At 52.8% G+C, this 230,686-nt stretch carries 207 protein-coding genes, 1 tRNA gene, 3 pseudogenes and 3 riboswitches (2 of these 214 cut by a window edge); of the genes and pseudogenes, 132 read left to right on the top strand and 79 right to left on the bottom strand.

Features of this window, described 5'->3' with window-relative positions; all coding sequences use genetic code 11:
* The 3 genes in view from MKX76_RS20300 to MKX76_RS20290 are tightly spaced (each overlapping or abutting the next) and all read right to left on the bottom strand, a layout consistent with a single transcriptional unit that may run on beyond the window.
* On the bottom strand, nucleotides 1-821 hold the 5' portion of the coding sequence (locus tag MKX76_RS20300) for a carbohydrate ABC transporter permease (RefSeq protein WP_210094230.1). 19 nt of this gene lie to the left of the window's left edge; the window shows 821 of its 840 coding nt (coding positions 1-821); it begins with the start codon at nucleotides 819-821; its stop codon lies beyond the left edge, outside the window.
* On the bottom strand, nucleotides 808-1,686 hold the full coding sequence (locus MKX76_RS20295) for a carbohydrate ABC transporter permease (protein WP_028404728.1): 879 nt from the start codon (nucleotides 1,684-1,686) through the stop codon (nucleotides 808-810). Before MKX76_RS20295 ends, MKX76_RS20300 begins: the two co-directional genes overlap by 14 nt.
* Nucleotides 1,686-2,999 (bottom strand): ABC transporter substrate-binding protein, encoded by a 1,314-nt coding sequence (locus tag MKX76_RS20290; protein ID WP_210094228.1) that lies wholly within the window; start codon nucleotides 2,997-2,999, stop codon nucleotides 1,686-1,688. The genes MKX76_RS20295 and MKX76_RS20290 overlap by 1 nt, the downstream gene beginning before the upstream one ends.
* Before the next feature lie 358 nt (nucleotides 3,000-3,357).
* On the opposite strand from MKX76_RS20290, the gene MKX76_RS20285 reads away from it, so the two are divergent.
* Nucleotides 3,358-4,389 carry a LacI family DNA-binding transcriptional regulator gene (locus tag MKX76_RS20285; protein WP_245255846.1) on the top strand — a complete coding sequence of 344 codons (1,032 nt, stop codon included), beginning with the start codon at nucleotides 3,358-3,360 and terminating at the stop codon, nucleotides 4,387-4,389.
* Between the two features lie 281 nt (nucleotides 4,390-4,670).
* Here the strand turns inward: MKX76_RS20285 and MKX76_RS20280 are convergent, their stop codons facing one another.
* Nucleotides 4,671-7,163: a UvrD-helicase domain-containing protein gene (locus MKX76_RS20280; RefSeq protein WP_210094227.1), complete on the bottom strand. Its 2,493-nt coding sequence runs from the start codon at nucleotides 7,161-7,163 to the stop codon at nucleotides 4,671-4,673.
* Nucleotides 7,164-7,354: 191 nt separating this feature from the next.
* Here MKX76_RS20280 and MKX76_RS20275 point away from each other — a divergent pair, with 191 nt between their 5' ends.
* Nucleotides 7,355-7,534 (top strand): hypothetical protein, encoded by a 180-nt coding sequence (locus tag MKX76_RS20275; protein WP_210094226.1) that lies wholly within the window; start codon nucleotides 7,355-7,357, stop codon nucleotides 7,532-7,534.
* Nucleotides 7,535-7,565: 31 nt separating this feature from the next.
* On the opposite strand, the gene MKX76_RS20270 is transcribed toward MKX76_RS20275, so the two are convergent.
* From MKX76_RS20270 to MKX76_RS20250, 5 genes are all read right to left on the bottom strand, one after another.
* Nucleotides 7,566-8,192, bottom strand: coding sequence for a hypothetical protein (locus tag MKX76_RS20270; RefSeq protein WP_210094225.1), 627 nt, complete (start codon nucleotides 8,190-8,192; stop codon nucleotides 7,566-7,568).
* Between the two features lie 268 nt (nucleotides 8,193-8,460).
* Entirely contained in the window at nucleotides 8,461-9,588 is a 1,128-nt protein-coding gene (locus MKX76_RS20265; RefSeq protein WP_144867117.1) for an ArnT family glycosyltransferase, read from the bottom strand.
* 155 nt (nucleotides 9,589-9,743) lie between these two features.
* A complete protein-coding gene (locus tag MKX76_RS20260; protein WP_007130540.1) occupies nucleotides 9,744-9,974 on the bottom strand; it encodes a hypothetical protein in 231 nt (76 codons plus the stop codon).
* A gap of 110 nt (nucleotides 9,975-10,084) precedes the next feature.
* Complete coding sequence (locus MKX76_RS20255; RefSeq protein ID WP_144867119.1) at nucleotides 10,085-11,941, bottom strand: bifunctional diguanylate cyclase/phosphohydrolase; 1,857 nt, start codon at nucleotides 11,939-11,941, stop codon at nucleotides 10,085-10,087.
* Nucleotides 11,942-12,203: 262 nt separating this feature from the next.
* On the bottom strand, nucleotides 12,204-12,821 hold the full coding sequence (locus MKX76_RS20250; protein ID WP_210094224.1) for a DUF5317 domain-containing protein: 618 nt from the start codon (nucleotides 12,819-12,821) through the stop codon (nucleotides 12,204-12,206).
* Between the two features lie 315 nt (nucleotides 12,822-13,136).
* On the opposite strand from MKX76_RS20250, the gene MKX76_RS20245 reads away from it, so the two are divergent.
* The gene (locus tag MKX76_RS20245) at nucleotides 13,137-13,340 is read left to right on the top strand and encodes a cation transporter (protein WP_007130536.1); all 204 of its coding nucleotides are present in this window, start codon (nucleotides 13,137-13,139) and stop codon (nucleotides 13,338-13,340) included.
* A 316-nt stretch (nucleotides 13,341-13,656) separates the two neighbouring features.
* The gene (gene nfsA / locus MKX76_RS20240) at nucleotides 13,657-14,397 is read left to right on the top strand and encodes an oxygen-insensitive NADPH nitroreductase (RefSeq protein WP_210094351.1); all 741 of its coding nucleotides are present in this window, start codon (nucleotides 13,657-13,659) and stop codon (nucleotides 14,395-14,397) included.
* 211 nt (nucleotides 14,398-14,608) lie between these two features.
* On the opposite strand, the gene MKX76_RS20235 is transcribed toward nfsA, so the two are convergent.
* Nucleotides 14,609-16,936 carry a helix-turn-helix domain-containing protein gene (locus MKX76_RS20235; protein WP_210094223.1) on the bottom strand — a complete coding sequence of 776 codons (2,328 nt, stop codon included), beginning with the start codon at nucleotides 16,934-16,936 and terminating at the stop codon, nucleotides 14,609-14,611.
* 338 nt (nucleotides 16,937-17,274) lie between these two features.
* Here MKX76_RS20235 and MKX76_RS20230 point away from each other — a divergent pair, with 338 nt between their 5' ends.
* From MKX76_RS20230 to MKX76_RS20215, 4 genes are all read left to right on the top strand, one after another.
* Nucleotides 17,275-18,267: an ABC transporter permease gene (locus MKX76_RS20230; protein ID WP_007130533.1), complete on the top strand. Its 993-nt coding sequence runs from the start codon at nucleotides 17,275-17,277 to the stop codon at nucleotides 18,265-18,267.
* A 30-nt stretch (nucleotides 18,268-18,297) separates the two neighbouring features.
* Complete coding sequence (locus MKX76_RS20225; RefSeq protein ID WP_007130532.1) at nucleotides 18,298-19,182, top strand: carbohydrate ABC transporter permease; 885 nt, start codon at nucleotides 18,298-18,300, stop codon at nucleotides 19,180-19,182.
* 88 nt (nucleotides 19,183-19,270) lie between these two features.
* Nucleotides 19,271-20,821: an extracellular solute-binding protein gene (locus MKX76_RS20220; protein WP_007130531.1), complete on the top strand. Its 1,551-nt coding sequence runs from the start codon at nucleotides 19,271-19,273 to the stop codon at nucleotides 20,819-20,821.
* Between the two features lie 269 nt (nucleotides 20,822-21,090).
* The gene (locus tag MKX76_RS20215) at nucleotides 21,091-21,267 is read left to right on the top strand and encodes an aspartyl-phosphate phosphatase Spo0E family protein (protein WP_028404736.1); all 177 of its coding nucleotides are present in this window, start codon (nucleotides 21,091-21,093) and stop codon (nucleotides 21,265-21,267) included.
* Between the two features lie 134 nt (nucleotides 21,268-21,401).
* Here MKX76_RS20215 and MKX76_RS20210 read toward each other — a convergent pair whose 3' ends face one another.
* From MKX76_RS20210 to MKX76_RS20185, 6 genes are all read right to left on the bottom strand, one after another.
* Nucleotides 21,402-22,244 carry a TatD family hydrolase gene (locus tag MKX76_RS20210; RefSeq protein WP_007130529.1) on the bottom strand — a complete coding sequence of 281 codons (843 nt, stop codon included), beginning with the start codon at nucleotides 22,242-22,244 and terminating at the stop codon, nucleotides 21,402-21,404.
* Nucleotides 22,245-22,591: 347 nt separating this feature from the next.
* On the bottom strand, nucleotides 22,592-23,422 hold the full coding sequence (locus MKX76_RS20205; protein WP_144867121.1) for an ABC transporter ATP-binding protein: 831 nt from the start codon (nucleotides 23,420-23,422) through the stop codon (nucleotides 22,592-22,594).
* A gap of 189 nt (nucleotides 23,423-23,611) precedes the next feature.
* The gene (locus tag MKX76_RS20200) at nucleotides 23,612-24,367 is read right to left on the bottom strand and encodes an ABC transporter permease (protein ID WP_007130527.1); all 756 of its coding nucleotides are present in this window, start codon (nucleotides 24,365-24,367) and stop codon (nucleotides 23,612-23,614) included.
* The gene (locus MKX76_RS20195) at nucleotides 24,364-24,657 is read right to left on the bottom strand and encodes a thiamine-binding protein (protein ID WP_007130526.1); all 294 of its coding nucleotides are present in this window, start codon (nucleotides 24,655-24,657) and stop codon (nucleotides 24,364-24,366) included. The genes MKX76_RS20200 and MKX76_RS20195 overlap by 4 nt, the downstream gene beginning before the upstream one ends.
* A gap of 103 nt (nucleotides 24,658-24,760) precedes the next feature.
* A complete protein-coding gene (locus MKX76_RS20190) occupies nucleotides 24,761-25,801 on the bottom strand; it encodes an ABC transporter substrate-binding protein (protein WP_028404739.1) in 1,041 nt (346 codons plus the stop codon).
* Nucleotides 25,802-25,921: 120 nt separating this feature from the next.
* Nucleotides 25,922-26,033, bottom strand: a riboswitch (TPP riboswitch).
* Between the two features lie 199 nt (nucleotides 26,034-26,232).
* A complete protein-coding gene (locus MKX76_RS20185) occupies nucleotides 26,233-26,616 on the bottom strand; it encodes a VOC family protein (RefSeq protein WP_007130524.1) in 384 nt (127 codons plus the stop codon).
* Nucleotides 26,617-26,918: 302 nt separating this feature from the next.
* Between MKX76_RS20185 and MKX76_RS20180 the strand changes: the two genes are divergently transcribed.
* Together MKX76_RS20180 and MKX76_RS20175 are read left to right on the top strand one after the other, a co-directional pair.
* A complete protein-coding gene (locus MKX76_RS20180; RefSeq protein ID WP_210094222.1) occupies nucleotides 26,919-28,457 on the top strand; it encodes a GGDEF domain-containing protein in 1,539 nt (512 codons plus the stop codon).
* A gap of 212 nt (nucleotides 28,458-28,669) precedes the next feature.
* Nucleotides 28,670-29,713 (top strand): EAL domain-containing protein, encoded by a 1,044-nt coding sequence (locus MKX76_RS20175; RefSeq protein WP_028404740.1) that lies wholly within the window; start codon nucleotides 28,670-28,672, stop codon nucleotides 29,711-29,713.
* A gap of 304 nt (nucleotides 29,714-30,017) precedes the next feature.
* Here MKX76_RS20175 and MKX76_RS20170 read toward each other — a convergent pair whose 3' ends face one another.
* From MKX76_RS20170 to MKX76_RS20160, 3 genes are all read right to left on the bottom strand, one after another.
* Nucleotides 30,018-32,324: a glycoside hydrolase family 65 protein gene (locus MKX76_RS20170; protein WP_213613165.1), complete on the bottom strand. Its 2,307-nt coding sequence runs from the start codon at nucleotides 32,322-32,324 to the stop codon at nucleotides 30,018-30,020.
* Nucleotides 32,325-32,412: 88 nt separating this feature from the next.
* Complete coding sequence (gene pgmB / locus MKX76_RS20165) at nucleotides 32,413-33,072, bottom strand: beta-phosphoglucomutase (protein ID WP_341034522.1); 660 nt, start codon at nucleotides 33,070-33,072, stop codon at nucleotides 32,413-32,415.
* A gap of 142 nt (nucleotides 33,073-33,214) precedes the next feature.
* Nucleotides 33,215-34,249: a LacI family DNA-binding transcriptional regulator gene (locus tag MKX76_RS20160; protein WP_007130519.1), complete on the bottom strand. Its 1,035-nt coding sequence runs from the start codon at nucleotides 34,247-34,249 to the stop codon at nucleotides 33,215-33,217.
* Between the two features lie 626 nt (nucleotides 34,250-34,875).
* Here MKX76_RS20160 and MKX76_RS20155 point away from each other — a divergent pair.
* A complete protein-coding gene (locus MKX76_RS20155) occupies nucleotides 34,876-36,618 on the top strand; it encodes an alpha-amylase family glycosyl hydrolase (protein ID WP_341034521.1) in 1,743 nt (580 codons plus the stop codon).
* A gap of 112 nt (nucleotides 36,619-36,730) precedes the next feature.
* Here MKX76_RS20155 and MKX76_RS20150 read toward each other — a convergent pair whose 3' ends face one another.
* Nucleotides 36,731-39,022 (bottom strand): excinuclease ABC subunit UvrA, encoded by a 2,292-nt coding sequence (locus MKX76_RS20150; protein WP_341035066.1) that lies wholly within the window; start codon nucleotides 39,020-39,022, stop codon nucleotides 36,731-36,733.
* Nucleotides 39,023-39,195: 173 nt separating this feature from the next.
* Between MKX76_RS20150 and MKX76_RS20145 the strand changes: the two genes are divergently transcribed.
* From MKX76_RS20145 to MKX76_RS20120, 6 genes are all read left to right on the top strand, one after another.
* On the top strand, nucleotides 39,196-40,140 hold the full coding sequence (locus tag MKX76_RS20145; RefSeq protein WP_028404745.1) for a helix-turn-helix transcriptional regulator: 945 nt from the start codon (nucleotides 39,196-39,198) through the stop codon (nucleotides 40,138-40,140).
* Nucleotides 40,141-40,287: 147 nt separating this feature from the next.
* Complete coding sequence (locus tag MKX76_RS20140) at nucleotides 40,288-40,962, top strand: response regulator transcription factor (protein WP_341034520.1); 675 nt, start codon at nucleotides 40,288-40,290, stop codon at nucleotides 40,960-40,962.
* Nucleotides 40,959-42,434, top strand: a complete 1,476-nt coding sequence (locus MKX76_RS20135; RefSeq protein ID WP_210094219.1) for a sensor histidine kinase — start codon at nucleotides 40,959-40,961, stop codon at nucleotides 42,432-42,434. The genes MKX76_RS20140 and MKX76_RS20135 overlap by 4 nt, the downstream gene beginning before the upstream one ends.
* A gap of 1,140 nt (nucleotides 42,435-43,574) precedes the next feature.
* On the top strand, nucleotides 43,575-44,495 hold the full coding sequence (locus MKX76_RS20130; protein ID WP_285852511.1) for an ABC transporter ATP-binding protein: 921 nt from the start codon (nucleotides 43,575-43,577) through the stop codon (nucleotides 44,493-44,495).
* On the top strand, nucleotides 44,492-45,208 hold the full coding sequence (locus MKX76_RS20125) for an ABC transporter permease (RefSeq protein ID WP_007130511.1): 717 nt from the start codon (nucleotides 44,492-44,494) through the stop codon (nucleotides 45,206-45,208). Before MKX76_RS20130 ends, MKX76_RS20125 begins: the two co-directional genes overlap by 4 nt.
* Before the next feature lies 1 nt (nucleotide 45,209).
* Nucleotides 45,210-45,944 (top strand): ABC transporter permease, encoded by a 735-nt coding sequence (locus MKX76_RS20120; RefSeq protein WP_007130510.1) that lies wholly within the window; start codon nucleotides 45,210-45,212, stop codon nucleotides 45,942-45,944.
* A gap of 152 nt (nucleotides 45,945-46,096) precedes the next feature.
* Here the strand turns inward: MKX76_RS20120 and MKX76_RS20115 are convergent, their stop codons facing one another.
* The 6 genes from MKX76_RS20115 to MKX76_RS20090 all read right to left on the bottom strand — a co-directional run bounded on the left by MKX76_RS20115 (nucleotide 46,097) and on the right by MKX76_RS20090 (nucleotide 53,098).
* Nucleotides 46,097-46,954 (bottom strand): Gfo/Idh/MocA family oxidoreductase, encoded by an 858-nt coding sequence (locus MKX76_RS20115; protein ID WP_210094218.1) that lies wholly within the window; start codon nucleotides 46,952-46,954, stop codon nucleotides 46,097-46,099.
* A gap of 33 nt (nucleotides 46,955-46,987) precedes the next feature.
* The gene (locus tag MKX76_RS20110) at nucleotides 46,988-48,070 is read right to left on the bottom strand and encodes a Gfo/Idh/MocA family protein (RefSeq protein WP_028404750.1); all 1,083 of its coding nucleotides are present in this window, start codon (nucleotides 48,068-48,070) and stop codon (nucleotides 46,988-46,990) included.
* A gap of 171 nt (nucleotides 48,071-48,241) precedes the next feature.
* Nucleotides 48,242-49,174 (bottom strand): AraC family transcriptional regulator, encoded by a 933-nt coding sequence (locus MKX76_RS20105; protein WP_341034519.1) that lies wholly within the window; start codon nucleotides 49,172-49,174, stop codon nucleotides 48,242-48,244.
* 603 nt (nucleotides 49,175-49,777) lie between these two features.
* Complete coding sequence (locus MKX76_RS20100; protein ID WP_341034517.1) at nucleotides 49,778-50,374, bottom strand: TetR/AcrR family transcriptional regulator; 597 nt, start codon at nucleotides 50,372-50,374, stop codon at nucleotides 49,778-49,780.
* Between the two features lie 7 nt (nucleotides 50,375-50,381).
* Nucleotides 50,382-51,137, bottom strand: coding sequence for an alpha/beta fold hydrolase (locus tag MKX76_RS20095; RefSeq protein WP_341034515.1), 756 nt, complete (start codon nucleotides 51,135-51,137; stop codon nucleotides 50,382-50,384).
* A gap of 212 nt (nucleotides 51,138-51,349) precedes the next feature.
* Entirely contained in the window at nucleotides 51,350-53,098 is a 1,749-nt protein-coding gene (locus tag MKX76_RS20090; protein WP_341034513.1) for an alpha-glycosidase, read from the bottom strand.
* A 431-nt stretch (nucleotides 53,099-53,529) separates the two neighbouring features.
* Between MKX76_RS20090 and MKX76_RS20085 the strand changes: the two genes are divergently transcribed.
* The gene (locus MKX76_RS20085; RefSeq protein WP_007130503.1) at nucleotides 53,530-53,790 is read left to right on the top strand and encodes a metal-sensitive transcriptional regulator; all 261 of its coding nucleotides are present in this window, start codon (nucleotides 53,530-53,532) and stop codon (nucleotides 53,788-53,790) included.
* A 150-nt stretch (nucleotides 53,791-53,940) separates the two neighbouring features.
* Entirely contained in the window at nucleotides 53,941-54,954 is a 1,014-nt protein-coding gene (locus MKX76_RS20080) for an NADP-dependent oxidoreductase (RefSeq protein ID WP_007130502.1), read from the top strand.
* A 117-nt stretch (nucleotides 54,955-55,071) separates the two neighbouring features.
* Here MKX76_RS20080 and MKX76_RS20075 read toward each other — a convergent pair whose 3' ends face one another.
* The 3 genes from MKX76_RS20075 to MKX76_RS20065 all read right to left on the bottom strand — a co-directional run bounded on the left by MKX76_RS20075 (nucleotide 55,072) and on the right by MKX76_RS20065 (nucleotide 57,098).
* Nucleotides 55,072-55,563, bottom strand: a complete 492-nt coding sequence (locus MKX76_RS20075) for a CcdC family protein (RefSeq protein WP_007130501.1) — start codon at nucleotides 55,561-55,563, stop codon at nucleotides 55,072-55,074.
* Between the two features lie 237 nt (nucleotides 55,564-55,800).
* Nucleotides 55,801-56,376 carry a TetR/AcrR family transcriptional regulator gene (locus MKX76_RS20070; protein ID WP_341034511.1) on the bottom strand — a complete coding sequence of 192 codons (576 nt, stop codon included), beginning with the start codon at nucleotides 56,374-56,376 and terminating at the stop codon, nucleotides 55,801-55,803.
* Nucleotides 56,373-57,098, bottom strand: coding sequence for an MBL fold metallo-hydrolase (locus MKX76_RS20065; RefSeq protein WP_341034510.1), 726 nt, complete (start codon nucleotides 57,096-57,098; stop codon nucleotides 56,373-56,375). The genes MKX76_RS20070 and MKX76_RS20065 overlap by 4 nt, the downstream gene beginning before the upstream one ends.
* A gap of 242 nt (nucleotides 57,099-57,340) precedes the next feature.
* Here MKX76_RS20065 and MKX76_RS20060 point away from each other — a divergent pair, with 242 nt between their 5' ends.
* From MKX76_RS20060 to MKX76_RS20050, 3 genes are all read left to right on the top strand, one after another.
* On the top strand, nucleotides 57,341-57,529 hold the full coding sequence (locus MKX76_RS20060; protein WP_007130498.1) for a hypothetical protein: 189 nt from the start codon (nucleotides 57,341-57,343) through the stop codon (nucleotides 57,527-57,529).
* A 277-nt stretch (nucleotides 57,530-57,806) separates the two neighbouring features.
* Nucleotides 57,807-58,337 carry a sigma-70 family RNA polymerase sigma factor gene (locus tag MKX76_RS20055; RefSeq protein ID WP_341034509.1) on the top strand — a complete coding sequence of 177 codons (531 nt, stop codon included), beginning with the start codon at nucleotides 57,807-57,809 and terminating at the stop codon, nucleotides 58,335-58,337.
* Nucleotides 58,330-59,727, top strand: coding sequence for a DUF4179 domain-containing protein (locus MKX76_RS20050; protein ID WP_251536031.1), 1,398 nt, complete (start codon nucleotides 58,330-58,332; stop codon nucleotides 59,725-59,727). Before MKX76_RS20055 ends, MKX76_RS20050 begins: the two co-directional genes overlap by 8 nt.
* Before the next feature lie 226 nt (nucleotides 59,728-59,953).
* Here MKX76_RS20050 and MKX76_RS20045 read toward each other — a convergent pair whose 3' ends face one another.
* From MKX76_RS20045 to MKX76_RS20035, 3 genes are all read right to left on the bottom strand, one after another.
* Nucleotides 59,954-60,364: a hypothetical protein gene (locus tag MKX76_RS20045; protein WP_251536029.1), complete on the bottom strand. Its 411-nt coding sequence runs from the start codon at nucleotides 60,362-60,364 to the stop codon at nucleotides 59,954-59,956.
* 186 nt (nucleotides 60,365-60,550) lie between these two features.
* Complete coding sequence (locus MKX76_RS20040) at nucleotides 60,551-60,928, bottom strand: hypothetical protein (protein ID WP_007130494.1); 378 nt, start codon at nucleotides 60,926-60,928, stop codon at nucleotides 60,551-60,553.
* Between the two features lie 175 nt (nucleotides 60,929-61,103).
* Nucleotides 61,104-62,264 (bottom strand): copper amine oxidase N-terminal domain-containing protein, encoded by a 1,161-nt coding sequence (locus tag MKX76_RS20035; RefSeq protein ID WP_244869046.1) that lies wholly within the window; start codon nucleotides 62,262-62,264, stop codon nucleotides 61,104-61,106.
* Nucleotides 62,265-62,506: 242 nt separating this feature from the next.
* Between MKX76_RS20035 and MKX76_RS20030 the strand changes: the two genes are divergently transcribed.
* Nucleotides 62,507-63,586 carry a lactonase family protein gene (locus MKX76_RS20030; RefSeq protein ID WP_213613145.1) on the top strand — a complete coding sequence of 360 codons (1,080 nt, stop codon included), beginning with the start codon at nucleotides 62,507-62,509 and terminating at the stop codon, nucleotides 63,584-63,586.
* A 162-nt stretch (nucleotides 63,587-63,748) separates the two neighbouring features.
* Here MKX76_RS20030 and sleB read toward each other — a convergent pair whose 3' ends face one another.
* A complete protein-coding gene (sleB, locus tag MKX76_RS20025) occupies nucleotides 63,749-64,408 on the bottom strand; it encodes a spore cortex-lytic enzyme (RefSeq protein ID WP_341034508.1) in 660 nt (219 codons plus the stop codon).
* 383 nt (nucleotides 64,409-64,791) lie between these two features.
* On the opposite strand from sleB, the gene MKX76_RS20020 reads away from it, so the two are divergent.
* From MKX76_RS20020 to MKX76_RS20005, 4 genes are all read left to right on the top strand, one after another.
* The gene (locus MKX76_RS20020; protein ID WP_213613143.1) at nucleotides 64,792-65,886 is read left to right on the top strand and encodes a sulfate ABC transporter substrate-binding protein; all 1,095 of its coding nucleotides are present in this window, start codon (nucleotides 64,792-64,794) and stop codon (nucleotides 65,884-65,886) included.
* Between the two features lie 29 nt (nucleotides 65,887-65,915).
* A complete protein-coding gene (gene cysT / locus MKX76_RS20015; RefSeq protein WP_007130489.1) occupies nucleotides 65,916-66,773 on the top strand; it encodes a sulfate ABC transporter permease subunit CysT in 858 nt (285 codons plus the stop codon).
* 21 nt (nucleotides 66,774-66,794) lie between these two features.
* On the top strand, nucleotides 66,795-67,658 hold the full coding sequence (gene cysW / locus MKX76_RS20010; RefSeq protein ID WP_007130488.1) for a sulfate ABC transporter permease subunit CysW: 864 nt from the start codon (nucleotides 66,795-66,797) through the stop codon (nucleotides 67,656-67,658).
* A gap of 171 nt (nucleotides 67,659-67,829) precedes the next feature.
* Entirely contained in the window at nucleotides 67,830-68,054 is a 225-nt protein-coding gene (locus MKX76_RS20005; RefSeq protein WP_007130487.1) for a YezD family protein, read from the top strand.
* Between the two features lie 211 nt (nucleotides 68,055-68,265).
* On the opposite strand, the gene MKX76_RS20000 is transcribed toward MKX76_RS20005, so the two are convergent.
* Entirely contained in the window at nucleotides 68,266-69,156 is an 891-nt protein-coding gene (locus MKX76_RS20000; RefSeq protein ID WP_028404760.1) for a hypothetical protein, read from the bottom strand.
* A 217-nt stretch (nucleotides 69,157-69,373) separates the two neighbouring features.
* Between MKX76_RS20000 and MKX76_RS19995 the strand changes: the two genes are divergently transcribed.
* Together MKX76_RS19995 and MKX76_RS19990 are read left to right on the top strand one after the other, a co-directional pair.
* Complete coding sequence (locus MKX76_RS19995; protein ID WP_213613141.1) at nucleotides 69,374-70,357, top strand: alpha/beta fold hydrolase; 984 nt, start codon at nucleotides 69,374-69,376, stop codon at nucleotides 70,355-70,357.
* Between the two features lie 11 nt (nucleotides 70,358-70,368).
* Nucleotides 70,369-71,121 (top strand): MerR family transcriptional regulator, encoded by a 753-nt coding sequence (locus MKX76_RS19990; RefSeq protein WP_028404762.1) that lies wholly within the window; start codon nucleotides 70,369-70,371, stop codon nucleotides 71,119-71,121.
* A 385-nt stretch (nucleotides 71,122-71,506) separates the two neighbouring features.
* On the opposite strand, the gene MKX76_RS19985 is transcribed toward MKX76_RS19990, so the two are convergent.
* Nucleotides 71,507-72,400 carry a hypothetical protein gene (locus MKX76_RS19985; protein ID WP_007130483.1) on the bottom strand — a complete coding sequence of 298 codons (894 nt, stop codon included), beginning with the start codon at nucleotides 72,398-72,400 and terminating at the stop codon, nucleotides 71,507-71,509.
* Between the two features lie 349 nt (nucleotides 72,401-72,749).
* On the opposite strand from MKX76_RS19985, the gene MKX76_RS19980 reads away from it, so the two are divergent.
* Complete coding sequence (locus MKX76_RS19980; RefSeq protein ID WP_007130482.1) at nucleotides 72,750-73,382, top strand: NAD(P)-dependent oxidoreductase; 633 nt, start codon at nucleotides 72,750-72,752, stop codon at nucleotides 73,380-73,382.
* Nucleotides 73,383-73,579: 197 nt separating this feature from the next.
* The gene (locus MKX76_RS19975) at nucleotides 73,580-75,325 is read left to right on the top strand and encodes an NAD(P)H-hydrate dehydratase (protein ID WP_341034506.1); all 1,746 of its coding nucleotides are present in this window, start codon (nucleotides 73,580-73,582) and stop codon (nucleotides 75,323-75,325) included.
* Nucleotides 75,326-75,352: 27 nt separating this feature from the next.
* Here MKX76_RS19975 and MKX76_RS19970 read toward each other — a convergent pair whose 3' ends face one another.
* Entirely contained in the window at nucleotides 75,353-75,811 is a 459-nt protein-coding gene (locus MKX76_RS19970) for a hypothetical protein (RefSeq protein WP_028404764.1), read from the bottom strand.
* Nucleotides 75,812-75,881: 70 nt separating this feature from the next.
* Entirely contained in the window at nucleotides 75,882-76,790 is a 909-nt protein-coding gene (locus MKX76_RS19965) for an SDR family oxidoreductase (protein WP_028404765.1), read from the bottom strand.
* Between the two features lie 191 nt (nucleotides 76,791-76,981).
* Here MKX76_RS19965 and MKX76_RS19960 point away from each other — a divergent pair.
* The 4 genes and pseudogenes from MKX76_RS19960 to MKX76_RS19945 all read left to right on the top strand — a co-directional run.
* A pseudogene (locus MKX76_RS19960) lies at nucleotides 76,982-77,791 on the top strand (VanW family protein); the annotation flags it as partial.
* A gap of 385 nt (nucleotides 77,792-78,176) precedes the next feature.
* On the top strand, nucleotides 78,177-78,722 hold the full coding sequence (gene ssuE / locus MKX76_RS19955; RefSeq protein ID WP_007130476.1) for an NADPH-dependent FMN reductase: 546 nt from the start codon (nucleotides 78,177-78,179) through the stop codon (nucleotides 78,720-78,722).
* A 96-nt stretch (nucleotides 78,723-78,818) separates the two neighbouring features.
* Nucleotides 78,819-79,409 (top strand): AAA family ATPase, encoded by a 591-nt coding sequence (locus tag MKX76_RS19950; protein WP_341034504.1) that lies wholly within the window; start codon nucleotides 78,819-78,821, stop codon nucleotides 79,407-79,409.
* 194 nt (nucleotides 79,410-79,603) lie between these two features.
* Complete coding sequence (locus MKX76_RS19945) at nucleotides 79,604-80,362, top strand: AAA family ATPase (protein WP_007130474.1); 759 nt, start codon at nucleotides 79,604-79,606, stop codon at nucleotides 80,360-80,362.
* Between the two features lie 93 nt (nucleotides 80,363-80,455).
* Here MKX76_RS19945 and MKX76_RS19940 read toward each other — a convergent pair whose 3' ends face one another.
* From MKX76_RS19940 to MKX76_RS19930, 3 genes are all read right to left on the bottom strand, one after another.
* Nucleotides 80,456-81,253 carry a DUF817 domain-containing protein gene (locus MKX76_RS19940; RefSeq protein WP_341035065.1) on the bottom strand — a complete coding sequence of 266 codons (798 nt, stop codon included), beginning with the start codon at nucleotides 81,251-81,253 and terminating at the stop codon, nucleotides 80,456-80,458.
* 90 nt (nucleotides 81,254-81,343) lie between these two features.
* Complete coding sequence (locus MKX76_RS19935; protein ID WP_007130472.1) at nucleotides 81,344-81,562, bottom strand: helix-turn-helix domain-containing protein; 219 nt, start codon at nucleotides 81,560-81,562, stop codon at nucleotides 81,344-81,346.
* Nucleotides 81,563-81,572: 10 nt separating this feature from the next.
* Nucleotides 81,573-82,055 (bottom strand): DUF2975 domain-containing protein, encoded by a 483-nt coding sequence (locus tag MKX76_RS19930; protein WP_007130471.1) that lies wholly within the window; start codon nucleotides 82,053-82,055, stop codon nucleotides 81,573-81,575.
* A gap of 280 nt (nucleotides 82,056-82,335) precedes the next feature.
* Here MKX76_RS19930 and MKX76_RS19925 point away from each other — a divergent pair, with 280 nt between their 5' ends.
* From MKX76_RS19925 to MKX76_RS19905, 5 genes are all read left to right on the top strand, one after another.
* Nucleotides 82,336-82,476, top strand: coding sequence for a hypothetical protein (locus MKX76_RS19925; protein ID WP_007130470.1), 141 nt, complete (start codon nucleotides 82,336-82,338; stop codon nucleotides 82,474-82,476).
* 243 nt (nucleotides 82,477-82,719) lie between these two features.
* Entirely contained in the window at nucleotides 82,720-83,193 is a 474-nt protein-coding gene (tnpA, locus tag MKX76_RS19920) for an IS200/IS605 family transposase (RefSeq protein ID WP_213613863.1), read from the top strand.
* Nucleotides 83,194-83,388: 195 nt separating this feature from the next.
* Nucleotides 83,389-84,330: a GNAT family N-acetyltransferase gene (locus tag MKX76_RS19915; RefSeq protein ID WP_341034502.1), complete on the top strand. Its 942-nt coding sequence runs from the start codon at nucleotides 83,389-83,391 to the stop codon at nucleotides 84,328-84,330.
* A gap of 180 nt (nucleotides 84,331-84,510) precedes the next feature.
* Nucleotides 84,511-84,942, top strand: a complete 432-nt coding sequence (locus tag MKX76_RS19910; RefSeq protein ID WP_007127449.1) for an HTH domain-containing protein — start codon at nucleotides 84,511-84,513, stop codon at nucleotides 84,940-84,942.
* On the top strand, nucleotides 84,939-85,844 hold the full coding sequence (locus MKX76_RS19905; protein WP_341035036.1) for an IS3 family transposase: 906 nt from the start codon (nucleotides 84,939-84,941) through the stop codon (nucleotides 85,842-85,844). Before MKX76_RS19910 ends, MKX76_RS19905 begins: the two co-directional genes overlap by 4 nt.
* A gap of 121 nt (nucleotides 85,845-85,965) precedes the next feature.
* Here the strand turns inward: MKX76_RS19905 and MKX76_RS19900 are convergent, their stop codons facing one another.
* Together MKX76_RS19900 and MKX76_RS19895 are read right to left on the bottom strand one after the other, a co-directional pair.
* A complete protein-coding gene (locus MKX76_RS19900; RefSeq protein WP_007130468.1) occupies nucleotides 85,966-86,997 on the bottom strand; it encodes a ribonucleotide-diphosphate reductase subunit beta in 1,032 nt (343 codons plus the stop codon).
* A gap of 1,601 nt (nucleotides 86,998-88,598) precedes the next feature.
* A complete protein-coding gene (locus tag MKX76_RS19895; protein ID WP_007130467.1) occupies nucleotides 88,599-90,932 on the bottom strand; it encodes a ribonucleoside-diphosphate reductase subunit alpha in 2,334 nt (777 codons plus the stop codon).
* Nucleotides 90,933-91,126: 194 nt separating this feature from the next.
* A riboswitch (cobalamin riboswitch) is annotated at nucleotides 91,127-91,360 on the bottom strand.
* A 355-nt stretch (nucleotides 91,361-91,715) separates the two neighbouring features.
* On the opposite strand from MKX76_RS19895, the gene MKX76_RS19890 reads away from it, so the two are divergent.
* Both MKX76_RS19890 and MKX76_RS19885 read left to right on the top strand, forming a co-directional pair.
* The gene (locus tag MKX76_RS19890) at nucleotides 91,716-92,021 is read left to right on the top strand and encodes an MTH1187 family thiamine-binding protein (protein WP_251536017.1); all 306 of its coding nucleotides are present in this window, start codon (nucleotides 91,716-91,718) and stop codon (nucleotides 92,019-92,021) included.
* A 113-nt stretch (nucleotides 92,022-92,134) separates the two neighbouring features.
* Nucleotides 92,135-92,206: transfer RNA gene (locus MKX76_RS19885), tRNA-Thr, on the top strand.
* Between the two features lie 275 nt (nucleotides 92,207-92,481).
* Here MKX76_RS19885 and MKX76_RS19880 read toward each other — a convergent pair.
* Nucleotides 92,482-93,012 carry a dihydrofolate reductase family protein gene (locus MKX76_RS19880; RefSeq protein ID WP_210094203.1) on the bottom strand — a complete coding sequence of 177 codons (531 nt, stop codon included), beginning with the start codon at nucleotides 93,010-93,012 and terminating at the stop codon, nucleotides 92,482-92,484.
* Nucleotides 93,013-94,055: 1,043 nt separating this feature from the next.
* Between MKX76_RS19880 and MKX76_RS19870 the strand changes: the two genes are divergently transcribed.
* A complete protein-coding gene (locus MKX76_RS19870) occupies nucleotides 94,056-94,685 on the top strand; it encodes a carboxypeptidase-like regulatory domain-containing protein (protein WP_251536014.1) in 630 nt (209 codons plus the stop codon).
* Nucleotides 94,672-94,920, top strand: coding sequence for a carboxypeptidase-like regulatory domain-containing protein (locus MKX76_RS19865; protein WP_251536012.1), 249 nt, complete (start codon nucleotides 94,672-94,674; stop codon nucleotides 94,918-94,920). Before MKX76_RS19870 ends, MKX76_RS19865 begins: the two co-directional genes overlap by 14 nt.
* Before the next feature lie 386 nt (nucleotides 94,921-95,306).
* Here MKX76_RS19865 and MKX76_RS19860 read toward each other — a convergent pair whose 3' ends face one another.
* Nucleotides 95,307-95,591 (bottom strand): hypothetical protein, encoded by a 285-nt coding sequence (locus MKX76_RS19860; RefSeq protein WP_251536010.1) that lies wholly within the window; start codon nucleotides 95,589-95,591, stop codon nucleotides 95,307-95,309.
* Nucleotides 95,592-95,675: 84 nt separating this feature from the next.
* On the opposite strand from MKX76_RS19860, the gene MKX76_RS19855 reads away from it, so the two are divergent.
* Together MKX76_RS19855 and MKX76_RS19850 are read left to right on the top strand one after the other, a co-directional pair.
* Entirely contained in the window at nucleotides 95,676-96,494 is an 819-nt protein-coding gene (locus tag MKX76_RS19855) for a DUF2935 domain-containing protein (protein ID WP_028407332.1), read from the top strand.
* A 20-nt stretch (nucleotides 96,495-96,514) separates the two neighbouring features.
* On the top strand, nucleotides 96,515-96,904 hold the full coding sequence (locus tag MKX76_RS19850) for a YmaF family protein (protein ID WP_007130461.1): 390 nt from the start codon (nucleotides 96,515-96,517) through the stop codon (nucleotides 96,902-96,904).
* A gap of 167 nt (nucleotides 96,905-97,071) precedes the next feature.
* Here MKX76_RS19850 and MKX76_RS19845 read toward each other — a convergent pair whose 3' ends face one another.
* From MKX76_RS19845 to MKX76_RS19835, 3 genes are all read right to left on the bottom strand, one after another.
* Nucleotides 97,072-97,830, bottom strand: a complete 759-nt coding sequence (locus MKX76_RS19845; RefSeq protein ID WP_341034500.1) for a MerR family transcriptional regulator — start codon at nucleotides 97,828-97,830, stop codon at nucleotides 97,072-97,074.
* Entirely contained in the window at nucleotides 97,805-98,731 is a 927-nt protein-coding gene (locus MKX76_RS19840; protein ID WP_341034499.1) for a DUF2268 domain-containing protein, read from the bottom strand. The genes MKX76_RS19845 and MKX76_RS19840 overlap by 26 nt, the downstream gene beginning before the upstream one ends.
* 190 nt (nucleotides 98,732-98,921) lie before the next feature.
* The gene (locus MKX76_RS19835) at nucleotides 98,922-100,037 is read right to left on the bottom strand and encodes an NAD(P)H-dependent flavin oxidoreductase (protein ID WP_341034498.1); all 1,116 of its coding nucleotides are present in this window, start codon (nucleotides 100,035-100,037) and stop codon (nucleotides 98,922-98,924) included.
* Nucleotides 100,038-100,279: 242 nt separating this feature from the next.
* Here MKX76_RS19835 and MKX76_RS19830 point away from each other — a divergent pair, with 242 nt between their 5' ends.
* Entirely contained in the window at nucleotides 100,280-101,152 is an 873-nt protein-coding gene (locus MKX76_RS19830; RefSeq protein WP_144872337.1) for a LysR family transcriptional regulator, read from the top strand.
* 312 nt (nucleotides 101,153-101,464) lie between these two features.
* Here MKX76_RS19830 and MKX76_RS19825 read toward each other — a convergent pair whose 3' ends face one another.
* The gene (locus tag MKX76_RS19825; RefSeq protein ID WP_144872333.1) at nucleotides 101,465-101,797 is read right to left on the bottom strand and encodes a hypothetical protein; all 333 of its coding nucleotides are present in this window, start codon (nucleotides 101,795-101,797) and stop codon (nucleotides 101,465-101,467) included.
* Between the two features lie 408 nt (nucleotides 101,798-102,205).
* On the opposite strand from MKX76_RS19825, the gene MKX76_RS19820 reads away from it, so the two are divergent.
* The 3 genes from MKX76_RS19820 to MKX76_RS19810 all read left to right on the top strand — a co-directional run bounded on the left by MKX76_RS19820 (nucleotide 102,206) and on the right by MKX76_RS19810 (nucleotide 106,525).
* Complete coding sequence (locus MKX76_RS19820) at nucleotides 102,206-103,951, top strand: ABC transporter ATP-binding protein (protein ID WP_007130455.1); 1,746 nt, start codon at nucleotides 102,206-102,208, stop codon at nucleotides 103,949-103,951.
* The gene (locus tag MKX76_RS19815) at nucleotides 103,948-105,762 is read left to right on the top strand and encodes an ABC transporter ATP-binding protein (RefSeq protein ID WP_210094197.1); all 1,815 of its coding nucleotides are present in this window, start codon (nucleotides 103,948-103,950) and stop codon (nucleotides 105,760-105,762) included. The genes MKX76_RS19820 and MKX76_RS19815 overlap by 4 nt, the downstream gene beginning before the upstream one ends.
* Nucleotides 105,763-106,249: 487 nt before the next feature.
* Entirely contained in the window at nucleotides 106,250-106,525 is a 276-nt protein-coding gene (locus tag MKX76_RS19810; protein WP_007130453.1) for a phage holin family protein, read from the top strand.
* A 329-nt stretch (nucleotides 106,526-106,854) separates the two neighbouring features.
* Here the strand turns inward: MKX76_RS19810 and MKX76_RS19805 are convergent, their stop codons facing one another.
* Both MKX76_RS19805 and MKX76_RS19800 read right to left on the bottom strand, forming a co-directional pair.
* Nucleotides 106,855-107,085, bottom strand: coding sequence for a hypothetical protein (locus tag MKX76_RS19805; protein WP_007130452.1), 231 nt, complete (start codon nucleotides 107,083-107,085; stop codon nucleotides 106,855-106,857).
* A gap of 18 nt (nucleotides 107,086-107,103) precedes the next feature.
* Nucleotides 107,104-107,658: a 5' nucleotidase, NT5C type gene (locus tag MKX76_RS19800; RefSeq protein ID WP_210094196.1), complete on the bottom strand. Its 555-nt coding sequence runs from the start codon at nucleotides 107,656-107,658 to the stop codon at nucleotides 107,104-107,106.
* Between the two features lie 183 nt (nucleotides 107,659-107,841).
* Between MKX76_RS19800 and MKX76_RS19795 the strand changes: the two genes are divergently transcribed.
* From MKX76_RS19795 to MKX76_RS19780, 4 genes are all read left to right on the top strand, one after another.
* Entirely contained in the window at nucleotides 107,842-110,091 is a 2,250-nt protein-coding gene (locus MKX76_RS19795; RefSeq protein ID WP_210094195.1) for an ATP-binding cassette domain-containing protein, read from the top strand.
* A 256-nt stretch (nucleotides 110,092-110,347) separates the two neighbouring features.
* Nucleotides 110,348-110,710, top strand: coding sequence for a hypothetical protein (locus tag MKX76_RS19790; RefSeq protein WP_028407336.1), 363 nt, complete (start codon nucleotides 110,348-110,350; stop codon nucleotides 110,708-110,710).
* Between the two features lie 15 nt (nucleotides 110,711-110,725).
* Nucleotides 110,726-112,423, top strand: a complete 1,698-nt coding sequence (locus MKX76_RS19785; RefSeq protein ID WP_007130448.1) for a glycoside hydrolase family 13 protein — start codon at nucleotides 110,726-110,728, stop codon at nucleotides 112,421-112,423.
* 19 nt (nucleotides 112,424-112,442) lie between these two features.
* Nucleotides 112,443-113,504 (top strand): NAD(P)-dependent alcohol dehydrogenase, encoded by a 1,062-nt coding sequence (locus MKX76_RS19780; RefSeq protein WP_007130447.1) that lies wholly within the window; start codon nucleotides 112,443-112,445, stop codon nucleotides 113,502-113,504.
* 199 nt (nucleotides 113,505-113,703) lie between these two features.
* Here the strand turns inward: MKX76_RS19780 and MKX76_RS19775 are convergent, their stop codons facing one another.
* Both MKX76_RS19775 and MKX76_RS19770 read right to left on the bottom strand, forming a co-directional pair.
* On the bottom strand, nucleotides 113,704-114,552 hold the full coding sequence (locus tag MKX76_RS19775) for a hypothetical protein (RefSeq protein ID WP_210094194.1): 849 nt from the start codon (nucleotides 114,550-114,552) through the stop codon (nucleotides 113,704-113,706).
* The gene (locus MKX76_RS19770) at nucleotides 114,542-115,063 is read right to left on the bottom strand and encodes a sigma-70 family RNA polymerase sigma factor (protein WP_007130445.1); all 522 of its coding nucleotides are present in this window, start codon (nucleotides 115,061-115,063) and stop codon (nucleotides 114,542-114,544) included. Before MKX76_RS19770 ends, MKX76_RS19775 begins: the two co-directional genes overlap by 11 nt.
* Before the next feature lie 529 nt (nucleotides 115,064-115,592).
* Here MKX76_RS19770 and MKX76_RS19765 point away from each other — a divergent pair.
* Nucleotides 115,593-116,831, top strand: a complete 1,239-nt coding sequence (locus MKX76_RS19765; RefSeq protein WP_341034497.1) for an MFS transporter — start codon at nucleotides 115,593-115,595, stop codon at nucleotides 116,829-116,831.
* A gap of 520 nt (nucleotides 116,832-117,351) precedes the next feature.
* Here the strand turns inward: MKX76_RS19765 and MKX76_RS19760 are convergent.
* Nucleotides 117,352-122,889, bottom strand: a complete 5,538-nt coding sequence (locus MKX76_RS19760) for a WIAG-tail domain (RefSeq protein ID WP_341034496.1) — start codon at nucleotides 122,887-122,889, stop codon at nucleotides 117,352-117,354.
* Between the two features lie 707 nt (nucleotides 122,890-123,596).
* On the opposite strand from MKX76_RS19760, the gene MKX76_RS19755 reads away from it, so the two are divergent.
* From MKX76_RS19755 to MKX76_RS19735, 5 genes are all read left to right on the top strand, one after another.
* Nucleotides 123,597-125,102, top strand: a complete 1,506-nt coding sequence (locus MKX76_RS19755; protein WP_251535994.1) for an HD-GYP domain-containing protein — start codon at nucleotides 123,597-123,599, stop codon at nucleotides 125,100-125,102.
* A 295-nt stretch (nucleotides 125,103-125,397) separates the two neighbouring features.
* On the top strand, nucleotides 125,398-125,601 hold the full coding sequence (locus MKX76_RS19750) for a CsbD family protein (RefSeq protein WP_007130439.1): 204 nt from the start codon (nucleotides 125,398-125,400) through the stop codon (nucleotides 125,599-125,601).
* Between the two features lie 28 nt (nucleotides 125,602-125,629).
* Entirely contained in the window at nucleotides 125,630-125,911 is a 282-nt protein-coding gene (locus tag MKX76_RS19745; protein WP_251535992.1) for a hypothetical protein, read from the top strand.
* Between the two features lie 254 nt (nucleotides 125,912-126,165).
* On the top strand, nucleotides 126,166-126,840 hold the full coding sequence (locus MKX76_RS19740; protein WP_341034495.1) for an NAD(P)H-binding protein: 675 nt from the start codon (nucleotides 126,166-126,168) through the stop codon (nucleotides 126,838-126,840).
* Nucleotides 126,841-126,909: 69 nt separating this feature from the next.
* Complete coding sequence (locus MKX76_RS19735) at nucleotides 126,910-127,290, top strand: RidA family protein (protein WP_251535989.1); 381 nt, start codon at nucleotides 126,910-126,912, stop codon at nucleotides 127,288-127,290.
* Between the two features lie 252 nt (nucleotides 127,291-127,542).
* Here MKX76_RS19735 and MKX76_RS19730 read toward each other — a convergent pair whose 3' ends face one another.
* Together MKX76_RS19730 and MKX76_RS19725 are read right to left on the bottom strand one after the other, a co-directional pair.
* A complete protein-coding gene (locus MKX76_RS19730; protein ID WP_251535987.1) occupies nucleotides 127,543-129,156 on the bottom strand; it encodes a response regulator transcription factor in 1,614 nt (537 codons plus the stop codon).
* A 9-nt stretch (nucleotides 129,157-129,165) separates the two neighbouring features.
* Entirely contained in the window at nucleotides 129,166-130,947 is a 1,782-nt protein-coding gene (locus MKX76_RS19725) for a cache domain-containing sensor histidine kinase (RefSeq protein ID WP_251535986.1), read from the bottom strand.
* A 153-nt stretch (nucleotides 130,948-131,100) separates the two neighbouring features.
* Between MKX76_RS19725 and MKX76_RS19720 the strand changes: the two genes are divergently transcribed.
* The 3 genes from MKX76_RS19720 to MKX76_RS19710 all read left to right on the top strand — a co-directional run bounded on the left by MKX76_RS19720 (nucleotide 131,101) and on the right by MKX76_RS19710 (nucleotide 134,249).
* Nucleotides 131,101-131,982, top strand: a complete 882-nt coding sequence (locus MKX76_RS19720; protein WP_251535985.1) for a carbohydrate ABC transporter permease — start codon at nucleotides 131,101-131,103, stop codon at nucleotides 131,980-131,982.
* Nucleotides 131,982-132,818: a carbohydrate ABC transporter permease gene (locus tag MKX76_RS19715; protein WP_007130432.1), complete on the top strand. Its 837-nt coding sequence runs from the start codon at nucleotides 131,982-131,984 to the stop codon at nucleotides 132,816-132,818. Before MKX76_RS19720 ends, MKX76_RS19715 begins: the two co-directional genes overlap by 1 nt.
* Before the next feature lie 138 nt (nucleotides 132,819-132,956).
* Nucleotides 132,957-134,249: an ABC transporter substrate-binding protein gene (locus MKX76_RS19710; RefSeq protein WP_007130431.1), complete on the top strand. Its 1,293-nt coding sequence runs from the start codon at nucleotides 132,957-132,959 to the stop codon at nucleotides 134,247-134,249.
* A gap of 174 nt (nucleotides 134,250-134,423) precedes the next feature.
* Here MKX76_RS19710 and MKX76_RS19705 read toward each other — a convergent pair whose 3' ends face one another.
* Nucleotides 134,424-134,636: a hypothetical protein gene (locus MKX76_RS19705; RefSeq protein WP_007130430.1), complete on the bottom strand. Its 213-nt coding sequence runs from the start codon at nucleotides 134,634-134,636 to the stop codon at nucleotides 134,424-134,426.
* 190 nt (nucleotides 134,637-134,826) lie between these two features.
* Between MKX76_RS19705 and MKX76_RS19700 the strand changes: the two genes are divergently transcribed.
* The 4 genes from MKX76_RS19700 to MKX76_RS19685 all read left to right on the top strand — a co-directional run bounded on the left by MKX76_RS19700 (nucleotide 134,827) and on the right by MKX76_RS19685 (nucleotide 140,318).
* Nucleotides 134,827-137,928 (top strand): DEAD/DEAH box helicase, encoded by a 3,102-nt coding sequence (locus MKX76_RS19700; protein ID WP_144878769.1) that lies wholly within the window; start codon nucleotides 134,827-134,829, stop codon nucleotides 137,926-137,928.
* Nucleotides 137,929-138,145: 217 nt separating this feature from the next.
* On the top strand, nucleotides 138,146-138,871 hold the full coding sequence (locus MKX76_RS19695; RefSeq protein ID WP_144878770.1) for a hypothetical protein: 726 nt from the start codon (nucleotides 138,146-138,148) through the stop codon (nucleotides 138,869-138,871).
* 180 nt (nucleotides 138,872-139,051) lie between these two features.
* A complete protein-coding gene (locus MKX76_RS19690) occupies nucleotides 139,052-139,945 on the top strand; it encodes a M15 family metallopeptidase (RefSeq protein WP_144878771.1) in 894 nt (297 codons plus the stop codon).
* 241 nt (nucleotides 139,946-140,186) lie between these two features.
* Nucleotides 140,187-140,318, top strand: a complete 132-nt coding sequence (locus MKX76_RS19685) for a hypothetical protein (RefSeq protein WP_260842921.1) — start codon at nucleotides 140,187-140,189, stop codon at nucleotides 140,316-140,318.
* A gap of 71 nt (nucleotides 140,319-140,389) precedes the next feature.
* Here MKX76_RS19685 and MKX76_RS19680 read toward each other — a convergent pair whose 3' ends face one another.
* Nucleotides 140,390-140,758 carry a hypothetical protein gene (locus tag MKX76_RS19680; RefSeq protein ID WP_007130426.1) on the bottom strand — a complete coding sequence of 123 codons (369 nt, stop codon included), beginning with the start codon at nucleotides 140,756-140,758 and terminating at the stop codon, nucleotides 140,390-140,392.
* 372 nt (nucleotides 140,759-141,130) lie between these two features.
* Between MKX76_RS19680 and MKX76_RS19675 the strand changes: the two genes are divergently transcribed.
* The 6 genes and pseudogenes from MKX76_RS19675 (at nucleotide 141,131) to MKX76_RS19650 (ending at nucleotide 147,366) form a co-directional block, all read left to right on the top strand.
* Nucleotides 141,131-141,934, top strand: a complete 804-nt coding sequence (locus tag MKX76_RS19675; RefSeq protein ID WP_007130425.1) for a zinc ribbon domain-containing protein — start codon at nucleotides 141,131-141,133, stop codon at nucleotides 141,932-141,934.
* 106 nt (nucleotides 141,935-142,040) lie between these two features.
* Nucleotides 142,041-142,823: pseudogene (locus MKX76_RS19670) on the top strand (TrmB family transcriptional regulator); the annotation flags it as partial.
* 476 nt (nucleotides 142,824-143,299) lie between these two features.
* On the top strand, nucleotides 143,300-143,605 hold the full coding sequence (locus MKX76_RS19665) for a hypothetical protein (protein ID WP_007130423.1): 306 nt from the start codon (nucleotides 143,300-143,302) through the stop codon (nucleotides 143,603-143,605).
* A 140-nt stretch (nucleotides 143,606-143,745) separates the two neighbouring features.
* Complete coding sequence (locus MKX76_RS19660; RefSeq protein ID WP_007130422.1) at nucleotides 143,746-144,846, top strand: metallophosphoesterase; 1,101 nt, start codon at nucleotides 143,746-143,748, stop codon at nucleotides 144,844-144,846.
* Between the two features lie 297 nt (nucleotides 144,847-145,143).
* Nucleotides 145,144-145,244: riboswitch (purine riboswitch) on the top strand.
* 150 nt (nucleotides 145,245-145,394) lie between these two features.
* Nucleotides 145,395-145,964 carry a xanthine phosphoribosyltransferase gene (locus MKX76_RS19655; RefSeq protein WP_007130421.1) on the top strand — a complete coding sequence of 190 codons (570 nt, stop codon included), beginning with the start codon at nucleotides 145,395-145,397 and terminating at the stop codon, nucleotides 145,962-145,964.
* Nucleotides 145,965-146,007: 43 nt separating this feature from the next.
* A complete protein-coding gene (locus MKX76_RS19650) occupies nucleotides 146,008-147,366 on the top strand; it encodes a nucleobase:cation symporter-2 family protein (protein WP_007130420.1) in 1,359 nt (452 codons plus the stop codon).
* Between the two features lie 140 nt (nucleotides 147,367-147,506).
* On the opposite strand, the gene MKX76_RS19645 is transcribed toward MKX76_RS19650, so the two are convergent.
* The 4 genes from MKX76_RS19645 to MKX76_RS19630 all read right to left on the bottom strand — a co-directional run bounded on the left by MKX76_RS19645 (nucleotide 147,507) and on the right by MKX76_RS19630 (nucleotide 151,478).
* Nucleotides 147,507-147,845 (bottom strand): DUF4870 domain-containing protein, encoded by a 339-nt coding sequence (locus tag MKX76_RS19645; protein WP_007130419.1) that lies wholly within the window; start codon nucleotides 147,843-147,845, stop codon nucleotides 147,507-147,509.
* Nucleotides 147,846-147,950: 105 nt separating this feature from the next.
* Entirely contained in the window at nucleotides 147,951-149,906 is a 1,956-nt protein-coding gene (locus MKX76_RS19640) for a hypothetical protein (RefSeq protein WP_007130418.1), read from the bottom strand.
* A gap of 166 nt (nucleotides 149,907-150,072) precedes the next feature.
* Complete coding sequence (locus tag MKX76_RS19635; protein WP_007130417.1) at nucleotides 150,073-150,348, bottom strand: hypothetical protein; 276 nt, start codon at nucleotides 150,346-150,348, stop codon at nucleotides 150,073-150,075.
* Between the two features lie 92 nt (nucleotides 150,349-150,440).
* On the bottom strand, nucleotides 150,441-151,478 hold the full coding sequence (locus MKX76_RS19630; RefSeq protein ID WP_007130416.1) for a serine hydrolase domain-containing protein: 1,038 nt from the start codon (nucleotides 151,476-151,478) through the stop codon (nucleotides 150,441-150,443).
* A gap of 338 nt (nucleotides 151,479-151,816) precedes the next feature.
* On the opposite strand from MKX76_RS19630, the gene MKX76_RS19625 reads away from it, so the two are divergent.
* The 14 genes from MKX76_RS19625 (at nucleotide 151,817) to MKX76_RS19560 (ending at nucleotide 165,539) form a co-directional block, all read left to right on the top strand.
* Nucleotides 151,817-152,005 (top strand): hypothetical protein, encoded by a 189-nt coding sequence (locus tag MKX76_RS19625; protein ID WP_007130415.1) that lies wholly within the window; start codon nucleotides 151,817-151,819, stop codon nucleotides 152,003-152,005.
* A gap of 298 nt (nucleotides 152,006-152,303) precedes the next feature.
* Nucleotides 152,304-153,053 carry a type I methionyl aminopeptidase gene (gene map, locus MKX76_RS19620; RefSeq protein WP_007130414.1) on the top strand — a complete coding sequence of 250 codons (750 nt, stop codon included), beginning with the start codon at nucleotides 152,304-152,306 and terminating at the stop codon, nucleotides 153,051-153,053.
* A 402-nt stretch (nucleotides 153,054-153,455) separates the two neighbouring features.
* The gene (coxB, locus tag MKX76_RS19615) at nucleotides 153,456-154,505 is read left to right on the top strand and encodes a cytochrome c oxidase subunit II (protein WP_144869931.1); all 1,050 of its coding nucleotides are present in this window, start codon (nucleotides 153,456-153,458) and stop codon (nucleotides 154,503-154,505) included.
* An 83-nt stretch (nucleotides 154,506-154,588) separates the two neighbouring features.
* The gene (ctaD, locus tag MKX76_RS19610; RefSeq protein WP_341035064.1) at nucleotides 154,589-156,436 is read left to right on the top strand and encodes a cytochrome c oxidase subunit I; all 1,848 of its coding nucleotides are present in this window, start codon (nucleotides 154,589-154,591) and stop codon (nucleotides 156,434-156,436) included.
* Nucleotides 156,433-157,056 (top strand): cytochrome (ubi)quinol oxidase subunit III, encoded by a 624-nt coding sequence (locus MKX76_RS19605; protein ID WP_028407358.1) that lies wholly within the window; start codon nucleotides 156,433-156,435, stop codon nucleotides 157,054-157,056. Before ctaD ends, MKX76_RS19605 begins: the two co-directional genes overlap by 4 nt.
* A gap of 3 nt (nucleotides 157,057-157,059) precedes the next feature.
* Nucleotides 157,060-157,383, top strand: coding sequence for a cytochrome C oxidase subunit IV family protein (locus MKX76_RS19600; protein ID WP_007130410.1), 324 nt, complete (start codon nucleotides 157,060-157,062; stop codon nucleotides 157,381-157,383).
* A 99-nt stretch (nucleotides 157,384-157,482) separates the two neighbouring features.
* Nucleotides 157,483-158,388 carry a cytochrome c oxidase assembly factor CtaG gene (gene ctaG / locus MKX76_RS19595; RefSeq protein ID WP_007130409.1) on the top strand — a complete coding sequence of 302 codons (906 nt, stop codon included), beginning with the start codon at nucleotides 157,483-157,485 and terminating at the stop codon, nucleotides 158,386-158,388.
* Between the two features lie 29 nt (nucleotides 158,389-158,417).
* The gene (locus tag MKX76_RS19590) at nucleotides 158,418-158,882 is read left to right on the top strand and encodes a DUF420 domain-containing protein (protein ID WP_007130408.1); all 465 of its coding nucleotides are present in this window, start codon (nucleotides 158,418-158,420) and stop codon (nucleotides 158,880-158,882) included.
* 1,087 nt (nucleotides 158,883-159,969) lie between these two features.
* On the top strand, nucleotides 159,970-160,686 hold the full coding sequence (locus MKX76_RS19585) for a hypothetical protein (RefSeq protein WP_007132528.1): 717 nt from the start codon (nucleotides 159,970-159,972) through the stop codon (nucleotides 160,684-160,686).
* Nucleotides 160,687-160,756: 70 nt separating this feature from the next.
* Nucleotides 160,757-161,158: a GntR family transcriptional regulator gene (locus tag MKX76_RS19580; RefSeq protein ID WP_007132527.1), complete on the top strand. Its 402-nt coding sequence runs from the start codon at nucleotides 160,757-160,759 to the stop codon at nucleotides 161,156-161,158.
* A gap of 3 nt (nucleotides 161,159-161,161) precedes the next feature.
* Nucleotides 161,162-162,064: an ABC transporter ATP-binding protein gene (locus tag MKX76_RS19575; RefSeq protein WP_251535981.1), complete on the top strand. Its 903-nt coding sequence runs from the start codon at nucleotides 161,162-161,164 to the stop codon at nucleotides 162,062-162,064.
* Between the two features lie 16 nt (nucleotides 162,065-162,080).
* Nucleotides 162,081-162,983 carry an ABC transporter ATP-binding protein gene (locus MKX76_RS19570; RefSeq protein WP_007132525.1) on the top strand — a complete coding sequence of 301 codons (903 nt, stop codon included), beginning with the start codon at nucleotides 162,081-162,083 and terminating at the stop codon, nucleotides 162,981-162,983.
* Complete coding sequence (locus MKX76_RS19565; RefSeq protein ID WP_007132524.1) at nucleotides 162,976-164,274, top strand: ABC transporter permease; 1,299 nt, start codon at nucleotides 162,976-162,978, stop codon at nucleotides 164,272-164,274. Before MKX76_RS19570 ends, MKX76_RS19565 begins: the two co-directional genes overlap by 8 nt.
* Nucleotides 164,275-164,321: 47 nt before the next feature.
* Nucleotides 164,322-165,539 carry a TraB/GumN family protein gene (locus tag MKX76_RS19560; RefSeq protein WP_007132523.1) on the top strand — a complete coding sequence of 406 codons (1,218 nt, stop codon included), beginning with the start codon at nucleotides 164,322-164,324 and terminating at the stop codon, nucleotides 165,537-165,539.
* A gap of 182 nt (nucleotides 165,540-165,721) precedes the next feature.
* Here the strand turns inward: MKX76_RS19560 and MKX76_RS19555 are convergent, their stop codons facing one another.
* Nucleotides 165,722-166,594, bottom strand: a complete 873-nt coding sequence (locus MKX76_RS19555) for an AraC family transcriptional regulator (RefSeq protein ID WP_341034493.1) — start codon at nucleotides 166,592-166,594, stop codon at nucleotides 165,722-165,724.
* Between the two features lie 154 nt (nucleotides 166,595-166,748).
* Here MKX76_RS19555 and MKX76_RS19550 point away from each other — a divergent pair, with 154 nt between their 5' ends.
* From MKX76_RS19550 to MKX76_RS19500, 11 genes are all read left to right on the top strand, one after another.
* The gene (locus MKX76_RS19550) at nucleotides 166,749-167,933 is read left to right on the top strand and encodes a Gfo/Idh/MocA family protein (RefSeq protein ID WP_341034492.1); all 1,185 of its coding nucleotides are present in this window, start codon (nucleotides 166,749-166,751) and stop codon (nucleotides 167,931-167,933) included.
* Between the two features lie 291 nt (nucleotides 167,934-168,224).
* Nucleotides 168,225-168,824: a TetR/AcrR family transcriptional regulator gene (locus MKX76_RS19545; protein WP_007132520.1), complete on the top strand. Its 600-nt coding sequence runs from the start codon at nucleotides 168,225-168,227 to the stop codon at nucleotides 168,822-168,824.
* Nucleotides 168,825-169,014: 190 nt separating this feature from the next.
* The gene (locus MKX76_RS19540; RefSeq protein WP_007132519.1) at nucleotides 169,015-169,488 is read left to right on the top strand and encodes a DUF3574 domain-containing protein; all 474 of its coding nucleotides are present in this window, start codon (nucleotides 169,015-169,017) and stop codon (nucleotides 169,486-169,488) included.
* Between the two features lie 39 nt (nucleotides 169,489-169,527).
* Nucleotides 169,528-170,205, top strand: coding sequence for a hypothetical protein (locus tag MKX76_RS19535; protein WP_341034491.1), 678 nt, complete (start codon nucleotides 169,528-169,530; stop codon nucleotides 170,203-170,205).
* Nucleotides 170,198-172,003 carry an NPCBM/NEW2 domain-containing protein gene (locus tag MKX76_RS19530; RefSeq protein WP_341034490.1) on the top strand — a complete coding sequence of 602 codons (1,806 nt, stop codon included), beginning with the start codon at nucleotides 170,198-170,200 and terminating at the stop codon, nucleotides 172,001-172,003. Before MKX76_RS19535 ends, MKX76_RS19530 begins: the two co-directional genes overlap by 8 nt.
* Nucleotides 172,004-172,254: 251 nt before the next feature.
* Nucleotides 172,255-172,920, top strand: coding sequence for a TetR/AcrR family transcriptional regulator (locus MKX76_RS19525; RefSeq protein ID WP_007132516.1), 666 nt, complete (start codon nucleotides 172,255-172,257; stop codon nucleotides 172,918-172,920).
* A gap of 115 nt (nucleotides 172,921-173,035) precedes the next feature.
* Nucleotides 173,036-173,704: a pentapeptide repeat-containing protein gene (locus MKX76_RS19520; protein ID WP_084047061.1), complete on the top strand. Its 669-nt coding sequence runs from the start codon at nucleotides 173,036-173,038 to the stop codon at nucleotides 173,702-173,704.
* 99 nt (nucleotides 173,705-173,803) lie between these two features.
* Nucleotides 173,804-175,033 carry a serine hydrolase domain-containing protein gene (locus MKX76_RS19515; RefSeq protein ID WP_341035063.1) on the top strand — a complete coding sequence of 410 codons (1,230 nt, stop codon included), beginning with the start codon at nucleotides 173,804-173,806 and terminating at the stop codon, nucleotides 175,031-175,033.
* 310 nt (nucleotides 175,034-175,343) lie between these two features.
* Entirely contained in the window at nucleotides 175,344-175,880 is a 537-nt protein-coding gene (locus tag MKX76_RS19510; RefSeq protein WP_223260682.1) for a sigma-70 family RNA polymerase sigma factor, read from the top strand.
* Nucleotides 175,867-177,075: a DUF4179 domain-containing protein gene (locus tag MKX76_RS19505; protein WP_341034489.1), complete on the top strand. Its 1,209-nt coding sequence runs from the start codon at nucleotides 175,867-175,869 to the stop codon at nucleotides 177,073-177,075. Before MKX76_RS19510 ends, MKX76_RS19505 begins: the two co-directional genes overlap by 14 nt.
* Nucleotides 177,076-177,117: 42 nt before the next feature.
* A complete protein-coding gene (locus MKX76_RS19500) occupies nucleotides 177,118-178,062 on the top strand; it encodes a DUF5643 domain-containing protein (RefSeq protein ID WP_341034488.1) in 945 nt (314 codons plus the stop codon).
* Nucleotides 178,063-178,458: 396 nt separating this feature from the next.
* On the opposite strand, the gene MKX76_RS19495 is transcribed toward MKX76_RS19500, so the two are convergent.
* The 6 genes and pseudogenes from MKX76_RS19495 to MKX76_RS19470 form a co-directional block, all read right to left on the bottom strand.
* On the bottom strand, nucleotides 178,459-179,451 hold the full coding sequence (locus tag MKX76_RS19495) for a hypothetical protein (protein WP_028407370.1): 993 nt from the start codon (nucleotides 179,449-179,451) through the stop codon (nucleotides 178,459-178,461).
* A 29-nt stretch (nucleotides 179,452-179,480) separates the two neighbouring features.
* Nucleotides 179,481-180,587 (bottom strand): DUF4179 domain-containing protein, encoded by a 1,107-nt coding sequence (locus MKX76_RS19490; RefSeq protein ID WP_028407371.1) that lies wholly within the window; start codon nucleotides 180,585-180,587, stop codon nucleotides 179,481-179,483.
* Complete coding sequence (locus tag MKX76_RS19485; protein ID WP_007132507.1) at nucleotides 180,577-181,155, bottom strand: sigma-70 family RNA polymerase sigma factor; 579 nt, start codon at nucleotides 181,153-181,155, stop codon at nucleotides 180,577-180,579. Before MKX76_RS19485 ends, MKX76_RS19490 begins: the two co-directional genes overlap by 11 nt.
* A 72-nt stretch (nucleotides 181,156-181,227) precedes the next feature.
* Nucleotides 181,228-182,475 carry an anti-sigma factor gene (locus MKX76_RS19480; RefSeq protein ID WP_028407372.1) on the bottom strand — a complete coding sequence of 416 codons (1,248 nt, stop codon included), beginning with the start codon at nucleotides 182,473-182,475 and terminating at the stop codon, nucleotides 181,228-181,230.
* Nucleotides 182,472-182,965: pseudogene (locus MKX76_RS19475) on the bottom strand (sigma-70 family RNA polymerase sigma factor). The gene MKX76_RS19480 and the pseudogene MKX76_RS19475 overlap by 4 nt, the downstream one beginning before the upstream one ends.
* Nucleotides 182,966-183,305: 340 nt before the next feature.
* A complete protein-coding gene (locus tag MKX76_RS19470; protein WP_007132504.1) occupies nucleotides 183,306-183,524 on the bottom strand; it encodes a hypothetical protein in 219 nt (72 codons plus the stop codon).
* A gap of 470 nt (nucleotides 183,525-183,994) precedes the next feature.
* Between MKX76_RS19470 and MKX76_RS19465 the strand changes: the two genes are divergently transcribed.
* The 4 genes from MKX76_RS19465 (at nucleotide 183,995) to MKX76_RS19450 (ending at nucleotide 190,866) form a co-directional block, all read left to right on the top strand.
* A complete protein-coding gene (locus tag MKX76_RS19465; RefSeq protein WP_051425257.1) occupies nucleotides 183,995-186,787 on the top strand; it encodes an OmpL47-type beta-barrel domain-containing protein in 2,793 nt (930 codons plus the stop codon).
* A gap of 166 nt (nucleotides 186,788-186,953) precedes the next feature.
* A complete protein-coding gene (locus MKX76_RS19460; protein WP_341034486.1) occupies nucleotides 186,954-189,215 on the top strand; it encodes a dockerin type I domain-containing protein in 2,262 nt (753 codons plus the stop codon).
* A 206-nt stretch (nucleotides 189,216-189,421) separates the two neighbouring features.
* Nucleotides 189,422-190,396: a hypothetical protein gene (locus MKX76_RS19455; protein ID WP_144878028.1), complete on the top strand. Its 975-nt coding sequence runs from the start codon at nucleotides 189,422-189,424 to the stop codon at nucleotides 190,394-190,396.
* Between the two features lie 14 nt (nucleotides 190,397-190,410).
* Nucleotides 190,411-190,866 (top strand): DUF6630 family protein, encoded by a 456-nt coding sequence (locus MKX76_RS19450; RefSeq protein ID WP_007132500.1) that lies wholly within the window; start codon nucleotides 190,411-190,413, stop codon nucleotides 190,864-190,866.
* Between the two features lie 131 nt (nucleotides 190,867-190,997).
* On the opposite strand, the gene nfi is transcribed toward MKX76_RS19450, so the two are convergent.
* The gene (nfi, locus tag MKX76_RS19445; RefSeq protein WP_007132499.1) at nucleotides 190,998-191,675 is read right to left on the bottom strand and encodes a deoxyribonuclease V; all 678 of its coding nucleotides are present in this window, start codon (nucleotides 191,673-191,675) and stop codon (nucleotides 190,998-191,000) included.
* A 292-nt stretch (nucleotides 191,676-191,967) separates the two neighbouring features.
* Here nfi and MKX76_RS19440 point away from each other — a divergent pair, with 292 nt between their 5' ends.
* Together MKX76_RS19440 and MKX76_RS19435 are read left to right on the top strand one after the other, a co-directional pair.
* Nucleotides 191,968-192,531 (top strand): SMI1/KNR4 family protein, encoded by a 564-nt coding sequence (locus MKX76_RS19440; RefSeq protein WP_007132498.1) that lies wholly within the window; start codon nucleotides 191,968-191,970, stop codon nucleotides 192,529-192,531.
* 37 nt (nucleotides 192,532-192,568) lie between these two features.
* Nucleotides 192,569-193,543, top strand: coding sequence for a phosphotransferase enzyme family protein (locus MKX76_RS19435; RefSeq protein WP_007132497.1), 975 nt, complete (start codon nucleotides 192,569-192,571; stop codon nucleotides 193,541-193,543).
* A gap of 20 nt (nucleotides 193,544-193,563) precedes the next feature.
* On the opposite strand, the gene MKX76_RS19430 is transcribed toward MKX76_RS19435, so the two are convergent.
* Genes MKX76_RS19430 through MKX76_RS19420 form a run of 3 tightly spaced genes read right to left on the bottom strand, consistent with a single transcriptional unit; the run spans nucleotide 193,564 to nucleotide 195,890 of the window.
* Nucleotides 193,564-194,430, bottom strand: a complete 867-nt coding sequence (locus MKX76_RS19430; protein WP_007132496.1) for a DUF4097 family beta strand repeat-containing protein — start codon at nucleotides 194,428-194,430, stop codon at nucleotides 193,564-193,566.
* A 31-nt stretch (nucleotides 194,431-194,461) separates the two neighbouring features.
* On the bottom strand, nucleotides 194,462-195,166 hold the full coding sequence (locus tag MKX76_RS19425) for an ABC transporter permease (protein ID WP_007132495.1): 705 nt from the start codon (nucleotides 195,164-195,166) through the stop codon (nucleotides 194,462-194,464).
* On the bottom strand, nucleotides 195,159-195,890 hold the full coding sequence (locus tag MKX76_RS19420; protein WP_028407379.1) for an ABC transporter ATP-binding protein: 732 nt from the start codon (nucleotides 195,888-195,890) through the stop codon (nucleotides 195,159-195,161). The genes MKX76_RS19425 and MKX76_RS19420 overlap by 8 nt, the downstream gene beginning before the upstream one ends.
* Before the next feature lie 187 nt (nucleotides 195,891-196,077).
* On the opposite strand from MKX76_RS19420, the gene MKX76_RS19415 reads away from it, so the two are divergent.
* The 15 genes from MKX76_RS19415 to MKX76_RS19345 all read left to right on the top strand — a co-directional run bounded on the left by MKX76_RS19415 (nucleotide 196,078) and on the right by MKX76_RS19345 (nucleotide 210,210).
* Complete coding sequence (locus MKX76_RS19415; RefSeq protein WP_341034484.1) at nucleotides 196,078-196,797, top strand: response regulator transcription factor; 720 nt, start codon at nucleotides 196,078-196,080, stop codon at nucleotides 196,795-196,797.
* Nucleotides 196,788-197,909, top strand: a complete 1,122-nt coding sequence (locus MKX76_RS19410; RefSeq protein ID WP_341034483.1) for a sensor histidine kinase — start codon at nucleotides 196,788-196,790, stop codon at nucleotides 197,907-197,909. The genes MKX76_RS19415 and MKX76_RS19410 overlap by 10 nt, the downstream gene beginning before the upstream one ends.
* A 345-nt stretch (nucleotides 197,910-198,254) precedes the next feature.
* Nucleotides 198,255-198,752, top strand: coding sequence for a pyridoxamine 5'-phosphate oxidase family protein (locus MKX76_RS19405; protein WP_341034482.1), 498 nt, complete (start codon nucleotides 198,255-198,257; stop codon nucleotides 198,750-198,752).
* Nucleotides 198,753-198,914: 162 nt separating this feature from the next.
* Nucleotides 198,915-199,841 carry a bifunctional helix-turn-helix transcriptional regulator/GNAT family N-acetyltransferase gene (locus tag MKX76_RS19400; RefSeq protein ID WP_341034481.1) on the top strand — a complete coding sequence of 309 codons (927 nt, stop codon included), beginning with the start codon at nucleotides 198,915-198,917 and terminating at the stop codon, nucleotides 199,839-199,841.
* A gap of 87 nt (nucleotides 199,842-199,928) precedes the next feature.
* The gene (locus MKX76_RS19395; protein WP_341034480.1) at nucleotides 199,929-201,128 is read left to right on the top strand and encodes an acyl-CoA dehydrogenase family protein; all 1,200 of its coding nucleotides are present in this window, start codon (nucleotides 199,929-199,931) and stop codon (nucleotides 201,126-201,128) included.
* A gap of 369 nt (nucleotides 201,129-201,497) precedes the next feature.
* Nucleotides 201,498-202,166 (top strand): hypothetical protein, encoded by a 669-nt coding sequence (locus MKX76_RS19390; protein ID WP_210094188.1) that lies wholly within the window; start codon nucleotides 201,498-201,500, stop codon nucleotides 202,164-202,166.
* 211 nt (nucleotides 202,167-202,377) lie between these two features.
* Nucleotides 202,378-203,163, top strand: a complete 786-nt coding sequence (locus MKX76_RS19385; protein ID WP_341034479.1) for a hypothetical protein — start codon at nucleotides 202,378-202,380, stop codon at nucleotides 203,161-203,163.
* 185 nt (nucleotides 203,164-203,348) lie between these two features.
* Entirely contained in the window at nucleotides 203,349-204,113 is a 765-nt protein-coding gene (locus tag MKX76_RS19380; RefSeq protein WP_341034478.1) for a MerR family transcriptional regulator, read from the top strand.
* 268 nt (nucleotides 204,114-204,381) lie between these two features.
* Nucleotides 204,382-205,794, top strand: a complete 1,413-nt coding sequence (locus MKX76_RS19375) for an amino acid carrier protein (protein ID WP_028407385.1) — start codon at nucleotides 204,382-204,384, stop codon at nucleotides 205,792-205,794.
* Between the two features lie 153 nt (nucleotides 205,795-205,947).
* Complete coding sequence (locus tag MKX76_RS19370; protein ID WP_341034477.1) at nucleotides 205,948-207,015, top strand: anti-sigma factor C-terminal domain-containing protein; 1,068 nt, start codon at nucleotides 205,948-205,950, stop codon at nucleotides 207,013-207,015.
* Nucleotides 207,016-207,237: 222 nt separating this feature from the next.
* Nucleotides 207,238-207,600: a PadR family transcriptional regulator gene (locus MKX76_RS19365; RefSeq protein WP_028407387.1), complete on the top strand. Its 363-nt coding sequence runs from the start codon at nucleotides 207,238-207,240 to the stop codon at nucleotides 207,598-207,600.
* On the top strand, nucleotides 207,587-208,270 hold the full coding sequence (locus MKX76_RS19360; RefSeq protein WP_341034476.1) for a permease prefix domain 1-containing protein: 684 nt from the start codon (nucleotides 207,587-207,589) through the stop codon (nucleotides 208,268-208,270). The genes MKX76_RS19365 and MKX76_RS19360 overlap by 14 nt, the downstream gene beginning before the upstream one ends.
* Complete coding sequence (locus MKX76_RS19355; RefSeq protein ID WP_341034475.1) at nucleotides 208,267-208,461, top strand: hypothetical protein; 195 nt, start codon at nucleotides 208,267-208,269, stop codon at nucleotides 208,459-208,461. Before MKX76_RS19360 ends, MKX76_RS19355 begins: the two co-directional genes overlap by 4 nt.
* Complete coding sequence (locus tag MKX76_RS19350) at nucleotides 208,458-208,862, top strand: hypothetical protein (protein WP_341034474.1); 405 nt, start codon at nucleotides 208,458-208,460, stop codon at nucleotides 208,860-208,862. The genes MKX76_RS19355 and MKX76_RS19350 overlap by 4 nt, the downstream gene beginning before the upstream one ends.
* Before the next feature lie 43 nt (nucleotides 208,863-208,905).
* Nucleotides 208,906-210,210 (top strand): LLM class flavin-dependent oxidoreductase, encoded by a 1,305-nt coding sequence (locus tag MKX76_RS19345; protein ID WP_341034472.1) that lies wholly within the window; start codon nucleotides 208,906-208,908, stop codon nucleotides 210,208-210,210.
* A gap of 94 nt (nucleotides 210,211-210,304) precedes the next feature.
* On the opposite strand, the gene MKX76_RS19340 is transcribed toward MKX76_RS19345, so the two are convergent.
* The 3 genes from MKX76_RS19340 to MKX76_RS19330 form a co-directional block, all read right to left on the bottom strand.
* The gene (locus tag MKX76_RS19340) at nucleotides 210,305-210,823 is read right to left on the bottom strand and encodes a DinB family protein (protein WP_028407391.1); all 519 of its coding nucleotides are present in this window, start codon (nucleotides 210,821-210,823) and stop codon (nucleotides 210,305-210,307) included.
* A gap of 130 nt (nucleotides 210,824-210,953) precedes the next feature.
* The gene (locus tag MKX76_RS19335) at nucleotides 210,954-211,559 is read right to left on the bottom strand and encodes a class I SAM-dependent methyltransferase (RefSeq protein ID WP_028407392.1); all 606 of its coding nucleotides are present in this window, start codon (nucleotides 211,557-211,559) and stop codon (nucleotides 210,954-210,956) included.
* Nucleotides 211,552-212,967 carry an NAD-dependent malic enzyme gene (locus MKX76_RS19330; RefSeq protein ID WP_007132475.1) on the bottom strand — a complete coding sequence of 472 codons (1,416 nt, stop codon included), beginning with the start codon at nucleotides 212,965-212,967 and terminating at the stop codon, nucleotides 211,552-211,554. The genes MKX76_RS19335 and MKX76_RS19330 overlap by 8 nt, the downstream gene beginning before the upstream one ends.
* A gap of 208 nt (nucleotides 212,968-213,175) precedes the next feature.
* Here MKX76_RS19330 and MKX76_RS19325 point away from each other — a divergent pair, with 208 nt between their 5' ends.
* A complete protein-coding gene (locus tag MKX76_RS19325) occupies nucleotides 213,176-213,475 on the top strand; it encodes a hypothetical protein (RefSeq protein WP_341034470.1) in 300 nt (99 codons plus the stop codon).
* 446 nt (nucleotides 213,476-213,921) lie between these two features.
* A complete protein-coding gene (locus tag MKX76_RS19320) occupies nucleotides 213,922-214,959 on the top strand; it encodes a lytic polysaccharide monooxygenase (RefSeq protein WP_007132473.1) in 1,038 nt (345 codons plus the stop codon).
* A gap of 284 nt (nucleotides 214,960-215,243) precedes the next feature.
* Here the strand turns inward: MKX76_RS19320 and MKX76_RS19315 are convergent, their stop codons facing one another.
* Nucleotides 215,244-216,005 (bottom strand): DeoR/GlpR family DNA-binding transcription regulator, encoded by a 762-nt coding sequence (locus tag MKX76_RS19315; protein WP_007132472.1) that lies wholly within the window; start codon nucleotides 216,003-216,005, stop codon nucleotides 215,244-215,246.
* A 356-nt stretch (nucleotides 216,006-216,361) separates the two neighbouring features.
* Between MKX76_RS19315 and MKX76_RS19310 the strand changes: the two genes are divergently transcribed.
* The 6 genes from MKX76_RS19310 to MKX76_RS19285 all read left to right on the top strand — a co-directional run bounded on the left by MKX76_RS19310 (nucleotide 216,362) and on the right by MKX76_RS19285 (nucleotide 222,628).
* Nucleotides 216,362-217,417 carry an ABC transporter ATP-binding protein gene (locus MKX76_RS19310; RefSeq protein ID WP_028407394.1) on the top strand — a complete coding sequence of 352 codons (1,056 nt, stop codon included), beginning with the start codon at nucleotides 216,362-216,364 and terminating at the stop codon, nucleotides 217,415-217,417.
* Nucleotides 217,410-218,288, top strand: coding sequence for a carbohydrate ABC transporter permease (locus tag MKX76_RS19305; RefSeq protein ID WP_007132470.1), 879 nt, complete (start codon nucleotides 217,410-217,412; stop codon nucleotides 218,286-218,288). The genes MKX76_RS19310 and MKX76_RS19305 overlap by 8 nt, the downstream gene beginning before the upstream one ends.
* 127 nt (nucleotides 218,289-218,415) lie before the next feature.
* Nucleotides 218,416-219,156, top strand: coding sequence for a carbohydrate ABC transporter permease (locus tag MKX76_RS19300; RefSeq protein WP_232239462.1), 741 nt, complete (start codon nucleotides 218,416-218,418; stop codon nucleotides 219,154-219,156).
* Between the two features lie 96 nt (nucleotides 219,157-219,252).
* A complete protein-coding gene (locus MKX76_RS19295) occupies nucleotides 219,253-220,596 on the top strand; it encodes an ABC transporter substrate-binding protein (RefSeq protein WP_007132468.1) in 1,344 nt (447 codons plus the stop codon).
* Between the two features lie 35 nt (nucleotides 220,597-220,631).
* Nucleotides 220,632-221,396 carry a glycerophosphodiester phosphodiesterase family protein gene (locus MKX76_RS19290; RefSeq protein ID WP_028407395.1) on the top strand — a complete coding sequence of 255 codons (765 nt, stop codon included), beginning with the start codon at nucleotides 220,632-220,634 and terminating at the stop codon, nucleotides 221,394-221,396.
* Nucleotides 221,396-222,628 (top strand): sn-glycerol-1-phosphate dehydrogenase, encoded by a 1,233-nt coding sequence (locus MKX76_RS19285; protein ID WP_028407396.1) that lies wholly within the window; start codon nucleotides 221,396-221,398, stop codon nucleotides 222,626-222,628. Before MKX76_RS19290 ends, MKX76_RS19285 begins: the two co-directional genes overlap by 1 nt.
* Before the next feature lie 181 nt (nucleotides 222,629-222,809).
* On the opposite strand, the gene MKX76_RS19280 is transcribed toward MKX76_RS19285, so the two are convergent.
* From MKX76_RS19280 to MKX76_RS19270, 3 genes are all read right to left on the bottom strand, one after another.
* On the bottom strand, nucleotides 222,810-223,220 hold the full coding sequence (locus MKX76_RS19280; RefSeq protein WP_028407397.1) for a VOC family protein: 411 nt from the start codon (nucleotides 223,218-223,220) through the stop codon (nucleotides 222,810-222,812).
* Nucleotides 223,221-223,294: 74 nt separating this feature from the next.
* A complete protein-coding gene (locus tag MKX76_RS19275; protein WP_232239457.1) occupies nucleotides 223,295-223,807 on the bottom strand; it encodes a sigma factor-like helix-turn-helix DNA-binding protein in 513 nt (170 codons plus the stop codon).
* On the bottom strand, nucleotides 223,732-224,046 hold the full coding sequence (locus tag MKX76_RS19270; protein ID WP_232239458.1) for a sigma factor: 315 nt from the start codon (nucleotides 224,044-224,046) through the stop codon (nucleotides 223,732-223,734). Before MKX76_RS19270 ends, MKX76_RS19275 begins: the two co-directional genes overlap by 76 nt.
* 388 nt (nucleotides 224,047-224,434) lie before the next feature.
* Between MKX76_RS19270 and MKX76_RS19265 the strand changes: the two genes are divergently transcribed.
* The 5 genes from MKX76_RS19265 to MKX76_RS19245 all read left to right on the top strand — a co-directional run.
* Nucleotides 224,435-226,399, top strand: coding sequence for a methyl-accepting chemotaxis protein (locus tag MKX76_RS19265; RefSeq protein WP_341034466.1), 1,965 nt, complete (start codon nucleotides 224,435-224,437; stop codon nucleotides 226,397-226,399).
* A 241-nt stretch (nucleotides 226,400-226,640) separates the two neighbouring features.
* Nucleotides 226,641-227,501 (top strand): transporter substrate-binding domain-containing protein, encoded by an 861-nt coding sequence (locus MKX76_RS19260; protein ID WP_341034465.1) that lies wholly within the window; start codon nucleotides 226,641-226,643, stop codon nucleotides 227,499-227,501.
* Nucleotides 227,502-227,713: 212 nt separating this feature from the next.
* The gene (locus MKX76_RS19255; protein ID WP_341034464.1) at nucleotides 227,714-228,940 is read left to right on the top strand and encodes an ABC transporter substrate-binding protein; all 1,227 of its coding nucleotides are present in this window, start codon (nucleotides 227,714-227,716) and stop codon (nucleotides 228,938-228,940) included.
* A 62-nt stretch (nucleotides 228,941-229,002) separates the two neighbouring features.
* The gene (locus tag MKX76_RS19250) at nucleotides 229,003-229,869 is read left to right on the top strand and encodes a carbohydrate ABC transporter permease (protein ID WP_040740190.1); all 867 of its coding nucleotides are present in this window, start codon (nucleotides 229,003-229,005) and stop codon (nucleotides 229,867-229,869) included.
* A protein-coding gene (locus tag MKX76_RS19245) for a carbohydrate ABC transporter permease (protein ID WP_341034463.1) crosses the window boundary here: on the top strand, nucleotides 229,869-230,686 show its 5' portion. The gene runs 1 nt beyond the window's last position; 818 of the gene's 819 nt are visible here — the first part of the coding sequence; the start codon lies at nucleotides 229,869-229,871; only part of the stop codon is in view: it crosses the right edge, with 2 bases visible at nucleotides 230,685-230,686. Before MKX76_RS19250 ends, MKX76_RS19245 begins: the two co-directional genes overlap by 1 nt.

The raw sequence follows: 230,686 nt of genomic DNA, 5'->3' as shown, positions 1-230,686 counted from the left end.
ATGCCTTCCTTGAACTTCTTGCCGAAAATGATGAACAGGATGATGATCGGCGCGGTCAGCAGCACGGATGCCGCATACAGCGGTCCGGGATAGCTGCCGTACGGCCCGAACATCTGGGACAGGAGCACGTTCAGCGTCAGCATGTTGTCGCTGCGCGCAACAATCATATCCCAGAGCAGCTCCGTCCACCGTTCCATCAGCAGGAACAGGAAGATGACCGCGGTAATGGACTTGGACATCGGTACCATGATTTTATACAAAATTTTAAAGTCTGAAGCGCCGTCCAGCTTGGCCGCCTCGATGAACGCATCCGGGATCGCCTTGAAGAAATTCGTGTACATGAAGATGGCCCACAGGCTGACCGCCTTCGGTATGATCATCGCCCAATACGTGTCGTACAGCCCCAGCTTCTGAATAATCAGGAAGTTGGGGATCAGCAGGATGATGGCCGGGAAGAACATATGAAAGAGCACGAAGTTGTTGACGGTGTCCCGGCCTCGGAACTTCATCTTGGACAGGGCATAAGCCACCATGATCCCGAAGAGCATCATCAAGAAGGTGGAGGCGACTGATACGATTACGCTGTTCAGGAATGCGTTCGTCCACGGTCTGGCAATGCCGACCTCGCCCCCGGTCAGCAGCCATTCATAGGATTGAAGCGAGTATTGGCTCGGAAGCAGCTGGCGGTCCACCTGTGACCAATCGGCGAACGAATTGAGCACCATGTACAGATACGGATAGACCATGACCAGGAGCAGCAGGGTTGCCAAGACATAACGGACCGCAAGACGCCGCTTGTTATTTTTATTAGACCCAACCATTGCGTTTCCCCCACATTTCCAGCACTTTGCGAATTGCGAAGATGGAGATGAAGGTTACCAGGGATGCCAGAATGGCGATCGCCGAAGCATATCCCGCTTGCAGATTCGTAAAGGCTTGATTAAAAATTTCCATCTGCCAGGTGTTCGTCGCGAAGTTCGGACCGCCGCCCGTTAGCTGGTACACCTCGGTGAAGATGCCGAAGGTAACGCCGAACGAGAGAATAAGCGTCGTATACAGCGCAGGATACAGGAGCGGCAGCGTGATTTTCCAGAACCGCTGTCTGTCCGAGACCCCGTCAATCGCCGCAGCTTCATAGATTTCCTGATCGATGCTTTCCAGCCCCGACGTCAGGATCAGCGCATAGTAGCCCGTAAATTTCCAAGCCAAAATCAAACCGACGATAAACAGCGCCGAGAGAGGAGAGCCGAGCCAGTCGATCTGGATGCCGAACGTCCCTCTCAGAAATTCGTTGACCGGACTGTTATAGGACAGGAAGCCCTGCACGATCAGTGATGCGACGACCCCCGAGGACAGATACGGCAGGAAGAACCCGATCAGGTATACGCTTTTGAACCGGGGCAAGCCTTGGATGACGACGGCGACGGCCAGCGACATGGCCGTGACCAAAGGAACGAAGATGATCATGAATTTGTAGGTGACCCAGAAGGCAGCCTGAACCCCCGGCGTTGCCATGGCTTTCAGGAAGTTGTCGAGGCCTACATAATCGTATTCGGGAGCGATGAGATCCCAATCCGTGAAGGACAGATAGAGGGACCAAACGAGCGGCCCCAGGAAGAACACCAGTCCGAAAATAAGGTAGGGGCTGGAGAATATCCAGCCCAATTTATCATTTCGCTTATCGATCATGATTGAAGCTCACCTTCAATCGCTTTCTTCATGTTGTCCCAGCCGGTTTGCGGATCGGTTTCACCCCGGATGATTTTATTGAACGCCTCTTGACCGATGAGCGTCTGAATCTCGTTGAACTTCGGATTGTCCATCGCCGGCACGCCCTTGGACACCGCTTCGGCGTAAGGAGCAAGCTCCGGCTTCTCCGCGAGAATCTGCTTGAAGCCTTCCAGCTCCGTCAAATCATCGCGTGCAGGCGGCAGATTGGTCTGCTCGAACCATTTGACGTCATGCTCTTCCTTGGAATACACCCATTTCAGGAACTCGGCTGCCGCTTGCCGGGATGCTTCCGGTGCTCCCCGAAAGATGACGAGGCCCTTGGCGTCCGCATAAGTCTTCGCATCCGCAGGGTCCATGCCGTCCGGAACAGGAGGCAGCGTCAATTCATAATTCTCGCCGTACTTAAGCTCCGGATACTTCGTCTTCCACATATCGAAGGTCCAAGGGCCGATATCGGTGAATACGCCGGCTCCGGTCTCGAACGGGTCGGTCGCGTTCTGGGACAAAATGCCGCCCGCTTGGCGCAGCTCATCGACGAAGCTCAGCACTTCGACGCCGGCTTTGTCATCCGCAACCAGGCTGGTTCCTTCGACGAACTTGTTGCCGTCCGAGGCTGCATTATACAGCAGGAAGAAGTCAAACCAGCGCTTCCATGCGGTCGGATCCGCCAGGTCGGCGCCCTTCGTCCACATGAATTTATCCGGATGCTTCTCCTTCAGCTTGCTCGTGGCATCCAAAATCTCGCCATACGTACGGGGAGGCTCGTTGTAGCCGATTTCGCGGAGCAGGTCGGTGCGCCATCCGATCAGCATCGGATTGGAATAGATCGGCAGCACGTACTGATGACCGTCGGCGAATACCCAGGGCTTGATCGTCCCCTTCATGTTGCGGGAGCTGACGATCTCTTGGAATTGGGGCAGCTCGTCAAGAGGAATGAGCGCTTTGCTGTTCGACAGCTGGGCCGCGAAGCCGCGGTTGATGTTTTCGGCTACCGTCGGCGCATTGCCGCCTGCGATGGCTGCCTGGATGCTTGCTTCCGAGCTTGGCGATTCCTTGATCGGGCTGACGTTGATCTTCACGTCCGGCTTAACGCTCTCGTATTCCTTGGCCATCTCCTGCCAGAAGGCCTGCTGCGGCGGGTTCGGGGCAGCCCAGAATTCTACGGTGGTCGTCCCGTCAGCGGCTTTCCCGCCGCCTCCGCAAGCGGTGAGCACAGCGCCGCCTACCAATGTCATGGCAAGAAGCATGGCGATTCTCTTTTTCCTCATGTTGACCTGTCCTCCTAATTTACGTATGACTTCCAATGGGAGAATGACAATAAATTGATTTGTAACGTTACTTAATTCGATTAATAACATGACTGAAAGCGCTATATCCACATTATTATGGATTTAAACTCGGTTTGTCAACGATATAGTTGTGAAAATTATCAGATTTCGTGCGTTTATTGACGGAAGGTGTAGAACGGTTTTGCTTTACAATGATTTATTGTAACGTTACAATATTAATTGTAATGTTATTGGGCGAATCTTTCAAATCTCTATCGGTTTTCGGTATAGTAGGATGAGAATCCAATATTTCGATGCGATGCTACTATTCTTCATATAAGAGAAAGGAACGTTATCCTTGACGAAGCCAAAAATTACGATGCAGGATATCGCAGACCGGTTGAATATCTCGAAAAATTCAGTTTCCCAGGCCTTGTCCGGCAAGGCGGGGGTAAGCGAGGAAACGCGCAGGCTGATCTTCCGGACGGCGGATGAACTGGGTTACGTGTATACGGGGAGCCGGAAGCGGAGCGCAGGTCAGGCGGAACAGACGGGAGGAACCGGCAGCATTGCGCTTGTTGCGACGGACTTTGCCTTTTCCATGAGAGGTTTCTTCGGGGAAATCTACTTGACGATCGAGAAGGAAGTGCAGAAGAGGGGCAAAAGCTTGCAGATTCAATCGATATCCAAGCAAATGATGGACGAAGAGGCGCTGCCGGCCTTCATTGAACAACGGGAAGTCGACGGCATTCTCATCCTCTCCCACTTGAGCACCGACTATATGAATAAGCTGGTAGACACCGGCATTCCTACGGTGCTGATCGATCATCATCATCCCGACGTGCACGCGGACGCCATTTTGACGAACAACCGCTTTAGCGCTTACCGGGCCGTGAAGTACCTGTCTGAGCTGGGGCATTCCCGAATGGGCTTTATCGGAAACACCTCCTTTTCGCCGAGTTATTACGAGCGGCTCGAGGGCTTCCATCTTGCCCACCATGAGCTTGGGCTGATCGTGAATCCGGAGTGGATCGTTTCGGACGCGCTGGAGGACCCGGAGTTCTTGGAGAAGCGGATCGGGGCGATGGGGGAACAGCCGACCGCTTGGTTTTGCGTCAATGACGGTCTCGGCTTCATCGTGAATTCGACCGTTCAGAATATGGGTTATCAGGTTCCGACGGATATATCCATCGTCAGCTTCGATAACGGGCAGCTGTCCAGGCTCGCAACGCCGAAAACGACTACGATGGCCGTCGATCTGGCGCTATTCGGTCAGACCGCGATCCGGCAGCTGTTCTGGCGGATGGAGCAGCCGGAGGCCCCGTATATGGAGCTGCTGCTGCCTACGACGCTGATTGAGCGCGATTCCACGTCATCTCCCCGTGCGTAAGCAGGATCAAGCGATAATGTACGGCGCTTGCGAATGACCTAAAGCTCACCGGGGCGGAAATGCACGACACTTACGGAACGACCTAAAGCGTCACCGGGACGAAAAATGCCGGATAATCAGACCAAAGAGCCTCCTCTCTCGGATCCCAGCATGCGAGAGAGGAGGCTCTTTTGAATCTTTCGTTATTATATAAGGAAACATCGAATGGTGTCGAAATTTTCGGATGTTGTAGGCATGGCCCTTACGGCCTCCATGGTTCGATTCACCGGGAAGCCTTGCAATTACGACCTTCGCACACGCTTCGGGACAGGCACCTCTTTACGGCCCTGCTTCATCGGCGCTTGGCATAGCGGGCATGCCTTGCCCTCAGAACCCCGGGAGCCGCGGACAGGAGCTTGCCCGGCAGGCTGGATCCGCTGCCAGCCCTTGCAGCCCGCTCCCGTGCACAGCCATACGTTGACGGTTTCCATTTCAACGGGCGGCTGGGGCTCCCGTCGCTCCGGGTTAACCGTACCGGGAACTGTTACCGGAATCGGCTTCCGCTTATGCTCCCGTGATGCTCTGTCGGAGCCGCCGCCTGCCGTCCGCGTTGACACGGGCCGTCCCGAAGATGCCGGCCTGCGGGCTGTCTCAAAGCCATTTCCGCGGGTTCTCCGGGCTTCGGCCGCTTCCGAAGCGTTCCCGCGTGCTTGTTCGCGCTGCTCTTCCGTAAGGAAGACGTCCCGGAAGAAGCGCGACACGTCGGTTTTACGCCCGCGATAGTAAGCCGGTGAGCTTATGATGAGCTCATCCCGGGCTCTGGTGATCGCCACGTAAGCCAGCCGGCGCTCCTCCTCCAGCGCATCCAGTGCCTTATCTTCCTTGTCCGACAACGGATGGTGATCGTCCAAATGCTCGGCGAGGAGCGAAGAGGAATGGGGTAAAATGCCCTCGCTTGCCCCGATCAGGCAGACCGAGGGGAATTCCAGCCCCTTCGATTTATGAATCGTCATCAGCCGGATCGCATCCGCTTCCTCGTCCCGCTTCATTGCCGCCATCTCCCGATGGATATCAATGAGACGGTCCACGAAGCCGACGAACTCGGCAACCTCTTTGAACCGCTTGGCTGAGGCCTCCAGCTCATCAAGCCCTTCCTGAATCAGCTCCTTATGCAGCGTCAGCTCCTGCCGCTCATCCGCCTCCAGGAACTTGTCATAGAAGCGCCGCCGGATCTCTTGAATGGCCGATACCGGCTCCATGGCCTGCAGCCCTTTAATCAGCTTGGAGCGTTCCCGGATTTGCTCGACCTGAAAGTCTTTCAGGCCGGGATAGCTCAGCAGATGGGCAAGAGGTCCCTTCTTGGGACGGGGCGCATCCTTCTCCCGGATAAAGGCCATGCCTTTGTCCCGGTTCACATACAAGGTATGGAGCATTCCCTCCATAGCGTTAAAATTGCGGCGGTCCAGCGACAGGCGCAGATGGTCCATCACCGGCTTGACGACCCATTGCTCGTAGAACAGCTCGCCATTTTCATAATGAATGAACGGAATTTCCCGCATCACCAGCTGTTCAAATATGGCTCTGCTATTGCTGGCGGTCCGGTATAAAATCGCATAATCCCGATAGGACCTGCCGCGCTCCCGGATCTCTTCCGTAATATGGTTCAGCAGCAGCTCGGCTTCTTGGTCAGGGTCGCCGGGACGCAAGTACAGCGGCACGCTGCCGCTCTTGCGGGTGGATCGCAGCTGCTTGGGACGGCGCCGCTGGTTGACCCGGATGATTTCATTGCCGAGCCCGACGATCGAGGAGAGGGAGCGGTAATTGATATCCAGGGTGATGATTTTCGCATCGGGGTAGGTCTGATCGAATTCAAGAATAAACTCGTTTCGGGCGCCATTGAAGCCGTAGATCGTCTGATCGTCATCGCCGACCACCATGAGGTTGCGGTGCGGGGCGACGATTAGCTTCAGAAGCTCATACGGCAGCAGCCCGGTGTCTTGAAATTCATCGACCATGACATACCGGTAACGCCTTTGCAGCGAGGCCAGCAATGCCGGCTCGGTTGTAAGCAGACGATGCGACAGCACCAGGATATCGTCAAAATCCATCTGGTCGTGCGCTTCCTTCCACGCCTCGTAGCGGGCGAAGATTTCGCGCTGCTCCACTTCCGCCGGCGTGCTGCCGGGCAGCTCATTCATCCCGGTCATGTTCATCCGGTAAGCGGACCATAGCGAGAGCAGCGTTTCAGCCTCATAGCGGTCCTGCAGTCCCATTTCCCGGAGTATGCGCTTGATGATGAATTGCTGATGCCTTGCGTTTCCCAGAATTTCCTGGCGATACCCTCGCGTGCGGAGCAGATACAGGAAGAAGGAGTGGAATGTTCTTGCCGTCACTTTGGCCGCTTCTCCGGCTCTCAGCCCGGGAAGCGCCATGATGCGTTCCTTCATCTCGGCCGCGGCCTTGGATGAGAACGTAACGAGCAGGATGGAGGCCGGGGCGGCCCTGCGGCAGGCGATCAGGTAGCCGGTGCGGCTGACCAGCACGGACGTCTTGCCGGAGCCTGCTCCGGCAAGGGTAAGCAGCGGGCCCTGCGTATGCCGTACGGCCTGGATCTGGGCGCGGTTCAAGAATAGACCCTGCGATTCCAATCCGCGAAAAAAAGCCGCGTCCGGCGCATCGTGGGCCACCAGATCCCGGCTGTTTTCCAAGGTGGCCAGCTTTGCCAAGGGAACATCCAAGCGGTTCGTGCCGAACGGGCGTTTATAAAAAGGTATGCTAACGGTTGAGGTTGTCATAAGCTTCACCAATCATTTCGTCATCCGATATTTGGGGTCCGATTCAGCAATCGGAGTTAAAAAACATGCCTATCCAGTTTACCGGATTCGCGGAAATCTGGCAAAGCTCCAAACCAACCGTAGGAACAAGGTGTTTTATTTATTAAAGGCAGCTTTGGGTGAACCATACTTTAACGTTAGGGGGTGATGTTGTGCTGGCTATTATCGTCATCCTTCAGCTTGTCATGATTGCTATACTACTGAATATGAATGGCAAGCTTAAGCCTCGCGATTATATCGCGGAAGCACTGGAGCGGGATCGCAAAGCGAGAGAAGAGCGGGAGAGGAAGCAGCGGATGGAGCAGTTGGCTTCGGAAAACGAGCTGCAGTAAGGGTAGGGCGTTCTCCGTCAAATGATAGATGTTACCACTGCATGTCCGGATCCAGCACTTTCACCGTACCATCCTTCAAGGCGGCTTCCAGCAGCTCGTTTCGAAGCGCCTGGCCGGTGGCGATCACGTCCCGTCCGTCCTCCTTCTGCTTGGCGACCAGCGCGCTCACCAATTTCTCTTTGGATAATTGCTCTTGATAAAACGGTGCGGCGTATTCCTCCCAGTATGTTTCCTCGTTAACCTTCAGCTCATCGATAAACTTAGCATGCTGCTCCTGCACATCGGACGGCTGCTCCTGTAGTGTCTTCCGCATCCGCTCAGCCTCCCGAACCCCTTCCTCACGGGTTGCAGTCAGCCCTTGTGCATCAGCCAAATACAGCATCAACTGGTCGATGGCAAGCTCTTTCACAAGCGTGGGGTCATCAGCCGGGGTAGCCGAAGTAAACTGCATATGTTCTTTATATCGGATGAGATCAGCCTCCGTAATGAAAACGGGCCCGATCTGAACCAGCGGTTGTCCGGAAGCATTCTCCACAGCTCCACGCCCTCGCAGCTCCGCAGGATTCGAGCGATCGCCAAAGTAAAGAATCAGGCTGACGATAAGCACGCAGGCAGCAGCAATGCCGAGGAGCATCATGGATTTTCGTTGTAATTTCATAGAAGACCATCCTCCTTTATAAGTAGTCGTCAGATCGTCAGATTGTCTTTACCTTTATAGACGTTTAAAGCCGACAAAAGGTTATCGAGAAAATTACTCTTTTAGAAGAAAATGTAAGGGAAATTGTACCCGCACATAAAAAAGCCTGAAGGCACTTGTCGATTATCATCCGTGCTTTCAGGCTGAGTATGAAATATTTATAGGTCCTTGCCTGCCGGATGCGGGGCGGGGACGATCCGGCGGATCATCTGTCTTACGGCCGTATGTTCTACGACCGCAGTAGGCGGGTCTTATGCGCGTATATAATGGCTTTGTCCGCCAGAAACCCGACATACAGCAGCAGGAACACCGCATATGGGAAGCCGGTGCCGTCGAGGCTTGGGACGAGCCATTCCGCCGTAATGAAATACAGGAGCGTAAGCAGCACGGGAAGCTGCCGCTTCAGCCGGTATTTCCATACCGACCAGATTACGCCGCTTACCCCGGCGTAGAGAAGCACCAGCCGGACGGCGTCGAGGGCGGACTGCACGACTCTGCGTGCCTCTTCGTTGCCGAGTGCGGCGGCATATTTGGAGGTCCGGCCTTCGAATATGCTCCGGTACAGATGCACCAGCGGGTTGCCCTCGATGTATCTGGAGTCCAGCCATAAGGATGCTAGATTCCACGGGCCCGGCAGGTAGGTCGCCAGCCGGTTGAAGAGGGGGATGTTAAGCCACCACGGCGAGAGGATCAGCAAATAACCAGCCATAACGAGCAGGGTTCCGCCGGCGATGATGCTTGCCGGGCTGCGGTACTTGATCCAGAACGGAATGAATAGGAGCGGATACAGCAGCGCCTGAAGATTGTAGCACGCCATAATCGCTGTGAGCGCCCCTGCAGCGGCGTACCAGCCGGCCTGCTTCAGCTCGAGCGCGCCGATGACGGCACAGACGAGAAGCAGCATCAGCATCTGCATCGTCGTATCCGGCAGGATCAGCCGTACGGCCCCGTAAGCCGGCCAGAATAGGGCATAGATGAAGCAGCACAGAAAAGCGATCCGCGGATTAAACATATACCGTGACAGCACGAACACCAGATAGACAGAGAACGCATGGAAGATGCACTGGAGAAGCTGATAAATGATTAGCGCCGCATCCATGCTTCCGAGCAGCCCGATCAGTCCGGCCATCATAAGCGGTACGCCGGGCATGACGCCCGAAGCCTCCTCGGGGGCAGGCCCCGGATCGCTGATCAAGGCCGCACTGTCGATATATTTCTGTTCGATGGCGGCGGTAATGCCTTGAGAGGCTTCATGGCCGCCGGCTATCACCAGCAGGCATGAAAGGGCCAGAACGGCTCCGATCAGTGACAGCAGCATCCTCCGCGTCAGGCGGTTCAATGTCCAGATGGAAAACAACAGGTCCAACTCCACTCTTTTATAATCTCTAGGGCGTTTGCCAATAATCTATCCTCCTCTATATTAAAGAAAAAAGACGGAAATAAAAAGGCTCCGCCAGAACGGAGCCCGCATGTTAAGGGAGAGAGGGGGAAGACGATGGTTCGTTTACCGGCCTAAAAGCCGCTGTGATACTTGCCTGGACTGGAGGATTGGTCCTTGGATGTGCCGTCCCGCCGTTTCTCCTCCCGGCGCTCCAATGCAGCATCCTCCATCGGAATCGGATCGACATGACGCTCGCTTTCGAACTTGTCGAACAAGCTCTCTTCTTCCGTCGGATATTGCTCAGGATGGTCCATATGGCCCGGACCGTGATCAAGGGGAAGCTCCTTTTTGCGATCAGCCATGAAACTCACCTCATTCTTTGTTGGGATACTACCTTTTACCATTTTTCAAGGCATATCAAACATCAAATCAGGGAGAATCAAGCTAAAGAGTCGCCTTGTCCGTCGTTATGTTAATTGGTTTCCAGACCTGCAGCGGGCTGCTGCTGCCCTGCGATCTTGTCCACAATGTAGAGGATGAAAACTTCAACAAGATCGGGGTCGAATTGCGTTCCGGCGCAGCGGCGGAGTTCGTCAATACCCTCCTCGAACGTTTTGGTTTTTTGATAGGGCCGTTCCGTTGTCATCGCATCGAAGGAATCGATAATGGTAAGCATCCGGCACAGCTTCGGAATTTGGCTTCCCTTGAATCCGTGCGGGTAACCGCCGCCGTCATACCGTTCGTGATGCAGCTCTATATACGGAACGAGCTCCTTGAATTTCTCGTTCGTTTCGGCGATGCGCTTGCCCCAGCTGACATGCCTTTTCACGGTTTCCCATTCACTTGCCGTAAGCTTGTCCCGTTTATTGAGGATTCCCCATGGAATTTCGAGCTTACCGATATCGTGGATGAGCGCTCCAAGCACGAAATTGCGGCGCTCGACACTGTCGAGGCCAAGCACCTCGCTCATATCCATCGCGTAGCGGAATACCCGTTTCGAGTGCTTGAACGTATCCACATCCTTGTAAAGAAACAGCTTCAACTGCTGCTCGATATCCCGCGCATCCTCCGCAAAGTCGATCTCGAATTCCTTCTTCTCGCCGCTTCCGTACACATGGACATTGTTCTTGCCCTGTTTTTTGGCGTAATACAGTGCCTGATCGGCCTGCTCGACCAGCTGCGATTTATCGTGGATATCCATCCGGTATGGAGCGATCCCGGAGGAAAAGGAGAGGCAACCGGACGGGAAGATTTCCACGCCGTCGAAATACGAATCATTCAATTTTTTGCGGAGCCTGTTGATGAATACCTCGGCTTTGCTTTCGTCATACCCTGGCATAAGCAGCGTAAACTCCTCGCCGCCGAACCGGGACGCCACAACTCCGGCCGCCTGGGCCTCAACCTTCAGATAATTTCCGAGAAAGCCGAGCAGCATGTCGCCCTTCAAATGTCCGAACTGATCATTGTATTTCTTGAAATCATCAATATCGATCATCGCCAAAGACAAAGGAGATTGACTGGCCTTCGCTTTTTTGATCTCGTCTTCGAGCAGGCTCTCGAAATAGCTGTGGTTATACAATCCTGTCCGCTGGTCCTTGATGGCCTTCTCCTGAACCTCGTTGTACATCAGGAACAGCTGCTTGAAGGAATACGAGAGCATGACGCTGAGCCCGATGAACAGCGTGAGCCCGAAGACGCCGTTATGTACGATCAGAACGGATAGAACCAGGGAAAGGATCAGTGTGCTCAAGTAGACCAGCAGCGTATCCTTGATAAAGGATTTGAGAATATCATATAGAGAGCCTCTGTACAGTAAATAATAATAGAATCCGAGCAGAAGCACATTAATGATGAAATAGATGAGAAGGGCTGCCAGATAAGCGCCGAAATGATTGTTGAGAATAGGCCCTGTCTGCCCTCCGGCGGCTTTGAACACCAAAGAGGAGCCGACGATCATAAGGGTGTATATGCAGAAGTTAACAAAATGCTTCCAGAACGGCACCTTCCTGTCATAGAGAGCGATTGCGATTGTATTAAACAGGATGACAGAGAGAGCGAACGGAGCGCCATAAATAAATATGCACGCCAAATAAACGGAGGAATCCATTGATTGCAAGTTGCCTTCAGGAGGGAGCTGGAAGGTGAAATAATTCAATATCAGCGCGGCGCCTAACATGGCATAAACCCATACCCACTGCGAAGGAGCGTAATTTAAAAATTCTCCTTGATGTACGATCATAAAGGTTATACAGCCCATCAGTGAAATAAACACAAAGTACAGCTGTCCTGATAGCTCTCTGGAGATCTGAGCGCGCTTGAATAGGGACATAATGGTTTCTCCTCAATAAAGCATGTTGTTTTCTACACATTTTAAGATATATTGCAGGGCAAAACAACGAAAAAGATGTAAAAAAACAGGCTGAAAATTCCAGCCTGTTTTTTGTGAGATGCTTATTATCCCAATCTGTAACCGGAAGTCAGGGCGACAACAACGGAAGCAACGATGATCGCATTCAGCACGATGCGGGAATACTTGATTTTATCAGTTTTCTTCATAGTTCTCCCTCCTTTCCAGGTAGTTTGATGTATGATTAATTTTGCGGTTCCACATGTTCAGGCTTGCCTTGCTTGCGCATGATGTTCTTAACGGCGGTATTCTTACCGGAAGTCATGAGATGAACGATGTAGAAGAATATTCCGATATTCATGATAATATCGCCGATGCTGATAACCTGTGTTCTCGGATATGGCGGAGATAATGGAATGATGTCGCCGAGGAATGCAAGACGCGTTGATGCATCCATCAAGTAATGCTTGGTTGTCGCCGTCGCATCCATGAGCATGTCCACATAGACAGGATCCAGGACAGATGCGGCGCTCATTGACACCGGCATTCTGCCGCCGTTGACGGCCATGACGAGGAAGTTAAGGAACACCCCTGCCAGTATGCTGCCGAAGCCCTTCTGATCCCGGTTCATCCATAGGAAAATCATGCCTGCAACGTAGATGAGCATAAATATATATCCGCTCGCGTCTGCCAACCAACCGATATTCTCTTGAAAGCGGAATATGAGCAGCTGCACAATCAGGAGGATCGGGAATATAAGGCCGCCCTTCAGGCGAATCTTGCTGAATTGCTGCAGTCCGTGACGGAAACCGCCCCGAATCAGTCCGACAAGTATCCCTAATATAATACCGTCAAATACCATGATCGAATTCCTACTTTCATCATTCATTACTTCCGTAATAAGAGAGTTCGACACTCGATTGGTAATTCCTGCAACAATATTCAAATTTTATGGAAAAAATTTTGAGGATGCTGGGGAGATGTTGTCCGAAATTGTATGAATTGCAATTAAAGCGTTGATATTGTTTTCATTATAGCAAAATTAAAGGATAAATCTTCCTACTTTTTTCGTGTTTTTATTGCAGAAACATGCGTAATCATGGACTTTACATACCTACCGGGGGTATAGTACAGTGAAGATGTGTAAGATGAAACGATCGATAGGAGGAGGAGCATCATGAAACAAGTGACATTAACCGTAGAAGGCATGTCCTGCAATCATTGCGTAAATTCGGTTGAAGGCGCGCTGAAGAATGCCGGAGCTTCGGGAACCGTAGATCTTGCATCAGGCACCGTAAGCATTGAATATGATGATTCCAAGGTAAGCCTTGACGCGCTGAAGGAAGCCATCGAAGATCAGGGATACGACGTCGTATCTTAAGGGAAGGCAATGGATTAATCCGTAGGCTGTCAGCTTCGGGCTGAATAGAAACCGGCTGCTATCTCGCCATAGCACGCCGGTTTTTTTGCGGTGCTTCCCTTCGTATGCTGGCGGGGCGCGGAAGCTTGCGGCTCCAAGTCCAAAGTTACATAATAGATTGAAAGTACCACGCAAGGGGATAATGACTTTTGGTACAACTATGCATGGCAAGTCGGTCCGAGCGATCAGCTTTCGTGCGGTGCGCCATCATGGTTGGAGCATTTGCCGGGAGGATAGTATAACCCATATTACAAATACCTAGGAGTGAGAATAGATGATGAACGATACGTTGTCCTTGTTAATGAATCATCGATCGATTCGGAAGTTCACGGACGAGCCTGTGACGGAGGAGCAGCTGAAGACGATTGTGGCGGCCGGGCAGATGGCATCCACGTCCAGCAATGTCCAGGCTTACAGCATTATCGCGATTACCGATTCGGAGAAGAAGAGAAGATTGGCGGAATTAGCGGGAAATCAGGCGTATATTGTGGAATGTCCCGTATTTCTCGTATGGTGCGCGGATCTGTACCGGCTGAAAAAAATAACTGAGCCCCATGTCGGCGACCAGCCGACGTATGAGGATTCGACCGAAAACTTCATCGTTGCGACGGTAGACGCTGCGCTCTCTGCGCAGAATGCCGCCATCGCCGCGGAATCGCTCGGACTCGGCATCGTTTATATCGGCGGGATCCGCAACAGGATTGCCGAATTTGCCGAAGCGCTCGATTTGCCGGAGCTGGTCTATCCCGTATTCGGCATGTGTCTCGGCCATCCGGACCAGCAGCCGGGCCTCCGCCCGCGTCTCCCCGTGGAAGCGGTGCTGCACCGGGAAAGCTACGACCGGGCGACAATTGAAGAAGCGAAGCGATATGACCAAATCTCCGCCGAATACCTGTCCAAGCGGACGAACGGCAAGAATCGCACGCCTTGGTCGGAGCTGATGGGCAAGCGCCTCGCCGAGCCGGTGAGACTGCATATGAAGGAATTCCTGGAGGGGAAGGGCTTCATGAAGCGGTAGGCGAGCGGCAGAATGAGGGCCAGGCATAACTGGACGATACAGCCGCGAGGAGCCCGGATAAAGGGGGGTTTCGTCCGCTTGTCCTCCCAATATCCAATAGGAAAAACCTATTTATCAAGACGAAATCAAGCCGCAGGTGGATTGCTGTTGCAGCCAACCTGCGGCTTTTTCATTCTGCTCCAATCGAGGAGGGGGTTCTCGTACAATTACACTAATCGGCGGAGCCCTGCTGGCGGTATTGGCCTGGCGTCACGCCTTCGAGCTTCTTGAACATTCGATTGAAGTACGAGGGCTGGTACCCCGCGGCCTCCGCGATTTCATGAATCCGCAGGTCGGTCGTGAGCAGCAGCTCTTTACAGCGGTTCATGCGCACGGTTGTCAGATAGTCCACATAGTTCGTGCCCGTCATCTGCTTAAACGCCTTGCTTAGCTGAGATACGCTGACGCCGGCTTCCATGGCGATCGTATCCAGGGACAGATCCTGCATCCCGTTCTGTTCGATTTGCTCAAGCACGTGTTCCACCAGGGATTTCATGGAGCTGTTGAAATTCTTCTTCAGCTGATCGAGATAGGGCTCGATAATCTCCCTTTGGAACCAGTCCACGCAAGCTTTGGAATCGCGGAGCAGGGACAGCTGCTCCTGCAGATTGGAGAAGTCGTACACCTGGTAAGGGTTCAGTCCGGCCTGCAGCATGGAGCGATGAACGCTGGTAAGCAGCCGCATCAGCCCATGATGGACATGCCATTCCGAGCCGCCTCCCGCCTGAAGGGCCGTGACGAACCGGCTTAGGGACCGCCGTGCATTGTCGTGCAGCCCCAGATTCAAGGCATGAATGAACTCCTGCTCCAGCTCCAGCGGAAAGTCGACCCAGTCATTTTTCTGGGACAGCACCGTTTCGGCCTCAAGCACCTGACTGCCGGCATCGAAGGAGCGGTAATGCAGCGCCCGCTTGGCCTGCTCCAGCAGATGGGGAACATCGGTCCATTTCCGGCTCGGCCCCCCAAGCACAAGGGTTGCCGTCATGCGCAGCGTATCCCGCAGGGCGCGCATGATCTGATCGCACAATGATTTGATGATGTCGGCACGCCCGTCATCTGCATCGGAGGAGGCCGGGACGATCAGGATGACGCCGAAGGAGCCGTCAAAGAAGTTGATCGGATGAACGTAGGCCTTCAAATCCTCCGCCAGCTCTTGAATGACATTCAGGGCGGCGTAAGTAAGGAGATGCTCATCATTTTCCGTTAACGGTGTCCGGTCTTCCCCGTGCGTATGCTGCTGAAGGACAATGGCCGCAAACTGCTTGCCGGTAATATCGAGCTCCATTTCCTGCAGCTTTGCCGCGTATTCACTCTCGGTCAGATGGGCAGCCTGTCCGCTCAGAAATTGATTGATATAAGCCTCGCGAATCGCCGGCAGCGATTGGCTCCACTGGCTCTGCATCGTGGAATGGGAGAACCGGTACTGCTTCCACTCATTTTCTATGTAATCGAGCTCATTATACCTTGCGCCGGGCTTGGCTTTATCGCTGCCGATCATATGGAGCATTTTCCGGATCGGACGGTACATGCTCTTGGACGCATACCAGCTTATTGCCAAGGAAGCCGCGAGCGCAAAAGCAAAGCAGATCAGAATGATATGCGTGTACGGTTTTGTCGGTGCGATGATTGCCGATTGCGGCGTACCGGATACATAGGTCCATTGCCGCTGCATCTTTTCAAATTGAACGGTATTTACAAGCAATACATCCTGTGGGATCCGAACCTTCATCCGCAGCTGATTGGAGGTCTGGACGTCTTCGCGTCCGCGCAGCATCAGCTGCTCCCGGATCGCTTGCATCGCCTCCGGCATTTGGCTGCTCATCCCGGACTCCCCGATCACATGGCCCTGGTCATCCAGCAGGAAGGATACATTCTCGCTATTGCGGATAACGTGCAGCTTCGATGGGTCAATGTAAATGACGATGGCCCCGTACGGCGTATGGCCGTTGAACGGAAGCCTCATCACGAGCGCATGGGTGGAGCCCCCTTTGTTGAAAGGACGCTCAAGATCATGCACCCAGAACATATCGGCATCCCCGTCCATCAGACTCTTGAAGCTGGCCGCATCCTTTTCCCGGTCAAGCGATCGGAGGCCGAGATCAGGCTCCATGATTTTATTTTGCTTTTTGATATAGAGGTATACCTGGTCGACAAGAGGATCGGCATTCTCCACCAGGTTCAACGTATTGAACAGCTCGTCCGTCTCTTCAATATTCGATACAAAATCCATATCTGACAAGGAAGGCTTAAAGTGGGGCTTCACCACCATATTGAGCGCATATTGGACCAGCTGCGTGAACTGCTCGTCCACTTGCCTCGCAGCGTCGACCAAGGTTTCCTCGTTCCGCTGTTGATATTGATTGATCATATGCTGATTCCCTACATACAGATAAACGGCCGTTATGGCCGAGATGGGAAGGCATGTTAAGAGCACGGCAAGCGCTATGCTTCTCCAATACATAATTCCTTTGAAATCGGTTTCAAGATTTCTTGCCCTCATTGCATGAACCCCCTGGTTGGTTATAAACGAAATCAAAGGCTTGGTCGAAGTAAGCCGGGATGGATTAAGTATTATCATAACGAATGAGCGGTGCAGTGAAAAGGTCGTATCTGCCTAAATCACCTCCAGGAAAAAAAGTGCAAGAGAAGGAAATGGACAAGCCAAACCACTTGACGTATCAAGCTTTGCGCGGATGCTGCATCGATTGGAACGAGGGGAGGGGCCGACGGAAAAAAAGTGAAATTGCAGGGAATGTTGGAACCGTTTACATTTAGAATGCGTTCCAAATGAACGGCAGATCGAAACGAGATGACGAGGCTGAAAGCGAGGGATTAACGATGAAAGAACTGGAGACCGTTCAGATCGAACCGAAGAACAGGGGAGCAAGCAGGAAAGCTTCCACTTCCGGGAAGTCCAAAACGAAGTGGGGACGGCTATGGGCGGATGTAGCGCGCGATAAATATTTGTATGTCCTGGCCTTGCCGGGCCTTATCTTTTTTATCATTTTCAAATACGTTCCGATTACGAATCTCGTCATTGCCTTCCAGGAGTATTCGCCGTACTTCGGGGTGCTGGGGAGCCCTTGGGTAGGCTTTGAGCATTTCATCCGCTTTTTCTCCAACAATGATTTCTGGATGCTGCTGCGCAATACGCTTGCGATTAGCTTCCTGAGCTTGATTTTCTTTTTTCCGGCGCCGATCATACTGGCTCTGATGCTGAATGAGGTTCGAAGCTCCCTTTATAAACGAACGATCCAATCGTTAGTGTATATTCCGCACTTTTTGTCATGGGTGCTGATCTATGGCTTGACTTATCTGATGTTCTCGCAATCCGAGGGCTTGGTCAACAAGTGGTTCATGTCCATGAATTGGGAGACGGTCGATATTCTCTCCAATCCGAACTACTTCTGGGCCATGCTTACGGCACAGTCCATTTGGAAAGAGGTCGGGTGGGGAACGATTATATTCCTTGCGGCCATCGCCGGCGTTGATCCTCAATTGTATGAAGCGGCCGTCATGGACGGCGCGGGGCGCTTTAGACGAATGTGGCATGTTACGCTGCCGGCCATGCGCAATGTGATTATGATCCTGCTCATACTCCGCCTGGGAACGATCCTCGATACGGGATTCGAGCAGATTTATCTGATGATGAATGCGCCTGTCACCCAGGTGGCCGAAGTGTTCGACACTTATGTTTACAGGGTGGGGATCCGGCAGGGAGAGTTCAGCTACAGCACGGCTATCGGATTGTTTAAATCGATCGTCGGCGTCATTATGGTCGTTACCGCCAACCGGTTGGCCAGACGATACGGCCAGGAAAGCTTGTACTAGAACATCGACGAAGACAAGGAGGATGGAAGCATGCATGAGAAAGGTTGGAAGACGCGGCTCTTTAGCCTCGTAAATAACGGGCTGCTGCTGGTCGTCGGTCTGGCAACGATATTTCCCATTTACTATACCGTGATTCTTTCGTTTACGGATCCGGTGGAGTATTATCAACGAAGCCTGATTTTATGGCCGCGGGTCTGGACCCTGGATGCGTACAAGCATTTGCTGTCGAACGGATTATTTGTCAGCTCGATATCGGTGAGCGTGTTCCTGGCGACGATCGGCACGCTCCTCAGCCTGCTCGTTACGGGCGGGATGGCGTATGCATTGTCCCGTAAACGCCTGCGGTTCCGCAAAGCGATGATGATTATGGTGCTGCTCACGTTTCTCTTCACGCCGGGGCTCGTTCCGCTCTACCTGGTCGTCCGCAATCTGGGACTGATCGACAGCGTCTGGTCGCTTATATTGCCGAGCTTGACCAGTGCATGGTATGTCCTGCTCATGAAGGGCTTCTTCGACAGCATTCCGGTCAGCCTGGAGGAAGCCGCCATGATCGACGGCTCCAATGATATCGGCGTGTTCTGGCGCATCATTCTGCCATTGTCATTGCCTGCCCTCGTTGCCTTCGGATTGTTCTTCGCGGTCGGCTATTGGAATACGTACTTTAACGCCTTGATGTTCATTAACGACCAGAAGATGTGGCCGCTGCAGGTGCTGCTGCAAAATATGCTCGTCGATCCGACAACGATGGGATCAGGCAATGGCGGAGGGTTTGCGTTCCAAGTGAACCGGCAGGTTCCGACCGAAACATTGAAAATGGCGGCGGTCGTTATTGCAACCGTGCCGATCATGCTGGTGTACCCATTCCTGCAGAAGCACTTCGCCAAAGGGGCGATGGTAGGCTCCGTCAAGGAATGATTCGATATATGGTTACACATGGATACAACATCCATTATCCATCAGGTTCAGACAGAAGCCAATCCAATGATAAAGGGAGGTCCATTTTATGAAAACAATGAAGCTCAAGCCTGGAAAATCGCTTGTTAAGACGGCCAGCTTACTGATCTTGGCCAGCTCGCTCCTGCTCAGTGCATGCGGTGGCGGCTCGGGAGGCACCGCCAGCGGCAGCGGAGGCGGAAAGGATGGCGGAGAGCCGACAAGCATTACGATTCAGACCCTGAACTACGCGACTGAATTCATCGATAACACGAATCCTCTCTGGAAGGAGCTGGAGAAGCGAACCAACACCAAGCTGAACATCACCTGGCTGTCCCCTTCCACGGCGGAGGAGAAAATTAACGTCATGCTTGCGTCCGGCGACCTGCCGGAAGTAACGTTCGTCGAATCGATGCAGAACCCGCAGCTGCAGAAAATGCTGAAGCAAGGGGTGTTCTGGGACTTGACCCCGTTCCTTAAGGATTATCCGAATTTAAACCGCGAAGAGCTGAAGGAAATGTGGGAGATCACGAAGGTAGACGGCAAGAACATGGTTATTCCGCGCTACTATCCGAGCTATGGCGGCGGCGTGTTCCCGATGATCCGCAAGGATTGGCTGGATGCGCTGGGACTGGAAACGCCCAAGACGCTCGACGAATTCTATAACGTGCTAAAGGCCTTTAAGGAGAAAGATCCGAACGGGAACGGCCAAGCGGATGAAATTCCGTACGCGGCCAACCCGGGCGCGCTTGCTTATATTTATAATATTTTCAACGAGACGCAAGGGGGCTGGAAGCTGGAGCCGGATAATACGCTATCTCCGATCATCACGTCGGATGCGTCGAGGGAGGCTATGCTGTGGATCAAAAAGGCTTATGACGATGGCCTGTTCCCTAAGGACTTCGCCATCATGAAGTTCTCGCAGGTCATGGATACGATGCGCAGCGCCAAGGCCGGAGTCGGGGGCATGTCCATGAACCATGCCTGGGTAACCGGTCAACCGGTGAAGGAGGTTGATCCGAAGGCGGACCTGATGCCGCTGGCTTATTTGGAAAATGCGAATGGGGTGAAATATACTCCTTCAGGCTCACCGTATTATGGCGTATATCTGATCCCGAAGAAGGTTCCGGAAGCCAAGGTGAAGAAAATTCTGGAGTTCTTTGACTACGGCTACAGCGTGGAAGGCAACGAGATGCTGACGTACGGCCTCGAGGGCGTTCATTACAAGGTAGAGAACGGCAAGAAGGTGGCAACGCCGCAAGCGGCAATCGATAAGACGGGAGACGGAAACCTGAACAATATGATTCATCTGGTGAGCGACGATATGGCGATCAGCGCCGTGGGGATGCCGGATGAGGTATATCAGCGCAACGTGGAGATCGTAACGGAGCGCAAGACGGTCAAGGTGCCGAATCCTTCGGCAGAGCTGTATTCGGAGGCGTATAATAAATATTATCCTGAAATCTCCAAGAAAGTGGAAGACATGCGCGTCATGGTCATTACGGGCAAGGAGCCGATTGAAGCGTATGATCAATTGATCGAAACGATCAAGAATGATCCGAAGATGGCGGAAATTACGGAAGAAATGACTAAGGCGTATCAGGAGAAGTACCTGAAATAATCTATAAAGGCTGTTCAAATTTCGGTGCTGAAATACCGGCTTTTTGAACTCGCATTTATATATGAAAGTGGCCGTCCGGGCAGAGAAGCATCTGCTCATGGGCGGCCTTGTTTTTGTATGAAGAGGCAGCTGTTTCAAGCCCTTACGGAGATTATTTCCGCATCATAGCAAGCTTTGAGTCCCCATGTGATGCCTCCCTGATGTCTAACATCAAACATTCTAGAATTTTACATTAAAGTATAAAATATTACATAAGGGAGGCATAAATCATGAAAACGAAGGACGGCATGAAATTTGATATCGAGCGAGAGAGAAATAAGCTTCATAAGATGAAGCAGCGATATCGTGATTTTAATCATCCCAAGGTCCTCGAGCAATCGGCGGTGCTGGACGAGCTGATTAATCAGTATAACCGCTTCCTTCGGGAGGACAAGCCGATTGCATAAAGATTGACTTGAAGCGGTTTACCGAAACGCAAGATTCATAGATTCCGATTTCACATTACTCCGCGAACCAAGGATAGTATATCAACCGTCGAACCAACGAAAAGCTGCCTTCGGCCAGCATGTACCGTTCGCTTTTATAATCCGTACAGCCGTGCGGCATTTCGATACAGCTGTCTGCGCGCTTCCTGTTCGGAAATCCCCTGCAGCTCGGCCCAAGCGGCAGCGGCAAGGGCGGTCATTTCCGGTCGGGTCGTCTGCCCTTGAAGGGGACCCTCGAACGGCCAAGGACCATCCGTCTCGGTCATGACCAGCTGCGGAGGATACATTCTCGCAATATCGCGGATCTCTTCTTCATAAAGGATATCCGGCGTAAAGGAGATATGATAGCCGCTTGCGGCCATCCGGTCTAACGTATCGCGTGAGCCCTTGAACCAATGAAAATGAGCGCGGGCGATCCCGTAGGCTTCGAGCAGATCGCATGCGGTATCCGCATCCTCATACACGGCGTGCAGAATGATCGGTTTATCGTGCTTCTTCGCAAAGGCGACGAATCTTTCGAGCAGCTCGATATAAGGCGCGTTGTCCCACGAATGTCCTGCTGACTCCGCCTCCAGTCTTGCATAATAGGGGAGGCCGACCTCCCCGACCGCCACCATGTCTTGGACATGGTTCTCCATCCAGCGAAGCAGCTCTTCGGTTTCGTCCGGAGAGGGAAGAGGCTGCTCCGGGTGATAGCCGAAAGCAGGCTTAATGGAGTCCCCGTAGATTCGCGACAGCTCCAGATTGCGCTTGCAAGAGGGCAGATTCATGGACACGGTGATGATGTATTGGACGTTTCCCATCGCGAGCGCCGAGGCGATGCTCTCCTGATCGGCAAGCGAATAGCTGTCGAGATGGATATGCGTATCGATGAGCGGGATATCCGCGCGATCATACGTTTCAAGCGGCAATGAGGTTGAAGCTGTTCCGGATGCCATAATGAGCCCTCCTTTCGTTTCCAATGTTCTTACAGTTTGTCTCTACATATATTATATAGAAAGCTATTCTTTACATATCCGGCTCCGTGCCGGAACCTATAACAGCCGGCCGCTTGCTTATGCATGCAGCCGGCTGTTCCGTCTGAGGAATGGGATCTGAATCCGCATCAAATGAAGTTGGTATAGCACGCATACCGAAGCTTCCGAGGAATGGCAAGTTAACATCTCCTACAATCGGCTGAAGCATAACAAATCTGCACCTGACAGCGGCTGGAACATAACAAGTCAGCATCTTGAATGCAGCCGGAAGCATAGCAAGTCAGCGTCCTGAAACCAGTCCCTGCTAGTCAATTGCGCTTCTGCTGCTCCTGCCGCAGCACGGCTGAAATCTCGGATTTCAGCTCGATGAAGGACGGATCCAGCAGCAGATCCTCCCGGCGAGGACGGGTGAACGGAGCCTCGACCCGTTTCAGAACCGAGCCGGGACGCGCGGACAGAATATAGATGCTGTCCGAGAGCAGCAGCGCCTCCTCAATATGATGGGTGATCATCAGCACCGAGCGCCGGGTGTCCTCCCATATATCGAGCAGCCAGCGCTGCATGTCGCTTCGGGTCAGGGCATCGAGCGCGCTGAACGGCTCATCGAGGCACATGACCTCCTGCGGGCTCATGAGCGCCCGCAGAAATGCCGCGCGCTGCTGCATCCCGCCTGATAGGGTATGCGGATATGCCTGCTCGAAGCCGCCAAGCCCGGCCCGTTCCATCCAAGCGCGGGCATGGGCGCGAGCGGAAGCTTTAGAGGTCCCCCGGAGCTCCTCCGGCAGCAGGACGTTGTCCTCAATCGTCCGCCACGGGAACAAGGCCGGCTGCTGCGGCATATAAGCGATGCGCCCCTTCTCCCCGGTGACCTCCCGCCCCTCCATGAGGACCTGGCCGGCATCAGGCGCAATCAATCCGCCGATGATGTGAAAGAGCGTGCTTTTTCCGCTGCCGGAAGGGCCGATGATCGATACGAATTCCCCTGGAAGCACCCTAAGCGACAGCTCCTCCAGCACATGCACTTCACTGCGCCGCTCGCGGAACACCTTGCGAATCCCCCGGACCTCCAGGGCAGGAGCGGGGGCGGCGGCTGCGCCGCCGGTTGAATTCAAGACGGAATCAGTCGCTCGCTGCGTCATATGGGCAGCCTCCCTTCTTTATTAAGATCCCTGATTTCAACCTTATCTGTAACCTGGATTTGAAAGAACCATTTAAATCTGGGGAGCAGCCGCGATGCTTAGAGGAACTCTGCATGTATTTGCCCCGAATCCCGGTCCAATCGTTCAACTTATGAAGCAGAGAGCATCTATATGGCCAAGCCATGCCAATCAATGCTTCCGGTTCCAGCGGATCAGCCGTTTCTCCAGCAGGGTAATAACGCCTACCATGAGCAGGCTGAGCAGCACGATAACCAGAATGGCCACAAATACGCGATCGGTCCGGTACCCGGATTTTTGCAGCATCATATAATAGCCGATTCCCCGGTCAGACCCGATCCATTCCCCGATGACCGCCCCCATGACCGAATACGTGGCCGCGATCCGAATCCCGGAGAAGATGGATGGCAGCGCGTGCGGAAGCTCCAGCTTGGTGAAGATTTGCCACGGCGTGGCTCCCGTCATCTGCATATAATTCATCATCGTGCGGTCGGTCCGTGCCAGCCCGTCGAGGGCCGCTACGGCTACGGGGAAGAAGCAAACGAGCGTAATGACGATGACCTTCGGCAGCATGCCGAACCCGAACCAGATCATGAGGAGCGGGGCCAAGGCGATGGTCGGCACGTTCTGGCTTAAGATGAGAAGCGGATAAAGGGCTGTTTTGAGAAAAGGTACCCTGTGCAGAGCCAAAGAGAGCAGGAGTCCGATACCGGTTCCGATGGCAAATCCGATCACGGTTAACTTTAGGGTAGCCCAAGTGTGTTCCATAAGTCCCGACGCCCCGGTGATGGCTTCATGCCCGATAGCCGTCGGCGCAGGCAGAATGAATTTCTCGATATCGAACATCCAGACCGCAGCCTGCCACACGATCAAAAAGAAGAGGACCGCCACGACGGGCGGCCATATCGAGCTCCACCAGCTTTTCATGGACGGTATTTCTCCGTGAGCTTATCCATGCTGATGCCCTGCGGATGATGTGCGATTTTGACTTGGGAGATGATGCTCGGACTCCCGGCTTTCACCAGCGCATCATGCATTCGCTCCACGATGCGGAGCAGCTCGGACAGCTCGCCTTCCATCGTTGTTTCCAAAGCATGGACCTCGTATTTGACGCCGGAATCCTGGATTACCTTAATGGCTTCATCCACATAAGGGATGCTGTCTCCGCCGTCCGGCGTACGCGGAATGACTTGAATGCTCAGCAGTGTATTCGCCATGAGTCAATCGTCCTTTCGTATATGGGTTCTCATTTGCACGGCCGTTAAGCCTCATGCCGATGAGCCGCGAAGCAGCATTGCAATGCTGCGGGGAGTGCTTCTCCTATTTGTCAGGCAAAAACTCATTCGTAAACGCGCGCTCCGCGTCCAATTCCTTCTCCAGCAGCTTGCGCTCAAACATCCAGTCGGCATATCCGGACCAAACCTCGGCCTTCTGCTCGCCCCAGCGCGGCGAGTCATCTTGATAGCGCGGGCTGAGCCACTTCTGGCTTTCCAGCACCAGCTCGGCATCCAGGTCGGGAACTGCCTTCGACAGCAGTGCCGCGGCATCTTCCGGATGGTCTATCGCATATTGATAGCCTTTGGACGTTGCGCGCATGAACGCTTTGACAAGCTCCGGGTCATCCGCGATCAGCTTCTCGTTCGTTACGATGACCGGCGTATAATAATCCAGCTGTTCGGAATAATCCTTCACGTAGATCATGTCCAGCGGCTCGCCGCGAAGCTGGGCTTCAATGCCTGTCCAGGCATAGTAGATCCAGGCGAAATCAATATCCCGCTTAACCGCCGTAAAATAATCGGCGTCTCCGATGTTCACGATGTTGACCTTGTTCACATCGGCTCCATCGATCTCCATGATCGATTTCATGACGGCTTCCTCAATCGGAGAGCCCCAGCCTCCGTAGGATTTTCCTTCAAAATCGGAGGCCTTCTGGATGCCCCGATCCTTCGGTGCAGCGAATCCGGACGTATTATGCTGAATGATGGCTGCGATCGAAACCAGCGGCAGCCCCTGTGTCCGGGCGAGCGTTACGCCCTCCTGATAGCTGATGCCGAACGGTACGTTGCCGGAAGCGACCATCGCATCGGTTCCCCCGGAGCCCGGCTGTACGATTTGCACGTTCAGCCCTTCCTCCTCATAATATCCGAGCTCCTTGGCTGCATATAATCCGGTGTGGTTCGTGTTCGCCGACCAGTCCAGCATCAATTGGACATCGCGGAGCTTGGCCGGCTGTTCTCCTTCTCCGGCAGTCTCTTGCTTGCCGGGCGCGCTTCCGCCGTTCTGGCCGCTTGCCCCGCAGGCGGAAGCGACCAGAAGCAGGACGCAGGCGAGCAGCAGAGAGAGCCATGTACGTTGTTTCATCGTGTTTCTCCTCTCCTTATATGTCTTCCATTTTCCGTATTAACTTCATAACAACAACAAAAAACGCCCCGATCGTATCGGAGCGCATGACGGCGTAAGTATATACTACGGCTTATGAACAGCCGCAATCTTATGGCTTCCTACGCTGGCATTACCCAGATCAGGTATAAGGGTCAGTATCTCTATGGGATACACTCTCAGCCGGCCGATTCCAGCTCCCCCGGTATTTATGAAGTTACGGGTTATACTTCCGTTATTATAGACCTACCGGAAGCACCTGTCCAGTACGGGAACGCCCCATGCCTGAAGGCGATTTTCTACGTTCGTATAGGTCGCCGGGATGAGTGGCTGTCCAGGCATGGAAGACCCGAATGATCCAGGCGACCCATAGGAGTCTCTATATGCGGGCGGGCAACCTTAGACCTGGCCTGTTAGCGCTGGAAAAATTCAATCCATTCGCCTTCCGGACCGTGCACGAAGAAATAGCGGTAGCCGTTGGGCAGCGTGACGATTTCCTCATCCAGATGCGGAACGTCCAGCTCCTTCACCCGTGCATATTCCGCTTCAATGTCGTCCGTGCTGACGGCAAAGTGATGCACCGTTCCCTCCGCAGGAAGGGAGTCGCTGTATCCTTGAATCAGCTCGACCTCGGTTTCATCGCTGCCGTTAAAGCCGAGGAAAGCCAGCTGGATGACACCGTTCGTGTGCGTCAGACGGTCCTTGAGCTCAAGGCCGACCACCTTCGTATAGAAAGCGATCGTTGCTTCCAGATCCCTTACGACAATGCCTACATGGTCCAATCGTCTTTGTCCCATTTTACAAGAACCCCTTCCATGAAACTATGCTAGGATATAAAACCAAAGATACGTTGATATGAAAGAATAATACTACATAAACCCCATGTGTCAAGTGGGGATTGAGTGACTACAATCCCGGGACAATTCCGCAAATAACGATTCTACGCGGCCTATATGCCTATAAATATCCAGTTGTTGGGCGCTTCTTTCTTTACTTTTCCTCGGGCTAAAAGTATGATTGGATATGGAAACGCTTTAATTCGAAAGACCTATTCATCATGAATGACCAAGCCTACCTTTTGTTTCAGGGAGGGATATGAATGAGCCCGGGTCCATCCGATTCCATATATATTCGGCTCGCGATTGGATACGCATTGATCCAATGGATATTGGCCCTGTGGATGCCGGACGCTTTATTGCTTCACCGCATCTTAGCCATTATGGCTCCGATAGCCGCATTCGCGTATTTGATCGGGGTGATTGGCAGTCGGTATGAGCAAGGCCATCTTCGCAGATTTTGGCTTCTGATTGCAGCCGGATTGGCCGGCGATGCAATAGGGCGCATCCTGTATGCGGGTGATGAATGGATTGGAGGGGTGTTTGGCGGATCCATCCGGCTGGCGGAACTGTTCTGGAGCTTGGAAGCTCTATTGTTCGCCGGTGCCCTGATTTACCTGTTCAGACGAGTGCAGGGTCCGCTGCGGGGCGCTCGGTTTACCCTGGACATCATCATTGTTGCGATTACCTTGATGACGGTGGGGTGGGAGTATCTCATTAAGCCGGAGATGGAGAGCGGGACGGATACCGTCTGGAGGTCGGCCGGAGGAGCGATGCTCTATCCGCTGTGCGGAATCGTACTGATGTTCTTTACGCTGGTCGTGTATTTTAACACTAAGCAGCTGCACAAGCGGGCGGTCATCTTCCTGTGCCTTGGTGGAAGCGCATTTGCGCTCGGGGATGTCCTTCGGATCTTTCTTGATAGTTTCATGAACATCGGAGCTGGCCTATATGTATATCCGCTGCACACCCTCTCTGCATGCTTTATCGGCTTTGCGGGTGGACAAACGCTGCCTCGAAGGGGGAGGAGATCCCTATCCGAGAAGAAGCCGTGGCCGGCAGGAACCTTGATCGTACGATATTTGCTGCCCTACAGCGTCCTTGGCGGAATGTTTGCCCTGATGGCCCATCGGTTCGGGGGATGGAGCGGTCTATTTACCGGCTTGACCCTCTGCTTCATTCTCATTTTGATCAGGCAAATCCTGATTCAGGTCGAGAATGACCGCTTGTTCGAAAGGCTGCATGTCAGCCTGCAGAAGAGTGAATCGCTCGCGCACCGCGACGATTTGACGGGCCTGTATAACCGTCGTTATTTTAACGCCAGGCTTTCGGAAGCTTTGGGCGAAGCAGATCGGGCCGGTTTCCGTGTCGGACTGCTGTATATGGACTTGAACCGTTTTAAGCGCGTGAATGACAAGTATGGGCACCGTGCGGGGGATTTGCTGATCCAGAAGGTGGCGCAGCGCCTCCATTCGCTGGAGTCAAAGGGCGTAATCGTATCCCGGCTCGGCGGCGATGAATTTACGGTTATGCTGTATCCGGCCGGAGAGGATCAGGAGCTGATCTGGATGGCGGAGGATATCTGGACGCTGCTGAGCGAGCCCTATGAGCTGGAAGGAACCGAAATTTACACCTCGCCGAGCATCGGGATTGCGGTTTACCCCGATCATGCCAAGGATGACCAGGAGCTGATCGGCCGTGCGGATACGGCGATGTATGCGGCGAAGGAGCGGCATGCCCGGTGGCATTTTGACGTAGAGCAGACCATGCTGCTGCAGCTTCTTCATAAGAAAGCGGATTAAAAGGTGCGATTCCTTTGTCGGATCGTCGAAAGTCAGTTGTTATCGGCAATTCTTGTCGATTTTTGCTATATCAAGAGTCGCTTTAACATAGATATTACGCATTTGCAGTAAAATTAGGTCATAAGTTTGATAGAAATCCATAAAATGCAAAGAAATCATATTCTAAATGCCGATAAAGCATAGTGAGAGCTTGCTTGCCAAGGAGGACGAACATGATTTGCGACAATTGCAGCACCTTTGAAGCGATTGAGGACCAAGGAAGAACCGTTCATATGAAGCCTGCTCGGCAAGAGCTTGTGCGCTTGCTTGCACAGAACGGCTACACGGTGCAGGAACACAATGAGAGTTGTGCTGTGAACTATAAGGAACGTTCCGATCTGATCTCCATTATGGAGTGTCTGCAATCCCTTCCGCGAAATCTATGTGATGAGCTGTCCTTCTGTGTCACTGGAGGGGAAGCTCCGAAGACCCGGCATATTTGGACGCCGATGCAGAGGTTTGAGCTGCAGATGGAGCACTATGATATGGTGAACGTTATATTACATAAAGAATTTACGAGCTATATGCAGCCGATCGTGGATCCGTCCGAGCATATTGTTGCCTATGAATTTCTGCTGCGTCCGCTCAAAGGCGGGATCCCGTTTAAGCCCCATGAGCTGTTCGAAACGGCACGCAAGACCGGTTTGCAGGTTTTTCTGGATCAAGCGGCCAGAACGTCTGCGATTGAAACCAGCGCACAATGGCTTCCGAAGGGCGTGAAGCGCTTCGTGAATTTCCTGCCATCTTCGATCTACGACGCCCAGATGTGCCTGAACCATACCTTCCATACGATTGAACGACTCGGGCTCGATCCCGGGGATTTCGTATTCGAGGTGGTGGAAACCGAGAAGGTCGATGATGTCGGGCACCTGCAATCGATCTTCGAGGCCTATCGCAGCCACGGGATCTCGGTAGCGATGGATGACGTAGGGGCAGGCTACTCCACCTTGGAGCAAATGATCAAGCTGAAACCGGATTATGTCAAAATAGACCGAAGCCTGATCGACGGCTGTGATCAGAATCCAACCCAGCAAAGGCAGCTTGTGACCATTACCCATATGGCTCACGAGTTCGGGGCGATGGTGCTTGCCGAAGGGATTGAAAGACGGGAGGAATTCCATTTCTGCCGGGAAATCGGAATCGAGCTGTCGCAAGGATATCTGTTCGGAAAACCGTCCCAGCGACCCCCATGCGGTCCGGAGCCGCAGCTCATTTAACCAAAGCTAGCCCGGCGGCTTAGCCTGATCATCACAGTATTATTATAGCCTTAGTGAAGATACGGGTCCTGTCCTAGCGTGCCAACGGCAAGCGGAATATCCGTTTATATAAAGGAAGAAGCTCCGCACACAGGTGACGGAGCTTCTTCCTTTTCGTGATAGGGCAGAGAACGGTGAAGTAAATCCTCAGACCGTCCCGAGCATTATTCGTTTCTACAAGCCCTCAATCCTACAATCAGTGGATCCTACAATCAGTCGGTCCTACATGAAGCCCGGGCTGCTTGGGTCTGCCCGAATAAACCGATCAAGCTCGCGGTGCTTTTACCTCGCCACGGCCGGCGATGCCGTATTCCTTACCGCTGACGTTCAGCACGGCAGGCGTGTCGGTCTCGTTAACGATGATGGTTTCCTTGTCGGTCACCTGAACCTTCAGGCGGGATCCGCGGAACATCACCTTGAACGAGAAGGAGGACCAGTGGCCCGGAATGAACGGATTCAGGTGGAGGACGCCGTCTCTCACGCGCAGGCCGCCAAAGCCATGCACGACGGACATCCATGTGCCTGCCATGCTGGTCGTATGGCAGCCGTCTTCCGTATCGTTGTTATAGTTGTCGAGATCAAGTCGAGCCGTGCGCAAATACATCTCATAAGCCTTCTCCTGATACCCGAGCTCGCAGGCAAGTATCGCATGCACGCAAGGGGAGAGGGAGGACTCGTGTACGGTGAACGGCTCGTAGAAGTCGAAATTGCGCCGCTTTGTCTCCAGATCGTACCGATCGCCCAGGAAGAACAGACCTTGCAGCACATCGGCTTGCTTGATATATACGGAACGCAGGATCCGGTCCCAGGACCAATTCTGATTCAGCGGCAGGTGCGCAGGATCAAGCTCCTTGACCGGTACCAGCTCCTTATCCAGGAATCCGTCCTGCTGCAGGAAGATACCGCGTTCCGGATCCTCCGGATAGTACATTTTGCTGATGATGTCCTGCCACTTGGAGGTTTCGCTGCCCTCGAGCTCCAATTTATCGATCAGCTCGGCATAGCGGGAGGCTTCGTTCTCCTTGACGTAGGCCAGAACGTCCAGCGTATACTCCAGCGTCCAGCTGGCGATCCGGTTCGTGTACCAGTTGTTGTTCACGTTGTTCTCATACTCGTTCGGGCCGGTGACGCCCAGGATCATATAACGGTCCTTCGCAGGCACGTAATTGACGCGCTCCTCCCAGAAACGGGAAATTTCCACGAGAACCTCAAGCCCGTATTGGCCCAGGTACGAGAGGTCGCCGGTGTAGTTGACATAGTTATAGATCGCATAGGCAATCGCGCCGTTGCGGTGAATCTCTTCAAACGTAATTTCCCATTCGTTGTGGCACTCTTCGCCGTTCATGGTGACCATCGGATAGAGGGCGCCCTTCGTGAAGCCGAGCTTCTTGGCGTTTTCCTTCGCTTTTTCCAGATGCTTGTAACGGTAGATGAGCAGATTCCGGGAGATGCTTGCATCGGCCGTGCTCAGATAGAACGGCAGGCAATAAGCCTCGGTATCCCAGTATGTGCTGCCGCCGTATTTTTCTCCAGTGAAGCCCTTCGGACCGATATTCAGGCGGTCATCCTCGCCGCTGTATGTCTGGTTCAATTGGAAAATGTTGAAGCGGATCGCCTGCTGTGCCGCCACATCGCCTTCAATGACGATATCGCTCTCTTTCCATTTATCGCCCCAGGCGTCAGCCTGCTCCTTGAGCAATTGCTCGAACCCGGTCTGGACCGCAGGCGCCAGCACGGAACGGGCTGCGTCAAGCAGCTCACCGAGCCCGTGGTTGCGGGAAGTCACGTTAGCCACATATTTATAGACGGTGATTTCATCATCCTGAGCGATCTGAACGCGCAGTCGGTTCGCCGCATACTTTTCCTTCTCTACCAATTCCGCTTGCAGGCTCAGCTTCTCGCCGTTTTTCACAATATCGTAGGACATGACGGAGGTGACGTGGAAATCGAGCTTTTTGGTTTTGACCGTCAGCGCGGCAGAGCCCTGAGAAGCTTCCTTGAACACTTCCAGCCAAAATTTCTCGTCATAGTTGGCATCCTTGTTCTTCACATCCCCATCGAGGTATGGGGTGATCGTCAGCTCACCGCTGAAATTCAGAGGAGTTACTTTGTAGCGGATGGCCCCGATCTCATGACGCACGATGCTTACGAAACGGATCGCTTCCACCTTCAATTCCTTGCCATCCTCCATACGCGCAGTAAAGCGACGGGCGAGGTAGCCTTCCTTCATGTTCAGCTCGCGGACGAAGTCCTTCACCGTGCACTTGGCCAGATCGAGCGGCGTGCCGTCAACTTCAATGCCGATCCCGATCCAGTTCGTACTGTTCAGCACTTTGGCAAAATATTCGGGATATCCGTTCTTCCACCAGCCCACGCGGGTCTTATCCGGGTAATACACACCGGCCATGTAGCTGCCCTGCAGGGAGGGGCCGCTGTAGGACTCCTCGAAGTTGGCGCGCTGGCCCATAAAGCCGTTGCCGATACTGAAAATACTTTCCGAAATTTCATGCGTATGCGGGTCAAAGCCTTCTTCAATAATTGACCATTCATCAAGCTTTAAATATTGTTTCACAATCATCGGCTCCTTTGATTTTAGGAAAATGGTTGCTAATGCAAAAAATATATGGATGATCGCTGCCGGAAACGGCGGGAGAACTGCTTTACTTCTCCTGCAATCCGAGCAGACGGTCCACCGTAAAGCCTTCGAGTGAGGAGATTACCAGATTGGCGCGCCCCAACGTTTCCGGCGATCCGATGCCGACACAGCGCATGCCGGCCCGGGTGGCGGCCTCGATTCCAGCCTCGGCATCCTCGAATACGACGCAGCTCTCAGTCGGTACGCCAAGCTCCCGGGCACCGAGCGTGAAGACCTCCGGGTCCGGCTTAGCCTGCTGGGTTTTCGTGCCGTCGATAATGGCATCGAAGTAGGGAGTTAGCCCCGTGTTGTTCAGAATCAGCATCGCGTTCTTGCTGGCGGACCCGAGCGCGACCTTTATGCCGCGCTCCTTCAGCGACTGAATGAACTCCAGCGCGCCGGGCAAAATTTCCGAGGCGTCCATGGTGGAGATATACTCCACGTACCAGGCGTTCTTTTTCGCGGCAAGATCCAGCTTGGTCTCCTCATCCGGGGCAAGCCCGCCAATCTCAAGCAGGATGTCCAAGGAAGCCATCCGGCTTACGCCCTTCAGTCGCTCATTGTCCTGCTCCGTGAACTCAAATCCCAGCTCTTCGGCAAGTCGCTTCCATGCGATATAGTGGTATTTGGCCGTATCAACCAAGACGCCGTCCAGGTCGAATAAGCATGCGGTGATCGATGACATGCAATTCCTCCTCATTGCGTAAAATCGTTGAAATGCGAATTAGTGCAAACGTTTGAACCAAACGTCAAAAATAAAGGAAGCACTAGGTGGCTTCTTTATTTTACAAAAATTGTTGGTGGCCTGACGGCAATAGCCGCCAAGCTTATGATTTCGGCATCGAGTACATCGATGACTCCCGGATCATCAAGCGATGCGGGATAATATAGCGATGGGGCAAGACCGTCTCGCCATCGTGGCGGATTGACTGGATCAGCGCCTGGGAGGCGGTGTAGCCAAGGTTGTAAATCCCGATGTCCACGCTGCTCAGCGGCGGTGTCGACAGCTCGGTCAACGAAATGTTGTTAAAGCTGATGATCGACACGTCCTCGGGAACCTTGTATCCAAGCTCGTGCAGGCCCCGAAGCACGCCGAACGCCACGATATCGTCGACGATAACGAGCGCGGTAGGGCGCTCCGGCAGATTCATGAAGAAGGACATGGCACGATAGCCGCTTTCCTGGAGAAACTCGCCTTCGACAACCCACTCCTTCCGCATGTCGAGCCCGGCATCGGCAAGCGCCTTGCCATAGCCCTTCATCCGGTCCTGGGATACGATCAGGTTAGGCGGCCCGCTGACAAAGCCGATCCGTTTATGGCCCAGGGAGATCAGATGCTTCGTCGCATCATACGCCGCCTGGACGTTATCCGTATCGACCGATAGCAGGTCCGGATACTTCTCGCTGCGTCCGACCAGGACGAACGGATAATCGTTGGATTTCAGGAAATCGACAACGGCATCATCCTGCCGGGAATACAGCAGAATCGCGCCATCGACGCGGCGGCCGTTCAGCAGCCGTGATACCGCTTCGACCTCCTCCTTCTCATTGCCGCCCGAGCTGATCAGGACATCGTACCCGGAGCGGTTGGCTTGGGCGACGATCCCGCGGATCAGCTCCATGAAGAACAGGTTGAGAAACAGCTCTTCAGCCGGTTTGGGAAGAATGACACATATGCTTTCCGTTGTTTTGGAAACAAGGCTTTTTGCCATAATATTGGGGTGGTAGCCCATTTCCTCCATAATGTCTCTGACCTTCCGCGAGGTTTCGCGGCTGATTCTCGGGTGATTTGACAGCACCCTAGAGACGGTAGAGGGGGATACGCCCGCTCGTTTAGCGACATCTTTAATCGTCACAGACATAATAGGACCTCCAGTGGAACCGTTTGCGTTTTTTTGAAAACAAGAAAAGGGCAGCCGCTGTTTTTAGAACAGAATCAATAGCTCTTGCGCGAGCCGCGGTGCTCCTCTTCATTTCCATGTTGGGTCTGTAAGGCCCCAATTATACAAGGTTCAAGCTGATAATAAGCCGTATTCATGCGATACTTTAAACGGTTTCACACTGTAATATTAACGTTAATCGAAATGCTTGTAAATACGTATCCGGATCCGCCGAGCGCAATTATTCACAAACGCAACAAAAACGAAGATATTTACAGATATCGAGAGAAAACCCTATATTATTTTTGGAAAACTGCTGAAAACAACACAATACGGACTTGTGCAAACGATTTAACAATTTCGTGAAGTGATGTATGATAGGAGAAGTTCGAGTGTTTTACAAAATGATCATAAGCATAGCATGGGCAGTTGGACCAGGCTGTAAAAGGAAATCCGTTATGTTGATCTAAGAATTGTAACCGTTTTATTGGTAGATGTTAGGAAAATGAATTCAAACGTTTGCGCGTTGTTATGAGCTGTAGGCAAAACCGCTCTAACTTTAAGATTAAGGCAAAATTTAAGAATAAGACAAACAGGAGGAAGTGAAGATGATGAAGCAATGGAGCAGCAGGCGATCTTGGGCCGTCTGGTTTAGCTGCGTGGCACTTGTAAGTGTTCTGCTTGCCGGGTGCAGCGGCAGCGGAGGGACTTCGGCGCAGGAAGAAGCCGGGTCGAAGGCGGGAACCGGGCAGGAGCAGGGACAGAACCCCGGCAAGGCTGAGACTGCCCAAGAGCCGGGGCAAGGAGGCGATACGAGCTCATCTGAGTCCGCGCAGGCGGAGGTGGATGAACAGCCGTCCGATGTATACTACGAAATTTTCGTGCGATCCTTCTATGATTCTGATGGAGACGGTGTCGGCGATTTGCGGGGAGTTATCGAGAAGCTCGATTACTTAAACGACGGCAATCCGGACACGACCGATGATCTGGGGATCACCGGCATCTGGCTCATGCCGATTAATCCATCACCCAGCTATCACGGATATGATGTGACCGACTACCGGGCGATTCATCCTGACTACGGAACGCTGGAGGATTTCAAAGCGCTGCTGGCCGAGGCGGAGAAGCGCGGAATCAAGGTCATCATGGACCTGGTCGTCAACCATACAAGCACGGAGCATCCATGGTTCAAGGAGGCAGCCGCCGATTCGAAATCGCCGACCCGGGATTGGTATGTATGGGCCAAGGACCAAGGCAAGAAGCCGACGGGCTCGAGCGCAGCCGGCAGCGGCACCCCTTGGCATGAGTTAAACGGAGCCCATTACATGGGGACGTTCTGGGGCGGCATGCCGGACCTGAACTTCGACAATCCCAAGGTCAGGGAAGAGATGAAGGATATTGGAGCCTACTGGCTGGAGATGGGAGTAGACGGCTTCCGCATCGATGCAGCCAAGCATATTTATGAGGATCTGATGTCCGACAAGGGCGAGGCCACGACAGCCAAAAATACCGCTTGGTGGCAGGAGTTCCGCAGCCGCATGAACGAGGTGAACCCGGATGCCTACATCGTAGGGGAGATTTGGGACAATTCGGCGGCCGTAATTGCACCGTATCTGGATAAGGCATTTGATTCGGGATTAAATTTCGGTCTCGGCGAAAGCATGATCGGGGCCGTGACGAATGAGAAGGATAACAATCTGGCCTTCACGCTGGAGCGGACATACGGCTTGTTCAGCAAGGTGTCGGGAGGCTCATTTTCGGATGCGGCTTTTCTGACCAACCATGACATGAATCGTGTAATGACCCAGCTGAACGGCAATTTGGATCATGCGAAGATGGCTGCGGGCATTCTGCTCACCATGCCGGGCAACCCGTTTATTTACTACGGTGAGGAAATCGGTATGCGGGGAGCGAAGCCGGATGAACAGATCCGCGAGCCGATGATCTGGTCCAATACAGGCAGCGACAAGGGACAGACCACTTGGGAGCCGCTCAAGCATAACCGGGGCGATCAGGTCGAAGGTGTGCTGCAGCAGACGGGCGATCCCGATTCCCTGTTGTCCCGCTACCGTACCTTGATCGCATGGCGCCATGAAATGCCGGCGCTAAATCGGGGAACGATCGAATCGTTTGCCTCCGGCAACGAGAGCGTGATGGCTTACGTTCGTCGGACGAACGACAGTAAAGCGCTAGTCGTCCACAATCTGTCCGGCAAGGAGCAGCGTGTGGAGCTGGCGGGAACGAGCGGCGGCGATCCGTTCAAGGCGCTGGCCAAAACGACGGATGACCGAGCGGCATTAAACGGGTCAAGCTTAACGCTGCCGCCGTATACAACCACCGTGTTGGAGTAGCGTCCGTAAGGGAAGCGGCTACAGTTGCAGCAAGACCCCCGAGCCTTCGTATATGAGGGCACGGGGGTCTTTTTTTATGCTTGCAATTTCGGGATACCTTCATGACTTGCAATTACCGGTACGCTTCTAGGTATCTTGCCGTTAAGGAGTCTTTGCATTCTAACAGCTCCCTCGGCTTGCCAGAGAAAAGCAGCTGCCCGCCGTCCATGCCCGCGCCGGGGCCAAGATCGATGATCCAATCCGCCTGGCGGATGATATCGAGATTATGCTCGATGACAATGACGGTGCTGCCTTGCTCCACCAGCCGCTCGATGACCGATACGAGCTTCTCGCAGTCGGACAGATGCAGCCCCGTCGATGGTTCATCGAGCACATAGATCTCGCCGTGCTTATCCAGTTCCGCCGCCAGCTTGACTCGCTGCCGCTCGCCGCCCGACAGTGTGCTGAGCGGCTGGCCCAGCGTCATATAACCGAGGCCGGTATCGTGCAGGCGCTGCAAAGCGGGGCGGATGTCCTTCTCCGGGAAGAAGGACATCGCCTCGTCAACCGACATCGCCAGCACCTCGCTGATGTCTTTGCCGCGAAGGCGGTACCGCAGAACGTCATCGTGGAAACGGCGGCCCCGGCATGCTTCGCAGACGGTGACCAGCTGATCCATGAAGGCGAGATCGGTCGTGATCGTTCCGGCACCGCTGCAGGCCGGGCAAGCGCCCTTGGCATTAAAGCTGAACAGGGATGCGCTGACATGGTTAGCAGCGGCATACAGCTTCCGAATCGGATCGAAGATGCCGGTATATGTGGCGATGTTGGAGCGGTTTGAGGCATGGATGGCATCCTGGTCGACGATCACCGTTTCCGGATAGCACTGAGGGAGCACGTGGTTGATCAGCGTGCTTTTGCCTGATCCGGCGACGCCGGTGACAACCGTCAGCACCCCGGTGGGGATGCGAACCGTGACATCGCGCAGATTGTGTAAGGCGGCGTTCGAAATCGTCAGCCACCCGGAAGGTTCCCGCACCTGTTCCTTTAACCGTGCCCGCTGCTGAAGATGCTTGCCGGTCAAGGTGCCGGACTCCAGAAGTCCTTCGTAATCGCCTTCGTAAACGATCGTGCCGCCGGCAACGCCGGACCCGGGGCCCATGTCGACGATATGATCGGCCAACCGGATGACATCCGGATCATGCTCCACGATCAGGAGCGTATTGCCCTTGTCGCGAAGCTGGAGCAGCAGCTTGTTCATGTTATGGACATCATGAGGGTGAAGACCGGTGCTCGGCTCGTCGAAAATGTAGGTGAGATCGGTCAAGCTGCTTCCGAGCTGCCGGACCATTTTGATGCGCTGCGACTCTCCGCCCGACAATGTTGCGGTCTCGCGATCCATGGACAGGTACCCGATTCCGACCAGCTTCAGCTGTTCCAGCCGGGTTATGCAGGCGCTTGCGATCGGTGCAGCCTCCGACTCGCGAATCCTCCGCAAAAATGCAATCAGCTCATCCGCCGGCATCCGTGAGCAGTCGGCGATGGAATAGCCGTTGATTTTGCAGGACAGCGTCTCTTGATTGAGCCTGCCCCCTTGACATTCAGGGCACACCGAGCGGGGGGCTACATCGTTGATCGCTTCCCTGTACAGCTGCGCATCTCGGGAATCCTTGCTTAGAAATGACCGCTCGATTCGCGGAATGACGCCTTCATAATAAGAGGTCGGCGGCCATTCCGGCGTCGGGTTTGGCGGCTTGAACCCGGATTGGTACAGGAGCAGGTTCCACTCTTCCGGACTATAATCCTTCAGCTTCCGGTCATTGTCGAATAATCCAGTGGCCGTATACCGCTTCCAGCGGAAATCACCGGGACGAAAGGTCGGGAATCGGATCGCTCCTTCATTCAGTGATTTTTCCTTGTCGATCAGGCGATCGATCCGGATGACGTTGACTTTGCCAAGCCCCTCGCAGCGCGGACACATGCCCTGCGGATTGTTGAAGGAGAAGACGTCCGAGTGCCCGACAAAAGGCTGACCGATCCGTGAAAACAACAGCCGCAGCAAAGCATGGATATCCGTAGCCGTTCCGACGGTGGACCTTGCGTTGCCGCCGATCCGCTTTTGGTTGATCAGGATCGCTGCGGATAGATGCTCGATCGATTCGACATCCGGTTCCCCGTATCCGGGAAGGCGGTGCCGAATAAAGCTGGAATAGGTCTCATTCATCTGGCGCTGTGACTCGGCGGCGATCGTATCGAAGACGAGGGCGGACTTGCCGGAGCCGGATACGCCGGTGAATACCGTAATTCGCTTTTTGGGGATATCGAGACTGACGCTGCGCAAATTTTTATTCTTGGCGCCGATAACGCGAATGACATTGTTCGGATTTGAAGCGTTGCTCTTGTCCGAAATCAAGCCTGGACTCATGCTCGATTTCGTGTTCGAGTTCATGTCTGATTTTTTGCCCGAGTTCATGTCTGAGCTCATGATTCATTCTCCTTTCCGGTTCCAGTCTTTGACCTGCTTACGGGAATAGCATATCTTATAAACATGACAATAATTGTCTACTTATTGGCAAGACCGAAAAGGAGGAGCAAGCGGTGTCCAAAGCCAAGCTGTTGATGGATGTGATTCTGTTCGTCAATGCCAAACGAAGCTTTACCGCCCAGGAGGTCGCCGATGAATTTGGCGTTTCGGTGCGCACGGCGCACCGATATTTGACCGAAATCAGCGATATGGGCGTTCCCTTATATACCGAGCAAGGACGTCATGGGGGCTACCGTACGCTCAGCAGCCGTGTTCTTCCGCCGGTGCTGTTTGATGAGGATGAGGTGTTTGCGATCTTCTTTGCCTTCCAGTCTTTGAAGCGCTACCGGTCACTGCCGTTTGAGCTGAACATGGATTCGGCCGCACGGAAATTGCTGGCGGGGTTTCCCGAGGATGCCAAAGCGATGATCAGCCGCTTGGAATCCGTGCTGGCCTTTTGGAGTCCGCGCCGAACGGCAGGTTCCCCTTATCTGAAAGAAATGATCGAAGCAGCCCTATACCAGCGCGTTGTGAGGATCGGGTACCGCTCAAAGAACCGTACGAGCGACCGGGAAATTCAGCCGATCGGCGTGTATGCCCGCGACGGTCTGTGGTACATGCTGGCCGCCGAGGGGGAGACGGAGGAGCCGCGCTTGTTTCGGGCTGACCGGATCGAGTCCTGGACCCCGACGGACCGGTCGTGGGAGCTTGATATGACGCTGGAGGAATGGCTTCAGGAATACCCGATCCGGCAGCCGGTCCGCCTGTATGCGGAGCTCACAAGAGAAGGGGCCCGGCAATGCGCGAGCATCCCTTGGCTGGAGGATGAGGTGGTTATGCTTGAAGAGCATCGCGGCGTTGTCGACGTGACGGTAGACCGCAGCGATTTTGAATACATAGCCGATGTGTTTCTCAGGCTTGGAACGGAAGCGAAGATCATCGAGCCTCAGGAGATTGTGGATTTGATCCGGGATAAGGCAAGGCGGCTCATCGCCCACTATGATCAGGGACGGTTGTGAGTGGGCTGCAGAGGTGTAGCTCTTCCTTTTTTACATGTTACAATGACAAAAGACAGGTGCCGGAGGAACGAATCGCTGACCCGCACCTTAGCGTTAGCGGCTGGAAGAAGCATTGCCGACATTTTGGTGGTGGAAAGGGAGATATCCATGAGCGCAAGCATTTTATATATCGAGGATGACCGCGATATCGGCGGATGGGTGAGTGATTTTTTGAAGGAAAAGGGCTATGGGGTGAAATGGCTCCAGAGCGGAGAAAAGGCAGTGGAAGAAGCTGCCCAATGCGCGGTTGTCGTCTTGGACGTGATGCTCCCCGGGCTCGACGGGTTTACGGTCGGACAGCGGCTGAAGAAGGCGTACCCCGGATTGCCGATTCTGATGCTGTCGGCCAGAACGTCCATCGACGACAAACTCCAGGGTCTGGAGTTCGCGGACGATTACTTGACCAAGCCTTTCCACCCGGACGAGCTTGCGGCAAGGGTCGAGGTGCTGCTGCGCCGTTCTGCCGTACAATCCGCCGAACCGGTGAGGGTCAAGCATTTGACGGTTTATGAGGGCGAGAACCGGATCGTCAATGAAGAGACCCGAGAGGAAATTTTGCTGACGGGCAAGCAGTATCAAATTTTTATGTACCTGCTTCAGCATCAGGGCCGCGTCATGACCAAGGAGCAGATCTATGAATCGGTATGGGGTGAGTCTTATATCGAGGGGGACAAGACGTTGATGGTTCATATCCGTTACCTGCGCGAGAAGCTGGAGCGGGACCCGGCGTCCCCGGAAATTATCGAGACGGTCCGCGGGCTCGGCTACCGGGTGAAAGCATGAAAGGGTGGAGAGCGAAGGGGCGGTTTCGCAAATCCCTGACGAATCGGTATCTGCTGCTTATTTCGGTGGCCATGATTTTCATGCCGATTCTGTTCCCGCTCGCCTCCGTGTTCTACTGGTTCGTTGCCAACACATTCATGGACGTGCCGCCGCTTCCCGACAAAAAATATGAGAACGGGACCGTATTGGAGAAAATGTGGCATAAGGAAGCAACCCAATTAGAAGGCGCATCGCCGGAGGAGATCGAGCAGAGGCTGAAATCGCTGCGGCAGGCTTATCCTGAAGTTCAGATGCTGTGGGTGGACAGCGATAGTCGAAAGCGGATCGAGCTCCCTGTACAGGAGGATATGCCCGCGTTATGGAGCGCCCAGCATACCGTACAATTTATGAAAAATTCCGTCGGGGCCGATCCGTTCACGGTGGTCGCTTTTATCGGGGATGAGGGAGCGGACGAGGGCTTCATGGTGATGCGGATTCCGAGAAAATATATCAGCGTACAGGATCCGATCGCCAGCGAGACGACCCTGTACGGTTTATTCATGGCGACCATGTCCGGCCTCTTCATCCTGGTGTCCTGGCTGTTCTTCGTACGCATCCGCAAGCGGCTGCTGCGCCTCCGGAACGCAATGACATCCCCGAATGAAGCAACAGGCATCCCGCAGCCGGTCACGTTGACCAAGCTGGATGAGATCGGGCAGCTGGAAGAGGGCTACAACGATATGGTGAGCCAGCTGGAAGAGGGCCAGCGCCGCCAGCGCGAGGAGGAGGAGCTGCGCAAGTCGCTCATTGCGAGCTTGTCGCATGACTTGAGGACGCCATTGACGGTTATACGAAGCCATATTTTCTCTTTGGAGCGGGAGCCGCTCAGCGGGAGGGGCAAGGAATCGCTCTCCCTCATCGAGGCCAAAATCGGCGATTTGGGGGGATTAATTGATAACCTGCTATCCTATAATCTGCTCACGAGCGGCAAGGTGCAGCTAAACCTTGATGCGAAGGACGTTTTGAGACTGGTCAAAGAGAGTGCGGCCGCATGGTATCCGGTATGGGAAAAAGCAGGCATCGAGCCCGACATTGCTCTGCGCGAAGAGCCGCTGATCTGGAATGTCGATGTGTTATGGTTCCGGCGGCTGCTCGACAATTTGTTTCAAAATGTCGTGCGCCATGCCCAATCCGGTAAGTATATCGGCATTTATACCGAGGAACGCCAAGTCGAAGGCGGTGAAGAGACCGGAGCGCTGATCATCTCGGATCGCGGCCCGGGATTCGGCAGCGAGTCCCATAACAAGGGCGCAGGCATCGGGCTTGCGGTCGTGGATTTCCTAGCGAAGGAAATGGGGTTAAAATGCGAGGTTGAGAGCTCCGGCGAAGGAACGAGAATCACCATCTGGAAGCCGGGAAGCGGCGGCGTTTACCCAGGGCAGGAGCTTAATCCCGGAGGGAAGCAGGTCCGGTTTGAAGTGGACGATATGTAATAAGCCGCGACGGCCTGTAAAGCTCACTCGGAAGTTGATGATCGTGATGACGCGCAGCGCCGTGAACAAGACAAATCATTGAGGTGCGAATGAAGGAGCCGGACGTTTCCGGGTCCTTTTTTTGTGCTGTTTGCCGCCTTAACTGCGGCATTTACCTAGGGGAAGGCTAATCCTCCCTTTATTTAAAACAATCTCATAATCCAACGTGGGATATACAAGATCACATCCAGGATCAAAGTCACGTAATTGGAGAAGTTGTCTAGCTTGGTTCTTCCAGGCCAGGTTACCTTTTTCATGCGAATGACCTCATTTCGAATTGAATTGTCGGGCATATATCCATGAACGGGGGACGATAGCCAGCCGACAGTGCCTATAGAAGCCGCACCACTACCAGAAACAAGCACAGCTCGGACCTTAGGCTGTAACATGCCCTTATCCTGTTGGCCAGCGTCAGCTAGCACGCATTCAGTGATTAAGCCCTAAGTGACCATACGTAATGAGGGATTGGAAGTTTCAGTAAATTTTAGATCATCATCAATCGACGAACTAATTATAGGAAAATAAAGCTCTGTATTGCATAATCTCATACCCGCCGCACCAGCGATAGGGGAGGAATATCGGTCTGGAGAAGCGTAGCGTTCGCCTTTAAATCCGGGAAACAACCTTGTTTGGGATCATTCCGGTTTCCCGGATTTAACAGCGATCGGAAGGACGATCCGCCACCGAAGCGCCCTTGTTGCAGGAAGAGTTTATGACCACCACTCGAAGCGGTGGTGGTTGTCCTACCCATCCCCGGCACTGCGATCAAGGGCAGAGCGAGCAACTGTATGAGAGTTTGAGTGCCGGCTCATAGAAACATTGTAAAGCATAACTTGATATTCGCAGGCACCAGCGGAGGGGGAGCGCTCGCCTTTAAATCCGGGAAACAACCTCGTTTAGGATCATTCCGGTTTCCCGGATTTAACAGCGATCGGAAGAACGATCCGCCACCGAAGCGGCCTTAGTTGCACGAAGTAACTGGTTAATGATTTGCAACACGTGGAGTGGAGCGCGCTCTACCCTGATTCGCTTTTTTAAAGAAAATTTAAACTTGCCCCGACCGCCGTTTAACCTTGGCCAAGTACGATGGTTTACGAGGTGATGAACGTGACGGAACTCGTCATTCAAACAAAGGGACTTTATAAAACATACAAAAAACGCGCGGCAGTCGAGGACTTGAATCTGGAGATCGCGCGCGGTGACATTTACGGCTTTCTCGGGCCGAACGGGGCCGGAAAGACAACGACGATCCGGATGCTGCTCGGGCTGATCCAGCCGACGCGCGGAGCCATTCATCTATTCGGCAAGGATTTGAAGAGCGAGAAAATGGACATCTTGCGCCGTACCGGCTCGCTTGTAGAATATCCGTCGTATTATGGACATTTGACGGCGGTGGAAAATTTGGAGGCCATCCGCCGGATCACCGGCAGCCCGAAATCCCGCATTGCGGAAGTGCTGGAGATCGTCTCTCTGACGAAAGAGGCGAAGCGCCCGGTGAAGGGATATTCCCTCGGCATGAAGCAGCGACTCGGGATTGCGGCTGCCCTGCTGAACAATCCGGAGCTGCTGATTCTTGATGAACCGACCAACGGATTGGACCCGTCCGGGATTCATGAAATCCGGGAGCTGATCAAAAACATGCCGCGCCAATACGGCATCACCGTTCTGGTCTCCAGTCATCTGTTGGGCGAGGTCGAGCAGATGGCCGACAAGGTTGGCATCATCCGTGAAGGCCGAATGGTATTCCAGGATTCGATCGATAACCTGATCCAGACGGCTTCCAGCGGCTTCCGCCTGGCGGTGTCGGAGCCGGAGGACGCTCTGCAGCTCGCGCTGGATCTTGGCTGCGAAGGCACGCTCAGAAACCATGTGCTCGAGCTGGAATCAATGCAGGATGCCAAGGTGGCGCTGCTCGTCAAGCGGCTGGTCGAGAATCGGCATGCGGTATATCGGGTCGAGGAGAAGCGGAAGTCGCTGGAGGATATCTTCATGCAAATCGTAGGGGAGGGGAGCCGCCCATGATGGTCCGAGCACTGTCAGCCGATTGGCTGAAAATCCGGGGCAAAGGCATTTGGTTTCTCGCCGCGCTGGGACCGATCGGGCTGGTGGCGATGCAGGGCCTAAACTTCGGACTGCGGTATGACTACTTGATGAAGTCCTATGCGGATGATCCGTGGGGCGGCTTGCTGGAGAACGTACTGTTCTTCGTGCCGATCGCGCTGTTCCTTGGCATCACGCTGGTCTGCTCCCTCATGGCAAACGTCGAGCACCAGCTCAGCTCCTGGAAGCAGCTGCTGGCATTGCCGATTTCACGAACGGCCGTGTTCAGCGCGAAATTCGTGCAGGCGTTCCTGATTCTGTGCGTGTCCTGCATTTTGCTGACATTAGGTACGGCTGGCTTGGGGCTGCTGCTGGGGATGGGCGTCGAGCAGATGCCGTATCTGGATCTGCTGCGGATCGGCTTTGTCCAGTTGTTCGCCGCACTACCGATGCTTGCGCTCCAGCTGTGGCTGTCGCTGACGCTGAAGAATCAGGGCTTGCCGGTAAGCATCGGCATTACGGCATCGGTCGTGTCCATGTTCGCCTTCCAATTTCCGAATTGGATGCCGCTCAAGTGGCCGCTGCTAGCGTATATGGGGCCGGGCGAAGCGAAAGTAATCGGTGCGGGCCTGCTGCTGGGCGTTGTCATTGCTTGCGCCGGGCTGATTCATTTTAACCGGAAGGATGTGGATTGAGATGACGGCCTATACAAGAGCGGTGTCCTGCGAGTGGCTAAAATTATCGAAGTCAAGACTATGGGTGCAGATTCTTATGTGCGCGGCCCTGGTTATGCTGCTTGGCATTGTGGAAGGCTCATCGAATCCGATCGCGCCTTGGGAAGCGCTGGTCGGCATCATGAGCATCCTGCATGCGATGCTCTTTCTGCCCATCATGACGGGGATTTTCAGCGCAATGGTGTGCCGGTATGAGCATTCGGGCGGAGGCTGGAAGCAGCTGCTGGTGCTGCCTGTCTCGCGCAGCGCGGTTTATTTTGCGAAGTTTACCGTAGTCAGCCTGCTGCTCGCAGTCGTGCAGGCACTGTTCCTCGCAGCGGTGCTGGGAGCAGGGATGATCAAGGGGATCGACGCTTCGATTCCGTGGGACATGATGGGACGCAGCCTGCTTGGCGGCTGGGTGGCCTGCCTGCCGCTCGCAGCCTTACAGCTTGGCGTGTCCACGGCTTGGAGCAGCTTTGCCGCTCCGCTGGCACTGAACGTGGTGTTTACGATTCCGAATATGCTCGTGGCGAATTCGGAAACCTATGCGCCGTATTATCCATGGGCTCAGCCGTTTTTGGCCATGATGCCCCAGGGACAGGCCGGCTTCGGAGCGTTCAATCTGCCGTTCGAAAGCCTGATGATGGTGGTGGTCGGCGGGTTCCTGCTGTTCTTTATCGCGGGTCTTATCTATTTTCAGCGGAAGGAAATATAGCTCGTGGAGGACTCTCCAACCGACCGAAATTGCGCAAAACGGAATCTTGCTCGACATGAAAAGAGCTGTTCTTGAGGACGCGTCCTAAGAACAGCTCTTGTTTTTCCATGATGGAAATGAACCCTATGAACTATGCAAAATTCTGTTAAGCTTTACTGCAAGTTGTTCGCGAATACCGGCAGCTCTACCCAAACATACGGCGTTGTGGATGCCTTCAGCCCGTACTCGATGATCGTAATGACGGCAATCGTCTCGGCGGGATCGACCGCAGGCTTGCCTGTCTCGAAGAAGTGCACCAGATTTTCGATGAACGCCCCGAAGAAGTTGGAGTTCGCCGTTGCCTGCTTGAAGCTGCCGGAGTCGTAACGAACACCTAGCGTAAATGGGCAATTGTCCCCGAGGTGGTTCACTGCAGCCTGGCGTCCTTCGCCGAAGTCGATCAGCAGGGCGGGAGACGCCTCGGTTCCGGTGAACATGACGCGTTTCGGATTCGAGCCCATCAGCTGGACGATCGGCTCGATCTGATGGATGGAATAATTCGAGAAAGCACCGGGTCCCCAGCTGCTGATCGTTTGAATCCCTGCGGGTTCAAGCTCGGCATACTCGCTGGCGAAGCGAAGCGCCGAGGTCGAGTACATCGGCGTTCCATGCTTCGCGGCCAGCTCGAACAGACGGATGGCCGTCTCGCGATCAGGCGCAAACGTTTTGTCGATATACGTAGGCTTCCCGGAAGCCAGCGGCAGCTGCGACAGCTCCTCATGGTACTCGGGATGGTCCGGGGACAGAACGATCAGATAGTCGCTTCGTTCAACGACCTCCTCGATGGAATGCACCTGCTCGATCCCGTTCTCCTTGCACCAAGCTTCATTGGTGAGGCCGCCTTCTTTGTCCTGTTTGCCGTAGGCGCAGACGACTTTCATGGTTCCGTTGCTTGCCTGCTCAATCCAACCGGGATATTTATTCGCATGGAACTGGTCGAGATGCAGATCGACAAATCCGATTTTTTTCATAAAACCTATGCCTCCCTGACGTTTCGAACTGGGTTAGTTGCTGCTCTGGGCTACGGGCTGAAGCGATACCTCTGCTCCCTTGTCGGACGAATCATAGATCGCCTGGATGATCTGAGAGGACAGAATGACCGTATCGATATGCGATGGCTGCTTCTCCCCGGTCTGGATGGAGCGGATAAAGCCATCGATCTCGTTCTGGAACATGTTGCCGATATTGAATTTCGGCGTCGTTTCAAGCAGCGCGCCATCTTTCGCGGTATAGAAGGTGAACTCGGCCCCGTATTTCAGACGGATGCCGCCTTTGTCACCCAGGAAGTCGATGAACATTTCTTCGGCTCCGATATTTTGCGCCCACGCTCCGTTTAAGGAGATCGTAGGACCTTCCGTCCGAATGAGGGCCGTAACGAAATCGTCGACGTCATATGTGCCATCGTATTTCGGCGGGCCTGCCCACATCTTGAGGAAGGTGTAGTCCTCCATATCCTTACCGAGCTTGCAGTAAGCCTGGCCGGAAACGGTTTGCGGTTTCGGATCGCCGGTACAGTACATGACGACATCCAGGAAATGAACGCCCCAGTCGATCAGCGCGCCGCCGCCGGCGATCGCCTTCGTCGTAAATGCGCCGCCGAGACCCGGAATGGAGCGGTGGGCACGGAAGCTGGCATAGACATGGTACAGCTCGCCGAGCTCGCCGTTTTGAATCATGTTCTTGATACGGTTAACGCTTTCATTATAACGGTTCACGACCCCGATATTGAGCGTCTTGCCGGTCTCGTGCTGAACCTTCTGCATCTCGAGTGCTTCGGCATAGGTACGTGCTGCAGGCTTTTCGCATAATACGTGCTTGCCTGCCCGCAGGCAGTCGATAGCGATCGAGGCATGAACATCGTTCGGCGTGCAGATTGAAACAGCATCAACCTCCGGATCGTTCAGCACTTGCCGGTAATCCGAAACAGCTTGGCCGCATTCATATTTGGAAACGGCAGCCTCCGCCCGGTCCAAGGCAATGTCACAGAAGTATTTGATTTCAGCATCTTCGTTGGCTATGTAGGCGGGAATATGAGCGCTGTTGGCAATCGTGCCGCAGCCAATGACGGCAATTGTAATTTTGTTCATCGGTTCTCCTCCAAAATCGTGGATTTGTTAAAGCCTGCGTAATGGTGACGCCGAATTGAACTTTCATTAGTTTCTTGCACAGAGTATACCATGGGCTGCATGCATTCGGATTTCACTATTGTGTTTATTTATTGGATTATCGTTCAGGGTTAAAAAAACAAGGTTCGCGATCTAATAGGCGTTCTTCTTATAGTAAGCCGGAGTTGTGCCGGTATATTTCTTGAAGATGCGGCAAAAGTAGGGCAGTTCGTTAAATCCCACCTTAAAACAAACCTCCGTCACGCTCAGCTCGGGCTGCGCGAGCAGCTTCATCGCCATGCGGATCCGGTAGTTCGCCACATACTGGCTGAAGGTGCGGCCGGTCACCTCTTTGAAATGCCGGCAGAAGTTCGTCCGGGACATCATCGTGACGGCGCACAGCTCCTGCAGGCTGAGGGGCTTGTCGTAATGGTTATGGATAAACTCGATGGATTTCATAATAGGCTCGCGATACTGGTTGGTCGAGCCCGCCACTCCGGCGGCCCCGTTCTCAGTCTGCTCCCGGCTCAGGATGCCAAGCAGCTTGAGCAGATTCGCTTTAAGCAGCAGCTCGAAGCAGGGGCCTCGGCGGCCGTATTCGGCTAGCATCTCGGTCAGCAGCTCCCTGACGGCAAGATCACTGCTGCTGGAGAGCAGGATTTTGAGAGGAATCTTATCTTCAGGGACCGTGAACGACTCAATGAAAGCCTGGTCGAACCCGCTGGAATCTCCCATGTGCGCACGCAGATGCTCGTTAACGAACTCGGGCATAAACTCGCAGCCGAGCACTTCAAGCTCTTTTCCTGGAAGCATTTCGACCCTGTGCACGCTGTAGGGAGGCAGGACGAATATGCTGCCTTGGGTCATCCGGTATTTTTGGCCGAACAAGGTGTGGTCGAACTCTCCCCGGCTGATGTACCAGATTTGGAAGTAGTCGTGCATATGGTCCGACAGGCTGCCGAATTCCTCGGTAATCCGGTATATTTTGCACGGCAGGCCGCTGATCATCTCCAGCTCCGACGTGAAAAAGGCGACGCCCCGGCGGGTGCATTCGGCAATATCGGGCTTGATCCAGTGAATGGCCATCTCGATGTCCTCCTGAATGAATTCTTCGCTGAATTTGATAGTTCATCATATATACTATTCATAGCATAACGCATTCATGGCATGAAGGAAGAGGGAAATATAGTATCAATCAGGTAAGATATGAGCGACAAACTGTCCTATGCGTTCAAGCGACGGAAATAAAAGTTCTACCAGGGGAATTATGGTATAATTGAAGAGACAAAGTAACCGGTGGGAGTGACGCGGCGAAGCTAACCCGAGAGGGGGTGACGCCGTGTCCCTTCTTGAATTGACGCTCAAGCTCCTTGACGGAATGCTAAAGCTGGTTGGCATTATTACTGGCCTGAACGCTTTAGTTAATGCCTCCCGGAAACGATCGCGGCCAAACAAGAAAAACCACCGGGAATAGGTTGGCGCCTAGCTATCCGGTGGCTTTTCATTGAATTGTGAAATCCTCGCCGTGGTCGCCCACCGGCCTTTGTTAGAAGTCGCGATGTGTCCAGCATCGCGGCTTTTTAAGTTTACGCATCTTTAACCAAAGTATACCACAAAAGCATGAAAACAACACAGGCATTTCAATGGATGAAGCATGCCCGCTGCATTTCAGCATAGGGCGATATGGCGTCAATAGGGCTGCTGGCGGCGGAATTCGTCCAGCATCTGCGCCTTGATCTCCTCGATCGGAAATTGCTGGGGATAGGTGGAGATCATAAGCATGATGCCTTGGAGCGTAGAGGAAAAATAAAGCGAGCGCTTGCGCGGTTCGGCGACGCCGAGCCGCTCGAATATCCTGCACTGGAGCTCGAACTGCCGCGCCGCTTCCTCTACGAGGAGCCTGCTGTACTTGATCAGCTCCTGATCAGCTTCGGGCTGAGTCTGGAGATGGAGATAGAACCGGTGTTCCTCCGGCTTTTGATAAACGCTGTCGATCGCGTGCCCGATAATGAACTTCAGCTGCTCAATAGGTTCGGTGAGCGCAGCTGCATCCTGCATGACCTGCGCGATGGCCTCGATGCGTTCCGTTACCATCGTGGCGAGCAGCTCCTCCTTGCCTTGAAAGTAATTATACATCAGGCCTTTGGATATCCCGGCATGGCGGGCTACATCGCTGATGGAGGTGGCGTGGTAGCCTTGGCGGATAAACAAGTCCATCGCGGCCTCCAAAATGTTGGCTTTCGCCATCTGTCGAATGCGTTCGTTCTCGCTAGGTGTCCGCGGCATGAATCCTTCAGTCCTCCACAAAATCGGTAATATGCTGAGATACAGCTTCAGGATGAGTCAGCGTAACCATATGATCGGCCCCTGTTATCCTGACGAATCGGATGTCCGGAACTCTCTGAAAGCTTTCGGCGACCAGCAGGTTATCAGGAAGTTCCTGGTCTCCGATGATGAATAGCGTTCTGGTCTGAATCTCTTCGAGCCGCTCGTAGGCAGGCGGCGCCGGCCAGATCGGCGCAAAGGCGGCGGCAGGCCACGTAAAGGTACGCATGAAATGGCGGCGCAGCATGTCAACCATGAGCTCCCGCTGGAGGCTGTTCCTGGCCACCTCATAGGACGGGGCGCCGATCGAACGCTCAATCATCAGCTCTACGTCCGGAGCGGCTTCGCCCACGTGTTTCATATAGTCCTGGAATTCATCGGAATACGGATAGCCGGATAAGGCAGGTGCGATCAGGACTAACTCCGATACTCTTTCAGGATAATGGATCGCGAATTCGGTGGCAATCTGGCCGCCCATGGAGTGGCCGACGATGGCAGCCTGCGGAAGGTTGAGGTGGTCGAGCAGGGACAGTACATCAAGAATATAGTTGGGCTGCCCGACAGGAGAAGGGGAGTTGCCGATTCCTCTACCGTCCATCGCAATCACTTGAAAGCGATCTTGGAGCAGCGGCGTGATGAGGCTCCAGTCCCGCAAATCGGCGCCGCCGCTGTGAATCATCAAGATCGGCTTCCCTTTGCCGTGAATCTCGTAATACAAATCCATGTGAACACCCTCCATTCATTTTCCGAAATATGGATCGGCCGATGCGTTTATTTTATTATTGGTTGACCGGTTAGTCAATAAAAAAACGGAGGAATACGATCACCTATCAACGAAAGATTGACACCGAAACCACGCGCGCCGGCATTCAAAAAGCTCCCCCCGAGTCGTAAGCACGGCGCTCGAAGGGAGCTGCTCTTATTGTAGAATATGAATTATTGCAGGGCCTTCAAAATCGCAAACCCGTATGCAGGCAGCTTCACGGTCAGCTGGCCTTGCTTCGCGCTGAGCGATTGACCGTTCCACAGGTTGGTCCATTGCTGGTGCTGCACAGGCAAGGAAATGGTATTGCCGGCTCTATCGTTGTTGACCGCCACGATAATCGTTTCGTTGTCGTCCTCGCGCAGGTAGGCAAGCTTGCCGCCGTTCTTCTCCGCCTGCAGGAACTTGAAGGAGCCTGTGCGCAGCGCCGGATGGGATTTACGCAGCTTGATGAGGGTCTGGTAGAACGTGAACAGATCCTTGTCGTGCTTGGTCTCATCCCACTCCATGCATTTGCGGCAGCCCGGATCGTGTCCGCCGTCCATGCCGATTTCGTCGCCATAGTAAATGCAAGGGGTGCCGAAATAAGTGAACTGGAACATGGCCGCAAGCTTCATCAGGCGCTTGTCGCCGCCGGCCTGCGTCAACAGTCTCGCGGTATCGTGGCTGTCCAGCAGATTGAACATCACTTCGCTTGCCTGTCTCGGGTAGCCCGCAAGCTGCTTGCCCAGCATGAAGGAGAACTTCTCCGCATCCGCGGTGCGGTTAATGAAGAAGTCCAGCACCGCATTCGTGAACGGATAGTTCATGACGGCGTCGAACTGGTCCCCTTCGAGCCAGATGGAGGACTCGTGCCATACTTCACCCAGGATGTAGGCGTCAGGATTGGCTTTTTTCACGACCTGACGGAATTCGCGCCAGAAGCTGTGTCCGACCTCGTTGGCGACGTCCAGGCGCCAGCCGTCGATGCCTGTCTCTTTGATCCAGTATTCGGCAGCCTTCAGGAGGTAAGCCCGCACCTCCGGATTCTCCGTGTTCAGCTTCGGCATGAGCGGTTCGAAGGCGAAGGTATCGTATGTCGGGATGCCGTCCACCACTTCAAGCGGCAGGGAACGGATATAGAACCAGTCCTTGTATTTCGATTTTTCACCGTTCTTCTGCACGTCCACGAATGGCGCGAACGTTCTGCCGGAATGGTTGAAGACCGCATCGAGCAGGACGCGGATCCCCCGCGCGTGGCACAGGTCCACCAGCTTCTTCAGCGTATCTTTATCCCCGAACTGAGGGTCGATTTCCAAATAGTCTTCCGTATCGTATTTATGGTTGGTCGTTGCCTTAAACAGCGGCGTGAAATAGATCGCGTTGACGCCAAGCTCGCTCAGATGATCCAAATGATCGATCACCCCTTGGAGGTCACCGCCGAAGAAGTTGTTCGGCGTCGGCTCTGCGCTTCCCCATGGCAGTGCGCCTTCCGGATCGTTGCCCGGGTCGCCGTTTGCGAAACGCTCAGGGAAAATCTGATAGAATACGGCGTCCTTCACCCAAGCCGGCGGCTGGAATACGTCATCCGGGTTAATGAACGGGTACTCGAACAGGCGATCCGGATTAGCCGGCGGCTCCGTCAGGAAGTCATATTCCGTCATCCAGCGCTTCTCCTGCCCCTTCTGGAGCAGGAAGCCGTATTTCAGGCGGCGGTATGGCGGCGTAGCCTCGCACTCCCAATAGTCGAACAGCTCATCCGTGGCCAGCTTGGTCATCGGAATGTATTCCATCGTCTGATCCCACATGTATTTATCGCCGGCAAGCGCGTAGACTTCGGTGAGATCATCCTTTTTCGTACGGATTCTGAGGTGGACGGTCGTTCCGTCGTAGGCATAAGACCAGTTTTTGCGCGGGCGATGATAAATGGCTTCCAAGAACATCGATAAATTCCTCCCTTGATTGATAAAATTAAAAAAAGGCACACCCAGGACTAAAAAATAGCCGAGGTTGTACCTTTTGTAAGTAGGGGATTTTGCAAAATCCGATTCCAGCCGCTTCAGGGCCACAATATACAGACGAATTAAACCGTTTCGATCTCTATATTGATGATTGAACTATGGATTTGTGCAAAACCTCAAGTAAGATAACATTGCCTTTAAATTATGAATTTGATGACTCTGCTAAAAATATACCATGCGGTCTGCGACGATACAAGCCCTAAGCCGGGAACAATCAAGATTCAGCAGCCAATCATAGTACCGTGCCTGTGCCAGTACGGGTATGATTGCGGGTTTCAGGGGCATGAATGATGCTATAATTAGAAGAAGAGGGACAAGCCTGGACGGATAAACGTTAAAGGGGATGACAAAGAATGCATTACGATGATCAGGTGAAGAACCGCGTTAAGCGGATTGAGGGACAGCTTCGGGGGATATTGAAAATGATGGAGGAGGCGAAGGATTGCCGGGAGGTCATTACGCAATTAACGGCTGCCCGAACGGCGATCGACCGCACGATCGGTGTCGTGGTCAGCGCCAATCTGGTGGATTGCGTGCGCAAGGCCGAGTTGGACGGCGAGAATACCGAGAAGCTCGTGCAAGAAGCGGTGAACCTCCTCGTCAAGAGCAGGTAGGCCTCCCGGCAATCCCAAGCGGCGAGAAGGGGAGAAGCACGGGTGCGCTGCGTCTTAAATGTTAATTTGCTGCGAGTGGTTCATGAAATGGATCAGGATCGGACAAAATGGGTAAATAAATGTAATGACTTCTTAAAGGAGGGTACTCATATGTCTGTCAATGAGCAAATTATTCTGGCCAAGCGTCCGCAAGGGATGCCGAATCAGGCGGATTTTGCGTTCGAGGAACAGCCCATGCCCGTTCCGCAGGCCGGCGAAGTGCTGGTGCGGACGGTGTATCTTTCGGTTGACCCGTATATGCGGGGAAGAATGAGCGAAGCGAAAAGCTACGTCAAGCCTTATGAGGTGGGCGAGGTCATTCAGGGCGGCGCGGTCGGCCAGGTCATGGAATCCACGCACCCGGGATTTCGGGAAGGCGATTTCGTTGCAGGCAATTGGGGCTGGCGGCGGTACGCGGTTGTGAGCTCATCCACGCTGCGCAAGATCAATCCGGAGCTGGCTCCCGTATCGACCGCACTGGGCGTGCTCGGGATGACCGGCTTGACGGCGTACTTCGGGCTCCTCGACATCGGCCAGCCCCAGGCTGGCGAGACCGTCGTTATATCCGGGGCCGCCGGGGCCGTCGGCATGATCGTTGGACAGATCGCCAAGATTAAGGGAACCCGGGTGATCGGCATTGCCGGATCGGATGAGAAGATAAGGTATTTAACGGAGGAGCTGGGTTTTGACGCGGCTCTGAATTATCGCTCGGAGACGTTTGAGGACGAGCTTCGGGAGGCTTGTCCCGACGGCGTGGACATTTACTTCGATAACGTCGGCGGGGAAGTCTCCGATGCGGTGCTGCGTCTGATTAACAAAAATGCGCGCATTCCGATTTGCGGACAAATTGCGCTGTACAATCTGGAGAAGCCGGATACGGGTCCGCGGATTCAAAGCCTGCTGCTGACCAATACGGCCTTGATGAAGGGATTTCTCGTCGGCGATTATCAGAGCCGGTACAATGAAGCGCTTCACGAACTGGCCGAGTGGCTGCGGGACGGAAAGATTAAGTATGCCGAGAATATCATCGAAGGCTTCGAGAATACGCCGGAGGCGTTCCTGGGGCTGTTCAGCGGGGAGAATCTCGGAAAACAGCTGGTGAAGGTAAGCGAGGAGCAGAATTGACCCATTGAAATCGAGCATCTTGCAAATAGAAAAAGAGTGGCGGCCGCACAAAGGCTTGGCTCAAAGGAGCCCTTGCACCGTGCGATCGGCACTCTTTTTTTCGTGACACGCCCTGGCTCACATGGCCGCTTCGGGGCCTGTGATTTGCTGATACTGGCGGTACATGGAGATGCGCCAGTGTACGATCATTCCGTATGCGAGCAGGAAGAACAGCGCCGCCGTCTGCGGAATGGAAATATGCTGCTCAATGTACCCGTGCAGCAGGAGCCGGAAGGCCAGCAGGCCAAGCAGGATGTAGACAAAGCTGCGTGACTTCTGCATGAAGATCTGCCCGTCCACCTTCTCGAACCGGGTGCTTCGAATGAGCGGATAGGAGAAGATAAACCAGCCGACAAGAAATGCGATGATCCCCCACCAGATCGGGATTCGCACCTGCTTCTCCACGAACATCAAAAATCCTGTGCTCATCGCGAGCGGCGGAATAATGATCTTCCTAACGGTTACCGGCCGGTGGCTGGCCTTCATCCGAATGAATATCACCGTCAAGGCCATGACGAGCATCGCGACCGTGGAGCCTATTTGAAGAATTGGGGAATTGAAATCAACCACAATTCAGAACCTCTTTCCCTAAGTAAGATGAGATGGCTATATTCTGTTCCTTGATTATAGCATATTCTCATGACAGGCAAAATCAGGGGCGAGAGAAGCTGTTTTTCGGCGAAAGAAGCTGTCGCAAGCTTAGTTGTCGTTGTCCATACGCCGGTTCGCGAGACATCGGGCAGCAGCCATCATTTACCGCGCCGCCTGGCGCCTGAAAGAGGCACCCGGCAAGAGCTTGATCGAGGGTTAATGCTGTCTGCGCTGAGCGTTCAGCCCCTGGATGAATATCTCGATCATGTACGCGAGGCTATCGTCCAGGGACAGATTCATGGCGAACTGGCCGCCGCGTTCCAGGGAGGAAAAGCCGTGGCACAGGCTTCGGAGCGTTCGCACTGCGTGCAGCGCCCCAGCTTCTTCGAGTCCGTAAGGAGCGAGCACCTGCAGCAGCAGCCTGACAATCTCATCGCCGATCTGCTTCGTGTCGGCCTGATCCGGCTGGATCGGCTGAAGAGCGGCCTCATATAGGCCGGGGTGCGTTCTGGCGAACTCGACATAGGCGATGCATGCGTGCCGAAGAGCCTCCTCGCCGGAACGGCCGGCGACAGCCTTCAGCAGCCGGTCATGCAGAATCTGGAGGCCGTACTGCGTTAAAGCGGCATGCAGGCCGGGAAGCCCGTCGACATGATTATACAGCGACGGCGATCTGACGCCTAACCGCCCGGCCAGCGCGGCCAGTGTAACGGAATGGAAGCCGCCCTGGTCGGCGAGCTCCGCCGCGGCCTGCAGGAGCTGGTGGCGATCAATGCCGGGTCTTGGACTCATTGCGCAGCCCTCCCGATGCGTCTTTGCGCCTCTTCAATTGCACGCTGCATGCGCGCCTCCGGCTTCACAAGCATTGGACCATGCCCGACGGCCAGAACGGCAGGCTGAAGCGCTGCATGGGCAATCGCGGTCGACAGAGCCAGCTCCTTGCTCCAGGTTGCCATTGCCGGGAAAGGGAACCACGGGCGGAGCACGCCGGAGACTGCCAGCCCGCCGCGGGTCTGCCAGGCGTCGCCGGCGATCAGAATGCCGCTGCGCTGGTCCAGAAACGCCATATGTCCCGGCGTGTGGCCCGGGGACGCGAGCGCTTTAAGCGAGCCGACGCTGTCGCCGTCCTCAAGCAGCACATCCGGCACCGCCTTTACCGCTTTAGGCTTAGGCACGCCGCCGCGGATCGCGGTCTGTGGCTCGCCCGGGAGCAGATCCCGATTGCCTGCGAGCAGCTGCGCATCCCGCCTGGAGATATAGACGGCGGCCTGAGGCAGCGCCTTCGTCAACCCGTCGAGGGCGCCGATATGGTCATCGTGGGCATGGGTTAACAGGATGCGCGTAATCGGCTTTCCGATAGCCGCTGCGGCTTCGAGGATGCCTTTCTCGGAAAACGGCATGCCGGCATCAATCAGCGTCAAGCCGTCATTTTCTTCAACGAGATAGACATTAACGGGAAATAGGCGGGGCAAAAACGAAACTTGGGTAACCTGTTCGATCGTGCGGGTTAACATGGAAATCAATCCCCTCTCGCTTAAAGCTAATTATGTTAGTATATTAACTAATATCATTAGTTTTAGCAAGCCTGATTTTAAATATTTCCTGAATATGCATGATACGACACTAAAAAATTTATAATTTTACCAAAATTTGAGTGCAATTTTATAGCGTATACGTTACCATAAAGAATAGATATTACGGAAAAAAATGTAGATTATTTTTAAACATTTATGCAAAGGGTGAGAGGGCGGACGAGATGGACTTTTTCAAGCGTATCGTTCTGTTGATGCTGATGTATACCTTCTCGGCAGTGCTGCTGTACGTGGCCAGCGAGCATGCGCCGTATCTGCTTCCGGTCATCTGGTTCTCGGCGCTCTTGCTGTTGCTGTGCGGGATTGCTTACTTAGGCTATCATTATTTATATAAGGGCCGCAGAAGAAGCTAGCAGATGGCCGTATGATTCGCCTGTCCGACCGCCGGACAGGCTTTTTTGCTGTCTTTTTCAAAAAAATAAAACGATTCCCGATGCTGTACGGTCTTTACTATAGTGAGGATTTTGCAAGAATTTTAAGGGCAATTTTCAACCAGAGCAATAAATCGAGCGAACGGTTGAGTTCGTAATTTATTGAAACCGGGAGTTGCCGGAATCGAATTTTGCAAAACTCTGATCGTGTGACACTTTATACAAATGCTGCAGGATTCATGGGGGGAAGGAGCGGCGGATGGACGAGAAAGAGCTTGCGCTGGCTGCATGCCGGGGGGATGAAGAAGCGTTTTACATGCTTGTCGCAAAGCACCGGAGACGGTTATACGGGATCGCGTACAGCTATCTGCATAATGAGATTGATGCGCTGGAGGCGCTACAGGAGACGGTGTGCCGGGCATGGATGAAGCGCCGGAAGCTTAAGCAGCCGGAAGCGTTCGTTCCGTGGCTGATTCGGATCTTGATTCATTGCTGCATCGATGAGCAAAAGCGAAAAGCGCGAACGGTGCCGGTGGAGCATGTGCTGGAATCCGGGACGATGTTCGAGATGATCCATGACAGCAAGCTGGATTTGGAGCGTGCGTTAAGCCGGATGAAGCCCAAATACCGGCATGTGCTGATTCTTAAATACTATCAAGACATGACCGTACCCGAAATCGCAGACATTCTGGACTGCCCTGAGGGCACGGTTAAGACGCGGATCCATCAGGGACTAAAGCTGCTGCGGCAGAAAATCGGGGAGCCGGGAGGTGCCTTATTCCATGTTTGAGAAGGAAGAGCGGCTGCTTGCTGAAATGAAGCATGAAACGGAGAAGGAATCCATGATGGTGCCCGATGAGGCGCTGGATTCGGCGATTCGGAGCGGGATTCGAGCGGGGGAGCGGAGAGGGAAGAAGCGGTATCGCCTTCGCGCTGCTTCTGCCGTGGTCATCGCTGCCGCCGCCGTGCTGCTGCTGACCCTTTGGGGAGGCGGCAGCACGCCGGGACCCTCGCCGCAGCTCGCCCAAGGGCCGTATCCGCCGCTGACAGGATTCGATATCGCGGGCGATATTACGGCTAGCACGGCGAATCGGCATGGCTTGATTCAGCCTGTGAACCAATCCAAGTCATCAGGCGAGTACACAGTCACTGTTCAAGGTGTACTGACGGGGCCTCAGCGGCTGCAGGTCTTCTACACGATAGAGAATCACTCAGGCCGGAAGGCAATGGTGCTCCGGGAAGAGCTGAAGCAGCCGGGCTCTGACTATAAGTTGTCATACGGATCCAGCACTGGAGGCGGGTCGTTTCTTGAGACAGGTATGTCGACGAAACAGGTGAATTATTATTTTGATGAAAGTACTCCAATACCTGAATCAGTCACCTTCGCCGTCGCGGTAGCCCCGTACTCGACGAATACGGTGTACAGCAGGAAGTCCCCGGATGAGGAGGTCATGGAGATGGACCTGAGCCTCGATCTGGAAACGATGAGACGGTTTACGAGCACCGTGCCGTTAAACCGAGTGATTGAAATCCAGGGGCAGACCATGACGCTTAAGGAGGCCGTACTGTCGCCGTCGGGCATCACAGTGAAGGCAAATATTTCAAGAGAAAATTCGATGAAGGTGTCCGGACTGTTCCAGCCGTATATCGAGTCCAGCAAAGAAGGTTCCTCTGCCGTGCAGCTCGGCAATCCCCTGACGTGGATGCCGGGTGCTCAAGGAGACATGACGTATTTCTTTGAGAGCGATGCACTTGATCAGCCGGACACACTCGTTTTGAAGGCTGGAGGGATGCAAGCTGTAAACCAAGAGGAGATGCAGATCGTCGTGGACGTTAAGCAGAAGAAGGTGCTGAGCTCGCCGGAGGATCGTATTCAGTTCGGAGACTATACGAAGAGCAAGGATAAATATACGCTATCGCTAAAATATGAAGAACGCGATTTCAATCATGGAGCAGTCTCCATCGACTCTCTGGGTTTTACGGATGGGAAAGGAAAGCGACATGCATTTAATGAAGCGGAAGGCTCCAGGACCAATGCGGAATCGACCGCGGGAAACGGCTACCGGCGTACGACGCTGTACCTGTATCTGGAGCCGGAGGATTATCCGCAGCCGCTGACCTTTGACGTCAGCAGCTTTCCCGGCGTCATCGAGCAGGCGATCGAAGTACCGATCCAGTAACGGGCTCGATCGGCAGTTCAAGTCGGGACCCCGAGAAGTGCGTTCGGTGCAGCTTGGAAGCTCCACGATGCTCACGGTGCAGTCTCTGCCCATGCTCTGCTCCCGGTGCAGTCGCAAGCCGACGCTCGGCTGCGGGTGCATACGGCCTGCCTTTTTTCCCGCCCCCAAAATGACGAAGCCCTCCGGGATTTCCCGGGGGGCTTTTTGTATCATTATCTCAATCGATCTACTTCCTGCGTTCGGTCGGCGAGCTTCCTTCCGGACGCTTGGCGTCGAACAGCTCGATGAGCGGTTTCGGCACGCCGTTCAGCAGCAGCCACTGCCGCAGCGTTTCAATAGCCCGGACGTGGCCGTTCCCCTCGTCCTTCCAGGTCAGCAGCTCGGCGACTTTAATCACCAGGAGCGTAAGCTCGAGCTTGTCCCGTTCGGACTGGTCGGCCCGAATCTTGTGGAAGACGGCCTCCTTCTCCCAATCGAGGAGTATTTCTTCCCCAATGGTCGGCCGCATGAGGGAGTAGCTGTGCTCGCAGCGCGGACAGTGAACCGTGATGAACGGTTCCTTATGGAAATAGGCCTCTACTTCGCAGCCGCACTTGCGACAGCGGAAGGTGACGTGTACTTCAGTATTGGTCAACATGTCTTGGATGCCTCCTTCGAAGAGAACGGTACTTATCCTTACCCAAAACTTGGAGGAGGTGACCCACACGGACCATGACAGGCTGCCCGCCCGGCACGAAAAAACGGGTCATCCAAGGGGCATTCTGCGTTGAAGCCGCATTCCTTGGATGGCCCGTACAGCTCTTCGCTCGGCCAAGAACAACTCCTACCGTCTTGCACCTTCCCGGACATTTGCCAACACGTTGTACAGGAAAGCCAGAATACCAAGCGTGACCAGGACTCCGCCTACTGCGACGACCGGCTCAACCGATTCGGTTCCGCTCATCAGTAGGAACAGACCGATCATCATGATGGGCAGGCCGATGTTATGGAGCCAGAAATGAACCTTCCCTGCGGCTGACTCCCCTGCGGCGGGGAACAGATAGTAAACGATCCCTGCCAGAGCCAAAGACGCCCAGCCGAGCAGGTTGATGTGCGCGTGAATCGAGCTGTAGGTATAGCTGTGGGAGATCGACATATACATGCCGAGCAGGACACCGATGACGAAATAGACGGCTGCAATTTTGATGAGTTTGATTCCCATATTAGGCCCCCTTCATGGATAACTACTATGATATATGTCCGCTGCGGTGAAGTAGAACCGAAGGAAGGCGGGATTTATCTATCCAAAATAGAAAACCGGCGGCTCCACTAGGGAACCGCCGGTTAAGCATGTGTCCGGTTCATAGGCCGGGCCAGCAGGTTTAATAAGAATTCTATTATTCCAACTCGAGCACGTCATAGATCATCCACTTGCCTTCCGACTTCGTCAGCCAGTATAGATAGGTGGTAGATATCATATCGCCGTCGGCATCATCGCTTTCCTCGATATACAAGACCGCGTCCTCCCCGTCGTAGAAGAGAGGATGGGTCACCTCGGCCTTCAGGTTGAAGTTCAGCTCATCGAAGATGCCGTCTGCGATGCTGCTCTGGAACAGCTCATAATATTCGGAGTTCGGGTGAATGACGGACATCAGCAGCGGGCCGTTCTCCGTGTTGAAGCCCTTGTACTGGGTATCGATCACATCCTGAATCGCCTTCAGCTCCGCTTCAGGCACGTTGGCCCGGGAGGCAAGAAATTCGTCGGAGACGTTGTATTCCTGCTCGTACTCCCCCGGGAACGCGAGCTTCCAGACGCCGGAGGCATCCTTCTTGAAGTAGTTATAGCTGTAGATCGTAGTGTCCCAAGTGAAGGGCCCCGAGACGCGCTGGACGGTCGTGGCGACGAACGCTTCAGCCGTTGTGCCCGCAAGCATTACGTCCGATACCTCGCTGGATACGTTAAGGTCAAATTGGAATTGATCCTTATAATATTCGTCGAGTCCTGCCAGAAGCGGGGATTGCGGATGGTATGCCGTTTTGGCCTTGGCGAGATCCTTGGCATTCTCGGCCGCATCCAGCGTGCGGTACAGCTTCTCGATATCGGCTTTCGCCTTGGCGGTCGGCCCTTGGCGGTCGATCTTGATCGTGCGCGCCTTGGCATCCCATTTGACCGGCAGGCCGGTCGCTTCCGCGACGAACCGCAGCGGAACGAGCGTGTTGCCTCCTTGCGTAAACGGAGCGCCCGGAAGCTTGCTCTTCACGCTGTTGACATATGCCACGGACTGGCCGAGCGTCATCTGCAGCTTTTGGTCGATGTATGTCCCCGTAATTTGCTTCTTGGCTCCATCCCATCCAACCGTGTAGTTCAGTGCCTGAAACAGCGGCCGGAATTGGACGTAGGTTACCCCGTTCTTCATGATCGGCGGGGCCTGGAACTTGATTTCCTGGCCGTCCAGGTACACGCGGATACGGCTTTGTTCCTTCGCCTGCACGGCCTGGGCAGCACCGCCGAACAGCAGAAGGAAGGCAATGGCGAGAAGGCTGATTTTTTTGTACAAGTTACTGTCATCTCCCTCATCTAATGATAGAATAGAGTAGTAATCGTGGTAATCGTACATGATAAAACCAGCTCCGGCAATACTTTTCTATGGGACTAATATATGGAATGCCCTGCGGTCTACGCTTGCCCGTTTTTTGCTCAAGTAACGGTAAGACCGGGGCGATGCTGGGTAATACATAGTGAGCGAAGACAAACGCTGATGGATTGGCTTTTCTATCCAATGATAAAGGAGTGGATCACATGACAGCAGGACAGGAACTGATATTTTACATAGGAACGTATAATTCCGAGAAAGAGAATGCCATTCATTGGGGAGCGATGGATCGGAATACCGGAGAGCTGAGGCTTCTCGGCGGTACCGCTGGCATCGAAAATCCGACCTATTTGGATTTTGACGAGTCCATCTCGGTGCTGTATGCCGCCAGCGAGATCGGCGAGAGCAAGGTGGCCGCGTATTCTGCGAATCTCGTAACCGGTGAATTGACCATATTGAACGTCCAGCCTACCGGCTCGTCCGGTGCTTGTCATGTGTCGCGCACGTCCGACGGGAAATATCTGCTTACGACGGGGTACAGCGACGGGCATATTTCCGTGCTGGTTTTGGAGAAGGACGGCAAAGTGGGCGAAATCGTCTCCAAGATTAAGCACAGCGGACGCGGGCTTCGCGATGACCGCCAATCCGAGGCGCATCCTCACTCGGTGTTTGAAGACCCGCAGCATAAATATATCGTCGTCAGCGATCTTGGCATGGATGACGTCAATTTATATCGGCTGGATGAGGGCAAGCTGGTGACACACCGCGAAATCAGCCTGCCGCCGGGTTCAGGTCCGCGCCATGTAGCCTTCCATCCGAGCGGGAAATGGGTGTACGGCACCAATGAGCTGAACAGCACCGTAACGGCTTATGCGTATGATGCAACATTCGGGGATTTGAAAATTCTTCAGCATGCGTCCACGCTGCCGGAGGATGTCGTGATGGACAACAACACGTCCTCCCATCTGCTGGTATCCCCATGCGGCCGCTGGCTGTACGCTTCCAACCGGGGGCATGACAGCATTGTCCAGTATGTCATCGACCAGGATACCGGTATGCTGAGAGCCGTGAATTGGGTTTCTTCCGGTGGAAAAACCCCGCGCCACTTCAATATTCTCCCGGGAGGATTTCTGCTTGCGGCGAATCAGGACAGCAGTCTGATCGCGAGCTACCGGATCGATCCGGACAACGGAAACCTGGTATCGACCGGCTATACGCTGGAGGTTACACGTCCGGTATGCATCTGCCCGGTGGAAAAGGCGAAAGCGAAAGTGATTAGGGGGTAGCATATTGAAGGAAGACGGCCGAGAACAGAGGCTCTTCCCGCGCATAGATAAAGGGGCAGCGATCACCGCCTGACGGTGCAGCTGCCCCTTGCTGTATACCCATTAACGTAGTTGTAATTCCCGGTCACAGTATGCCCGGAGCAGACCTCGGCCAGCCGGAGGTTATCGGGCGAATATATGCTTGCCGATCTGCACGGTCTGCGGTCTGGACCAGATCCAGGTGCTGGTCGCCGTGACCGGATTGAAATAATAGAGCGACTCGTAGGTCGGATCCCAACCCCGCACCGCATCAAGTGCCGCCCTATAGGCGGTTCGGTTCGGCGTCAGCCAATACTGGCCGTCATCCACGGCTGTGAAGGCCCGCGGCTGGAATACGACTCCCCTAATGTCATTCGGGAATTCGCACGACTGGATACGGTTCATGACAACGGCTCCGACCGCGACCTGACCTTTATAGGGCTCGCCGCGGGCTTCGCTGTAGATGATTTTGGCCATAATGTCCATTTCGGACTGGTTCAGCGTATATTTTTTCAGCTGTCTCCAGGTTTGCGGACCCGTGATGCCGTCGGCAGGCACGCCGTACTCTTTTTGGAAACGCAGGACGGCTGCTTTGGTGTTCGGTCCGTATTTACCATCGAGCGGCTGGGTATAGAAATCAAGCGTTTTCAAGCGATACTGAAGATCCCATACATCTCCGCTGGCGCTTCCGGGCTTTAATGTGGCTGCTGCCTGTACCGGCTGCGCGAACACGGGGATAAACAGAAGAAAGCTTAAGATAAGAGCAGAAATGTTTTTCCGCAATTTCGTTCGTATGATGATCATCTCCTTTCGGGTTGAATTATAAGGACGGAAGCGGCGGCATACAACCATCAGGATATGGAAAATCGCGTAACGGCGGGGGATTTTCCATGAAAAATGGTGCTTTGGACCGAGCATAAATTTACTGGATTTTATTCAAAAAAAAGGTTTGACAGCAGCACCGTGACTCATTACAATTACAAATAACACACTAAACAGGTAGGAATTATTATATATCGTTCTCACCGTACGGACGGAGGAACGCTCCCAAGCATGAAGCAGGGTCCTAAGCTTTAACAGGCCGGGTCCCACGCTCATTTCATGCTGCCGAGCCTTCCTCTGTCTTTTTTTTGGACTGATGATCCTGCGGCCTGTTTAGTAGAGAAAAATAAGGGAAGTGGTCTGGTATGAACAAAGCGTTGAAATTAGGGGTTCTGTCAGGATTAACGATGCTGCTCGCCGTCATGCTCACGGCGTGCGGATCGGGTACGCAGGGAGAGGGCAAGAATGCGGCGGAAGGAAATACACCTAAAGCTTCGGAGCCCGCACCAGAGGGCGCCAAGGAGAGCGTAGAGCTGCTGAACGTGTCCTATGATCCAACGAGAGAGCTCTACGATCAGTACAATAAGGCATTTGCCGCGTATTGGGAGAAGGAGAAGGGGCAGAAGGTTACGTTTAAGCAGTCGCACGGCGGCTCGGGCAAGCAGAGCCGATCGGTTATCGACGGCCTGGAGGCCGATGTTGTAACGCTGGCGCTCGGCTATGATATCGATGCGATCCGCCAGGCCGGGCTAATCGAAGAAGGCTGGGAGAGCAAGTTCGAGCATAACAGCTCCCCGTACACGTCTACGATCGTGTTTCTCGTTCGCAAAGGCAATCCGAAGGGGATCAACGATTGGCCGGATCTGATCAAGGAGGGCGTCGAGGTTATCACCCCGAACCCGCAAACCTCCGGCGGAGCACGCTGGAACTATCTCGCGGCATGGGGCTATGCCCTCAAGGCGAACAACAACAATGAAGCGAAGGCGCAGGAATTCGTGAAGGAACTGTTCAAGCATGTACCGGTGCTCGACAGCGGGGCGCGCGGCGCGACAACCACCTTCGTGGAGCGGGGCATCGGCGATGTGCTCCTGGCATGGGAGAATGAAGCCTACCTGTCCATCAACGAACTCGGTCCCGACAAATTCGAAATCGTCAATCCGTCCGTCAGCATCTTGGCCGAGCCGCCGGTCGCCGTTGTTGATAAGAATGTCGACAAGCGCGGCACACGGGAGGTCGCTGAAGCCTATCTGAAGTACCTGTACAGCGAGGAAGGACAGACGATTGCGGCTGACAATTACTACCGGCCGACGCTGGCTAGCGTAAGCGAGAAGTATAAGGACAAGTTTCCGGAGATCGAGCTGTTTACGCTGAAGGACGTCTTCGGAACATGGGAGGAAACGCAAACGAAGCATTTCAATGACGGCGGAATCTTCAATCAAATTTACGTGCCGGGCAGCTGATCGGCCTAAAAGGCCGAAGGCGGAAAGGAATGAGTGAGATAATGGCTGTGCTTAAGCGACAGAAAAGGAGCGGCAATCGCAGCGTGCTTCCCGGATTCGGGGTCGGCATGGGAGTTACGGTATTTTACATGAGCTTGATCGTGCTGGTGCCGATGTCGGCTTTGCTGCTGAATCAGACGGGGCTGACCTGGGAGAAGTTCTGGTCGGTCGCAGCCGACCCGCGGGTACTGGCATCCTATCGGGTCAGCCTGACGACCGCCGCATTGGCGGCTCTCGCGGATACCGTGCTGGGCTTGCTGCTGGCATGGGTGCTGGTCCGCTATGACTTTCCTGGCAAAAAGCTGTGGGATGCGCTGATCGACCTGCCGTTCGCCCTGCCGACGGCGGTGGCCGGCGTCGCCCTGACGGCGATCTATTCCGCCAATGGCTGGATCGGGTCGCTGCTTGAACCTCTCGGGATCAAAGCCGCGTTCTCGCCGCTAGGCATTACGCTGGCTCTGATGTTCATCGGCATTCCGTTCGTCGTGCGAACGGTGCAGCCGGTGCTCGAGGACGCGGAGCGGGATACCGAAGAAGCGGCTGCGACGCTTGGCGCGGGGAGATGGCGGACCTTCCGCACGATTATCCTTCCGACGCTGATCCCGCCCCTGCTGACGGGCTTCGCCCTTGCTTTCGCCCGCGGCATCGGGGAATACGGCTCCGTCGTCTTTATCTCGGGCAATATGCCGATGAAGACGGAGATCGCGCCGCTCCTGATCATGTCGAAGCTGGAGCAGTTTGATTACGCCGGGGCAACGGCAGTGGCTTTGCTGCTTCTGCTCATCTCCTTTGTGCTCTTGCTCGGCATTAACATCCTGCAGCATTGGACGCGGAAGACCGCGCGCTGACCTTGGAAGGAGGGAATGACGATGGCTGGAATTGTTCCTGCGGCGGCATCCGTGAAGAAGGGGGCCTCGGCGTCCCCGGCGGCCGAGGAGAAGCGCTGGGTGAAGTGGACGTTGATCAGCCTGGCCGGACTCGTGCTGCTGTGGCTGATCGTCCTGCCGCTCGTCACGGTGCTGACGGAGGCGCTTAAGAAGGGCTGGGATGTGTATATCGCGGCTTTGTCCGACCCGGATGCGCTATCCGCGCTTCGGCTCACCTTGCTGGTGGCCGCCATTGCGGTGCCGCTCAATACGATCTTCGGCGTCATCGCAGCCTGGACGATTACGAAGTTCAGCTTCAAGGGCAAGCAGCTGCTCGTGACGCTGATCGATCTTCCTTTTGCCGTATCGCCGGTGATCGGCGGGCTGATCTTCGTGCTGGTCTTCGGCCGTCAGGGCTGGTTTGGCCCATGGCTTGCGAGCCATGATATCAAAATCATATTTGCCGTCCCCGGCATCGTGCTGGCAACGCTGTTCGTGACATTCCCGTTCGTGGCCAAGGAGCTCATTCCGCTCATGGAAGAACAGGGCACGAAGGAAGAGGAGGCGGCCGTGACGCTCGGCGCGAAGGGCTGGCAAATCTTCACGCGGGTGACGCTGCCCAACATCAAGTGGGGCCTACTGTACGGTATCATTCTGTGCAACGCGAGAGCCATGGGCGAGTTCGGCGCCGTCTCGGTCGTTTCCGGTCATATCCGCGGAGAGACCAATACGCTGCCGCTGCATGTCGAGATTTTATACAATGAATACCAGTTCTCGGCATCGTTTGCCGCAGCCTCTCTGCTCCTGCTTTTGGCGCTAATCACCTTATTATTTAAAAATTGGCTTACTCGGAAAAATGTCCATTGACAGTCGTTTCCATCCCGTGCTAATGTAAAGTTAATTCATAGTATACGGGTTGGAAAAGAGAGAATAAACCTTCGGATGCAGGAATGTTATCTTGTACCCCCGCAAGCATAAACAGATCAAGCATCCGTATATTCACATATTTTGGGCCCTGCCCGTTAAGGAGGCGTATCCATGGCTAAACCTCTTAAAGTAGATGAAAAGTGGCTTGAACGCATTGCAGGTCTGCTAAACGACATGGAATTTGGTTCGCTGCAAATTGTGGTGCATGAGGGACAAATCGTTCAGATGGAACGAACGGAGCGTAAGCGGTTTGAGAATACGGCCTCCGGAGCGGCCAAATCGGCAGGGCAGTCCCGGGGTTCGGGTCAGCAGAACCGGAGTGCCAACGTGAAATAATCGTTGGGGCCGGCAGAACCGGATTGTCAACGTGAAGTACAAGTGACATAGAGAAAAAGAGCACTTCCGCGTATCGTAAGCTAACTTACGAAGCGGAGGTGCTTTTTTTTTTTGTATCCACTATAACCCGGTTGGCCGGGTACCGTCAGCAGGTCGCGCACATGGAATGAACGCGCACCAGCCTGCGGCATTAGCACGGAAGTCTGCGGCTTTAGCGTCCGCCTTCTTCGTCCGGGGATGCCGGATCGCCGCCAGTCTGAGCGGTGCCCGGCTGCTGCACGAACTGATCAAGCAGCTCCGGATGCCCCGCATACGGACGCTCCCGTCTTCTGCGCGTCACCGTGAAGCGAAATCCGGCAATGTACAGGAGAATCTGGGTAGTCAGTACATAGGGCGAGGCTTCGGCCCATACCAGATTGAGCAAGGCTAAAGCGGCAATCAGCAGATGAAGCAGGATGTAGATCAGCCCGTGGGATTTCTTGCGGGAGTCCATGAGCAGCCGGTAAAAAGAAACGGTAGCAATCATATTCGACAGCCATAAGCACCATTCATAAGGGTTGGTCCAGCCTTGGTGCTCCTGTAGTCCCTGGACAAGGTTTGCGGTCCACACAATAGCCGCCGCCAGGGATAAAGCCGGTATGGCCGGCTTCAGCAGCAGCCACAGTCCCATGCCCCAGCCAGGCTGCTCCAGCCGTTTTACAAGCTCGTCGCGCTCCTGCACCAATTGATTGATCTCGCGGTTCAGCTGCTTATACAGCATCATGAGCCTCGACTCATCGCGATCGCTCAGAAAGATATCGATCTGCCCGTGAAGCTCGTGTGTCAGCCGATCCGCGGTTTTGCATTCCTGCAGCAGCCGGATCAGCTGCTCCTCGGGAACAGCGCTTCGGCCCGGATGATCAATCAGGGTGCTAAGCGGGCCTGCCAGCTTCGTATAGAGCGATAGGGATTGCCGGATGCGGGAGAGCGAGTCCTTGCGCGCTCCCAGCAGGCGTGATGCGCTATATATGTATAGGCCCGAAAATACGGCAGCAGCAAGCAATACCGCCAGCAGCCCGTTCAGCGAGCCGAACAGATCGTAAATCCAATCCGTAAGGGACAAGCGGATCCCTCCTTCATTATTCTATTTTCACTATTGCATAAGAAGGAAATGATTTCAAGCCGATTCGAAGATCGATAGGGACAGATTAGGGACATAAACGCAAACGACATAATTATGATTAACCCTGGAAAGGGAGAACGCGAGCAGGCAGGGGTTCAGCGGGGGTTGTCTATAACGTTACGTTATAGACTATAGTGGCCTCAGGAGGGGATATGAAATGAAACGGAAAAAAAGATGGATCGTCCTGGGCAGCATTCTCTTTGCAATACTGGCCATACTGACGCTAGTCGGTTTTCTATTCAGAGATGATGGTTCGATGAGCGGCTTTGTTACAGCGGAAGGGCGGAAGGAATATATGACGGCTTATCGAGAGGCGATGGGTTACTTGCCGAAACCGGCGGAATCCCTGAGGATCCGTACGGATTTCGGAGAGGTGCAGGTCTACAAGTTCCAAAACGGTGACACGCCGGATAAAACGCCGCTGCTGCTGCTTCCTGGAAAGGGATCCGCAACCCCCATGTGGGAAGCCAACCTGAACGATTTCCTTGAGCATCGCCCTGTATATACGCTTGATTTGATCGGAGAGCCTGGATTGAGCACGGAAACAAGCCGCATTCGTACGGCTGCTGATCAAGCCGTCTGGCTGCAGCAAGTGTTGGACCAGCTGCCAGAATCGGAACTCCATTTGCTGGGACTGTCGTTCGGCGGGTGGAGCGCGGCTAATGCGGCACTCAAGCATCCCGGTAACATTCAGTCGCTCATCTTGGTGGATCCGGTCTATGTGTTCGGCCCGATTCCCTTTAAAATGATCTTAGCATCCATTCCTGCGACCGTTCCCATTGTACCCAAACCGATCCGGGAGAAGATGCTCAGTTATATCTCCGGCGGAGCCGAAGTGGATGATAGCGACCCGACCGCCAAATTAATCGAAACCGGGATGCGGACGTTTAAGAGCAAGCTGCCCATGCCGGAAACCATCAAGCCGGAACAATTAGCCGAATTGAAGATGCCGGTGCTCGGTATATTGGCCGGAAAGTCAACGATGCACGATTCGAAGAAGTCTTATGAGACCGGCGTGAATTCCTTGAAAGACCCTTTGAGCAAGATGGTGATTTTTGAAGAGGCCTCTCATGCCATTAACGGGGAATATCCCGATGCGTTGTCTGAAACGATAGAAGCCTTCTTAGATAAACTCGAGTGAGGGATGGGATTATGGGAAAAAAATATTCCGTAAAAGAAATCAGCCAATTGTCGGGAGTCACGCCGCGAACCGTTCAGTATTACGACAATGAAGGGATACTGAAGGCGGAACGGGACGAGTCGGGGCATCGGGTTTATTATGAAAAACAACTATATTTGCTGGAACAGATCATGTTCTTTCGGGCGATCGGCTTTTCATTAAGCAAGATCAAAGAACAATTGATCGTAGGTACTGAGGTCAAAGACATCGAGCGTATTCTGGATTATCAGGCATCGGTGCTGTATTCGCAAAAAGAGAGCATACAGGCCAAGCTTGACGGCTTGCATGTGGCCAAGGAATTGATGAGCGAAGGTTACGAGGTTCCTTGGGAGCTGTTATCCCATCTTATGCGATCCCTGGACGAGGTCGATATGTCGACGTGGGGAGAGTACGAATATTCGGAAGAAGACTTGCGTTTGTTTCAGGAAGTTTTTGATTCGGAGCAGGCGGCCCTGGATTTTTACAATAGGTTCCGAAAAATATCGCTCCAAGCGGCAGCGTATAACGCATCCGGCGTTCCCGTCGAGTCCGAATTAGCCAGAACCTTGGCGAAGGAATGGCAGGGAATGGTCCGCCACGCGACACAGGGTGACGAACGGATCCTCTCCGCCTTCACGTCGGTCGACCATAATCGAGACCGATGGAATGCCGGAGAGCGCCGCCTGATCATAGAGGCCGAGGAATATTTGCAAGAAGTCTTGAAGCGCTATCCTGACGACCTGTAAAGGTGAAACGCATTACTTTTAGGTTTTTGGTATTGCCCCAAATAAAAAGTGTTTCCTCAGGGAAACAAAAGGGGGCGAGCCGCATATATTGAACTAAATCATCACTGCTTGCAGGGAAGAGAGGGAGGGGCGGGATCATGGAAATGCAGGTGAAAAAAGCGCCGTTTTGCCGCGCGAAGATGACGGTGGGATATGTCTTGCTTCTCTTGTTAACCGTTTGAGATCGACCGGGCGAGATGCACGGCGGAATGGACGAATTGGGAAGCCAGCAAAAAAGATGGCGTCAGAGGAACAGCCTCTTGAATACGCCATCTTTTTTATGTTGTCTGCTGACATTGCAGAAATCTAAGCTTATCGGCAATTTACAGGCAAGGGGCTGACCCTCTTATCGGCCGGATTCGTACAGCGCTCTCCAGCTTCGGTATTCATGGATCGCAACACCGGAGAAGGAGGAATGTGAGCCCGCCATGGCGTCGACCTTGAGCAGCTGCTCTTCCATAAAGGAGACGCCCTCCTCGTAGAAGGTGATAAACTCCCCTTCATTGCTGGATTTCGTTTCGACTGCGATCAGCGCTTCTTTTCCGAGGGCATCTGCTTCTTTAAGCTCCGCAGCCGCCAGGTTATAGATATTCGCAGCCGTGTCGCGGTAAGCCATAATCGCGATTTGATCGAACTGGCCGATCATCCAGCGGCTGATCGTCATCGATTGATCCGGAAGGCTATACGTATGCAGCCAGAACGTAATATCCGCGCCGACCGGCAGGTCCAGGCAGTGGGCCCGGCTGACCAGATAGCGGACATTGGATTGCCACTGCTCAACGAGCCAGTCGCGGTCCGTTTTCCATTGGGGCAGCGTATGCGGCTCGATATCGACATGAATGCCGGTAAAGCGTTCTTCCGGAGCGGCAGCAGCCTGATATTCGGCGGTCCAGTTGAGGAACGTATCGATCCGGTGCCGCTCCGACTCCAATGCCCAATTCGACGCGCCGCCGAGCACATGAACCTGAATTCCGTTCTCCCCGGCAAGCCGGATGAATTTGCGGTAATGCTCGGGACGTACATCTTGATTCATTTGGAGATAGATGAGATTGACGCCTTGACGGGAAGCGAAGCCGATAATATCATCCGCCGAGCTTTGGATCATCGAGGTGTGCCATAACCAGGTGGCTTTGAGATGGGACTGTGCCTTCGCAGGCCCGGGGTGAACGGACATGCCGGTCAGCATCAGCAATCCGCAAGCGAGACAGAGCGTCAGGAAGCGAAGGGCGTGCTTTTTCATTGTTGAATGGCTCCTTTAATAAAAAATCGGGTATACCTAGCATAATTCGACAATCGAAGAAACGTTGTCAGGGCGGATGATCGATTTTATATGCAATCGGATTTCGTAATTATGCACTTACGTTTACTATCGGAAATGTACATCATGCTTTATATAGGTCTATAGTCTCTATGTTTGGAGAAAAAATGAAATTGTGGGAGTTTGAACCCCGCAGACTGGGGATAAGTAAATAGAAGGCGCGTCTTGCGTCTTTCGTCAGCCTGCCAAAAGAAGCTTGGTGGTGAATGGATTGTTCCATATTCGATCGACTGAAATGTACTATAATTGTGAACAGAAGGAGCGATGAATGATGAACATAGCATTGATAGGAGCAAGCGGTACGATCGGGCGGCGAATTGCAGAGGAGGCTTTGCGGCGCGGCCATGAGGTGACGGCGATTATGCGCAACCCGGAAGGGCTTGACACCGAGCATGAGCGGCTGAAAAAGCAAAAGGCGGATGTCATGGACCCTGCCTCGCTGGAAGAGGCCATTCGAGGTCATGAGGCGGTGATTTCCGCCTTCGGCCCGTCATTCGGACAGGAGGAAGAGCTGGTCGCTGCGGCCCGCACGATCGTGGAAGGGACAAGACGCGGCGGCGTATCCCGTCTGCTCATCGTCGGCGGCGCGGGCAGCCTGATCACGGACAGCGGCGTTCCGCTCATGGAGACGCCCGAATTTCCTGAGGAGATCCGGACGCTCGCGCGTGCCCATGCGGATGCTTACGATCTGTACGCGCAGAGCGGTCTTGAATGGACATATGTCAGCCCGGCGGCGATCATAGAGCCGGGGAAACGCACGGGCCAGTTCCGCATCGGGATGGACCGGCTGGTGACGGACGAGAGCGGGGCAAGCCGCATATCCGCGGAGGATTATGCGGTAGCCATGATCGACGAGCTGGAGGATCCGCAGTTTATCCGGGCCCGCTTCACGGTAGCGTACTAGATACGCCTGAGCCTTCTGCTGTAGCTGAATTTGTGTCGAACAAGCTTCAATAAAAGCAGCCCAAGGTTTTGGGATCCTTGATCCTTTGGAGGCATGTTTCAATCGTTGATGGTTCGATCCAGCGAACAAGCGAACCACAGGGCGATTGTGCCAGAACCGAAGCACAGGAATATATCGAAGCGAAGGGGAGAGCTTGGATGTATGTTGTAACATCGGAGCAGATGAGGCTGCTCGACCGCCATACGATCGAGAAGATCGGCATTCCGGCGGCAGCGTTGATGGAGAATGCGGGCAGGGTGATCGCAGAGGAAGTGCTGAAGCTATGCCTGCACAAGAGAGCCGGAAGCGGATGGATGGCGGAAGCCTGGCATGGCCCGGCGGCGAATGATGCTGCGCCGCAATGCGGCGCTGCGGATGGTGCTGCGCGGCGGGGCGCCTGTACGCCCGCCGGCGCATCCGAAGCGGGCGCGTCAGCGCCGCTTCGGGGCTTGGGCCCTGCCTGCCCGCCGCCTGTGGCGGTGGATGAGCTTCTGCCGGCCGAAGCGGCCGGGCAGGAGCACTGGCTCATCCTGGCGGGCAAGGGCAACAACGGCGGCGACGGCGCAGCCGCCGCCCGCTATTTGCGTGACGCCGGCATGCGCGTCACGCTGCTTTACGCCGCCGAGCCGTCCACGCTTGCCGGCGAGGCGGCACTGCAGCGGGATGCCGCAGCTGCGCTCGGCATCCAGGTCCTGGTCCACGGCAGAGATGCCGTGGACTTCCGCGCGTTCACCGGGATCGTGGACGCGCTGCTGGGCACGGGATCGGCGGGCGCCCCCCGCGGGGCTTACGCCGAATTGATCCAGGCCGCCAATGCGAGCGGCCTTCCGATCGTGGCCGCGGACATTCCGAGCGGCCTGGACGCCGACACCGGCGCGCTGCACGAGCCGTGCATCTCGGCCGAGGTGACGGTGTGCCTCGCCTTTCTGAAGCGGGGACTGGTGCAATATCCCGGCGCCGGGGCCGCGGGCCGTGTGGTCGTGCGATCCATCGGCATTCCCGCCTCCCTCTGCCGGGACCTTGGCATCGGCACCTACCTGCTGACGCCGCATGTTCTGCGGACGGTCCTTGATGCCGATGTTGCCCGTCCCCGCTCTCCGGAAGGGCATAAGGGCACCTACGGGCACGTGCTTACTGTAGGAGGCAGCCGCACGATGAGCGGTGCAGGCCTGCTCGCTTCCCGGGCGGCCCTGCGCGCGGGCTGCGGTCTCGTGACCTGGGCCTTGCCCGCAAGCCTGGTGCTGCCGCTAAGCGGTGCGGCCCCGGAGGTCATGCTCGCCCCCGCTACAGGCGAGGAGAGCGGAGGCTATTGGGACGAAGCTTCCGCCGAGCGGGTGCTGGAGCTGGCAAAGACGCGGGACGTACTGGCAGTAGGTCCCGGGCTTGGCCGCTTCGAGGGGGACACCGGATGGCTGCGCAAGCTGTGGGAAGGCTGGGACGGGCCGATGGTCGTGGATGCCGATGCTCTGAACATGCTGTCATCGGCAGACGTCGTTGACGCCTGGAAGGTTCGTCCGGCGGCAACGGTGCTCACTCCGCATCCCGGCGAGATGTCCAGGCTGCTCGGCATCTCTACGGCCGAGGTGCAGCGGGACCGAATCGGCATCGCTGCCGAATATGCGGTCCGGTACGGGGTTACGCTCGTCCTCAAGGGCGCGCGAACCATTGTCGCCTCACCGGACGGCAGCGCCTATATCAACACAACCGGCACCTCCGGCATGGCGACCGGCGGAACCGGGGATGTGCTGACCGGCATCATCGCCGGCCTGCTGGCGCAAGGATATTCCGGTCCCGGTGCCGCTGCGCTCGGCGTGTGGCTGCACGGGCGGGCCGGCGAAGAGGCGGCCAGACGCCGCGGGCACCCGGCTTCCATCCTTGCCGGCGACGTCATCGATGCCCTCTAAAACATACGCTTCCGACGGCACGGGTGTTTAGATCGCCCAGCACAGCAGCGGTACGGCAATGGCAAAGATCGGCGTGATCAAAGAATGGGCAGGGAAGGCATGCTTCCCCCATAGAAACAGCAGCAGCGTCACTGCTCCCAAGGCGGCCCGGATCCACAACTGGTCCGGGCTTCCGCCGTTGAACAAGGCGAAGAAGCCAAATCCGGCCGCCGCATACAGCCCGATTTGCAGGCTTTTGGCGCGCTTGGGCAGAAGGGACAGCAGGGCATCGGCAACCAGCGAGGCAATCAGCGCATAGCCGTAGACCCATTCCTTCTGCTCCATGGAAAGTCCGAGCAGCTCGGCCGGCTTCTCCGTCCCGGCGGGCCATACCTGACCGATTACCGTGAGCAGCAGCAGTACGACGCCGGCGCTGGCCAGTTTGTTTAACGCGTAGAGTCCGACGTCCATCCGTCCACTGGACCATTGGGCATTTCCATTGTTCATACCGACACATCCTCTGTATATGATGACAAAGTTTTGAAGCTATGGAGCTTCTCAAGTTAGCGGCCCCGGATTAGCTGGTCACCATCTGACCTCCGTTTACATGGATTGCTTGACCGGTCACAAACGATGAATCGATGGAGGAGGCCAGGTATACATAGGCCGGAGCAAGCTCATAGGGCTGTGCCGCCCGCTTCATGGGCGAATCGGTGCCGAATACGGCGACTTCCTCGGCCGGGAAGCTGGAAGGAATAAGCGGCGTCCAGACCGAGCCGGGTGCAACCGTGTTGACGCGTATGCCTTGATCGACCAGCGAGAGGGCCAGTGACCGGGTAAGCGAGACGATCGCCCCCTTAGTGGAGGAATAATCGATCAGCTCCTTGAAGCCTGCGTAGGCGGTAATCGATGCCGTATTTATGATCGAAGCGCCGGCTTTCAGATGCGGCAGAGCGGCCTGAATCATAAAGAAGAACGGGAAAATATTCGTCTGGTAGGTCTGGTACAGCTGCTCCTCCGTAATGTCCAAAATACTCTGCTGGACATATTGGACGCCATGATTGTTAACGAGCACGTCCAGCCTGCCGAACTCGGCAAGGGTTTGCCGGATGACAGCCTCGCAATTTTTTTTGTAGCGCAAATCGATTTTAATCGGGATGCAGCGCTGCCCAAGCTGTTCGATTCGGGCTTTGGTGACTTCCGCATCCGATGTCTCATATAAGTAGGGGATGACCAGATCGGCGCCTTCCTTGGCAAAAGCAATGGCTGCCGCCTTGCCGATTCCGCTGTCTCCTCCGGTCACGATGGCGACTTTGCCTTCCAGCTTGCCGCTGCCGCGATAAGCCGGGTCTTCCGTAATGGGAACCGGCTTCATCAAGCTTTCAAGACCGGGCTGAACGGGTTGATGCTGCGGCGGGAACGCAATGGGCTGCTCCTTGCATACCGTTTTGAAGCCGATATAAGGGATGGGCTGCTCAGCATTCATGACAATCCTCCTCGGGCATAGATGACATTGCATCCACGGTGATGTTTTATCTCTATGCATTCGCCCAGTTCGGGGTGCGGCCTCATTACAAGATATTCACAACATCCTGCAAATAGTGTGTTAAACTGTTTCCAAATTGATGGAAGTGTTGGGATTAACGGGAATGGTCCGCGAGGGGAGAATGGGAAGTCATGAAACCGGTGAAACGCTCTAAACTAAGGCTTTGGGCGGGAAAACAGTATTTTACCTGCCGGCGCTATTGGGAATGGCTGAAGCAAGGCAGAAGAGGCATGGCACGGATAAGGTCTTCCGAGCCGCTGCACTATCCCGTCTTCGAGCATCGGACGCCGCTGATGCGCCGGCTAAAGGATGTCGACATGTGGTACCAGCATAATAAAGTAATCAATCTGCGCCTTGCGGTGCGACGTCTGGACGGCCTTCTCATCCGTCCCGGCGAAACCATGTCCTATTGGAGAATGATCGGCCGTCCTACCCGGCGCAAAGGTTATGTGGATGGCATGGTGCTCTTTTACGGCGGCTTTAGGGCAGGCATCGGCGGAGGCCTGTGCCAGCTCTCGAATTTGATATACTGGATGACGCTGCATACGCCGCTTCAGGTGACAGAGCGCCATCGCCACAGCTACGACGTGTTCCCGGATTCTGGCCGCACCCAGCCGTTCGGCAGCGGAGCGACCTGTGCTTACAATTATTTGGATCTACAGATTTATAATCCGACGGAGGATATTTATCAGCTGTCGGTATATGTATCAGCCGAGGAGCTGATCGGGGAGTGGCGCTGTACGGCTCAGCCGCTCTATCGCTATCAGGTGTATGAGCGGGAGCACCGCATCACGCAGGAAGCGTGGGGCGGATATGCGCGGCATAACGTGATCGGCCGGAAGGTGTTCAGCCGGGAAGGCGAGCTGCTTGACGATGAATGGATTACGGAGAATCATGCGCTTATGATGTATTCTCCCCTGCTTGCCCAGAACGCAGAGGACACAGAGAGTACAGAGAAAGCACAAGCAGCACAGACAGCAGAGAACACAGAGAAAGCAACCATTTTTACCGGCTGATGAATCGTCCATGTTCATGCACTGCCTGCAAAGCGTTATATGTCGTAGGCGTCCATTGACAAAGACGCAGACACATTGATACGATGATAATAATTCTGACTAATTTGCTCTGATTTGACATTCCGTAACGTTCCGGGAGGGCTGCCGGCCCTTATTGATGAACGAAGACTTTGCGGGTGCGTTTATGTAAAGCCTTGGTATATGGAAGTGGAGCATACATACCGTCCGATCGTTCCTGAAGGGGGACATTAGCGAGGTCGTCCGGAAGGGGATGACGGGAAACATTATGAAAATAACCGAGGTGAGAAAAATGGCGAAAGCTGTCATCATTAACGGGAGTCCGACAGCAGGCTCCCGCTTGAATGCGATTATGGAATATGCCGAGCAGGCGCTGACTGCCGCGAATTTCGAGGTGAGCCGGATTGATGTTGCTTCACTTCCGCCTGAGGATCTGATCCATACCAAATTCGAGAGCGAGCATATCGTCAAAGCGAACGGCCTCGTCGCCGAGGCCGATGCCGTCATTGTAGCGAGTCCGGTATATAAGGCTTCCTATACGGGGGTGCTTAAGACGTTTCTGGATTTGATTCCGCAGAAGGGCCTGGCCGGGAAGATCGTGCTTCCACTCTTTATCGGCGGTTCATTGGCACATTTGCTGGCGATTGATTATTCACTGAAGCCCGTGCTCTCCTCAATCGGAGCTCGCCATATTCTCGGCGGCGTGTATGCGGTGGACGCCCAGGTGGCTCGTACGGAGGATGGCGGCTTTGATGTAGCGGAGGTGCTTCAAGAGCGCCTGGCTCAAGCGATAGAGGAGCTGATCGAGGAGACTCGTTACCGGACCGAGCGCGGTTAACCGCTTGCCGCTGCTGGCCACTTGATAGATGGAACCAAGATACTTTGAACCTATATACATCAAACCTATATACATCAAACCGTGGAGGGATACCAATTGCAGAAGCTAGTGTTTTTTGTCGGAGTCGCAGGGACGGGGAAGACCACCGTTGCCAAGAAACTTGCGGTACGTATACCGGCCGCTTTTCTTGACCGCGATACGGTAGGCGGCCGTTTTGTTGAAAAATTCCTGGAAAGCAACGGACTGGATCCGAATGACCGGGACTCTTCCTTCTATAAGGAAAATCTGCGCGACCTCGAATATGATACAACGAAGGATATCTGCATCGAGAATTTGAATGCGGGGCAGAACGTATTCATGATTTCGCCGTTTACCGCCGAGCTTAAGAACCGCGAGTGGATCGAGGAGGTCATCACGGCCGCTGGCCTGACGAAGAGCGATGTGGACGTGAAGGTGATCGTGGTGACGTTAAAGGATATGGATCTTCAGAAGGAGCGGATTATCGATCGCCAAACGGAGCGGGACCAGTGGAAGCTGGACCATTGGGATGACTTCAAGAAGCGGGTGGATTTCGTGCCGGAAGTGAATTGGGACATTCCGCAGACGTCGATCAAAGTATTCGACAACAGCGGTGATCTTACCGAGGATATGGTGGACGAGCTGTACCAATTCATCGTGCAGGAATAGAAAGGCACCCCTTTTTGGCAAAAGGACCGGCTTTTCGTTCACCACGAAGCTTATGCTGCGCGCATGGCAGGCTATCTTCATGAAGCCGTCATGCGCGCTTGTCGTATAGGGAGATGCAGGATAAGCAGGTGCCGAGCATTATGTAACCCGCCGAATCGTAGATTTTAATCATAGGACGCAAGGAGGGAAGGCCCTTGGAGAGCTCTGCCATGCTGGCTTATTTACGAAGCGTTGTGCTTATGAGAGACCGGATACCTTCATTTCGGGAATATCCTTTCAATCTGCCGGCTGTAAATGCGATGGACGGCTTGACGTTCCATCCGAAGGTCACCTACATCGTTGGGGAGAACGGAATGGGCAAATCGACGCTGCTGGAGGCGATTGCGGCGGCACTCGGCTTCAATCCGGAAGGGGGAACGATGAATTTCTCGTTCGCTACCGAGGAAACCCATTCGAGGCTGTATGAATACATCCGAACGGTCCGGGGCGTCCGCAAACCGCGGGACGGCTTCTTTTTCCGGGCGGAGAGCTACTACAACGTTGCGTCCGAGGTCGATGCGATGGAGCGGGAGATTCCCGGGCTGTACGATTCCTACGGAGGAAAATCCTTGCATGCGCAGTCGCACGGGGAATCCTTCTTTGCCACCTTTTTGCACCGGTTCCGCGGGAGCGGGCTGTACATTATGGATGAGCCGGAAGCGGCGCTGTCCCCGTTTCGCCAAATGGCGCTGCTTCGGAGAATCCATGATCTGGTTCAGGAGGATTCGCAGTTCATTATTTCGACGCACTCCCCGATTGTCATGGCTTACCCGGACTCGGTCATCTATAAGCTGACCCCTGAGGGCGTAGAGGAGTCCAGCCTGGAGGAGACGGACCATTATATGATCACCAAGGAATTCGTAAACAACCGGGGAGCGATGCTGCGCGAATTGTTTGCGGACGATGAGGAATAGCGTGATTTTATTCGTAAAACCCGTGTTTCAGCAGAACGCTGCACTAAAAAAGTCGAACCTTACCATGTAAGGATTCGACTTTTTTAAGGGTCCCTAACCGTTATACCAGTGATCTTTCCTGTCGGAATGCTTTCCCTTTCCTTTGACCAGCTTTAACGTTGCCACGATCAGAAAGCTGACAATCACCAATAAGAGCCATGAGCTCACCTTCCCTAGATGAACGAGACTCCAGGCTTCGGCCTGGTTTGGATATTTCCACGCGCCAAAGAATGTTGCGATATTTTCGGCAACCCATATAAAAAATCCGATCAGTACAAAAGAAAGGGCAAGCGGCATCCGATAACGAGTCCCGTTCACCTCGTAGGTGACCCAGGATGGCCAAAAGACGAGGATGACGAGTCCGGATAACCACCATCGAACGTCGATCCAATAGTGGTGCGTGAAGAAATTTAAATAAATCGCGGCTGCCAGCGTTACAACGAGCCAGAAAGGAGGCCATTTCACCAGTTCAACCTTCAGCCGCCTCCAAGCCTGGCACAGATAACTTGCTACGCTTGCGTACATGAATCCGCTATACAGAGGCACGCCAAAGATTTTAAAATAACCCTCCTCCGGGTATGACCAAGAGCCCATGTGAACCTTGAAAATTTCAAGACCGAGTCCGATCAGATGGAACAACGTGATCACTTTGAGTTCATCCCGTGTTTCAAGCCCGGAACGCACCATCCACCACTGCATCAGCAGGCAGATAATGAGAAGCCAGTCGTAGCGCGGAAGGAAGGGAAGCGGCACGAATTTCGTAAAGGCCAATGAGGCAAAAATAACGACCGGAAACAAGCACGATAAGGCCTGCTCCCAACCAAAACGAACGAGCTGTCGTAGTGCCCTCATGCTGCGCGTCTCCATTTTTGAATGGTCCATGAGCAAGCTCCTCTTCTGGAATGGATTCATTGAACTAACTCCCTGAGGTATGAATCCCGTTTAATCCTGGACGTCTTCATCGCGGTATTCTAAAATATCTCCGGGCTGGCAGTCCAAAGCCTTGCAAATGGCTTCTAACGTTGAGAAGCGAATCGCTTTGGCCTTTCCGTTCTTCAATATCGACAGGTTTGCCATGGTGATTCCTACCCTCTCCGACAGCTCGGTAACACTCATTTTCCGTTTGGCCAGCATCACATCAATGTTGATTATAATTGCCATTGTTTTCACCTCAGACCGTTAAATCATTTTCGGATTTGATATGAATCGCTTCTTGTAAAAGTCTTTGGAGAACAGCGGCAAAGACGGCGATCACGGATGAAGCAAAAATAATGACCAGTCCGAGCACGATGATCCCCGGGGCATCATCTTTCTCCGCCAGGAGATAGAAGAGCGGCATGCCGGCCGCATACAAAATGCTGATCGTAATGGCGCAGTTCCTAATACTCTTTAATGCCTTCACAGACAATTCGGAGAAGGCTTTATTCTGGTCGATGTAGTTTAACAGCTTAAAAGCCTGATACAGAGCTAAGTAAAAGGGGATCGCCGATGCATACAAATCGATGGAAACGAGATATTTTAGATAAACATGGTCCGGATACAATTCAGCCGCGAAACTCGCGATATTAGGCACCACAAATATGCACAAAGCAAGAACCGGAATTCCAATCAGAATAACCGCTATTCTTAAAAAGAGTGTTGTTCCTTGTTTCATAACATGCACCTCGCTTATTTATTGTTCATCATAATAACACGACTTTTATCGTTTATCAATAAATTAATATTGATTAATATTATATTATTGTTGTTATGGAATATTCCTGTCGTCATAAATCCATAGCTGCGATTAGACCTTCAGTCCAGGTAGAATCGGGATGGTAAGGGGATGCGACGGCGATTTGCCAACCGTTTTGAAATGATGTATTCTATGGGGGATTAAGAACGTACGGCAGGTTAGGAAAGTTCATTTTTTAACGAAGAGGAGGAGTATTCGGATGAAGAAGAGATCGCTTGTTTCGTTGTCCCCCGGCATCGGATACTCCACCGCTGTTTTCTTTGATCTTGGCCAATCACGGGAGAAGTGTGTCCACAATTGGAAACTGAACGCGACCGTTATCCTGCGATCGGCCTCATGATCATGTAAGGATACAGTGGAATAAACGCCACAGGTCGCTTACCTGTGGTGCATGGATCGGCAGCGTACGCCACAGGTATAACCTGTGGTGTTTTTTGTTTATGGCTTTAGCCAGTTGAGCTCGCGAAGCGTGCGAAACAAAAAACCACCCGCTATGCGGGTGGAGGGATCGAGGGTTTGACCAACAAGACCATTCCGATAAAATTGAGATGTTCAGGCTCAATAATGAAAGGAATGGTCTTAGATGGCAAACAAGAGCTATAGTTTAGCTCACACGAAGTGGATGTGCAAGTACCACATTGTGTTCACCCCGAAGTATAGACGGAAAGAGATTTATAATCAAGTGAGGAAAGACTTAATCGAAATTTTCAAACGATTATGCAAATACAAGGGAGTGGAGATAATCGAAGGCCACATGATGCCCGATCATGTACATATGTTGGTAGCAATTCCCCCAAAAATCTCAGTATCATCATTTATGGGATACCTGAAGGGGAAAAGCTCACTCATGATATTCGAGAAGCACGCTACCTTGAAGTATAAATATGGTAATCGAAAATTTTGGGCGGAGGGATACTACGTCAGCACAGTGGGCTTGAATGAAGCCACCGTGGCCAAATATATCCGTGAGCAAGAAGCACACGACCAGGCAATTGATAAACTGAGTGTGAAAGAGTATGAAGACCCATTCAGCAAAAACAGTAGCAAGAAGAAGTAAACCAGTTTAACTGGTAAGTGAAAGTGACAAATTACACTGAGCCTGAACAATTTTATTGTCAGGCTAGCGTCTTTAGGCGCAGTTTGGCAACAAGGGGTTATACCCCAAGAGCAAACCACCCGTTTGACGGGTGGTTCTGATTTTGCCGCATAGGAGATGCGGTCATATCATCCTATCGAAGAAGGAGAGATTTGTATGCAGCTGCAAGGGGAACGTGTTGTTGTGAAGCCTGTGGAGCTTTCGGATGCCGAAGCTCTGCTGAAGCTGGAGAAGGAGAATCGGGATTTTTTCCAGCGGTTTACGGGAAAGCGTGACGAGCATTTTTTTACCAAGGAGGGACAGATTGAACGGATCCGGAAGGCGGTGGACGATCGGGAAACGGATCAAGGCTACTTGTATGTCATAGTATTGCGGGACACCGGGCAGATCATCGGTGAAGTCATGCTGACCGAGCCGGTGCGTGGGAATTTGCAGAGCTGCTGGATCGGCTATTTTCTGGATAAGTCATTCAGTGGGCAGGGGTACATGACGGAAGCCGTTCGGCTGGTCGTCCGCCACGCCTTCGAAGAGCTGCGGTTCCACCGGATCGAGGCGGGGGTCATGCCGCATAATCTCGGTTCGATGAAGGTGCTGTTGAAAGCCGGGTTCCATAAGGAGGGCATCGCCCGTAAAAACGTCAACATCAACGGACGGTGGGAGGACCATCAAACGCTGGCTATCCTAAACGAAGCCGATGAGGAGAAGAACCCCTTGATTGAACGTTACAATCCGTCCGTCATTGCGCCGCCGCTCGGTCCGTACACCCATGTCACCAAGGTGCCGCATGGAGCCGCGCTGCTGGTCTTCTCCGGCCAAGTCGGAACCGATCCTGAAGGGAAGCTGCCGGATGACATGAAGCAGCAGGTGGAGCATACGCTTGCGAATATTCAGCGGTTGCTGGAAGCCGAATCGCTCACGGCGGACCATATCGTCAAAATCAATATTTGGGCAGTGGAAGAGGTAGATTGGAGCCATTTCCATGAGGTGTGGGCGAAGTTCCATGGCGGTCGGCCGCCGGCGATGACGATGGCTTATGTGCCGGGGCTTGCGATGCCGGCGCTGAAGGTCGAGATCGAGGTATGGGCGGCTGCCGGATAAAAATCATCATGTCATCCATTCAAGGAAATTCATCATCATCCACCGTGTAATCCATCCATGTAAAAAACCTCCGCCATCCCTTTGTGAACTGTGACCCATAAGATGGACACTTTGAAAAAAGTGACTTCTTGTGGGTCATTTGTGTTTTAATCAAGGTATGTGACGAGGAGTGATACGAGAATGGGGAAGTTGAAACGGGTGCTCTTTACCGAGGAGCAAATGAGGAAGCTGGAGGAGAATCCAAACGTACACCATGTGACCGAGGCGGCCATTACATACACACCTGCATTCAAGCTGGAGGCGCTGAAAGCCTACAAGCAGGGGCAGACACCTTCAGAAATCTTTATTCGTGCCGGCTTCGACCTGGACGTTATTGGTCATAAGAAGCCCAAGGACAGCTTAAAACGGTGGCGTGAAACCTTCGAACTGTACGGTGAGGAAGGTTTGGCTACAGAGCGGCGCGGTAAGGGCAGTACAGGGCGCAAGCCAACTGGTCAGTTGTCAGCCGAAGAAGAATTGAAACGGGCTAAGGCCCAGATCAAACTGCTTGAAGCTCAAGTGGACATGCTAAAAAAGCTCGAAGCGCTCGATCGGCAGAAGAAGAAACGCTGACGCCCTCCGAGCGCTATGAGATCATAAATCGCACCATTCGGGCATATGGCCTGAAACGAATGACACGCTATCTATGCGAGCTCGTGGAAGTAAGTCCAAGCGGCTATTACAGGTGGCTGGGGACGGAAGAAGATCGTCAACTTCGTGCTGCCGCCGACGAGCAGGACATCCTTCTCATCAAGCAGCACTTTGACGCGCTCCGCGGCAAAGCAGGTGCGCTTGTGATTAAGATGCGGCTGGAACAGATAAGCGGCGTTGTCATGAACCACAAGAAGATTCGCCGGCTTATGAAAAAGGCAGGCTTGGTAGCCGTAATCCGTCAGGCGAACCCCTACCGCAAGATGGCTAAGGCAACTCAAGAGCACAAGACGTGTCCGAACCTGCTGGAGCGAAAGTTTGACCAAGGCGAACCTGAGAAAGTGTTTCTCACTGACATCACTTATTTGCGCTATGGAAGCGGACACTGGGCATACCTTTCCTGCGTGAAGGACGGGGCGACCAGGCAGATCCTTGCCGACAGCGTGGCAGCAACACTCGAGCTTCCAATTGTCGAGCGGACGCTACAGCGTCTTTTAGAGCGATTAGATGGAAACATTCATCCAGAAGCGATTCTGCACTCCGACCAAGGGATGCACTACACGCATCCTAAAACCCGTCTTCTCATTGCTAAGGCAGGATTTAAGCAGTCGATGTCGCGCAAAGGCAATTGCTGGGACAACGCCCCGATGGAATCATTCTTCGGTCACTTGAAAGACGACGTTGATTTTAGCGATTGCCAAACTATTGATGAAGTGAGGGTGCGAGTGAAGGAGTACATAAGCTACTACAACTCAGAACGATACCAGTGGACATTAAAAAAGATGACCCCCGATGAATTCAGAGGTCATCTGCTTGCTAGCTAAGCTCTAGGCGGTTTATTTCAAACTGTCCACAAATCGGGTCACAGTTCATTGCAGGGATGGCGGAGGTTTTGTCTATGAGCGATAGAAGCTTAGCAGATCCGAGCTCACCGGCTGGTGCAGCTTACAGATCGTCAAACCCGTTATCGTCGCCGACTTTCCCGTAGTTGCGAGACTTCGCTTCGAAGAAGTCGGTCTTCGTCGCATTCAGCGCTTCGTCGGAGAACGGCTTGATCCATGGCATGCAGTTCACGTCCACGCCTTCATACGCCTTCTCCAGTCCCATCATGGTGATGCGGCGGTTGGCGATGTATTTGATGTAATCGGACAGCTCGTTCAGATCGATGCCGCGCACATTGCTCAGCGTGTAATGCGCCCAGTTCGTCTCCAGCTCGACCGCGCGATCGATCGTGCGGTACACGTAATCGATGTTCTCCTTCGTGTTCAGCTCAGGGAAGTCCTTGAGCAGCTGCTTGAACACTTCAGCGAAGAAGTAGCAATGCTGGTTCTCGTCACGCTGAATGTAGGAGATCATTTGGCTCGTTGCCATCATCTTCTGATCACGGGCCAGGTTATAGAAGAAGGCGAACGTACTATAGAAGAAAATGCCCTCGAGAATCAGGTCGGCGACCATCGCTTCAAAGAAGGATTGCGGCGACGGATTGTCCCGGAAGCTCTGGTAAATGTTCGAGATGAACTGATTGCGCTCCAGGAGAACCGGATCATGCTTCCAATATTCGAAAATTTCCTTTTGCTCCTGCTCCGTAACGATCGAGGAGAGCACATAGGAGTAGGATTGGTTATGAACGACTTCCTGCTGCCCGATAATGGCCGAGATGGCCTCAAGCGAGGAGTCGGTGAAATAGCGCTTCACGTCGCCGACAAACATCGTCTGCATGGAATCCAGCACAGCCAGTAGGGAGATGTTGATCTTGAAGGTGCGCTGCTCCTCCGGATCAAGGTGCGGGAATTGCTGCGCATCCTTGGACATCGGGATTTCGTCCGCGATCCAGTGGTTCAGCAGCAGCACCTTGTACAGCTTGTACATATGAGGCATCCGAATATCGTTCCAGTTGAGGATCCCTGAGCATTCGCCCTCAATGATCCGTGTGGAGCGGTTAGGTGCTTCGGTATTGAATATTTTTTGCATTTGCATAACCATTCTCTCCTTGCATTTATAGTAGGGCGGGTATCAACAGGACGGGTATCCACTCTCCGGCCGCTGTTGTCCGCCCTTTGCCTGAATGTATTGTGAAGGGTGCAAAGGGCTCCCAAAGGCGGACGTAAACTCCTCCGATTGGATACCCTTACCCTTGTAGTCTTTTTTATAGCTTACTCAACGGATGTTCGCTTCGCGCTCGACTAAACGCAAGCAGCCCGCTCATTGTGTTTGCGCCACATGAGCAGCGAATCCCCAAAGGGAGAGCGATCCTTGCAGGAAGTTGCACCAAACACGCAAGCAGCCCGCTCATTGTGTTTGCGCCGCATGAGCAGCAAATCCCGAAGGGAGAGCGATCCTTGCAGGAAGTTGAACCAAACACGCAAGCAGCCCGCTCATTATGTTCGCGCCGCATGAGCAGCGAATCCCAAAGGGAGAGCGATCCTTGCAGGAAGTTGAACCAAACACGCAAGCAGCCCGCTCATTATGTTCGCGCCGCATGGGCAGCGAATCCCGAAGGGAGAGCGATCCTTGCAGGAAGTTGCACCAAACACGCAAGCAGCCCGCTCATTGTGTTTGCGCCGCATGAGCAGCAAATCCCGAAGGGAGAGCGATCCTTGCAGGAAGTTGCACCAAACAAGCAAGCAGCCCGCTCATTGTGTTTGCGCCGCATGAGCAGCGAATCCCGAAGGGAGAGCGATCCTTGCGGGAAGTTGCACCAAACACACAAGCAGCCCGCTCATTGTGTTCGCGCCGCATGAGCAGCGAATCCCGAAGGGAGAGCGATCCTTGCAGGAAGTTGCACCAAACAAGCAAGCAGCCCGCTCATTGTGTTTGCGCCACATGAGCAGCGAATCCCAAAGGGAGAGCGATCCTTGCAGGAAGTTGAACCAAACACGCAAGCAGCCCGCTCATTATGTTCGCGCCGCATGGGCAGCGAATCCCGAAGGGAGAGCGATCCTTGCAGGAAGTTGCACCAAACACGCAAGCAGCCCGCTCATTGTGTTTGCGCCGCATGAGCAGCAAATCCCGAAGGGAGAGCGATCCTTGCAGGAAGTTGCACCAAACAAGCAAGCAGCCCGCTCATTGTGTTTGCGCCGCATGAGCAGCGAATCCCGAAGGGAGAGCGATCCTTGCGGGAAGTTGCACCAAACACACAAGCAGCCCGCTCATTGTGTTCGCGCCGCATGAGCAGCGAATCCCGAAGGGAGAGCGATCCTTGCAGGAAGTTGCACCAAACAAGCAAGCAGCCCGCTCATTGTGTTTGCGCCACATGAGCAGCGAATCCCCAAAGGGAGAGCGATCCTTGCGGGAAGTTGCACCAAACAAGCAAGCAGCCCCGCTCATTGTGTTCGCGCCGCATGAGCAGCAAATCCCGAAGGGAGAGCGATCCTTGCAGGAAGTTGCACCATCAAAGCACGCATGAAATCATTCGTCCCTGCGCCAACATTCCAGCGTTCCCGCAGGGAGAAAGCGCTCCTAGCACCAAAGTACCTGGGAGAAGAAGCGCCTCACCCAATCATTCCACAAACTTGCGGGTGTCCAGAGGGCAGAGCCCTTGGGGCCCTCCCTTGGAAGGGAGGGTTTGGGTGGGTTCGTTAGCTAGCACAGCTTTCGCATTCCTCAATCGTCAGCGCACGGCTGCGCACATAGTACGTTGTCTTGATGCCGGCTTTCCAGGCATGCAGGTGCAGGTCCAGGAATTCCGATGCCCGGATGTCAGGACGAACATACAGGTTGAAGCTTTGCGCCTGGTCCACATGACGTTGACGGGCAGCAGCCATTTTAATGGACCAATGCTGGTCGATCAGGAAGGCTGTTTTGTAATACCAGATTGTTTTTTCAGACAGATCCGGAGCCGGGTTGGCTACTTTATATGTCGTCTTTTCTTCATAAGACAGCAGCTCATACAGCGGGTCGATGCTTGCCGTAGAACCGGCAATGATCGACGTGGAGCCGTTCGGTGCGATCGCGAACATCCACGCGTTGCGGACGCCATTCTCTTGAACTTCCTTCTGCAGCTCGCGCCACTGCTCGGTCGTTACGAATTTACCTTCATGCTCGCCGTCGGTGTAACCGCGGAACGTAAAGTATTCGCCGCTTTCCCAGGCAGAGCCTTTGAATTTCGGATAGTGGCCTTTTTCCTTGGCCAGCTCCATGCTGGACTTCACGAGCAGGTAATTGATGTGTTCGTACAGATTATCATTGTATTCAACCGCTTCGTCGGATTCCCAGCGGATGCCTTCGAGAGCCAGCAGATGATGCAGGCCGAAGGTGCCGAGTCCGACAGCGCGGTACTGGCTGTTCGTATATTGAGCTTGCAGCACTTCGATATTGTTGATGTCGATTACGTTGTCCAGCATGCGAACCTGGATCGGTACGAGCCGCTCCAACACGCCGGCAGGCACTGCACGCGCCAAGTGAATGGAGTTCAGGTTGCAGACAACGAAATCGCCAGGGATTTTCGAAATCACGATCCGGGTTTGGCCGTCTTTGGTGACGAGCTCTTCTTGCTCAACCACGGTTGGCGACTGGTTCTGCATGATTTCCGTGCACAGGTTCGAAGAGTAGATCATGCCGTGTGCGGAGTTCGGGTTCGCACGGTTTACCGTATCGCGGTAGAACATGTACGGAGTTCCGGTCTCCAGCTGGGATTTCATGATCCGCTTCATAATATCGATCGCTTGTACGGTAATGCGCGGCAGGTTCGGATTCGCCAAGGCCTCCGCATATTTCTCGCGGAACGCGCCTTGACCCGGCGTTTGATCGTAGAAGTCCTCAAGACCGAGCGGGCGGCCGTTCTCATCTTTCCAGCCCATGATCTTCTTCACTTCATGCGGGCAGAACAGGCTCCATTCTTCACGGGCTTCAACAGCCTCCATGAACAGGTCAGGCAGACATACGCCGTGGAACACGTCATGGGCTCTCATGCGCTCATCGCCGTTGTTCAGCTTCAGATCAAGGAAGGACAAAATGTCCTTGTGGAACACGTCCAGATAGACCGCAATGGCGCCTTTGCGTGTGCCGAGCTGGTCAACGCTCACCGCCGTGTTGTTCAGCTGGCGGATCCAAGGGATGACGCCGGAGCTGGTGTTCTTGTGGCCGCGGATATCGGAGCCGCGTGCGCGGACCTTGCCGAGGTAGACGCCGATGCCGCCGCCCATTTTGCTAAGACGGGCTACGTCGGTGTTGGAATCGAAGATGCCTTCCAGGGAATCGTCAACGGTGTCGATGAAGCAGCTGGAGAGCTGGCCTGCGACCTTCTTGCCGGCGTTGGACATCGTTGGCGTTGCGGCCGTCATGTACAGATTGCTCATTGCCCAGTACGCTTCCTTAACAAGCTCGAGGCGTTTGTCTTCAGGCTCCTGGTGCATGAGGAACATGGCAATGACCATGTAGCGCTCCTGCGGGAGCTCCATCACGCGCCCGTCGAAATCCGTTGCAAGGTAACGCTCGGCCAGCGTCAAGAGACCGATGTAATCGAACAGCAGGTCGCGGCTTGGATCAATGCACTCGCCAAGCTCCTCGATTTGCTCCTTCGTGTAGCAGGTCAGAAGGTCTTCACGATAGATGCCCTTCTGGACGAGCTCCGTAATGAGCGGATAGAAAGCGCCGTAAGGCTCTTCCGGATAGGCTTTGTAGCGGCGGTTGTGGGCCGCTTTTTTATATAAAGATGTCAGGAATGAACGAGCCGCCGCAAATTTCCAGTCAGGCTCTTCCTTGGATACGAGCTCAAGCGCGGACATCGTGAAGGCATTGCTGATTTCCTCGCCGGTAACTTGCTCACCGCGGAGTTTGGAATTCACGCCTCGAAGCAGGCGCTCCTTGTCTAGCATGTCCAATCCCTTCAGGATCCGGTCGGCATAGACGGAGAGGCGAATTTCATCAAAGGCAAGCTGACGGTTGTTTGGTTTAACTACGAGCTGGGGCATACAAAAATCCTCGCTTTCTTTGGGGGAAATTGAAAAAAGAACATGAAAAAAACATTTTCTAAAACCTAAGGGCAGGCTTGAAAATGTCCGTGCGCTGTGGATGGTTTGAATAAAGCTGACATAAGCCCATATTTGGGCATGATGTTATGTACAGACGCAAGTTTCACGAACACATCCCTATAACCCCGTAGGTCGGTGTCTGAAGTATACAGGCAGGTCTCCTGACTTAGGCCGTACATATTCGGCGTCTTCCCAAAGTTCGCTTTCGGGGAACTTCAGTGACGTATTGCCAAACTGCCGGCAGCTGCATATGCATAACAGCCCCGAGGCCTTTACAGTGGCGGGTCCGTGATGGATTTTCACCATGCTTCCCTATTAAGCCGGGCTGCCTGATAGGCTAGCGCGGCACCTGTATACACTATATTTGGTTGTCGTTAATCTAATGTAACCCAATATCTTGTATCTGTAAACCAATTTCTTAAAAATAAACGCAAGGAGAATTATAGCAAACGGACAGGTAATATGCTAGTTGGCCAACCGTCAAAACCGCTCAAGATTCCATGGATTGTGACCAAATGCGACGGTTTTTGCGCGGATTCCGCATCGGTTGCGTTTTGACAACGGATCGTATGACCCATATAAAAATTTGATCTTGGACATACAAGATATTGTGTGTTGACGACTTTGCGAAATTTTGAAAAGACGCCCCGGAATTGATATGATATCTATATCGGATTCAACCACGTTGTGGATGAATGGAATGCTTCGAGGGAGGTTATTGTGATGGCAATTGCAGAAGTAACGGTCATTCCGATCGGAACGGCAACGACCAGCTTAAGCTCATATGTGGCGGAAATGCAGCGTATATTGAAGCAACAGGAGGGAATTACGTACGAATTGACTTCGATGAGCACGATTATTGCAGGGGAGCTCCCTATGATTTGGCGTGCGATCGAGGCGTTGCACGAGGCGCCGTTCTTGTCGGGTGCTAAGCGGGTATCCACCTCTGTCAAAATCGACGACCGGCGCGACCGGGCATCCTCAAGCAAGCAGAAGATCCAATCGGTGCAGGAGAAATTAGGCGGGTAATGCAACCCCTCCTATAGGGTGTTTTTTCCATTAATGAGGGGCTTGCATTTTCCCGCCGAAGGAATATAATATATTTTGTTGTTCCAAAAACGAATGACAACTTCAACAAATTCGCTGGTGTAGCTCAGGGGTAGAGCAACGCACTCGTAATGCGTAGGTCGGGGGTTCAATTCCCTTCACCAGCATCCTTAGAAAGTCAATAACGGCGCGGTTTTCCGAGTTTTCGGAGACGGCGTCTTTTTCGTGTTTTTGGCCGATCTTTTACCATTTTTCTACCCTTTTAGCCAATTGAAGTGGGTTTTTCGCCATCAATTAGGGATTCAATATCCTTTTGAAAAATAAGTTCTAGACTAACACACAGTAACCTAAACAGCGGCAGCCAAGAATGAAAAAATAAAGTCATAGACCGCCGCTGTTTATCGAACTATCGTCCCCTTAGGTCGCTGGACCAACCGCAAAACTAAACTGGAACGTAGGTCAACCTGATCACCTGCTCGCCAATGCGATCGCTTGCCACGAGGCGCAGGGGCGGACGCGGTCCGGCGAAGAACGGCTTGCCGTGACCCAGCACGACGGGATGGAGATAGAGTCGATACTCATCAACGAGACCGAGCTCCGTTAGACTGTGCGCCAACTCCGGCCCGGCAACTTCAATGTCCCCTTCATGCTGAGCCTTCAGCCCCCGTATGGCCGCTGAGAGGTCGCCCTCGATCAGAGAAGCGTTCGGTCCGACGGACTTTAACGTCCTCGACACCACCCACTTCGGTTTGCTTTGCCACGCAGCTGCGTATTCCCGTTCCTGCGCATCCCATTCAAAAGGGTCTTCGTCCCAATATCGCATAGTCTCATACATACGGCGCCCGTACAGCATACCCGTCAGACCGCGCACGTCTTCGATGAAATGAAGGAATAGCATGGGGTCGCGCTGAAGTGCCATGTGGTCGACGAACCCGTCCAGAGACTGATTCAACGCGAAAACGATTTTTGCCATGTGATTGACTCTCCTCCCTGTTTTTCTTGCACATTCATCATCAGGATTACACGTTCCATATGCAGCCTCCTCTATGTCTAAAATTTTATCATCCAACGGCATGCCCGGTTTCTCATGGATTGCTAATGTGGCACAGCCCGACCGAATACAACTTTAGCTTAGACGATTCAACCATATATCCCGATTTACATTGCTGATGCTATATCATTGATTTCAACTATAAAATCCGAATACCCATTAAAAATCCCCGAAGTATTAGCTCACGGGCTTCAGTCTTCTAACAGAACTTCTAACAAATCTTCTAACGGCCAAGAAATACTTCGAGAACCTTAAACGGATTATGGCGCATAAAAGCCCATAACTAATAGACCTCCGGAACCCTGTAGAACCTTTCCGAAACCTACGGTGTCGCACTTGTAATGCGTAGGTCGGGGGTTCAATTCCGCGTTTTTTTATTTCCTGCAGGGGCGTGATAGTTCGTGAAATGAATTAAATGGTTGATCAGAAATCTATCTCCATGATACATTCGCACATTCTGAATATTATTGCCGAAATGTCCAGTCTAAGGGCGTCTATGCTCATAAACTGTACTATTCCAAAATGCGAGGAGGTAAATATCAGTGGGTTATGAAAAGCCTTGTTACAACGGCTACGGGAATGCAGTAGGTATTGTTCTGGTTTTATTTATTCTCTTGGTTATTATCTTGGGAACTTTTTGGATTTAATCACACAACGGCAAGAAAAACATTGTAAATTTGTTTAGAATTCATTCATCTCTGTTGTGATGTCATGTCAAACTCATGGATCATCCCTTTGGTTTGGGGGCGGCGATTTACCGTCCCCATGAAAGCTCTCCTACACGATAGTCAGCTTATTCGGAATGCCAAATACATAAGCAAGAGGCAAAATCATCGACAGAAAGCTTTTTCGACGTTGTTCAGGTTAGTAACTGCTTAAAAAGTAAGAGTATCGTCAATAGACCAGTCGCTTATAAACGCACAAGCATATATTGAGTTGAACGATTGGTGAAAGGAGGTTTTGTTTTGCCGATTTCCGACTTGTATAAACTTCAACCAAGTGCTCCAGTTACCGTAGATGGACATGAAGAAGAGAGTGTCAATTTAGCACTTCAAGCCTCACCCAACACCTCCGTTGGTGTCGTGCAGGGGACAGTGCTGCTGCCGAATGGAAATCCGATCCCCTTTGCCACAGTACAATTATATACTTCACAAGGGGTGCCATTTGAGCATGTTAACAGCAACCCTCAGGGGCAATATATCATACCAGATGTTCCAGTAGGCTCTTATCTAATCACTGCTGCTGAACCTGGTTATCTGACACCTGTCCGTATTCCGCTAACAGTTACCCAAGGCCGACCAACACAAGTATCGATTACTTTACAGCCAAACCCCGCAGCAACGAGAGGAGCATTGTTTGGCATCGTAAGGAACGTTTCGAATAATGAACCTGTGAATAATGCTTTGGTTAGTCTTTTTCAAATCAATGGGGGCACGGTTACTCCGATCGGAACCTTGACATCCAACGCATCCGGACAGTATTTGTTTGCTGAGCTTCCGGACGGTACCTATTTCGTTCAGGCTACCCTAGCCGGATTTTTATCAAGCCAAAGTGCCACTGTAACGATCCAAGGTCCTGAATATGCCCCCCCTTGACATCAACCTGACAGTCGATCCGGATGCAAATACAGGGACTGTAAGTGGTATCGTGACAGACCAAGCAACTGGAGCAGCGATACCCAATGCCCTAGTGGCGCTCTATAGGTTAAACGCAGGAGTGGAACAGATCATCCAGATTACGCGTACGAATCAAGGGGGGCTCTACCTATTTGGCGATTTGCCCCCGGGAACCTATCGTGTGAAAGGGACCGTTCAGGTGAATACAGGATGAAGGAGACTAAAATTCTTACAGGCAGTTCTGTTTTTTCAATCGGTGCTGAAGAAAGTAGATGGGTTCCGCTGGCGCTTAAGGGCAAGAATCATTCCGTTCGGCATGGATTCAGTCCCGTTCGAGTCACGTTTTGTTTGGTTGTCAGAAAAAAACGAACCGTCTATAAGCATCGGTTTCAGCTCTACATTCGCAGCAAAGCAGGTTGCAGAAACACAATAAAATGGAGCAGTAAAAGAGAGCGAAACTCATACCTAAAATACCGTAGAATATGCCCGGTAGACATCAAACTGGGGGTGTCGGTGAGGAATGAATAAACGGGTAAGCCGAAAGAAAACTAAAGCTGTTATATAAAACACATTTTTTAATCATCCGAATAAATTAAAGTGCTAAAGGTGTTCTTCGGCAATTAGAAGAACGTCTTTATTTTTTGTGGCTAGCTTCCATGTGATTTGAGCGTTGAAATGGACGCTCTTTCTATTTGGGGAGGCACCGGTCAGGCAGTGGAGGTACCAAGATAAGCGGGCTTCCGATTTGAAGATAAACGCGCCGCTCCCAAAGGGAACTAAAACGCAACGGGAAACCCCGACGAAATTTTCCTGTCCCAGCAGGATATCTGATGAGGAATTTTTGTGAATTAGCTCTTTAATTGATTTTTTGTTCTCCAGTAGCATATTGAAACATGCCATCCTCATACGCTCTGATAACATGACAATATAAACGGTTGTCTTGTAGTGTGCCGAAAGGTGGGAGATGGTTTGTCGGATCCTTTTGTAATCAGATCATTAGACGAAATACGTTTTTGGTCACGCATTATGAAAGAACATTCTTTATTTCTTCGACTTGGATTTAGGTGTGAAGATACGCAGTTAATTAATGAGGCTAACCAATTTTATGCAATATTTGAGGATATTGAAAGAAGAGCACATTCATATCAAGCAGATACGGATCCTGAAACCATTAGACAGTTTAATTCAGAAGTCCGCAATGCAGCTTCACACATTTGGGCATTTAAGAGAAAGGTCCTTGGGCTTATACTTAGGTGCCAGCTTCCTGGGGGAAACAATTTTCCCTTGCTTGTCGATCATGTTAGCCGGGAAGCAAATTACTTTAGAAATCGGTTGGAGGAACTCAATAGCGGGAGACTTGAACCATTGCCTGATGCGATTATTGATGAAAATGTCTTTTTCCTGAAAATAATGGCTGACCATGCAAAATTTATAGGTCATCTGCTTGATCCATCCGAGCGAAAATTAGTGGAACAGGCTAGAGAGTTTAGCCAAGAATTCGATACGTTGATGTTTCAAGCCATCGACTTAAGTTCCATGCGTCCACAATCGCAAACACATCCACTGCTTAGTCAATTTGTTGATGAAAACCGCGTTTCAGTCAAATCCTTGCGAGATTTTAAGAAGACTGCGCGCGATTTGATTGAGCAGTGTCGAATCAAAAGCATCATTCACCCTCTATTAGCAGATCACGTGTTTCGTGAAGCCGAACGATTCTTATTCATACTCGACATGTTCGACCGGTCATTGAGCGGCATGAAGGTAAACAAAAAAGAAATCCTGTTTTAATGTAAGGGAGGCCTTAAGTGATGGAAATACAAGTAACGGGATTTGTTGTTCATTCCGATGACTCCGGTTCCGGACATTCACATCAACTTTTTCTTACATCTTGGGATGGAAGGCCAGTTAACGTTCATGTTCATCCCTTTGAAGGAGATACATCCTTTGATGTTGGACATTACCATCATTACGTGGGTGTAACTGAACCAGCTCCGAGTGGTGTTCCACACGTCCATAACTATCATGCTCAAACATCGTTTAATGACCAGCACAAGCACATGATTAGAGGAACAACGGGTCCTGCCATTCCCTTGGCAGGTGGTGGGCACTATCATTATTTTGAAGGTTATACCACCGTTGATGGCAGAATCCCGCATGCTCATCGATATAGTGGAAATACAGGCAATGAATACGGCTGACCAGTGATTCGGTATAGATGCATTTTTTATGAGGTTGGTTCTAATGATCAGAAAAAGAAAAAGCTTGATCAACGAAAGAAAGCAAACACATATTTTCCTTTAGGGAAAGTGTTTGCTTTCTTTTTTTATTGAGGTAAAAAGATCGCCCAATCCAGAGCATTTACCATTCATTGAGATGTTTCACGGTTGATATTATGCATGATTGCACTGTAGAGAAAATCGGCTAACTCTTCATTGCCATATTGATTAAAATAGTTTTTGAATCGTGCATCGAATTTGTAAGTATGGGCAATGCAAGCCAGTAACTCTGCATCACAGGTCATGAATTGCATCAGATTATTTTTCCATTCCTCGATTAATCGCTGAACTTCATCGGAGGAAGGATCCTGATCGATACAAGACGCAATTCGTTTGAATATGTCCTCCATGGCTTGAAAGCTTTCCTCTTTATCATCCGGTGACAATTCTTCCAACGATTCATTAAACTCTTTATACGCCTCGGTTTCGCCATAAAAGAATCTCGCCTCATTTGCATACTGCTCTTTCAATGGCAGGACGGAAGTGCCGTTGAAGAGCTGCAAATCACTAATATCATTTCCCGAAACGTATTCTTCGAGAGCCGCCATGGTCGTTTCTAATCTTTCTTTTCTCAGTATTAAGGCTTGTCGCTGCTCCTTTAAGATTTGATTCTGCTCTTGCCTGGTCAGCTTTAAAATGTCCGCAATTTCTTTCAAGGAAAAATCCAATTCCTTTAGGAACAAAATCGTTTGAAGTTTTTCCAAACTGCTTTGTTCATATAGTCGATACCCTTTTTCCGTCAGATGTGTCGGTTTGAATAAATCAATTCTATCGTAATAATGCAAGGTCCGACTTGTAATGCCTGTAATCTGAACAATATCTTTAACCGCTAATAATGGTTTCTTCATCCCAGAATCCTTTTACTTCGTCCAGTATTTGAGCAGCAGGCGTGATAGTGGCCTCAAAAATCGTTCTTCCTGTTTTTCTTAAATAATATTGGATCAAATAATATCCGCAGGCGTATCCGGCACTATAAGGCATATTGACCGGTTGGGAATGTTGAAGCTTCGCGATCTCGTCACCGTAAAGATACGGAGCAATTTGATCAAACCCCGTTAACTGCAGCTGCTCTCTAAGCACAGGTTTTATCTGCCGGTTAAGCGTTTCTGCGTTTGTTTTCGTTACCCAAGGACCGAGCAATTCTTTCCCAAACATAAACGTAGCATAATTTTCAGCCAATCCTTCACTTACAATGAGCTCGCCCAAATTCACGGTGTGATCCCACTGGATAAATTGGTATCGCACATTATGGTTGCATTCGTGCGCCAGCGCAGCCTTCATTCGAGGCATCGTGTATTCATTTGGCAGGAGCGTACCCCAGATAAACCCCGGAATGCCACCAAAACCGCTATATCCTTCGTTTATGGTTAAGGCACGGTTTTCCGGATTCCCGAGTTGAATGGTAAACAAATAATCGGAAACGGGAAGATTTATATCGTGCTCAACAAATAGATTCAAGCTTTTCTTCACGGCATGCTCACACTCTAACCAAAAGGCTTCGGACGAAATCAGCTCGATCTCTGCCGAAATCTGCGGGCTAATCTGATGAGGGGCTCGATGCATCATACTATTAAACGTAATCACGTCAAAACCGTTGGCCTCTTCAGCTTTAAAAGGGAGCTGTTGAATTTGCCACTGCTTCATAAAGGGAGCCATCATTTCGTTTCTGAATAATTCTAGCTTTTCCTCGGGCGGAGCTTGGGCAACTTTTTGATAAATTTTGTCTGAACGCAGTGTTTGTATGTTCATATCTTTCACTCCTAGTTTTGTTTTCATAGCGAGATTATGCACTATGACCTAACGTCATAGTCAAGCGCTTTGAATCAAATCATGAAAAATTAGGTAAAGACGTACCCCGATGCATTCATCTTCCAGCTCCCCGTGCAATAAAAAAACGGAAGCCGCGTATCGTTCGATCGCTGCTCCGTTCTGTGCGAGGTTATTCGTCTAATGGTTGAGAATCATGAATACTTTGATCATTCTTAGAATGCAAGCGCTTGTTTACAAGCAGAATTGCCTGATCCATTGTTTGTTTGATAATGGCAGCGGCAGGTCGGGCTTTAGCCAACCTCAAGCCTTGTCCAGCCCAGAGTGACATATACTCCGGGTTGTTTGCCATTGCCGCAGCTTGCCTAATATCCCGTGTCATGACATGCTGAATGGGATAGGAGGGGATCTTGCCGGGATACATATGCATACCGCGTATGAATTCTGTACGAATACCGCGCGCTGCTTTGCCTGAGTAAGCACATGTAATTACGGTAGCGTCCTCGTTTGCCGAAAGTATCTTTTGTTTGTACGTAGGATGTGCGCCACTCTCTGTACAGGCCAGGAAAGCAGTGCCCATTTGAACCGCTGCTGCTCCTAAAGCAAGGCTGGCTACGAGACCCCGTCCATCCATGATCCCCCCTGATGCAATCACGGGAATCGAAACATGATCACAAATTTGGGGAACCAGAGCCATGAGTCCTATTAAAGCATCGGAGCCGTTCTTCAGAAATGTTCCTCGGTGTCCCCCTGCTTCGCTGCCCTGCGCTACAATAGCGTCAACCCCCGATAGCTCCAATTGTATAGCTTCATCTACTGTCGTAGCAGTACCCATTACAAATGTTCCACGCTGCTTCATACTTTGAATAACACCCGGTGATGGTATACCAAACGTGAAACTAAAAACGGGAACGCGCTCCTCCAGCAGTACTTGCACCTGCTCTTCAAACGATTCCGAATATTGGGGAAGTGGTGGATTTTGCGGGATTCCAAGCTCCTTACGGCAGGAGTTCAGGTATTCAGCCATTTTGGCAATGGTTTCTTCGGATTCCTCCGGTTGCTCCAGGACAAATAAATTCACTCCGAAAGGCCGGTCGGTTAACGCTCGGATCTTACGGATGGCATGACGGAGTTGTTCAGGGGTTAAATATCCGGCCCCTAGGTTGCCTAGTCCACCTGCGTTTGAAACGGCTGCGACTAACTCAGGAATCGTTGGCCCGCCTGCCATCGGTGCCTGAAAGATCGGATAGCGAATGTTGAGCTTGCTTGTGATCGCTGTTTCAAACATTTTTAATGCCTCCTGTTAATCATGCATATTTCGTGCCTCCATATGGCGAGGACATGTTTAGCTTATAACTGCAGATTAAGGTTGAGCTTAGATTGAGCGCCACCTGGGCATCCATTACGAAACACGGATGATAAAACGTAAGTAAGATTACTGCTTATTTTACCTGCCTTCACATATCAAGTAAAATGAATCTAAATGATGTTTAACATTAAAAATTTTAATGCCTAATACGGAGGTATGCAGTGGACATCCGGGACATGCAGATTTTTTTGGCTGTAGCCAATGAGGGGAGCTTTACCCGAGCAGCCGAGAAGTTAGAATACGTTCAGTCAAGCATAAGCATTAGGATTCAGCAGCTTGAAAGCGAACTAAACACAGAACTGTTTCATCGCGGTCGTCAGGGAGTTCGGCTCACATCATCCGGAGAGGCGCTTAAATCTTATGCTGAAAAAATTATTTTCCTTACCCAAGAAGCAGAGCGGGTCGTATCCGATCGTTCAATCCCTCGGGGGCCTCTTCGAATCGGATCGCTTGAAACCACAACGGCGATTCGGCTTCCATCGATTCTCGCTGAATACCATCATTCATATCCCGACGTCGATTTAGTACTCAGAACGGGGACGACGGAGGAGCTTGTCCATTCGGTACTGAAATACGAGCTGGACGGAGCTTTTGTGTCCTCACCAGGTGAGCATGCAGAGCTTGAAACCGTAGAAGTTGGGGCTGAGGAACTTGTTCTCCTATCAGGCGGGCAAACTGACCCGATCCATCGGCCGGAACATCTACGCCATCTGACCATATTGGTATTTCGTGTTGGATGTCATTACCGTCGTATACTCGAGGATTGGCTGCATGCAAAGGGTGTTTCCGCGAAAATCATGGAATTCGGAACTTTGGAGGGGATTCTGGGATTTATTCATGCCGGGCTTGGCGTTTCGCTGCTGCCTCGGTCGGTAATCGAAAGAGCCATGATGAAATATAACTTACAATCACACAACATCTCGGATGAGTTCCTCAGAACACCTACATTGTTTATACGGCGTAAAGACACCTTTAAAACAGCAGCGGTATCCGAATTCATTAGGATTTCCAAAGAAAGATTCAACGATATTTAATAAACAAGACGTAGAGATCGCGGATTTCCCGGCTATGGGAGCCGCGTCTTATCGCCATTATTGCAGTAGTAGGCATATTCTACCAACTGGTGGTTGTGAGGTTCATAAAAAGCATAGAGGAAATTATGTCTAAGAGCGGAGCAGGCAAGTTTTTTATCTTTCACTAATCCAGCTTTAAGCTTCCTTTAAGATTCGAGAACTATGATAAAGACACCCCTTACAATAGATTGGAAGCCCCGCCGAGTGAGCATCGGCGGGGCTTCTTCGCGTATAGGGCTTATGCAGCGGATCAGGCCTTCTTACACAACAATCTTATAATCCCAGCAATCGGGTGATGTAGGCGGTCACGGCCTGGTCTTGGAATGCCTGCCAGTTATCAAATGGTGTGTGCTCCGCCATGAACCGGCTAATCGAGGAATGCTGAATGAAGCGGTCGAAATCCTCGTCGGTTGTTCCTTGATATCCGGCGGACTTCAGAAGCTCTCCAATGGAGGGAAATCCGGTATGCCGCTGCACGAAAGCATCCGTGAACACTTCCTCAACGGGCACTTCCTGCTGCATCTCGGACAGCTTCGAGGCGTTATCCCGAATTTCCTGCAGCTTCTCTTCATTAAGCCCATCCAATGGGTTTATCTCCGTATTCATGATGTGCACCTCCGGTAAGATCACGCAGCGATGGCGTACGTGGTATTGATCCATTCATTATATCTACGAGTTTATAAATATCCGACTTCGATTTTTATGCATAAGGTGGTTGTTATGTGTTGGGAAGGTCAGCTTTTTTGCTTATTTAACCTCATGAACCATCATCAGAATCAACGGAAGCGTTAGAATCTCCTTTCATGACCGATCTACATGACAGACTGTTGTCAATGATCCATATACTATACCACTGGCTGCTTGCGCCGGGAAGGAACTTTATAATCATTCTTTACCTAGGAAAGGCCGGGTTTATCATGTAAACTGGTAATGATTTACTGGTGAGCGGCTTGATCCGATCATGGCTTCGTAAAGGTCGACATCCATATTGGTTGCATAATGGGGGTGGGCACTGTGCCCAAAAAAGAAAAGATATCCATGTCCTGGCTCCTGCGGTACTTGAGTCCGGTCAAGGGAAGGCTGATCATTCTGCTCGTCATGCTGCTGACATCAAGCGGTCTGCAGCTATTGAATCCGCAGATCGTGAAGCGGTTCATCGACACGGCAGCGGGCGGAGGGCTGCTTGGCACCCTGCTGCAGCTGGCAGGGCTGTTTCTGATTGTCGCCGTTGTTAATCAGCTGATTACGGTGGCGGTCAGCTATTTAGGCAACGACATTTCCTGGCGGGCGACGAACCGGCTGCGCGGAGATCTGCTGAAGCATTGCCTCCGCTTGGATATGCGGTTTCATAATACGAAAACGCCCGGCGTCATGATCGAACGCGTGGACGGCGATGTGACCAGCATCTCCAATTTTTTCGCGATGTTCATCGTGCAGGTTATCGGCAGCTTCGTGCTTCTCGCCGGCATATTAGGATTCATGTTTACGGTCAATCTGCCGATTGCCATTGTCATGACCGTCTTCACGCTGCTGTCGATTATGTTTATGGTGATCATCCGCAACCTGGGCGTTCAATCGTCCAAGAACGAGCGCGAAGCAAGCGCATCCCTGTTCGGGCTGATTGAGGAGCGCATTGCCGGGATCGAGGATGTGCAGGCAAATGGTAACGTACCGTATGTGATGAACCGGTTTTACCGTTTGATGCGGGCCGTGTTCCTGAAAGGGCGGAAGGCCTGGATGCTTCGCGTCATCCCTTGGAACACCACGGTTATCCTGTTCGCGCTTGCGGTCACGGGCGTGCTTCTGCTCGGAGTTCGCTACTATCTCATCGGCGAGATCAGCCTCGGGACGTTGTTTCTCATCTATCAATACACGCAGATGCTGAACGATCCGATTGAGATGCTGGGCGACCAGGTGCAGGAATTTCAAAAAGCCAAGTCCGGCATGCTCCGCTCCAGGGAACTGCTCTCGAATCGCAGCGAGATTGTAAACGGGAAGAAGGAACAGCTGCCGGAGGGGCCCCTCGGCCTGGAGTTCGAGCGGGTGAACTTCAGCTACAACGAGGATAAGCCTGTCCTGAAGGACATTACGTTTACCGTGAAGCCAGGGGAGCGCCTCGGCATCATCGGACGCACCGGAAGCGGAAAGTCGAGCCTGAGCCGGGTGCTGCTGCGGCTGTACAATATCGACGGCGGGGTCATTCGCGTGGGCGGCACGGATATTACGGAGCTGACGCTCCCGGCCCTGTACCGGCGGGTCGGGATGGTGACGCAGGACGTTCAGCTGTTCGACGGCACGCTCCGCGACAACTTGACGCTGTTCGATGCCGGCGTATCGGATGACTTCATCCTGGAAACGACGGAGCGGCTTGGACTTCGTCAATGGATTGATGCGCAGCCGGAAGGGCTGGACACCCATCTATCGACGGGAGGGTCATCCTTGTCTGCCGGGGAAGCCCAACTGTTCGCGTTAACGCGAGTCTTTCTGACACAGCCGAGTCTCGTCATTCTGGATGAGCCTTCCTCGCGCCTGGATGCAGCCACGGAGACGATGCTGCAGGCGGCTGTGGATCAGCTGATGCGTCAATGCACGGGAATAATTATTGCGCACCGGCTGGCAACGCTGGAGCAGGTGGATAAAATCATGGTGCTCGGCGACGGACGCATCCTGGAATTCGGGGAGCGTGAGGCGCTGGCCCAGGATCCGTCTTCCCATTATGCCAGACTGCTGACGACAGGCAGAGAGGAGGAGCTTGCATGACGGTAGCCGGTTTTATCGGGCGATTGTTTCGTTTCCGCCCCGCATTGTTTTTGATTAACGGCGTCTTGTGGTGCGTATTCCACTCTTTGCCGCTGTTGATCGGGCTCGGGATGCAGTGGTTCTTCGACCGGGCGACTGCAAGCTCCGGGGCTGCCGACTACCTGTGGCTGGCTGTGCCGCTGATTTTTATTGCGGCTGTGCGGGTCGCGAGAGTCGGGACTTTCTTCGCCGCGTTCTATGAATGGGTAACCTATATCTACCACATTCAGGCGATTCTGCGCACGAATATGCTGGCCGGCATTATGCGCTGGCCGGGGCGGAATCTGCCCGCTTCGCCGGGCGAGGCGATGAGCCGCTTCCGCGATGACGTGGATGAGGTTGTCGAATATGTCGAGTCCTGGGTGGATTTCTGGGGCCGTCTCGTATTTGCATTGGTGTCCGTTGTCATTATGGCGAGCATTAACTGGAAAATCATGCTGGTCGCGGTGCTGCCGCTGGTCATCGTAACGCTGCTGAACAATCTGTCCGGCAACCGGGCGCGGAGATACGGTCAGAAGAACCGGGAAGCGACCGGTAGAATCACGAGTTTTATCGCGGAGACCTTCGGCGCGGTTCAGGCGCTCAAGCTCGGCCAGGCTGAGGATCACGTGCATGAGCGCTTTACGAAGCTGAACGAGGAGCGCCGCCAGGCAGCGCTCAAGGATAATCTGTTCAAGCAGTGGATGCGGTCGCTGAACCAGCATGTGCTCAGCATTTGCACAGGATTAATCCTGCTGATGTGCGCTGCGGAAATGCAGGCCGGACGGTTTAGCGTCGGCGACTTCGCCTTGTTCACGAGTTATTTGGCGAACATCGGATTCAGCATTTCCTTATTTGGTTACATGGTGTTCCAGCATAAGCGGCTGAAGGTATCCTTCGACCGGATGCGGATGCTGTTCCGGCCGGGCGAAGAGGACCGGCTCATTGAAGCGCGGGAAACGTACCTGAACGGGGAGCCGCCGGAACTGCAGGAGCCCGTCAGGGATCCGAAGCTGCAGCTTAAGGAGCTTACGGTGAGCGGGCTAACTTACCGGTATCCGGGTTCCGAGAGCGGAATATCGGATATCAGCTTCCGGCTTGAGCGCGGCAAGTTCCTGGTGGTTACAGGGCGGATCGGTGCGGGCAAGTCCACGCTTGTGCGGACCCTGCTCGGTCTGCTGTCGAAGCAAGAGGGGGCAATCAGCTGGAACGGCACGGAGGTGGATCCCGCTGTGTTCCTGGTTCCGCCGAGAGCCGCCTATACGCCGCAGGTGCCGCGTTTGTTCAGCGATACCTTGAGGGAGAACATCGTCCAGGGCAAAAGAGACCATGCGGACGAGGCGTTGAATCGCGCAATCCGTCTCGCCGTTATGGAGAAGGATATCCAGGACCTCGACCAGGGCCTCGAGACCTTCGTCGGCCCGCGGGGCGTCATGCTCTCGGGAGGACAGATCCAGCGTGCGGCTACGGCGCGCATGCTAATGACGGGGGCGGATCTGTATATTTTCGATGACCTGTCAAGCGCGCTGGATGTCGAGACGGAGCAGCAGGTATGGGAGGGGCTCTTCCAGGAAAGCGATGTTACCTGCATCGCGGTATCGCACCGGAGGGCGGCGCTCGCCAAAGCGGATCATATCATCGTCATGAAGGACGGCCGGATTGAGGCGGAAGGCACGTTATCCGAGCTGCTCGCGACAAGCGAAGAAATGAGGCTGCTGTGGGCGGGAGAACAAACGGCCGCGGAGCGTGAAGAGCCGAAGGTCACGGTAAGCGAAAAAGTCGTTCTCAGGTAACGAACGCAACACGTAAGATTTTATTGGAATTGGGAATTGGCAAGAAGAAGATGACGCGTACCCGTATAATACGGGGCGCGTCTTTTTTTATGTGGTCGGGCAAGGGCTGAAGCGGAAGCAAGGATCGATCAAGTTGTGCTATATCCATCCGCTTCTTCTCAAAAACTCTGAATATTCCACCTCCTGTCCCGCATACCTTGATAGTAGAGGAAGAGTACGTTAAGTAACCCTAAGTACCCAAGCGAAATTCTTCATTACGCATTGGGTGCTTGGCAGCTATGGACGGTTAACAGTGGCGCAGAGACTGCTTGGCATGCCTCAAAAATGCACTCAGAAATGCAAAGAATCAAACAATGACAGCCAAATAAAGGCTTGGTTAGCGGGACTGCACAAGGTAGGGGGTTACAGGGCATGAGTCCAAGCAAATCGATAGATTCCGAGAATAGGATGTAGTAGAAAGACATCAGAGGAAGGGTAGGGATATGCCATGGAATGGAGCATTATTGCACAGATGATCGACCCGAGGCTGTCCTTGGTAGTTGTCGCCTGCTGGGTCATCGGCTACGTGCTCAAGCAAACGCCAAAGGTTCCGAATTGGAGCATCATCTATGTCGTTATCGTGGTATCCATTTTGTTCACGGCAGGCCTTATAGGCTGGAGCGTTGAAAATATCATACAAGGTATTATCGCGGGCGCATTTGCCGTATTCGGCCATCAGGCTGTAAAGCAGACGGCAGAGGCGATTTCCGGAAAGAAGAAGTAAATGCCCGGCTTATCTTCGAGTACTCCAAGCGATTAGAGGCGGATATACGGCTTGGAGGCATAAGGACTGATAAAAAATCCAGCTCTTCTTCCTAAACAGCATCGGACAAGCAGACGAGGGAGGAATCGTTACGGGCGGGTGTCAAACGCAATCTGGGTAATCGCTCGAATCCCGGGAAGAAATGCTTCGTGCACCGAAGCATTTCTTCCCACAAAAAAGAAGGTGTTTCCTAAGATCTATCGATCTTATGGGGCACCTTCTTGTGTTATGCTCGGCATTTTTAGACTGTAATAAGGTAATGAGAATTACGGGACTGCCTCATAAAATCCTTACATGCGCTGAAACATAGCCGTATCCCGGCTGTAGTGGCTGACCAGACCGGTTTCTTCATTCCGGACACGGACTACGTCGGGCGTATAGCATTCGATGTATCCACGCTCAACCTCCACATACACGCTGGCGGGATCCTCTTCCCATACGGATACGAGCGTTTCCGACAGCGCAGCTGCAAAGAAATGAACGTCTTGCGACAAGTACCTACTATTTCGTTCTATATTCATTGTTTATCCCCTTGAGTGTTATTTTTCGGACAAAATCCGGCCGACCAATTCGTTCATGCCCTTCCAGGAATCCTTCAGGATGAATTCATGCTGAATATGCGCATTCCATGGACGCGGGATAAGGATCGTCTGCTTCCCCGCTTCCCTTGCCGCAATCGCGTTATGCGGACCGTCGTCGATCAGGAGATCGAACTCTACTAAATATTTGCGTTTGGCGACGAAAAAATTATCGAACGGTATAAACGGCATATGCGTCTGCAGCCATTTCCATTTCTCGGGCACGGAGGACGGGCGGGCAGCCGTAATGATAATGACGTCATAATCGTGCGTCATCCGCTCGACTTCGTCAATGGTATATTCATCAAAAATGTCGAGCTCCTCATATAAACCGGGCTTTCCGAAGAAGAAATCCTCCGAGCATTCGGGATGCCAGATTTCACTCAGGTTGTAGTCCGTAATCTGATCCAGCGTAAGCTGCAGGTCTTTATACTGTAAATTATGATAGTGAATGGCTTTGGGAATCAGGTGGCAGATCGTGTCATCCATATCAATCGCTACGATTTTTTTACTCATATCTCTATTATTCTCCCATAATCCGGAACCGGAATAAATATGATTTTCCCGTAATTGTAACGGACTGGATGAGCAATGGCAAACCATTCATTATTTTTTGGTCTTTTCCTTCAATTAAGACAGTACATGTCATGATTCATTCTTATAATGGAAGCACATTACAGGGCATAGGAGGATTTTAGGATGTCACATTCGTTTATCGACATTCAGGGAGCAAGGGAGAACAACCTGAAGAACGTGTCACTGCAAATTCCGAAGCGGAAAATCACGGTGTTTACCGGCGTGTCCGGTTCCGGCAAATCATCGATCGTGTTCGATACAATCAGCGCGGAGGCCCAGCGCCAGCTGAACGAGACCTTTACCGCATTCGCCCGCAATCGCCTTCCTCGGCATAAGCAGCCGGATGTCGATTCGATCGATCATCTGTCCACGGCCATCGTCATCGATCAAAAGCGGCTGGGCGGCAATTCCCGGTCGACGCTTGGAACGATTACGGATCTGTATTCGATTCTGCGGCTGCTGTTCTCCAGAGTGGGGAAGCCGTTCATCGGGTATTCCAACGCGTTCTCGTTTAATGACCCGCAAGGGATGTGCCCGGAATGCCAGGGGATCGGCAAGAAGGTCGAGCTGGATCTTAATAAGCTTCTGGATCCGTCGAAATCGCTGAACGAGGGAGCGGTGCTGTTCCCGATCTTTTCGGTAGACAGCTGGTATTTAAGAAACTACACGTATTCCGGTTTCTTTGATAATGACAAGAAGCTCTCGGACTATACCGACGAGGAGTGGGAGCTGCTGCTGTACGGCAAGGATCGCAAGGTGTCGTTTCCGTCCAAGGGCGGGCCGATCGAAGCCGAATTTGAAGGGCTCGTTCATAAATTTAATCGGCTCTACATTCAGCGGGACAGCAGCGAGCTGTCCGAACGGACGATGAACCATGTCAAAAATTTCATCACGCACGCCCCTTGCCCGTTATGCAAAGGGACCCGGCTCAGCCAAGCGGCTTTAAGCTGCCGGATCAACGGCTACAATATTGCTGAGTGCACGGCGATGGAGATCCCGGAATTGAAGAAGGTCATTGAGAGCATTCGGGAGCCGAGCGCGCAGACGATGGTGGACAGCTTAACCGAACGGCTGCAGCATTTGATCGATATGGGTTTGGATTACCTGACCTTGAATCGGGAGACGACCACCTTGTCCGGCGGCGAGTCCCAGCGGGTCAAGATGGTCCGTCATCTGGGCAGCAGCTTAACCGATATGATGTATGTCTTCGATGAGCCGAGCGTCGGGCTCCATCCGCGGGATGTGCAGCGACTGAACGGGATGCTGCGCAAGCTGCGCGATAAAGGGAACACGGTGCTGGTCGTGGAGCATGACCGGGATGTGATCGAAATCGCCGATCATGTGGTGGATGTCGGGCCTTACGCGGGAACCCGTGGGGGAGAGATTGTTTTTCAAGGAACGGTGGAAGAGCTGTACAGCCAGGAGGACACCTTAACCGGGCGCTTCATGAAGCAGAGCTTGCCGATTAAAACAAGCTTCCGAAAGCCCTCCGGCCATATGAGGATTTCCGGCGCGAACGTGCATAATTTGAAAAACGTGACGGTCGATATTCCGGAAGGCGTGCTGACGGTTGTCACTGGGGTAGCAGGGTCGGGCAAAAGCTCGCTCATTCACCATGCCTTCCTGCCGGAGCATCCCGAAGCGATTGTCATTGACCAGTCTGCCGTAAGCACCTCGATTCGCTCGAATCCGGCCACCTACACCGGAATCATGGACGATCTTCGGAAACGGTTTGCCAAGGCGAATGGACAGAGCCCGTCGCTGTTCAGCTTCAATTCGAAGGGAGCCTGCCCGGAATGCCAAGGGTTGGGCTTTATCTACACGGACTTGGCCTTTATGGAAGGCGTTGTGTCGCCATGCGAAACATGCGAGGGACGACGCTTCAGGGACGAGGTGCTCCAATACAAGCTGAATGGCAAAAGGATCACCGAGGTGCTGGATATGACGGTGCTGCAGGCGCTGGATTTTTTCGAAAACAAGGAGATCATCCTTCGTCTCCAGGCGCTGCATGATGTCGGGCTGCATTATTTGACGCTTGGTCAGCCGCTCAGCACCCTCTCCGGGGGAGAGAATCAGCGCATCAAGCTGGCGAGCGAGCTGCACAAGCAGGGCAAGGTGTACGTGATGGACGAGCCGACGACCGGGCTGCATATGTCCGATGTCGGGCATTTGATCGAAATCATGAACCGGCTGGTGGATAACGGTAGCTCGGTGATCGTCATCGAGCATAATCTGGACGTCATCCGGCAGGCGGATTGGATTATCGATATGGGGCCGGAGGGCGGCAGCCGGGGCGGAACGGTTGTGTTCGAGGGTACACCTGCGCAGCTGGTGAAGGCGAAGCATTCGCTCACCGCCAAGTATGTGGTGTGATTAATCATCCTTAAGACCTGCGATGCTGGAGTTGTCCTAAACCGTGGTGTTTACTGCTGCGGGGCAGCTCTTTTTCAGTAAGTCCCCCAGCAGCTCCGATTCAGGAGGCCCCCCAACGTCTCCGATTCACACGAAGTCCTCAAACAGTGCCAATGAAGAAGTCGCCTTAACAGCTCGTTTCAGGAAGCCTCACCGACCAACTCAGGATGGCCTCCCACATGGAGGGCTTATAAGCAGGGCAATCCGGCAATACTGGATGCAGCGGCAGGTACAGGAGAGGCATGGAGAGCAGTTTCCGAATGATGAGCGGGCCGCTCTTACGCCGGGTGCAGATACGCCGGCTGAAGATGCGTCAACTGAAGTTACGTCAACTGAAGATACGCCGGCTGCAGTTAGGTTAGCTGCAATTACGCCAGCTGAAGTTCCGTCAGCTGAAGTTACGTTAGCTGCGATTACGCCCGCTGCAGTTAAGTTAGCTGCAATTACGCCAGCTGAAGTTCCGTCAGCTGCAGTTACGTTAGCTGCGATTACGCCCGCTGCAGTTACGCCAGCCCTCTCCTGCCTGCACCATTCAATCATTGCAGCGTCCTGTCAGCTACCGCACGGGCCGCATACATAACGGGGGATACTAACAATGCGAACAGTATGGTGGAAAGAAGTTGTCGCTTATGAGATATACCCGCGCAGCTTTATGGATACGAACGAAGACGGCATCGGCGATCTTCCTGGCGTCATTTCCCGCCTGGATTATTTGAAGGAGCTCGGCATCGACGTGATCTGGATCTGCCCGATCTATAAATCGGCCAATGATGACAATGGCTATGATATCAGCGATTATCATGCCATCATGGAGGAATTCGGCTCAATGGAGGATTTTGACCGGCTGCTGGCGGAAATTCACGACCGGGGCATGCGGGTGATCATGGACCTGGTCCTGAACCACACGTCGGATGAGCATCCGTGGTTCATTGAATCCCGGTCTTCCCGGGACAACCCCAAACGGGACTATTACATATGGCGCGACTCCAAGGAAGGGGCAGAGCCCAACAATTGGGCGTCGATGTTCAACGGCTCCGCCTGGGAGTACGATGAGCAAACCGACCAATATTACCTGCATCTTTACTCGAGAAAGCAGCCGGATCTTAATATGGAGAATCCGGAGGTGAGGCAGGAGCTGATCCGGATGATCCGCTGGTGGCTCGACAAGGGCATTGACGGCTTCCGCGTGGATGCCATAACGCATATCAAAAAAGCGCCGGGTCTCCCGGACATGCCGAATCCGGGCAATTTCCGCTATGTCGATGCGAATCCGGGCCACCGCAATATTGAAGGCATTCATGACTTTTTACAGCAGTTCAAGCGCGAAGCCTTTGCGGAGTATGACATTATGACGGTGGGCGAGGCCAGCGGAACCGATGTCTCCGAGGCCGATCTGTGGATCGGTGAGGAGAACGGGGCCTTCAATATGATTTTTCAATTTGAGCATGTCAGCATGGATTTCGGAGCGGAGGGCCGCTGGGATTTTGCCCCGTGGGATTTGGCGGAGCTGAAGCGTATTACCCGCAAGTGGCAGAAGGGACTTGAGGGCGTCGGCTGGAATGCGCTGTTTATGGAGAATCATGATCAGCCGCGCTCCGTCTCCCGTTTCGGCGATCCCGTGAATTTCCATAAGGAATCCGCCAAGATGCTGGCTACCTTCTTCATGCTCCAGCAGGGGACGCCGTTCATTTATCAAGGACAGGAGATCGGCATGACCAATGCGGATTTCAGCGAGCTGAGCCAATACCGGGATGTAGAGATCTACAACTATTACCGGGAGCGGCTGCTGGACGGGAAGGACGTGGAGGAGACGATGCGGAGAATCGCATATCGGGCACGCGATAACGCAAGAACCCCGATGCAGTGGGATGACTCGTTGTACGGAGGCTTTTCGACCGTTGTGCCGTGGATCCGCACGAACCCGAATTACCATGAGATCAATGTACAGCAGCAGGAGAAGGATCCGGACTCGATCCTGAACTTTTACAAAGCATTGATTCGCCTGCGGAAATCCAGTCAAACGCTCATTTACGGCACCTATGACGATTGGCTGGAGGAACATCCGGAAATTTTCATGTATTCCCGAAGCTTAGAGGATGAGGCTTATTTGATCGTCTTGAACTTTTTTGGAAACACCCCCGAGCTTCGCATGCCCTCCCCGTGGCGGGAGCGCAAGCTCGAAGTCGTTCTCTCCAATTATACGCCAGCCGAAATTCTACAGGACCGATTCACGCTGCGCCCTTATGAAGCGGTTGTATATCGTGTTACACTACAGGGGAAAGCGATTACTTGAGATTCGAGGTGTTGTCAGTATGTCACAATCGAAAATGATGGCAGCGGCCGTTCTGGACAAGCCGATGTCGATCGGCGTGAAGCAGGTTCCCGTTCCCGAGCCGAAGCCGGATGAAGCGCTCATTCAGGTTTACTGCATCGGCATTTGCGGTTCGGATGTCCATTACTATGAACATGGGCGCATCGGCAGATATGAGGTTAAGGAGCCGCTGATTCTGGGACACGAGCTAGCAGGCATTGTGGTTCAGACCGGGGATCGAGTGACGAACGTATCGGTAGGAGACCGTGTCGCCGTCGAGCCGGGCGTAACCTGCGGTCGCTGCGCGTATTGCAAGAGCGGCCGGTACAACCTCTGCCCGGATGTCGTATTCATGGCTACCCCTCCGGTGGATGGGGCATGGGCGGAATACGTGGCGGTTCGCAGCGATTTTCTGTTTAAGCTGCCGGACGATATGTCTTTTGAAGAAGGGGCGCTGCTGGAGCCGCTGTCCGTTGGTCTCCATGCGGTTCGCCGCGGCCGGATCCGCCCGGAGGACCGGGTGCTGGTGCTCGGCCTCGGACCGATCGGCCTCTTGGCCATCGAGGCGGCCAAGCTGTCCGGGGCATCGCAGGTGTACGGAAGTGATGTAGTGGAATTCCGGCGCGATTTGGCGTCGCGGATCGGAGCCGCTGGCGTAATCAATCCGCTGTCGGATGACGTGCCTGAGCGGCTGAAGGAGCTGACTGGAGGAGAAGGCGTCGACCTGATCATCGAGACGTCCGGCAATGCAGTCGCGATTGGAAGCTCCATCGGCTACGTGAACCGTGGCGGACGGATCGTGTTTGTCGGCCTGCCGACGAAGGACGCCATTCCTGTCGATATCGGCGCACTGGTGGATGCCGAGCTGGACGTGTACGGCGTGTTCCGCTATGCCAATACGTATCCGGCGGCGATTCGATTGCTGCAGAGCAGCAGCAGCCGGATCCGGGATATCATTACCCATGAATTCCCGCTGGACCGGATCCAGGAGGCCGTGGAGCTGGCCCGGACGCAGAAGGACACCAGCGTGAAGGTTATGATATATCCGGGACGGACGTCATAAAAAGCGCCCATTCGTTCGTTTCTCGGCACAGCAGCACTCTGGATGATACGGTTCTCTAAATTTCATTAGTGCCTAATCCCAAAAGTTACTTAGCAGCAAGCGCCCGGCTCCAATCATCATGGAGCCGGGCTGCTGTACATTTTGGGGATTCGTTAAATGTATGTCTTCCCAATAAAGGGGTGAAATCCTCCCAAGCCTCTTATTCCGGATGGGCATTGCTCATCCAGCTGTCAATGCGCAGATCCCCGGCGTAGCCTTCACGGGATGAGATTTCGCTGAGCCTCTGTTCCGCTTCCTCCCGGGTATCGAATCCGCCAATCGCGGCAATGAAACCACCGCCGGCTGTCTTAATGAACGTTACGTCATCTTCGTAGTATATCTCCTCGAGGATTGCGAGGGACTCTCCCTGCGGCATAGCTTCACTACGGATATAAAACACTTCGCGCGGCGTTGCCTGTTTGCCGGTAAAGGCAAGCTTCAGCTCGATATACCCCGGATCCCGATACTCCGACACGCTGTGGGTCACACCATCCTTCAACTCTACCACAAAACGCATGGCGGAATCATCCAGGATGATATTTTCATAGACGTCCTCCACAAGCGAAAGAGCCAGCAGATCGCTCTTGACTGCATCGTAATCGAAATTTCGAACGCCGTTGAGCGTAAAAATGAGCCGGTTCGGCGCTTCCCGGTGCTCTACGGTATAGGAGGGCACGCTGGATACCGTTTCGCCTGCCTGGTCGAAGTTGATGCGAAGCACATCTGCTACAGTTTCGGTGTTGACGCTTACGCCATCGGTCCGCTCACCGCCCCCGCCAAACTGAAGCACCTGCACAATGCTGCCCACAACCGGGACTTTGGACAAGGCATTGGCAACGCCCGGTATGTTAACGACAAACAACAGGGCGAGGCTTGCGGCAACCACGCTCGAGTATCGCATCAAGCGCAGGGATCTTTTGCGCGCGGCCGCTTTGTGCCGGGCCGACTCCATCACATTAGCCAGCTGAGCCGGAATCTCGATCTGTTCATAACGATCCTTACCTGTCATATCCCTCGACCTCTCCTTCGATCAAATATTGTTTAAGCTTTCCGATGATTCGGTAAAACCGGGTTTTGACCGTGTTCTCCGGCAGTTCCAGGACATCGGCCATGTCTCTGAAGCGCAGGTCCTCGAAAAATTTCAAAATAATATACGCCTTCTCCTCCGGCGCAAGCCGGTCCATTGCCTCATATAAATCCAGCTTCTCTTCCAGCGGAACGGCAAGCTCGGCGGCCGCGTACTCCTGGGTCTGATCCTCCATAAAGGCGATCCGCTTGTTCCGGTTCAGACGATCGAGCGCGCAGTGAATCACGATCCGGGTAATCCAGGATTCGAAATACTGCGGCGTCTTCATCCGCTCGAAGGAAAGATAAGCCTTGTAAGTCGCCTCTGAGACGATATCAAGCGCGTCCTGCTCATTTTTGACATAACAATATGCCACCCGGTACAGCTTGCCGCTGCACCTCGTAATATGTTCGCTGAACTGCTGTTGCGAAAGTGCCTTGGCCAGTTCACTCACTCCTTGCTATTTAACGTCTTAATGATGCTGTACAGGATCGATTGCAGCATAAACCGATTGCTTATGCGTCAAGTCGCTGCCGCTGTATGAAACTCGGCCGAAGCTGCATAAACACGATTGCCACTGTCTAAACTCCGTTACACCTGCTTAAAACACGGATTGTTTCTGCGTCAAATCTTGCCGCTCATATAATCGGTTGTTGCTGTACAGGATCGATGCTCGCGCGCGCATCATTGGCTGGCCAGCTTCATGCTTGTTAGCCACACCGACTATTAGACCGAGTAGGAGCCGAAATAGTTTTAGCGCATGACTAAAAAGTCATGGGAGTTTCAGGAAACCCTTAGACGCCAGAGTAGAAGACATCTTTCACGCAAGGAATTCCCTGGGGTGATTTCGTTTCTTGGGGTTAACAAGCGATAGGGAATAATGTTAACATGTGAGCATATAAGATTAGGAAGCGAGGCCGGAACATGTAGGTTACTACCCCACCACCCATACAATTGAATACTGAAAGAAACGGGGTAGAACCATGAATAACAAATCTTTCCGCTATCTCTGGACCGGTCAGGCCCTCGCCAATTGCGGCGATTTATTTTACGTTGTCGGGCTAATGGCGATCGTCCATGAGATCACGGGATCTGCCATGTATATGGCTATGATTCCTTTTGTTACTACGCTTGCTCGATTTATTAGCGGGGGCTTTGCGCCCGTACTGATGGACAAATATGCCCTGAAGTTGCTGCTTCTCATCTCGCAATGGGGAAAAACAACAGCACTGCTGCTGCTCGTCATGACCCGATATGCACTGGGGAATCAAGAGATGACGGTGTATGTGATTCTTGGCATGGTGTTCCTTATCTCGTTCCTGGACGGCTGGGCCGCTCCGGCGAGCCATGCAATGCTCCCGCGGCTTGTTCCGCGGGATGAATTAACCCGGGCGAACAGCTTCGTTGCCGTAGTTGACCAGATCATTCAGCTAGGCGGCTGGGCTGCCGGAGGAATGCTGGTCGCCATGGTCGGAGGCGGTCAGGTCATTTGGCTGACCGTCGTACTGGCAGCGGCTGCAGCTGTTTTGATGAACAGGATGGAGGATCCGCTCGTTTCAGGCGACTCAAGCGAACGGAGGGACCGTCCTCCGTATTGGAGCTCCATGCGTGAAGGCTGGGTACTCATCTGGAAACAGCCTGCTTTGTGGACGATCCACGTCATATATGTGCTGGAGTCCATTGCCGGAGTCGTGTGGATCGCTGCTATCCTATATGTATACGTGTCCGAGGTGCTGCACAAGGAAGAGGCTTGGTGGGGATATATTAACGCCAGCTTTTTTCTGGGATTGATGGCAGGCGGATGGTGCGGCATGAAGGGCTCGAGGTGGATTGATCGCCATATCGGCAGCTTAACCGTATATTCCTCCTTCGGCATCAGCCTGATGACGTTTGGCTTCGGAATGACCTCGATGCCGTGGATGGCTTTAATGTTTTCGGCAGGGTTTGGTCTGTTTGATCAGCTCAAGGCGGTTTCATTGCAAACCATGCTTCAGCGGAGCGTGTCCCTGCAGCTGATGCCCAAAGTGTATGCGGCCCAAAGCTCGCTGATCTCACTCGTTTTTGGAGCGTCCACGCTGTTGTTCGGGTATGTCACAGACCGGTTTGGTGTCAGGGCGACCTTTATGGCAGCGGCAGGGATATTGTTCTTATCTGGCTGCTACGCGTTCGGGGCACGGTCCCGATGGCCGTCGGGTAAAAACGCTCCAGATAAGGCGCAATGAAAAATACGCTGGGGCATTTTTTCGTAATGCAGCACGGGTCCGTCATATGTACCGAATAGGGATTTGTGTCGGCAGTAGAGGGCGATTGTCGCGCCACAGGTACTTAAAAGGGTCCTGTAGTGGCAGTAAAAGGCGATTGTCGCGTTACAAGTACTTAAAAGTGACTTGTGCCAGCAGCCGAGAGCGATTGTCGCGTCACAGGTACTTAAAAGGGTCCTGTTTTCAACTGCAGAAAGCAGGGGGCTACTCGGTCCGCCCGATTTCGGATGATCAAGGGATTATCATTCATATTGAAAAGGCGAGCTCTATGGCTCGTCTTTTTTCCATATATAAAACCATTTGATAGCTGTCCAGGAGTGGAGGATGTTACGGATTGCCGTGCTCTTCATAGGTCGGGAATTGCTTCTTAGACTTACAATCATGCACATCCCCTGATGGGCAGCTTTAGCTGCAGCCGTGTACAAAAAGACTCCCCCAAGACGCTGAGATCGGGGGAGTCTTATAAAGAATTATGCACGTTCTACAGGGAAGGGCCAATCGCAATCCAAGATATGAAGCCGTAGGCCAGATTGCAGCCGGGCTGGCGCACAACCTCGAGCACGGCGCTGTCTTCTTGCTGGGATTTCAGCGAAATTTGGAAGCCGGGATTGTTGCTCATGCCTACGATGACATAGTTGATGCCGCCAAAAGGCTCCTCAAATTGAACCCCCACTTCGGCTTTGGCCTCGGGGCCGCTCAAAACGAAAGGCGTCATTCCATATTGTTGGAGCTTCGCCTGGCCGGCCGTACCGCGCACTGGCGTAAATCCGAGATGGCGGCTTTCAATGGAGCCATCGGCAATTTGTGTGCCGCCCAGAGACCCTTCGGCAATATGCGCACCTGTAATGGCACCCTGCGCAATATGGTCGCCGGTGACGGAAGCATCGGCGAGGGTGAAACCGTCGAAGGCATCCGGCCCGAGATGGCGGCTTTCAATGGAGCCATCGGCAATTTGCGCACCGCCCAGAGAACCGTCAGCGACATGAGAACCTGTAATGGCACCCTGCGCAATATGGTCGCCGGTGACGGAAGCATCGGCGAGGGTGAAACCGTCGAAGGCATCCGGCCCGAGATGGCGGCTTTCAATGGAGCCATCGGCAATTTGCGCACCGCCCAGAGAACCGTCAGCGACATGAGAACCTGTAATGGCACCCTGCGCAATATGGTCGCCGATGACGGAAGCATCGGCGAGGGTGAAACCGTCGAAGGCATCCGGCCCGAGATGGCGGCTTTCAATGGAGCCATCGGCGATCTGCGCACCGCCCAGAGAACCGTCAGCGACATGAGAACCTGTAATGGCACCCTGCACAATATGGTCGCCGGTGACGGAAGCATCGGCGAGGGTGAAACCGTCGAAGGCATCCGGCCCGAGATGGCGGCTTTGAATGGAGCCATCGGCAATTTGTGTGCCGCCCAGAGACCCATCGGCAATATGAGAACCTGTAATAGCACCCTGCGCAATATGGTCGCCGGTGACGGAAGCATCGGCGAGGGTGAAACCGTCGAAGGCATCCGGCCCGAGATGGCGGCTCTCGATGGAGCCATCGGCAATCTGTGTACTACCCAGAGAACCGTCAGCGACATGAGAACCTGTAATGGCGCCCTGCGCAATATGGTCGCCGGTGACGGAAGCATCGGCGAGGGCGAAGCTGCTGAAGGCATCCGGCCCGAGATGGCGGCTCTCGATGGAGCCATCGGCAATCTGTGCACTACCCAGAGAACCGTCAGCGACATGAGAACCTGTAATGGTGCCCTGCGCAATATGGTCGCCGGTAACGGAAGCATCGGCGAGGGTGAAACCGTCGAAGGCATCCGGCCCGAGATGGCGGCTTTGAATGGAGCCATCGGCAATTTGTGTGCCCCCCAGAGACCCATCGGCAATATGAGAACCTGTAATGACACCCTGTGCAATATGGTCGCCGGTGACGGAAGCATCGGCGAGGGTGAAGCTGCTGAAGACGTCCGGCCCGAGATGTCGGCTTTCAATGGAGCCATCGGCAATTTGCGTGCCGCTAATAGACCCTTCGGCGACATGGGAGCCGGTAATGGCGCCCTGCGCGATGTGGACTCCGGTCACAGCGGCGTCGGTCAAATGAGCGCTGGTCACTGCCCTCATTCCCAGCTTGGCACTGTCAATGGCTCCATCGGCGAGGGTGAATCCGCTGAAGGCATCCGGTCCAAGATGTCTGCTCTCGATGGCGCCGTCGGAGATGTGCGATCCTGTAATGGTTCGGTCCGCGATCTTATCTCCAGTCATCGTTCCTTCAGCTATGAGTTCCGCCGTAATCGCCCCGGCTTCGATATGCTCTGTACTGATGCAGTGCATCTGCAGATGGTGGGGAAGGACCGCACCTTCGGCTAATTGCCGGGATCTTACCGAACCCGCCTGCAGTTGATCCACGCCGACACTGTCTGGCTGCAGATGCACGTGCCCTACGGATTGATTCCCCAGATGGGCGGCATTAACGGAATAAGGAGCAAGGTGATGGCTCTGAATCGCGAATAGCTCAATATGATTGGAGCCGACAGAACCTTCTGCGATATGCTGGCTGTTTACAGAGTCCTCCGTAATATGAGCTGAAAGAATGCTTCCTTCCGCGAGATGGGAAGATGTAATACTTGTTTCTTGAATATGGTGCGACCCGACCGAATCCGGAGCAAGATGGCGATCCGTTACGGCATTGTTCCCGATATGCTCTGATTTGACAATGTCTGCCCCCAGATGGTCGGACTGAATGCTCGCCTGCTGCAGGTGCCCGGCGCTGATGGAGAGCGGCTTGATTTTGTCCCCGCTCACGGAGTTTGGTTTCAGAGCCTGCTCGGATACCGACGCAGGGGAGAGATGGGCTTCCGAGACGGACTGATCTCCCAGCTTGGAACCCGGAATGCTGCCGTCAGTAAACAACATTTCCGGAGAGCGGGCTTCGTCCGCTAAGTGATTTAATGTGATGGATTTTTTCTTCAGGTGGTAACCGTAAATCGCTTCCTGCACAATATGCTTGCCCAAGATGGATTCCAGGCCGAGATGAGCGCCTTCTATTGCCTGCGGTGCGATTTTGTCTGAAGTGACCGCCAGGTCCTGGATCGCCTCTCCCGATACGGAACCCGGGGACAGATGGGCCGATTGTACGGCATTCTGGGCAATCTTATCTGCGGTGATGCTGCCCTCCGCAAGCTTGGAAGAGGTAACGGCAAGATCGACAAGCTTGTCGGTCGATACGCTTTCCGGCGACAGCTTCAGCGATGTAACGGCGTGGTCGCCCAGATGGCGGGGGACGATGGCGCCGTTCGCGATGGCGGATTCGGTAACGCTGTCCGGTGCAAAATGCTTCGGAATCAGGCAGCCCTCCGCGATATGGGCCTGATTTACCGCTTGTTCAGCCAGGTGCCGGGCCGAAATGGCTTGAACGGCGACATGGTCCGATTTAATGCTCGAGTTCTGAATATGATGCGTTTTGACCGAATCCGGAGCAAGATGGCGATCCGTTACGGCATTGTTCCCGATATGCTCTGATTTGACAACGTCTGCCCCCAGATGGTCGGACTGAATGCTCGCCTGCTGCAGGTGCCCGGCGCTGATGGAGAGCGGCTTGATTTTGTCCCCGCTCACGGAGTTTGGTTTCAGAGCCTGCTCGGATACCGACGCAGGGGAGAGATGGGCTTCCGAGACGGACTGATCTCCCAGCTTGGAACCCGGAATGCTGCCGTCAGTAAACAACATCTCCGGAGAGCGGGCTTCGTCCGCTAAGTGATTTAATGTCACGGATTTTTTCTTCAGGTGGTAACCGTGAATGGCTTCCTGCACAATATGCTTGCCCGAGATGGATTCCAGGCCGAGATGAGCGCTTTCTATTGCCAGCGGTGCGATTTTGTCTGAAGTGACCGCCAGGTCCTGGACCGCCTCTCCCGATACGGAACCCGGGGACAGATGGGCCGATTGTACGGCCTTCTGGGCAATCTTATCTGCGGTGACGCTGCCCTCCGCAAGCTTGGAAGAGGTAACGGCAAGATCGACAAGCTTGTCGGTCGATACGCTTTCCGGCGACAGCTTCAGCGATGTAACGGCGTGGTCGCCCAGATGGCGAGGGGCAATAGCGCCATTCCCGATGGCAGACTCGGTGACGCTGCCCTCCGCGATTTTGTCCGCCGTGACCGAGCCGCGCGCAAGCGCCTTGCTCTGTACGCTTTCGGCCTTGAGATGCCTTGCTTCGATTGCTTGGTCGGACAGATGGGCCGAGCGCACCGCTTCTTCCTGAAGAGCGCTGGTTCCGACACTGCCTTGGGCTAGGTGATGCTGCAATACCGACTGTTTGGCGATATTGACGGAGGTCACGCCATCAAGTGCAATGATCGCTCCGCCTACAGAGCCCAGCGCCAGCTTGCTGCTGGTGACGCTGCCAGAAGCAAGCTGCTTTTCGCCGATGGATTCCGGCTGAAGATGCTGCCTGGCTACGGCGCCGTCGGCCAGATGCTGCGGTCCGACCGCTTTAGGCTTTATGGCGGATCCGGTTACGCTTTCCGGTGCAAAATGCTTCGGCGTCAGGCTGCCCTCCGCGATATGGGACGCTTTCACCGCTTGATCAGCCAGATGTTGGGCTGCAATCGCTTGATCTACGATATGGGCCGATTCTACCGATCCTTTGCTCAAATGCCGGGTCTGCACCGCTTCGTTAGCAATTTTGCTCGGGAGAATGCTTTGGTCTGCGATCTTGGAGGCGGTGACGGCTTGCTCCACCAGCTTCGCCGTATGGACAGACTGGTCGGCCAGCTTGAAGCTTGTAATGCTGGAATCGGCAAGATGCCGAGAAGCCACGGCGCCAGAAGCGAGTTGCTCATCTCCAATAGAGCCGTGTCTGATTTGCTCGGTGCCGATCGCACCGTCCGCGATATGGCGGGAGAGGATGGTGCCAGCCTGTAGATGTGCCGAACCAACGGCGCCTTCGGCGATTTGGTTAGAACCGACGCTGCCATAAGCTAAATGCTCGGCAGTGACCGCTCCGGGTGCCAAATGCCCGCTGTCTACGGAGCCTTGTTGGATATGAGAGCCGGAAACGGCACCATATTCAATCTTTTCGCTGCTGATCGCGCCGTCACGGATTTTGGTTGTCGTGACGGCGTAGTCAGCCAGCTTGGAGGTGTGCACGGCACCGTTGGCCAGATGCCGGGTTTCGATCCCGCTGGAGGCAATTTTATCGCCTCTGACAGATTGATCGTCCAACAGCTCCGTCGTCACGATCAGATGCTGCAGGTGGCGGGCCGTCACGGCGCCATCGGCAATTTTATTCCCTTCGACCGAATGATCCGCGAGCTTCTGGGCAGTGATTGCCCCGTCTTTGATTTTGCTTCCGTTTACTGCGCCGTCGCGGAGCTTGCGAGTGGATAGTGAGCCGTCCATCAGGTGATCGCTGGTAATGGACAGCGGAGCGATCTTGCTTGAGGTAACGGCCTCGTCCGTGATATGGATGCTGCTCACGCTGTAATCCTGAAGCGCCTCGGCTCCTACGGCACCGGGTGCGATTTTGGAGGCGGTCACGGCCCGGGAGGCAATGCGGCTATCGGTAATCGCATATTCGCCGATATCTTCGGTGTATATGAATGCTCCCTTCACTCCGGGCATTTCCCTATCGGCCAGCAGCTGCTCTTGTTCAGCATGTATGGCCGCAAAGGATGAGGTATCGGCAGGTTTCTCTTGGCTCGGGAAAACTTCGCTCAATGGATTGCTCGGGTTCTGTTCCGGCAGAATATCGTGGATGACCTGTATCTGTCCCAGTATCTCTTCCTGTTCCTGCCTTATCTCCTGTTCAAACTGTTGTTCGTTCTCTTTCTCCTGCTTTAGTTCAGCTAGGCCAACAAGGTCTTCATCGGAATCCAAGACGGAAGCCGCGGACAGGATGCGGGCCTCCTTGTCTTTTTTGGAGTTGCGTCCCGTACCTCGCTCCAGCAGGTCAAGCTCCCGGGTACTCGGATCGACTCTGAAGGGCTGGGTAGAGGAGGATGAGGTTTTCTTCTTTTTTTTCAAAACGGCACACTCCTTCTGAATACTAAATCGTCTCCGATATCCTATGCAGACGCGTAGGCGGCTGTCACAGATGTTTCGGGAGCTTAGCAGACGAACGGCCGGGGCTTTTATCAGACGGCCGCTCCGATAGAAATCGCCATGGGGAGCAGCCGGTAAAATGGAAAAGGGACCCGGCTATGCAGCCAAGTCCCTTATTGCGGCGTGAAATGCGCCGCCTATAAAATTTAACCCCTGACAGACGCATGCTGTCTGTACAGTCGGTTCCGTGTGTGAAGTCATTCAAGAATCATTACTTCCAAAACAACAAAAGCCCTGCCTCTCTTTCGTCCTTGCGGCTCCGATGACCGCTCCAGTGTGAATCAGAAAACGTTCCTTAAAACTCTTACTCTTAGGGTCATTAAATAGGAATTTTCCACTTCATCTGAGATGTAATATCAATTTTCGAGGAACTTACGGGGTTAAACTTCATCTAACAATTTATTATTATATCACATCTGTGCCAGATAAGCAAAAACATTCAAGAATCTAGGTGAATGCTGTTTAAAGTTCTTGATTTTTTTGGCATTTCCAACGATATTCATAGTAACGACAATTTTAGCAAATTCGATAATTATCCTCATTTCATGCGGGATTGTGTGAATGATGCTGCAGACCGATGTTCGGCTTAAACGGGGTGTTTATTTCTGTTACGAAAGTAGAGGCGGACCATGCAACTGTATAAGTCATTTCTTAAACAGCTTGTTCGGAATTATATGATCGGCTCGATTGCGGCTGTTCTTGTCGTCGGCGGCGTACTATTGGTAACGACACTGGAAATTTCCTTCGAGGAAGGCGCGCGTCTGATGGTCATCCTTGCCATTTCGTTCATGATCATGATCGTTTCGGAGCTCAGCGTCTTCCTGAAGCAGCTTAAGCCGATCCGTGCCGTCTTTGAAGAGGAAAACCCGGATCAGGATCTGCTTGAAAAAGCCTATTTACACGTGCATCGTATGCCGCGCCTCGCCGTTTATCGCATATTCGGCCCCCATCTGCTAGGGCTGTCGCTGCCGGCCATCCTCCTGACCTTATGGATGATGGAGCAGGGGAAGCTGAGCTTCCCTGCCTTTTACATATGGCTTGCGTCACTTGGAGCCGTTCTCCTTGCAAGCTGCCATGCCATGATTGAGTTCTTCCTGACGATTGCCGCCATTCGCCCGCTGATCAAGGGAATAAGGCGGCATGCGCTGTCGAGATATGGTGTCGATTTCTCGCTGGAAGGGCATGTGTTCATGGCGATTCGCACCAAATTTTTGCTCAGCACGATGCTCATCGGCACATTTCCGCTCTTTCTGTTCTCGCTGGCCGTACAGATTAGGCTGGAGGGACTTAACAAAATTGCTCCGCAGCAGTATTGGGGTTGGGCAGGGTTCGTCCTGCTGCTTGGCGTCGGATTCGCATATGTCGGAGCATGGCTTTTAACCCAGGATTTACAGCGCCCCATCCGCCAGCTGTACCGGGCGATGAATGAAATTAAAGAAGGACGCCTTATCCAGACCTCGAATCTATATTCCGACGAATTCTCTACACTGATCGCGGGCTTCAATATGATGGTTCGCGGCCTTCAGGTGCGCGAGGAACGGAACCGTAAGCTGCTTGACAGCTACTTCGCGGCGCTTGCGGCCGCGCTTGATGCAAGAGATCCTTACACGGCCGGTCATTCGCTTCGGGTTGCGGAATATTCCGTTCTGATCGGCCGGCTGGCCGGTCTCAGCGAGGAGGAGATCGATCTGCTGCATAAGACGGCGCTTCTGCATGATATCGGCAAAATCGGTGTGCGCGATCATATATTGCTGAAGGAAGGCAAGCTGACGGAAGAGGAGTTCAATCAGGTGAAGACGCATCCGCAGCAGGGCGAGAATATTTTGCTGCAGATTGAACCGGCCGACGCCATGGCTCCTTACCTGGAAGGGGTGCGATCCCATCACGAACGATATGACGGGTGCGGTTATCCGGATGGCCTGAAGGGCAAGGAAATCCCGCTGTTCGGGCGGATTATTGCCGTCGCGGATGCGTATGATGCGATGACGTCGGATCGTCCTTACCGCAGCGGCATGCGATCGGCGGATGCGCTGAATATATTGGAGGAGGGGAAGGGGACCCAGTGGGATCCGGATTTTGCAGGCATGTTCGTGAAATATATGAAAAGCGAGACGAAGGTGGCCTCGATTCGCTAAGAATGGAGGCTGTTACATCAGACCTCAAGTACAGTTGACAGATAGATGCCCTGCGGGTCCTCATGGATTCGCGGGGCATTTTGCTGCCTACGCCCCTCTGCTGCCTTGGCTCCAGTATGAATGAGGAAGCAGCGACCATCCCTACAGAATTGGCGCCAGGTGAGGCAAGCGGTAAGAAGGCGATCCTTCCATGACAGCTTCCTTCAAGGATTCAGAGCGGCAGCAGGCGGGTAAACACAATGTACAGACGATAGATGAATGCAGCATTCATTACTTGATAGGGAGGCAGATATTTATGGATAACAACGTTTTTAAAGGGAAATGGAACCAGATCAAGGGTGAAGCGAAGAAGCAATGGGGCAAATTGACGGATGACGACCTGGATGTCATCGCTGGAGAGAAGGATAAATTGGTTGGGAAGCTGCAGGAACGCTACGGACATTCGAAGGATGCCGCAGAGCGCGAATATGCGGATTGGAGCGCCAGATTTCGGGATTAAAGCCTTAGATTAAGGGAGGCGAATGATCGTGTTGGAGAACCGGGTTGTGACCGGCAAGGTGATCGATATTCGTAACGATAAGGTGCTAACGCTTCATGGAGACATGGTCAGTACGTTTGATATGAAGTACTATGTCTGGATGGAGGAGGAGCCCTTCCCTATTCACGAAGGCTTGAGCGAGGCGTCCATACCGGACGGTTTGCCGGAGGGGGACGCGGCGCATGCCGAAGCCCCCGGCTGGTTCCGCAGGGATTGGAAACCGCTGCTTAACTTGATAACCGCTTGGAGAAAGAGTGCGAATCGTGCCTGATTTGCACTCTTTTTCTGTATTTAAGCTGCGACTCATCCTCCTGTAAACGGCTGTATGGTCCATGAGTGGTTTCACCCGATTCAAGTATGTTGACAGCCGCGTTATGGGGTGTAGAATGATCTCAGTAGCAGGAGTTCGGCCAGCCTAACATTGACGGAGGTTTTGTCCACATCTAAGCTGTCCAGGTTGTCCATAAGCCGCGGTCTTAACCTGATGAATGATTTAGATGATGAATAATTAAGGGGGGCAGTTAGATGGGACGGATATCACTCGTTATTGGGGCAACGGGGCTTGTAGGGGGACAGGTTACCGAGGAATTGCTAAAGAGACCTGAGATGGATGAGGTCCGGGTTCTGGTGAGAAGGCCGCTTGAGGCTACCCATCCGAGTCTGCGGAGCATTCCCGTGAATTGGGATGAGCTCGAACGCTTCGAAGAAGCCTTCGCGGGTGTTCACAGCGTGTATTGCTGCCTCGGGACAACGATCAAGAAGGCCGGCTCCCGGGAACAATTCCGAAAGGTCGATGTGGAATACGTGCTGAAGTCGGCGGCCCTTGCCAGAAGGCACGGCGTTCGCCAATTCCTGGCGGTCAGCTCGATGGGAGCAAGCCCGGATGTGCGGAATTTCTATCTTCGGACCAAGAGCGAAATGGAGGAAGGCCTGGCCGAAATGGGCTTTCATGGCCTGCATCTGTTCCGTCCGTCTTTGCTGCTTGGAAAGCGGCCGGACAGCCGTTTCGGCGAGCAGGCAGCTGCGGTATTGATGACTTCCCTGGATGTGCTGTTCAGGCGTCCGAAGCTCGCTCCATACCGGGCAGTCCCTTCACTGAAGGTGGCCCGCGCCATGGTGAGGATCGGGCTTACCGATATGAAGGGGCATCACATTTATCCGAATGAAGTCATTCATGTGCTGGGCGATACGGCTGATTAAATTTGCCAGTCTGCAGCCGGACGTTTACAATGTGAACATAACAGAATTACATAGAAGGGAGCCTTATCCATGAACAAACATATTATTTCCACGCCTAAAGCGCCAGGCGCGATCGGCCCTTACAGCCAGGCGGTAGAGATCAACGGCTTCGTATACACCTCCGGCCAGCTCGGTCTGAATCCGGAAACGGGGGAATTCGGTGAAGGCGTGCAGGAACAGGCGCGGCTGTCCTTAAGCAATGTAAAGGCCATTCTTGAAGCGGCACGGACAAGCCTGGACCGGGTCGTCAAAACAACCGTATTCCTGAAGGACATGAATGATTTCGCAGCGGTAAACGAGGTGTACGGCAGCTTCTTTTCCGAGCCTTATCCGGCGCGGAGCGCGGTGGAGGTAGCCCGCCTGCCTAAGGACGGACTGGTGGAAATCGAAGTCATTGCAGTCAAGGGATAATGGATATCGAAGGAAAACGTAAGGAAGAGCTCCGGCACCCTAGAGGCGGCCGGGAGCTCTTTTTTTTGTCAGGATCAGTTTTCCTCTTACTTGTATGGGAGCCGACCAGTTCCAATAGGAGCGCGAGGAACGAGACCGGACGTTGCCGTCGCCAAGCCGGTGTTTCCCAGAGCTCAAGCGGGCGTTCCGTGCCCCCGGTCTTTCCGAGCCGGCAGCCGTTGCTCCCGTGAGCCATATTCCGGCTGTTGCTTCTTACTTCTGGTGCACCTTCCGATATTCGTTGGGCGTCACGCCCTCCATTTTTTTAAACACCTTGCTGAAGTACTTTTCATCCTGGTAACCGATCATCTCTGCAATCTGGGCAATGCGGAGCTGAGGATTGAGAAGCAGGGTCTTCGCCTTGTCGATGCGTACACGTCCGAGAAAATCGGAGAGGGTCACGCCGAATTCCTGTTTGAATTTGCGAGAGATATACTCCCTGCTGAGGAAGAACCGACCGGAAATCTGCTGCAGCGAAATCTCCTCATGATAGCTGTTTTCCAAATACCGGGCGATATCATGAATAATATGGTTCTCCTTCGAATGAATCTGGGTAAGCACTCTGGAGGCTGCGTTGAGTCGGCCGCAGATCTGTTCCCGCCAGCGGTCCCAGCACAGCATGCCGTCCTCATTCAAGGGAAGAGGGGACGGCAGGTCTTGAGAGATTTCCGCGTCCTCTACGGGCTCCTGTATGCTCTTTACTTCATTCTCGGTCCAATGCTGCTGCATCCAGTCCCATTCGGAGTTGAAGCGCAGCAGCTGCTCCGGAGACACCCGCTCCATGTCCCGGATATCCTTCAACCACTCATCCGCGGCAGCTTCGATCCGTTCCTTGCTCCCGCTCAGGGCGGCTAATTTGAATTTCTCTTCATACGTGGCCAAGCGAGGGGTACGGGAGCCTTCGCTTTCCGGGACGCGGTCTTTGTGAATTCGCGATTTGCCTGTCAGCAGGTTGCGGCTCCACAAGGCCTGGACGGCGTTCAGGTATGCTTTCGGCAGCTCCGCAGGGAAAGCTGCTGCCGCATAGCCGAAATGGGCCCGGCGCCGGAGAATGGCGAACAATCCGTCGTTGATCCGTTCTAGCATATCGTTGACGGGCAGACGAGGGTTCCAATACAGCACAATCATTTCACCGGGCTTGTCGATATGTCGGAAAGCCACACCCTGATCGCGCAGCAGCTCGTTGCAGATATTAATCAAGGTGAAGGAGAGCAGATGCCGCCGGTTCCGAAATTTGGACAGCAGGTCTTTGTCAAACTGAACATCGCTTATAACGAATATATGACAGTGAGCTCCTGCCTGAGGCAGAGCTATCCGGTTTTGAAGCTGGGCCACGATGCTCTCTCTGCTGCCGTATCCGTTCACAAGATCCGAGAGAAGCCGGTCCATATAGAGCGGGGTCATCTGGTTCATTTCGATATTTTGGCTCATGATCTGCTTCCGCTTTTCTTCCTCCAACCGCCAGGCATCCGCCGCTTTGCCAAGCGCCTCGTTCAGGCTTTCCGCCTCGACCGGCTTCAAAATATAATCCGATCCCCCCGAGCGGATCGTATGCCGGACATACTCGAAATCATCGTATCCGCTGATGACGAGCACCTTGATGTCGGGTCTGGATGTGTGCAGCCAGGTCAGCAGCTCGAGGCCGTTTGAATTCGGCATCCGCATATCGGTCATGACGATCTGGGGATCTTTCTCCTCAATCAACCGGACCGCCTCCTCGCCGTCGGCAGCCTGATAGATTTCCGTTATGCCATGACGCTCCCAGTCCGCAAGCATCTCAATCGCTTCTCTTACGTGTTGTTCGTCGTCCACGATCAATACTTTCATTTCTTATGCTCACTCTCCCCAAGCGTTGATATTGAGCGTGACAATGACGCCATGCGGCACTGCATTCTCGATGGTTAAAACAGCCTTGTTGTCCGTATACAGGTTCAGGCGCATCAGCACATTCATAAGCCCGATGGAGATATCCCCGGCATCGCCGCTTCGCGGCTCATGGCCCGAAGGATCGGCCAGCATGCGGCGGATCGCCGCCAGTCGGTCTTCCTCAATCGACGTGCCGTTATTCTCGACCACGACGACGAGCCTATGTTCCTCTGTGATGCGTGAAGAAATCGATAAGCGTCCCACGGTCTCCCTGCTGTTCATGCCGTGCTTGAAATAGTTCTCGACGATCGGCTGCAGAATCATCTTCGGAACGGGGGCCTGCAGGCTTTCCGGCTCCAGATCCCACGTAATTTCAAGCTGATCCCGGAAACGCTGCTTCTGGAGCTCCAAGTATAGCCGCACATGATGGATCTCATCCTGCAGCGTTACCTTCGCCTCGCTGTTACGCATATTGTAGCGCATGATATTAGCGAGGGAGGAGAGCAGGGAATAGATCCGCGGCACCTTATGCTGAAGGGCCAACGTTCCGATGGACTGGAGGGCATTATACAGAAAATGCGGATCGATCTGTGCCTGCAGCGCTTTCAGCTGGTTGGTCTTGTTGGCCAGCTCCAGCCGGTATTCCCGCAGGATCAGGTTGTTGATCGTATCCATCATATTCCGGAACCGCCGGGATAAAATTCCGATCTCGTCGGGGCTCGTTACATCGATATCGACATCCAGCCGCCCGGTCTGTACCTGATTCATATAACTCGTGAGCTGTTTAATGGGTCTTGTAATCCGAATGGATATCCATAGGGTGCCGAAAATGACAACCAGTAGAGCAAAAATGGCAATAATCGCGTTGATCCCCGTCAGTTCCGTCGAATTTTTGTACAGCGTTTTATGCGGTATCTGCTTCACCAAAGTCCAGGGGGCATACGGCAGATCCAGCTTCTCATAGATCACCATCGCTTGCTTGCCGTCATAATAGCCCTGTTTTCCCTTGGCGATTTCATTCAGCAGCGTCTGATCGGCAAAGGGCTGCCCGATTTCATCGGAATTCGGACTATACATGATGCTGCCTGTATCATCAATCAAGTATAACTGCTCCTCGCCCTTGGCATACAGTTCGTCGCAAATGGCCAAGATACTGTCAAGTTTCACATCAATCGCCATTAGAGCGTACTGCTCGGGAGATGGAATGTTGTTGATCGACCGGTAAAAGGTGATCACCTTGAAATCGGTAATGTCGGCCGGTCTGCGGGGAAATCCGTAGTTATGAACCTCATGGATCGGCTCGACCGCGGCAGGGCCGGGACCGAACTGCTCAATCCGGCGGTAAGGCTCCTTCCGGAACTCGCGCCTTGGAAGATTGCTCGACACTTGGGTCGATTGACCGGTTAAGTAGTTGTGCAGGTAGATCTGATGAATGTCCTCCATCCCTGTCTGAATCGCCTGCAGGGTGGCATAGAGCTCGGCAATGACGCGGTGATTGTCCGGATCCAGGGCGAGATTGCGCAGAAAATAGGAGTCCGAATAGACGGAGAGCGAAGCCCGATTGATGCTGTTCATATAGTTTCTTAAATTGGTCGCTCCTTGATAAATTAGCCGAATGTTCTCGTTAACCGTCTGTTCCTTCACGGATTCGCGGGTATGCGAGAATGTGATGATTAAGGAGAGCAGAAGCGGAATCGTTGTAACGGCCAGCATGAATTGAATCAGCCGGGTTTGAATACTGCGGAATTTCATGACAGCTCACCTCAGATAGGATCAATCGTACAAAAGCGTATGGTCAATATTTTACACCTAACGGTTCATGATTCTCCGTGTTCAATGATAACAGGTTACCTCATAATGGCTATACATCATACAACATCTTATCGCAAAGGGGAGATCACAGGGATGAATCGAAAAAAATCATCGGCTCTGCTCCAGCAGTTTCTGTTCGTGGGACCCTCCACTATTTTTTTCATCCTGATCATGATCATTCCATTCCTTCTAGGACTGTATTATTCCTTCACCAACTGGAATGGCGTATCGAATAAAATCGATTGGGTCGGCTTTGATAACTTCGTAACGATATTTACCAATGACGATAAATTCCGCAGCTCATTCTGGTTCACCACAAGGTTCACGGTGCTGGGAGTCATTCTTACGAATCTTCTCGGCTTCGTGTTTGCCTATTTTCTGACCAAGCCTCTCAAGACGAGGAACGTGCTGCGGACGATCTTCTTCATGCCGAACGTGATCGGCGGCCTGCTTCTGGGCTTCATCTGGCAATTCATCTTCGTAAAAGGCTTCGCGGCGATCGGCAACGCGACGAATCTCGGATTCTTCAATCTGCCTTGGCTCGGGACGAAGGGGACGGCTTTCTGGGCGATCGTCATCGTCTTCGTATGGCAGACGGCCGGTTATCTGATGGTCATCTATATTTCGTCGCTCAATAACGTGCCAAAGGATATTCTGGAGGCGGCCGAAATCGATGGCGCAAGCAGGGGACAAGTTCTTCGGTCCATCATTATACCGCTCGTGATGCCTGCCGTCACTGTATGCCTGTTCCTGGCGATCTCATGGTCGTTCAAGATGTTTGACCTGAACCTGTCGCTCACCAAGGGCGGGCCGTTCGGCTCCACGGAGTCGGTGGCCATGAACATCTATAACGAAGCGTATACGAATAACCGTCTGGGCCTCGGCACAGCGAAGGCGGTCATCTTCTTCATCGTCGTCGCCATCATCACAAGCCTGCAGGTTCGGTTCACGAAGAGCAAGGAGGTCGAGGCTTAATGGAGACCGTTAGAAAATACAAGCTGAATACGCTGGCTACCGAGCTCATCATGATCATCGTTGCTCTGCTCTTCCTGGTACCGTTCTATTTCCTGTTCGTCAATTCGGTCAAAACCTTCGGCGAGCTGCTGACCGATTCGGCGGGGCTGCCGACAACGTTTGAATGGAGCAACTATTCGCGGGCATGGGATATTACGAACTTTCCGTCGGCGCTCTGGAACTCCCTGGTCGTCACGGTTGCCAGCAATCTGCTGCTGGCGATGCTGAGCGCCATGACGGCGTATCAGATGGTGCGGCGCAATACGCGCTTTAACCGGCTTATGTTCGCCCTGTTCGTTGCAGCCATGGTCATTCCGTTCCAGTCCATCATGATTCCGCTGGTGAAGGTAACCGCAACGATGGGCATCAATAACAGCCTGTACGGCCTGATCATCTGCTATCTCGGGTTTGGTGTTCCGCTCAGCGTATTTCTGTTCCATGGATTTACGAAGTCGATTCCGCTGGAGATCGAGGAAGCGGCAACGGTGGACGGAGCGAGCGGCTACGGCGTATTCTTCCGGGTCGTATTTCCGCTCATGAAGCCGATGTTCGTGACCGTGATCATTCTGAACACGCTGTGGATCTGGAATGACTATCTGCTGCCGTCGCTGATCCTGCAATCCGCCGAGCTGCGGACGATACCGATTGCGACCTTCGCCTTCTTCGGGCAATATACCAAGCAGTGGGATCTGGCGCTGCCGGCGCTGGTGCTCGGCATTCTGCCGATCATCATTTTCTTCCTGGCGATGCAGAAATACATTATTGAAGGAATTACCCACGGGGCGGTCAAGGGATAAACCGGTAAAGCGGTCAATTTCATCCACCCGAGAGATCAATATCGTACCTGATGAATCGAAAAAAGGTTAATTATACTGAAGAAGCAAAACGCCATTCATAGCAACTGATACACCTATACAAAAGGGAGGATTCATAACATGAAGAAACAAGGTAAGCTTCTGCTGGTCATGATCCTGGCGTTCTCCACCTTGCTTGCAGCATGCGGCGGCGGCTCGAAAGAGAGCGGCCAGGGAGCCGAAGGCGGCGCTGAGGGCGGAACGAAGACCATTAAGATTTTCCAATTCAAGGTTGAAATTGCGGAGGCGCTGAACCAGCTGAAGGCGGAATATGAGAAGGAGCATCCCGGCATCAAGCTGGACATTCAGACGGTCGGGGGCGGCTCTGACTACGGCGCGGCATTGAAGGCAAAGTTTGCATCAGGCGATGAGCCGGACATCTTCAACGTAGGCGGGTACCGTGACCTGGAAACCTGGTTCGAGAATATCGAAGATCTGTCCGACCAGCCATGGGTGGACGATGTGCTGGACGTAGCGAAGGAACCTATGACGAAAGACGGCAAGCTGTATGGGCAGCCGTTCGGCATTGAGGGCTACGGCTTCATTTACAACAAGGACCTGTTCAAGCAAGCGGGCATCACCGAGCTGCCGAAGACGCTGACCGAGCTTGAGGCAGCTGCGCAGAAGCTCCAAGCGGCAGGCATTACGCCATTTGCCAACGGCTATCAGGAAACGTGGATTTTGGCCAACCACCTGCTGAATATCCCGTTTGCCCATCAAGAGAATCCGGATGCTTTTGTCAAAGGCCTGAACGAAGGAACGGAGAAGATTGCGGGCAATGCGAAATTCGACGAATGGATCCGCCTGCTTGACCTGACGGTAAAGTATGGCCAGAAGAACCCGCTGACGACCGACTACAACACCGAGATCACGATGTTTGCCAGCGGGGAAGCCGCCATGACACAGAACGGCAACTGGACCCAGGTGCAGATTGACGGAATCAATCCGGAGCTGAACATCGGCTTCCTGCCGATGCCGATCAACGACAATGCCGAGGAGAACGACAAGCTTCCGGTCGGCGTGCCGAACAACTGGGTAGTCAACAACAAATCCCAGGTAAAGCCTGAAGCGAAGGAATTCCTGAACTGGCTTGTCACCTCGGAAACCGGCAAACGGTACATCACGGACGAATTTAAGTTCATCCCGGCCTTCAAGAGCATTGAAACCAAGAGCGAAACACTGGGCGATCTCGGCAACGATATCGTGAAATACAGCAAGGAAGGCAAGACGCTCAGCTGGGAGTTCAATAAATTCCCGGATGGCGGCATGAACGAATTCGGCAGCCAAATGCAAGGCTATGTTGCCGGCAATGTGAATAAAGACCAATTGTTCGAGGGCATCCAGAAATCCTGGGAGAGCCTGAAGGCGAAATAAACGAATAGAAGCGAGAAGAGGCCGCTCCGATTAGTCGGAGCGGCCTCTTCTGCGTGTATGGGGCAGCTATGGGAATGCAGGCGCGCAGGAATAGAGTGATGTCCTCGCATCATTGCGATCGCCAAATGATCCCGGAGTGTTCGCTGGATATGCCGCGACGACGGCTGACAAGCTCTAAGCCCTTCGGATCAGCAGATAGATGATGAGTCCGACAATCGGAAAGAACAGCAGACCGAGGACGACAAGCAGCGCGAATTCAGGGCTTCTGCCAAGACGGCGTGCATCGCGGTATCCCCATATACAAATCAAGATGTGAATAATAAAAAATAAAATACCTATTAATATAACGCCCAGCCCAATAATGCTTCCGGCAAATAAGATGTCCACACGAGCTCCTCCTGACAAATGTAGGTTTATTTATTCAATACGCATGAAGGACCGGCTAGGTGGCAACATTTAGGGGAGCGGCATCCTTTATTTGCCCGAAAATTCTTTTGGTTACCGTTTTGAAATTATGCGGCGATCGTATAAGATAGTAATAATATCTATAAAAAGCAGGAAAAGACGGGAGACAACGATGAATCAACCGCTTTATGGCGTATGGTTAGGTGACGCATTCTTTTGTTTTTCCGGAGAGGTATCCGAGCCCAAGGTAGATGCATGGAGCCGCGTTGTCCGTGCCGTACGGATGCAGGATGGAAGCCGTCCCTTCGCAAATGCAACCCTCCGGCTGGCCGAGCTCAGATATCCGTCCCCGACCTATGGGGCGAGAAGCACGCGTCGTCCGGAGCGGAAGATGGTTGGCGGCCGGACGATGGAAGGACTGGCGCTGACGCCGGGGGATGCGTTCCAAATGCTGCTCGAGCTTACGCCGGCAAACTATGAAGCACAGGGCCTCGCAGCCGGAGAAGAGATGGAATTTTGGATACAAGCAAGCCGCTTTGCGCTGCAGCTGCTGCTTCAAGGCAAGCTTGCGCCCGGAACAGCCGAAGTGCCGGCGGTCGGAAGACGGCGCACCACGATGCAGAGCATCCGTGCGGTATGGAAGCCGCAGCTCTCCGGGGAGGACTCGGAGCGATTCATGCACCTGGCGGCCAATATTCCGCCGGTCTGCATCGGCGTGCCGGCAGCTCTGGCCGGGCATGACCCGTCAACCCGGGAAGAAGCGGGCGCGATCGTGCTGTACTCGTTCTTGTGCGGCATTCTGAACAGCGAGGCCCGGGAGGCGGTGCGGGAAACCCAGGATAAGCTGCGGCCCCATCTGGCGAATTATCGCCGCGGGCATTCTCCCTTAGCCGAGCTGTGGTGGAACAGTCTGCTGACGGTGAACCGTGAGCTCCCGGTTCAAGGAACAGCCGAAGAGATCGGGGAGCTGACATCGGCGGTGGAGGCGGCGGGAGGAACGTCGGTTCCGTATGCCGCGGGCGAGGATGCGCCCCCTGAGAGCGGAACGGTCGGGCTCGGACTTCGGCTTGAGCCTCCGCTTACGGACAACCGGCAGGATTGGCAAATCTCGTTTTGGGCACGGGGCTTGGAGGATGAGGGCTTGCTGCTCCCCGCAGGCAGCATCTGGGGAATGGCGGAGCCGGATCCGCTGATCCGGGGACGGATCTATTCCTCCGTGAAGCAGCAGCTGCTGCTAAGGCTTGGCGAAGCCGCGGAGCTTGCGCCGGAGCTGGCGGAGGGCTTACGCGGACCGGCACCCGATGGGGCGACGATTCCGCTCAGCGCCTTGTCTTCCTTTATGAAGGATTCGGTTCCGAGACTGGCCCGAAGAGGCGTGACGGTCCAAATGCCATCAAGGTGGAGCAAGGAAGGCCGCAGACGGGTCGGGCTGTCCCTAAAGATGATGTCCGACGCGAGATCGCCGGGCGGGATGCATCCGCTCCCTGTGATGGGGATGGAGCATCTGGTTCGCTTTGAAATTTCCGCGGCCATGGGAGGCCAGCGTCTCACCCGGGAAGAGCTGAAATCGCTGGCGGAGCAGAATTTGCCGTACGTCCAATTCCGCGGTGAATGGGTTGAGGTCGACTTGAAGGAGATCAACCAGGTGCTCCGTTTCATGAAGCGCCACGAAAAGGGCGAGATGGAGCTCGCGGAATGGATGCATCTGACCGCCGAGATGGACGGAGAACGGCTCTGGAAGGGCCTCTTTATCGAGGAGGTGGAATCCGCAGGACTGCTGTCCTCCTTGCTCGAAGGCGAGTTCATCCGGAAGGTTCCTCCCCGGCCTGTCCCCTCGACGCTGCATGGGGAGCTGAGGCCGTATCAGGAGCGGGGGTATCAATGGCTCAGCATGATGCGCGACATGGGCTTTGGCGTATGCCTTGCGGATGATATGGGGCTTGGCAAGACGATTCAGGTCATTACTTGCCTGCTTGACCGGAGGGAATCGGACGGGGAGACCGGGCCGGTCTTGATCATATGCCCGACGTCTTTGCTTGGGAACTGGCAGCGGGAGCTCCAGCGGTTCGCCCCGGAGCTGTCGCTTCATGTTCATCATGGTGTCCGGCGGCTTCGGGGCGAAGAGTTCACGCAGAAGACCAAGGAGTACGACGTCGTGCTGACCACGTACCATCTGGCCGGGCGTGACGGAGGAGACCTGTCCGGCATCAGATGGTCCAGCGTTGTACTGGACGAGGCCCAGTATATTAAGAATTACCGTACCAAGCAGGCGCAGAGCGTCATGAAGCTGTCGGCCCCCCACCGGATTGCCATGACCGGTACGCCGGTGGAGAACCGACTGGCAGAGCTGTGGTCCATCTTCCATTTTCTCAATCCCGGGTATTTGGGCTCCTTCCATGCCTTCCGTCAGCGGTATGCAGCCGGCGAAGGGCAGCAGGAGAGGTACCGGGAGCTTCACCGGCTCGTATCGCCGTTCATGCTGCGCAGGCTGAAGAGCGATCCGGACATCCGCAAGGATCTGCCGGAGAAGCTGGAGGTGAAGTCCTACTGCACGCTGACGGAGGTGCAGGGAGCTATGTATCAGGCCGTCGTGGATGAGATGATGGGACAGATCGAAACCCAGACGGGCATGGCCCGCAAGGGGCTGGTGCTGTCCTCGCTGACCAAGCTGAAGCAAATATGCGATCATCCTCAGCTGCTGCGGCAGGAGGAGGGACGAGCGGTGCGCGCGGAAGCCTCCGGGAAGATGGAGCGGATGCTCGAGATTCTCGACCAGATTGCAGATATGGGGGAATCGGCGCTCATCTTCACCCAGTATGTCGGCATGGGCGAGCTGCTTGTGAACGTGCTCGGACGCAAGTACGGGAAGAAGCCTCATTTTCTCCATGGCGGCGTCCCGAAGCGCGAAAGGGACGAGATGGTCCGGGCCTTCCAGAACGGCGAAGGCACGGAATTCTTCGTGCTGTCGCTGAAGGCCGGCGGCGTGGGACTGAATTTGACCCGCGCGAATCATGTGCTCCACTACGACCGCTGGTGGAACCCGGCGGTGGAGAATCAGGCAACGGACCGGGTGTTCCGGATTGGACAGCACCGCAATGTGCAGGTGCATAAGCTGATCTGCCAGGGGACGCTGGAGGAACGGATTGACGAGCTGATCGAACAGAAAAAGGCGTTGTCCGAGCAGGTCGTCGGCTCCGGCGAGACATGGCTGACGGAAATGTCCGACGGCGAGCTCCGCCGACTGATCGAGCTTCAAGGACAGGATTGGATGTAAACGGGCATCCCGTTCGCTTATGAATGAGGGTGCTATACGGATTTTCTCTTTTGATTGAGATGCTGTCCAAGTTCTCTTTCGATCAGGACGCTAGCCAAATTCTTTCGTTCAGGATGCTTGCCCAGATTCTCTTCAGATCAGGCTGCTATATCGAGCGAAACAATTTTGAATGTTTGGATGACATAGAAGGATTTACGGCGAAGAGGAGGGTGCTGTTATGGAACCGACGAAGACTGGCGAGCCCCGGTTTGATTTGACTGCGGGGCGGCTTCAGGGCTGGACCGGTCCGGACGGGGAGCAAGGTGGGAGCTGCGGAATGAGCGTGACGATCGAGCCGCTTACTAGCGATGCCCGCAATACGATAATCGCCTACCTTACGGATCATCCGCTGGAGCTGTACTCGCTCCTCGCAGGCCGTGAAGCCCCGTGGCTGGCGGGCTTTGTTCCTTCGCCCCTGCCGGGCGAAGGGGAGGGCGTGCCTTGCACATGCGGGCGCGAAGCCTGCGGTCAAGCCGCGGCCGTGCTGGACGCCGCACGGCAGAAGCTTGCGGCGGAGCCGCTCCAGCTGCTGGCGCTGCTGGGGCTGCCGCGGGAGGCGCTGCTGGCCGGCGTCTTCGACGCCTGGGCCAAGGCCGTACCACCGCGGCCAGGCGGCACCGCCGGGGACGCGGCCACCCGCGTGAAGGAGAAGGGGCCGTCCGGCCCTTCTCCCGGCGAATGGGTGGCCGAGGCTGCGGCCGAAGGCCGGCTGCACCGGCCAGGGCCGCAGCTGGGCGAGCTGGCGGTGCCGCTGTCCCCGCCGCCGCCCGGGGAGCTTGGGCCCGCCGGCGATTGGGCGGGCCTGCTGCCGGGGGTAAGCGGCGTTACCCAGGCGCTCGGCCTCATTGCCCGTGCGGCTTCGGAGCGGGCCGAGCAGAAGCGCCGCCGCATAGAGCAGCCATAGCTGTAGCCGCACCTCTCGAAAGGAGCGGCCAGGCGCATGGCTGCTTTTTTCACGCCTAATGGCCGTAAAGCGCGGCCTTGGCACCGCAAATTCGGAGAAATGACGGCATAGCGCGTCATTCTTCGACATGACAGCGTTTGTCCTGTACCGCTTGGATAAGGTACAATGAGGACAATGAAGATGGGAAAGGACGAGGCAGTGATGAATGCATTTTATGGAAAAAGGATACGCTGGACAAGCCTGATGCTTTCATCTCTGCTAGTAGCGGGGAGCATTTTGGCTGGATGCCAATCGAATGACGCGGGTTCAGGCAAAGAGCAGGGACAGGAGCTTCAATCGCCGGCCGAGGGCCAGGAAGGCACGACGCTTCCAGAAGGAACCGGGGAGGGCGCTGAGGCCGGGAACGAGCCGGCGGATCCCGTGATGGCCAAGCGGAGCGAGAACGCGCTTCAGGCAACCGTGCAGGAGGAGAACGGCAAGCAGGTCGTGACCAATCCGGATGCCGTCACCGTAGTGGTGAACAAGCAGCGCAGTCTCCCGGACGGCTACGAGCCGAATGATCTTGTGGAGCCGAACGTTCCGTTTTCCTTCGACGGTCCCCATGAGAAACGGATGTTGAGACAAGAGGCAGCCAAGGCGCTTGAGGAATTGTTTGCAGCGGCCGAGATGGACGGAATGGAGCTTCGCGCGGTTTCGGGTTACCGTTCATATGACCGCCAGAAGGTGATATATGAAAATAATGTCCGCACCAAGGGAGAAGCGGAGGCGAACCGGGTCAGCGCAGTGCCCGGCACGAGCGAGCACCAGACCGGCCTGACGATTGACGTGTCGAGTCCAAGCGCAGGCAATGCGCTGGAGGAAGCGTTCGGCCATACGGAGGAAGGCGAGTGGCTGGCCAGACGCGCGCCGGAATTCGGATTCATCATCCGGTACCCGGAAGGGGCGGAGGATATTACGGGATACGTGTACGAGCCTTGGCATATCCGCTATGTCGGGAAGGATCTGGCGCCGGACATTGCCAAGAGCGGCCTGACGCTGGAGGAGTATTTCGACGAAGCTAACCTGAAGCTGTAGCTGTCGTGTGAAATGGTCGGAGCCGGGGGAATACGCAATCCCTTCATTGCCATGACCGGAAAAGAGCTAAACCGTTGAACGAGCTTTCAGGTTAATTGGACGTCGGGAATGCTAAGCAATCGCAAAGAAACCCCGGAGCTGTGCTTCGGGGTTTCTTTGGATCAATCCTGCGAGCGGTTCCCGGCATGCAAGCCTCACGCCAGGTGCACAAGCTCCACGCATGATGCAGGGTTCCAGTGTGATGAAAGCTTCACGCCTGATGCAAGCTTCCGACCTCATGCAGGATTTCCGCCTGATGCAAGCTTACGGCCTCTATGCAGGATTCCCGCCTAATGCAAGCAGCGAGAGGCTTGTCATGCCCTTCGGCCGCTGAAATTGTGTAAGAAGAGCCGCCTACCAGGATTTTTTTTCACATGGGTGCTGCTTTATGGCTTGTCATTTCGTTTATTTATTAAGCGGGGCATTCTCGTAGCCCGGATCGTCATAGCCGGTGTCATCCATTTTGCGGATAATGTTCATATCCTCGATCATGCGGCGCGTACGTTCATCCCCATGCTCATGGAGGAATGCGTACAGGTCGATTGTCCGCTCATCGAATTGCTCAATGGCTTCATCGTGATCAGCCGATTTATACGGTACAAAGGTCCGTTGGAACGCATAGCGGTCGGTGCTGCTGAAATCATTCATCAAGTCCTTCAGCCGGGTTAATTCGTCCTTGCTGAGCATGACGATGAATTCATTGGAATCTCCCGGGACATCCCGGATCAGGTTATGGTTGACGGAGACATAATAGGTTTTTTTATCGGTTGTCATGCTTTATCCCTCCAGTAATGGCAGCCGGCTTACCGCACGGCCGGTAAGCTTTCGATGCCAGATTGAACGCTGGCTTGAGGCAGGTGCTGGCTTTTTTCTATTCTTTACACAACCGGAATCGGGTTGAATCACTTGAAATGACAGGAAGACGGCGATTTTCACAAGAAGCAAGGAATTTGGTATGATAGAATCACCGTCACCGCCGTATACTGGATAGATGAGATGTCCGCCTTCCTGGCATGGCCCGATCGACGGCATGCGGGAACCGGAGGACCGGTTAGGGGTGAGCGTTTAATTCATTAATGATGTTAACTATGCGCTGCTTTAGGAAGCGCGTTATGATGCGGGTATAAGGAAGAGGAGGAAATAGGGATGAATATATTACAGAGGCTTAAGGACGGTGCGAACCGGGCAACGGAAAAAGCTCAGCACGTGGTAGAAGTCAATAAACTGAACAGCCAAATTGCGGAGATCGAGCAGCAGAAAAATTCGTACTACCTTCAAATGGGGAAAGTATTCTACGAAGGCTACCGCATGCAGGATATGTCCGTTGCCGAGCAGGAAATGGTAGAGCTGGCCAAGACCTGCGACGGTCTTCAGGAGAAGATTGAAGAGATCCGCAACCGGATTGCGGTGCTGAAAAATGAGCGGGTCTGCCAATGCGGACGCGTGGTGGCGCTCGATGCCAATTTCTGTCCGAATTGCGGCCGCAAGCTGGCCAGCATCGCTCCGAAAGAGGAAGAACCGATTGAAAAAGCGGTGAAGGAGCCTGAGCTGAACAAGGTTAGATTCGATTTCGAGGATGAAGATGAGGCCGATGCTTATGCGGCAGCTGCCGATGAGCGAGACCATGAGCCATTCACGTATCGCCAAGGTCCGGAGCCGTTTAGCCCTGTCGATGAGGAGCTTCTTGAGCCGGAGGTGGATCCTGAGCAGCTTCGTCTTGAGCAGGAGGAGCAGGAGAAGGAGCGCCGCCACTGGGAAGAGCTCGAGCGTGAACGGGAAAGACAGCTGGAGCTGGACCGGCGCATTCGTTTCTGGCAGGAAAACAATCAGAACCAGGATTATGTGTCCGGAGAAGAGACGGTGCGGGATACGGTAAAATGTCAAATTTGCAGCGTCGACCTGCCGAAGGGCTCGAAATGGTGCCCGCGCTGCGGAGCGGAGCAAATCTAATTGAATTGTAAGGGAATCGGACGACCATGGCCTTAAGCGCAAGTTCAACAACAATCGTGTGTATGATAGAGCAAGCGTTCGAGCATCTTTGGGGGGACTAGAAATTATGGAACAATTGCTGCATCATCTGCGCAATTTAGGATTTACCGAGATCGAATCGAAAATTATGGTGGACCTTGCCGAGCATGGACCCGCCGGAGGCTACGAGGTGGCGAAGCGCCTCGGGGCTTCCAGGTCCAATGTGTATGCGGCCATGCAGCGGCTGGAACGGCAGGGAGCGCTCGAGCGCATGAACGGAGAACCCGTCCGATACCGGTCGCTGAAGCCGGAGGAATTGACGCGCATGATCTCGGGACGAGTGGAGGCTTCCCTTGCCTATGTGGAGAAAAGCCTGCCGCGCAGCAGCGGTACGGCTGCCCCGTTCCTCAGCATGGAAGGAGATCAAGCCGTGCTAGATGCTCTCGTTCGGGAGCTGGGACGGGCAGAGCGCGAGATTGTGGTCGATGTCTGGCGGGAGGAGGCTGCGCTGCTTCGCGAGCCGCTGGCCGAAGCGGAGGCTAGAGGCGTGAAGGTGCTGTGGGCATGCGACGGCCCTGAGCAGAGCTTGTCGCGGACGCTTGCTTGGCCGGGCTGGAGGGGCCTCGAGGAACGAAAGCGGGGCGGCCGCAAATTCTCCTTCGTCGTGGACCGCGAGTGGTGCATGCTCGGGATGCGCGGCGGTGAATTCGAGACCGGTGCCGTAATTACGGAACACCCTGTGATGGCTGAGCTGCTGCTGCATCATTTCACCCAAGAGATGGTGCTGTTCCAGCTTGAGCAGGATATGGGAGACACGCTGGAGTCGCGGTACGGCCGGAATTTCGGGCTCATTCAAAGCGAGTACGTCACGCCGGAAGGCTATGCCGACCCGTACGGGGAAGAGGATGAACGTGCGATTGATCCTGATGCCTTAAGGGTAGCTTTACCCGAGACGGGAGCGTTTGAAGAAGCGGCGACCGGCTTGGAAGCGGAAGCTGAATCCGGCGTTAACGCGGAGGCAGAGCAGGGGCCGTCATCTGAGCACGCATCCAAAGGGACAGATAGCTGATCGTGACAAGCACGATCTGCCCGTATTAGATGCTGCGCCTGAAATCGCTAGTTCATCTATACTAGGCTTGCGCACACCAGCGCAATGGCATTGTATGAATCGGCAATGACATGAATCACAGCCCGATCCGTAATTTTATGATAAAATACAATCAAACTTTAACGAACGCCGGGAACTATCCTGGCGTTTATTTGCATAAGGGACTATACCGCCGCGATGCAGGATATCATGAGTAAGGGGCAGGATATTCAGACAACGAAGCGAGAGGAGTGGCTTGCATGGAATGCATCGTTCATTTTACAGTCGGGCACAAGGAAGGACCCAAGAAATTAAGGGGCCTGATCTTTGTTGATAAGGGGAAGCAGCCCACCGGACAGCAGCTTCTGGATATGTTTCACGATATGGAATACAACGTCGTTCCGGATGAGCGCGATGAGCTGCTGTTCAAGCCGGTGACTCCGGATGCAACGTACTCCTACATCCGGGTCAATGAATTGGATATGGGTCAGGAGCGTTATACCGAGGATCGCAACCTGAAATCGATCTTGAATGAGCTCATTCCGCGAAAGCATACGGGGTTGTAGCCTATAATTATGAACAAGCACCAATATAGCATACGATCTCAAGTATGAATATATCATTACGGATGCTGTCTTCCTTACCGGCGAGTGCTGGGATTTGCTCATTAGCCTTGATATAATGAGTGTATGAAAAGGAGATGGCGATGTATATTTTCATAGGAATCATAGCGTTGATCATTTACGGCTTGCTCGTCTATTATATCGGGCGAAGTGTATGGAGCTGGATGGGGCCTGGGAAATCCGCCCTGTTCAAGACACTGTACATTATCGTCCTGACGGTCGTATCGACCTCTTTTATATCAGGGCGTTTCCTCGGCAATCTTACGGTGCTGAACGTAATCGGTGCCTATTGGATGGCGGTCTTTTACGTGCTGATCCTCGTTCTCCCGTTGTTGCATTTAACGATGTGGGTGCTGCGCCGAACGAAGCTCCGCCGGGACGGCGCGGGGAAGAGGGCAGGTCTGCTCGTGTTGGTTCTCTTACTGCTGTTGATCGGGCTTGGTACGTTTAATGCCTATAGCCCGACGGTACGGGCATACAGCGTGAATATTGCCAAGGATGCCGGAGCGATGGATGAGCTTAATATCGTCATGGCCTCCGATATGCATTTCGGACTGCTGTCGGGAAAAGGCCATGCGAAGCGGATGGTTGAGGAAATTAATGCGTTAAAGCCGGATCTGGTGCTGTTCCCGGGTGACATGATCGACGACGATCTGGATGCTTATCTTGGCCAAGGCATTGACGGAATCTTGTCAGGCATCCGTTCTACATACGGGGTATATGCTTCGCTTGGCAACCATGACCGCTTCGAAGGTGACATTAAAGAGCTGATTGAAGCACTGGAGCGCAGCGGGATGACCGTGCTGTATGATGAGGCGGCAGCCGTCGAGGACTTGATGATTGCCGGGCGACGGGACAAGCAGGATACGGAGCGTGCCCCATTATCCGAGATCCTGAAGGAGGCCGACAAGACGCGGCCCATTCTTCTTCTGGATCATCAGCCGAATGCGCTGGATGAGGCCAAGGAGCAGGGCGTGGACCTGGTCGTATCGGGCCATACCCACCGCGGGCAGGTATTCCCGGCTCACCTGATTACCGGGGCGTTGTTTGAAAATGATTGGGGTTATTTGAAAAAAGGACAAATGCACTCCATCGTTTCCTCGGGCTATGGATTTTGGGGACCGCCGATCCGGCTCGGCTCCCGCTCCGAAATCGTGCAAATTCATGTCGCGTTTCAGCCATAATACAACGTGGGCCACCGGTTAACGGTGGCCTTTTGGTGCTCAAATGCTCAAGATTTGGCCGCTTAGCTCTTCGTTGAATAGATTTCCGTAAATTTTCACTTTATTTTTTCATACTAATTGCGTTATACTTCATTCATTCGGAATTATCACATTACACGTAAGCATGAGATTGATTTTTTCTTACCATGCAGATTTTGCACAAATCGAAATCGACTTTCAATCAGCAATTATTAGAGCGAAACGGTTTGGTCGCCTATGACATTGTACTTGGGAGCGGCTGGAATTGAATTGTTGCAAAATGCTGAACATACGTGTTCTCGTATATGTGCAGGGATTGGCCTGCATGTTTCTACCCGATCACCGGAAATGATTGGACTACGGGATACAGCGGCAGCGACGGACAAGCTATGAGGGCCACGGCCCATCTTGCAGCTTTCGGCGTATTATTGCTGCTTATGCCCATTTGTTTCTTTTCCCGGCGATAACGGCGAAAGAAGGAGATGGGCTTTTCGTGCTTGGAATGTGTACAAAATTGAAGGGGGAGCATCATGCAATTACTGCAGAACAAAGTGAAAGAGGAAGGCATCGTACTTAGCGGACAGGTGCTGAAAGTGGATTCGTTCCTGAACCACCAGATGGATCCGGTACTCATGAAAGAGGTAGGCAAGGAATTTACGCGGCGGTTCAAGGATGAGAACGTCACCCGTGTATTGACCATTGAATCCTCGGGCATCGCGCCGGGCATCATGACCGCCCTCGAGATGGACGTGCCGATGATCTTTGCACGGAAGCAGAAGTCGCTGACGCTCCGTGAGGATATCTTCGTGGAGAAAGTCTATTCCTTCACCAAGCAAGAGACGAATGAAATTACCGTTTCAAAGAAATTCATCAAGCCGGGCGACCGCGTCCTGATCGTCGATGACTTTCTGGCCAACGGCGAGGCTGCATTCGGCCTGGCCCGAATCGTTGAGCAGGCCGGCGCCGAGGTTGTCGGCATCGGAATCGTGATCGAAAAAGCGTTCCAGCCGGGCGGACGGCTGCTCGCGGAAGCAGGCTACCGGGTGGAATCGCTCGTACGCATTGCATCGCTTGAAGACGGAACAGTAACTTTTGCATAGGTAACAAGCCATACAACAATCAATTAGGAGGAATTCAAGAGCCATGGAAGAACAGAAACAAGCGGTGCTGGAGCCGATCTTTGATAAACGCCGGAATCCGGGCAAGACCTTTTCACTTGGTTTGCAGCATGTGCTTGCCATGTACGCGGGAGCCATTATTGTACCTCTGATCGTGGGGAACGCGCTTGGGTTGACGACGGAGCAGCTGACCTACCTCATTGCGATCGATTTGCTTGCATGCGGTGTGGCGACATTGCTTCAGGTATTTGGCAATAAGTATTTCGGCATCGGGCTTCCGGTTATGCTCGGATGCGCGTTTCAAGCCGTTGGTCCCATGATCATCATCGGCCAGCAGCATGGCTTGTCCGCTATATATGGAGCGATCATCGCCTCCGGCTTGTTCGTCATTCTCTTCTCGGGCCTGTTCGGCAAGCTGATCAAGGTGTTCCCGCCGGTCGTAACGGGCTCTGTCGTTACGATTATCGGCCTGACGCTGATTCCGGTAGCTCTTAATGATCTGGGCGGCGGTCAAGGCAGCGAGGATTTCGGCAGTGCCTTGAATATCTCGCTCGGCTTTGGCGTCCTTGCTTTCATTATTCTTATGAATCGCTTTGCCAAAGGCTTCTTGCGTTCGATTTCCGTTCTGCTCGGCCTGATCCTCGGAACGATCGCCGCAGCGCTGTTCGGAGGGCTTGATCTGACCCCGCTGCGTGAAGCGGGCTGGTTCCGTGCACCGCAGCCGTTCTATTTCGGTACTCCGGAATTTAAGCTGATGCCGGTTCTGACGATGATTCTGGTTGCGATTGTCAGCGTGGCGGAATCCACGGGCGTATTTATGGCTCTCGGTAAAATTGTGGACCGCGATATCAAATCCAAGGACCTGGCCCGGGGCTATCGCGCGGAAGGTCTTGCGATTGTGGTCGGCGGTATTTTTAACTCGTTCCCGTACACGACGTATTCCCAGAACGTCGGCCTGATTCAAATGAGCCGCGTGAAGACGCGCGACGTCATTGTCGTTGCGGGCGGCCTGCTCGTGCTGATCGGTTTCGTGCCGAAGATTGCGGCATTGACCCAGCTTGTACCGACATCCGTTCTCGGCGGAGCTATGGTTGCCTTGTTCGGGATGGTCGTCTCCTCTGGCATTCGCATGCTGGGCGACCAGGTGGATTTGAACCGTCATGAGAATCTGTTCATTATCGCCTGCTCTGTCGGCATGGGGCTTGGGGTAACAACGGTGCCGGGGCTGTTCGAGAGCCTGCCGGAAAACTTCCGCATTCTTGCCGATAATGGCATCGTCGTCGGCAGCGTGACGGCGATCGTGCTCAATCTGATCTTTAACGGGTTGAAATATACGAAGCCTGCTATGAAGCAGGGCGATGCAGCCGAAGGGCACGCCGCATAAAGGATGCAGCTCCTAAGCTAAGGCTGGCTGCGCCGGTTTAGTAGATATCCATGGAATTCTTCCTTATATAAATGATGACGCAAAACGGCCGCAAGCCCTGTTCACAGGGCTTGCGGCCGTTTTCATAGAGCGGGGATTGCTCAAATCCGCTGCATCTGCTTTTCGGCGATGGCTCCAATCCAGGGAAGCTTGTACCATTTTCCCTGAATGGCGTTGGCCATCAGCACGAGCCACAGCACCACGCCGACCAGCGCCAGCAGAGCCGAAGCGAGCAGCCCGATAATCGGAACTGCGCCTGACAGCAGATGTGCAATCGCCAGAACCGCAAAGGTCATTAAGGACTGCAGCGCATGGAAGATTACGTAGCGGCTTCTTTTCTCTAACGCCAGAAACAGAATTCCTCCGACCATGGGGAACAGGTAGCAGAGCGTTGCAGCCAGATTCTCGGGAAGTCCTGTGGACGATTTGAAAGGGGACAATGTCATCAACTCCTTGTCTTGAGCACCGTTCATTTCGGCAGGTCAAGCTGTATACCTTACCTTATGAACGGTTTGGACAAAGTATGATGCTTATTGTCCCCGATCCTATTTCATTTTCAGGCTGAGCAAATAGTGCACCAGCGCATCCTGCTGCTCCTTCGTAAAGCCTGTGCCGTCATCCACCCAAAATTCATGGCCTTGCCCCGTGACATGGGTGTCCCTGAGCCGGGAATCCTTCCGGTTGGCATCGATGACCTGCTGTCTAAGCCGCCGGTCGATCATCGCCTTCAAGCTGTTGTAAGGGTCCGGCTCGATTCCCTTCATAAGGGTTTCGGAAAGCCCTGCCTGCGACAGCTCGGGGCCGACGGCCACACCGCCGTCATGGAGATACGGTGCTGACCACCGCAGACCCATCAGTCCTTTCACCTTATAGCCGCCTCTTCCGTTATGCCCAAATCCAAGCGCAATCTGCTTCGGATCGATGTGCTCCATCGGCACTTTGACCACCTTGGCGTCAGGGGGGATGGGTACAGGCGTGTCCGGCGCGTAGAACAGCGCTTCTCCGAAGTCCTTTTTCGTCCGTTGAAAGGCCTTCGCTCTGGACGGCTCGGTACCGACCTCATTAACCGGCAGGATGCGATTGTTCGTAAAATAATCGCCTGCATGGCACGTAATGCACTGTGCTTTTTTGAATACTTCAGCCCCGAGGCTTATCGTCTTGGCGTCTGCACCTTTCTTAGTTGTCTCCGGAGGCCGGATCGTATTCTGGTAAGCGGACATGGCAGTGACCTGTTCACCTGCCCTGTAGCCGGGCGAGCTGATATATAGACCATTCGGAGCAATCGGCGATACCTTCGGGAAGTTCGGCATTTTAATGACCTCATTAACGCCGGGCGTTCCGGGATTCGGGTCCTGCTTGTTGAAAAATTCGGTCGGTGTAAGCCCGCTGTTGGGGTCATAGCGGAACTTCCGGCTTGGGGCATTTTGCAAGATGGTACCGACGTAAAGTTCCTTATCGATACCGAGTAGAACCTCGCTCACCTCGGTCTGGCTGAGCGTATCCGTATTCTGGGCGTGGACGTTGTTGCCGAAGGTGCTTAACCCGCTGAACCCGCCGGCCATGGCAAAGCCGCTCCAGCTGAACGGGTGGCCGCCTTTAGTGAACATGTCGGGAATCTGGGTAACGTTGCTGATCATATCCACCGTTGTATCGAAGCTTCCCGGCACCCATTTGACCAGATTATCGTCAACGGCCTTCTCGAGCATATCCGGGTCGGGCAAAGGTTCTGCCTTTCCTTTGGAGTTGATTACCGTCCGGTTCTGGTCTTTCACATAATCCACAAGCTTGGCTACATCGGTATGCGTGAAATAGGCTGAGCTGTTAGGAGCCAGCGCGAGCAGCAGTCCCAGGTTCAGATCGGAATTCGGAGCACCCTCCACAATTTTACCGGTATCCCGGTTGACCGTAGCATGGCATGCCATGCAGCTGACGCCGAGCTTGGTCCTGCCCTCGACGTACCGGAAGGTGACTCCGATCGGGGCATGGGCTCCTTTGGGTACATCGAAGCCGGTGGCAATTTTATCTCCTTTGCGGAACGTTTTTCCCCCGACCGTAATGTCTTCATCCAGTTCAACCTGAAGATTGTCCGTTCCCTTTCCTTTCAAGTCGGCGACGGCCTTGAGAATGCCTTTCAGCTTCATCGGGCCGTCAATGATGCCCACGATATCCGTTAAGAACACTTCATTGCCGAACGACTCCTTGTAAAGCGTGCGCCTGCCGAGCGCAAGTAAATCCTCTGTGATCTCGACGGCTCCGTTACCAGGCTTGAGACGGGGATCGGGATCCTGCAGAGCGGTTCCCGGAACGGTCAGCGTCTTGCCCCAGATATCATACTGGCGTATTGCGTTACGCTGAAGAAGAACTTGAAGAGCTTGAGTATTTTCGAGCTTGCTTTTGGGCGGAATATAGGCATATTCAAGCCCTCTGATATCGACGGCGAGCCATATTCCGCAGATGACAGCCAGTGGGATGAGAAGCCTAAGCCATCTGGATGTTGTCATATTCTTATTCACCCTTTGCATGAGAGCAGTACGAATGTGCTTCTGCTCACGGAAGAACAGTTACCGCGGATCCGGATGTCTGTTCATTGAAGTATATCGCATCGCAGTTTCGTTTGTTCGCCGCTGAATCGGCCGCATCGTTTTGTTTCATTTAAAATAAACCGTGTCAGTCGATTTCTACGTGGCGGAACGGGGAATCGATATTGACCTGCTTGTCCGGCCCTTTCTCTTTCGGAACGAGACGTTCATCGGTTCGTCCCTGGTGATGGTTCTCGAAATCGTATTCGGACAGCTTCCATTCCGTAGAGCCTTTTTGCGGATCGAAAGGAAAGGTCTCTCCGCGCTTTAAATATTCCTCCCGGCCCCATTCGTTGGTATAGGTGCCGTCTACTTCAACTTCATCCCTTGAAATCGGTGGCAGATCTTTGTCCTTGCCGGCCATGTTGCATGCTCCTCTCAGCTTGAAATTTAGTAATGATTCATATCGCATAAAGTAACCAGAACCGGGGAGGACTATCCGTATCATTCGAGATTTCAGGATAACGAGTTGAATTTGGACTGCAAGAGCCCGATAAGGTGCCGTTCCAGAAGAATTCTTGGATTTCGCCAACGGCTTACCTTGCTGTCAGCCGTAAAAACGACCACAGCGTCGAGCTTGGGGAGCAAATAGATCTGCTGACCGCCATGGCCGTGGGCCAGCGCGAAGGGAGTTCCGCTTAGGGTGCCCGTCCACCACTGATATCCATAATCGCCGAAGGCGGGGTATCCCTCAGCCTGAGAAGTCAGAGCCTCGCTCAGCCAGCCTTCCGGGATCAGCTCATGACCTTCCCATCGTCCGCCGTTCAGGCAGCATAGCCCGAATTTGGCCATGTCCCTAGAAGTCAGGTACAAGCCGATGTGCCCCATGCTGTGGCTTTCCGGGCTCGGGGTCCAGGCTGCGTGATCGATGCCAAGCGGCTCGAACAGATTCGCTCTGCCATAGGCATACGCATCTTTGCCGCAGGCCTCGGTCAGGGCAACGGAGAGCAGATGCGAGTCCGTGCTGCGGTATTGAAACACGCCCATGTGCTCCTCCATGATCGGGAGCGAAAGCGCGAAGGAGGTCCAGCTGCGGCTGCGATGAAAGCGGTGAATGAGCGGCTCCCCGAGCTTTTTGCCCGTCTGCCAGGCGAAGCCGGAGGTCATCGTCAGCAGATGGCGAAGCGTCACTTTACCGAGGAGGGGATGCGCCCGACTTGGGATATACCTGCTGAGCACATCCGTTACCGGTGTATCCAGATCCGGGAGCTCGGATCGGGAAACGGCAATGCCAATCAGGATTGACGTGAAGCTCTTGGTTGCGGACCTGAGATCGTTCAATGACTGGGCCGTATGCCCGCCGTAGTATCGCTCATACAACAGTTTGCCGGCATGAACGAACAGGAAGCTCCGCATTTTCGGATACTGATTCCGGATTAGGCTGTCCACCTTGTCCAGCGGATCGCGGGCAAGCCCGAGCTCCTCCGGTTCGGCAGCTGGAAACGGCGAGCTGGCAATGACGGGAGCGCGCATGATCGGCTTAGGCTTCATCATGTCCTTCCAGACCTCCTTCATGTACAAGAAATAGGGATGGTTGTATGTATCTTAACCAAATTTACGCATGAGGGAGCTGTACATAAAATATGGGCAAAAAAACATTTTTTTGGGAAAGATGAAACAAACAGAAGAATATGATACAATATATTAATGATTCAGATGCATGCTGCTAGGGTATGTATAGTGTCAGGTGTACTTGGTTAGTTGCTGAATATCAACCTATGGTCACCGTAAGAACTGCAATATGGCTTCATCTTTAATTAATGGGGTAGATCTTTTCGGCATTCTCTTTAAACGGAGTTTTTTAATTCCACACGTTTTAGGAGGGATCCATCATGGCAACGAAAGGTCACAATGAGGTTAAGGAAAGTCTGCGGGAAATGACACGAATTTTCCGGCCTAAAGATCCGAAAAAATTTGTAAAGGAGTATGTCCGGAAATACCATATTATGGGAGGTTATGAAGAAGAGCTCACCCTCGTCGTCGAGCATGAGCTTGGGAAGATGAATTCCTCCGTATCCTGACCGTTAGCGCACCTGAACGATAGAAATATCGCTATTAGCATGTTTCACCTTGTTACTACGTATATGGTTAAACCGTTTTCGGGTATTACCCGAAGGCGGTTTTTTTGCTTATTGGGGCTTAAGTCGTCCTCCGTAAAGGCTGTGCACAGCTGGCTCTTTTATAAGACGGGAACGGGCCTTCAGAGAATATCCATCCAAGATAGGCATTCGAGGCTTTTCATCCCTGCGGTTAATTATCGCTTTGTCCCGGACATATATTGATAGCAGTTGGCGAAGCCATATAAGGGAGTGGGCGGATGTGAGAATACAACTGAAGAGCGCCGAAGAGATCGGATATATGCGGGAAGCCGGCCGCATACTTGCGGCATGCCACCGGGAGATTGCAAAGCACATCAAGCCGGGCGTGAGCACGTTGGAGATTGATGGGCGTGTAGAGGACTTTCTAAAGAAAAAGGGGGCGACTCCCGAACAGAAGGGGTATAAAGGATTTCCTTATGCCACATGTGCTTCGGTTAACGAGGTGGTGTGTCATGGGTTTCCGGATGACCGGCCGCTGCGGGAGGGAGACGTCGTGACGATCGATATGGTCGTGAACAAGAATGGCTGGCTGGCGGACTCGGGCTGGACTTATGCGGTTGGCCAAGTCAATCCTGCTGTCATGAAGCTGATGAAGCGAACGCATGAAGCCCTATTCAAGGGAATTGAGCAGGCAAGACCCGGGGCCGCCATGGGGAATATCGGGCATGCGATCCAAGAGGTTGCGCAGAGGGAAGGCTACGGGATCGTGATGTCTTTGGTCGGGCACGGGATCGGACGGCAGCTTCATGAACCGCCGGATGTCCCCAGCTATGGCACATTAGGCAGAGGATTAAAGCTGAAGGCGGGGATGGTCATTACAATCGAGCCGGTGTTTACGTTAGGGTCCTCCGGTGCGGTATTCTGGGGGGACGACGGCTGGACGATATCGAGCGCGGACGGGTCGATCGGCGTTCAGTATGAGCATACGATCGCCATCACGAAGGAAGGTCCGTTCGTTCTGACGGATTAAGATTCGGAAAAATATCGCATAATGATAGGAGGAACCTTGCTGGCCGGAGATGGCTTGCTTAAGGGACCTCCTTTTCGATGGTCGATTCAAAACGGAGAAATGACTGTATATAATGCATAGAACGTTGTCGTACAAGCTCCGGTGAAGATTGTCGAACCATAGGGCACGGGATGGGAGATAAGCCGTGAAAGCGATTGCAAATTCAGTAACGGCGGGACTTTGACGACTTTTCGAACAATTTGTGAACTCCCTGTGAATGATTGACAAAAGCAACCCGTGAACTTATATTTAATAAGTGATTGCTTTAATTGACAGGATTACTTCATCCGTGATTGTGCAGGTAGATTACCGCTGTTTGCGCCGGATGGTAGTCTACGAAAATCGGAAAAGTGGGGTAGATCAATGATGAAACGGTGGCAGGCTGTAAAGCGTCTTCTTCCCTTGTTGGCCATGTTTGCTTTGGTGTTATCCGGATGCGGCCGGGAGGATTTGTCGGTCCTTAGACCTCAAGGTCCGGTGGCGCAGGGTCAATTGGATTTAATTAAGCTGGCCATTTCGATTATGATCGTCGTAATGGTCGTTGTATTTGGCATCGCCGCGTACGTGCTTGTTAAATTCCGCAAGAAAAAGGGACAGGATAAGATTCCGGAGCAAGTCGAAGGGAACCACAAGCTTGAGATTATTTGGACGGCTATTCCGCTGCTCCTGGTGCTCGTGCTTGCAATTCCTACTATTCAAAAGGTGTTCGCTTACGGCGAAAACGACTGGAACAATCCGGATGCAGTGAAGGTAGAGGTTACTTCTCACCAATTCTGGTGGGAGTTTAATTATCCCGACTACGGTGTTAAGACGGCTCAAGAGCTTGTCATTCCTGTAGGTAAGAAAATTGCTTTCCAATTGAAAACGAACGATGTGCTTCACTCCTTCTGGGTGCCGTCGCTCGGCGGCAAGATGGATACGAACACAGAAGGCAGCGTCAACTACATGACCCTGATTGCCGACAAGGCGGATACATACATTGGTAAATGCGCAGAGTTGTGCGGGCCTTCCCATGGATTCATGGAATTCCGGGTGAAAGCGGTTGATGATGCGACATTTGACAATTGGGTAGCAGCATTTAAAGCACCTGCTGTGCTTCCAGAAGATCCGGCACTTGCCGAGAAGTTCAAGACCAACTGCCTTTCTTGCCATGCTGTGGGCGACCAAGGCGGATCGGTGGGTCCAAACTTGACCGGTATGGGATCACGTGAGACCGTAGCGAGTATCTTGCTGAACGATATAAGCGGCGAACCAGGCTCGAAGCCGACGAAGGACAACCTGGTGGAATGGCTGTCGGAGCCACAGGCTGTAAAACCTGGAAACACGATGCCTAATCCGAAGGATCTCGGCTTTACCGATCAAGAGATCGAGCAAATCGCCGATTACCTGGCCAATTATAAGTTGGATTATTAATACAGCAAGAACTTTAAAAGGGGGTACAAACCTTGGCTCATGCTCATGCTCATAGCCATAGCGTCAAGCGCTACTCGGGGTTAATGGATTGGCTTACAACCGTTGACCACAAGAAAATCGGAATATTATACCTGATAGCGGGCGGCTTGTTCTTTGGTATCGGCGGTATTGAAGCAATTCTGATCCGCCTGCAGCTGATCAAACCGATGAACGATTTGGTATCGGCTCAGGTATTTAACGAATTGATTACGATGCACGGAACGACGATGATCTTCCTCGGCGTCATGCCGGTCATCTTCGCTTTGATGAACGCGGTGGTTCCGCTTCAGATCGGCGCGCGGGACGTCGCGTTTCCGTTTTTGAACTCGCTTGGCTTTTGGACGTTTTTGTTCGGTGGACTATTGCTTAACCTTAGCTGGATTATGGGCGGCGCTCCGGATGCGGGCTGGACTTCCTATACGCCATTATCCACAACTGAGTATTCCTCTACGCACGGCGTAGACTTCTATACCATCGGCTTGCAGATAGCAGGTCTTGGTACATTGATCGGCGGTATCAACTTCCTGGCTACCATCATCACGATGCGTGCTCCGGGAATGTCCTTCATGAGAATGCCTATGTTTACTTGGACTTCTTTCATTACATCGGCAATGATCCTGTTTGCATTCCCTGCGATTACCGTAGGTCTCGTATTGCTCAGCTTCGACCGGTTGCTGGGCGCGAACTTCTTTGATGTTGCGGCAGGCGGAAGCCCCGTATTGTGGCAGCATATTTTCTGGATTTTCGGTCACCCTGAAGTATATATTCTGATTTTGCCGGCTTTCGGTATCATTTCCGAAGTCATTCCGACCTTCTCGCGTAAACGGTTGTTCGGATACAGCTCCATGGTGTTTGCGACCATCCTGATCGCCTTCCTGGGCTTCATGGTTTGGGCTCACCATATGTTTACGACAGGTCTTGGACCGGTAGCGAACGCATTGTTCGCCATTGCAACGATGCTGATTGCAGTACCTACGGGTATTAAGATCTTTAACTGGCTCTTCACCATGTGGGGCGGACAAATCCGCTTCACGAGCGCGAACTTGTTCGCGATCGGTTTCGTGCCGACGTTCGTTATGGGCGGCGTGACCGGGGTTATGCTGGCATCGGCTCCGGCCGACTTCCAGTTCCACGACACGTATTTCGTAGTCGCGCACTTCCACTATGTTATTGTAGGCGGCTTGGTATTCGGTCTGTTCTCCGGACTTCATTACTGGTGGCCTAAGATGTTCGGCCGAATGCTGAACGAACCGCTTGGCAAATGGACGTTCTGGACGTTCGCCATCGGTTTCCATCTGACGTTCTTTGTACAGCACTTCCTGGGCTTGCTCGGTATGCAACGCCGGATCGTGTCGTACCTGCCGAACCAAAACTTTGACACATTGAACTTTATTAGTACAATCGGTGCGATCTTGATGGGCGTCGGCGTATTGCTCTTCCTGGCTAACGTCGTCGTGACGGCGAGAAAACCTTCCGGTGTTGCGAACGATCCATGGGAAGACGGTCGTACCCTCGAGTGGAGTATTCCTTCTCCGCCGCCTGAGTACAACTTTAAGCAAATCCCGCTTGTTCGCGGTCTTGACGCTTTCTGGAAAGAGAAAATGGCAGGCAACAAGGAGATGTCTCCGTCGGAGCCGCTCGGCCCGATCCACATGCCGTCGCCAAGCATTCTTCCGTTCGTCATGTCGCTTGGTTTGTTCATCGCGGGTCTTGGCTTCATGTTCAGCACAGAGGAATTCTCGAATTCGTTCATGAGCCTAATCTTTAACAAATACATCGTTATGATCGTCGGTCTTGTCATTACGTTCGCTGCAATGATTGCACGTTCCGTATTCGATGACCATGGTTATCACATCGAGACTGAAGAACTCGAAGGGGAGGGGAAAGCATGAGCGCACACGCTGAACATGTAAATGGAGAGCTTCCTCACGAGCCGGAGAAGGCAACGCTCGAGGGCCGCAATAAGGTCTTGGGCTTCTGGCTCTTCCTTGGCGGTGAAGCCGTGCTCTTCGGTACGCTGTTTGCAACATTTCTGGCCCTGCGCCATCAGAACAACGAGGGCCCGACAGCAGCCGAACTGTTCTCGCTGCCGATTACGGCAGCAGCGACTCTGATCTTGCTTGTCAGCTCCCTGACCAGTGTGTTTGCCATCCAGGCTATGCACCGGCATAATCTCGAGAAGCTGAAGCTTTGGCTGATCGTTACCGTTGTTCTTGGTCTCGGCTTCCTTGGACTTGAGATTTATGAATTCTATGAGTATGTCGCCCATGAATCGTTCGACATGAAGACGAGTGCATTCTCGTCCTCGTTCTACACATTAGTCGGATTCCACGGTGCCCACGTTGCATTCGGGGTTGTGTGGATCAGCCTGCTGATCGCTCAGCTGTTCAAAAAAGGGTTAACCGTCGTGACAGCACCTAAGGTTTACGTGTCTGCGATGTACTGGCACTTTATCGACGTTGTATGGGTGTTCATCTTCTCGGTCGTATACCTTCTTGGAAAGGTGGGCTAAGATATGACAGCGAATCAACAATCCAATGAGGGGCATACGGTGAAGCACCGCCATCGTACCGAAGGCCCTGAGAAACATATTATTGTCTTTATCTTCTCCATCATCCTGACTGCCATCGCGTTTGCCGCGGTTGCGGCCGGGGGCGTGAATCCTGCATTTACCATCATTCTTTTGCTGGTGATGGCGATCCTGCAAGTATTCGTGCAGATGGGGTACTGGATGCACCTTAAGGATAAAGGTCATCTGATGCCGATCGTGTTCATGATCGGGGGCTTCTTCGTAGCAAGCACCTGTATCATCATGGCATTGTTCTGGGTTTGGTGGTAAAATGAAAAAGAGGAGGGCTAATAGCCCCCTCTTTTTTTAAGTCGTAGGAAGGTGTCACAATTTCGACTAGAATTTAACCCGTTATGGGGAGGTTTTTGCATGCTGGGCTTAGAATATTTTAGTTTTGCGGATAAATGGAGTCCTTTGTTTCTGGCGTTCATGCTGCTTGTGACCGCTGCCTATTTCTTGTTCACGGGACCGCTGAGCAGCCGGTTTAAAGGCCATGCTCCGGTGTCGGCAGGCCGGAAGACCTTATTCGTTGCAGGTATGTTCACGCTCTACCTTGCCCAGGGCGGACCGATCAGCTTGCTGGGCCATACGATGTTCTCGTTTCATATGGTCAGCATGGCAATGTCCTACCTGATGGCTACTCCGCTCCTGATTCTGGGTATCCCGGTATGGATGTGGCGCGCCTTTGACAGAGTGAATCCGTTTAAGAAGCTCGGTTTCCTCACTCGTCCGGTTGTGGCTGCGATTTTATTCAACGGCTTGTTCTCGTTCTACCACTTCCCGGTGATTCATGACTTTGTCATGCTCAATTTCTGGGTGCATCGTCTGTACTATCTGATCTTGTTCATTGCTTCACTTGTGATGTGGTGGGCGATTCTGAATCCGATCCCTGAAAAGGACAAGACGACAGGGCTGGCGAAGATGGGATACATCTTCCTCAATATGGTGCTGCTGACGCCGGCTTGTGCGCTGATCATCTTTTCGAGCGAGCCGATGTATGCGACCTACAGCGATCCTGCCATTTGGGCAAAAGCGATGGGATACTGCGTATCCGATACGTCCGGATTGCTCACTCAATTCGGAGGCCCGGAGTATTTCGGATATTTGGAGCCTGCGATTGACCAGCGGGTCGGCGGGATCATCATGAAATTCTTCCAAGAGATTATCTTCGCTTCCATGCTCGCATACGTATTCTTCCATTGGTACAAGCGTGAAAATAAGGAGGACGATCCATTGCCTACCGAGGTTCCGCCGGGCAAGCTGAACCAGGCATAATGAGGATTATTTTTTGAAGGGGGATCTACATGGATTTGTTCTTTCTCTTTCCCACGATCAGTACAACCTTCATCGTGATCAGCGCCGTGCTGGTCGCCATCGGTTGGGGACTGATTATCAAGGGAAAACGGGAGGCTCACAAAAAAACGATGATTTGGGCTGCCGTGGCAGCTATCATCTTCTTTATTATTTATTCTTCCCGGACGGTGTTCATCGGGAACACCTCGTGGGGCGGTCCGGATAGCCTGAAGCCGTATTATCAGACATTCCTGATCTTCCATATCGTGCTGGCCACGGTGGCCGCCGTCTTCGGAATCACCACGCTGGTTCTTGGCTTCAAAGAAAAGTATGCGAAGCACCGCAAATGGGGCCGAGTGACCTCGATCATCTGGTTTATTACAGCGATCACAGGCGTTGCGGTATACACGCTGCTCTACCTGATGTATCCGGGGGGACATACCCAGCCGGTGTGGAAAGTTATTTTTGGCTTATAAATGGAGGAACACCCGTCAGAGCGATCTGGCGGGTGTTTTTACATTTATAAGGCTGGATTTCAGGCAGTGGGACCAGGGATTGCAGGCAGCTGGCCCGGGGAGAACAGTCGCTCCGGTCGCTGTTGAAATCGGGAAACCCTGAATGTTAATGAGGTTAATGGAGTTTCCCGATTTCAAAGGCGAACGCCAGGGCTCCTCCGCGCCTGTACTCCCCTCTAGCAGGGAAGCTCGATGACCCAGCTGCAGCCGTGTCAATGGAGGAACATCCGCAAGGATCACTCTTGCGGGTGTTTTGTTGTTGAGGGGGCAGGTAGCTGGCCCGGGAGTTAGCTGTGAGAGGAAACAGCTTGCAGGCCCGGGGAGAACAGTCGCTCCGGTCGCTGTTGAAATCGGGAAACCTGAATTGTTAATGAGGTTAATGGAGTTTCCCGATTTCAAAGGCGAACGCCAGGTCTCCTCCGCGCCTGTACTCCCCTCTAGCAGGGAAGCTCGACCCAGCCGCAGCCGAGTCAATGGAGGCACACCCGCAAGGATCACTCTTGCGGGTGTTTTGTTGCTGAGGGGGCAGGCAGTTGGCCCGGGAGTTAGCTGTGAGAGGAAACAGCTTGCAGGCCCGGGGAGAACTGTCGCTCCGGTCGCTGTTGAAATCGGGAAACCTGAACGTTAATGAGGGTTAATGGAGTTTCCCGATTTCAAAGGCGAACGCCAGGTCTCCTCCGCGCCTGTACTCCCCTCTAGCAGGGAAGCCCGACGACCGAGCCGCAGCCGAGTCAATGGAGGCACACCCGCAAGGATCACTCTTGCGGGTGTTTGGTGTAGGAGGGGGGCAGGTGCAGCAGCTTCGCGGTTTCAGCTGCAGGAAGAAACAGGAAATTAGCCCGGGGAGTACAGTCGCTCCGGTCGCCTTCACATTATTTTACAAATGCTATTGACACTGTTTATATACACACTGTATACTGTGTATAAAGATATACACAGTGAGCACAGTGATCATTACATAATCACAGTATCGGATCAATCAAACCAATTCATAACGCGAAATATTAACAAGGTTAATGTGGGGAAAGGATGAGGCCAGTTGCAGCACATGCTTCATAACGCGATGAAAATCGTCAGGAAAGATTTTGCCAGCGATAAGCTTCAAATATTATGGACCCTGATCTTTATGATATACATGGGATTCGCGACAAGCGTAGTCATGAACGAGCAGTTCGAGCATTTGAACGAATATGTGAACCCGCTGGTAGATTTTCTGCTAGTCCTCTACGCGCCGCTGATGGGCCTCACGTTTAATCGCAGGTCGTTCCGGTATATCAACGAGGATTCTTACACACAGATGCTGTACTATTACCGGAGCCTCCCGGTTCCGGCCTATGCGATCTTTATCAGCCGGATCATTAACGCGATCATCGCCTATGTGATTAACGGCATCGTATTTTTCGGAGTCGCCTACGCGATCGCCAATCAAATGCGAGAGGCGGTGGATATCGCCAGCTACGCCGCATTTGTCATCAGCTGGATCGGCATTGGATTTTTATTGACTGGATTTTATATATACTGGGAGAACATGGGGAGCGGCAAGGCTTACCTGGGGAAAACCCTCATACTCATGATCGTCACGGTCGTGGCAGCAGGTACGCTCAGCTTGCTTGGATACAGCATGTTCAAATTCGTTATGGATTCGGCCATGAGATGGAAGCTGCTGTCCCCGGTTATGTGGGGATCACTGATCATTGGGTTAGGCGGAATGCTGCTGATGAGCAGACTGACCTATATCCGGCAGCAAACCCGGGATTTATCGTAATTAATTGGATTTATAAGCAGAAGAAATAGGGGGACCCCATAAGGATATGGAAAAAGCGAGGTGGTAGAAGGTGCGAATTCCGATTCAGATTAACGAAAATAGCGCAGAGCCTTTATATCACCAAATTGAGACACAGCTGCGCTCGCTAATCATCAGCGGTCAGATCGAGGAGGGGACATTATTGCCGTCTATACGGGAATTTGCCGGAAATCTGAATTGTAGTGTGATCACGGTACGCAGGGTGTACCAGGATTTGGAGAGTGAGGGCCTTCTTCGCACCAGACAGGGTACGGGAACCTTCGTTGCCGGTGTCGGCGACCAGGCAAGAGAGCAATTTAAACGCGATGCCGTAATCGAAGCCTTGAACCTGGCCGTAGATCGAGGGCTTGCCGTCCAGATGAAACAAGAGGAGTTAATCGAGCTGTTCATGGAAGTTGTCCGCGAACGATATCAATCACGGGGAGGTCATTAACGAATGGAACCACATGTCATTGAGTTTCGTAACGTCATGAAACGGCGTCGAACGAAAACCATCGGACCCATCCAATTATCGATTCCTCAAGGGTATATCGTTGCGCTGGTGGGACCGAACGGATCGGGGAAAAGCACCTTGCTGAACATGATGATCCAGACGGTGTTCCCGGATGAAGGGGAGGTTACCTGGTTCGGTGAATCGCATTCGAAGGAGCTGCCGATCGAGGTTCGAAAGCAGATGGCTTTTGTGCCTGAGCAGCTGAGCGTGGAAGAACAGCATATGACGGCAGATCAGGCGGCTACCTTTCGCGCATCCTGGTATGACAATTGGGACGGGTACTTTTTTGACGAGCTGATGTCAAGGTTCGATGTTCCACGCGGCGTGAAGCTCCGCAAAATGTCGAAGGGCGAACGGCGGAAATTCGAGATCGCCGCTGCGCTGGCACCAAGGCCGAAGCTGCTGCTGCTGGATGAGCCGTCGTCGGGACTTGACCCGTTTGCCTGGAAGCAGATGATTGACCAGCTGCACAAGCTGATGAAGTCCATCGACACGACGATTATCCTCTCCACCCATGTGGTGGATGAAATCCGGCGTCTTGCGGACTATGTGATTCTGATTCATCATGGCAAGCTGCTCGGCATGGTCGAGAAGGATTCGCTGCTCGATAATTGGAAGGAATGCTGGATTCAAGGCGATGCCTCCATCGTGCGTGAACTGCCGGGGATTATCAGCAGCAGGCAGGAGAATGCGACAACGATATCTTTTGTGACGACGGAATGCTTGGAAGTTGAGAATATTCTACGGTCAGCAGGAATGACCTTTATCCAGACCCGCTCGCTGGAGCTGGACGAAGTTCTTCGTTTATGGATCGATGGCCATCAACCTGCCGACATGCAGAAATAGGAGAGGGGAAAAAGAAATGCAACGATTACTATTAGATAATGTCGTTAAAATTTATGCGGACAAAACCGCGGTGAACCGGATTTCGCTACAAGTGGAGGAAGGCGAAATTTACGGACTCCTGGGCGCCAACGGTGCAGGGAAGACAACGACCATGCGGATGGTGCTCGGCCTGATCTACCCGGATGACGGGACGATTCTATACAATGGCAAGCCTTACAGTAAGGAACTTAGACATATTATGGGTTATCTGCCGGAAGAGCGCGGATTGTATCCGAAGGTGAAGGTCAGTGAGCAGATTACGTATCTCGGCCAGCTTCGCGGCATGTCCGCCAAGGACGCCGACAAGAGCCTCAAATACTGGCTTGAGCGGTTTGAAGTACCGGAATATTACGATAAGAAGATCGAAGAGCTGTCGAAGGGGAACCAGCAGAAAATGGGCTTTATCGCAGCCGTCATCCATAACCCCCAAATCTTGATTCTGGACGAGGCGTTCAGCGGTCTTGATCCAGTTAACGTAGAGCTGCTGAAATCCACCGTTAAAGAGCTTCGCGACCAAGGCACCAGCATACTATTTTCAACCCACCGTATGGAGCATGTCGAGGAGCTGTGTAAAAACATAACGATCCTGCATCGATCCAACACGGTCGTGAAAGGCAATCTGAAGGAAATCAAAGCTAAGTACCCGCGCGAGGAAGTCATTCTTGGCACATCGGGCGAGGTTCAAGGACTGGAGTCGGTACCGGGTGTTACGGCGGTGAACCGTACCGAGGACGGATATTCCATCCGGATCTCTGACGTAAGCGCTGGGCAGCAAATTTTGAATAAGGCAATATCGCAGAGCGTCGTGCATCGGTTTGAAGTGAAGGAGCCGACGCTCAACCAAATCTTCATAAAGGCGGTAGGTGAATCCAATGAATAATATGTGGACGGTTATTCGATTTACATTCATGAATAAGGCAAGAACGAAATCGTTTCTTGTATCGACCTTGATTTTTGCACTCATTATTACCATCGGCATCAATTTGCCGTTCCTGATCCAATGGTTTACCGGTGACAAGGACGACTCCGGGGAAGCGGTACGCATCGGCCTTGTTTACGGACAAGAGCAAACCCTTGCTGAACAATTACAGACCACATGGGGCAACCTGCCGACTACGTATGAACTGGTGAAATACGAGGCAAATGATGAGGCTGCGCTGAAGCAAGATATTAAAGACGGGGTTATCGAGGGGTACCTGACATTCGAAACCCAAGAAGGCAATGCCTTCCCGACGGTTGTCTATAGCTCGGAGGATGAGGGCATCAACATGGAGCTTCAATCCAACCTGCAGGCGGCGCTCCAAGTTGCAAAGACCCGGACGATCGTTGCGGGGCTGAATCTGACGGATGATCAGATCAACGCGCTGAATACGCCGGTTCAGATCGATACTCGCAGCATTGACGCTAACGAAGCCGGCAAGGCCGGCGGTGCTGCTGCCGAAGACGAAGCTTCCGAGGTTATGAACTACATCGTGGTTTATGCACTGGTCATCCTGTTCTTCTTCACGCTCATGGGGACCGGGAATATGATCGCTTCAGAGGTTACAACCGAGAAAAGCTCTCGGATTATGGAGATCCTCATAACCAGCGTATCGCCGCTTAGCCAAATGTTTGGCAAAGTCATCGGAATGTTCCTGCTGGGATTGTCGCAAATCGCTGTATTTGCTGTCGTGATTGCCGTGAACGTGATGCTGCCGCATAATATCGGCGCACTTCAGGATATGAACCTGGATGTTTCGGCCATTGATCCAATGCTGATCGTGTTCGGTCTGATCTTCTATATTTTCGGATACTTCCTCTATGCGGTGCTGTATGCAGCTATCGGCTCCATCGTCAGCCGTACCGAGGATTTGGGCCAGGCGGTTATGCCGATCACGATGCTGTCGCTCGTCGCTTTCTACATCGCAATCTTTAGTCTAAGCACGCCGAACTCGATGCTGCTGAAGGTATCCAGCTACATTCCGTTCATCTCGCCGACAACGATCCTGATCCGAATCGGCCTTGGAGATATCCCGCTCTGGGAAATCCTGCTGTCGCTGGCGATTCTGTTCGTCGCAATCCTGATCTTTGGCTGGCTGGCTGCGAAAATCTACCGCACCGGCGTGCTGATGTACGGCAAGCGTCCGACCTTTAAAGAGCTTCGCAAAGCAATGAAGGCTTATAAGATGTAACCATGATCGCAATCCCACAACACCAACAATATTAAGGAGAACCACACATGAAAAATTGGAAACGAATGCTCTTATCGCTCATCGTCTCAGCGGGAATTATCACCACAGCGGCTGCACCTGCAATGGCTGCTCCCAAGCAGCCGGCAGTTAAGGTGAATGATCAGACCGTAGCATATGCCGGAGGTACTCCGGTCATCGATCACGGAACAACGTATGTTCCGCTGAAAACGACGCTCCAGGCAATGGATGCGAAGCTTAAGAATGCCGCAGATGGTACGATTCACGCCGTTGTGGACGGCAAGACGATTACGCTGAAAAGCAAGCTCAAGCGCATCAATGGCGTAACCTATGCCCCAATTCGGGTGGTCGGCGATGCGGCCGGATATGAGGTCCGTTGGGATGCCAAAACGCGCACGGTGGTGCTGGTTTCCAAGGCAACTGAAACCGCGCAGACCGGCGGCCGCGGGTTTATGTGGGAAGTAGAAAGCAATGGGAACACGGTATATCTGGTGGGCTCGATGCATATCGCGGATGACAGCTTCTACCCGCTGCGTCCGGAATTTGAGGAAGCCTTTGCCGAAGCGGATTATCTCGGTGTCGAGGTGGATGTCAGCAAGGCAGCCGACGACGCGCAGCAGCAGCTGATCATGGATATGGGCATGTATAAGGATGGAACAACGCTCAAGGATCATGTGTCCAGCGAGACGTACGCCAAGCTCGGCAAAATCCTGACGGAGAGCGGCATGAAGCCGAATGCCTTGGATGCGTTCAAGCCTTGGGTAGTGGAATCCACGATCAGCAGCTTGAAAGCGGTGAAGGCTGGATATGAAGCCGCTCAAGGGATCGATCTGTATTTCGTCCAGAAAGCGATCGAACGCAAAATTCCGGTAATCGAGCTGGAATCCTATGAATTGCAGCTGGGCATGTTTAACGGCTTCTCCAAAGAGCTGCAGGAGAAGAATCTCAACATCGCCTTGGACAATTTCGACGTGCTGGATGACGGCGTGGAGCAATTGGCTAAAATGTGGAAGACGGGCAATGATGAGGCGCTGCTGGAGTTCACCAACAGCATGGCTGTTGATGAGGAATACAACAAAGCGATGCTGATTGACCGAAACATCGGAATGGCCGAGAAAATCGACGGATACCTGAAAAACGGCAAAAACGAAGAGTACTTCATCGTGGTTGGTGCAGCCCATTATCTGGGTGAGCATGGGATCGTCAAGCTGCTGGAGGACAAAGGGTACACCGTTGTTCGTAAATAGATTGGCCTGCAAAAGTTGAGGCTCTAACACCGGGTTTGGAAAGAAGCTAGTAAGGCTTATCGAATCATACTTCGTAATAATTTGGATTATATTAGCTTAAATCAATGGTGAACAAGAAGCCAAGAGCAGGGATGTGCTCTTGGCTTCTTGTAGTTGCTGACTATGATATCTAAACAGAAGAATCATGTACTCGTCCATTTCTTTCGATATTGATGCGGCGTGATTCCCATATGCGACTTGAACAATTTGCAAAAATAGGAGCTATTCGTTAAACCGATCTCCTCCGCAATGAGTGAGATCGGTTTTTTCGTAGTTGCTAACAGCTGGATGGATTGATGAATCCTTCGGGCTGCAATGTATTCCGTGATACTGATCCCTGTCGCTTCTTTAAAGAGATGTGACAAATGGTAGGGAGACAGATGCAGCGACTTGGCCATATCGTCCAATCGGAAAGGTACCATATAGTTCGCTTCGATCCAGTTTAAGATATGCTCCACCCGATCATTTTTACGGCGAGTTTGGTAAGTTGTGATCCATTCCTTCCGCTTATCCCAGATCTGTTTCAGGGAGCGAAATAGTGCGACAAGAAACAGCGAAATTTCTTCATATTTTTCCGTGCCGGTCAGCGTCGGGAATCGATCGTGCATGCTCTTGTATACACTGTCAAGGTAAGGGTCTTCAACTTCATAAAGACAAGGGAAGGGGAGTGTACCCAAATAAATAAAATTATAAAATTCGTGAAGTGCGGGCCATTGCTTGAAATAAGCCTCATAAACCGTTGGTTCGAAAATCGCAATCGATCGTTCGAAGCATTGTTGGTTGTCGTATTCAAGCTTTAGATGATGGAGTTGGCAAGGCTGAAAAATACAAAGCATGCCCGGCTTAATCTCATAGCTGATGTTATTTACGATCATGGTTCCTCTTCCTTGATGAATGAACAACACTTCAAGTCCAAGGTGGGAATGGAAAGTCTCTTTATGCTCGTAATTTTCGCTTTTACGTCTATAGGCAAAGTACAAGGGAGAGATCCTGTCGTCGCTTGCAACCAACGGCAAGTTATTCGCCTCCTTCTTCCTCGTCTTCGTGCTTGCATTGAATATACCATACAATCCGCAACACAGCGTTATTTTCCCCCCATAACAAAATACATTTGCAAGGCTGCCCCAGCTACACTTCTTTATATAAAACAAAGTTGGGAGGCAAAAACGTATGTTAAAGGTTGCAATTATAGGTACGGGAGCAATTTCACCCAGTCATATCGAAGCATATCTGCAATTCGAGGACCGCTGTAAAATTGTTGCCCTATGCGATCTTTATCCCGAGAAGGCAGAAGCGAGGCGGGAGCAGTACGGACTAGATGCCAAAATCGTACAAGATTATAAAGAACTGCTCAAAGACGGAATCGATCTCGTTTCCATCTGTATGCCTCCGTATGTTCATGCGCAGGTTACGGTCGATTTTCTGAATGCAGGAAGCCATGTCGTTGTTGAGAAGCCTATGGCAGCGTCGCTTAAGGAATGTGACGATATGATCGAAGCGGCACAGAATAGCGGTAAGCTGTTGTCCGTTATCGCCCAGAACCGATTCAGAAACCCGATTATGAAGCTGAAGCGCATATTGGACAGCGGCATGGCCGGCAAGATTCTGCATGCCCAAGTGGATTCTTTCTGGTGGCGAGGCCATTGTTATTACGACTTATGGTGGCGCGGCACTTGGGAGAAAGAAGGGGGAGGCCCTACTCTAAATCATGCCGTACATCATATTGATGGATTGCTTTGGATGCTCGGTCGTCCAAGCCAAATACAAGCCTATATGAGCAACGTTGCTCATGATAATGCGGAGGTTGAGGATTTATCCATTGCGATGATGAAATATCCGAATGGAGCCTTGGGGCAGCTTACCAGCTCGGTTGTTCACCACGGCGAAGAGCAGCAATACGTCTTCCAAGGGCAGTTTGCCCGGATTTCCGCACCTTGGCGGGTCACGGCTTCCATTTCTTTGCCGAACGGATTCCCTGAACGCGATCTGAAGCTGGAAGAGAAAATTCAGAAATACTATGACGAATTGCCGGATTTGCCGTACGAGGGCCATACCGGTCAGATCGACAATATGCTGAGCGCGATCGAGCATGGAACACCGGTGCTCATCGACGGAGAAAGCGGCCGCAGCACATTGGAGTTGATCATGAGCATTTACAAATCCGCAAGCACGGGAGAGAACGTGCAGCTGCCGCTGCGAAAGGACGATCCTTTCTATACGCAGGATGGTGTTAAAGGGAATGTTCCTTATTTTTACGAAAAGGGCAAGAGCGTTGAGAATTTTACGGAGATGAAAATCACGACAGGAAGCAATTATGGCGCACAAAAGGATCATGTTGGAGGCATATCACAATGATCAAAAGCGATGGAATGAACGACGCCCCGACGTTTTTTTGGGAAACGGCAATCTGAACAAGTCTAGGAACGAACAAGCGTAATCATATGGAGCATTGGAGCTTCATTTTTCATTTGTTGGTGATTAAGAAGCCAAGAGCAGGCGTGCTCTTGGCTTCTTTTTGCAGCTGCTATGTTAAATCGGGGCAGCAGAATTTGTGATGGCACATCGACCTGATGTGACCCTATTTCGGCGGCGGGACCGCGTTATGTTATACTCGGATATATTAAATAATTTACAGGGGAGTATGCAATGAAACACAGAGAAATGTCCGAACGTACCGTGCGGAAGCTCATCGAGGTCGGAATCGATTTGTTTTCGGAGCAGGGATATACAAGCACCAGCATTGATCAAATCGTCAAGAAAGCGCAATTGTCCAAAGGGGCGTTCTATGCCCATTTTGAATCGAAGGAAGAATTTCTGATCCGGATTCTGAGAGAAAGCTTTCGCGAATATTTTGAAGGACTGCAGCATATTTTGGACCGGAAGAATCAGAACTTAATGGATAGTTATATGGAATCATCCAAGCTGACATTAAAAGAATCATATCAAAAGGGTTTCTCCCAGCTTCTGCTGCAATCGGCGATGGTTTCCCGGCAATTGCCTAACGTCCATGAAAAACTGAAGGCGTTGATCGATGAATGGAAGCATAATCTGATCCCCTATTTCGACGAGATGAAGAAGGAAGGGTTCATCAACAAAACGCTTGATTCCGAAAGAATATTTACGGTAGGAGTCGCTTTGTTTATGGGGTACAATATCCAGCATTACATCGACGAACAAGTACCGTTGGAAGATATGATGGAGGTTTTTTTAGGGGTATTACAATCTGATCAGCTTACGAAGGAGTGAATTTTGTTCGCTCCATATCCTCATTGCCGCGTTTTCCGTCGGTCCGATTCCACCGTTGTCTTTGGAACCAAACGGCCATTTTTATAAGACTAAGTTCCCATTGTGCATGAAATCTGCACATTCTATACTGGTGAAGTAAATACCGACCGGTAGGTATTTAATTTGACCTGACAAAGGAGATCTGAAAATCATGAAGAAGATGTGGCTTGCCGCGCTGTCTGTTGTTTTCGTATTGGCTTTTTTCATTGCACCCGTGCAGCAGTCTTTCAGTTCAGCGGAAGGCAGCTCCGGTGCGAACGGCACCGCCGGAAGCGCCCTGGACGGCCAGTTTCAACTCGGGCACGTTGTGAAAATTTACGTTCCTTCCACGGTGAACGGCGATATTCCGATTACCGAAGAGGCGCACGAAAAGTTCGTCGACCAAGCGCTTACCCAGTTTTCAGGCTGGTTCGGAGGGGCTACGGCGGTTGAAGGTACGGGAGCCTGGGTGGACGACAATAAGAAGCTGATCAAGGAAAAAGTGACGATTGTCTACGCGTTCGCGGAGAAGCTGGATAAAGCCGCAATTAATCAGGTTGTCGATTATGCCAAAAAAATGAAAGTGGAGCTAGGCCAATCTTCCGTATCGCTCGAAGTGGACGGCAAGATGTACTTTATCGAGTAAGCTGCTGGTACACAACTATCGATAGGCGGGAGATAGAAGATGAGAAAAATCGTAATCGCCTTGTCCGTTATGATGCTTGTCGTCTTGACGGGATGCGGAAAGCTGGATCTCGTCATCCATGATGACGGCTCGGGTAAAGGGAAGTTTTCGGTCGATCTATCGGGGATGATATCCGCCGATGAACTGAAGGAGGAACTCGAGAAGGAGATCACGAACGCGAACGCGGATGCCGGGAAAGAAGTCATCCGGCTGGACAGTTTCAAGGAGAAGGACGGAAAAGTCGACGCAACGGTTTCGTTCGATAGCCTGACCGCGCTGAGTGGCGGGGAAGACTCGCTGCTGGCGACGGTTGCGGATATGAAGAGGCTCTATCCCGAGCGGATCAACGAGCTGGTCGAAGCGCCCGGGGACATCGAGAAGATTGCGGATAAGCCTGTCGTCTATCTGAACCTGGACGATGATATGGAAATTACGGTTACGGTGCCGGGCAATATTCTGTATGCCACCGGCGGAACCGCTGCCGAAGGCAAGCCTCGAACGCTCCAACTGGCCTCAGATGAAGCGGTCATCGTCTACGAACCATCTGCGAATAGGTCGTGGATGGTATGGATTGGCGTGCTGCTGGCCGTCATCATCGCGGCGTATATCATCTATCGGAAAGGGCGGTTCCGGAACGCAGCGTCCGGGACGAAAGGAGGAAGCGCTCCGAATGCGTAACCGAAATCGTGTATGGATAGGGATGTTAGGATGCCTTTGGTTGCTGGCCGGCTGCAGCAGCGGCGGCGGAGAGTACGAGAAGCTCATGGCTTCCGCTGACAAGGCGATGGAGAGCCTGGACGTGGATACCGCCATCGCCCAGTACCGGAAAGTAGCGGAGATGGATCCTGAAAAATTGAAGTACGGCGAAGGACGGCTTGTGATCGCCAGTGAGCTGCTGATGAACGCGGAAGAACTGAAAGGCCGACTGGATGAACTGAAATCTCGAACCGAGGAAGTGAAAAAGTCGGTTGCAGGTCTCGATATCGAGAACGCAGAGGCGGAGGAAGTCGTCCGAATGAACGGAGAGCTAAGCGATATTCAATCAAACCTCGAAGAGTTCTCAACGACCTCCTTGTACAAGGAAATCTCGGATTTGCGAAATCAATTCATGAATGACATCAAAACCAAGAGAATCGATCCGATTGTGAGCGGGATCGAAGCCAGTATCGGGAAACTCGAGTTTAATGTTGCCGAAAGCGGCGTAGCGGAGCTGCGACAATTCGCGGGCGGCTTCTCCGAGGTGGTGGGGAGCATTCCGGAGGATTTTTCCTCCCGGATCGAGATGGAAAAAGCGAAGTATATCGAATTTCCGGTCACGTACACCAATCGGGAAGTAGTGCTCCTGCAAAATGATGCAGGCAAAATTACGTTCCTTGGCGAAGGGGTAAGACAGAACGAGCTTGTGCTGGTTTACAAATATGAAGGGGAAATCCGGCTTGCGTCCACGAAGGTTGCCCCGGAAATCCAGGCCGTATTCAGTGACGGCAGTTCGGTCGAGCTGGACGAGGATGACACCACGTTCCGCCATTTTCCGGACCACACCATTGCATACCAGCCGGTGTCGGATGATCCGGCCCACACGCTCGTCCGGCTCGACTATCGATTTGGTATGAACGAAGACGAAACGTACAAAAAAGCCGAAATCGGACCTGCAGGCGAGACGGCAACGCTCAAGGAGATCGCGGCGTTGCCGGACACGGAGCTCCAGCCTTCCTTGAGCGCCGTGAACGGCAAGATGACGGTCGAGATCAGCAAGATCGCCATCCAGGAACGTACGGTAACCGTCGAAGGCAAGCTGACGTCGGGCGCAGATGTCAGTCTTGAAACCCCCGCGTCGCTCTACGTGCCGTCCCATGAACTTTTCGACTCTAATTGGATGAACGAGGAACTGTTCGCCGGGGTGGGCAAAGAGTTTGCCGTACAGTTCGATTTACGTCACAGAATTCCAGCTGAAGCCAAGCACCTGAAATTTTACATTGCGGGAGTTCAAGTAAACATCGACCTAGCCACCGGGAAGGAATATGCTCCGTCGGGCCAAGAGCTGTTAACGCAGCAGATCATCGTTCCCGGCGAAGAAACGGACGTCACCGAAGGCTTCGATGATTGGAACGATACGTTTCTGGAAGACGGGAGCGGCAATCTGTTCGCCGACGGAATCGCCTTTATCCAGAAATATCATTGGACCGAGTCACCCTCCTTTTCAGTCGGCTTGAACCAGCAATACAAACGATTGACCGCGAAAGTCGCAGTCGACAAGCTGACCACCGGAAGCGAGTACGGAAGCAGCAAGGTCAAGGTCATGGGCGACGGAAAAGTGTTGAAAATACTGCCGTTCAGTTCGGCAAAGTCCGCTCCGCTGGACCTCGATGTGAATGTGAGCGGCGTCCGCACGCTGGAGTTTATCATCGCTCCTACTCCCGGCAAATATGGCGAGACCCAGCGAATTATTATCGGTGACGGCGTTCTTACGCCGTAAAGCATTGAACCGGCCTGCTGCAGGCCGGTTTTCAATCCTTTTTGCGGGTCCCCACGACCCCCTACTGAAGACGGCGGATAATCAAAAATTGATTTCAGGAAGGTTGACTAATGGTGCAGCAGCCGGCGAAAGTTGTTCATAATACATAACGACAAAGAATTTTATAAAAATAACGAATTAGAGGTTGACACCAAAAGATTCATCGGATATATTTGTTACATACCAACCGAATGTATGAAAGGAGAGGGCAAATGGCAAGAAACAAATATCCTGAAGAAACAATCAACCAAATCCTAACCGTGGCTCTTAACCTGTTCATGCAAAAAGGATACGAGCAAACCTCCATTCAGGATATTATCAACGAGCTGGGCGGACTGACAAAAGGAGCAATTTATCATCACTTCAAGTCGAAGGAAGAGATCTGGCAGGCCGTCATCGATCATGCGTTCAAAGGCGTTGACGAGATGCTGTCCGGCATCCGGGATGATAAAGGGCTGAACGGACTGGAGAAGCTCCGCAAGATTTCTCAAGCCTCTCTCGACAATGCTGCCAGCAACGAACTGGCATCGGTGGGGCCGAACCTCTTGCGTAATCCGAAGCTGCTGGCGGCCCAGATCGAGAACATCCTCGAAAAAGCCGTACCCGTCTATATCCAGCCCATTATCGAACAGGGAATGCGGGACGGCTCGATCCGAACCGACTATCCAAGGGAGCTTAGCGAAGTCCTGGTGATTCTCACCAATATTTGGTTAAACCCGGAGGTCATTGAGGCTTCCCCCGAGATGATGCTGCATAAGGTAAGATTTTTCGATGAAATATTGAAAGGCTTGGGGCTTGATCTGTTCGATGAGCAAATGTATCAACGATACGAGGAATTGTTTCGAGTGTCAGCGAGAGAAGTCAGCAAAGAAAACTAAACTGCCGAGAGGCAGCTTATTTTTAAGCCTATACATACCATCGGTTGGTATGAATAGGTGACCTGGCTCAAAAGTGATCATTAGAAAACTAATTATAAGGGAGATGTGAATATTTATGAATCAAACCAAAACCTCTAACTCGCAGGATCGGCAAGTAGTGACAAGCTTTAACGCAAGCAATCTGGCGAAAAGCGACTTTGCAGGCGTTACGGCCCACAATGGACAGTTTAAAAGCAGCTCGCTCTCGGGTTCCGACTTTTCGGGCGCTGATTTGACCGGCAGTTCGTTTAAGAGCAGCGACGTACACGGTGCCCATTTTGACGGCACGAATCTGACGGACTGCAACCTGTCTACCCTTGACCTGGCCAATGCAAGCTTCAATAAAACGGTCCTTGTGCGCACCGACTTCAGTAAGTCGAGGTTGGCCGGAGCAACATTCCTGGATGCCAAGCTGACCGACGTCAATCTGACGATGACCGATCTTAGAAACACCGTCTTTGAAAATTGTATGTTCGACGGGGCAGACTTCACAAATAGCGATCTGACAGGGCTGGTGCTTGACGGCCAAACCTTCATCGGCGTCAGGTTTGACAAGGCGGGGTTGAACGGCGTTTCGTTCAAGGGGGCGGTAATCAAGAATTCGTCTTTCCAAGGATCTTCGTTGTCCAAGAAGTATTACCGTGCCATCAAAACCATCTGCTTTGACGGCGCAACGATGGATAAGCTGACCTATGCGGCGCTTAAAGGCTTGGAGGCTAATCTGTCCAAGGTTACGGTTGTTTAAGACAAATGGAAAACGCCAAGCCGGGCGAAAGTGTAGTTTAAAAACAATGGGATTTACAAAAAAAATTTAAGTGAGGGATATCAAATGAATAAGATTGCAATGGGACATAGCAACAAAGGATTTACCGACAAAGGGCTGCGCAGAATGCGCGACGTGCTGGCAAGTCATGTCGATTCCGGGAAGATACCAGGGCTCGTCGCCCTCGTCAGCCGAAACGGGGAGACGCACGTCGAAGCGATCGGCACGATGCGCCATGACGGCGGCGCGCCGATGCGCCGGGACACGATCTTCCGGATGGCGTCCACTTCCAAGATGATCGGAGCCGCGGCGGTGATGGTCCTGCTCGACGAGTGCAAGCTGCATCTGGATGACCCGGTAGATAAGTGGCTGCCCGAGCTCGCCAACCGGCAGGTGCTGAAGCGACCTGACGGCCCGCTGGACGAAACCGTGCCGGCACGGCGGCCGATCACCGTGCGGGATCTGTTGACCTCTACGTTCGGACTCGGAGTGGATATGACGTTAATGGGCTCCCCGATCCAAAACGCGATCTTCGAGAATGGATTATTTGACACGCCAGGGCAGGAGATGCCGGAGCCGAATGAGTGGATGCGCCGCCTGGGTACGCTCCCGCTATGCTACCAGCCCGGAGAACGGTGGCAGTACCACATGAGCAACGAAGTGCTCGGCGTACTCGTTGCGAGGGTTACCGGTCAGACATTCGAGACGTTCCTGCGCGAACGCATCTTTGATCCGCTGGGGATGAAGGATACCGGCTTCTACGTGCCCGAAAGCAAAATTGACCGGCTGCCTCCGGCCTACGTTCCCGATCCGCAGACCGGCGAGTTCATCGTATGGGATGAGGCGGCAGGCGGACGCTACAGTAAGCCGCCAGCGTTCCAAGCAGGCGGCGGCGGACTGCTCTCCACCGTCGACGACTATGACGCATTTTTACGAATGCTGCTGAACCAAGGGATGCACGGGAACGAACGGATCCTGTCCCGGCCCGCCGTCGAGCTGATGACCACGAACCGCCTCACGCCCGAGCAGCAAGCATTCCGGGACGACTTGGCCAAAAACAACGTCCACCTGTCGCATGGCCAAGGGCAGCACGGCGGCTGGGGCTTCGGAATGGCGGTGCGCACCTACCGCGGCGACTATGCGTCCATCGGTCAGTTCGGCTGGGACGGCGGAAGCGGCACCTCGGCGTACGCCGACCCGGACAAACAGCTCACCGGAATCCTGCTTACTCAGGTGGGGATGTCCACCCCGGATTCGGCGCATCTTATCCACGACTTCTGGACCATGGTCTATCAGGCAATCGAAGACTGATATCGAGCCCGCGGGCTGGTCAGTCCGCCGATAACTCACGTCGCCAACCGATAACGGATTTTGGAGAAAGTACTTCTCTAAACCTTGATCATCTTTACCAATGAATTCATATGTTAAGGACATTTTTGGCAGCAGCTGTGTTAAAATTGAAGCAGCAGAATATGGTTGGATCGCAAGAAGATCGCCCTCCCTGATCTTAGAGTCAGGAGCCTGGCGATCTTTTTTTGCTCGAAATATAACCTTTCGCAAGACAAGCCCATCTAATCTTATAGAGGGCCCTCAAAAGGAGATGAATAAAATCGTGCAGAACATGGAATCGGAGGTCAAGCGGGCACAGCGGGGAGATCGGGAAGCGTTTATTCGACTCTTCCGCCAGCTGGAACCCGAGCTGTACTGCTTGGCAAAGACCATTGTAAGACGCGATGAAGATTGTGCGGACGTCTTTCAGGAAACGACCCTGAAGGCATATAAAGCTTTGTCGACATTGCAGCAGCCGAAGTATTTTAAAACCTGGGTGATCCGGATATTGATCAATGAGTGCAACCAGCTGCTTCGCAGCCGGGAACGAACGGTTGCCATGGCCGAGGTTCCGGAAACGGCTAGCTCCGCGGATTATTACGGGGACAGCCACAAGCTGGACCTTCGTGAAGCCGTCGATCACCTGGATGAATCATTGCGAATCGTCATTCATTTGTTTTATTTTCAGGATTTACCCATTAAGCAGATCTCAAGCATACTGGAAATTTCGGAGGGGGCTGTCCGGGCACGCCTGCACCGGGCGCGAGGGATTCTAGCGGAACGGGTAAAGCAATCACGGGAAGGGAGGCTGGCGTATGAAGCCTTTTGACTTAGACCAGGAACTCCGGAAGACAGGAAAAGAAAAGCTGGTGGCCGGGGTGCCGGATATGATTCGGCAGCGTCAGGATGAAGTTTATGCATCGCTGGCCGACCTGCCGATGCAGACCAGAACCGGCCGGAAGCAGCGCTCGGGCAGGGTCCGTACCTTCGCCATTGGCGCAGCGGCCGCAGCCTTTATCGGGGTGATGAGCAGCGCTTATGTATCGCCGATTATGGCGGAATCGCTCAAAAAGGTCCCGCTGATTGGGAGCATCTTTCAGATGGTTAACGACCTGGGGCTGCAGACGGCGGAAGAACGCGGGCTGGTTACTCCGCTGAGCGTCAGCGCCGAGCAGGAAGGCATAACGCTCAGCATACCGGAGGTCGTCTATGACGGAACCCGTCTGTCCATGGCCGTTAAACGGGAGGGTGAAGGCTTGGAGGGCGGTATCCTGGAGCATACGGCCATTCAGGAAGGCAATACGTCGAAAGATATCTATCCGAGAGGCGCCATTACCCGGGTCGAAATGCAAATCGACGGCACCTCGATTGATGACTATGACCTGGGCGCAAGACCAGGGCTATCGGGCAAGCCGACTTCGGACCCGAACGGCGCATTATTCGAAATGCTGAATATGTCCCTGGACGAGACCGGGATCCATATGCCTGACGAATTTCAATTGACAGTGAACATCACGCTGGAAGGGATTGCGAAGCCGTTCGTGATGGAAATTCCTGTCCGCAAAAGCACGGATCAGATCATCCTGCCTCTCAAAGAAACCAGGGAGTGGAACGGCATTCAATTAACGCTCGAGCAGCTTAAATTCACGCCGATCACGACCGGCATTCTGATGAACATTGAGCAGACGAATCCGGACAAAGCGCTCAGCGATGAGACCCTGCTATTCGAGGTGTGGGATGAGAAGGGCAGAGTTCTGGAAACGGTGGGCGGATTGGGGATATATTCGGAGGACAACCACCGGCAAGAACGGGAGGAGCTGCTGTTTGACCGCTTTGCGGAGACTCCCCGAGCGATCACGCTCAAAGTGTTTAAGCCCGAGCTCGCGGATCCTTCCCAAAAGAGCGGATCATTTAAAACCGACGAAAATGGGGACTTATTAAAGACGTACTTGGACGAGCTTGAGATCACGATTCCGGTCGATCAGGCCGGCTTGAAGCAGCTGTATGATGATCGTCAGCAATAAAGATGATACGGACGATAACAAACTTAATCAGGAGGAATCAATATGAAAAAGGCATATAAAGTGATGAGCTCCGTGGCTTTGGCCGGCATGATTATAAGCGGTGCTGCATGGGGGACGGCGCAGGCAGCCACTCAGCCTTCCGCGAAAGCACAGTCTGCGGTATCCCAGCGTGTAACCCAAGAGGGGGTAACCTTGAGCGTTGCCAAAGCGCTGTATGACGGAAACCATGTCCGTATTGAGCTTAAGCGCAGCGGGAAAGGATCTGATGGGAAGCTTGTCGGAGGGAAAATTGACGAGAAGACAGGCGACTACTTGCTTGGCAAGGGATCGATCAGCAATATCAAGATGGCCATCAACGGCAAATCGATTAACGAGTATGGCGGCGGCGATCACGCGAAAAGACCAACCCTCGTATGGGGACCAAAAGGAAATGATACGGCCGTCATCTACTTGACGGATGCCTCCCAGCTCGGAGGCAATCTTGAAGCATTCCCGGACAAGTTCCAGCTTACCGCCGAGGTTGATCTGGAAGGCTACAAAAAGCCGTTTAAGCTGAAGATTCCTGTCCAAAAAACAGCCGAGAAGCCGGTTGTTGTCAAGCCTAATGTAACCAAAACATTTGGCAACGTAACCATCAAGCTGAACAAGGCAACACTCACATCGACTTCGTCCAGGCTGCAATTGATTATGGAGGGGTACAAGCAGCATCCGGAAGCAAATCAGGACATACTCTTTGATTTTGTGGACGATCAAGGCCGTATCATCGAACGTATCTCCGGATCCGGCACAGACGAAAACAATGCGAAAGGGGATATGTACTACGATTTCGTGTTAGAGGCTGTCGGAAAGTCTGCCAAGTCCATCACGGTGAAGCCGTTTAAACCGGTAACGATAGATGACGGCTCCGGCCAATTCAAGGTGGACGCGAACGGCGAGATTGTCAAACAGTATATCAAAGAGCTTGAAATGGCCGTTTCCGTAAAGTAGCAAACGCCTTGCAGGATCGCCGGGGACAGACCCGTTTATGAGAAAAAGCTTAAAACCTTACAAGCACATGTACAAACAGCCAGTCGCCGAATATCCGGCGACTGGCTGTTTCGTTTCGTTAATCGTCTTCAACTATAATAAAATGAAGCGTCGGGTGCGCGTTGGATCAAGTCACTTCCGAAGGTGGCCACAGAAAAATTAAACAACCTTGATACGGTGGAACTCCGTACCAAGGTTGCTTAAAGCCTATCCGTTTTAATGCTGTCTACTTGATGGGGGGAAGATCAGCGTACCGACACCCATTTTTTCAAGGCTTTAATTGATCTCCTACTGGGCTCAATTCCTCGATGATCAGGGCATACTTTATGGAGAGAGCCGTCTTAGAAGGAGCAGCGGTTACTTTAACTTGAGAGCATAGATTTGCCCTTTCGAATTATACACGCCTTCCACGCTTTGTTTATTTTTCATAGTAAAATGGACGGTTCCTGGAAGATCTTTATCCTTGGCAGCTTTGTACCCGGTCAAATCCAGATTCATGCTGCTCTTAGCCAACGGAATGGCAGCTTGAAGGAGCTTGTCCTCGCTCATATTCATTAGATTCTTATACCCTTTGGTATATTCGGCTGCGGAATCCTGAAGGCTGGATACTTCAAACATCGTAACTCCCCGCGACGCTTCGTCAATGCTTATAAAGATCGGCATTTTTGCGGAAGTTCCTTGGAATGTCAGCTCGAAATGAGATTTGCCCTTTTCGGTAACATAGGACGCCTTTGTCAGTTTGCCGAGGCTTATGCCTTGGAATCCTTTGATAGCATCGCTCGCTGCATCCCGTATGTCCTGAGACACCGATTCTACCGGTATGGTGGACATCACACGCTTCACTTTGCCGTCAAGCAGTGTAATGTAATGATTGTCTACGTGCGCAAACACTCCAACCTTGCCTGAATCGGCTTGCTTGCCGGAATAGTTGATAGTAAGGGTGGCTGATTCGGGCAGCGATGCCACCTCCAGATCCTTGAGCACCGATTGGATAGTCTCTTTGCTGGAGCTTTGCAGATCCGCCCATTTTTGTTCAAGTTGGATGGAGTCTATTTTATTATTGGTAATGTTGACGTAACTGTAATGGGCTCCCTTAATCGTAAGCGTCCAGCCGGTATCATTTCCTGTTTTCCAACTTTCCACTTTGCTGAAAGAATAGCTTTTACCGGTTGCATCTTTCAGCTTTTTCTGTGCCTCGGATATTAATTTGGGATCGATTTTTTTGAGGGAAGAAGCCGCGGCAGCAGAAGTATTGGCTTTGGCTGCGGCATGCGTAGTCAACAGCGGTGCGGAAGTCATTAAAAGGCCTGCAGCCGTCAGGATCGTCATTGCTTTTATCGATTTTTTCATGTATGTTTCCTCCAGTGATTCGAAAATTTTTAGTCATTTCCCTCGATCGGTACAGTCAATTCCAGATCCTTGATGTATTCTTTCTCCCAAGCGTCAGGGGAGTCTCCATACACATAACGGAACGGCTTAATCGTGAATGACTGATGATCGGAAGGAAGGGGCTCGTACAGCATGTCCAAGCGACGGTAACCTTGTTTCATATCGTTAGCGTAGAGGTCAATGATTTTTATTTCTGTGCCGTCTTGACCTACGACTTCAAAGTAAATGGTCCGTTCATCCGAAGAAGTCTCTTTTAATACCAGCTCCATGCGAGTGGAGACTGGGGAGCGCTCCATTTCTTCCAGCCTCCAGCTAACTTGCCTTGATGATTTCTCCGCTTCCGGATATAGGATATGATTATCAGTATTTTTGCGCATCGGAATTTGCAGGATAAACGGCTCCGGGATCATCTCGAGCCTAACCTCAAGCGTCAAATTAAACGTTTCCGGCAGCACAGGCCTGCGGGCAGCTTGGTCCGAAGACGCTCCGGTAATCGTGACAATGGCGGATTCCGCATCGTTGCCGGGGCCGATATCCCAAGTAATGCTTTCTTCTGTTCCATTGATGAAGGCCCTCATCACTTGAAAGGAACCCTTGCTTTTTAGTGATGAAGCTTCGGATTGGCCGCGAGCGAAAGGATCAAACAGGGAGGCGGGATGTCCTGCCTCATCCAGTTGAAGCGCTATAGCTCCGCGCATGCCGTCGAACATAGCCTGCGATGCCGTTAAAGTGTAGCCCTCGTGTGTGTCATAGTAATCCGTTTCCGTGGCCAACCCTTTCTGCTCAGCTGCCTTTAATCCTAAGTCGCCTGCTAGCTTAAACACATTATGCATCATTGGAATGCGGCTTAGGGTTTCGGCCATCACGGGGGAAATGAAGGCAGAGGACACGATGACAACGACAATGAAAACAGCTGCCGTTCCGATCACAAAGGCATTACGAATGATGCTGCGACTACGTGATTTTCGGGTTAACCGAGCTCTGTCGGAAATGCGTTCCTCCGTCGATTGTAATATGCTGTCATATAGATCCTGCGGGATATTCAGATGATCAGCCGCCTGATGCATGTGATCCTTCAACCGTTCTTCAATGGACAAAGCAATCACCTCCCTTTTCTAAATCCAGCTCTACAGAATGTTTGCGAAGCTCTTTCAAGGCTTGATGGTGCCTCGATTTCACGGTCCCGATCGGGACCGCGAGCAGCTCGGAAATCTCGGTTAGGCTGTATTCATGATAGTACCGGAGAACAACGACAATTCGAAGCTTGTAGGATAAATGATTTAGAAGCTCGAGCAATTCTCGGCTTGTCTCGTTCCATACAATGACCCGGTCCGTCCGTGGGTGCTCGGGCTGGATTTCAAGCATTTTCTGGCGCTCGAACAGGCGGAATTTACGCCATTTTCTGCGCCTCCAGTCCTGAACCTGCCGGATCGCGATTCCGTGCAGCCAATTCCGAAAGGGACGATTGGGGTCATAATTGGGTAACGAGAGCCAAAGCTTAAAATAAATTTCATTCATGATATCCTCTATATCCTGCCGGCCGGATACAAGAAGAGCCACTGTTCGGTACACATTATCGACGGTTCGGTCATAAACATACCGGAATGCTTCCTTGTCCCCCTCCTTTAGTCGCTGCAGCCACGGCGTTAAGTCTGAACCTTGCAAGCTTGCTCCTCCTTTAATGTGACCTCACCTATATATTCGCTCCGAGTCGCCAAGAGGTTCGGTGAAAAATAATCACTCGTTCCAATTCCACAGCCGTACTTCCCCGACACGCAGGTCATGCACCCAGGAAACCTCGCGCAGCGTCAGCAGCTCCTTGACGGGACCGGTAATGACGGCACCATAGAGATGAACGCCATTCTCCTCTACGTAAGCCAATGAAGCGTCGACGTCAATGAACGGAGCTACCCGCTCGCTAATGAGTTTATACTCCTGCATGAGCCGCAGCGATTTGATGAAGTGAGCATTCCGCAGCTCCCCGTCCCCGTAGGTGTCCAATGACGGATAATGTCCGCCGCTGGACACGATTTTGCCGAACCAGCCGCGCTTTTCTTCCTTATAGGAGGTGATCGTCAAATCGTCATGATGCCAGACGGGATAGGATGGAAATCCGACAGGGTCGGTGATTACGCCATCATGATTGCCGAACCGGTCCTCCGGTCCGGTATCCACGGCAAACCAGACGGGCTCCATGTTCCGTTTCTCGAATTGCTTCAGCAGCTCATCCGTAGTGAAGAAACGGTTAAACGATACATAGGCTTCGGCCACGGTGCCTTCGGGAAGCTTCTCGAGCCGGGACCAGTCACCGCTTTTTGCGGAAGAGGCGCTTGCTGTCTGTTTGTTTGACTGTTCCCTGGGATCTTCATTTGGATTCGCGGAAGAAGTCTCTGGAGTAGGGTCCGGCCGATAGAATATCTGCGATTGACGCGAGCTGCCATTCTTCCAATCCGCATTGACGGAAGGCAGCCCAAACAGGAAGTTGACGGTGTACTCACCGACAGTCACTCGTTCGCTTCCTACTTGCTTTTCCATATCTCCGTATATCTCTTGCATGAAATAGGTTTTGCCCTGACTGTTCAGTGAAACGTTAATGTTAGGCATGGTGATCGAGATGGCCGAAGCAATGGCATCCCGATATTTATCGTTTCGGCTCGGATCGCCGACACCGTAGAACAGCGCGGTACCGATCGAGCTAAGAAAGGTAATCACCAGGAATGCGGTTATCACTGTCAACGTATTTGAGATTCGGGCTTTCCATTTGGCCCTGCGAACAATGCGTTTTTCCTTCTTGGGTGAGAGGTCGTTCTGAACATCGGCCGGGCGCTTAGATCCAGCATTGTCCGGTTCGTTATCCATCCATTCGTTTAAATAAGCCTGATATTCCTCCAGCTTCTCCATTTCCCGTTCGATTTCGTTTTTCTCCTCGTCCGTCAGCTTGCCGTCCGCATAATCTCTCAATCGCTGCTTGAAATCTTCGCTCATAACCTTCCGTCCTTTCGTTTCATTTCCCGCAGCCGCTGCCTGGCTCGAAATAAGGTGATTTTGATATGGGATAAGGTGATGCCCATAATATCCGCAGCTTCCTGGTAGGTGAATTGGTGAAAATCCACCAGGAGCACCGCTTGCCGCTGCTTCTCCGGAATATCGGCCAACATTCGTCCAATTTCTCTTTGGACTTCTTGCTGGAGCAGGGTGATCTCGGCGTATCCCGGTCGACCATCCGAGCGAAAAAAGCGGCATCCTTGACGATGCTGCGGCTTGCCTTGCGCTGATAATCCACATAAGCGTTATGGGCAACGCGAAATAGCCATGGCTTGATTCGTTCATTCTTCCAATCCTCAAGGTACAGGTACGCCCGGTAAAAGGTTTCCTGTACCAGGTCTTCTGCCGTATGGTGATCATAAGAGAGGGAGTACAAGTAACGGTAAACGTCTTTGACGTAATATTGATATATCGATTCCAGACTGTTCAGGTTCCTGCCCTCCTCTCTATGTAATTCACGTATAAGCGGAGCATAAAGTTACAGTTTTTCGCCGTAAAAAAATGAAACAGGGCTTTGTTGCACATTCGAAAAGCTAAATATACCTGGAGAGCCGGTTCTCGAAATGCACCTTAACCGCAGCTACCCATACACCGCAAAAACAAATACCAAAAGTAAAAGCCCGCCGGGAGCGGGCTTCCATTAGCAGATGGGCATGCGATGCAGTGAGCGATACTTGAAGGTCATAATAGCAAGCTACTACGGGCTATCATCTCTACACAGAAAATGCTTGTAATATGCTTAAGCAGGGAAACAGACGGAGATTCCGGGTTTAATCCGATCCTTTTTTTCGATAATGATCCAGGCACATCCCTGCAGCAAAGCAGAATACGAGAATGAAGCGAGCGCCGTAGGCTATGGTGAATGGACTGCCGGGAGCTTCGTCCTGCATCATATGGATAGTCCAATCGAGCGCATAACTGAGGCAGGAAAATAACAGGGCACATAACAACCCGATCAGTATGGATTTTACAAGTACAAGATGTTTCATCCGCATGGTTCCTCCTATTCAAACGTCGGGGGGATGGATGGCTTGAAGCTTATCCGAGTCCCGCCCTCTTTGACTAGATCGTAGCAGACCTCCGAGCGGCAGGTTTGATTATTTTTGCTAAACGCTCCCCTTTAAATAAGGCTGGATTTGGATGCAAGTAAAGCAGGCAGTTAAGCGATTTCTACTTCTTTTGAAATCTCCACAAGCGTTCCATCCTCTTGAATCAAGCGCAGTTTGGGGTGACGTCCAGAACGCAAGGAAGAATTACAAATTCCATGAAAATGAGACATTTCTCAAACCGTTCGCTTGTTTTTATAATAATCAGCAAGAACGGAGCGAGGGCCTGGTTTATCGGTTCTAAGCCCCTCCACTTCAATAAGAAAGGAGGCTAAAAGAGGTAAGCCTGTAAACGAAGTGCACCTAAAAGCCAAGTGTGAGCCAGGAACGATATGAAAGAAAGGGGAACCTTAATGATATTGGGAATCAAACAATTGAAGAAACAGCTGCTGCTAATTACGGTCATGCTGGTAGGATTTGCGCTGCAGGCATCGCCTGCGCAAGCGAGTTCGCCGATTAACAAACAATTCGGTGAGCCGGTCTCCATGGGGGCTCCGATCCAGCAAATCGCGATTTTTGAAAGCGCTTATGGCCAAGAGGACGGCCGGGACGTAATGTACACCACGGTCAATGGGAAGCCGGCGATGTTAAATGTCATCGATCTCGCAGACAATAAACTGCTCCGCACGTTCCCGCTTCCGGATGCGGACAGCTCTTGGGCAAAAGCCGTAGCCGAAGACGGAACGTTATTTATAGCAGGTCAATCCAAGGTTTACCGCTATTCCCCTCAAACGAAAGAGCTTGATGATCTTGGGGTCGCGATTCCGGGTGAAACTTCGATTTGGGGATTGATTACGGACGAGCAGGGAAATCTGTACGGCGGTACGTATCCAAACGCCAAAGTGTTTAAATTCGATCCTCGAACGGAGACGTTTACGGATTACGGCACGATGGTGGAGGGCCAAGGATATGTTCGTTCCATCGCTTACGCCGATGGCATCGTATTTGCAGGAATCGGGACGGTTGGACATATCGTCAAGCTGAATCCGGTTACCGGCGAGAAGGAGGAACTGCCGATTCGGGATATTCCGGGCGTTAGCAGTCTTCCGTTCGTATACGGTCTGGATGCAAGAGGTGATTATCTCTTCGCTTACTTAAACGGCAACGGAACAACCGCGTTGATTATATACGATATGGCGCGGGGCGTGTGGCTGGATGAGGTTTACAACGGATACGGCGGCCTCGATGTATCGCCTGAACATGAAGGGAAAGTATATTTCGTTCAAAATCGGAAGGTCCAGGCTTTTGACATGACGACGCAGCAGGTGACGGATACGGGACTTGCCTACGGAACCGGCTTCCGCTCCAGCGGATGGGTTCGTTTTCCGAACGATCCGGAGCTTCCGGGGGAGACCTTGGTTACGATCCAATTCGGCGGAAAGGCGGCCTTGTTCAATTTTGAATCGGGCATACAGAAGATGCTGCCTGCCGTCGCCGAAGGGCAGCCTACGCTGATCCAGGCTCTGGAGAAAGGGCCGGACGGCAAAATTTATACAAGCGGCATGACCTCCGCACTGGGAGGAGCATTCGATCCGGTTACGCGCACCCATTCGACGTATCCGATGGGTCAAGCCGAAAGCATCGGCTCGCTCGGCAATGATCTGTACTTCGGCATATATCCGAAGGCGGAGATCCGCAAATTGGATACGACGAAGCCGATCCAGACGGATCCGAGCAAGCCGAACCCGAATCCGGTATCCCTGTTCTACATGGGTGAAGATCAAGATCGCCCTTATGTTCAGACGTCCGGAGACGGAAAGGTATACTTCGGAACGATACCGTATTACGGGGAATTGGGCGGAGCCCTAGTTGCGTACGACCCGGCATCGAATACATTCGATGTACATCGCCAAGTCGTGCATAACCAGAGCATTGTGGGCTTGGCCTACAGGGACGGCAAGGTCTACGGTTCGACCAGCATCCGGGGAGGTCTCGGAATCGATCCGACCGAATCGGAAGCGAAGATGTTTGTATGGGATGCCGTAAGCGGGGTGAAGCTTAGCGAGTTTACGCCGGATATCCCGGGAGCGGTGAAGGCACCGATCATGATCAGCGGGCTGACCTTCGATCAAGACGGCCTCCTCTGGGCTGCCGCGGACGGCATACTGTTTGCCGTTGACCCCGAGACGCAGGAGGTAGTGAAGAGCAAGGTTATCTATCCGGGCGTCACGGATTACGGGATGTGGCGGCCGATCCATCTGAGATGGGGACAGGACGGCTTGCTCTATACCGATCTCTATGGCAAGCTGACGGTTCTGGATCCGAAGACGATGGAGCATGAGGCATTAGGGATTAATACGGCGCTCTTTACCCTAGGGAATGACGGAAACATATACTACGCGCAAGAAACACGGATGTACATGATCCCTGTTTCCGATGTTGGGGAAGAGGAGGATACCCAGCTTCCAACGACAGAGGCCACGGTCAGCCCGGAGCAGCCTGATGGACAAGAGGGGTGGCATGTCAGCCCTGTAACGGTAACGCTGTCGGCTTACGATGAAGGAAGCGGGATCGCTTCCACTGAATACTCGTGGGATGGCGGGCAAACCTGGACGTCCTATGCCGGTTCGCCTTTGCAAGTGAACGAGAGCGGACGCTATGAGCTCACCTATCGTTCCATCGACAAAGCCGGAAATGAAGAAGCTGCGAAATCGATCCAATGGCGGTTGGATCACGAGGGGCCCTTCATCGATTGGAAATCGGCGGTGCCTGAGGTGATCAGCAGCTCGGACGATCTTGAGATCGGTTTCGAGCTTCGGGATGAATGGTCAGGGGTTGCTTCGAACACCGCGTCGCTCACGCTGGACGGCGAGCCAATAAATTCGGATTCCTCCTCCATTCCGTTGTTCCGTCTTCCGCTCGGCCAGCATACGTTGACGATCCGGGCAAGCGATGTGGCGGGCAATGAATCGGTGCATGATATTACGTTTACGATTGAAAACAGCTTCGAAAGTCTGGAAAAGCTGGTGCAACGCTTTGCGGAGCAGGGCTGGATCGATAATCACGGGATTGCGAACAGCCTGGCAACAAAGGCCGCCAAAGGCAACGTTTCTTCATTCATTGACCAAGTCGAAGCGCAGGCAGGCAAGCATATTTCCACGGAAGCCGCAGCTTATTTGATTCAGGCGGCCTCGGCACTCCTATAAACGTTCTTTAAGCTTCTTAAGGGCATCTGGAATGAACTTCGTAGACCAGATGCCCTTCCTTTTAAGGACCTCATGAATTACAAGAGACCGGCGATCATCATGACACGCAGCAGTTTTTCTGTTTCCTATGAATTTATTATTTAGTGGAAGGAAGGTGCTGATTTTGATGAAGATGAGTGTAAAGATGGGACTTATGGTTATGCTTTCATGCGCTTGCGTGGCTTCGATTCACCCGGTTAACGTGACTTACGCCCAGGATTCCGTTCAGGGCGGTGCCGTTCGCTTGGAGGATAAGGTAGTATACGGGGAGCCGGAGCGTCTGGCGCAGCCGATTCGGGGGATCAGCATCTATGACGGCGCGGTTGGCGAACAGGACGGAAGAAAGGTGATGTTTACGACGGTCAAAGGTTCTCCGGCCCAGTTCAACGTGGTGGACATGGCAACCAATACGGTGATCCATAAGACGATTATGCACGGAGGGGGCGGGGACGCTTGGCATCATGAAGTGACACCGGACGGCAAGCATGTGTATGTAACCTCCCATAGAACATTGTGGCTGTATTCGACGGAAACCCAGGAAATGAAGCTGGTGCATGACTTTGGTGAGGAAGGCCCGTGGTCCCTCGCAACCGACAGCCAAGGAAATGCATATATCGGCACCTACCCTGGAGGAAAGGTGTTCAAGTACGATTTAGGGGCGGGGACGGTAACGAAGGATTACGGCAGAATGTTGGGCAATCAGGCTCAAGAATATGTCCGGTCAATCGCTCTGGATGAGGAAGGCGGGCATATTTACGCAGGGACCGCCCACGGTCAGATCATTCGGTTGGATTTGGAATCGGGAGTTAAAGTCAATATCGCCGAGCCGCTGATGAACAAACAAGAAACCGGCTTTGTCTACGATATGAACCTGGTGGATGACCGGTATATATTTGCAAGATATTCCGAGTCCAAAAATATGTACATTTATGACGTGAAAGCCTCTCGTTGGCTCGATGTCGTATTGTCCAACGTAACGGGACTGCATGTAACTGACTCCTATCAAGACAAGGTGTACTTCGTGGCAGACAATACGCTGAAGTATTATAACCTGGCGACCGGCGAAATCGGAACCACCGGCATGAAATATGGAAGCGGGCTCCGGGGCGCGGATTGGATGGAGATTGCCAGCCATGACAATCCCGATCTAATCGGGATGAACTTGGTGACCATGCAGTTTGGAGGAGGGATTGTCTATTTCAACGTCTCGCAGAACAAGCTGACGGTGACGCCTCCCGTCGTAGAGGGGACTCCCCTGAACATTCATGTCATTGAACAGGGCAAGGACAATCAATTGTTTATGAGTACGCTCGGTGCAGGTACAGGAGCTGTTTACGATCCGGAGCAACAGCAAGTATTGCCGATCTCGCTCGGTCAGGCCGACAGCATGGTTTATCATGAGGATGCCATGTATATGGGGGTATACCCTAAGGCCAATGTTCACAAATATGATCAAAATAGGGAGCCGGGAAGCGGTAATCCCTCCCTGTTCCTGCAGGTTGACCCGGAGGCTCATCAGGACCGCCTAATTGAAGCGACATCCGGAGGGGGACGCATTTATTTTGGCAGCGTGTCCGCATACGGCGTGAACGGCGGTGCCGTGACGATTATTGATCCCAAGGCTTATGCCGAGAATAAGACCGGCGTTACGGTGATCCGAAATGTAGTCCAAGATCAAAGCGTCGTCGGGCTGGCGTATAAGGATGGCATTCTGTTCGGGTCCACCAATATCCATAACGGCCTTGGAAGCAACCCGACTGCTAATGAAGCTAAGCTGTTCACCATGGATGCCGTGACCGGTCAGAAGCTCGACGAATGGTCCATTCAGCTTGAAGGTATTGATAAGCCTGAATTTATCGGTCGTCTAACGGTCGGGCCACATGACGGACTTATTTGGGGAGCTGTTAACGGAACGATATTCGCGATGGATCCGGCGACCAAGGAAATCGTTAAGCACAAGCAGATTCACAGCGGTCCGTTCAACTACGGGGCATGGTCGTCCGTTCCTTTGGAGTGGGATTCCGACGGCATTCTGTACGCCCTCTTCGGCACGAAACTGGTGGCGGTGGATCCGGTTACCATGGACTTCCGAACCGTAACAAGCGCCTACAGCTTTACGATCGGCGATGACGGGTATCTGTATTATTCGGATGGCGAGGACCGTACGTTCTTATCGCGGATTCAGATTGGTACGCAGTCCGCAATGCCTGAAGACGTTGACGGCAACGGGATCGTGGATCACCGGGACGTCAGACTGGTAGCAAGGCATATCGGTAAAGAACCGGCGGGCGATTTGCGGAAGCTGGACGTGAACCGGGATGGCGTTATCAACGCGCTGGATGTCAGAAGCGTTACGGCGAAAATGAATGAGGAACGAAAGCAACCATAATTGATGGAGCGGCCGCCCGATTCGGGCGGCTGTTTATTAGGTTGGACTTCGTAAAGGGTAAGCGGGGCATGCGCATCATTTTCATGGGGTTATTTTGGCCTGTTGCAAGGGTTTCGTACTATCCATCTCGAATATGAAATTCTAAAATCTAAAATCCATGGAACTCTTTCTCTTATTCAGCTAGGTTCATTGATAGGGAGGATGTAATGCTAAACCAAAAGAAATTTGAAATGGCATATAAAAGATATAGTAAAAATTTTGTGGATGGGATCAAATTTGAAGATGTTAAAGATAAATATGATGCCAGCAAAAGCAAGATTGAGAAAATCGTAGAGCAAAATGACACAGAGAAAGATCATATCCTATTAATAAATCTAAATAAAATTTTCTCATATTACTTGTCACAATGGAAACACGAAGTATTGATCAGCGGTGAAAACAACCCAGAAGGATTAAAGAACATGCAGAAGGTCGTGTTTTATCAATGTATGGGGCAGGACCTTTATACAATCAGGTATCCGGAGATGATCTTGGGATATTCGTTTAAAGAAGTCGTTATCACCTTGGTACATTTCACTATGTATGGATGGGAGAAAGAAGAAAATATACTATATGATTTTGTGGTTCATCACTTCGGTGGACATTTAATCGATGCCAATGAAGAGAACAGACATATTTGGTTTTTGCTTGAGCTGTACCTGCAGTATAGAAATAAAACCATCATGGGAACGAATAAACAATTGCATCTAGCCGTGAAAAATAGCTTTAAGGAAGCTGGACAGCGATGCGGATCAATCCCTGATGATCTAGACGTTTATGAGGAAGTGCTTGAACGATGGTCCACAGGTGATTTGCAGGAAATAGAATCTCTGATTTCGACAATGTCCCTGTATCATTCTGCATTAGCTTCTGAAATTGGACAGCTGGGTGAGTTTGGTGAGTTTCGATATGGATTTTATCCATTTGAAATCCTATTCTTGCTCCATGTAAGAAGAAAACTGGGGTTGCCGGTTCCCTCTCAGCCAGATGGATTGCTCATGAATACCCCGGAAGCGAAAATGGTGTTTGGAGACCCTGAGCCATACCCTGAATGGGACCCGATGCTTCAAAAGATCGATCAATTCTATCGTGAAAACTATCCCGAATACATTCCTAACCGGCATGGGGAGTTGTTTCAATAAGGGGGAGAAGAAGTATGCAGGATCAAGAGATAGCACAGCTGCTATTCCCTGATAACAAGGATCTCGAACCGTTTTTGAGAGATGAAGGAAGTGATGACATCCATGAGGACCTATTAAAATTTGGTCTGAAAACGAAACAATTTTTATACGTGGACTATAAAGGTGAGCAATATCAAGAGATCGTCAATTTTATTCTCGACTATGAATTTGCCCATCATATTGAATTAGCAGCCAAAGAAGACCTTGAGCATTTAGAAGCGTACAACTATGAATTTTTACCTGATAAAATCAGAGAGGTTAACAAGATACTGTCACCTAAGGGGTATGGGCTATTTTCATATCCCACATCGGGCGATTTTTACGCACTATTCATTGCAAAATTAGAGAATATAACAACATTACTGCAAGAAGAATTGCTGCTCGATGATAGAATCCCTTTTCTAGAAAGGTGTATCCAGTATTACAGGTAGGCTTGCTGGAGGCGGCGTAAATCGCAGATTCAACATCGTTTGGTACAACAAATCACGTATACTACACATCTCGGTTTACCCGTGAAAAGTAATACTATACATAACAAGGATGGGAACAATCCCATCCTTTGCTATTGGGTAAGCTTTAATCCCTTTCTAACGATTTGGTCCGCTTGGCGGGTCGTTTCCGGCAGGCGGAATGTGGGGGAGAGCTTTAAAATCCATTCGCACGCTGTCGCCAGAGAAATGCGGTGGCCGATAGACACAAACACAGGGTTAACGCCGTCCTGGGTGCGCAATACATTCCCAATTATTTCATGTTGATCCATGAGCGGTGAATACGAGCCTCGCTGGATATCGGGTTCAACGTAACTTCCCGAGAGCTTTGTTTTTCCGCAGCCGATCGTTGGAATATCATAAAGAACTCCCAGATGGCAGGCCAGCCCAAAACGTCTCGGATGCGCGAGCCCTTGACCGTCGCAAACGATTAACTGAGGCAAGATGCTGATTTGCTCAAAAGCTTTCATGATCGGCGGAAGCTCCCGAAAGGAAAACAACCCCGGAATATACGGAAACGAAACGCTCTCTTCAACCATAACGGTGTCAACGAGGGTTAAGGAGTCGGCCTCTAAAATCGCAACCGCAGCGATAAGCTTATCATTCTGCTCACTATAGGCAACGTCCACGCCTGCGACATAACGAACCGGCTCCAGCGCATCTTCCTTCATTACTTGCAAAGCCAATTGATGCTGTAGCTCAATGGCTTCCTGCTCGTCTAAATCCCACCTGTGCGTAGTTTTTAATTCCATTACACGTGATCCTCCAATGGTTGATCGTAATATTTTATCAAATATCCATAGGCACATAAATATGCACCTGTTTGGTATTGTCTGTGCAAGACGGTAGAGCGGGAATCTTGTGATCCAAGCAGGGATCCTTGTCATGCTATAATATGGAAGATCCGCTGATAGAATCAAGGATAGGGATCATGGAAGAAGGAACATTCGGTTTCGAACCGGAAACGAAGCACATTCTCTTCCCTCTCCGTATAAATTAGCAGCGCTGAGCGGGTTGTATTTTCTGCATAAGGAGATTTGGAACATGGACATACGCGACTATATCAAACGAGGCTTTGAGGCCTATTACGCAAAATACAGCCAGGTTACGGAGGACGGCTTCTGCAGGTGGATGCGCCCTCACGTTCCTGCAGAGATGAAGGCTACCGATACCGACGAGGAGTGGTCCATCTGGAAGCTGGTCCCTTCCGTTGTAAGTGAAGCTGATATTAGGGAACTGGAAGACGGGTACGGATTGACATTTCTCGAGTGGTATAAAGCATTTATCTCTACATATCATCATTACTTTGACGTCATTCCTGAGCAACCGGTGGACGAGCCGCTGGATAACGTCAGGGATATGTACAATCCCTTGTTGTGCCGGCTGGGCTATCTACCTTTCACATGGGATTCCGAATACGGCAAGATATGGTGCATCGACGTAAATGAAGACGCTGGCGAAGACTTCGGTGCCATCTATGAGATCGAGCATGAAATCTTATTTGATCTGGATGAGGAGCAAACGGACCGGGCTGAGCTTAAAGCATCGCTGGATTATCTATACAGGGACTTCAAGACGTATTTTGACCATACGTTCCTCAGAGGGTGATATAGTCAATAATTAGGAAGGGTAGGGAGAAGCCCAAATGCAACATGAACAGCTGCAGGATATTTTGATTCAATACGGCATCCGGGAACCGGAGATTACGTTTATCAGGCATAATGAGAATCGAACCTATAAAGTAAAAGGCCACGACGGAAGCCCATATCTGCTGCGCATTCATCAACCGGTCAAAGACGGGATGGCCGGTCTGCAGCATACCTATGACGGTCTGCTGGGTGAACTGCAGATGCTGGAGGCGATGTCAGACCGGGATCATCTTCTCGTCCAGAGGCCGCTGCGTAATCGAAAAGGTGACCTGATTACGATCATCGAGCTCGAGGGGAAGAGGTGGAACAGCTCTGTGCTGTCTTGGCTGGAGGGAAGAGACCTGCGGAAAGAAGACGTAAGCGACCCGATATTGGTCGAGAAGCTGGGGACTCGCATTGCAGAGCTGCACCAATTCTATAGCCAGTACGAGCAGGAAGGCCTGGACAAGCGTCCGAGTCAGGGGATTGGCTATAATCAATATATGATCGAGGTTATAAAGAAAGGGCTAGGGAGAGGATTGTTCGCTTCCTCCGATGTTTCCCTTATTGAACAAACAGTATCGCTGGTAAATGCCCGGCTTGAAGCTGGCGGACAGCAAGATGCCTGGGGACTCATCCATGGCGATTTAAGCTTGGGGAACATCATCATGACCCCGGAAGGGGAGCTGGGTTTTATCGATTTTGGTTTTTTCGGGCCAGGGTATTATTACACGGATGTTGCTATGGGTGCCATGATGGTTCCATCGGAGCTTCGGGATCGTTTCTTGAAAGGCTATTATGGCAATGATTCTACGGGAACAGACGAACTCGTTCTGCTGGAAGGCTTCATGCTGCTGGCCATTATCGGATACTATGTCTTCCAGATGGAGAATGAATCCGTCCATGCATGGATGCGCGAGCGGATGCCGAAGCTGTGTGCCGAGTACTGTACACCTTATTTGTCGGGTGAACGCATATTTTATTCCGTTTAATTGCCCCCGCAGGAACCCAACTATTTTACACTGATCGTTCCGTCCTGGCTGACTAGCTCTAAGGTATTTGATGCATCTCCAATCGTGCCCTCTACGGATTGTTCCGTGCGCCGTGTTTCCTTAAAGCCGTCTAATCGGGCGCGGATATCCGATGAGCCGCTGTTCGCGGTAAGCTTTAATGATGCCGGGGGCGTTGTATAGGAGACGGCGATATCACCGGATTCTGTCTCAACGCGCAGCAGCCTTCCTTCTTCGGCCGCTTTGATCGATACCTCCCCATCATTTGAGGCTATTATCATCTCAGGGCTGGTCACGTTGGTAATATAGCTGCCGCCGCTGCCTGTGGTTACCGTTAATTCGTTTAGCGAGCTGTTTGTCAGCTGGATATCCCCGTCTATGGAAGTAAACTCACCATGGTCCGCCGAGAGCCCTTCGAGATCGGCTGAGCCCGAATGGTTGGTTAAGACCACGCGAGGGGCCGCGACATCCTGCAGCTGGATATCCCCCGCGTCGTTATTCAATGTAATCGTATCGACTTCATGGTCAGGAATGGATAGGGTGATCGTGCCTTTTTTGCCAAAAGTAAAGCCTCCCATGCCATCCCCTTGATCCTCCTGGGTCACGATGATTTTATTCCCGTCAAGATCTATCGTTACTGGTTCGCTCTTATTGTTCTGCCGCTTCCCATCGCAAGCGATGGTGATGCTTGGGGAATCTGAATGCTTGAATTCGATATCCCAAGAATCGTTGTTGACTTCAATTTCATCAATTCGGTCGGCCCCAAAGGATACCTCATGGTTATATTGTGATGTTCCTAGGCCTCGGCAGCCCATAGCTAACCCGCCAACGGCAAGCAAGACCAGCGAAGCGGTTATGATTTTTCTCATGTTCGATTCCTCCAGTTATCTACGGTACATCTTAGGCCACGTCGCATCGATCCACTCTGTAAAAAGAAAAATAGCCAAGGATCAGCCCAAGCAGGCAGAGCGTCATCGGGACGGCAATGAATTGGAACAGGCTGGTCGAGCTTCCTCCGTTAGACACCGTGGCATTAATCACGAAGCTAATGATGACAGCCGAGGTAATCGTGGAAGCCGTCGACTTTTTCCTCATGCCAAACAATAAAGGAATCAGGCTGATTCCGGCGATCATAAAGGCGTTTAGCAGCGTTGCCGGAAGGGTAGCCATCATTTCATCCACGTGAACCGATCCTTCAAATAACCCGATCTTCGGATTCAAGAAGTACGTTAACAGATTGATGACAACCGTCGTGACGAGGATGCTGAATAAGCAAAACCCAAATACAATCGATAGCTTGGCTTGCATGATTTTTTTTCGCTGCAGCGGGTAGGTGAACAGCACCTGGATCATGTTGCTCTTGTATTCCTCAATCACTAAACGCGACAAAATCACGCTTGCGAAAATGATATAGGTGATGCGCGTCAAAATATCCGCTAAAGACATAAATGCGGCGTAATTCTCAAACATCGGTTCACTTTCACCGCGCGAGCCCAGAGCCATCAAACTGACGGCGGCGAAAATAGCGATGATGCAAACGGCTAATCCTTTAAAATAACCGGTGATGTTGCTTTTTTGCCATTCCAGCTTTATGAGTTTAAGCATAGCGTTTGCCTCCATGAATGAGATGAATGAAGTAGTCTTCGAGCGATCCGGCATGCTGCCTTCGGATGTCCTCCATCCTTACTTCCTTTAACAGGGTTCCCTGATGAATAATGCCGATCGCATCGGCGACCGATTCGATTTCGGACACGATATGACTCGAGATCAAAATGGTCGTACCGTAATTCTCCTTAAGCAGCAAGAGAAGCTCTCGCATCTCCTTGATCCCGATCGGATCCAGTCCGTTGATCGGCTCGTCCAGAATGAGGATGTCCGGCTTCGTAACCAGGGCGCGCGCGATCCCCAGCCGCTGTTTCATGCCTAGTGAAAATTCATGGATTTTCTTCTTCCCCACGCCGTGAAGACCTACGATCTCCAGCGCTTCCTGGATTGCCGGCTTATTGCGATAATCCATGTATCTGCAATGAAGCTCCAAATTGGCCTCGGCCGTCAGCCGGTCGTAGAACACGGGATATTCAATGATGCTGCCGATTCTTTTTAAGTATTGAACCGATGACGGTTGAATCCGCTGATTGAATACTTGGATTTCACCCGAAGACGGCTTCACCAGGTTTAATATCATTTTCATCACGGTTGTTTTGCCGGCTCCGTTCGGACCCAAAAACCCGTAAATCTCCCCTCGGTTAATACGCATGCTGACGTTCTTAATCGTTTCCGTGCCTTTGTATGCCTTGCTTATCTGATTGATTTGAATGACGGCGTCCATGTCTGATTACCTCCCGTTTCGTAGTGATGTGCTACCCTAAGCTTAGGGAATGAAAGTAAAAACAAAGTAAACGGTGCGGAAAAAGCTCGTAACATTTTACTTCGATGGAGCCCCTGCCTTTTTAAATAGAGTAAGATAGAGAGACAGCATGTTTGAGGATACATATGAAATGAGGGAAGAATTGATAATGGAATCTGCATCCATATTAGCTGTCGATGATGAAATTGGGATTTTGAAGCTGCTGGAGATTACGCTCCGGAAGGAGAGCTTCACCCATATTGATACCGCCTCATCGGGCAAAGAAGCGCTGCAGCGTGTCAAAGAGAAGACATATGATATGATTTTGCTCGATATCATGCTCCCGGACCTTAGCGGTTTTGAGCTGTGCACGGAGATCCGGAGGCATACGAATACGCCGATTATTTTTATCAGCGCTCGCTCTACCGACTTCGATAAAATTACGGGGCTGGGGCTTGGCGGGGATGATTATATTACCAAGCCGTTTAATCCGCTGGAGGTCACTGCCCGAATCAAGGCGATTCTTCGCCGGCAGAGACTCATGGAGAATGCGACTCAACAAAACACGGCGTACGATTACGGATACTTCTCTTTTCATCCGGAGTCGGCAACGTTAACCGTAAAGCGTCAACCTGTAGAGTGCACGGCGAAGGAGCTGGAGCTGCTGCATTTCTTCTGCAAGCATCCGAATCATATCTTTACGACGGCGCAGCTATACGAATTGGTGTGGGGAAATGATGTGTTCGGAGAAGAAAAAACGGTCACGATCCATATCTCCAAGCTGCGGAAAAAACTCGGTGACGATACCCGAAAGCCGAAAATCATCGTGAATTTAAGGGGAATCGGATATAAATTCATCCCCCCGAATGAGGAACGGCTATGCGAATAAAAACACGATTCACGATCCATTTGGCATTAGGACTTATTCTATGGATGCTGGGGACCGGTTTGCTCATTGTCATTATGCTGGAAGGGCTTCTTCCCGTGCTCGGTATCCATATCAGCATGGACGATGAAGGTCTTGTTGTAGGAGGAATCTTCGGGGCCAGCACGCTGCTCTGCATTGCCTTGTTCGGATGGTATTTCGGCGGCCCGCTCGGCTTCATCATGTCCTGGATTCATCGACTTTCACAGGATATTTACAAGCCGCCTGCTAATGTATCCAAGATATATACCCGAAAAGGCAAGCTTCGCATGCGATTTCGCCTCTATCGGGAGGTGCTGGAGCATCTGCAGTCCTTGGGCAGCATTTTGCAAGCGAACGAAATCGAGCGAACCCAAATCGAGCAGGCGAAGCAGGATTGGATCGCGGGGATTTCCCATGATTTGAAGACGCCGTTAACCTATATCAAGGGCTACTCGGCCCTTTTATTGAATGAGCAGTACGAGTGGTCGAAGGAAGAAGCGATTTCTTTTATCCGGGAAATGGATGACAAGGGTAAGCATATGGAGGAATTGATTCAAGACCTAAGCTTAGTCACGCAGCTGAATCGCGCTGATGGCGCGCTCCCCTTACAGAAGACGAATCAAGATCTCGTCGAATTTACGAAAAGGGTAGTGGCCGATATCAGCAACAATCCGCAAGCGGGCAGCTATCATTTACATTTTCAAGCGGATTCTCCTGCCATTCATGTTGATTTTGATTCGAAATTCATGCAGCGCATCCTGCAAAATATAATGATGAACTCCGTCCTCCACAATCCTGAGCATACGGATATCTATGTACAGATCGCGGACTCGGGAGAACATGCCGTTATTCGCATCAAGGACAACGGCGTCGGCATGCCGGCTCATACGGTAGAGCATTTATTCCACCAGTATTACCGCGGGACCACCACGGACTCTTCCTCTGAGGGGACGGGGCTCGGAATGGCGATTGTCTACAAGCTGGTCCAGGCCCATGACGGTACGATTACGGTGGAGAGCGAGCCATCGAAGGGGACAACGTTTACGGTTCTGCTGCCGAAAAAGGGCTTGTCCTCTCCGGGCAGTGAGCATTAAACGAATAATCATATGATCCGCCCGTCAAATCGTCCAGAGATTTGACGGGCTTTTTCATGGCATGGCTGAATGGCCTCCTGCGGAAATCCGTATAGTTTCGCCGAAATAACGCATCCTACCCATATCTGCGCTTCTTGGGAAAACGGAGGATGGGCGAGGGCGGCTGCCCGGTTGCTGTTTGTTTAAAGATTCGATTGCAGATTTAAGAATCGTTTAATTACAAAGTTGAACTAAAGAATTTTGTAAAGAGGCAAGAGTGAGAAATGAGTGATCGGAAGAACATTTTTCATAGCTGCCTTAAACGCAAAACATCGACCGACATAACTACATGAATGAGGTGATACCATGTCGAAGGATGCAGTAATCAACCAAGAAGCGGTCGAGACTGTTAAGGATATTATCAAAGACGTTGAAACCGCCATGCTGTCGACCATATCGGAGGGCGGCATCAATTCCCGGCCGATGCAGACGCAGGATATCGAATTTGACGGAGACCTGTGGTTCTTGACCAAGAAGGATACGAGCAAATACAAGGAAATCCTGGAGAATCCGAACGTGAACGTCGCTTATGTCGGCAAGTCGTATGTGTCCATTCGCGGCACCGCGGAAATCGTGGATGATCTGAACAGGAAGAAAGAGCTTTGGAATAAGATGTACGAAAAATTTCTGGACACGACCTATGCTGATCCAAACATCATCTTGATCAAAATCCGGACCGAGACGGCCGAATACTGGGAAACGGGAGACCGAATGAAGACCGTAAAAGCGTTCTTCCGGAAAATGACCGGCCAGCGCCAGGAAGAGGATTCCGAATTGAATAAAACCGTCGACCTACACAAGTAGGTAAGGTGGTTGGAGCGGGTCACCATGGGAAAAGCACGGAACTTACGGATTCCGTGCTTTTTGTCGTTTATTTAATTGACTGTGTCAAATTATTAATTGACTTAGTCAAATTAAAATGTTAATTTTTTGCTATCCGAATAAGAAGAAAGGGGCTTACTCAACATGACAGATGCTACCATCATTCAGACGATCCGGCGTTTTAACCGTTTTTATACGAATGTGCTCGGACTTCTCGATCAACATCTGTTGAACAGCGATTTTTCTCTTTCCGAGGCAAGGGTGCTGTATGAAATTCAGAATACGGAGCATTGCACGGCCAAAATGCTGATCGACAAGCTGAGCATCGACGCCGGTTATTTAAGCCGCATTTTAAAGCGATTCGATAAGCTCGGGCTGACCTACCGCGTTCAATCCGATAAAGACGGCAGGTCCTACTACCATTACTTGTCCGATCAAGGCCGTGAGATGCTGCACAAGCTTGATGCGCTATCCGACGAGCAGGTCCGCCGGTTGATTGAGGGACTGCCGGAGCACAGAAAGGGCCTGATTGCCAAGAGCATGACGGCCATTGAAAGCTCCCTCTCCGGCGAAGAGGATCGCGGCCCGGGCGTGGTCATCCGCACCGAGCTGCGACCGGGGGACGTTGGCGTTCTGATCCATCTGCACGGCTGGCTGTACGCGGAGGAATGCGGTTATAATCATGGATTCGAGGGCTATGTTTGCAAGACCTTTCATGAATTCTTCCAACGTTATGACCGGGAGAAGGACCGGTTCTGGCTGGCGGAGGCGGACGGCCGCATCGTCGGCGCCATCGCCATTGTCGGGCATACGCCGGACAAAGCGCAGCTCAGATGGTTCATCCTGCACCCCGATTTCAGGGGAAGGGGACTTGGCAAGACGTTATTGAACGAGGCCGTCAAGTTTTGCCGGGAAAAGGGCTACCGGAACGTGTTCCTGGAGACGACCGAGGATCAGAAGAATGCGATTCGGATGTACGAGAACGTCGGCTTCCGCAAGACCGGCGAGCGTCCGAACGAAGCATGGGGCGTAAGCCACGTCGAGCAGGTCTTCGAGCTTCACTTGCCATAGCGTCCCTTCATTGACACCCCAAATCCGGGTTGCTACAATTTCTATATTGCTACCGGAATACACGGTATTGAAAAGGAGGGGGCGAGCTTGAACCGATCTTATGCCGCAGATCCATTCATACGAAATGAACGCGAGGCGAACATTGCGGAGCGGGCCGACCGGCTGGCCGCCATATTCGCGGAGAGAGCTCCCAAGCATGATCGGGAAGGATCGTTTCCGTACGAGAACTTTGAAGATCTCAAGGCGTCAGGCTATTTAAAACTAACCGTTCCCAAGCGATTTGGCGGAGAGGAAGCCTCCGTCTATGAAATGGTGCTGGCCCAGGAACGGCTGGCGCGCGGAGACGGCTCCACCGCACTGGCTGTCGGCTGGCATATCAGCCTCATACTTAAGCAGCGTCTGACCCGGGCATGGCCCGAGGCATTGTTTGAAAGTCTGTGCGAATCGACTGTCAAGGAAGGCATCGTGATCAATGAGCTGGCCAGCGAGCCGGCTACCGGAAGCCCGAGCCGGGGAGGCCGGCCCGAGACGACGGCGGTAAAGGTCGATGGAGGCTGGAGCATCACGGGCCGCAAAACCTTCAGCACGTTAAGCCCGATTCTAAAGGTATTTGTCGTTACGGCGGGAATCGAAGGCAGCGAGCGTAAGGGGGCGTTTCTCGTTCGGAGCGGTCCCGGCGTGGAGCTAGAGGAGACCTGGGATACGATGGGCATGCGTGCGACGGGAAGTCATGACGTCGTCCTGAAGGACGTATTCGTACCGGATTCGGAAGTGATTCGGGACGAGAATTACGAGATGCCGTCCTCTCCCGTACCGACTGAAGGAACGCTGCTTCATATTCCGGCTTGTTATCTGGGGATCGCTTATGCGGCCCGGAATTTTGCGATAGATTTTGCGGCGCGGTACCGGCCCAATTCGCTGACGGTGCCGATTGCGGAGCTGCCGCATATCCAAAGGCAGATCGCTCTGATCGAGGCCGATTTGATTACGGCCAGGACCTATCTGTACCAGGTGGCCGACCGCTGGGACCGGGAGCCGGACAACCGGGCCTCACTTAAGGCGGAGCTGGGGCTGGCTAAATATACGGCGACCAATGCGGCTGTCCGCATTGTGGATCAGGCGATGAGGATCGTCGGCGGAAGCAGCTTGTCCCGGAAGCTCCCGCTCGAACGGATGTACCGGGACGTGCGAGCAGGGCTTCATAATCCGCCGATGGACGATATGGTTCTGACGAATCTGGCCAAGCAGGCGATTCGAGAGCGGGAGGAACGGCCGGATCAAGGTTGACCCGGCCGACAATGACCATCTGAAGCCTATGGCGAAGCACATTTGGCACCGTACTAAGCTCCGGAGCGCGGCGCTTGGCGTGATATAACGGTATTCAGCCACGGAGGCCGAACGTGATGCGAGAATTAGAATAACATGCAGCGCTAGAGGGGGAGAGCTCCTTCTGGCGCTTTTTTTGTTATTACATGCATGACGGCAATGATTGGGCATTATGATGATAAAGCCGTTATTTCTCAGAGCCCGCTTCCCGCTTAGCCGATAACAACCCCGAGGATGCGGTTAACGGGGCGGTTTACAGGGTATAAATGGTAACGGAATTCGATAGGCTTAAGCGAAAAGATGATGGACTGGAAGGGAGCTGACACAAGTATGGATGCTGTACTCTACTTGATATTGGCCGCTCTGTATATGGCGCTGTTCGTTTATGGCCTGGTGCTGTTCAAGCGGGATCCATCGCCCGGGCTGCGGTATCTGCTGCTCGTGGTGACGGCGGGGCTGGTTTGGGACAACGGAGTTATCGGACTTGGCAGGTGGATCGGAGAAGGGAGGCTGCTTGAGCAGCTGAATCTATCGCGCTACTGGGTGCATGCTTTGGCAACGCCTTTATTGGCGCTGGTGTCCTTCGATCTGATCCGGCGGTCGGGAAGCGCCTGGGCCCGGAAGCCGGGGGCCGCTTGGGGGGCTTGGCTCGTGACCGTCCTTCTCATCGTGCTGGAGGTTGTCACGGTAACGATGGATCTGTCGCTTGCCCCTTCACATCAATACGGTGCCCTTCGATACGTATCCACCGAATCGTCCGGCCCGCCGCTGATGGTCATGATCGTCCTTGTGCCGCTGCTGCTTGCAGGCGTGACCGTATGGCGCAGAGAACGGTCGCCCCTGCTATTCATCGGCACCATATTGATGGCGGCGGGAAGCGCCATTCCAATCCCGGTTGAAAGCTCTGTCGTGACGAACGTGTTCGAATTGCTATTGCTTCTTACCTTGTGGCTGACGGTTCGCAAAGTCATGAATGCTCGCACTTGGTCCTTTCGTTAGGCTGGCAGAGCCTGATCCTGAAGCCCGGGATCAGGCTCTTTGCAATAGAGTTCGGCTCCGTGGCCTGTAAAGGACCTGCCCGCTTGCTGCATTCAGCAAACCTTCAGCTTGGCCTAAGCCAGGAATAAGGCTGCTCTAAGCCCTGTTTCAGCTTCGCCTTCTATACTTCGGATTGTAAGCAAATCTAAATCACCCAAAAGGAGAGATTGCAATGAATCCGATTAGTAAAAAAGTGCTGGTAAGCAGTGTGGCGGCAGCTCTGGTACTGGGAGGAGCGGGATACCTGCAAAGCAAGGTCTTCGCCGCCGCAAGCACAGACGCAGCGGCTTCCGCAACAGAGGCTGGACAGGCAGGCACAAACGCCGGGACGGACACGGATGCCGTGAAGAGCAGCGATGGGAAGCGTTTAGGAATCCGGGGCGGCGGTCCGTTTGGCGGCCATTTGATGACGGAGGCGGCTGAGGTGCTTGGCTTGACGGAAAGCGATATCCGGACAGCGCTCGAGGCTGGCAGCACATTAGCAGAGATTGCTGAAAATAACGGCATGTCCACATCCGATTTTGTGCAGAAGCTGGTCGCGCTGGAATCCGCCAAGCTGGATGAGCGTCTAAGTGAGGGAGGTATATCAGACACCAAAGCGGCAGAGCTGAAGGAAGGGCTGAACGAACGATTGACTGAGGCGGTTGAGAGGAGTGCGCAAGACCTTCTAATGAAAGGTCATGGCAAAGGTGGCCGCGGCTTTGGGAAGTTCGGCAAGCCTGAGGAAATCGCTGCATTGCTCGGAATGACGGAGGACGAATTGAAGGCGGGCCTTGAGGGCGGACAATCGCTGGCCGAGCTGGCGGCCGCTAAAGGCATGACGGAGGAAGAGCTGCTGCAGAAGCTGAAGGAGCAATTGACGGAGCCTTTAAAGCAATGGATCCATGAGAAGAGCACGCATTCGAATCCATCTGATGCATCGAAGACGGATACGGAAGCTGAGTCAGCCGCCGAATAGTTAAGATCTCATGGATGGTTTAAGATATGGAATGTACAAGCCGGGGGGACCGGATATACTGGAGACTGCAGGGGCGATGGGTCCCGCAGTCTTCTTTTTACGAATTGGGCGAATGTTTTGCAATGATCCTGTTGACCTTAACGTTACGTTAAGGTGTACAGTTTAGGATGTCAGGAGGTGAAATCATGGAATATACCGTACAGAAGCTTGGACGGCTGGCTGGGATCAGCACCCGGACGCTCCGATATTATGATGAGATTGGCATTCTGAAGCCGGCCAGAATCAACTCGTCAGGCTATCGAATCTACGGGGAGGAGGAAGTGAACCGGCTGCAGCAGATTTTGTTTTACCGTGAGCTGGGGCTCCAGTTGGAGGAAATTGGGGCTATTATATCTTCGCCATCCTATGACCGGACCCGGGCGCTGAAGGAGCACCATGTGCAGCTTCTTGACAAGAGACGGCAGCTCGATCTGCTAATTGCGAATGTGGAGAAGACGATTGCCTCCGCTGAAGGGAGAATAACCATGAGCGATCAGGAGAAATTTGAAGGCTTTAAACAGAAGATGATTGACGACAATGAGAAACAATACGGCAAGGAAGTCCGTGAAAAATATGGTGATGAGCAGGTGGATCGGTCCAATGCGAAATTGAAGGGCATGACGCAGGAGCAGTACGAGGAGGTGACCCGTCTGGCTGACGAGCTGTATGCGACGCTTGCCGAAGCGTTCAAGCAAGGGGATCCGGCCGGGGAGCTGGCACAGCGTGCGGCGGATTTGCATAAACAGTGGCTTACGTATTTTTGGAGCGATTACAGCAAGGAGGCCCATGCGGGTCTTGCCCAAATGTATGTGGATGATGAGCGGTTTACGGCACACTATGATGCGAAGCAGCCGGGAACGGCGGCGTTCCTGCGCGATGCGATTTTGATTTACACCGGCATGAAATCTTAAGGACCCATCGCCATGACACGAAGCTAAGTCATCCGCTTCGAAAATCTCCCCTCTGCGTGCGGTTAACCCGCAGTAGAGGGTTTTCGTTATGTCCGGATATACAGTGCCATAGGCTCCATTCCCCCTGATCCCCCGGCTCAAAAGGCCGGCCAATTTCCACAATCTGTTCCTTGTCACCCGCAGGGTAAAAATGGTTAGATGATCTTTGGACTAATTTTCACAAATCCTGCACCAATCGGTGTTTATCTCATATAAAACGGGGGGAATTATGGAGCTGTTTATTCAACATGCGGTGGACATCATCAATGATTTTCTGTGGTCCAAGCTGCTCATTGTATTGCTTATTGCCGGAGGGCTGTATTTTACGTTCGGCACCAAGTTTTTGCAGTTCCGTCTGCTGGGTGAAATGTTCCGGGTGATCCGGGAATCCAAACCGAAAGCCAAAGGAAGCATCTCTCCCTTCCAAGCATTTGCCATCAGTATGGCGGCGCGGGTCGGAACCGGAAATATTACGGGGGTTGCGATCGCGATATCGCTCGGAGGGCCGGGCGCCGTGTTCTGGATGTGGATCATTGCCATTATCGGAGCGGCTTCAAGCTTTATTGAAAGCACTTTGGCGCAGATTTATAAGATAAAGGACGGCGCAGGAGGCTTCCGCGGCGGTCCGGCGTACTACATTCAGCAAGGCCTGAAGAAGCGCTGGATGGGCGCATTGTTTGCCGTGCTGATCACATTATCCTTCGGATTGGTGTTTAATGCCGTTCAGTCGAATACGATCACGATCGCCTTTGAAAATTCATTCGGCTCGAGCCGTTTAACGGTGGGCCTTGTGATGGCTGCCATCTTCGCCGTTATTATTTTTGGCGGTGTGAAGAGAATTGCGAAAATGTCGGAGCTGATCGTCGTCGTGCTGGCTGTTCTGTATGTCGGTGCCGCGCTGTATATCATTCTGGCCAACATTACGAAGCTGCCGGAGGTGCTCACGCTGATTGTGAAAGGCGCGTTCGGTTATGAGCAGATTGCAGGCGGCACCCTCGGGGCGGCCCTAATGAACGGCATCAAAAGGGGATTGTTCTCCAATGAAGCGGGGATGGGTAGCGCCCCGAACGCTGCCGCAACCGCAACGACGAGCCATCCTGCGAAGCAGGGGCTCGTGCAATCACTTGGCGTGCTGATCGATACGCTCGTTATCTGCACAAGCACGGCATTCATCATTTTGTTTACGGGCGCATATAAAGAGACCGGGCTGGATGGCGTTGCCCTGACCCAAGCGGCGCTCGGCATGGAGATGGGGGCATGGGCGTCGGATTTTCTGGCGATCATGATTTTCCTGTTTGCGTTCAGCACGCTTCTGGGCAATTATTATTATGGCGAAACCAATATCGAATTTTTGAAATCGAATCGGGCCTGGATATGGCTCTATCGTGCCTGTGTGCTGGCCATGGTGATCTTTGGCTCCGTTACCAGCGTCAAGCTGGTATGGGATCTTGCCGATTTGTTCATGGGGCTGATGGCTATTGTAAACCTGATTGCGATAACGCTGCTTTCCAAGGTGGCTTTTGCCGCCTTGAAGGATTACTTGAAGCAGCGGCGGGAAGGGCTGGATCCGGTCTTTACCAAAGCGAGCATCAAGGGATTGGAAGATGTAGAGTGCTGGGATGGAAAGCCCGGTTCGCCATGAACGGATGTACTCATTTGATATAAATACAGGATTAATTCGTTACGGTTTGCAGCGGGAAGCTGCAGCCGTAGCGTTTTTTTTTATGTTTTTTCGTAACATTAAGCGAATACTCCCGTTGTCTATATGAGTAGAAGGAGGGAGGTCTGGTGTTTTATGAGCGATCATAAGGGAGCGGATGAGGAGGGGCAGGTGCTCTTTGTTGACGAGCAAGGACAGTCGAAGCCCGGAAAACGGATTAAGGATCGGCGTAACCGCATGATTTGGCCGACAAGGGTGAAGTTTCTGACGAACGTGCTTGGCGCAGCTATCCTGTTGTTATTGCTTTATAGCATTTATATTTCGGCTATTCATATTTACTTGGACAGATCAGGGAGGAGTGAGCAATTTAACCGGGCAGTCCTATCGGTTATTGAGCTTCACGAGGATGGCCTCCGGGTGGAGAAGCCGGCCTTTCCGAATATTGAGGTTACCCCGTTCCTCACCCAAAAAACAACGCTGAAATTGTATCGGGATGTGGGCAAATGGCAGGTGATCACCGGAGAGGTTCACGCGAAACTAAGCATCTCCGGCAAGCTGACCTATTCGGTCACGAGAACAAGTCCCTATCTTAATCAGGATGATCGGCCGGCATTTATCCTCCCCTATTCCGTTATGTTTGAGGAGACGATGGAGGCAAACCCGAAGACGGAAAGCGATCTTAAACTTCTGGATCAGGTCGGAGAAGGTCATGTTGCGCAGCTGTCATTCTCAACGAAAACATTAATGCCGCCGGAGGAGCTGCTCAAGCTTCTTGCGGATTACGATCTTGCCATAACGGGAATGCCGGTATATGCAGGGGAGCTTAAAGAGTTTGAGGTTGGTTATTCGCTGGGCGACAGCAAGGATTACTATGTTTCGCATTTGTCGCTAAAGCCCAGATACGGCTTCAGGGAGGATAACAGTCTGTCCATGTGGCAGTTTTATTTTAAGCCGGAAGAAGATCAACACAATATGCCCGAGCATGTGGAGCATATGAAGTCGGACATCGAATGGATGATCAACAATGCTTCGTATAACGGGGAGGATGAGGATAAACAGCGGCTTGCCTATATTCAGAAAAACGGGGTTCAGGTGTACGGGGCAACGGTCACGGGACCGGTGAAGGAGCTGCAGCGACTTAAAGAGCGTCCGGAGTTTCGCGAATTCCGGCTGGGCCGCATCGAGGTATGGAACTGGGATTAACGAGCAACGGCAAAATGGAAGAGAAAGACAGCATGTTAATAAGAGAATCGAAGGGTCTGCCGCAAGAGCGTCTACTAGGACGGCGGCAGCCCCTTTTTTCTGTCCCAGCATTCAGCGGAAGCATGAATCAGGAACTATTATGTCTTTGATATTACTTTGACACGCATAGTAATTTGTGTTATATTAATCCCATTCTTTCCGTCAGAGGAGGCTTCGGAAACGTTGCTTGAATCATTACATAACAGCGATTTGATACGGGGAAACATCGACACGTTTATTCTTCGCGTGCTCATGGACGGAGATAATTACGGGTATCAAATCATTAAAGAAATTGCAAGGCGAAGCGGCCAACGATTCGAGCTTAAGGAGCCAACGCTGTACTCCAGTCTGCGAAGGCTAGAGAAGCAGGAGCTTATACGCTCGTATTGGGGGGAGGAGACCCAAGGAGGACGACGGAAATATTACCATCTTACACCGCAAGGGCGTGAGCGTTTTTTAAGAAACAGGAGTGAATGGAAGGCTGCGCGGGTCGTTATCGATGACTTGATCGGATATGGAGAGGAGCTGGATCATGATGTCGAATGAACATGAATTGGAGGTTTACGTTAATCGGTTATTTGCGAATCATCGGAAGACAAGGGAGACGCTGGAGCTGAAGCAGGAGATTCTTAGTAATCTGGAGGCAAAGGTTGCCGATGAGATGGCTCATGGAATGGACCGTCAAGCGGCAATCCGTTTAGCGATCGATGGCATCGAGGGAATCGATGACCTGCTCGATGACAACCCGAGGATGTATGTTACCCGTTATCGTTATGAGCTTCTGCAAAGTGCCTTGATCTATATTCTGCTGGCATGGATACTGACTCTGCCTGCACGGATTATGCCTAGCGGGGTGATGATTAATTCCCTTCTGCTGTGCTTGGCCGCCCTTGCCGGCATCATGTTTTTAGTCGTGTCCTCGCATCTAAAACGAGATGACACGCAAACGGCTGTCGTCCATTCGGCCGGACGGTCGCACTGGCCCAAGACGGCGTGGGCGATCTGGGGGATATTCATGATTGTCGTCTCCGCGTATACGTTTATTTTGCAATTCGGCAGTGATATCTGGTTTGGCCGCCCCCTCAAGGTGGATGGACCCTATTCGCTGTATGTCATCGCAATGCAGCTCGCCCTTCCCTTGACATCGGTGATCGTCCCGATGCTGGTTCATCGGGCCTCCAGATTAACCGACAAACATGAGGTGAAGGAAGCATGAGCAGAAAAAATGTATGGATCGTTGTACTGTTGATTATCGGCATCAGCGGCCTGATCGCGCTGGAAGGCTTCATCAAGCCCAGGGCGAATGCGCAGGCGGTTCGATACGAGGCCGAGCAAAACGATCCGTTAACGCATGACATCCGTCAATCGATACCGTATTTGAACAAAAATATATGGGGAATGCGGTGAACTTCGCCAATCTGAACGCATCCCTGCCTTTTCGCAGCATCGGAAGAACCATTCAAATGTACCCTGACCGGCTGACGGCCGAGATTCTGTATCAGGCAAGAGCAGGGGAGCTTGCCCCTGATAAGCTGAATGCATTTTTCATGTATAATTCAACGGCGAATTTTGCGTTGATCGATAACCTCGAGGAGCTGATATTCACTTTTGAAGATCAGAGCTTTACGATTCGGCGAGATGAGGTTGAGACATGGTACCGGGAAGTAGGAAGCGTTGCGCTTCTGCGCGATGCCGACTTATGGAGGGCACACGTCCAGTCCCGCATAGCTGATGAAGACCAAGTCACCGACTTTGTTACGAGTGTTGTGAGGTCAAGTTCGCAAAACAATGATAGATCTTCTATATAGAAGTGCGTAAGGCCCCAGTGTCAGAACTTTTGGAGGAATAACAATGAGCCAAGATGAGAGACGATTGAGCCTCGGTGCTTTTCTGATGAATTACGGTCATCATATCGCGGCATGGCGTCATCCGGAGTCGTCAAAAGTCCGGCCGATCGATTTAGCCTTTTACAAAGATTGCGCTCTTGCCGCTGAGCGCGGAAAATTCGATATGATATTCCTTGCGGACAACAACTCGATTCCACTAATAGAGGATTTAAGAACAAATGTCAGCTTTCTTCAACCTGAAGCCTTAACAATGCTCAGCGCTTTGGCGGGCGTGACCTCACATATCGGCCTGACGGGGACCGCTTCAACCACCTTCAACGAGCCCTATAGCTTGGCCAGAAGGCTCTCAACGCTGGACCATATTAGCGGTGGCAGGGCAGCTTGGAATGTTGTCACCTCCACCAAGGATGCGGAAGCGCGGAATTTCGGATCAGCTGCATTGCTGGAGCATGGGAAGCGGTATGAACGGGCGGAAGAATTCATGCGGGCGGTTACCGGCCTGTGGGACAGCTGGGAGGAAGATGCTGTAGTTGTGGATCGGGAAGGAATCGTGTTTGCCGATACGGATAAAATCCACCGGGTTCATCACCAAGGGGAATATTTTCGCATCGAAGGGCCGTTGAACATGCCAAGATCGCCGCAAGGCAGACCCGTGATTATCGAGGCAGGCACCTCGGCCGCCGGACAACGGCTGGCTGCGCGAACGGCGGATGTTGTATTTACGGCATGCGAGGATAAGGCGGAGGCCATCAGGTACTATCAACGGTTTAAGAGCCTGCTGACCGAATATGGGCGTGAACCGGATGATGTAAAAGTAATGCCGGGCCTGCTCGTATTCCTCGGGGAGAGCGAGGAGGAAGCCCGCGAATCCAGGCAGATGTGGAGCGAGCTTATTTTGCCGGAGGCTGCGGTTAAATATCTGTCACAGCTATTGAATACGGATCTGAGCGGATACCCGGCCGATGGGCCGTTACCGGATCTCCCCAAGGAAGGGAACAGCAGCCGGGCGGTCATGATTATAGAGACGGCTAAGCGAAGCGGAATGAGCGTTCAGGAGCTGGGACGGCATTATGCTGTGGCACGAGGCCATATGACCGTTACCGGAAGTCCTGATCAGATCGCGGATATGATCGAGGACTGGTTCAGGAGCGGAGCCTGCGACGGCTTTAATGTTATGGCGCCTTTATTGCCAAGCGGGCTGGAGCGATTCGTGGATTCGGTGGTGCCTTTGCTGCAGCAAAGGGGAATATTTCGTTCAGAATATTCGGGGCGCACATTGAGAGAGCATCTGGGGATCAGACTTAGATAAGCGGAAGACCGATCGGGTTGACCTGTACATCCTTATAAAAAAGGGCATCCAGTACCGGAATGTTGGCGATTCCGGTGCCGATGCCCTTTTTCATTCATGACCTTAAATATTTATCGCGAATCAAATTCATATGATGAATTTCGTGACCGGCAATGATATAAGCGGCTGCTCGGGCGGAGAGTGGGTAGTTGTTAAAGCTGCCTTGCGCAAGCATCCCTTTCTCCGTCAGACTTCCCACGAGCGTTAAGGTCGACATCCTGACCGCGGAGTAATCCCGCAGCACTTCCTTCAGCGGCAGGCTGGCAAAGGGCGAGTTTTGAACGAATGCCTCCCGGTCATAGCCGGAAAATTCCCGGGCGTCCCCGCGGGCTATATGAAGCAGACGATAACTCCATAGACGCTCCCCATCCGCGATGTGGCCCATCACCTGCTTCAAGCTCCATTTTCCCTCGGCATACCGGTACTCTGCTTGCTCCTCCGTTAGATCGCTCAGCGTCTTTAATGTATCGTCATGCAGCTCCTGCAGCACATCCACTATGTTTCCGTCAGGCACCAGGCTGATGTACTTCTCAGCCAAAGGCAAATATTCTGTTGGATCCGGTCTTGTATTCATAACGATTCCCCCGATTTAAGAATTTACTGTCTCATACATAGACTCATATGCAGACAGAGCCGCCAGAATGATGATTCGTTAGGAAGGCTTATGTTATGCTCAATCAAGCGCCTGAATGATCAGTACGCCATTAGGTTGCATGCGCCCAGATCAAGTGGACGATGCCGTTCCAATAGCGTTCGGATCGAAGCACCTTCAGCGGTGAGTCCTTCACGATGCGAAGGATATCGCGGTTGAAGTGACAGCCGGATATCCGCCGGGCTGCAGGATTGGCCAGATGCTGGGCGAGGCCGATAAGCCGGTTGGCGCTGACCCCATGCTCCAGCAGATAGACGCGGCCGCCGGGTTTGGCCCAGCGGTTCATGCGGCGCAATGCTTCCAAGGGATCCTCGTAGCCGCATAGCGACAGCGTGGACACCACGCAGTCAAAAGACCGCTCCGGAAGCTCCAGCGTCTCGATATCATGCTCAAGAAAAGTCGCATGAATGCCAAGCTCCACCGCAAATTGCCGCGCGCGGCTCAGCATTTCCGGCGAGAAGTCGACCGCGGTCAACTCGACCTTGTCCCGCTGATAGAACGGAAGGTTCGCACCGGCACCGACGGCGACCTCAAGCACTTGTCCTGAGACGTCCTGAAGCAGCCGCTGCCGCCATCTCCCGATATAACGCTGCCTGGAGTTTCTTTCGTACATGGCGGCTTGCTTGTTGAACTTCCGAATCAGCGCCCCTTTATTCACGCGGAATTCTCCGTGCTACGCCGGTTTTGATCGCAGCCTTTACAACAAGCTCACGGATAGCCTTTACGACGTTTTGATTGAATACGCTCGGAATAATGTAGGAAGGGTTCCGTTCATCATCCGGTACAGCCGACGCGATAGCCTCCGCTGCTGCAAGCTTCATTTCCTCGTTAATCGTGGTCGCTCTGCAGTCGAGCGCCGCGCGGAAAATTCCCGGAAAGCAAAGCACGTTGTTGATTTGGTTCGGATAATCCGAGCGTCCGGTAGCGATGACGCCAACGATGTCTTCCACCTCTTCGGGCCGGATCTCCGGCGTTGGATTGGCCATGGCGAAGACGATCGGGTCGTCGGCCATCGCCAGTACGTCCTCGCGGCGGAGCAGGCCGCCTGCAGACAATCCGATGAACACGTCGGCACCGCGAATGACTTCCTGCAGCGAGCCTTGCACCTTGTCCGGATTCGTATGCTCCGCATACCACTGCCACATCGAATTGTTGTAATTGCCACCGGCAACTAGTGCCCCTTCGCGGTCGACGCCGATGAGATTTTTGACTCCGGCCGAGAGGAGAATTTTACTGCAAGCGACCCCGGCGGCACCGATTCCGCAGACGACCACCTTGATCTGATCAATCGATTTTCCGACGATTTTCAAGGCATTGATGAGCGCCGCATATAATACGACGGCTGTGCCGTGCTGATCGTCATGGAACACGGGGATATCGAGCTCATCCCGCAGCCGCTGCTCGATTTCAAAACAGCGCGGAGACGAAATGTCCTCCAGATTGATGCCCCCGAAGGCAGGTGCCAATGCTTTGATGCAGGAGATGATCTCCTCGGTATCCTGGGTGTCCAGACAGATCGGGAACGAATCCACGCCCGCCAGCTGCTTGAACAGCATGGACTTGCCTTCCATGACCGGCATCGCTGCATAAGGACCGATATTGCCGAGTCCGAGTACAGCGCTTCCATCGGAAATGACGGCGACCGTGTTTCTTTTGATTGTCAGGGTATAGGCCTTCTTGGGGTCTTCCTGTATGGCTGCGCAGACACGGGCGACATCTGGCGTATAGACTCGGGAGAGATCATCGCGGTTCTGGATTGGAACTTTGGGCTGTGTCTCGATCTTGCCGCCGAGATGCATAAGGAATGTGCGGTCGGATACGTTGACGAGTTTAACGCCCTTCAAATTTTTGACGGTATGCGTGATCTTGCCGATGTCGACGCTGTCAGTAACCGTAATCGTAATATCGCGGACGGTGATATGGCCGCTGGACTGGATGACGTCGATGGCCACCATATCTCCCCCGGCTTCGAAAATTGCGGATGCAACCTGGCCGAATTTGATGTCCTGCGTGTTCATTTCCAGTCTGAGAATAATGCTCTTTCCTCCGAGTCCGTTTTTTTCCATTGCTACCTCCATGTGTGTTTAATCATTGACATGATTGTTAGTGGGTGTAACGGTGTATAATGTTAACAATAAGATCTTTCGCTAAACGCTGGTCAATTTCCTGTTTCCCGGATCGAACAATCCCGGATCCGCATAAAGAAATTAATGGCAGGGAGCAGCGTATACGGGGATTGGATCCAAATCATTATACGGTGAAGGAGAGAAGACGATGAATGCCCGAATCGAGGAACTCGAGAAACGCCTGGAGAGCAAGCACCATAAAGACCTGTTTCTTCAAATGAAGCATACGCTTCAGGCCGTGGACGATCTGGCTGAAGAGCACCGAAGGTACCAAGCGGTTCAAGCGCTCAGCGGGGTACGGATCGTCGGCTCCGAAGAGAGTGTCTATTTTGATACCCTTAACCAGGTGAAGGAGCTGATCGTGAACACGCTGGAGATGACGATCGAAGACCTGGAGCACAAAGGGGATAAGCGGTACGAGAAGAACTTCAAGGATGGCGTTGAGTGATCTCCTGAAGACGGCCGGCTCGCTTTCGGCACGGCAAGCGTACCAGAGGACTGTTCATAAGTAGATTTTTCTACTATGGGCAGTTCTTTTTTTGATTTATACCGTGAAAAACGGAAGCTGGGATCGCGCGCACTTGCTTGCTAACCTGTCAGCTGTTGTCGTGGACGAGCTAAGTTTGTCTAATGTGGGATACAATATTATCCAATTCCCATTGGATTGTGTAAAAAATCGTTGTTTTCTATTATGGGATACCGGAAGCAGATCCATTAAAATGATGATAGGGATGGTAAAGCTTGGACATTATAATGATTCTTCCAAGCTTGACAGAACTTAGGTGACGGCTCTGGGCTCGGAGCTACGAACAAAGGAGGGGTGCCAAGGAAGAGGTAAACGACAATCGCTTGCGGCAGTTGTTTGAATTTTACAATTAAAAGGAGGAACATTGTATGACATTAAGTTTGCCGAACAAATCTTGGCTCAAGCATGTAATCATTGCAGGCTCCACGATGCTGTTGATGGCTTTATTCATGGTTTTATTTGCGGATAAGGCGTTTGCCCACGGATATGTTGAATCCCCGGCGAGCCGCGCGCTTCTGTGTAAGCAAGGGGTTAACTCCGATTGCGGCGCGATCGTTTACGAGCCGCAGAGCTTGGAAGCTCCTAAAGGCTGGCCGGCAGCAGGTCCTGCCGACGGCAAGATTGCAAGTGCAGGCGGCGCATTCCCTAAGCTTGACGAGCAGTCCGCTACACGCTGGAGCAAAGTCAGCATTTCTCCAGGAACGACGACGTTCAAATGGCATTTGACAGCTCCGCATGCGTCGGCAAGCTGGAAGTACTACATTACGAAGGACGGCTGGGATCAAAATGCTCCACTGAGCAGAGCTTCCTTCGATCTGACGCCGTTCTGCTCGATTAACTACGGAGGCGTAAAACCGCCAACCGATTACACATCAACCTGTAACGTTCCGGCAAAATCCGGATATCACGTCATTCTGGCTGTATGGGAAGTAGCTGATACGGCGAATGCATTCTACAACGTCATCGATGTCGACTTTGGCGGCGGTAACGGTAACCCGAACCCGAGCGTACCAGCTCCGACAGGTCTGACCTCTCCATCCCAAACAAGCAGCAGCGTTTCCCTTGCTTGGACAGCTTCGACAGGAGCTTCCAGCTACGAGGTTTATCGTAATGGAACCCTTGTGGGTACATCCGCAACAACCTCTTATAATGATACGGGCCTGACGGCTGGAACGTCCTACACGTACACCGTGGTCGCTGTCAGCAGCAACGGCAGCAAATCCGCGGCATCTGCACCGCTCTCGGTGTCGACGTCCGGCAGCTCCGCGACCTACCCTGCTTGGAGCGCAAGCACCGTGTATCTGGGCGGCGACAAGGTTTCGTACAACGGGAAGAACTATGAAGCAAGATGGTGGACGCTTGGTGAGACTCCGGGATCTGCCGAAGTGTGGAAGCTTCTCCCATAAGCATTTCCTTCGATTATCAAGGATTCTCTAATGTGAATGAATAATGAACTGTCCTTAAGTAGATTTCTCTACTGCGGGACAGTCTTTTTTTATGGATTGTGATGAAAAGCGAAAGCGTTAGGACTCCCTAGCGTTCCATCTTCGATGGGAGGAACGATTCATACATAACACATTTCGGGACGTTCCATGCGACAATAATGAAACAAGAAGGGGCCTCCCGCAGGGTCCCTTCTTGTATTTTCATCGAGCAGTCAAGATAGGCCGTTGCCTTAAGTCTAATCCCCTTACGCCCGGTACACCGTGATGCCCCGTTCCTGGAACGGCCGAATATCGGCATCGGACGCTTCGGTTCCCGTGACGAGGGTGTGAATAGCGCTGTTTGGGGCTACGGTATGCAGGGACAGCTTTCCGATCTTGGAATGGTCGGTAACAACGACGATTTCGCCTGCGGCGCGGATCATGCCCTGTTTGGCCGGGACAAGCAGCGCTTCCGGGTGCATCAGCCCATGCTGCGGATGCAAGGCAGGCGTTCCGATGAAGGCCTTTTCCACATGCAGCGAGCCAAGCACATGATCAGTAAACATCCCGTTCAGCATATAACTGGAGGGGTACAACTCCCCGCCGGTCAGAATGACCTTAATGCCTGGAGCATCCCGCAGCTCAACGGCTACGTTCATATCGTTGGTTATAACGGTAATGTCGGACCGGTGAATCAAATGGGTGGCGATATGGAGGGTGGTTGTACCCGAATCGATAATGATATTCTCCCCGTCTTCGACAAGGGAGGCCGCCAGCTGGCCAATTCGGATTTTCTCCTCACGGTGAACGTTGGCACGTTCATTAAAGGACGGTTCGTTCCGCGTCCACTGCTCCATGATGACCCCGCCATGAGTGCGCTTCAGGGCGCCTTCCTGTTCAATCTCCGCCAGGTCCCGGCGGATGGTTGCGGTATGAACGCCGAATTCCTGCGCAAGCTGGGCGACCGTAGCCGTTCGATATTGCCTTACATAATCAATGATTCTTCGCTTTCTTTCATGTGCCAGCAACCAATCATATCTCCCTTCCTGAATCGAGCATAGGCTCACGGCATTTTTATATACAATGCGCATTATTGCTCTTTTATGCTCACCGTTTTAGTCCCCTCTCATTGTACCCTTCTAACGTTAAGCCAATGTTAAAACTGCAGGAGCCGCGCGAATTTACACAAACCGAACCCCAAGCTAACACTCTCCTAATAAAGCGGATCTACAATCAATTTGAATAAAAATGAACAAAAATGATCATTATCTGCTCATTTTATGCGTACAAATAAGCAGGGATTGAAAGGGATTTCATGCATGATGATTTGTTCATTACGCTGTACAGCATGATCAGATTATTACACAGGTGAGGGGGATCGCATTTGGCATCCATTGAATTCGTGAAGGTAAGCAAATACTTCGACCGTCAGCCCGTCATACAGGATCTGGATCTCAAAATCGAAGACGGCACGTTCACCGTCCTCGTCGGCCCGTCCGGCTGCGGAAAGACCACGCTGCTGCGCATGATTGCAGGGATTGATCCGCAAACCTCCGGAACCGTGCTCATCGATGGCAAGGACGTGACGCGCATTGCTCCAGGCAAACGCGGAGTGGCGATGGTGTTCCAGAATTATGCCATTTACCCGACGATGTCGGTCCGGGAGAACATTGAGTTCGGGCTGGTCAATAACAAGGTACCGAAGGCGGAACGGACCCGGCTTGTCGAGACGATCGGAGAAACGGTCGGCCTCGCCGATTACCTGGACCGAAAGCCTTCCACGCTGTCCGGGGGCCAACGCCAGCGGGTCGCGCTTGCACGGGCGATGGTGAAGAATCCGTCCGTCTTTCTCATGGACGAACCGCTGTCGAATCTGGATGCGAAGCTGAGAGTGCAGATGCGCATCGAGCTGATCGAGCTGCACAAGAAGCTGGGCACCACCTTTGTCTATGTGACGCATGATCAGGTAGAAGCGATGTCTATGGCCGATACGATCGTGCTGATGAATAAGGGAGTCATTCAGCAGGAAGCGCCGCCGGAAGTGGTGTACCGGAAGCCGAGCAATCTGTTCGCCGCTCAGTTCATCGGCGTGCCGCCGATGAATATCGCTCCGCTCGGCGAAGACCGGAGCACATTCGGCTTCCGTCCGGAGAATGCCGTCCTTGCCGCCGAGCCGGGATCGTTCCATTTTTCTGCCAAAGGGGAGATTGCCACGCGCGAAATGCTTGGCTCCGAGACGATCTACCAGGTGAAGACGGGGGATGGGCGGTCCTTTATGGTGAAGTGCCCGGACGATATATTCCATGTCGATCAGGAGGTATACCTTGGCGTGCCGGCCGATAAGCTGTTCTTCTTCGGGGCGGATGGCAACCGCATTGAGGAGCGGGACGCGCGCTACCTGGATTTCCTGGAGCGGCTGCGGGGGCAAAGTCATGGATAAGAAGCGGATTTGGGAAGGATTTCGTCCATACGTTCTCATCGCGCCGGCGATGGCGGGCATCTTCCTGTTCGTCATGTATCCGGTGGGCTACCTGATTTATTTGAGCCTCTTCAAATACAATCTGCTCAACAAAGACAAGAGCCGATTCGTCGGATTGGATAATTTCACGCAGATCCTGGGGCGGGGCGATTTCTATAAGGCGCTGTGGAATACCACGATCTACACCGCCGGCGTTGTGGTGCTGACCATGCTGCTGTCGCTGCTGTTCGCCGTATGGCTGAACAAGAAAGGACGATTCAATTCCATCGTGCAGGCCGGAATTTTTACGCCCCATGTGGTCTCGATCGTTTCGATCTCGCTCGTGTGGCTGTGGCTGATGGAGCCGAATCAAGGACTGCTCAATTATGTCCTCAAACTGGTCGGGCTCCCGCCTTCGGATTGGCTGCAAAGCTCCAAGACCGCCCTGATGTCGATCATCATCGTGTCCGTATGGCAGGCCATCGGCTACTATACGCTCATTATCGTGGCGGCTCTTCAAAGCATATCGCCCAGCATCTATGAAGCGGCTGCGCTGGATAACGCAAGCAAGTTCAAGGTGTTCTACAAAATCACGCTGCCCATGATTTCGCCGCAGCTGTTCTTCATCCTGATTATTATGACCATCGGCTCGTTCAAGGTGTTCGATACCGTTCAGGTCATGACGGGCGGGGGGCCCAACAATGCCACTACGACGCTGGTGTACTACATCTATGGCTTCCGTACGACCAATATCGGGTATGCGTCTGCCACGGGCGTGCTGCTGATGGCCGTTATCGGGCTTCTTACCTTCGTTTATTTCCGGCTGCTGGCCAAGAAGGTCCATTATCAATAATCCCCGCCGCGTAAAGGCAGAAAGGAGGAAAAGCTTGAAGACCCTGGAATGGAAGAGCATCGGGCAAGCACTGAGCATCGTGCTGAAGGCCGCCGTACTGATCCTGTTCATTTTTCCGTTTCTGTGGATGATCTCCACGTCGCTGCAGACGCTTCGCGAGACGATGGCGTTTCCCCCGACATGGATCCCCGCTTCGCCGCAGTGGGGCAACTTCGTCGAGGCGATGAATGCCGGGCCGTTTCTGACGTATTTCAAAAACTCCGTCGTCGTGACAGGCTCCATCATTATTTTGCAATTCCTTGTCATGATCCCGGCGGCTTATGCGTTCGCCAAGTATAAATTCCCGGGGAAAACGGTCCTGTTCGGCATGATTCTGCTGGCGTTCATGATTCCCGGCCAGGTCACATTCATTCCCGTCTACCTCATGATGGCGGAATGGGGGCTTGTGAAGACGCTGCTGCCGCAAATCATCCCGTTCGTCTCGAATGCCTTCGGCATTTTCCTGCTGCGGCAGTATTTCATGCAGATTCCGGAGGAAATCATCGAGGCGGCCCGGCTGGATAATGCCAGCGAGTTCAACATTATGCGGAAAATCATGATCCCGATGTCGGGGCCCGCACTCGCAACCATTGCGCTGTTCAGCTTCGTCAGTCATTGGAACGATTATTTCTGGCCGCTCGTCATGACCGATTCGGCCGCGGTTCGGCCTTTGACGCTCGGGATCGCGATGCTGCGGGAAACCGAGGGCATCAGTAACTGGCATATCATCATGGCCGGCAACGTGATGCTGGTCGTACCTATCCTGCTGGTGTATCTATTCTGCTCGAAGCATATCGTGAAGGCGTTCGTGTATTCAGGAATTAAATAAAACACTTCGTAAATCAAAAGGCGACTTTTTGAACAATCTCTTAAATTTGACAGGAAACTACATGCAATTATCGAAACATAATGGAGGAATGAAAAAATGAAATCCAAGTGGTTTACGCTGTTGTCCATCATGGTGCTGTTCAGTTTGCTGGCTGCGTGCGGCGGGGGAGGGGGCACGGCGAATACCGGCAATACCGGTGGTAGCGGCAGTACCGGCGAGAGTCCGGGAAACGGCGCTGCGGAATCCCCGACAGGCGGCGAAGGAGTTACGACCGTTCAATTTTGGCATTCGCTGGGCGGCAAGAACGGGGAGTATATGGATGCGCTCATCCAACGCTTCAATGAATCGCATGAAGATATTGAGGTTGTCGGCACCTTCCAGGGAGGCTATGACGAGACGGTAACCAAGCTGCAGCAGGCCATTGCGTCGGGCACGGGCCCGGACGTGAGCATGCTGGAGCGGGCTTACGTGCAGATGTTTGCCGATGCTGAAGTGTTGGAGGATCTGGCCCCGTATCTCGAGCAGTCCGGAATAAGCGCCGATGACTTTACGCCGGGGCTGATGGGCCACTCGTACTTCAACGACAAGCTTGTCTCGCTGCCTCTGAATCGGTCCACTCCGATTTTGCATGTGAATAAGACATTGCTCGATGAGCTTGGGCTCTCCGTTCCGGCAACATGGGAGGAGATGAAGGAGGTCGCGAACGCGCTTGTTGTAAAGGAAGGAAACGAGTTTAAGCGGTATGGGGTCAGCATGCCTTATGACACCTGGTACCCGATCGCGATGATTTCGCAGGCCGGCGGCACCTTCTTCAATGAAGATAATACTTCGGTCGGCTTTGCCGATAACGGAGCTGGAGAGAAGGTGTTCTCTTACCTGAAGGACCTGCAGAGCACAGGCGCGCTTTATTATCCGCCGGCCCAGGATTCCGGGAATATTGTGAACAGCATGTTCGTGGAGGGCAAGGTCGGGATGATCTTTCAATCCACAGGCTCGATCGGCGGTCTGGCCAGCACGGTGGATTTCGATTATGTGACGGCTTTCCTGCCGAAGGATGAAGTGCATGCCAATCCGACGGGAGGGGCGAATGTCACGATGCTGTCTTCCTCCAAGAATAAGGACGCCGCGTGGGAGTTTATCCGCTGGATGGAGATGGAGGAGGAAGGCGGACTCGAGTTTATTTTGCAATCAGGGTATTTGCCGTTTACGAAGCAGATGGTGGAATCGGAAAAGATGCAGGAGCTGTGGGCGAAGGAGCCGAACCGCAAGGTTGCTTACGATCAGCTGGAGTTTGCCGTCGATACGAACAAGGATGTAGCATGGCCTGAAATTATGCATGAGTTTTTCTCGGCGATCGAAGCGATCATGTACGACAGTAAGGATATCCCGTCCACGTTGGACACGTTCAAGAAAGAAACGGAGCGGATTTTGGCTCAGTAATCGATAACAACAGGAAAAAAGGAGTGGCAGGACTTATGATCGAACGACTGCAGGAACAAGCTGGCATCATGGTGGCCGCACACCGCGGCTACAAAGCGGCCTATCCGGAAAATACGCTGGCGGCATTTCGCGAAGCGCTGGAGCTCGGCGTCGACATGCTGGAATTCGACCTCCGGCTGTCCAAGGACCGCCAGGTCGTCGTCATTCATGACGCAACCGTCGACCGGACGACCAATGGCACCGGCAAGGTAAGCGACTTTACGCTGGAGGAGCTGAAGGCGCTGGATGCGGGCGGCTGGTTCGGGCAGGCGTTCAAGGGCCACGTCATCCCGACCCTGGAGGAGCTGTGCGAGCTGCTGGCGGAATATCCCGAGGTGCTGTGCAACGTGGAGATTAAGCCGAGTCCGGATGCCAAGGAAGCTGCGGATCTGACGATCGCGATATTAGGCCGGCACGGATACCTGGAGCGCTGCGTGTTTACCTGTTTTGATGCTGAGGTGCTTACTTATATACACGATGCTTACGGAATGAAGACCCAAGGCTTTCCCGGAGAGAAAATGTCGCATTTCGTCCCTGGCGAAGACGGCACATATGCAAAAATGTGGGCGATCGGCATTGAGATGTCGCTCTTGTCTCCGGCGATCGTCGCGCGGTTTCAGGAGCAAGGGCTGCTCGTCTGGAGCTACTGCCCGGACGATGAGGAGGGGGTGCAAGCTTCGCTGGAATGCGGCGTAACCGGCATGACCTGCAACGATCCGCTTCCGGCGCTTGCGCTAACCCGAAAGAAGGGTGACCAATGATGAGCTCTTTATTATCAAACATTAGGAAGCAGACGGCAGATTTGCCGGCGCAGCATCTCGCCAATCTCGATGAAGTCGAGACGATCCGGATAGAATCCGGGGCTTTGTCCGGCGTTGCCGGTTTCTTGGAGCAGAAAGGCTGGACCTCGGTCGTCTTGGTCGCGGATCGCAATACGTACGAGAAGGCCGGCAAATCATTGGAGAAGCTCCTCGTCCGTGCATCGCTTCAGGTGCAGGTAACGCTGCTTCGCCCTGATGCCAAAGATGATGTCATTGCCGATGAAGCTTCGCTGATCCAGGTTATTCTGGATATTCAGCAGAGCCGAGCGGGCGCCGTGCTTGCGGTGGGCGGCGGAACGATTCACGATATTAGCCGGTATGCGGCCTATACTGCCGGCCTTCCGTTCGTCTCGGTGCCGACGGCGGCATCCGTGGACGGCTTTACGTCCAAGGGAGCGCCGATTATCGTGCGGGGGGAAAAAAGGACGATCCCCGCCATCGGACCGAGCGCGATTTTTGCCGATGTCGACATTCTCATGCAGGCCCCCGCACCGCTAACCGCTGCCGGGTTCGGGGATATGCTGGGGAAATACACCTCGCTCTTCGACTGGAAATTCGGCAGCCTGATCGCTGATGAGCCTTATCTGGACCGAGCCGCGGACATCACGGCGGCGGCACTTCGCAAATGCGTGGATGCAGCGGGAATGATCGCGGGACGGACCGAGGAGGGAATCCGGATCTTGATGGAGGCGCTGATCGAGTCCGGCCTGGCGATGCTGCTGTTCGGTCAGTCGCATCCCGCATCGGGCTCGGAGCATCATCTGTCCCATTATTGGGAGATGGAGTTTATCCGGCTCGGCAAGAAACAGCTGCTCCACGGCGCCAAGGTGGGCGCAGCCTGCATTGAAATCTCGCGTCTGTACCATGCGATAAAGGAAGAAGGGCTTGAAATCCGCGCAGGGCGTTTCGGGGAAACGGGAACGAAAGCGGAGCAGGAAGCGGACCGCATCCGTCATCGGGTATCCGAGCACTGGAGCGACATCCGGCTGCTTCTGGAACAAATCCCGAGTCCGGCCGAGCTTAGTGAGCTGATGCGTTCGGTCGGCGGCCCGGCATCGGTGTCGGAGCTTCCGATATCCGGCGAGCTGCTCCAGCGGAGTCTTCGCGAAGCGCATCACGTTCGATCGAGCAGGAAGACCTTGCTTCATATCTATAACGAATATGTCCGATAAGTCGAAACTGCTGCGGGCTTATGCCTTAGGGGCGCCTGCCTGTCTTTCTGACGCCTTGTCTTCAATAGCTTGACGGAGGTCACCTGATGGTCAGCCAACCGTCACAAAAAAGCTGTTCCCTTAGCGAACGAATCGCTGTGGTGAACAGCTTTTTTTGTCGTGAAGAGGCTTAACTCATTGCCTACTCCGGCCGTTCTTCGTCAGATGATGGCCAGCCGCCCCACAGACTAACGTGATTGCCGTCCGGATCGGTGAAGCTGAAGCTGTAGCCGCCGTCCTCAATATACCTCATTTCGCTGACGGCCACCCCACTATTCTGCAGATGCCGGTACACCTCCTGGATCTCATCGACCTGAAGCTGGACGATGGACTGCAGCTTGCCCTGCGAATCGGTAAATTGAAGTCTCGGGATGTCCTCGGCCTGTACGAGGCCAAATCCGACATCGCCGATGCACAGCCAAGCAGCGGGATCTCCAGGGGTATAGGGGAAAGACAGCTGTACCCCCAGCAGCTCCTGATACCATTTCAGCGATTTCTCCACGTCTTTGACCGGCCATTGAATTACGGCAACGCGGTGCGGTGTAATTGCCATGGTTTACTTTCACGCTCCTCATATCAATTGGTTAACTTGTTTCTCATCTACGCCTTCCCATAGGTGTGATCACTCTAAGAAACGGAAGACGATGCGGAAAAAGAAACGGGCTCGAAAAAAAATTTTGTCCTAAAGGCAAGCAAATGTCCGTCAGGATCCCAGAACGTAAAGAACAGCGCCTGTCCGGAACGCTGGACCTGGCGCAGCGTGATGCGGTTTGCGCTGATGGACAGGTAGGCATTGGCAATGGCATACGGGTTGGCCGTTTGAAAGCCGTGAATCAGCGCCTCGAACCAAGCCGGTGAGCCGGAAGGCTCCTGCAGCGGAGAAGGCGGAACGGATGCTCCGTTCTCCGCTTGCAGCTTGGCTAACCGTTTGCGGGCCCGTTTCAATGCTTCCTTCACGGCTCCTTCGGTGCTCTCGATAAGCTGAGCCGCCTCTTTGGCCGTAAACAAGAAAATGTCCACCAGAATGACCAGCACCGTCTGCTTGGCAGTAAGCCGGCCGGCGATCAGTTCGATCGTCTCCCGGATAAGGAAACCGTCCTCCTCGTATTCTCTTTCCGGTAAGTCGTCTCCAGGGAGCATGGCCTGACGGCGCTGCTTGCGATAGCTGTCGATCCAGACGCTGCGGGCGACCTGGTATAGGTACGCCTTGGTATCGGGCGATCCTGCGATCGGGATAGCGATCGATGAAGCTTGATCAGGGATTCCTGCAGCAGCTCCTCGGCATCCCAACTAGAGCCCGATGCAAGTTGTAGACAGTAGCGTCGAAAAAGAGGCACAAACGGGGTTATGAGGCTTGAAAATTCGGAATCGAAAGCCATATGTATTCACTCCTAATCATCCTGCCTTTAACATTCCATAAAGCCTGGAATAAGTCCTGCCGAACCTGCCTCAGGTCTATAGATGATGTGATGAATAGACTATATTGGTCCTTTTTTCCTAAATCCACCAAATGCGTTTCGTATGCGAACGAAGAAGTCGAATTTTGTAAAAAGTGAAATGAAGCTCTTAAATTCCTCTCCTAAGCTGCCGATAACAAACTAAGCGGAGTCTTACAGTCCAGCTTATACCAATATTTTTTCGATACCGCTTGTTCGTTTTTGTTTTTGTAGTGAGCGCGCCTTAACACAAAAAGAGAGCATACGCAAAAAATTTGGACACAGGAATGAGTAGGACCCCGGAACCATTTTTGGGGAGGATTTTAGAGCCATGCTAAAGAGCCTTAAGCAAAAGATGATAACGATGATTTGTTTGATTCTGCTTGTCAGTCTCGGCACTGTCTTCGCGGTAACCTATAACAGCTCATCCAATTTGCTGGGAGACAGTCTGGACAAGGAAGCGCTCTTGAGCGCCGAGAATCTGGCGCTGCAAATCGACGACTTTCTGAACGCGGAAATTGCGAAGATCGAAACCGTCGGCAAGTTCATTACGGGGGACAAAGAGCAGGATTTGAAGTTGATTCAGAAGGCGCAGGAACAGAATACCGAATTCGAAACCTTTTTCTTCTCCTATGATCTGACAGGAAAGAACGTGATCAACTTCCTTGGAGAGGTTACCGACGTATCCGACCGGGTTCATTACCAGGAAGCCGGAAAGGGCGAGGGCAAGATTGTCGTGTCGGAGCCTGTGCTGTCCAAGCGGACCGGAAATAACATCGTGACGATGATCATTCCGCTCATGAAGGACGGGAAGCAGTACGGATATATGGGCTCGACGCTTCCGATTAACGAGGTACAGAAGAAAGTATCAGATCAATCCTTCGGCGAAACCGGCTATGCCTTCTTGTTGAGCCGTACCGGAACGTTCATGTGGCATCCGTCCGAGGAGCTTGTCCTGCAAACCAAGGTTCAGGATGTCGATGCGGAACTGACGAAAGCTTATGAAAAGGTGAGCCAAGGTCAGCCGGGAGAATTCCAATATGCACTGGACGGAACGGCATATACGGCAGCCTATGCCCCGTCCAAATTAAATTGGGGCGTATTCGTTACGGCGCCAAGCAAGGAGCTGAACGCTCCGATCTCCAAGCTATCGGTAACGCTCGTTGCCATCTCGGCAGGAGCGCTGCTTGTATCCATCGCTGCAGCATATTGGGTGACGTCGCAGATTGTGCAGCCGATCCGTAAACTGAATGCGGCTGTGAAGGAAGTGGCCGCAGGGGATTTGACCAAGACGATTCAAGTGAAGGGCAAGGACGAGGTCGCGGTTCTCTCCGGCGATTTCAACCAGACGGTATCCCATCTGAAGCATCTGGTCGATGGAGTGAACGATTCATCCAAGCAGGTGCTGACCGTAACCGAGGTTGTTTCGGGCGGCGTCGATACGGCGATGAACAGCGTCGACCGGATTGGAACGTCCATTCGCCAAATTGCGAGCGGAGCAAACGCCCATGCTGCAAGCTCTTCCGAGATCGCCGTATCGATGAGCGATATGGCGAGCGGCATCGTGAAGATCGCGGAAACCTCATCCATGGTGTCCGAGGCTGCGCAGGAAGCGGCAACGCAGGCGGAGAGCGGCTCTGTCGTCGTTGAGCAGGCCGTGAAGCAGATCGGCAACATCGGCGAGGGGACATCCAAGGTTGGAACCGCCATCGAGCGTTTGAACGAACGTTCTTCGGAAATCGAGCAGATTTTGAGCTTTATTACGGAGGTCACTTCCCGCATTCGCCTGCTGTCGCTCAACGCTTCGATTGAAGCGGCAAGAGCAGGGGAGCATGGCCGAGGCTTTGCAGTCGTCGCTGAAGAAGTGAAGAAGCTGGCAGGGCAATCGGAAGCGTCCACCGATCAGATTGCGAAGCTGATCACCGAGATTCGGGAGGATACGCTGAATGCGGTCGAAGTGATGGACGTCAGCCGTAAGGATGTGCAGGAAGGCATCGCGCTTATTGAAGAGGTTCGCGAGAAGTTCGATAACATCCTGTATGCGACCCGGAACGTGGCTGATCATATTCTCGAGGTTTCGGCGGCTTCCGAAGAGATGTCGGCAGGCTCCGAGCAGGTCAGCGCTTCCATTGAAGAGCTGAAATCGATCGCCGACCATACGTCCAGCGATGCGAAGAATGTGGCAGACGCTGTTGAAGAGCAGATCGTGACGATCAAGGAGATTTCAAATTCGGTTAAGCAGCTTGAGAGCGTAGCCGAGGAGCTTAGCAAAGAGCTGGCAAAATTCAAATTGTAGTCTCCCCGAGCTGCTTGAAAGGGGGGATGCCTGTAGGAAAGCGTTAAGAGAGTCAAGCAGCAAACAGGGGTACGAGGCAAAACAGGCAAGCAAGCAGAAGCAGGAATGCAGATGCAAGAATGTAGCAAGTATGCAGATGCAAGTATGCAAGAAAGCAGAAGTTAGGTAGGCAAGCAAGCAGAAGCTAGCTATGCAAGAAAGCAAGAATTACAACAAGAAGAAAACTGGAGGAATTGAAACCATGGCTAAGAATTGGAAAAAGGTATTACTGGCAGGGGTAGTCAGCTTATCCCTCGTAGCAACAGGCTTTGCGGCAAACGAGGTTCTGAGAACACCGGACGTTTCCGCAAAATCCGCTTCATCCCAAGCACCGGGACAGCTTAAGAAACAAGCGGAATCCCAATTGGATGAAATTATTGAAAGAGGCTATATTCGGGTAGGCATGACCGGAGACTACAAGCCGTTTACATATTTGAATCCGGAGACCAAAGAGTACGAAGGCTACGACGTTGACGCGATGAAAGAGCTTGGTAAAGATCTTGGCGTAGACGTTCAGTTCGTGAATACGACTTGGTCCACGATGATGAAGGATCTGCAGAACGATAAATTCGATATCGCCGTAGGCGGAGTTACTCGTAACACAGCTAGACAAAAAACAGCATACGTTTCCCAAGGCTACATCTCCTTCGGTAAAGCGCCTCTGATCCGCGCTGAAGACAAGGACAAATACTTGACGATTGAAGACATCAACAAGCCTTCCGTACGCATTGGCGTGAACCCAGGCGGCACAAACGAAGTGTTCGTGCGCGAGCATCTGAAGAATGCGAACGTAACCGTTGTTCCTAACAACCTGGACATCCCGCATCTGGTTGCGGACGGCACGTATGACGTAATGATCACCGATACGATCGAAGCGATCACTTATGCGAAGGCTGACTCCAGATTGTACGCCGCATTGACGGATAAGCCTTTCACCAACAGCGAGAAGGGCTACATGATTCCTCGCGGCGACTTCGAGTACGCAAGCTACCTGGAAATGTGGATTGATGAAATGAAGCTGCAAGGCAAATTCGATGAAATCCACAAAAAGTGGCTGGAGTAGGATTTAGCCTCTAACATGCACCAATATCTGCCGGCAGAACAGGATGAAACTCCTGATCTGCCGGTATTTTTTTGCGTTCGTCCGCTCCTTGGCTACAGCCAATCACGGCCCGTGCGCCGTTTACCAACCAAGCGATAAGGGTAGTAAATAGACATGAGGTACGAAGCAAGCGTACCTGCTACAGCATCAGGATTTGAAATGGAGGGCGGACGATGAAGTTTGGAAAAGGGTTGGCGGCAAGCGTAAGCATCCTATTGATATGCATGCTCACGGCTTGCGGCGGCAGTGACACATCCGGGCGCGTACAGATTGAATTTTTCCAGAACAAGCCTGAAGCCAAGGGCTCCTTCGATGCATTGATTCAGAAGTTTAACGAATCCCAATCCGACATTACGGTCGTTCATGTCAATCCGCCGGACGCGGAGACGGTCCTGAAGACACGGGTCGTTAAGGACGATATTCCCGACATCGTCGGCATGGGGGCAACCGATACATATTCTCTGCTCGCCCAGAGCGGTATTTTCATGGATATGACCGGCAGCCCGCTGCTGAGCCGGATAGACGAAACCTACGTGCAAATGCTGAAGGACGTTTCCGGGATGGAGGAAGTCATCGGCATTCCATATTCCACGAACGCCAACGGCGTGATGTACAACAAGGAGATTTTCAGCAAGCTGGGCCTGTCCGTTCCGCGCACCTGGGACGAGCTGCTGGCCACCGCGAAGAAGGCAAAGGACGGGGGAACGATCCCGTTCTACTTCACATACAAGGACGATTGGCAGACGGTGCTTCCGTTCAACGCCTTGGCCTCCAATCTGGAAGGCATCGAGTTTTATTTGGATCGCAGGGAAGGGAAGGTCACGTTCGCGGACCGGTACCGTGAGATTGCGGAGAAGCAGCTGGAGCTGATGGAGTATGGCCATGGGGACAACTTCGGCAAAAACTACGCCGACGGCAACCGCGCCTTCGCCAGAGGCGAGTCGGCCATGTACATTCAGGGGACTTGGGCGATTTCCGAAATCCGGAAGGCCAATCCTGAGGCGCCGATCGGCTTCTTTCCGCTGCCGACCGGCGACGATCCGGAATCGAACAAGCTGATTTCGGGAGTGGACACCTTGCTGGCGGTCGCCGAAGAATCCAAGCATAAGGAGGAGGCAATGCGGTTTATCGAATTTTTGCTTGAGCCGGAGAACAGCAAGCAGTACATCTCGGAGCAGACGCTGTTCTCAACCGTCCAGGGCGTTACGCAGGACGATCCGGCCGTGGCTGAGCTTTTGCCTTACCTTGAGCGAGGACAAGTGGTCGATTTTGCCGACCACTACATCCCGGCTGCCGTTCAATTGAACTCCATTATCCAGTCCTTTCTTCAAAATCGGGATATTGACGCCTATCTGAAGAAGCTGGATACGGAATGGGACAAGGTTGCGGACAGGCGCTAGACGTTGAGGAACAGACAGCCCTGACCAACGCCATTCCAATGAACAATGAGGAGGATTCAAGCATGAACAAGCGGCTTATGCCTTACTATTTGATGACCGTACCGGCAGTTGTGCTGTTCTTCGTATTTCTGACCCTGCCTGCGCTGCAGGGCGTGTATTATTCCTTTACGAACTGGAACGGATTCGGCGACCATTATGATTTCATTGGAATCAAAAACTACGTGAATCTGTTCAAAGACGGCAATGTCGGCAACGCTTATTGGTTCACGTTCAAGTTCGCGGTCGTGGTCACGATTCTGATCAATATTCTCAGTCTCCTGATCGCCATGGGACTGAACGCAAAGATCAAGGCGAGGAATTTTTTTCGGGGCATCTACTTTCTGCCGAATATTCTCAGCGTCCTGATCGTCGGCTACATTTTCAACTATTTATTCTCGAACGTCTTTACGATATGGGGGCAGAACCTCGGCATTGGCTGGCTCTCGACCAACCTTTTGGGGAGCGAGCAGCACGCCTGGATCGGCATCGTCATCGTAGCAGTGTGGCAGGGCGTCGCCTATAATACGATTTTGTATTTGGCCGGGCTGCAGACGATTCCGGGCACGTTATATGAGGCCTCGAACCTGGACGGCGCGAACCGCTGGCAGGAATTCTGGAAGATCACCTTCCCGCTGATCGCCCCGTTCTTCACGATTAACATGGTGCTGGCGATGAAGAATTCCCTGATGGTGTTCGACCAGATCGTGGCGCTGACAAACGGCGGCCCGGGGCGTGCGACGCAGTCCATCTCGCATCTTATCTATACGGGGGGCTTCGAGGGCGGCGAGTTCGCGTATCAATCCGCCAACTCGGTCATTTACTTTATTCTGATCGCGGCCGTGTCCATTGCGCAAATCCGGTTTTTACAGCGAAGGGAGGCGGAGATGTAATGCGGACCAGAACCAATTGGCCGGTCATGATCCTCATCGCCTTGGGCACCGTGCTGATCCTGTTTCCGTTATACATGACGGTTACGATAGCGCTCAAATCGCCCCAGGATATGTTGACATCGGTGTTCGGCCTGCCGAAGGAGCTTCATTTCGAGAATTTCGCCAATGCGATCGCCATGACAAACTTCTTCAACGCGCTGGGCAACAGCGCCATGGTAACGACCGCAACGGTCGTCTTGACGCTGCTTACGAATTCGCTTGTGGCCTATGCGATTGCGCGTAACATGAACCGGAGGTTTTTCAAAGGGCTCTACTTTTACTTCATCAGCGCGATGTTCATTCCGTTTCCGATTATTATGCTGCCGCTGGTGAAATTGACGGCCGGCTTGAACATGACCAATCTGGTGGGACTGACGATTCTGCACACCGTCTATGCGCTCGCGTTCAACGTGTTTGTCTATGTCGGCTACATCAAGTCTATACCGGTTGCTCTTGAAGAAGCGGCTCGGGTTGACGGGACGTCCACGTGGGGCACGTTCTGGAGGATCATCTTCCCGATTATGGCGCCGATCAATGCAACGGTGGGCATCCTGATCTGCTTGTCCACCTACAACGACTTCCTGCTCCCGCTCATCATCATCAGCGACACGGATTCCTACACGCTGCCGCTGGTGCAGTACATTTTCCAAGGGCAGTTCAATACCGAATTCAATCTGGCCTTTGCTTCGTACCTGATGGCCATGCTGCCGATGATCATCATATATCTGTTCGCCCAGAAATGGATCATTAACGGTATTACGCAGGGAGCGGTCAAGTA

The sequence above is a fragment of the Paenibacillus sp. FSL R5-0810 genome, from assembly GCF_038002285.1.
GTDB lineage: Bacteria > Bacillota > Bacilli > Paenibacillales > Paenibacillaceae > Paenibacillus_AQ > Paenibacillus_AQ lactis.
This window is presented reverse-complemented; position numbering and strand designations above follow the sequence as displayed.

Excerpts from the sequence above, each read along its gene's own strand:
- MKX76_RS20290 (WP_210094228.1), bottom strand. The coding sequence starts at position 2,999 with ATGAGGAAAAAGAGAATCGCCATGCTTCTTGCCATGACATTGGTAGGC.
- MKX76_RS20280 (WP_210094227.1), bottom strand. The coding sequence starts at position 7,163 with ATGACAACCTCAACCGTTAGCATACCTTTTTATAAACGCCCGTTCGGC.
- MKX76_RS20270 (WP_210094225.1), bottom strand. The coding sequence starts at position 8,192 with ATGAAATTACAACGAAAATCCATGATGCTCCTCGGCATTGCTGCTGCC.
- MKX76_RS20260 (WP_007130540.1), bottom strand. The coding sequence starts at position 9,974 with ATGGCTGATCGCAAAAAGGAGCTTCCCCTTGATCACGGTCCGGGCCAT.
- MKX76_RS20255 (WP_144867119.1), bottom strand. The coding sequence starts at position 11,941 with ATGTCCCTATTCAAGCGCGCTCAGATCTCCAGAGAGCTATCAGGACAG.
- MKX76_RS20250 (WP_210094224.1), bottom strand. The coding sequence starts at position 12,821 with ATGGTATTTGACGGTATTATATTAGGGATACTTGTCGGACTGATTCGG.
- MKX76_RS20245 (WP_007130536.1), top strand. The coding sequence starts at position 13,137 with ATGAAACAAGTGACATTAACCGTAGAAGGCATGTCCTGCAATCATTGC.
- nfsA (WP_210094351.1), top strand. The coding sequence starts at position 13,657 with ATGAACGATACGTTGTCCTTGTTAATGAATCATCGATCGATTCGGAAG.
- MKX76_RS20235 (WP_210094223.1), bottom strand. The coding sequence starts at position 16,936 with ATGAGGGCAAGAAATCTTGAAACCGATTTCAAAGGAATTATGTATTGG.
- MKX76_RS20230 (WP_007130533.1), top strand. The coding sequence starts at position 17,275 with ATGAAAGAACTGGAGACCGTTCAGATCGAACCGAAGAACAGGGGAGCA.
- MKX76_RS20225 (WP_007130532.1), top strand. The coding sequence starts at position 18,298 with ATGCATGAGAAAGGTTGGAAGACGCGGCTCTTTAGCCTCGTAAATAAC.
- MKX76_RS20220 (WP_007130531.1), top strand. The coding sequence starts at position 19,271 with ATGAAAACAATGAAGCTCAAGCCTGGAAAATCGCTTGTTAAGACGGCC.
- MKX76_RS20215 (WP_028404736.1), top strand. The coding sequence starts at position 21,091 with ATGAAAACGAAGGACGGCATGAAATTTGATATCGAGCGAGAGAGAAAT.
- MKX76_RS20210 (WP_007130529.1), bottom strand. The coding sequence starts at position 22,244 with ATGGCATCCGGAACAGCTTCAACCTCATTGCCGCTTGAAACGTATGAT.
- MKX76_RS20205 (WP_144867121.1), bottom strand. The coding sequence starts at position 23,422 with ATGACGCAGCGAGCGACTGATTCCGTCTTGAATTCAACCGGCGGCGCA.
- MKX76_RS20200 (WP_007130527.1), bottom strand. The coding sequence starts at position 24,367 with ATGAAAAGCTGGTGGAGCTCGATATGGCCGCCCGTCGTGGCGGTCCTC.
- MKX76_RS20195 (WP_007130526.1), bottom strand. The coding sequence starts at position 24,657 with ATGGCGAATACACTGCTGAGCATTCAAGTCATTCCGCGTACGCCGGAC.
- MKX76_RS20190 (WP_028404739.1), bottom strand. The coding sequence starts at position 25,801 with ATGAAACAACGTACATGGCTCTCTCTGCTGCTCGCCTGCGTCCTGCTT.
- MKX76_RS20185 (WP_007130524.1), bottom strand. The coding sequence starts at position 26,616 with ATGGGACAAAGACGATTGGACCATGTAGGCATTGTCGTAAGGGATCTG.
- MKX76_RS20180 (WP_210094222.1), top strand. The coding sequence starts at position 26,919 with ATGAGCCCGGGTCCATCCGATTCCATATATATTCGGCTCGCGATTGGA.
- MKX76_RS20175 (WP_028404740.1), top strand. The coding sequence starts at position 28,670 with ATGATTTGCGACAATTGCAGCACCTTTGAAGCGATTGAGGACCAAGGA.
- pgmB (WP_341034522.1), bottom strand. The coding sequence starts at position 33,072 with ATGTCATCGATCACCGCATGCTTATTCGACCTGGACGGCGTCTTGGTT.
- MKX76_RS20160 (WP_007130519.1), bottom strand. The coding sequence starts at position 34,249 with ATGTCTGTGACGATTAAAGATGTCGCTAAACGAGCGGGCGTATCCCCC.
- MKX76_RS20155 (WP_341034521.1), top strand. The coding sequence starts at position 34,876 with ATGATGAAGCAATGGAGCAGCAGGCGATCTTGGGCCGTCTGGTTTAGC.
- MKX76_RS20150 (WP_341035066.1), bottom strand. The coding sequence starts at position 39,022 with ATGAGTCCAGGCTTGATTTCGGACAAGAGCAACGCTTCAAATCCGAAC.
- MKX76_RS20140 (WP_341034520.1), top strand. The coding sequence starts at position 40,288 with ATGAGCGCAAGCATTTTATATATCGAGGATGACCGCGATATCGGCGGA.
- MKX76_RS20135 (WP_210094219.1), top strand. The coding sequence starts at position 40,959 with ATGAAAGGGTGGAGAGCGAAGGGGCGGTTTCGCAAATCCCTGACGAAT.
- MKX76_RS20130 (WP_285852511.1), top strand. The coding sequence starts at position 43,575 with ATGAACGTGACGGAACTCGTCATTCAAACAAAGGGACTTTATAAAACA.
- MKX76_RS20125 (WP_007130511.1), top strand. The coding sequence starts at position 44,492 with ATGATGGTCCGAGCACTGTCAGCCGATTGGCTGAAAATCCGGGGCAAA.
- MKX76_RS20120 (WP_007130510.1), top strand. The coding sequence starts at position 45,210 with ATGACGGCCTATACAAGAGCGGTGTCCTGCGAGTGGCTAAAATTATCG.
- MKX76_RS20115 (WP_210094218.1), bottom strand. The coding sequence starts at position 46,954 with ATGAAAAAAATCGGATTTGTCGATCTGCATCTCGACCAGTTCCATGCG.
- MKX76_RS20110 (WP_028404750.1), bottom strand. The coding sequence starts at position 48,070 with ATGAACAAAATTACAATTGCCGTCATTGGCTGCGGCACGATTGCCAAC.
- MKX76_RS20105 (WP_341034519.1), bottom strand. The coding sequence starts at position 49,174 with ATGGCCATTCACTGGATCAAGCCCGATATTGCCGAATGCACCCGCCGG.
- MKX76_RS20100 (WP_341034517.1), bottom strand. The coding sequence starts at position 50,374 with ATGCCGCGGACACCTAGCGAGAACGAACGCATTCGACAGATGGCGAAA.
- MKX76_RS20095 (WP_341034515.1), bottom strand. The coding sequence starts at position 51,137 with ATGGATTTGTATTACGAGATTCACGGCAAAGGGAAGCCGATCTTGATG.
- MKX76_RS20090 (WP_341034513.1), bottom strand. The coding sequence starts at position 53,098 with ATGTTCTTGGAAGCCATTTATCATCGCCCGCGCAAAAACTGGTCTTAT.
- MKX76_RS20085 (WP_007130503.1), top strand. The coding sequence starts at position 53,530 with ATGCATTACGATGATCAGGTGAAGAACCGCGTTAAGCGGATTGAGGGA.
- MKX76_RS20080 (WP_007130502.1), top strand. The coding sequence starts at position 53,941 with ATGTCTGTCAATGAGCAAATTATTCTGGCCAAGCGTCCGCAAGGGATG.
- MKX76_RS20070 (WP_341034511.1), bottom strand. The coding sequence starts at position 56,376 with ATGAGTCCAAGACCCGGCATTGATCGCCACCAGCTCCTGCAGGCCGCG.
- MKX76_RS20065 (WP_341034510.1), bottom strand. The coding sequence starts at position 57,098 with ATGTTAACCCGCACGATCGAACAGGTTACCCAAGTTTCGTTTTTGCCC.
- MKX76_RS20060 (WP_007130498.1), top strand. The coding sequence starts at position 57,341 with ATGGACTTTTTCAAGCGTATCGTTCTGTTGATGCTGATGTATACCTTC.
- MKX76_RS20055 (WP_341034509.1), top strand. The coding sequence starts at position 57,807 with ATGGACGAGAAAGAGCTTGCGCTGGCTGCATGCCGGGGGGATGAAGAA.
- MKX76_RS20050 (WP_251536031.1), top strand. The coding sequence starts at position 58,330 with ATGTTTGAGAAGGAAGAGCGGCTGCTTGCTGAAATGAAGCATGAAACG.
- MKX76_RS20045 (WP_251536029.1), bottom strand. The coding sequence starts at position 60,364 with ATGTTGACCAATACTGAAGTACACGTCACCTTCCGCTGTCGCAAGTGC.
- MKX76_RS20040 (WP_007130494.1), bottom strand. The coding sequence starts at position 60,928 with ATGGGAATCAAACTCATCAAAATTGCAGCCGTCTATTTCGTCATCGGT.
- MKX76_RS20030 (WP_213613145.1), top strand. The coding sequence starts at position 62,507 with ATGACAGCAGGACAGGAACTGATATTTTACATAGGAACGTATAATTCC.
- sleB (WP_341034508.1), bottom strand. The coding sequence starts at position 64,408 with ATGATCATCATACGAACGAAATTGCGGAAAAACATTTCTGCTCTTATC.
- MKX76_RS20020 (WP_213613143.1), top strand. The coding sequence starts at position 64,792 with ATGAACAAAGCGTTGAAATTAGGGGTTCTGTCAGGATTAACGATGCTG.
- cysT (WP_007130489.1), top strand. The coding sequence starts at position 65,916 with ATGAGTGAGATAATGGCTGTGCTTAAGCGACAGAAAAGGAGCGGCAAT.
- cysW (WP_007130488.1), top strand. The coding sequence starts at position 66,795 with ATGGCTGGAATTGTTCCTGCGGCGGCATCCGTGAAGAAGGGGGCCTCG.
- MKX76_RS20005 (WP_007130487.1), top strand. The coding sequence starts at position 67,830 with ATGGCTAAACCTCTTAAAGTAGATGAAAAGTGGCTTGAACGCATTGCA.
- MKX76_RS19995 (WP_213613141.1), top strand. The coding sequence starts at position 69,374 with ATGAAACGGAAAAAAAGATGGATCGTCCTGGGCAGCATTCTCTTTGCA.
- MKX76_RS19990 (WP_028404762.1), top strand. The coding sequence starts at position 70,369 with ATGGGAAAAAAATATTCCGTAAAAGAAATCAGCCAATTGTCGGGAGTC.
- MKX76_RS19985 (WP_007130483.1), bottom strand. The coding sequence starts at position 72,400 with ATGAAAAAGCACGCCCTTCGCTTCCTGACGCTCTGTCTCGCTTGCGGA.
- MKX76_RS19980 (WP_007130482.1), top strand. The coding sequence starts at position 72,750 with ATGAACATAGCATTGATAGGAGCAAGCGGTACGATCGGGCGGCGAATT.
- MKX76_RS19975 (WP_341034506.1), top strand. The coding sequence starts at position 73,580 with ATGTATGTTGTAACATCGGAGCAGATGAGGCTGCTCGACCGCCATACG.
- MKX76_RS19970 (WP_028404764.1), bottom strand. The coding sequence starts at position 75,811 with ATGAACAATGGAAATGCCCAATGGTCCAGTGGACGGATGGACGTCGGA.
- MKX76_RS19965 (WP_028404765.1), bottom strand. The coding sequence starts at position 76,790 with ATGAATGCTGAGCAGCCCATCCCTTATATCGGCTTCAAAACGGTATGC.
- ssuE (WP_007130476.1), top strand. The coding sequence starts at position 78,177 with ATGGCGAAAGCTGTCATCATTAACGGGAGTCCGACAGCAGGCTCCCGC.
- MKX76_RS19940 (WP_341035065.1), bottom strand. The coding sequence starts at position 81,253 with ATGAGGGCACTACGACAGCTCGTTCGTTTTGGTTGGGAGCAGGCCTTA.
- MKX76_RS19935 (WP_007130472.1), bottom strand. The coding sequence starts at position 81,562 with ATGGCAATTATAATCAACATTGATGTGATGCTGGCCAAACGGAAAATG.
- MKX76_RS19930 (WP_007130471.1), bottom strand. The coding sequence starts at position 82,055 with ATGAAACAAGGAACAACACTCTTTTTAAGAATAGCGGTTATTCTGATT.
- MKX76_RS19925 (WP_007130470.1), top strand. The coding sequence starts at position 82,336 with ATGAAGAAGAGATCGCTTGTTTCGTTGTCCCCCGGCATCGGATACTCC.
- tnpA (WP_213613863.1), top strand. The coding sequence starts at position 82,720 with ATGGCAAACAAGAGCTATAGTTTAGCTCACACGAAGTGGATGTGCAAG.
- MKX76_RS19915 (WP_341034502.1), top strand. The coding sequence starts at position 83,389 with ATGCAGCTGCAAGGGGAACGTGTTGTTGTGAAGCCTGTGGAGCTTTCG.
- MKX76_RS19910 (WP_007127449.1), top strand. The coding sequence starts at position 84,511 with ATGGGGAAGTTGAAACGGGTGCTCTTTACCGAGGAGCAAATGAGGAAG.
- MKX76_RS19900 (WP_007130468.1), bottom strand. The coding sequence starts at position 86,997 with ATGCAAATGCAAAAAATATTCAATACCGAAGCACCTAACCGCTCCACA.
- MKX76_RS19895 (WP_007130467.1), bottom strand. The coding sequence starts at position 90,932 with ATGCCCCAGCTCGTAGTTAAACCAAACAACCGTCAGCTTGCCTTTGAT.
- MKX76_RS19890 (WP_251536017.1), top strand. The coding sequence starts at position 91,716 with ATGGCAATTGCAGAAGTAACGGTCATTCCGATCGGAACGGCAACGACC.
- MKX76_RS19880 (WP_210094203.1), bottom strand. The coding sequence starts at position 93,012 with ATGGCAAAAATCGTTTTCGCGTTGAATCAGTCTCTGGACGGGTTCGTC.
- MKX76_RS19865 (WP_251536012.1), top strand. The coding sequence starts at position 94,672 with ATGCCCCCCCTTGACATCAACCTGACAGTCGATCCGGATGCAAATACA.
- MKX76_RS19860 (WP_251536010.1), bottom strand. The coding sequence starts at position 95,591 with ATGCTACTGGAGAACAAAAAATCAATTAAAGAGCTAATTCACAAAAAT.
- MKX76_RS19850 (WP_007130461.1), top strand. The coding sequence starts at position 96,515 with ATGGAAATACAAGTAACGGGATTTGTTGTTCATTCCGATGACTCCGGT.
- MKX76_RS19845 (WP_341034500.1), bottom strand. The coding sequence starts at position 97,830 with ATGAAGAAACCATTATTAGCGGTTAAAGATATTGTTCAGATTACAGGC.
- MKX76_RS19840 (WP_341034499.1), bottom strand. The coding sequence starts at position 98,731 with ATGAACATACAAACACTGCGTTCAGACAAAATTTATCAAAAAGTTGCC.
- MKX76_RS19835 (WP_341034498.1), bottom strand. The coding sequence starts at position 100,037 with ATGTTTGAAACAGCGATCACAAGCAAGCTCAACATTCGCTATCCGATC.
- MKX76_RS19825 (WP_144872333.1), bottom strand. The coding sequence starts at position 101,797 with ATGAATACGGAGATAAACCCATTGGATGGGCTTAATGAAGAGAAGCTG.
- MKX76_RS19815 (WP_210094197.1), top strand. The coding sequence starts at position 103,948 with ATGACGGTAGCCGGTTTTATCGGGCGATTGTTTCGTTTCCGCCCCGCA.
- MKX76_RS19810 (WP_007130453.1), top strand. The coding sequence starts at position 106,250 with ATGGAATGGAGCATTATTGCACAGATGATCGACCCGAGGCTGTCCTTG.
- MKX76_RS19805 (WP_007130452.1), bottom strand. The coding sequence starts at position 107,085 with ATGAATATAGAACGAAATAGTAGGTACTTGTCGCAAGACGTTCATTTC.
- MKX76_RS19800 (WP_210094196.1), bottom strand. The coding sequence starts at position 107,658 with ATGAGTAAAAAAATCGTAGCGATTGATATGGATGACACGATCTGCCAC.
- MKX76_RS19795 (WP_210094195.1), top strand. The coding sequence starts at position 107,842 with ATGTCACATTCGTTTATCGACATTCAGGGAGCAAGGGAGAACAACCTG.
- MKX76_RS19790 (WP_028407336.1), top strand. The coding sequence starts at position 110,348 with ATGCAGCGGCAGGTACAGGAGAGGCATGGAGAGCAGTTTCCGAATGAT.
- MKX76_RS19785 (WP_007130448.1), top strand. The coding sequence starts at position 110,726 with ATGCGAACAGTATGGTGGAAAGAAGTTGTCGCTTATGAGATATACCCG.
- MKX76_RS19780 (WP_007130447.1), top strand. The coding sequence starts at position 112,443 with ATGTCACAATCGAAAATGATGGCAGCGGCCGTTCTGGACAAGCCGATG.
- MKX76_RS19775 (WP_210094194.1), bottom strand. The coding sequence starts at position 114,552 with ATGACAGGTAAGGATCGTTATGAACAGATCGAGATTCCGGCTCAGCTG.
- MKX76_RS19765 (WP_341034497.1), top strand. The coding sequence starts at position 115,593 with ATGAATAACAAATCTTTCCGCTATCTCTGGACCGGTCAGGCCCTCGCC.
- MKX76_RS19755 (WP_251535994.1), top strand. The coding sequence starts at position 123,597 with ATGCAACTGTATAAGTCATTTCTTAAACAGCTTGTTCGGAATTATATG.
- MKX76_RS19750 (WP_007130439.1), top strand. The coding sequence starts at position 125,398 with ATGGATAACAACGTTTTTAAAGGGAAATGGAACCAGATCAAGGGTGAA.
- MKX76_RS19740 (WP_341034495.1), top strand. The coding sequence starts at position 126,166 with ATGGGACGGATATCACTCGTTATTGGGGCAACGGGGCTTGTAGGGGGA.
- MKX76_RS19735 (WP_251535989.1), top strand. The coding sequence starts at position 126,910 with ATGAACAAACATATTATTTCCACGCCTAAAGCGCCAGGCGCGATCGGC.
- MKX76_RS19730 (WP_251535987.1), bottom strand. The coding sequence starts at position 129,156 with ATGAAAGTATTGATCGTGGACGACGAACAACACGTAAGAGAAGCGATT.
- MKX76_RS19725 (WP_251535986.1), bottom strand. The coding sequence starts at position 130,947 with ATGAAATTCCGCAGTATTCAAACCCGGCTGATTCAATTCATGCTGGCC.
- MKX76_RS19720 (WP_251535985.1), top strand. The coding sequence starts at position 131,101 with ATGAATCGAAAAAAATCATCGGCTCTGCTCCAGCAGTTTCTGTTCGTG.
- MKX76_RS19715 (WP_007130432.1), top strand. The coding sequence starts at position 131,982 with ATGGAGACCGTTAGAAAATACAAGCTGAATACGCTGGCTACCGAGCTC.
- MKX76_RS19710 (WP_007130431.1), top strand. The coding sequence starts at position 132,957 with ATGAAGAAACAAGGTAAGCTTCTGCTGGTCATGATCCTGGCGTTCTCC.
- MKX76_RS19700 (WP_144878769.1), top strand. The coding sequence starts at position 134,827 with ATGAATCAACCGCTTTATGGCGTATGGTTAGGTGACGCATTCTTTTGT.
- MKX76_RS19695 (WP_144878770.1), top strand. The coding sequence starts at position 138,146 with ATGGAACCGACGAAGACTGGCGAGCCCCGGTTTGATTTGACTGCGGGG.
- MKX76_RS19690 (WP_144878771.1), top strand. The coding sequence starts at position 139,052 with ATGGGAAAGGACGAGGCAGTGATGAATGCATTTTATGGAAAAAGGATA.
- MKX76_RS19685 (WP_260842921.1), top strand. The coding sequence starts at position 140,187 with ATGAAAGCTTCACGCCTGATGCAAGCTTCCGACCTCATGCAGGATTTC.
- MKX76_RS19680 (WP_007130426.1), bottom strand. The coding sequence starts at position 140,758 with ATGACAACCGATAAAAAAACCTATTATGTCTCCGTCAACCATAACCTG.
- MKX76_RS19675 (WP_007130425.1), top strand. The coding sequence starts at position 141,131 with ATGAATATATTACAGAGGCTTAAGGACGGTGCGAACCGGGCAACGGAA.
- MKX76_RS19665 (WP_007130423.1), top strand. The coding sequence starts at position 143,300 with ATGGAATGCATCGTTCATTTTACAGTCGGGCACAAGGAAGGACCCAAG.
- MKX76_RS19660 (WP_007130422.1), top strand. The coding sequence starts at position 143,746 with ATGTATATTTTCATAGGAATCATAGCGTTGATCATTTACGGCTTGCTC.
- MKX76_RS19655 (WP_007130421.1), top strand. The coding sequence starts at position 145,395 with ATGCAATTACTGCAGAACAAAGTGAAAGAGGAAGGCATCGTACTTAGC.
- MKX76_RS19650 (WP_007130420.1), top strand. The coding sequence starts at position 146,008 with ATGGAAGAACAGAAACAAGCGGTGCTGGAGCCGATCTTTGATAAACGC.
- MKX76_RS19640 (WP_007130418.1), bottom strand. The coding sequence starts at position 149,906 with ATGACAACATCCAGATGGCTTAGGCTTCTCATCCCACTGGCTGTCATC.
- MKX76_RS19635 (WP_007130417.1), bottom strand. The coding sequence starts at position 150,348 with ATGGCCGGCAAGGACAAAGATCTGCCACCGATTTCAAGGGATGAAGTT.
- MKX76_RS19630 (WP_007130416.1), bottom strand. The coding sequence starts at position 151,478 with ATGATGAAGCCTAAGCCGATCATGCGCGCTCCCGTCATTGCCAGCTCG.
- MKX76_RS19625 (WP_007130415.1), top strand. The coding sequence starts at position 151,817 with ATGGCAACGAAAGGTCACAATGAGGTTAAGGAAAGTCTGCGGGAAATG.
- coxB (WP_144869931.1), top strand. The coding sequence starts at position 153,456 with ATGATGAAACGGTGGCAGGCTGTAAAGCGTCTTCTTCCCTTGTTGGCC.
- ctaD (WP_341035064.1), top strand. The coding sequence starts at position 154,589 with ATGGATTGGCTTACAACCGTTGACCACAAGAAAATCGGAATATTATAC.
- MKX76_RS19605 (WP_028407358.1), top strand. The coding sequence starts at position 156,433 with ATGAGCGCACACGCTGAACATGTAAATGGAGAGCTTCCTCACGAGCCG.
- MKX76_RS19600 (WP_007130410.1), top strand. The coding sequence starts at position 157,060 with ATGACAGCGAATCAACAATCCAATGAGGGGCATACGGTGAAGCACCGC.
- ctaG (WP_007130409.1), top strand. The coding sequence starts at position 157,483 with ATGCTGGGCTTAGAATATTTTAGTTTTGCGGATAAATGGAGTCCTTTG.
- MKX76_RS19590 (WP_007130408.1), top strand. The coding sequence starts at position 158,418 with ATGGATTTGTTCTTTCTCTTTCCCACGATCAGTACAACCTTCATCGTG.
- MKX76_RS19585 (WP_007132528.1), top strand. The coding sequence starts at position 159,970 with ATGCTTCATAACGCGATGAAAATCGTCAGGAAAGATTTTGCCAGCGAT.
- MKX76_RS19575 (WP_251535981.1), top strand. The coding sequence starts at position 161,162 with ATGGAACCACATGTCATTGAGTTTCGTAACGTCATGAAACGGCGTCGA.
- MKX76_RS19570 (WP_007132525.1), top strand. The coding sequence starts at position 162,081 with ATGCAACGATTACTATTAGATAATGTCGTTAAAATTTATGCGGACAAA.
- MKX76_RS19565 (WP_007132524.1), top strand. The coding sequence starts at position 162,976 with ATGAATAATATGTGGACGGTTATTCGATTTACATTCATGAATAAGGCA.
- MKX76_RS19560 (WP_007132523.1), top strand. The coding sequence starts at position 164,322 with ATGAAAAATTGGAAACGAATGCTCTTATCGCTCATCGTCTCAGCGGGA.
- MKX76_RS19550 (WP_341034492.1), top strand. The coding sequence starts at position 166,749 with ATGTTAAAGGTTGCAATTATAGGTACGGGAGCAATTTCACCCAGTCAT.
- MKX76_RS19545 (WP_007132520.1), top strand. The coding sequence starts at position 168,225 with ATGAAACACAGAGAAATGTCCGAACGTACCGTGCGGAAGCTCATCGAG.
- MKX76_RS19540 (WP_007132519.1), top strand. The coding sequence starts at position 169,015 with ATGAAGAAGATGTGGCTTGCCGCGCTGTCTGTTGTTTTCGTATTGGCT.
- MKX76_RS19535 (WP_341034491.1), top strand. The coding sequence starts at position 169,528 with ATGAGAAAAATCGTAATCGCCTTGTCCGTTATGATGCTTGTCGTCTTG.
- MKX76_RS19530 (WP_341034490.1), top strand. The coding sequence starts at position 170,198 with ATGCGTAACCGAAATCGTGTATGGATAGGGATGTTAGGATGCCTTTGG.
- MKX76_RS19525 (WP_007132516.1), top strand. The coding sequence starts at position 172,255 with ATGGCAAGAAACAAATATCCTGAAGAAACAATCAACCAAATCCTAACC.
- MKX76_RS19520 (WP_084047061.1), top strand. The coding sequence starts at position 173,036 with ATGAATCAAACCAAAACCTCTAACTCGCAGGATCGGCAAGTAGTGACA.
- MKX76_RS19515 (WP_341035063.1), top strand. The coding sequence starts at position 173,804 with ATGGGACATAGCAACAAAGGATTTACCGACAAAGGGCTGCGCAGAATG.
- MKX76_RS19510 (WP_223260682.1), top strand. The coding sequence starts at position 175,344 with ATGGAATCGGAGGTCAAGCGGGCACAGCGGGGAGATCGGGAAGCGTTT.
- MKX76_RS19505 (WP_341034489.1), top strand. The coding sequence starts at position 175,867 with ATGAAGCCTTTTGACTTAGACCAGGAACTCCGGAAGACAGGAAAAGAA.
- MKX76_RS19500 (WP_341034488.1), top strand. The coding sequence starts at position 177,118 with ATGAAAAAGGCATATAAAGTGATGAGCTCCGTGGCTTTGGCCGGCATG.
- MKX76_RS19495 (WP_028407370.1), bottom strand. The coding sequence starts at position 179,451 with ATGAAAAAATCGATAAAAGCAATGACGATCCTGACGGCTGCAGGCCTT.
- MKX76_RS19480 (WP_028407372.1), bottom strand. The coding sequence starts at position 182,475 with ATGAGCGAAGATTTCAAGCAGCGATTGAGAGATTATGCGGACGGCAAG.
- MKX76_RS19470 (WP_007132504.1), bottom strand. The coding sequence starts at position 183,524 with ATGAAACATCTTGTACTTGTAAAATCCATACTGATCGGGTTGTTATGT.
- MKX76_RS19465 (WP_051425257.1), top strand. The coding sequence starts at position 183,995 with ATGATATTGGGAATCAAACAATTGAAGAAACAGCTGCTGCTAATTACG.
- MKX76_RS19460 (WP_341034486.1), top strand. The coding sequence starts at position 186,954 with ATGAAGATGAGTGTAAAGATGGGACTTATGGTTATGCTTTCATGCGCT.
- MKX76_RS19455 (WP_144878028.1), top strand. The coding sequence starts at position 189,422 with ATGCTAAACCAAAAGAAATTTGAAATGGCATATAAAAGATATAGTAAA.
- MKX76_RS19450 (WP_007132500.1), top strand. The coding sequence starts at position 190,411 with ATGCAGGATCAAGAGATAGCACAGCTGCTATTCCCTGATAACAAGGAT.
- nfi (WP_007132499.1), bottom strand. The coding sequence starts at position 191,675 with ATGGAATTAAAAACTACGCACAGGTGGGATTTAGACGAGCAGGAAGCC.
- MKX76_RS19440 (WP_007132498.1), top strand. The coding sequence starts at position 191,968 with ATGGACATACGCGACTATATCAAACGAGGCTTTGAGGCCTATTACGCA.
- MKX76_RS19435 (WP_007132497.1), top strand. The coding sequence starts at position 192,569 with ATGCAACATGAACAGCTGCAGGATATTTTGATTCAATACGGCATCCGG.
- MKX76_RS19430 (WP_007132496.1), bottom strand. The coding sequence starts at position 194,430 with ATGAGAAAAATCATAACCGCTTCGCTGGTCTTGCTTGCCGTTGGCGGG.
- MKX76_RS19425 (WP_007132495.1), bottom strand. The coding sequence starts at position 195,166 with ATGCTTAAACTCATAAAGCTGGAATGGCAAAAAAGCAACATCACCGGT.
- MKX76_RS19420 (WP_028407379.1), bottom strand. The coding sequence starts at position 195,890 with ATGGACGCCGTCATTCAAATCAATCAGATAAGCAAGGCATACAAAGGC.
- MKX76_RS19415 (WP_341034484.1), top strand. The coding sequence starts at position 196,078 with ATGGAATCTGCATCCATATTAGCTGTCGATGATGAAATTGGGATTTTG.
- MKX76_RS19410 (WP_341034483.1), top strand. The coding sequence starts at position 196,788 with ATGCGAATAAAAACACGATTCACGATCCATTTGGCATTAGGACTTATT.
- MKX76_RS19405 (WP_341034482.1), top strand. The coding sequence starts at position 198,255 with ATGTCGAAGGATGCAGTAATCAACCAAGAAGCGGTCGAGACTGTTAAG.
- MKX76_RS19400 (WP_341034481.1), top strand. The coding sequence starts at position 198,915 with ATGACAGATGCTACCATCATTCAGACGATCCGGCGTTTTAACCGTTTT.
- MKX76_RS19390 (WP_210094188.1), top strand. The coding sequence starts at position 201,498 with ATGGATGCTGTACTCTACTTGATATTGGCCGCTCTGTATATGGCGCTG.
- MKX76_RS19385 (WP_341034479.1), top strand. The coding sequence starts at position 202,378 with ATGAATCCGATTAGTAAAAAAGTGCTGGTAAGCAGTGTGGCGGCAGCT.
- MKX76_RS19380 (WP_341034478.1), top strand. The coding sequence starts at position 203,349 with ATGGAATATACCGTACAGAAGCTTGGACGGCTGGCTGGGATCAGCACC.
- MKX76_RS19375 (WP_028407385.1), top strand. The coding sequence starts at position 204,382 with ATGGAGCTGTTTATTCAACATGCGGTGGACATCATCAATGATTTTCTG.
- MKX76_RS19370 (WP_341034477.1), top strand. The coding sequence starts at position 205,948 with ATGAGCGATCATAAGGGAGCGGATGAGGAGGGGCAGGTGCTCTTTGTT.
- MKX76_RS19360 (WP_341034476.1), top strand. The coding sequence starts at position 207,587 with ATGATGTCGAATGAACATGAATTGGAGGTTTACGTTAATCGGTTATTT.
- MKX76_RS19355 (WP_341034475.1), top strand. The coding sequence starts at position 208,267 with ATGAGCAGAAAAAATGTATGGATCGTTGTACTGTTGATTATCGGCATC.
- MKX76_RS19345 (WP_341034472.1), top strand. The coding sequence starts at position 208,906 with ATGAGCCAAGATGAGAGACGATTGAGCCTCGGTGCTTTTCTGATGAAT.
- MKX76_RS19340 (WP_028407391.1), bottom strand. The coding sequence starts at position 210,823 with ATGAATACAAGACCGGATCCAACAGAATATTTGCCTTTGGCTGAGAAG.
- MKX76_RS19330 (WP_007132475.1), bottom strand. The coding sequence starts at position 212,967 with ATGGAAAAAAACGGACTCGGAGGAAAGAGCATTATTCTCAGACTGGAA.
- MKX76_RS19325 (WP_341034470.1), top strand. The coding sequence starts at position 213,176 with ATGAATGCCCGAATCGAGGAACTCGAGAAACGCCTGGAGAGCAAGCAC.
- MKX76_RS19320 (WP_007132473.1), top strand. The coding sequence starts at position 213,922 with ATGACATTAAGTTTGCCGAACAAATCTTGGCTCAAGCATGTAATCATT.
- MKX76_RS19305 (WP_007132470.1), top strand. The coding sequence starts at position 217,410 with ATGGATAAGAAGCGGATTTGGGAAGGATTTCGTCCATACGTTCTCATC.
- MKX76_RS19300 (WP_232239462.1), top strand. The coding sequence starts at position 218,416 with ATGATCTCCACGTCGCTGCAGACGCTTCGCGAGACGATGGCGTTTCCC.
- MKX76_RS19295 (WP_007132468.1), top strand. The coding sequence starts at position 219,253 with ATGAAATCCAAGTGGTTTACGCTGTTGTCCATCATGGTGCTGTTCAGT.
- MKX76_RS19290 (WP_028407395.1), top strand. The coding sequence starts at position 220,632 with ATGATCGAACGACTGCAGGAACAAGCTGGCATCATGGTGGCCGCACAC.
- MKX76_RS19285 (WP_028407396.1), top strand. The coding sequence starts at position 221,396 with ATGAGCTCTTTATTATCAAACATTAGGAAGCAGACGGCAGATTTGCCG.
- MKX76_RS19280 (WP_028407397.1), bottom strand. The coding sequence starts at position 223,220 with ATGGCAATTACACCGCACCGCGTTGCCGTAATTCAATGGCCGGTCAAA.
- MKX76_RS19275 (WP_232239457.1), bottom strand. The coding sequence starts at position 223,807 with ATGCTCCCTGGAGACGACTTACCGGAAAGAGAATACGAGGAGGACGGT.
- MKX76_RS19270 (WP_232239458.1), bottom strand. The coding sequence starts at position 224,046 with ATGGCTTTCGATTCCGAATTTTCAAGCCTCATAACCCCGTTTGTGCCT.
- MKX76_RS19265 (WP_341034466.1), top strand. The coding sequence starts at position 224,435 with ATGCTAAAGAGCCTTAAGCAAAAGATGATAACGATGATTTGTTTGATT.
- MKX76_RS19260 (WP_341034465.1), top strand. The coding sequence starts at position 226,641 with ATGGCTAAGAATTGGAAAAAGGTATTACTGGCAGGGGTAGTCAGCTTA.
- MKX76_RS19255 (WP_341034464.1), top strand. The coding sequence starts at position 227,714 with ATGAAGTTTGGAAAAGGGTTGGCGGCAAGCGTAAGCATCCTATTGATA.
- MKX76_RS19250 (WP_040740190.1), top strand. The coding sequence starts at position 229,003 with ATGAACAAGCGGCTTATGCCTTACTATTTGATGACCGTACCGGCAGTT.